General features: G+C 54.1%; 215 protein-coding genes, 2 tRNA genes and 15 pseudogenes (2 of these 232 running past the window's edge). 126 read left to right on the forward strand and 106 right to left on the reverse strand.

Features of this window, described 5'->3' with window-relative positions:
* On the forward strand, positions 1 to 2,121 hold the 3' portion of the coding sequence (locus H7A79_RS01085; protein ID WP_187000789.1) for a malate synthase G. The gene continues 54 nt to the left of window position 1, outside the view; the window shows 2,121 of its 2,175 coding nt (coding positions 55–2,175); its start codon lies off the left edge, out of view; it ends in the stop codon at positions 2,119 to 2,121.
* A 224-nt stretch (positions 2,122 to 2,345) separates the two neighbouring features.
* Here H7A79_RS01085 and radA read toward each other — a convergent pair whose 3' ends face one another.
* Entirely contained in the window at positions 2,346 to 3,725 is a 1,380-nt protein-coding gene (gene radA / locus H7A79_RS01090) for a DNA repair protein RadA (RefSeq protein ID WP_187000790.1), read from the reverse strand.
* Between the two features lie 179 nt (positions 3,726 to 3,904).
* On the opposite strand from radA, the gene H7A79_RS01095 reads away from it, so the two are divergent.
* Complete coding sequence (locus H7A79_RS01095; protein ID WP_135035070.1) at positions 3,905 to 4,681, forward strand: tetratricopeptide repeat protein; 777 nt, start codon at positions 3,905 to 3,907, stop codon at positions 4,679 to 4,681.
* A 128-nt stretch (positions 4,682 to 4,809) separates the two neighbouring features.
* Here the strand turns inward: H7A79_RS01095 and H7A79_RS01100 are convergent, their stop codons facing one another.
* The 10 genes and pseudogenes from H7A79_RS01100 to H7A79_RS01145 form a co-directional block, all read right to left on the reverse strand.
* Entirely contained in the window at positions 4,810 to 5,082 is a 273-nt protein-coding gene (locus tag H7A79_RS01100) for a hypothetical protein (protein WP_187000791.1), read from the reverse strand.
* A 90-nt stretch (positions 5,083 to 5,172) separates the two neighbouring features.
* Positions 5,173 to 5,556 (reverse strand): hypothetical protein, encoded by a 384-nt coding sequence (locus tag H7A79_RS01105; protein ID WP_187000792.1) that lies wholly within the window; start codon positions 5,554 to 5,556, stop codon positions 5,173 to 5,175.
* A 233-nt stretch (positions 5,557 to 5,789) separates the two neighbouring features.
* Complete coding sequence (locus H7A79_RS01110) at positions 5,790 to 6,215, reverse strand: hypothetical protein (RefSeq protein ID WP_187000793.1); 426 nt, start codon at positions 6,213 to 6,215, stop codon at positions 5,790 to 5,792.
* Position 6,216: 1 nt separating this feature from the next.
* A complete protein-coding gene (locus H7A79_RS01115; protein WP_187000794.1) occupies positions 6,217 to 11,412 on the reverse strand; it encodes a hemagglutinin repeat-containing protein in 5,196 nt (1,731 codons plus the stop codon).
* Between the two features lie 152 nt (positions 11,413 to 11,564).
* The gene (locus H7A79_RS01120) at positions 11,565 to 11,981 is read right to left on the reverse strand and encodes a hypothetical protein (RefSeq protein WP_377057631.1); all 417 of its coding nucleotides are present in this window, start codon (positions 11,979 to 11,981) and stop codon (positions 11,565 to 11,567) included.
* A 241-nt stretch (positions 11,982 to 12,222) separates the two neighbouring features.
* Positions 12,223 to 12,666, reverse strand: a complete 444-nt coding sequence (locus H7A79_RS01125) for a hypothetical protein (RefSeq protein WP_187000795.1) — start codon at positions 12,664 to 12,666, stop codon at positions 12,223 to 12,225.
* Positions 12,666 to 13,109, reverse strand: a complete 444-nt coding sequence (locus H7A79_RS01130) for an HNH/endonuclease VII fold putative polymorphic toxin (protein ID WP_343060899.1) — start codon at positions 13,107 to 13,109, stop codon at positions 12,666 to 12,668. Before H7A79_RS01130 ends, H7A79_RS01125 begins: the two co-directional genes overlap by 1 nt.
* 1,659 nt (positions 13,110 to 14,768) lie before the next feature.
* Positions 14,769 to 14,942, reverse strand: a pseudogene (locus H7A79_RS01135) (hemagglutinin repeat-containing protein); the annotation flags it as partial.
* A 67-nt stretch (positions 14,943 to 15,009) separates the two neighbouring features.
* Positions 15,010 to 15,480 (reverse strand): hypothetical protein, encoded by a 471-nt coding sequence (locus H7A79_RS01140; protein ID WP_187000797.1) that lies wholly within the window; start codon positions 15,478 to 15,480, stop codon positions 15,010 to 15,012.
* A gap of 2 nt (positions 15,481 to 15,482) precedes the next feature.
* Positions 15,483 to 16,724 (reverse strand): VENN motif pre-toxin domain-containing protein, encoded by a 1,242-nt coding sequence (locus H7A79_RS01145; protein WP_187000798.1) that lies wholly within the window; start codon positions 16,722 to 16,724, stop codon positions 15,483 to 15,485.
* On the opposite strand from H7A79_RS01145, the gene H7A79_RS01150 reads away from it, so the two are divergent.
* Positions 16,629 to 16,925, forward strand: coding sequence for a hypothetical protein (locus tag H7A79_RS01150; RefSeq protein WP_187001758.1), 297 nt, complete (start codon positions 16,629 to 16,631; stop codon positions 16,923 to 16,925). The two genes, H7A79_RS01145 and H7A79_RS01150, sit on opposite strands and share 96 nt — an antisense overlap.
* A 104-nt stretch (positions 16,926 to 17,029) precedes the next feature.
* Here the strand turns inward: H7A79_RS01150 and H7A79_RS01155 are convergent, their stop codons facing one another.
* The 8 genes from H7A79_RS01155 to H7A79_RS01190 form a co-directional block, all read right to left on the reverse strand.
* Entirely contained in the window at positions 17,030 to 17,524 is a 495-nt protein-coding gene (locus H7A79_RS01155; RefSeq protein WP_187000799.1) for an immunity 42 family protein, read from the reverse strand.
* Positions 17,525 to 17,541: 17 nt separating this feature from the next.
* Positions 17,542 to 18,750, reverse strand: coding sequence for a VENN motif pre-toxin domain-containing protein (locus tag H7A79_RS01160; protein ID WP_187000800.1), 1,209 nt, complete (start codon positions 18,748 to 18,750; stop codon positions 17,542 to 17,544).
* A 63-nt stretch (positions 18,751 to 18,813) separates the two neighbouring features.
* Positions 18,814 to 19,293: an SMI1/KNR4 family protein gene (locus H7A79_RS01165; protein ID WP_187000801.1), complete on the reverse strand. Its 480-nt coding sequence runs from the start codon at positions 19,291 to 19,293 to the stop codon at positions 18,814 to 18,816.
* A gap of 1 nt (position 19,294) precedes the next feature.
* Entirely contained in the window at positions 19,295 to 20,290 is a 996-nt protein-coding gene (locus tag H7A79_RS01170) for an HNH endonuclease (protein WP_246408005.1), read from the reverse strand.
* A 207-nt stretch (positions 20,291 to 20,497) separates the two neighbouring features.
* The gene (locus H7A79_RS01175) at positions 20,498 to 20,893 is read right to left on the reverse strand and encodes a hypothetical protein (RefSeq protein ID WP_187000802.1); all 396 of its coding nucleotides are present in this window, start codon (positions 20,891 to 20,893) and stop codon (positions 20,498 to 20,500) included.
* Positions 20,894 to 20,895: 2 nt separating this feature from the next.
* The gene (locus H7A79_RS01180) at positions 20,896 to 29,556 is read right to left on the reverse strand and encodes a two-partner secretion domain-containing protein (protein WP_187000803.1); all 8,661 of its coding nucleotides are present in this window, start codon (positions 29,554 to 29,556) and stop codon (positions 20,896 to 20,898) included.
* A 66-nt stretch (positions 29,557 to 29,622) separates the two neighbouring features.
* Complete coding sequence (locus H7A79_RS01185; protein WP_246408007.1) at positions 29,623 to 31,398, reverse strand: ShlB/FhaC/HecB family hemolysin secretion/activation protein; 1,776 nt, start codon at positions 31,396 to 31,398, stop codon at positions 29,623 to 29,625.
* A 599-nt stretch (positions 31,399 to 31,997) separates the two neighbouring features.
* Positions 31,998 to 32,123 (reverse strand): hypothetical protein, encoded by a 126-nt coding sequence (locus H7A79_RS01190; protein WP_255518803.1) that lies wholly within the window; start codon positions 32,121 to 32,123, stop codon positions 31,998 to 32,000.
* 14 nt (positions 32,124 to 32,137) lie between these two features.
* Here H7A79_RS01190 and H7A79_RS01195 point away from each other — a divergent pair.
* The 15 genes and pseudogenes from H7A79_RS01195 to H7A79_RS01265 all read left to right on the forward strand — a co-directional run bounded on the left by H7A79_RS01195 (position 32,138) and on the right by H7A79_RS01265 (position 41,293).
* Positions 32,138 to 32,792 (forward strand): annotated as a pseudogene (locus tag H7A79_RS01195) (IS1595 family transposase).
* 19 nt (positions 32,793 to 32,811) lie between these two features.
* Positions 32,812 to 33,339: pseudogene (locus tag H7A79_RS01200) on the forward strand (IS1595 family transposase); the annotation flags it as partial.
* A gap of 129 nt (positions 33,340 to 33,468) precedes the next feature.
* Entirely contained in the window at positions 33,469 to 34,416 is a 948-nt protein-coding gene (locus H7A79_RS01205) for a TonB family protein (protein WP_187000805.1), read from the forward strand.
* 98 nt (positions 34,417 to 34,514) lie between these two features.
* The gene (locus tag H7A79_RS01210; RefSeq protein ID WP_187000806.1) at positions 34,515 to 35,174 is read left to right on the forward strand and encodes a MotA/TolQ/ExbB proton channel family protein; all 660 of its coding nucleotides are present in this window, start codon (positions 34,515 to 34,517) and stop codon (positions 35,172 to 35,174) included.
* A 3-nt stretch (positions 35,175 to 35,177) separates the two neighbouring features.
* Complete coding sequence (locus H7A79_RS01215) at positions 35,178 to 35,612, forward strand: ExbD/TolR family protein (protein ID WP_187000807.1); 435 nt, start codon at positions 35,178 to 35,180, stop codon at positions 35,610 to 35,612.
* A 150-nt stretch (positions 35,613 to 35,762) separates the two neighbouring features.
* Complete coding sequence (locus H7A79_RS01220; RefSeq protein ID WP_187000808.1) at positions 35,763 to 35,969, forward strand: hypothetical protein; 207 nt, start codon at positions 35,763 to 35,765, stop codon at positions 35,967 to 35,969.
* Positions 35,966 to 37,291: a replication initiation factor domain-containing protein gene (locus tag H7A79_RS01225; protein WP_187000621.1), complete on the forward strand. Its 1,326-nt coding sequence runs from the start codon at positions 35,966 to 35,968 to the stop codon at positions 37,289 to 37,291. The genes H7A79_RS01220 and H7A79_RS01225 overlap by 4 nt, the downstream gene beginning before the upstream one ends.
* 54 nt (positions 37,292 to 37,345) lie before the next feature.
* The gene (locus H7A79_RS01230) at positions 37,346 to 37,642 is read left to right on the forward strand and encodes a hypothetical protein (protein ID WP_187000622.1); all 297 of its coding nucleotides are present in this window, start codon (positions 37,346 to 37,348) and stop codon (positions 37,640 to 37,642) included.
* 3 nt (positions 37,643 to 37,645) lie between these two features.
* Positions 37,646 to 37,843: a hypothetical protein gene (locus H7A79_RS01235; RefSeq protein ID WP_434968539.1), complete on the forward strand. Its 198-nt coding sequence runs from the start codon at positions 37,646 to 37,648 to the stop codon at positions 37,841 to 37,843.
* Positions 37,844 to 37,921: 78 nt separating this feature from the next.
* On the forward strand, positions 37,922 to 38,140 hold the full coding sequence (locus H7A79_RS01240) for a major capsid protein (RefSeq protein WP_187000623.1): 219 nt from the start codon (positions 37,922 to 37,924) through the stop codon (positions 38,138 to 38,140).
* Positions 38,137 to 38,214, forward strand: coding sequence for a hypothetical protein (locus H7A79_RS01245; protein WP_353663637.1), 78 nt, complete (start codon positions 38,137 to 38,139; stop codon positions 38,212 to 38,214). Before H7A79_RS01240 ends, H7A79_RS01245 begins: the two co-directional genes overlap by 4 nt.
* Before the next feature lie 3 nt (positions 38,215 to 38,217).
* The gene (locus tag H7A79_RS01250; protein ID WP_187000624.1) at positions 38,218 to 38,469 is read left to right on the forward strand and encodes a DUF2523 family protein; all 252 of its coding nucleotides are present in this window, start codon (positions 38,218 to 38,220) and stop codon (positions 38,467 to 38,469) included.
* 144 nt (positions 38,470 to 38,613) lie between these two features.
* Entirely contained in the window at positions 38,614 to 38,817 is a 204-nt protein-coding gene (locus tag H7A79_RS01255) for a zonular occludens toxin domain-containing protein (RefSeq protein ID WP_246407983.1), read from the forward strand.
* 48 nt (positions 38,818 to 38,865) lie between these two features.
* Complete coding sequence (locus H7A79_RS01260; RefSeq protein WP_246407985.1) at positions 38,866 to 39,606, forward strand: hypothetical protein; 741 nt, start codon at positions 38,866 to 38,868, stop codon at positions 39,604 to 39,606.
* A 736-nt stretch (positions 39,607 to 40,342) separates the two neighbouring features.
* A pseudogene (locus H7A79_RS01265) lies at positions 40,343 to 41,293 on the forward strand (IS110 family RNA-guided transposase).
* A gap of 711 nt (positions 41,294 to 42,004) precedes the next feature.
* On the opposite strand, the gene mnmC1 reads toward H7A79_RS01265, so the two are convergent.
* On the reverse strand, positions 42,005 to 43,642 hold the full coding sequence (gene mnmC1 / locus H7A79_RS01270) for an FAD-dependent 5-carboxymethylaminomethyl-2-thiouridine(34) oxidoreductase MnmC1 (protein WP_187000809.1): 1,638 nt from the start codon (positions 43,640 to 43,642) through the stop codon (positions 42,005 to 42,007).
* Positions 43,643 to 44,203: 561 nt separating this feature from the next.
* On the opposite strand from mnmC1, the gene pyrF reads away from it, so the two are divergent.
* The 7 genes from pyrF to H7A79_RS01305 all read left to right on the forward strand — a co-directional run bounded on the left by pyrF (position 44,204) and on the right by H7A79_RS01305 (position 50,488).
* A complete protein-coding gene (gene pyrF / locus H7A79_RS01275) occupies positions 44,204 to 44,935 on the forward strand; it encodes an orotidine-5'-phosphate decarboxylase (protein WP_135036627.1) in 732 nt (243 codons plus the stop codon).
* A gap of 285 nt (positions 44,936 to 45,220) precedes the next feature.
* Complete coding sequence (gene rfaE1 / locus H7A79_RS01280; RefSeq protein WP_187001586.1) at positions 45,221 to 46,183, forward strand: D-glycero-beta-D-manno-heptose-7-phosphate kinase; 963 nt, start codon at positions 45,221 to 45,223, stop codon at positions 46,181 to 46,183.
* Positions 46,184 to 46,437: 254 nt separating this feature from the next.
* Positions 46,438 to 47,439 carry an ADP-glyceromanno-heptose 6-epimerase gene (rfaD, locus tag H7A79_RS01285; RefSeq protein ID WP_187000810.1) on the forward strand — a complete coding sequence of 334 codons (1,002 nt, stop codon included), beginning with the start codon at positions 46,438 to 46,440 and terminating at the stop codon, positions 47,437 to 47,439.
* Positions 47,440 to 47,611: 172 nt separating this feature from the next.
* Positions 47,612 to 48,097, forward strand: a complete 486-nt coding sequence (gene rraA, locus H7A79_RS01290) for a ribonuclease E activity regulator RraA (protein ID WP_135036636.1) — start codon at positions 47,612 to 47,614, stop codon at positions 48,095 to 48,097.
* Between the two features lie 66 nt (positions 48,098 to 48,163).
* On the forward strand, positions 48,164 to 48,580 hold the full coding sequence (locus tag H7A79_RS01295; RefSeq protein WP_187000811.1) for an OsmC family protein: 417 nt from the start codon (positions 48,164 to 48,166) through the stop codon (positions 48,578 to 48,580).
* 84 nt (positions 48,581 to 48,664) lie between these two features.
* The gene (locus H7A79_RS01300) at positions 48,665 to 49,372 is read left to right on the forward strand and encodes a GntR family transcriptional regulator (protein WP_187000812.1); all 708 of its coding nucleotides are present in this window, start codon (positions 48,665 to 48,667) and stop codon (positions 49,370 to 49,372) included.
* A 264-nt stretch (positions 49,373 to 49,636) separates the two neighbouring features.
* A complete protein-coding gene (locus tag H7A79_RS01305; protein ID WP_187000813.1) occupies positions 49,637 to 50,488 on the forward strand; it encodes an RnfABCDGE type electron transport complex subunit B in 852 nt (283 codons plus the stop codon).
* A 539-nt stretch (positions 50,489 to 51,027) separates the two neighbouring features.
* Here H7A79_RS01305 and H7A79_RS01310 read toward each other — a convergent pair.
* Entirely contained in the window at positions 51,028 to 51,507 is a 480-nt protein-coding gene (locus H7A79_RS01310) for an FKBP-type peptidyl-prolyl cis-trans isomerase (protein ID WP_187000814.1), read from the reverse strand.
* Between the two features lie 472 nt (positions 51,508 to 51,979).
* On the opposite strand from H7A79_RS01310, the gene H7A79_RS01315 reads away from it, so the two are divergent.
* The 15 genes and pseudogenes from H7A79_RS01315 to H7A79_RS01385 all read left to right on the forward strand — a co-directional run bounded on the left by H7A79_RS01315 (position 51,980) and on the right by H7A79_RS01385 (position 67,244).
* Complete coding sequence (locus H7A79_RS01315) at positions 51,980 to 52,276, forward strand: hypothetical protein (protein WP_187000815.1); 297 nt, start codon at positions 51,980 to 51,982, stop codon at positions 52,274 to 52,276.
* A gap of 131 nt (positions 52,277 to 52,407) precedes the next feature.
* Complete coding sequence (locus tag H7A79_RS01320) at positions 52,408 to 53,778, forward strand: FAD-binding oxidoreductase (RefSeq protein WP_135036609.1); 1,371 nt, start codon at positions 52,408 to 52,410, stop codon at positions 53,776 to 53,778.
* A gap of 923 nt (positions 53,779 to 54,701) precedes the next feature.
* Positions 54,702 to 56,987, forward strand: a complete 2,286-nt coding sequence (gene pflB / locus H7A79_RS01325; protein WP_187000816.1) for a formate C-acetyltransferase — start codon at positions 54,702 to 54,704, stop codon at positions 56,985 to 56,987.
* 243 nt (positions 56,988 to 57,230) lie between these two features.
* On the forward strand, positions 57,231 to 58,049 hold the full coding sequence (pflA, locus tag H7A79_RS01330) for a pyruvate formate lyase 1-activating protein (RefSeq protein WP_246408009.1): 819 nt from the start codon (positions 57,231 to 57,233) through the stop codon (positions 58,047 to 58,049).
* Positions 58,050 to 58,416: 367 nt separating this feature from the next.
* Positions 58,417 to 59,463, forward strand: coding sequence for a 3-deoxy-7-phosphoheptulonate synthase AroG (gene aroG, locus H7A79_RS01335; protein ID WP_187000817.1), 1,047 nt, complete (start codon positions 58,417 to 58,419; stop codon positions 59,461 to 59,463).
* Positions 59,464 to 59,828: 365 nt separating this feature from the next.
* Positions 59,829 to 60,452: a lytic transglycosylase domain-containing protein gene (locus tag H7A79_RS01340; RefSeq protein WP_246408011.1), complete on the forward strand. Its 624-nt coding sequence runs from the start codon at positions 59,829 to 59,831 to the stop codon at positions 60,450 to 60,452.
* Positions 60,453 to 60,541: 89 nt separating this feature from the next.
* Positions 60,542 to 60,862, forward strand: a complete 321-nt coding sequence (locus H7A79_RS01345) for a TrbC/VirB2 family protein (RefSeq protein WP_135037608.1) — start codon at positions 60,542 to 60,544, stop codon at positions 60,860 to 60,862.
* A 15-nt stretch (positions 60,863 to 60,877) separates the two neighbouring features.
* A complete protein-coding gene (locus H7A79_RS01350; protein ID WP_187000818.1) occupies positions 60,878 to 61,327 on the forward strand; it encodes a VirB3 family type IV secretion system protein in 450 nt (149 codons plus the stop codon).
* Positions 61,281 to 63,608: a VirB4 family type IV secretion/conjugal transfer ATPase gene (locus H7A79_RS01355; RefSeq protein ID WP_246408013.1), complete on the forward strand. Its 2,328-nt coding sequence runs from the start codon at positions 61,281 to 61,283 to the stop codon at positions 63,606 to 63,608. The genes H7A79_RS01350 and H7A79_RS01355 overlap by 47 nt, the downstream gene beginning before the upstream one ends.
* Positions 63,609 to 63,733: 125 nt before the next feature.
* Positions 63,734 to 64,393 carry a TrbJ/VirB5 family protein gene (locus H7A79_RS01360; RefSeq protein WP_187000820.1) on the forward strand — a complete coding sequence of 220 codons (660 nt, stop codon included), beginning with the start codon at positions 63,734 to 63,736 and terminating at the stop codon, positions 64,391 to 64,393.
* Between the two features lie 13 nt (positions 64,394 to 64,406).
* On the forward strand, positions 64,407 to 64,637 hold the full coding sequence (locus H7A79_RS01365; RefSeq protein ID WP_187000821.1) for a conjugal transfer protein TraH: 231 nt from the start codon (positions 64,407 to 64,409) through the stop codon (positions 64,635 to 64,637).
* Positions 64,638 to 64,686: 49 nt separating this feature from the next.
* Positions 64,687 to 65,658, forward strand: a complete 972-nt coding sequence (locus H7A79_RS01370) for a TrbL/VirB6 family protein (RefSeq protein ID WP_187000822.1) — start codon at positions 64,687 to 64,689, stop codon at positions 65,656 to 65,658.
* A 21-nt stretch (positions 65,659 to 65,679) separates the two neighbouring features.
* On the forward strand, positions 65,680 to 66,159 hold the full coding sequence (locus H7A79_RS01375; RefSeq protein WP_187000823.1) for a cytochrome C oxidase subunit III: 480 nt from the start codon (positions 65,680 to 65,682) through the stop codon (positions 66,157 to 66,159).
* A gap of 1 nt (position 66,160) precedes the next feature.
* Entirely contained in the window at positions 66,161 to 66,373 is a 213-nt protein-coding gene (locus H7A79_RS01380; protein WP_187000824.1) for a hypothetical protein, read from the forward strand.
* A 304-nt stretch (positions 66,374 to 66,677) separates the two neighbouring features.
* Positions 66,678 to 67,244 (forward strand): annotated as a pseudogene (locus tag H7A79_RS01385) (VirB8 family type IV secretion system protein).
* 2 nt (positions 67,245 to 67,246) lie between these two features.
* Here H7A79_RS01385 and H7A79_RS01390 read toward each other — a convergent pair.
* A pseudogene (locus H7A79_RS01390) lies at positions 67,247 to 67,900 on the reverse strand (IS1595 family transposase).
* Between the two features lie 1,379 nt (positions 67,901 to 69,279).
* Here H7A79_RS01390 and H7A79_RS01395 point away from each other — a divergent pair.
* Positions 69,280 to 69,522 (forward strand): hypothetical protein, encoded by a 243-nt coding sequence (locus tag H7A79_RS01395; RefSeq protein WP_135037712.1) that lies wholly within the window; start codon positions 69,280 to 69,282, stop codon positions 69,520 to 69,522.
* A gap of 49 nt (positions 69,523 to 69,571) precedes the next feature.
* Positions 69,572 to 69,647: transfer RNA gene (locus H7A79_RS01400), tRNA-Ile, on the forward strand.
* A gap of 210 nt (positions 69,648 to 69,857) precedes the next feature.
* Here H7A79_RS01400 and H7A79_RS01405 read toward each other — a convergent pair.
* The 4 genes and pseudogenes from H7A79_RS01405 to H7A79_RS01420 form a co-directional block, all read right to left on the reverse strand.
* On the reverse strand, positions 69,858 to 70,691 hold the full coding sequence (locus H7A79_RS01405) for a site-specific integrase (RefSeq protein ID WP_246408015.1): 834 nt from the start codon (positions 70,689 to 70,691) through the stop codon (positions 69,858 to 69,860).
* A gap of 113 nt (positions 70,692 to 70,804) precedes the next feature.
* Positions 70,805 to 70,894, reverse strand: a pseudogene (locus tag H7A79_RS01410) (helix-turn-helix domain-containing protein); the annotation flags it as partial.
* The gene (locus H7A79_RS01415) at positions 70,891 to 71,157 is read right to left on the reverse strand and encodes a lipopolysaccharide heptosyltransferase (protein ID WP_187000827.1); all 267 of its coding nucleotides are present in this window, start codon (positions 71,155 to 71,157) and stop codon (positions 70,891 to 70,893) included. The gene H7A79_RS01415 and the pseudogene H7A79_RS01410, both read right to left, overlap by 4 nt.
* 326 nt (positions 71,158 to 71,483) lie before the next feature.
* Entirely contained in the window at positions 71,484 to 71,879 is a 396-nt protein-coding gene (locus H7A79_RS01420) for a single-stranded DNA-binding protein (RefSeq protein ID WP_187000828.1), read from the reverse strand.
* Between the two features lie 645 nt (positions 71,880 to 72,524).
* On the opposite strand from H7A79_RS01420, the gene H7A79_RS01425 reads away from it, so the two are divergent.
* Entirely contained in the window at positions 72,525 to 73,277 is a 753-nt protein-coding gene (locus H7A79_RS01425) for a hypothetical protein (protein WP_187000829.1), read from the forward strand.
* Here H7A79_RS01425 and H7A79_RS01430 read toward each other — a convergent pair.
* Entirely contained in the window at positions 73,274 to 73,420 is a 147-nt protein-coding gene (locus tag H7A79_RS01430; protein ID WP_167743204.1) for a hypothetical protein, read from the reverse strand. The genes H7A79_RS01425 and H7A79_RS01430 overlap by 4 nt on opposite strands.
* Positions 73,421 to 73,737: 317 nt before the next feature.
* Here H7A79_RS01430 and H7A79_RS01435 point away from each other — a divergent pair, with 317 nt between their 5' ends.
* The 4 genes from H7A79_RS01435 to H7A79_RS01450 all read left to right on the forward strand — a co-directional run bounded on the left by H7A79_RS01435 (position 73,738) and on the right by H7A79_RS01450 (position 80,012).
* Positions 73,738 to 76,200: a heavy metal translocating P-type ATPase gene (locus H7A79_RS01435; RefSeq protein ID WP_187000830.1), complete on the forward strand. Its 2,463-nt coding sequence runs from the start codon at positions 73,738 to 73,740 to the stop codon at positions 76,198 to 76,200.
* 865 nt (positions 76,201 to 77,065) lie between these two features.
* Entirely contained in the window at positions 77,066 to 78,142 is a 1,077-nt protein-coding gene (locus H7A79_RS01440) for an NAD(P)H-dependent flavin oxidoreductase (RefSeq protein ID WP_187000831.1), read from the forward strand.
* Positions 78,143 to 78,427: 285 nt separating this feature from the next.
* Complete coding sequence (locus H7A79_RS01445; protein ID WP_135037365.1) at positions 78,428 to 78,994, forward strand: hypothetical protein; 567 nt, start codon at positions 78,428 to 78,430, stop codon at positions 78,992 to 78,994.
* A 406-nt stretch (positions 78,995 to 79,400) separates the two neighbouring features.
* Entirely contained in the window at positions 79,401 to 80,012 is a 612-nt protein-coding gene (locus H7A79_RS01450; RefSeq protein WP_187000832.1) for an MlaC/ttg2D family ABC transporter substrate-binding protein, read from the forward strand.
* Between the two features lie 603 nt (positions 80,013 to 80,615).
* Here the strand turns inward: H7A79_RS01450 and thiD are convergent.
* Positions 80,616 to 81,437, reverse strand: coding sequence for a bifunctional hydroxymethylpyrimidine kinase/phosphomethylpyrimidine kinase (gene thiD / locus H7A79_RS01455; protein WP_187000833.1), 822 nt, complete (start codon positions 81,435 to 81,437; stop codon positions 80,616 to 80,618).
* A 72-nt stretch (positions 81,438 to 81,509) separates the two neighbouring features.
* Here thiD and H7A79_RS01460 point away from each other — a divergent pair, with 72 nt between their 5' ends.
* On the forward strand, positions 81,510 to 81,788 hold the full coding sequence (locus H7A79_RS01460; protein ID WP_187000834.1) for a hypothetical protein: 279 nt from the start codon (positions 81,510 to 81,512) through the stop codon (positions 81,786 to 81,788).
* Positions 81,789 to 81,979: 191 nt separating this feature from the next.
* Here the strand turns inward: H7A79_RS01460 and H7A79_RS01465 are convergent, their stop codons facing one another.
* Together H7A79_RS01465 and H7A79_RS01470 are read right to left on the reverse strand one after the other, a co-directional pair.
* Positions 81,980 to 82,747 (reverse strand): lysophospholipid acyltransferase family protein, encoded by a 768-nt coding sequence (locus H7A79_RS01465; RefSeq protein WP_187001588.1) that lies wholly within the window; start codon positions 82,745 to 82,747, stop codon positions 81,980 to 81,982.
* 253 nt (positions 82,748 to 83,000) lie between these two features.
* A complete protein-coding gene (locus tag H7A79_RS01470) occupies positions 83,001 to 83,759 on the reverse strand; it encodes a GNAT family N-acetyltransferase (protein WP_187000835.1) in 759 nt (252 codons plus the stop codon).
* Between the two features lie 222 nt (positions 83,760 to 83,981).
* On the opposite strand from H7A79_RS01470, the gene H7A79_RS01475 reads away from it, so the two are divergent.
* The 3 genes and pseudogenes from H7A79_RS01475 (at position 83,982) to H7A79_RS01485 (ending at position 87,503) form a co-directional block, all read left to right on the forward strand.
* Positions 83,982 to 85,376, forward strand: coding sequence for a chloride channel protein (locus H7A79_RS01475; protein WP_187000836.1), 1,395 nt, complete (start codon positions 83,982 to 83,984; stop codon positions 85,374 to 85,376).
* Positions 85,377 to 86,591 (forward strand): annotated as a pseudogene (gene argJ, locus H7A79_RS01480) (bifunctional glutamate N-acetyltransferase/amino-acid acetyltransferase ArgJ).
* A gap of 261 nt (positions 86,592 to 86,852) precedes the next feature.
* On the forward strand, positions 86,853 to 87,503 hold the full coding sequence (locus tag H7A79_RS01485; RefSeq protein ID WP_187000837.1) for an IS1595 family transposase: 651 nt from the start codon (positions 86,853 to 86,855) through the stop codon (positions 87,501 to 87,503).
* 478 nt (positions 87,504 to 87,981) lie between these two features.
* Here H7A79_RS01485 and H7A79_RS01490 read toward each other — a convergent pair whose 3' ends face one another.
* On the reverse strand, positions 87,982 to 89,520 hold the full coding sequence (locus tag H7A79_RS01490; RefSeq protein WP_135036415.1) for a phospholipase D family protein: 1,539 nt from the start codon (positions 89,518 to 89,520) through the stop codon (positions 87,982 to 87,984).
* 54 nt (positions 89,521 to 89,574) lie between these two features.
* The gene (locus H7A79_RS01495; RefSeq protein ID WP_187000838.1) at positions 89,575 to 90,969 is read right to left on the reverse strand and encodes an MFS transporter; all 1,395 of its coding nucleotides are present in this window, start codon (positions 90,967 to 90,969) and stop codon (positions 89,575 to 89,577) included.
* 55 nt (positions 90,970 to 91,024) lie between these two features.
* Between H7A79_RS01495 and H7A79_RS01500 the strand changes: the two genes are divergently transcribed.
* Positions 91,025 to 91,246 (forward strand): hypothetical protein, encoded by a 222-nt coding sequence (locus H7A79_RS01500; RefSeq protein WP_187000839.1) that lies wholly within the window; start codon positions 91,025 to 91,027, stop codon positions 91,244 to 91,246.
* Between the two features lie 7 nt (positions 91,247 to 91,253).
* On the opposite strand, the gene H7A79_RS01505 is transcribed toward H7A79_RS01500, so the two are convergent.
* Both H7A79_RS01505 and miaA read right to left on the reverse strand, forming a co-directional pair.
* A complete protein-coding gene (locus H7A79_RS01505) occupies positions 91,254 to 93,266 on the reverse strand; it encodes a site-specific recombinase (RefSeq protein WP_187000840.1) in 2,013 nt (670 codons plus the stop codon).
* 89 nt (positions 93,267 to 93,355) lie between these two features.
* Complete coding sequence (gene miaA, locus H7A79_RS01510) at positions 93,356 to 94,306, reverse strand: tRNA (adenosine(37)-N6)-dimethylallyltransferase MiaA (RefSeq protein ID WP_187000841.1); 951 nt, start codon at positions 94,304 to 94,306, stop codon at positions 93,356 to 93,358.
* A gap of 97 nt (positions 94,307 to 94,403) precedes the next feature.
* On the opposite strand from miaA, the gene H7A79_RS01515 reads away from it, so the two are divergent.
* On the forward strand, positions 94,404 to 94,535 hold the full coding sequence (locus H7A79_RS01515; RefSeq protein WP_281384951.1) for a hypothetical protein: 132 nt from the start codon (positions 94,404 to 94,406) through the stop codon (positions 94,533 to 94,535).
* A 92-nt stretch (positions 94,536 to 94,627) separates the two neighbouring features.
* Entirely contained in the window at positions 94,628 to 95,494 is an 867-nt protein-coding gene (locus H7A79_RS01520) for an ATP-binding protein (protein WP_187000842.1), read from the forward strand.
* Positions 95,495 to 95,671: 177 nt separating this feature from the next.
* On the opposite strand, the gene H7A79_RS01525 is transcribed toward H7A79_RS01520, so the two are convergent.
* The 3 genes from H7A79_RS01525 to H7A79_RS01535 form a co-directional block, all read right to left on the reverse strand.
* The gene (locus H7A79_RS01525; protein ID WP_187000843.1) at positions 95,672 to 95,896 is read right to left on the reverse strand and encodes a hypothetical protein; all 225 of its coding nucleotides are present in this window, start codon (positions 95,894 to 95,896) and stop codon (positions 95,672 to 95,674) included.
* A 414-nt stretch (positions 95,897 to 96,310) separates the two neighbouring features.
* Entirely contained in the window at positions 96,311 to 96,808 is a 498-nt protein-coding gene (locus H7A79_RS01530) for a HupA family protein (protein ID WP_187000844.1), read from the reverse strand.
* A 233-nt stretch (positions 96,809 to 97,041) separates the two neighbouring features.
* Positions 97,042 to 97,230 (reverse strand): hypothetical protein, encoded by a 189-nt coding sequence (locus H7A79_RS01535; RefSeq protein WP_187000845.1) that lies wholly within the window; start codon positions 97,228 to 97,230, stop codon positions 97,042 to 97,044.
* A 1,186-nt stretch (positions 97,231 to 98,416) separates the two neighbouring features.
* On the opposite strand from H7A79_RS01535, the gene metZ reads away from it, so the two are divergent.
* The 13 genes and pseudogenes from metZ (at position 98,417) to ilvD (ending at position 109,573) form a co-directional block, all read left to right on the forward strand.
* Complete coding sequence (gene metZ / locus H7A79_RS01540) at positions 98,417 to 99,586, forward strand: O-succinylhomoserine sulfhydrylase (RefSeq protein ID WP_187000846.1); 1,170 nt, start codon at positions 98,417 to 98,419, stop codon at positions 99,584 to 99,586.
* A 237-nt stretch (positions 99,587 to 99,823) separates the two neighbouring features.
* Positions 99,824 to 100,030, forward strand: coding sequence for a DUF2788 domain-containing protein (locus tag H7A79_RS01545; protein WP_187000847.1), 207 nt, complete (start codon positions 99,824 to 99,826; stop codon positions 100,028 to 100,030).
* Positions 100,031 to 100,257: 227 nt separating this feature from the next.
* The gene (gene folP, locus H7A79_RS01550; RefSeq protein ID WP_187000848.1) at positions 100,258 to 101,124 is read left to right on the forward strand and encodes a dihydropteroate synthase; all 867 of its coding nucleotides are present in this window, start codon (positions 100,258 to 100,260) and stop codon (positions 101,122 to 101,124) included.
* A 995-nt stretch (positions 101,125 to 102,119) separates the two neighbouring features.
* Positions 102,120 to 102,650, forward strand: coding sequence for an oxidoreductase (locus H7A79_RS01555; RefSeq protein WP_246408017.1), 531 nt, complete (start codon positions 102,120 to 102,122; stop codon positions 102,648 to 102,650).
* Between the two features lie 239 nt (positions 102,651 to 102,889).
* Positions 102,890 to 103,096: a dioxygenase gene (locus H7A79_RS01560; RefSeq protein ID WP_135036446.1), complete on the forward strand. Its 207-nt coding sequence runs from the start codon at positions 102,890 to 102,892 to the stop codon at positions 103,094 to 103,096.
* Positions 103,096 to 103,455: pseudogene (locus tag H7A79_RS01565) on the forward strand (VanZ family protein); the annotation flags it as partial. The gene H7A79_RS01560 and the pseudogene H7A79_RS01565, both read left to right, overlap by 1 nt.
* Before the next feature lie 739 nt (positions 103,456 to 104,194).
* Positions 104,195 to 104,839, forward strand: a complete 645-nt coding sequence (gene hisH / locus H7A79_RS01570) for an imidazole glycerol phosphate synthase subunit HisH (protein ID WP_187000850.1) — start codon at positions 104,195 to 104,197, stop codon at positions 104,837 to 104,839.
* A gap of 72 nt (positions 104,840 to 104,911) precedes the next feature.
* The gene (hisA, locus tag H7A79_RS01575; protein ID WP_187000851.1) at positions 104,912 to 105,655 is read left to right on the forward strand and encodes a 1-(5-phosphoribosyl)-5-[(5-phosphoribosylamino)methylideneamino]imidazole-4-carboxamide isomerase; all 744 of its coding nucleotides are present in this window, start codon (positions 104,912 to 104,914) and stop codon (positions 105,653 to 105,655) included.
* Positions 105,656 to 105,831: 176 nt separating this feature from the next.
* Complete coding sequence (locus tag H7A79_RS01580) at positions 105,832 to 106,149, forward strand: multidrug transporter MatE (RefSeq protein WP_187000852.1); 318 nt, start codon at positions 105,832 to 105,834, stop codon at positions 106,147 to 106,149.
* Positions 106,150 to 106,218: 69 nt separating this feature from the next.
* Entirely contained in the window at positions 106,219 to 106,395 is a 177-nt protein-coding gene (locus tag H7A79_RS01585) for a hypothetical protein (protein WP_214646395.1), read from the forward strand.
* Positions 106,396 to 106,399: 4 nt separating this feature from the next.
* Entirely contained in the window at positions 106,400 to 106,810 is a 411-nt protein-coding gene (locus H7A79_RS01590) for a glycosyltransferase (RefSeq protein WP_353663638.1), read from the forward strand.
* Positions 106,801 to 107,568, forward strand: a complete 768-nt coding sequence (hisF, locus tag H7A79_RS01595; RefSeq protein ID WP_135036463.1) for an imidazole glycerol phosphate synthase subunit HisF — start codon at positions 106,801 to 106,803, stop codon at positions 107,566 to 107,568. Before H7A79_RS01590 ends, hisF begins: the two co-directional genes overlap by 10 nt.
* 142 nt (positions 107,569 to 107,710) lie before the next feature.
* Positions 107,711 to 109,573, forward strand: coding sequence for a dihydroxy-acid dehydratase (gene ilvD / locus H7A79_RS01600; protein WP_187000855.1), 1,863 nt, complete (start codon positions 107,711 to 107,713; stop codon positions 109,571 to 109,573).
* Positions 109,574 to 109,996: 423 nt separating this feature from the next.
* Here the strand turns inward: ilvD and H7A79_RS01605 are convergent, their stop codons facing one another.
* Complete coding sequence (locus H7A79_RS01605) at positions 109,997 to 110,470, reverse strand: Mth938-like domain-containing protein (RefSeq protein ID WP_135037010.1); 474 nt, start codon at positions 110,468 to 110,470, stop codon at positions 109,997 to 109,999.
* 21 nt (positions 110,471 to 110,491) lie between these two features.
* On the opposite strand from H7A79_RS01605, the gene H7A79_RS01610 reads away from it, so the two are divergent.
* From H7A79_RS01610 to panC, 4 genes are all read left to right on the forward strand, one after another.
* A complete protein-coding gene (locus H7A79_RS01610; RefSeq protein ID WP_187000856.1) occupies positions 110,492 to 111,808 on the forward strand; it encodes a homoserine dehydrogenase in 1,317 nt (438 codons plus the stop codon).
* The gene (locus H7A79_RS01615) at positions 111,792 to 112,226 is read left to right on the forward strand and encodes a hypothetical protein (RefSeq protein WP_135037016.1); all 435 of its coding nucleotides are present in this window, start codon (positions 111,792 to 111,794) and stop codon (positions 112,224 to 112,226) included. The genes H7A79_RS01610 and H7A79_RS01615 overlap by 17 nt, the downstream gene beginning before the upstream one ends.
* 343 nt (positions 112,227 to 112,569) lie before the next feature.
* Positions 112,570 to 113,355, forward strand: coding sequence for a 3-methyl-2-oxobutanoate hydroxymethyltransferase (gene panB / locus H7A79_RS01620; RefSeq protein ID WP_135037019.1), 786 nt, complete (start codon positions 112,570 to 112,572; stop codon positions 113,353 to 113,355).
* A gap of 195 nt (positions 113,356 to 113,550) precedes the next feature.
* Positions 113,551 to 114,387, forward strand: a complete 837-nt coding sequence (gene panC, locus H7A79_RS01625) for a pantoate--beta-alanine ligase (RefSeq protein ID WP_135037021.1) — start codon at positions 113,551 to 113,553, stop codon at positions 114,385 to 114,387.
* 183 nt (positions 114,388 to 114,570) lie between these two features.
* Here panC and H7A79_RS01630 read toward each other — a convergent pair whose 3' ends face one another.
* Complete coding sequence (locus H7A79_RS01630; RefSeq protein ID WP_187000857.1) at positions 114,571 to 116,004, reverse strand: acyl-CoA dehydrogenase family protein; 1,434 nt, start codon at positions 116,002 to 116,004, stop codon at positions 114,571 to 114,573.
* A gap of 146 nt (positions 116,005 to 116,150) precedes the next feature.
* A complete protein-coding gene (gene dusA / locus H7A79_RS01635; protein ID WP_187000858.1) occupies positions 116,151 to 117,152 on the reverse strand; it encodes a tRNA dihydrouridine(20/20a) synthase DusA in 1,002 nt (333 codons plus the stop codon).
* Between the two features lie 559 nt (positions 117,153 to 117,711).
* Between dusA and pnp the strand changes: the two genes are divergently transcribed.
* The 3 genes and pseudogenes from pnp to H7A79_RS01650 all read left to right on the forward strand — a co-directional run bounded on the left by pnp (position 117,712) and on the right by H7A79_RS01650 (position 122,806).
* Positions 117,712 to 119,841: a polyribonucleotide nucleotidyltransferase gene (gene pnp, locus H7A79_RS01640; RefSeq protein ID WP_187000859.1), complete on the forward strand. Its 2,130-nt coding sequence runs from the start codon at positions 117,712 to 117,714 to the stop codon at positions 119,839 to 119,841.
* 733 nt (positions 119,842 to 120,574) lie between these two features.
* Entirely contained in the window at positions 120,575 to 121,549 is a 975-nt protein-coding gene (locus tag H7A79_RS01645) for a class 1 fructose-bisphosphatase (RefSeq protein ID WP_187001589.1), read from the forward strand.
* A gap of 607 nt (positions 121,550 to 122,156) precedes the next feature.
* Positions 122,157 to 122,806, forward strand: a pseudogene (locus H7A79_RS01650) (IS1595 family transposase).
* Positions 122,807 to 123,022: 216 nt separating this feature from the next.
* On the opposite strand, the gene H7A79_RS01655 reads toward H7A79_RS01650, so the two are convergent.
* On the reverse strand, positions 123,023 to 123,250 hold the full coding sequence (locus H7A79_RS01655) for a hypothetical protein (protein ID WP_135036191.1): 228 nt from the start codon (positions 123,248 to 123,250) through the stop codon (positions 123,023 to 123,025).
* An 840-nt stretch (positions 123,251 to 124,090) separates the two neighbouring features.
* On the opposite strand from H7A79_RS01655, the gene H7A79_RS01660 reads away from it, so the two are divergent.
* The 6 genes from H7A79_RS01660 (at position 124,091) to H7A79_RS01685 (ending at position 129,520) form a co-directional block, all read left to right on the forward strand.
* On the forward strand, positions 124,091 to 124,333 hold the full coding sequence (locus H7A79_RS01660; protein WP_187000860.1) for a hypothetical protein: 243 nt from the start codon (positions 124,091 to 124,093) through the stop codon (positions 124,331 to 124,333).
* Positions 124,334 to 124,576: 243 nt separating this feature from the next.
* Entirely contained in the window at positions 124,577 to 125,125 is a 549-nt protein-coding gene (locus H7A79_RS01665; protein ID WP_135036188.1) for a carboxymuconolactone decarboxylase family protein, read from the forward strand.
* A gap of 187 nt (positions 125,126 to 125,312) precedes the next feature.
* Positions 125,313 to 126,416 (forward strand): acyl-CoA dehydrogenase family protein, encoded by a 1,104-nt coding sequence (locus H7A79_RS01670; protein ID WP_187000861.1) that lies wholly within the window; start codon positions 125,313 to 125,315, stop codon positions 126,414 to 126,416.
* A gap of 225 nt (positions 126,417 to 126,641) precedes the next feature.
* Positions 126,642 to 127,442 (forward strand): ABC transporter ATP-binding protein, encoded by an 801-nt coding sequence (locus H7A79_RS01675; RefSeq protein WP_187000862.1) that lies wholly within the window; start codon positions 126,642 to 126,644, stop codon positions 127,440 to 127,442.
* A 99-nt stretch (positions 127,443 to 127,541) separates the two neighbouring features.
* Positions 127,542 to 128,708, forward strand: coding sequence for an ABC transporter substrate-binding protein (locus H7A79_RS01680; RefSeq protein ID WP_187000863.1), 1,167 nt, complete (start codon positions 127,542 to 127,544; stop codon positions 128,706 to 128,708).
* A gap of 62 nt (positions 128,709 to 128,770) precedes the next feature.
* Entirely contained in the window at positions 128,771 to 129,520 is a 750-nt protein-coding gene (locus H7A79_RS01685; RefSeq protein ID WP_187000864.1) for an ABC transporter permease, read from the forward strand.
* A gap of 43 nt (positions 129,521 to 129,563) precedes the next feature.
* Here H7A79_RS01685 and H7A79_RS01690 read toward each other — a convergent pair whose 3' ends face one another.
* The 3 genes from H7A79_RS01690 to lolA form a co-directional block, all read right to left on the reverse strand.
* Complete coding sequence (locus tag H7A79_RS01690) at positions 129,564 to 129,857, reverse strand: hypothetical protein (RefSeq protein WP_187000865.1); 294 nt, start codon at positions 129,855 to 129,857, stop codon at positions 129,564 to 129,566.
* Positions 129,858 to 130,106: 249 nt separating this feature from the next.
* Positions 130,107 to 132,089, reverse strand: coding sequence for a DNA mismatch repair endonuclease MutL (gene mutL / locus H7A79_RS01695; RefSeq protein WP_187000866.1), 1,983 nt, complete (start codon positions 132,087 to 132,089; stop codon positions 130,107 to 130,109).
* A gap of 234 nt (positions 132,090 to 132,323) precedes the next feature.
* Positions 132,324 to 132,941, reverse strand: a complete 618-nt coding sequence (gene lolA / locus H7A79_RS01700) for an outer membrane lipoprotein periplasmic chaperone LolA (protein ID WP_187000867.1) — start codon at positions 132,939 to 132,941, stop codon at positions 132,324 to 132,326.
* A 364-nt stretch (positions 132,942 to 133,305) separates the two neighbouring features.
* Between lolA and H7A79_RS01705 the strand changes: the two genes are divergently transcribed.
* Together H7A79_RS01705 and H7A79_RS01710 are read left to right on the forward strand one after the other, a co-directional pair.
* Complete coding sequence (locus H7A79_RS01705; protein WP_187000868.1) at positions 133,306 to 134,130, forward strand: ferritin-like domain-containing protein; 825 nt, start codon at positions 133,306 to 133,308, stop codon at positions 134,128 to 134,130.
* Positions 134,131 to 134,233: 103 nt separating this feature from the next.
* A complete protein-coding gene (locus tag H7A79_RS01710; protein WP_187000869.1) occupies positions 134,234 to 134,395 on the forward strand; it encodes a hypothetical protein in 162 nt (53 codons plus the stop codon).
* A 25-nt stretch (positions 134,396 to 134,420) separates the two neighbouring features.
* Here the strand turns inward: H7A79_RS01710 and H7A79_RS01715 are convergent, their stop codons facing one another.
* Complete coding sequence (locus H7A79_RS01715) at positions 134,421 to 135,803, reverse strand: phosphomannomutase/phosphoglucomutase (RefSeq protein ID WP_187000870.1); 1,383 nt, start codon at positions 135,801 to 135,803, stop codon at positions 134,421 to 134,423.
* A 211-nt stretch (positions 135,804 to 136,014) separates the two neighbouring features.
* The gene (locus H7A79_RS01720) at positions 136,015 to 136,857 is read right to left on the reverse strand and encodes a 23S rRNA (adenine(2030)-N(6))-methyltransferase RlmJ (RefSeq protein ID WP_187000871.1); all 843 of its coding nucleotides are present in this window, start codon (positions 136,855 to 136,857) and stop codon (positions 136,015 to 136,017) included.
* A 530-nt stretch (positions 136,858 to 137,387) separates the two neighbouring features.
* On the opposite strand from H7A79_RS01720, the gene alaS reads away from it, so the two are divergent.
* The gene (alaS, locus tag H7A79_RS01725) at positions 137,388 to 140,288 is read left to right on the forward strand and encodes an alanine--tRNA ligase (protein ID WP_187000872.1); all 2,901 of its coding nucleotides are present in this window, start codon (positions 137,388 to 137,390) and stop codon (positions 140,286 to 140,288) included.
* Positions 140,289 to 140,294: 6 nt separating this feature from the next.
* On the opposite strand, the gene H7A79_RS01730 is transcribed toward alaS, so the two are convergent.
* Positions 140,295 to 140,429: a hypothetical protein gene (locus tag H7A79_RS01730; RefSeq protein ID WP_281384954.1), complete on the reverse strand. Its 135-nt coding sequence runs from the start codon at positions 140,427 to 140,429 to the stop codon at positions 140,295 to 140,297.
* 124 nt (positions 140,430 to 140,553) lie between these two features.
* Here H7A79_RS01730 and ilvE point away from each other — a divergent pair, with 124 nt between their 5' ends.
* The 8 genes from ilvE to H7A79_RS01770 all read left to right on the forward strand — a co-directional run bounded on the left by ilvE (position 140,554) and on the right by H7A79_RS01770 (position 149,631).
* Positions 140,554 to 141,552 (forward strand): branched-chain-amino-acid transaminase, encoded by a 999-nt coding sequence (gene ilvE / locus H7A79_RS01735; RefSeq protein ID WP_135036196.1) that lies wholly within the window; start codon positions 140,554 to 140,556, stop codon positions 141,550 to 141,552.
* Positions 141,553 to 141,666: 114 nt separating this feature from the next.
* Positions 141,667 to 143,157, forward strand: coding sequence for a cardiolipin synthase (cls, locus tag H7A79_RS01740; protein WP_187000873.1), 1,491 nt, complete (start codon positions 141,667 to 141,669; stop codon positions 143,155 to 143,157).
* A gap of 487 nt (positions 143,158 to 143,644) precedes the next feature.
* Positions 143,645 to 145,924 carry a class 1a ribonucleoside-diphosphate reductase subunit alpha gene (gene nrdA, locus H7A79_RS01745; protein WP_135036147.1) on the forward strand — a complete coding sequence of 760 codons (2,280 nt, stop codon included), beginning with the start codon at positions 143,645 to 143,647 and terminating at the stop codon, positions 145,922 to 145,924.
* Positions 145,925 to 146,056: 132 nt separating this feature from the next.
* The gene (gene nrdB, locus H7A79_RS01750; protein WP_135036194.1) at positions 146,057 to 147,190 is read left to right on the forward strand and encodes a class Ia ribonucleoside-diphosphate reductase subunit beta; all 1,134 of its coding nucleotides are present in this window, start codon (positions 146,057 to 146,059) and stop codon (positions 147,188 to 147,190) included.
* A gap of 140 nt (positions 147,191 to 147,330) precedes the next feature.
* Positions 147,331 to 147,627 (forward strand): class I ribonucleotide reductase maintenance protein YfaE, encoded by a 297-nt coding sequence (yfaE, locus tag H7A79_RS01755; RefSeq protein WP_135036144.1) that lies wholly within the window; start codon positions 147,331 to 147,333, stop codon positions 147,625 to 147,627.
* A 92-nt stretch (positions 147,628 to 147,719) separates the two neighbouring features.
* On the forward strand, positions 147,720 to 148,370 hold the full coding sequence (locus H7A79_RS01760; RefSeq protein WP_186999880.1) for an IS1595 family transposase: 651 nt from the start codon (positions 147,720 to 147,722) through the stop codon (positions 148,368 to 148,370).
* Between the two features lie 620 nt (positions 148,371 to 148,990).
* Positions 148,991 to 149,311, forward strand: a complete 321-nt coding sequence (locus tag H7A79_RS01765; RefSeq protein WP_187000874.1) for a hypothetical protein — start codon at positions 148,991 to 148,993, stop codon at positions 149,309 to 149,311.
* A 56-nt stretch (positions 149,312 to 149,367) separates the two neighbouring features.
* A complete protein-coding gene (locus H7A79_RS01770; RefSeq protein ID WP_135037661.1) occupies positions 149,368 to 149,631 on the forward strand; it encodes a hypothetical protein in 264 nt (87 codons plus the stop codon).
* A gap of 95 nt (positions 149,632 to 149,726) precedes the next feature.
* Here the strand turns inward: H7A79_RS01770 and H7A79_RS01775 are convergent, their stop codons facing one another.
* The 4 genes from H7A79_RS01775 to H7A79_RS01790 all read right to left on the reverse strand — a co-directional run bounded on the left by H7A79_RS01775 (position 149,727) and on the right by H7A79_RS01790 (position 151,620).
* Positions 149,727 to 150,446, reverse strand: a complete 720-nt coding sequence (locus tag H7A79_RS01775; RefSeq protein WP_246408020.1) for a DNA adenine methylase — start codon at positions 150,444 to 150,446, stop codon at positions 149,727 to 149,729.
* A gap of 150 nt (positions 150,447 to 150,596) precedes the next feature.
* The gene (locus H7A79_RS01780; protein WP_246408022.1) at positions 150,597 to 151,133 is read right to left on the reverse strand and encodes a DNA cytosine methyltransferase; all 537 of its coding nucleotides are present in this window, start codon (positions 151,131 to 151,133) and stop codon (positions 150,597 to 150,599) included.
* Positions 151,090 to 151,437, reverse strand: a complete 348-nt coding sequence (locus tag H7A79_RS01785) for a DNA cytosine methyltransferase (RefSeq protein WP_246408024.1) — start codon at positions 151,435 to 151,437, stop codon at positions 151,090 to 151,092. The genes H7A79_RS01780 and H7A79_RS01785 overlap by 44 nt, the downstream gene beginning before the upstream one ends.
* Positions 151,438 to 151,509: 72 nt before the next feature.
* Entirely contained in the window at positions 151,510 to 151,620 is a 111-nt protein-coding gene (locus H7A79_RS01790) for a Com family DNA-binding transcriptional regulator (RefSeq protein ID WP_187000875.1), read from the reverse strand.
* Between the two features lie 62 nt (positions 151,621 to 151,682).
* Between H7A79_RS01790 and istA the strand changes: the two are divergent.
* From istA to istB, 3 genes and pseudogenes are all read left to right on the forward strand, one after another.
* Positions 151,683 to 153,277, forward strand: a pseudogene (gene istA / locus H7A79_RS01795) (IS21 family transposase).
* The gene (locus tag H7A79_RS01800; protein WP_246407916.1) at positions 153,267 to 153,413 is read left to right on the forward strand and encodes a hypothetical protein; all 147 of its coding nucleotides are present in this window, start codon (positions 153,267 to 153,269) and stop codon (positions 153,411 to 153,413) included. The pseudogene istA and the gene H7A79_RS01800 overlap by 11 nt, the downstream one beginning before the upstream one ends.
* Positions 153,395 to 153,991, forward strand: a complete 597-nt coding sequence (gene istB, locus H7A79_RS01805; RefSeq protein WP_246407914.1) for an IS21-like element helper ATPase IstB — start codon at positions 153,395 to 153,397, stop codon at positions 153,989 to 153,991. Before H7A79_RS01800 ends, istB begins: the two co-directional genes overlap by 19 nt.
* Before the next feature lie 127 nt (positions 153,992 to 154,118).
* Here istB and H7A79_RS01810 read toward each other — a convergent pair whose 3' ends face one another.
* The 24 genes and pseudogenes from H7A79_RS01810 to H7A79_RS15155 form a co-directional block, all read right to left on the reverse strand.
* The gene (locus H7A79_RS01810) at positions 154,119 to 154,604 is read right to left on the reverse strand and encodes a hypothetical protein (protein WP_187000356.1); all 486 of its coding nucleotides are present in this window, start codon (positions 154,602 to 154,604) and stop codon (positions 154,119 to 154,121) included.
* A complete protein-coding gene (locus tag H7A79_RS01815; RefSeq protein ID WP_187000876.1) occupies positions 154,605 to 155,201 on the reverse strand; it encodes an HI_1402-related protein in 597 nt (198 codons plus the stop codon).
* Between the two features lie 10 nt (positions 155,202 to 155,211).
* Positions 155,212 to 157,110 carry a putative phage tail protein gene (locus tag H7A79_RS01820; RefSeq protein WP_246408026.1) on the reverse strand — a complete coding sequence of 633 codons (1,899 nt, stop codon included), beginning with the start codon at positions 157,108 to 157,110 and terminating at the stop codon, positions 155,212 to 155,214.
* Position 157,111: 1 nt separating this feature from the next.
* Entirely contained in the window at positions 157,112 to 157,681 is a 570-nt protein-coding gene (locus tag H7A79_RS01825) for a YmfQ family protein (protein WP_187000877.1), read from the reverse strand.
* 2 nt (positions 157,682 to 157,683) lie between these two features.
* Entirely contained in the window at positions 157,684 to 158,733 is a 1,050-nt protein-coding gene (locus tag H7A79_RS01830) for a baseplate J/gp47 family protein (protein WP_187000878.1), read from the reverse strand.
* A 23-nt stretch (positions 158,734 to 158,756) separates the two neighbouring features.
* Positions 158,757 to 159,104 (reverse strand): phage GP46 family protein, encoded by a 348-nt coding sequence (locus H7A79_RS01835; RefSeq protein WP_187000879.1) that lies wholly within the window; start codon positions 159,102 to 159,104, stop codon positions 158,757 to 158,759.
* A gap of 90 nt (positions 159,105 to 159,194) precedes the next feature.
* Positions 159,195 to 159,863, reverse strand: a complete 669-nt coding sequence (locus tag H7A79_RS01840) for a phage baseplate assembly protein V (RefSeq protein ID WP_187000880.1) — start codon at positions 159,861 to 159,863, stop codon at positions 159,195 to 159,197.
* Positions 159,860 to 161,014, reverse strand: coding sequence for a phage baseplate assembly protein (locus H7A79_RS01845; RefSeq protein ID WP_187000881.1), 1,155 nt, complete (start codon positions 161,012 to 161,014; stop codon positions 159,860 to 159,862). Before H7A79_RS01845 ends, H7A79_RS01840 begins: the two co-directional genes overlap by 4 nt.
* Positions 161,004 to 161,234 (reverse strand): annotated as a pseudogene (locus H7A79_RS01850) (hypothetical protein); the annotation flags it as partial. The gene H7A79_RS01845 and the pseudogene H7A79_RS01850, both read right to left, overlap by 11 nt.
* Positions 161,195 to 161,614, reverse strand: a complete 420-nt coding sequence (locus H7A79_RS01855) for a hypothetical protein (protein WP_187000883.1) — start codon at positions 161,612 to 161,614, stop codon at positions 161,195 to 161,197. The gene H7A79_RS01855 and the pseudogene H7A79_RS01850, both read right to left, overlap by 40 nt.
* Before the next feature lies 1 nt (position 161,615).
* Entirely contained in the window at positions 161,616 to 162,035 is a 420-nt protein-coding gene (locus H7A79_RS01860) for a hypothetical protein (protein ID WP_187000884.1), read from the reverse strand.
* A complete protein-coding gene (locus H7A79_RS01865; protein ID WP_187000885.1) occupies positions 162,032 to 162,526 on the reverse strand; it encodes an HI_1489 N-terminal domain-containing protein in 495 nt (164 codons plus the stop codon). The genes H7A79_RS01860 and H7A79_RS01865 overlap by 4 nt, the downstream gene beginning before the upstream one ends.
* Entirely contained in the window at positions 162,523 to 163,110 is a 588-nt protein-coding gene (locus tag H7A79_RS01870; protein ID WP_187000886.1) for an HNH endonuclease, read from the reverse strand. Before H7A79_RS01870 ends, H7A79_RS01865 begins: the two co-directional genes overlap by 4 nt.
* A gap of 2 nt (positions 163,111 to 163,112) precedes the next feature.
* Positions 163,113 to 163,337 carry a hypothetical protein gene (locus H7A79_RS01875; protein WP_187000887.1) on the reverse strand — a complete coding sequence of 75 codons (225 nt, stop codon included), beginning with the start codon at positions 163,335 to 163,337 and terminating at the stop codon, positions 163,113 to 163,115.
* Position 163,338: 1 nt separating this feature from the next.
* The gene (locus H7A79_RS01880) at positions 163,339 to 163,827 is read right to left on the reverse strand and encodes a class I SAM-dependent methyltransferase (protein ID WP_246408028.1); all 489 of its coding nucleotides are present in this window, start codon (positions 163,825 to 163,827) and stop codon (positions 163,339 to 163,341) included.
* A 19-nt stretch (positions 163,828 to 163,846) separates the two neighbouring features.
* On the reverse strand, positions 163,847 to 164,191 hold the full coding sequence (locus tag H7A79_RS01885; RefSeq protein ID WP_187000888.1) for a hypothetical protein: 345 nt from the start codon (positions 164,189 to 164,191) through the stop codon (positions 163,847 to 163,849).
* A gap of 54 nt (positions 164,192 to 164,245) precedes the next feature.
* Positions 164,246 to 164,377, reverse strand: coding sequence for a hypothetical protein (locus tag H7A79_RS01890; protein ID WP_281384955.1), 132 nt, complete (start codon positions 164,375 to 164,377; stop codon positions 164,246 to 164,248).
* A complete protein-coding gene (locus tag H7A79_RS01895; RefSeq protein ID WP_187000889.1) occupies positions 164,340 to 164,552 on the reverse strand; it encodes a hypothetical protein in 213 nt (70 codons plus the stop codon). Before H7A79_RS01895 ends, H7A79_RS01890 begins: the two co-directional genes overlap by 38 nt.
* Complete coding sequence (locus H7A79_RS01900) at positions 164,545 to 164,784, reverse strand: hypothetical protein (RefSeq protein WP_187000890.1); 240 nt, start codon at positions 164,782 to 164,784, stop codon at positions 164,545 to 164,547. The genes H7A79_RS01895 and H7A79_RS01900 overlap by 8 nt, the downstream gene beginning before the upstream one ends.
* 75 nt (positions 164,785 to 164,859) lie before the next feature.
* The gene (locus H7A79_RS01905) at positions 164,860 to 165,774 is read right to left on the reverse strand and encodes an AAA family ATPase (RefSeq protein WP_187000891.1); all 915 of its coding nucleotides are present in this window, start codon (positions 165,772 to 165,774) and stop codon (positions 164,860 to 164,862) included.
* Positions 165,775 to 165,923: 149 nt separating this feature from the next.
* A complete protein-coding gene (locus H7A79_RS01910) occupies positions 165,924 to 166,322 on the reverse strand; it encodes a Mu transposase C-terminal domain-containing protein (RefSeq protein ID WP_246408029.1) in 399 nt (132 codons plus the stop codon).
* Between the two features lie 313 nt (positions 166,323 to 166,635).
* Entirely contained in the window at positions 166,636 to 167,115 is a 480-nt protein-coding gene (locus tag H7A79_RS01915) for a DDE-type integrase/transposase/recombinase (protein ID WP_246408170.1), read from the reverse strand.
* The gene (locus tag H7A79_RS01920) at positions 167,027 to 167,857 is read right to left on the reverse strand and encodes a DNA-binding protein (RefSeq protein ID WP_246408031.1); all 831 of its coding nucleotides are present in this window, start codon (positions 167,855 to 167,857) and stop codon (positions 167,027 to 167,029) included. Before H7A79_RS01920 ends, H7A79_RS01915 begins: the two co-directional genes overlap by 89 nt.
* Before the next feature lie 140 nt (positions 167,858 to 167,997).
* A complete protein-coding gene (locus tag H7A79_RS15155) occupies positions 167,998 to 168,069 on the reverse strand; it encodes a helix-turn-helix domain-containing protein (protein ID WP_245231747.1) in 72 nt (23 codons plus the stop codon).
* A gap of 285 nt (positions 168,070 to 168,354) precedes the next feature.
* Here H7A79_RS15155 and H7A79_RS01930 point away from each other — a divergent pair, with 285 nt between their 5' ends.
* The 3 genes from H7A79_RS01930 to H7A79_RS01940 all read left to right on the forward strand — a co-directional run bounded on the left by H7A79_RS01930 (position 168,355) and on the right by H7A79_RS01940 (position 170,336).
* Positions 168,355 to 169,059, forward strand: coding sequence for a LexA family transcriptional regulator (locus tag H7A79_RS01930; RefSeq protein WP_187000892.1), 705 nt, complete (start codon positions 168,355 to 168,357; stop codon positions 169,057 to 169,059).
* Between the two features lie 567 nt (positions 169,060 to 169,626).
* Complete coding sequence (locus H7A79_RS01935) at positions 169,627 to 169,914, forward strand: hypothetical protein (protein WP_353663616.1); 288 nt, start codon at positions 169,627 to 169,629, stop codon at positions 169,912 to 169,914.
* A gap of 167 nt (positions 169,915 to 170,081) precedes the next feature.
* Positions 170,082 to 170,336, forward strand: a complete 255-nt coding sequence (locus tag H7A79_RS01940; RefSeq protein ID WP_187000893.1) for an IS3 family transposase — start codon at positions 170,082 to 170,084, stop codon at positions 170,334 to 170,336.
* Positions 170,337 to 170,664: 328 nt separating this feature from the next.
* On the opposite strand, the pseudogene H7A79_RS01945 reads toward H7A79_RS01940, so the two are convergent.
* Positions 170,665 to 170,877, reverse strand: a pseudogene (locus H7A79_RS01945) (IS110 family transposase); the annotation flags it as partial.
* Between the two features lie 216 nt (positions 170,878 to 171,093).
* Between H7A79_RS01945 and H7A79_RS15160 the strand changes: the two are divergent.
* From H7A79_RS15160 to dsbD, 5 genes and pseudogenes are all read left to right on the forward strand, one after another.
* Positions 171,094 to 171,198, forward strand: a pseudogene (locus H7A79_RS15160) (IS3 family transposase); the annotation flags it as partial.
* 312 nt (positions 171,199 to 171,510) lie between these two features.
* Positions 171,511 to 172,290, forward strand: a complete 780-nt coding sequence (gene rsmA / locus H7A79_RS01955) for a 16S rRNA (adenine(1518)-N(6)/adenine(1519)-N(6))-dimethyltransferase RsmA (protein WP_187000895.1) — start codon at positions 171,511 to 171,513, stop codon at positions 172,288 to 172,290.
* Between the two features lie 31 nt (positions 172,291 to 172,321).
* Positions 172,322 to 172,780 carry a hypothetical protein gene (locus H7A79_RS01960; protein WP_187000896.1) on the forward strand — a complete coding sequence of 153 codons (459 nt, stop codon included), beginning with the start codon at positions 172,322 to 172,324 and terminating at the stop codon, positions 172,778 to 172,780.
* 47 nt (positions 172,781 to 172,827) lie between these two features.
* The gene (locus tag H7A79_RS01965; protein WP_135034343.1) at positions 172,828 to 173,556 is read left to right on the forward strand and encodes an amino acid ABC transporter ATP-binding protein; all 729 of its coding nucleotides are present in this window, start codon (positions 172,828 to 172,830) and stop codon (positions 173,554 to 173,556) included.
* A 380-nt stretch (positions 173,557 to 173,936) separates the two neighbouring features.
* Positions 173,937 to 175,715 carry a protein-disulfide reductase DsbD gene (dsbD, locus tag H7A79_RS01970; protein ID WP_187000897.1) on the forward strand — a complete coding sequence of 593 codons (1,779 nt, stop codon included), beginning with the start codon at positions 173,937 to 173,939 and terminating at the stop codon, positions 175,713 to 175,715.
* A gap of 293 nt (positions 175,716 to 176,008) precedes the next feature.
* On the opposite strand, the gene H7A79_RS01975 is transcribed toward dsbD, so the two are convergent.
* The 9 genes from H7A79_RS01975 to H7A79_RS02015 form a co-directional block, all read right to left on the reverse strand.
* A complete protein-coding gene (locus tag H7A79_RS01975) occupies positions 176,009 to 177,991 on the reverse strand; it encodes a DNA topoisomerase IV subunit B (RefSeq protein WP_135034341.1) in 1,983 nt (660 codons plus the stop codon).
* 310 nt (positions 177,992 to 178,301) lie between these two features.
* On the reverse strand, positions 178,302 to 179,174 hold the full coding sequence (galU, locus tag H7A79_RS01980) for a UTP--glucose-1-phosphate uridylyltransferase GalU (RefSeq protein WP_187001591.1): 873 nt from the start codon (positions 179,172 to 179,174) through the stop codon (positions 178,302 to 178,304).
* A 148-nt stretch (positions 179,175 to 179,322) separates the two neighbouring features.
* Positions 179,323 to 181,761 (reverse strand): NAD-dependent DNA ligase LigA, encoded by a 2,439-nt coding sequence (ligA, locus tag H7A79_RS01985; protein ID WP_187000898.1) that lies wholly within the window; start codon positions 181,759 to 181,761, stop codon positions 179,323 to 179,325.
* Between the two features lie 422 nt (positions 181,762 to 182,183).
* Positions 182,184 to 182,561 carry a holo-ACP synthase gene (gene acpS / locus H7A79_RS01990; protein ID WP_135034339.1) on the reverse strand — a complete coding sequence of 126 codons (378 nt, stop codon included), beginning with the start codon at positions 182,559 to 182,561 and terminating at the stop codon, positions 182,184 to 182,186.
* Between the two features lie 37 nt (positions 182,562 to 182,598).
* On the reverse strand, positions 182,599 to 183,330 hold the full coding sequence (gene pdxJ / locus H7A79_RS01995; RefSeq protein ID WP_187000899.1) for a pyridoxine 5'-phosphate synthase: 732 nt from the start codon (positions 183,328 to 183,330) through the stop codon (positions 182,599 to 182,601).
* Positions 183,331 to 183,632: 302 nt separating this feature from the next.
* Positions 183,633 to 184,379, reverse strand: coding sequence for a DNA repair protein RecO (gene recO / locus H7A79_RS02000; RefSeq protein WP_135034337.1), 747 nt, complete (start codon positions 184,377 to 184,379; stop codon positions 183,633 to 183,635).
* A 191-nt stretch (positions 184,380 to 184,570) separates the two neighbouring features.
* Complete coding sequence (locus tag H7A79_RS02005) at positions 184,571 to 184,717, reverse strand: hypothetical protein (protein ID WP_187000900.1); 147 nt, start codon at positions 184,715 to 184,717, stop codon at positions 184,571 to 184,573.
* A 7-nt stretch (positions 184,718 to 184,724) separates the two neighbouring features.
* Positions 184,725 to 185,816, reverse strand: a complete 1,092-nt coding sequence (gene trmA / locus H7A79_RS02010; protein WP_246408117.1) for a tRNA (uridine(54)-C5)-methyltransferase TrmA — start codon at positions 185,814 to 185,816, stop codon at positions 184,725 to 184,727.
* A 124-nt stretch (positions 185,817 to 185,940) separates the two neighbouring features.
* Complete coding sequence (locus tag H7A79_RS02015) at positions 185,941 to 186,306, reverse strand: DUF4870 family protein (RefSeq protein WP_187000901.1); 366 nt, start codon at positions 186,304 to 186,306, stop codon at positions 185,941 to 185,943.
* 364 nt (positions 186,307 to 186,670) lie between these two features.
* Between H7A79_RS02015 and H7A79_RS02020 the strand changes: the two genes are divergently transcribed.
* Complete coding sequence (locus tag H7A79_RS02020) at positions 186,671 to 187,246, forward strand: ACP-like domain-containing protein (RefSeq protein WP_187000902.1); 576 nt, start codon at positions 186,671 to 186,673, stop codon at positions 187,244 to 187,246.
* A gap of 125 nt (positions 187,247 to 187,371) precedes the next feature.
* On the opposite strand, the gene H7A79_RS02025 is transcribed toward H7A79_RS02020, so the two are convergent.
* The 5 genes from H7A79_RS02025 to H7A79_RS02045 all read right to left on the reverse strand — a co-directional run bounded on the left by H7A79_RS02025 (position 187,372) and on the right by H7A79_RS02045 (position 192,565).
* Entirely contained in the window at positions 187,372 to 187,638 is a 267-nt protein-coding gene (locus tag H7A79_RS02025) for a hypothetical protein (protein WP_187000903.1), read from the reverse strand.
* Between the two features lie 94 nt (positions 187,639 to 187,732).
* On the reverse strand, positions 187,733 to 189,178 hold the full coding sequence (locus H7A79_RS02030; protein ID WP_187000904.1) for a dihydrolipoyl dehydrogenase: 1,446 nt from the start codon (positions 189,176 to 189,178) through the stop codon (positions 187,733 to 187,735).
* Positions 189,179 to 189,398: 220 nt separating this feature from the next.
* A complete protein-coding gene (locus H7A79_RS02035) occupies positions 189,399 to 190,133 on the reverse strand; it encodes a glutathione peroxidase (RefSeq protein ID WP_135034334.1) in 735 nt (244 codons plus the stop codon).
* A 458-nt stretch (positions 190,134 to 190,591) separates the two neighbouring features.
* A complete protein-coding gene (locus H7A79_RS02040) occupies positions 190,592 to 191,200 on the reverse strand; it encodes a riboflavin synthase subunit alpha (protein ID WP_187000905.1) in 609 nt (202 codons plus the stop codon).
* An 84-nt stretch (positions 191,201 to 191,284) separates the two neighbouring features.
* A complete protein-coding gene (locus tag H7A79_RS02045; RefSeq protein WP_187000906.1) occupies positions 191,285 to 192,565 on the reverse strand; it encodes a NupC/NupG family nucleoside CNT transporter in 1,281 nt (426 codons plus the stop codon).
* A 382-nt stretch (positions 192,566 to 192,947) separates the two neighbouring features.
* Here H7A79_RS02045 and H7A79_RS02050 point away from each other — a divergent pair, with 382 nt between their 5' ends.
* Positions 192,948 to 193,388 (forward strand): peroxiredoxin, encoded by a 441-nt coding sequence (locus H7A79_RS02050; protein ID WP_187000907.1) that lies wholly within the window; start codon positions 192,948 to 192,950, stop codon positions 193,386 to 193,388.
* A gap of 318 nt (positions 193,389 to 193,706) precedes the next feature.
* On the opposite strand, the gene H7A79_RS02055 is transcribed toward H7A79_RS02050, so the two are convergent.
* The gene (locus H7A79_RS02055) at positions 193,707 to 194,357 is read right to left on the reverse strand and encodes an IS1595 family transposase (protein ID WP_187000374.1); all 651 of its coding nucleotides are present in this window, start codon (positions 194,355 to 194,357) and stop codon (positions 193,707 to 193,709) included.
* An 86-nt stretch (positions 194,358 to 194,443) separates the two neighbouring features.
* Between H7A79_RS02055 and H7A79_RS02060 the strand changes: the two genes are divergently transcribed.
* From H7A79_RS02060 to xerD, 6 genes are all read left to right on the forward strand, one after another.
* Positions 194,444 to 194,899, forward strand: a complete 456-nt coding sequence (locus H7A79_RS02060) for a DUF3302 domain-containing protein (RefSeq protein WP_187000908.1) — start codon at positions 194,444 to 194,446, stop codon at positions 194,897 to 194,899.
* A 15-nt stretch (positions 194,900 to 194,914) separates the two neighbouring features.
* Positions 194,915 to 195,337, forward strand: a complete 423-nt coding sequence (locus H7A79_RS02065; protein ID WP_214646396.1) for an HlyD family secretion protein — start codon at positions 194,915 to 194,917, stop codon at positions 195,335 to 195,337.
* Positions 195,338 to 195,434: 97 nt separating this feature from the next.
* Positions 195,435 to 195,617: a hypothetical protein gene (locus tag H7A79_RS02070; protein WP_214646397.1), complete on the forward strand. Its 183-nt coding sequence runs from the start codon at positions 195,435 to 195,437 to the stop codon at positions 195,615 to 195,617.
* Between the two features lie 165 nt (positions 195,618 to 195,782).
* Positions 195,783 to 196,241 (forward strand): methylated-DNA--[protein]-cysteine S-methyltransferase, encoded by a 459-nt coding sequence (locus H7A79_RS02075; RefSeq protein ID WP_135034329.1) that lies wholly within the window; start codon positions 195,783 to 195,785, stop codon positions 196,239 to 196,241.
* Positions 196,242 to 196,427: 186 nt separating this feature from the next.
* On the forward strand, positions 196,428 to 196,634 hold the full coding sequence (locus tag H7A79_RS02080; RefSeq protein ID WP_187000909.1) for a hypothetical protein: 207 nt from the start codon (positions 196,428 to 196,430) through the stop codon (positions 196,632 to 196,634).
* Positions 196,624 to 197,514 carry a site-specific tyrosine recombinase XerD gene (gene xerD, locus H7A79_RS02085; protein ID WP_135034327.1) on the forward strand — a complete coding sequence of 297 codons (891 nt, stop codon included), beginning with the start codon at positions 196,624 to 196,626 and terminating at the stop codon, positions 197,512 to 197,514. Before H7A79_RS02080 ends, xerD begins: the two co-directional genes overlap by 11 nt.
* A gap of 530 nt (positions 197,515 to 198,044) precedes the next feature.
* Here the strand turns inward: xerD and mog are convergent.
* Together mog and H7A79_RS02095 are read right to left on the reverse strand one after the other, a co-directional pair.
* Positions 198,045 to 198,626: a molybdopterin adenylyltransferase gene (mog, locus tag H7A79_RS02090; protein WP_187000910.1), complete on the reverse strand. Its 582-nt coding sequence runs from the start codon at positions 198,624 to 198,626 to the stop codon at positions 198,045 to 198,047.
* A 354-nt stretch (positions 198,627 to 198,980) separates the two neighbouring features.
* The gene (locus tag H7A79_RS02095) at positions 198,981 to 199,694 is read right to left on the reverse strand and encodes an S-methyl-5'-thioinosine phosphorylase (RefSeq protein ID WP_187000911.1); all 714 of its coding nucleotides are present in this window, start codon (positions 199,692 to 199,694) and stop codon (positions 198,981 to 198,983) included.
* 33 nt (positions 199,695 to 199,727) lie between these two features.
* Here H7A79_RS02095 and H7A79_RS02100 point away from each other — a divergent pair, with 33 nt between their 5' ends.
* Positions 199,728 to 199,955 (forward strand): hypothetical protein, encoded by a 228-nt coding sequence (locus tag H7A79_RS02100; protein WP_187000912.1) that lies wholly within the window; start codon positions 199,728 to 199,730, stop codon positions 199,953 to 199,955.
* A gap of 35 nt (positions 199,956 to 199,990) precedes the next feature.
* Here H7A79_RS02100 and adhP read toward each other — a convergent pair whose 3' ends face one another.
* The 4 genes from adhP to H7A79_RS02120 form a co-directional block, all read right to left on the reverse strand.
* Positions 199,991 to 201,034 (reverse strand): alcohol dehydrogenase AdhP, encoded by a 1,044-nt coding sequence (adhP, locus tag H7A79_RS02105; RefSeq protein ID WP_167743031.1) that lies wholly within the window; start codon positions 201,032 to 201,034, stop codon positions 199,991 to 199,993.
* A gap of 945 nt (positions 201,035 to 201,979) precedes the next feature.
* Positions 201,980 to 202,438: a recombination regulator RecX gene (gene recX, locus H7A79_RS02110; RefSeq protein WP_135034323.1), complete on the reverse strand. Its 459-nt coding sequence runs from the start codon at positions 202,436 to 202,438 to the stop codon at positions 201,980 to 201,982.
* A 67-nt stretch (positions 202,439 to 202,505) separates the two neighbouring features.
* Positions 202,506 to 203,216, reverse strand: a complete 711-nt coding sequence (locus H7A79_RS02115) for a phosphoglycolate phosphatase (RefSeq protein ID WP_187001593.1) — start codon at positions 203,214 to 203,216, stop codon at positions 202,506 to 202,508.
* Positions 203,217 to 204,019: 803 nt separating this feature from the next.
* The gene (locus tag H7A79_RS02120; protein WP_246408033.1) at positions 204,020 to 204,892 is read right to left on the reverse strand and encodes a YicC/YloC family endoribonuclease; all 873 of its coding nucleotides are present in this window, start codon (positions 204,890 to 204,892) and stop codon (positions 204,020 to 204,022) included.
* Between the two features lie 172 nt (positions 204,893 to 205,064).
* Here H7A79_RS02120 and rph point away from each other — a divergent pair, with 172 nt between their 5' ends.
* A complete protein-coding gene (gene rph / locus H7A79_RS02125) occupies positions 205,065 to 205,799 on the forward strand; it encodes a ribonuclease PH (protein ID WP_135034321.1) in 735 nt (244 codons plus the stop codon).
* A gap of 105 nt (positions 205,800 to 205,904) precedes the next feature.
* Positions 205,905 to 207,086 (forward strand): bifunctional phosphopantothenoylcysteine decarboxylase/phosphopantothenate--cysteine ligase CoaBC, encoded by a 1,182-nt coding sequence (gene coaBC, locus H7A79_RS02130; protein ID WP_187001595.1) that lies wholly within the window; start codon positions 205,905 to 205,907, stop codon positions 207,084 to 207,086.
* A gap of 314 nt (positions 207,087 to 207,400) precedes the next feature.
* Here coaBC and H7A79_RS02135 read toward each other — a convergent pair.
* The 5 genes and pseudogenes from H7A79_RS02135 to H7A79_RS02155 all read right to left on the reverse strand — a co-directional run bounded on the left by H7A79_RS02135 (position 207,401) and on the right by H7A79_RS02155 (position 211,116).
* A pseudogene (locus H7A79_RS02135) lies at positions 207,401 to 208,051 on the reverse strand (IS1595 family transposase).
* 131 nt (positions 208,052 to 208,182) lie between these two features.
* The gene (locus H7A79_RS02140; protein ID WP_214646398.1) at positions 208,183 to 209,094 is read right to left on the reverse strand and encodes a LysR family transcriptional regulator; all 912 of its coding nucleotides are present in this window, start codon (positions 209,092 to 209,094) and stop codon (positions 208,183 to 208,185) included.
* A gap of 397 nt (positions 209,095 to 209,491) precedes the next feature.
* Positions 209,492 to 209,785: a hypothetical protein gene (locus tag H7A79_RS02145; RefSeq protein WP_187000913.1), complete on the reverse strand. Its 294-nt coding sequence runs from the start codon at positions 209,783 to 209,785 to the stop codon at positions 209,492 to 209,494.
* Between the two features lie 82 nt (positions 209,786 to 209,867).
* Positions 209,868 to 210,455, reverse strand: coding sequence for a GTP cyclohydrolase II (gene ribA / locus H7A79_RS02150; protein WP_135034319.1), 588 nt, complete (start codon positions 210,453 to 210,455; stop codon positions 209,868 to 209,870).
* The gene (locus tag H7A79_RS02155) at positions 210,448 to 211,116 is read right to left on the reverse strand and encodes a hypothetical protein (protein WP_135034318.1); all 669 of its coding nucleotides are present in this window, start codon (positions 211,114 to 211,116) and stop codon (positions 210,448 to 210,450) included. The genes ribA and H7A79_RS02155 overlap by 8 nt, the downstream gene beginning before the upstream one ends.
* A 167-nt stretch (positions 211,117 to 211,283) precedes the next feature.
* Here H7A79_RS02155 and H7A79_RS02160 point away from each other — a divergent pair.
* The 5 genes from H7A79_RS02160 to H7A79_RS02180 all read left to right on the forward strand — a co-directional run bounded on the left by H7A79_RS02160 (position 211,284) and on the right by H7A79_RS02180 (position 213,366).
* Positions 211,284 to 211,368 (forward strand) — tRNA-Leu (locus tag H7A79_RS02160).
* A gap of 220 nt (positions 211,369 to 211,588) precedes the next feature.
* Positions 211,589 to 212,173, forward strand: coding sequence for a DUF4102 domain-containing protein (locus H7A79_RS02165; RefSeq protein WP_187000914.1), 585 nt, complete (start codon positions 211,589 to 211,591; stop codon positions 212,171 to 212,173).
* Positions 212,109 to 212,423 (forward strand): hypothetical protein, encoded by a 315-nt coding sequence (locus H7A79_RS02170; protein ID WP_377057584.1) that lies wholly within the window; start codon positions 212,109 to 212,111, stop codon positions 212,421 to 212,423. The genes H7A79_RS02165 and H7A79_RS02170 overlap by 65 nt, the downstream gene beginning before the upstream one ends.
* Positions 212,392 to 212,868 carry a tyrosine-type recombinase/integrase gene (locus H7A79_RS02175; protein ID WP_187000916.1) on the forward strand — a complete coding sequence of 159 codons (477 nt, stop codon included), beginning with the start codon at positions 212,392 to 212,394 and terminating at the stop codon, positions 212,866 to 212,868. The genes H7A79_RS02170 and H7A79_RS02175 overlap by 32 nt, the downstream gene beginning before the upstream one ends.
* 66 nt (positions 212,869 to 212,934) lie before the next feature.
* Positions 212,935 to 213,366 (forward strand): hypothetical protein, encoded by a 432-nt coding sequence (locus H7A79_RS02180; RefSeq protein ID WP_167743026.1) that lies wholly within the window; start codon positions 212,935 to 212,937, stop codon positions 213,364 to 213,366.
* A 740-nt stretch (positions 213,367 to 214,106) separates the two neighbouring features.
* On the opposite strand, the gene H7A79_RS02185 is transcribed toward H7A79_RS02180, so the two are convergent.
* A complete protein-coding gene (locus tag H7A79_RS02185; protein WP_187000917.1) occupies positions 214,107 to 214,898 on the reverse strand; it encodes a 3'-5' exonuclease in 792 nt (263 codons plus the stop codon).
* Here H7A79_RS02185 and H7A79_RS02190 point away from each other — a divergent pair.
* The 7 genes from H7A79_RS02190 (at position 214,897) to rpoD (ending at position 222,362) form a co-directional block, all read left to right on the forward strand.
* Positions 214,897 to 215,067, forward strand: a complete 171-nt coding sequence (locus tag H7A79_RS02190) for a hypothetical protein (RefSeq protein WP_187000918.1) — start codon at positions 214,897 to 214,899, stop codon at positions 215,065 to 215,067. The two genes, H7A79_RS02185 and H7A79_RS02190, sit on opposite strands and share 2 nt — an antisense overlap.
* 21 nt (positions 215,068 to 215,088) lie before the next feature.
* Positions 215,089 to 215,865, forward strand: coding sequence for a DsbC family protein (locus H7A79_RS02195; protein WP_135034316.1), 777 nt, complete (start codon positions 215,089 to 215,091; stop codon positions 215,863 to 215,865).
* A 474-nt stretch (positions 215,866 to 216,339) separates the two neighbouring features.
* Complete coding sequence (rpsU, locus tag H7A79_RS02200; protein WP_085365024.1) at positions 216,340 to 216,552, forward strand: 30S ribosomal protein S21; 213 nt, start codon at positions 216,340 to 216,342, stop codon at positions 216,550 to 216,552.
* 393 nt (positions 216,553 to 216,945) lie between these two features.
* Positions 216,946 to 217,392: a GatB/YqeY domain-containing protein gene (locus H7A79_RS02205; protein WP_187000919.1), complete on the forward strand. Its 447-nt coding sequence runs from the start codon at positions 216,946 to 216,948 to the stop codon at positions 217,390 to 217,392.
* Positions 217,393 to 217,502: 110 nt separating this feature from the next.
* Positions 217,503 to 218,429, forward strand: coding sequence for a restriction endonuclease (locus tag H7A79_RS02210; protein ID WP_187000920.1), 927 nt, complete (start codon positions 217,503 to 217,505; stop codon positions 218,427 to 218,429).
* A 52-nt stretch (positions 218,430 to 218,481) separates the two neighbouring features.
* Positions 218,482 to 220,251, forward strand: a complete 1,770-nt coding sequence (dnaG, locus tag H7A79_RS02215; RefSeq protein ID WP_187000921.1) for a DNA primase — start codon at positions 218,482 to 218,484, stop codon at positions 220,249 to 220,251.
* A 152-nt stretch (positions 220,252 to 220,403) separates the two neighbouring features.
* Positions 220,404 to 222,362: an RNA polymerase sigma factor RpoD gene (rpoD, locus tag H7A79_RS02220; RefSeq protein ID WP_187000922.1), complete on the forward strand. Its 1,959-nt coding sequence runs from the start codon at positions 220,404 to 220,406 to the stop codon at positions 222,360 to 222,362.
* Positions 222,363 to 222,498: 136 nt separating this feature from the next.
* Here the strand turns inward: rpoD and H7A79_RS02225 are convergent, their stop codons facing one another.
* The 3 genes from H7A79_RS02225 to purM all read right to left on the reverse strand — a co-directional run bounded on the left by H7A79_RS02225 (position 222,499) and on the right by purM (position 225,511).
* Entirely contained in the window at positions 222,499 to 222,627 is a 129-nt protein-coding gene (locus H7A79_RS02225; RefSeq protein WP_255518788.1) for a hypothetical protein, read from the reverse strand.
* A 4-nt stretch (positions 222,628 to 222,631) separates the two neighbouring features.
* On the reverse strand, positions 222,632 to 224,164 hold the full coding sequence (locus H7A79_RS02230; protein ID WP_187000923.1) for a BCCT family transporter: 1,533 nt from the start codon (positions 224,162 to 224,164) through the stop codon (positions 222,632 to 222,634).
* A gap of 309 nt (positions 224,165 to 224,473) precedes the next feature.
* Positions 224,474 to 225,511 carry a phosphoribosylformylglycinamidine cyclo-ligase gene (gene purM, locus H7A79_RS02235; protein WP_135034311.1) on the reverse strand — a complete coding sequence of 346 codons (1,038 nt, stop codon included), beginning with the start codon at positions 225,509 to 225,511 and terminating at the stop codon, positions 224,474 to 224,476.
* Between the two features lie 267 nt (positions 225,512 to 225,778).
* On the opposite strand from purM, the gene H7A79_RS02240 reads away from it, so the two are divergent.
* Positions 225,779 to 226,279 carry the 5' portion of an AI-2E family transporter gene (locus tag H7A79_RS02240; RefSeq protein ID WP_135034310.1) on the forward strand. It continues 570 nt past the right edge of the window, so only the first 501 of its 1,071 coding nucleotides appear in the window; its start codon is at positions 225,779 to 225,781; its stop codon lies beyond the right edge, outside the window.

The following is a 226,279-nucleotide window of genomic DNA, read 5'->3' on the forward strand; positions in this document are numbered from 1 at the left end:
CAGTTTGTCGAAGCAGTGCTGGCCAAACACCCGAATGTGGAATCCGCCGCATTCTGGCAGGGCTTCACCGATTTGGTGCGGCAGTTTGCCCCGCGCAACCGCGCCCTTTTGGAAAAGCGCGACCGCATTCAGGCCGAACTTGATGCCTGGCACAAGCAAAACCCCGGCCCTGTGCAGGACGAAGCGGCCTATCAGGCGTTTTTAAAAGACTTAGGCTATCTGGCCGATGCCCCCGCGGCATTCAAAATCACCACCGCTCATGTTGATCGTGAGCTGGCAGAGCAGGCCGGCCCGCAACTGGTGGTGCCGATCAACAACGCCCGCTATGCGCTCAATGCCGCCAATGCCCGCTGGGGCAGCCTTTATGATGCGCTTTACGGCACCGATGCCATCGAGCAGAGCAGCGATCTTGCGCCCGGCAAAGGCTACAATCCCAAGCGCGGCGATGCCGTGATTGCCTTTGCCCGCAAATTTCTCGACAACAGCATTCCGCTGGCGCAAGGCAGCCATCAAGACGTTACGGCCTACACCGTTTCCCAGGGCCGTCTGAAAGCCAGGCTGGACAACGGCAGCGAAAGCGGCCTGGCTTCGCCCGAATGTTTCACAGGCTACAACGGCAGCCCCGATGCGCCTGCTTCGCTGCTGTTTTTACACAACGGGCTGCATATCGATATCTTAATCGACAAAAACAGCCCCATCGGCAGCCAAGACCCGGCCGGCGTGAAAGACATCGTGCTCGAAGCAGCTTTGAGCACCATTATGGACTGCGAAGACTCGGTGGCCGCAGTCGATGGCGAAGACAAAACGCTGGTATACGCCAACTGGTTCGGCCTGATGGGCGGCACACTCACCGAAGAAGTGGAAAAAGGCGGCAAAACTTTCACCCGCAGCCTCAACCCCGACCGCGCCTACACCAAGCCGGACGGCAGCGGCAGCTTCACACTGCCCGGCCGCTCGCTTTTGTTTATCCGCAATGTCGGCCATCTGATGACTACCCCTGCCGTGCTCGATGAAGCGGGCAGCGAAATTCCCGAAGGCATCCTTGACGGCGTGATGACCGCGCTGATTGCCCCGTTTGATTTCCAGCGCAGCGAAAACAAAAACAGCCGCGCAGGCTCGGTGTATATCGTGAAGCCGAAAATGCACGGCCCCGAAGAAGTGGCGTTTGCCGATGAATTGTTTGCCGCCTTTGAAGATTTGGCCAAACTGCCGCGCAATACCCTGAAAATGGGCATTATGGACGAAGAACGCCGCACCTCTGCCAATCTCGCCGCCTGCATTGAGGCGGCCAAAGAGCGCGTGGTGTTTATCAACACGGGCTTTCTCGACCGCACCGGCGATGAAATGCACACCTCCATGCACGGCGGCGCGTTTATCCGCAAAGGCGATATGAAGTCGAGCAGATGGATTAACGCCTATGAATTAAACAACGTGCAAACCGGCCTGCAATGCGGCCTGCCGGGCAAAGCGCAAATCGGCAAAGGCATGTGGGCGATGCCCGATTTGATGGCCGAAATGCTCAAACAGAAAATCAGCCACCCGAAATCCGGCGCCACCACCGCCTGGGTGCCGTCGCCCACCGCCGCCACCCTGCACGCCCTGCATTACCATCAGATAAATGTGTTTGATGTGCAGAAAACGCTGCTCGCACAACCGCCGCACAACCATACCGATGATTTGCTCGCCATTCCGTTTGCCGCAGAACGCAACTGGTCTGCCGAAGATATCCGGCAGGAACTCGACAACAACTGCCAGGGCATACTCGGTTACGTGGTGCGCTGGGTGGAGCAGGGCGTAGGCTGCTCGAAAGTGCCCGACATCCACAACACAGGCCTGATGGAAGACCGCGCCACCCTGCGCATTTCCAGCCAGCACATCGCCAACTGGCTGCTGCACGGCGTAGTGAGCGAAACACAGGTGCGCGAAACGCTGGAACGCATGGCCGGCGTAGTGGACAAGCAAAACGAAGGCGATGCTGCCTACACGCCGATGGCCGGCCGTTTCGCCACTTCGCCCGCTTTTCTCGCTGCCTGCGATTTAATCTTTAAAGGCACCGAGCAGCCCAACGGTTACACCGAGCCGCTGCTGCACCACTGGCGGCGTGTCGCCAAAGCAGGCTGAATATAGCGCAATGCATTCTGATGCACACAGGCCGTCTGAAAGCGTTTCAGACGGCCTGTGTGCAGTTGGTTTTGCCTTGGGTTCTGTATGGTAGTTGTGATATTTTCTGACGTTCGTTAGCAGAAATGAAGCGGGTTTATTTATTATTGTATCGTTGTTTGAACGGTTGTGTGCAGAGATGGTTTGGCAGGTGTTTTCTGCATTTCCCGGTGCCCGGTTTATGTTTATTCTGCTGCATTTCGGCACACTTCCACCGCATCCTGCAAACCGGACACGCCGAAAATCTGCAGATTGGGAAACTCTTTGGGGTTGCGCGGCAGGTTGGCTTTGGGCACCACCGCGCGCTTGAAGCCGAGTTTTTCGGCTTCTTTGAGCCGCTCCTGCCCGCGCGCCACGGGGCGCACTTCGCCGCTTAAGCCGATTTCGCCGAAGGCCACCATTTTTTCGGGCAGAGGGCGGTTGCGGAAGCTGGAAAGCATGGCGAGGATAATTGCCAAGTCGGCGGCCGGCTCGTTGATTTTCACGCCGCCCACCGCGTTGAGAAACACGTCTTGGTCGAAGCAGGCGATGCCGGCGTGGCGGTTTAAGACGGCCAGCAGCATGGCGAGGCGGTTTTGCTCGAGGCCGACAGTGAGCCGCTTGGGCGTGAAGCCGTGGGCATCGTCCACCAGCGCCTGAATTTCCACCAGCAGCGGGCGGCTGCCCTCCTGCGTTACCAACACGCAAGAACCCGGCACATCATCACGGTAGCTGGCCAGAAAAATGGCCGAGGGGTTGGACACGCCTTTCAGGCCGTGTTCGGTCATGGCAAACACGCCCAATTCGTTGGCCGCGCCGAAGCGGTTTTTGATGGCGCGTATCATGCGGTAGTTAGAATGTTGGTCGCCCTCGAAATACAGCACGGTATCGACCATATGCTCCAGCACGCGCGGGCCGGCGATGGCGCCGTCTTTGGTAACGTGGCCCACCAAAATCATAGCAATGCCCATCTGCTTGGCCATGCGGGTAAGCTGGGCGGCGCATTCGCGCACCTGCGACACCGAGCCCGGTGCAGAAGTGATTTGGTCGGAATACATGGTTTGAATCGAATCGATAACGACAACGGCAGGTTCGTGCTGTTTTAAGGCCGTCTGAACCGCTTCCATGCGGATTTCGGCCAGCAGGTTCACGCCTTCGCTTTTCAAACCCAAACGCTGCGCGCGCAACGCAACCTGCTGCGCCGATTCTTCGCCCGACACATACAGCACCTTTCGGTTTTTCGCCATCACGGCCACAGTTTGCAGCAGCAGTGTCGATTTGCCGATGCCGGGGTCGCCGCCGAGCAGAATCACCGCCCCGCCAACTAGGCCGCCGCCGAGCACGCGGTCGAGTTCGCTCATGCCGGTAGGCGCGCGCGGCACTTCGATGGCGGTAACTTTTGACAAATCCTGCACCTGCGCGGTATCCGCCGCCCACGATTGGAAGCGCGCGTTTTTCGGCTCGGGCGCGGCGAGGCTTTCTTGCAGCGTGTTCCACTCGCCGCAATGCGGGCATCTGCCCTGCCATTTGGGCGCGGTGCCGCCGCATCCGCTGCATTGGTAAACGGTTTTCGGTGCTTTTGCCATAAAGGTTCCTGCCGGATGGTAGAGGCCGTCTGAACGGCAGCGAAAAAACCGATTGTAAGCGCAAAACCGCGCCGGATATACCCTTAAGGGCTAAAAAATATCCGTATATCTTTATTTCAAACACACATAATATGCGGTTGTTATTATTTCAATAGAATAACGTTACCCGTGTTGAAACCATGAAAAAAGCTGCATATTCCCATTTGGCCGCCGCTGTTTTGACCGTTTTCGCCCTGCCGGTTGCCGCCGACCCCCGCGTACCCGACCGGCAGGCACAATACGAGATGGCATCAGCCTATGAAACCGGCGGCGGTGTGGAGCAGGATGATCAGCGCGCGGTTAAGCTGTATCTCAAAGCAGCCCGAAAAGGCCATGCCGGAGCGCAGGCGCATTTGGGCATGATGTATCACGAAGGGCGGGGCGTGAAAGAAAACGCCAAAGCAGCGGTATCGTGGTACCGTAAAGCTGCCGCGCAAGGCAACGGCGATGCCCAAAACAATCTCGGCCGTATGTATTTTTACGGCTACGGCGTGGCGCAGGATTACAAACAGGCTTTCGGGTGGTTCAGGCAGGCGGCCGGAAACGGCCACGGAACCGCCCAAAAAAACCTTGCCTATATGTATGCACACGGCACGGGAGTGGAGCAGGATATGAAGCAGGCCGCCTATTGGTATGAGCAGGCCGCTAAGCAAGGCTTGGCGGAAGCGCAAACTGAAATCGGTTTTTTCTATGACGAAGGCCGCGGCGTGGAAGCCGATGTGGAGAAAGCTGCGCTGTGGTACACACAGGCTGCCGATTTGGGCAGCGCGGTGGCACAATATAATTTGGGGCATATGTATTTGGAAGGCAGGGGTGTGGTGAGAAATGTTGAAAAAGCCCATGCGTTGTTCCGACAGTCGTGCAGCAGCGGTGATGAAGATGCGTGCAAGCTGGTGTCGGCCATGCCGGACAATTGAACGGCAAATCGGCATCGGCCGCCGCTCAGCAGGGAGCCGCCCAAGCTAATGCCGTCTGAAAAATCTTATAACTTTCAGACGGCATTGAATTTAAATCCACAGTTAGGTTTCATACAGGCTACGGTTTGCTACCCAAATTCCTGAAAATGTTGTAGTAACGCTGATTCAATAGATTCGTGCCACGTTAGAAATGGATTTTTCAATTTATCTTTAATTAAATCTAAATATAGCTCTTCTATGTTTTCAAGGTCTGAACCTTCATTATCAAACAAAAAATTTACCATAACAATAGAGAACTTATCATTATTCAAATCTTTTAATAAATAAACCATAATCATTTTACCTTCATATAAGGTATAGAATATTTTTTTTTCTAATTTCCGGATTACATTGGTGTCCATTGACCTCTCCTTACTCTTTGAACAGTATTTGCTCGAGTATTTTTAAATTGAGTAACAAGTCTTCCTGATGGAGACATGATAACAACTCTATCACCTTTTACATAAATATAATTTCCTGTTTTTTTGATCTAAGTATTTTTGCCCCTCTCTTACTACTCTATTCGAGTCCCCTACGCTTCTGTGGCTGTCGTATTGTGCTTCAGCTTTTCTTTGTTCCCCATGTTTAGTTGCTTTCTTCTCATCCTCATCATCAGGCGGCATAGGCGCCCCCGTGGCCGCCCGACTTCCCTGCTGCGGCTTCGGCTGAGCCTTTTTCTCGCCTTTTTGCGTATTCTGAATAGCAGCAAAAATAGCATCATGCTCTTCCTGAGCCTGCCGCCTTTGCTCCGCCATCATGCCGATAAAGGTTTCCGTAACGCTTTCGCAATTTTTATCCAACGCACAATAAAGCGCACCGATTGCAGGAATCGCCACACCTTTCGCAGCTCTGGACGCATTATTGTGTTCCGTTGCCGTCTGCCCAATAAGGCCGTCTGAAATGGCATTGCGGTAATCGCCCGTAGTTGCGCCGAATATTTTGGTTCTATCATAAATGCCGTCTGAAATTTGTAAGATTTTTCAGACGGCATTGAACTGTAAACTATAGAACGAGTGCGTGTATGGGCATCCACCTTACGCAGGAGTTTTAGGGGGCTTACAGACTACGGCTAGCTAGGTTGGCTACCTATTTCTGTGTTAATTAGCTCGAGTATTGTTAGCTCTTGGGGAATATTAAAATTTAAAATAGATATAAATTGGTATTCTTGCGCACCTAATTTAGATATAACTAAAAATTCAAAGACAATATCTTCTGCTTCCTTATATTGAAAACTTGTTGTTATTATATCTAAAAGATAATTATTATAACCTTCTTCAATTATGTTATCTAAATATTCCTCCAGGCTCGATGGATTTTCCCCAATAACAATAATCCATTTTATATTCACATTTTCTATTGCTTTGGATAATTTTTCTGCATTGTTTAGTAATATATTTTCACTTATTAGTAAGGTACTTGGGATTGTGTTTGTAATATTTTTATATAATTCTTCAAATGAATCCATACAAATGAAATTTTTATTTTTTAAAAACATTTTATTTTCCTTTCAAATAGTTAATTCTGGTTTTAAAAGCTTTAATCTCTCTTTCTAAATGTAGAATTCTTCTTTCTTGAGCAGCTTTAATAATATCTTCAGATAACTTTTCCATTCCAGGGCGAACCGTAGGATTTTTCTTAAATTCATCAATTTTATCTTGATGTTCTTTTATCCGTTTGTTTAAGGAACGTATCTCTTTCTTTTCACTTGTAGATAAATTCTTCTCATCCTCATCATCAGGCGGCATAGGCGCACCCGTGGCAGCCTGACTTCCCTGCTGCTGCGGCTTCGGCTGGGCTTTTTTATCGCCTTTCTGCCCGTTCTGAATGGCTGCAAATATGGCCTCCCGCTCCTCCTGAGCCTGCCGCCTTTGCTCCGCCATTATGCCGGTAAAGGTTTCCGTAACGCTTTCGCAATTTTTGTCCAAAGCACAATAAAGTGCAGCAATTGCAGGGATTGCCACACCCTGTGCCGCTCTGGCCGCATTATTGTGTTCCGTTGCCGCCTGACCGATGAGGCCGTCTGAAACAACATTGCGGTAATCGCCGGAGACCGCACCGATTCCGCTGCCCAGCAAACCCGTAATATTACCCAATGCCGCTTTTTGTGCTTCATCGAGTTTGGACGGGTCTTTCTGATTAAACAGCCAATGGGAAATTATAGGGGCGGCTGCTTCGGAACCGCCTGCGGATAGGGCGGCGGTAGCAGTATTGTTGCCCGCCGCATGGGCAACGGCGGCATTCCAAACCATATGTGCCGCCAAATGTGCAGGCGTACCTTGTTTGTCTTTACCGGTTTCAGGGTCGGGCTTTTTGAAATAGCCGCCGATTTCGCGGCTGACGGCAGGAGTGGCTGCCGCCAGCAGGGAACCACCCAAGTTGTCGCTCGGGGTAGACAGCCCCATGCTCACAGTGTCGGTCAGGAATTTCAGCGTATCGTATTTGGCAAGTTGCTTTTCATATTCGTCATTGCCGATTAATCCTGCTTCTTTACGGGCGCTCAAATCGGCAATATGGCGGTTGAGTTCGGATTTTACCTCCTGCACATTGCGGCTAAACTGCTGACCCACCTCCCGCTGCAAATCCATCTCGCGCTGCACGGTGTCTTTGTCAAACGCATTGTTCAGACGGCCTGTGTTGGCTTCAGCGGTTTCGGTGCGGGTGGCGGTGTACACCGCTGCTGCCTGTGTACCATCGGTATCGTTGCCGATAACGATATTGCGCGTGCCGATGCCGCTTCGGGTAACGCTGCTCCGGTTGTCGCCGTCGCGCCCGTAGCCGAGGGTGCTGCCGATGCTGTTTTTACCGGCAACGTTTTGCACATGGCTGTCGGCAGTCGGTGCTTTTTGCCCCAGTGTCTGGCCGCTGAGCGTAGTCGATACGCCGATGCCGAAGCTGTCGCCTTCATAGCGGCTGTGGTTTTTCAGGTCGGAACGGCTGAGGGTGGCCGTCTGAAAGCGGTTGCGGCCGTTTTGTTCGGCTGCTTCGCCGGCGGTGATGATACCGCCTTTCAGGCCGGTGTGGTTGTCCACCTTGACTTGGAAGCCGCCGTCTCCGGCAAAGATGCCGGATTGTCTGCCCACGCTTCGGTGTTCGGCGTTGATTTTGCTTTGGTTGTAGCCGGCGCTGCCGCTGAAGCCGTAGCCCACGGTAATCTGGCCGCTGAGGTTTTGCTGCCTGCTGCGGTAAACGGCGGTATCCTGCAGGCTTTCGATGGTGAGGTTTCGGGCGGTAAGGGCAACGCTGTTGCCTTTCACCTGTGCGCCTTTGAGGGTGGTGTCGCCGCTGCTTTGAATCACGGCCCGGCTGCCGGTGCTGCCGATGCGGCTGTGGCGGTGGGTCAGTTCGCCGCCGTTGCCGTAGCCTCTGCCGTAGTTGCCGCCGCCGGTAAAGCCGGCGGCGAAGCCGTTTTGGCCGTAGCTGACGGCAACGCCGGCATTCCAGCCGCTGCTGCGGTTGTCGCTGCGTTCGCTGTGGTGTTGTTCGGCCGATTGCAGCACGATGTCTTTGGCGCGCAATAAGGTGCCTTCTTTACCCGCCACATCCGAGCCGGTGATGTTCAGACGGCCTTGGTCTGCTGTCAGGCTGACTTGGCCGCCGCCGATGATTCGGCTGCCTTGGGCGGCGGTGCCTTCGCTATGGCGTTGGTCGGTGTTTTTTTGCCGGCCGTAGGTAAGCGATATGCTGACGTTGGATGTGCCGGCTGTGGATTTCCAATCGCCGGCGGATAGGGCGGAGGCGGTGTCGGCCAGGCCTTTGAGGTTGGCCGGACTGCTTTCTTCGGCCAGCAGCTGCCGTGCCTGCCATGCGGCATTGGCCGCCGCCATGGCATTGACGCGGCCGTTTTTGCTTTTGCCGACGGTTTTGGCCGCTGCTACCGCGTTTTGTGCGGCCTGGACCACAGGGATGTTGACGGCAACGGTCAGGCCTTTTTGTTCGAAGGTGCGTCGGTAGTCGGTGGCGTAAGTATCCTGCGCCGCTTCAATGTCGATGTTGCGCGCACGGATCCATACATCACCTTCGGGCGAGGAGACGGCCGAGCCGGTTTGGCGGTAGTTTTGCCCGGCCCAAATGACGGTGTCGCCTTTTAAGCTGCCGACGGTAGCGGCATGATTCACCAGCGTCCGGCTGCTGTTGTCGGCGGTGTCTTTTTTGCTGCCGATGCTGAAGCCGATGCCGCCCGAGCCCGTCAGGCCGGATTTTTTGGTTTGGCGGCGTTCGGTGTCGTGATAGGTGCTTTGTGCCGCGGTGAGGTTCACATTATTGCCGGCCTTCAACAGGGTGCGGCCGTCTGAAACGATGTTGCTGCCGCGCACGTTGATGTCCGCTCCGGCAACAACCGCCACTTCTTTGCCCTCGATGGTGCTGCCTGCTGCTTCATCGTGCCGGCGGCGGTATTGGTCGAGGCCGGTTTTGTTGGAAACAAGGCCGCGCGATTTGCTGTAAACCGATTCGCTCAAATCCAGCGTTTTGCGGCCTTCGCCGATGTCGACGTTGCGGCCGGAGAGGAGGATGCGGCCGTCACTGCTGGCAATATTGCCTTGGCGGACGGTTAAATCTTCTTGGGCGGAAATCAGAATATCGCCTTTCGCACCGAGGGTGGTGCCGGCTTCCCAAGTTTGGGCAACATGGCGGTGGTTTTTAGCGCCCGATTCTCCATGCCTGCTGCGGGATTCGAGCTTGGCAGTGCCCAAACCGATGCGGCCGTCTGAAACGATTCGGGTTCGGCCTTTGGCCGCTTCGTTGCGCAGGTTGGCGGCCACGAAATCGATGCTTTGGTTGGCTTTGAGGCTTAAGAGGCCGTCTGAAGCGTTGCCGACATAAAGCCCGGCGACGCGGTCGATTCGGGTTTGACCGTTGCCCTCGTCGCCGTGGGTGACTGTAGTGGAGGCAACGCGGAGGCGGTCGGCTTCGACGGAGAGGAGGGTGTCGGCGGCAACGGTGCCGCCTTCGATGTTGACGTCTTTGCCGCGCAAACGCACTTTGCCGCCTTGAATGAGGCCGCTGTTTTGGATGTCGGTGGCGGATAAGTCGACAATTTTGCGCCCGGCCAGGGTGCCGCTGTTGACGAGGCTGCCGGCACCTTCCAGCACCAGTTTGCCGGCGCTGATCAAACCGCCGTGGGCGTTGATGTCGCCGGGTTTGACGGTGAGATAGACTTTGGGGGCGAGCACGGTAACGGTGCTGCCGTCAATCAGGGTGAGGGTTTGTTCTTCCAACCAAACGATATCGGAGGTGAGGCGGGCTGCCTGCTCGGGCGACAGGGCGATGCCGGGGGCGAGCTGCTGCCCGCGGGCAAAGGTGATGCCGGCTTCCATCAAGGCTTTGAACTGGGCTTCGTCGTCGGTGTAACCGTCGAGGCGGCGGTAGCCGGTTAAGCGCGCGATTTGCTCGTTTACCAGCTTTTGCTCGTAATAGCCGTCGCCCAGGCGTTTGTGCATTCTGCCCGGGGCGGAGTTGAGGGCATCGAGCAGGTAGTCGCTGGAGAGCCATTGTCTGTAGTCGGTAAAGGCCGGGTCGGTTTCGACCAGATAGGCGGGGTGGGCCGGGTTGACGGCATACAGGCCGGAGGTGGGCAGCCTGATGCCGGTGTTGAGGGTTTTAATAGGCGCGGGGGTGCTGCCGCCGTGGGTAACGGTGGCCGGGGTAAGGTTTGCCTGCTCTGCGGTTGGGGCGGTTCGGGGTAGGGAAGTGCTGTATTCCTGCGTTTGGGCCAATTTCACACCAAAATCAGGATGGCTCTCCGGCGGATTGGGAATAGGGCCGCTTTCTTTGTCGAATTCGATATGACGGCGGCCTCTGGAGCCGTGTCTGTCATAACTGCCGCGTCTCAACATGCCTGTATTGACGGTGCGGACGGTATCTTTATCGGCCAGGTTATCGATGTTGTCTTTGCCGGTAATCATGCCGCCGGCCATAATCATACTGTTATGGTTCAGCCATTTGCCTTCTGCCTGAAGAGCGCCGCCGGTTAAAATTTGTGCCGGACGGCTTTTTACGATTTCCTGCCGGTAAATATTTTGAACATAATCAGCTTGGTAATATTGTTCGACAGCGTATTTGTGCAGCCATTGTTCGGGACGGCCGTCATAATAGATAAAGCCGAAATCATGCCGGCCTGCTTTACGGGTGATCCCGTCTTTACCCACCGTAAAGAAAGGTTCGGCCTCTCCGGCCTTGGTGTAAGAGATAATGTGCCTGCTGCTGTCTAAATATTCGCGGGTCTGGAAATGTTTGTTCAGGTTCTCCAGGGATTTTGCCGCGATTCTTGCGTCTTTACCCGCTTCAACCGTGGCGCCGGCATTCACCAAACGGCCGGCCGTGCCCTGCGCCTGATGCTGCTCATCCAAACTGCCGCCGATACTCAGGCTGCCTTCGCTGGAAAGCCTGCCGCCTTCCTGATTGGTGATCTCTTTTGCCCCCACGGCCAAATGGTTGCGTGCGGCAATGGCGGCGGCTTTGGCTTGGCCGCCGGCTGTTTCTTCCCGGTTCACCAGCTTTTCGGCCGCAATGCCCACCCAATCGCCGTACACACGGCCGGTGCCGGTGTTCAGCACGGTTCCGCCCGCATCCAAAAGCGTCAGGCCGTTGCTGTTGATCAGGCCGCGGTTGGCGATGTTGCGGGCTTTGAGCTGTGTGCCGCTGCCGGATTGGATTTTGCCGGCGGCGGCGTTGTCGATGTGTGCGGCTTGCAAGAACAGGAAACGGCCGCCTTCCAGCGTGCGGCGGTTGGTGAGGCTGCCTCCGGTTGTCAGATGCAGGCCTTCGCCGGCGCGGATGTCTTGTTCGGGGCTGAAGCTGTCTTTGAGCTTGAGCGACAGGATGCGGTTGGCCGCCAGTGTGCCTTTTAATCTATAACTGTTTTCAGTTCCGTGTGTATGCTTTTAGAAAGCTGTAAAAAAGCATTCCATGCAAGCAACGTGGCTTTAAACATAGATAAAGAACAGCTTAAATCAGGCCAGCCGTCTTCTTCATCAAATTCGTTGTTATAAAAAACAACTTTTTCAGCAGAGATATCCCAACAAAAACCTTGCCCACCTCCTGAATAAACTTCATTGGGGTTATTTTCTGCTTGACGGATAAATTCTAAATTTTCATCGATATCTTTTTGTAGATAAAGATCTCCTGTTAAAACATAAATTAAGTATTCATATATTCTATCTTTCATTATTGCATTATTTTTTTCATCTAAGAATGTACATCTTTTTAATAACTCTCCATTAAATTCATAAATATCATAATAAGCTTTAAAAATAGTTATCATATTATTTCCTTATCTTCCATAAATTGGATAGGCTGTTCCTCCGCCGGCAAAAAGGCCGGATTGGGTGGAGATGGCGCGGCGGCTGCTGGCAGCCTGGCTTTGTAGTTTGAACAGTAAAGGGTATTCGAATATTTACCTTTATGATAAATGCCGTCTGAAAAATCTTATCAATTTTCAGACGGCATTGAATTTAAATCCATAGAACGCGTCCGTGCAGGGATACACACCCTACCTGTGGATTTTAGGGTTCATGAGGACTGCGGTTGGCTGATATTCCCATAATATTTAATACTGCGGTTCTGAAACATATTTCTGAGTCGGGTAAAATAACTTTTATCTCCGGATATGTTTCTTCAGGTTGAAGGTTAATATTAAAACGTACCCTTTTCCCTTTTAACTTTAAAAGGTTTCTATTTCTCATTGGAAAATGGCCTAATCCAAAATCCCCATAAAAACCAAGAACTAAATTTGTACTTTGAGTACCTTCCCAATTTTTTATAACATTCTCAGGAGGAGCTACTATTTTAATTTCAATATTGATTATATAACCTTTTATTCCAGACGGATTTATCCATTTTTGAAAGTATACATTGTCTACATAAATCTCATATTTATCAAAAACGTTTTCTCCATAAAGATTTTTTAAAAATACCCATTGGCCTAGTAAGAATTTATTTTTCATCATCACTTCCGTTTCAAAAAAGGTTTTTTGAAAAATGATTCGCTAGGTTTGGCGTTTACCGATGGTTTGGTATAGCGATGTTCCGTAACCCCTGTAATCTTAGATGGTGTATAGGTTTGCCTGTTATGAGGCATATCTTTTTCTTGTTTCCATACATCTGCATTTACTTTTCCCGAAACAGTATAGGTTGTCAATTCTAACTGTTTGGAATTGAAATGAGCTGCCTGGTTTCCTCTTCCTGATAGTTCACCAAAATCATGTCCTGCTGAATGGTTTTGAATTACATAGTTTTTTCCATTTATAATGAATAAATATTCAGTCGCAAAAATTGGTTGGCGTATAGAATCTGTTTTTTGTCTATCTTTCCCAGTAAAATAATCCTTCTCCATCAACGGAACTCTGCGCACTGCCGTAGGCTGCATTGTAGTAGGAATCCCCAATCTCATTTTTTCTGCTCTAAATGTAGCATGAGTTGTTGCACTCGCTTGAGCAAATTCTTGCAGTGCTTTAGTCAATACTTTACGATTGCCTTCTGTATCTAAACGGGTTACTCCTTGCCCGTTAACTTCCTCATATGCGGTATTCAAATGAATTTTAATACCATGTTTTTGAAGATATTCTTGAATATTTTGATTGATTTTATCCTGGTCTTTTCTTCTGCTCTCATCCTTTAATTTATTTAAATCTCCTAAAGCATTTTTGATGTTATACAACGGCGTTAGAATACCAAATGGGTCGGTAACATCAGCAATATTTTCATGCAAATTTACCCGATTTTGATAGCGAGCAAGTGCAGTATTATTCTCCACCGCATTCTGCCCCAACACCCCGCCAATCTGGGCATTCAACGCCGCTCCGTTGTCTCCGGTGGCGCCGACGATGGACGCAATCACGCCGGCAGCAGCTTTGATGTCTTCTTTAATCTGCTCGGGCAGCAGGTTGGGGTTGAACCTGCCCGTTTGCGGGTCGATGGCGGTTTTTCCGTCATGGTACTGCTGCGACAGATATTGCGCCGCTTTTTCGGCTGCAACCGCCGCACTGCCGCCGCTTAAAGGGTCGCCGCCGTTGATATAGGCCAGTGTTGCACCCAAGAGGAAGTGGCCGGCCAGTTGGGCGGTTTCGTTTTGGTTTGCGCCGTGGCCGAAGGTGTTGCCGATGGCGGCTGCGGCATAGGGCGACAGGGTGTTGGCGGCGGTTTGCAGGTTGCTTTGGCCGCCGAGTATGCCGGTAACCAGCGTGGTGCCGGCGTTCGCTGCGCGGGATTTGCTGCCGCCGATGCCCCAGTTTCGCGCTTCGGTGTCGGCTTTGCGGTAGGCTTCTGACCCGCTGATTAAGACGGCTTGGCGTTCGCTCTCGCCCAGTTTGGCAAAGGCTTCGTAGCTGCCGTCTTTGCGCGCTTTCAGACGGCCTTCAAACTCTGCTTGGGCTTGGGCTTTGTCTTCGGCGGCGGCTTTTTGGCGGTTGCTGCTGAAGCTGCGCGCTGCGGAGACGATGTCGGTGGTGGCTTTGGCCACAACCTGCTGTTTCTCCGTAATTTTGGCCAAATCGGGTAGGGCGGCAACAGCTCTGTGCGCGCTGCTGCTGTCGCTGTGGATGCCCAGTTCCTGTACGGTGGTGTCTTTACCGGCTATATTCAGACGGCCTTCGCTTAAGGCGGCGTAGGTGGTGCTGCCGTCGCTGCCTTTTTCATATTGCGGTAAAGAAGGGCTGAAGCTGCTGCCGCCGGTGTAGCCCGGTTCCTTGTCGGGGTTTTTGCCGTAGCCGCCGCTTAAGCCGATATTCGTTGCCTGGTAGCTGCTTTGGTTTTGGATGTTTTCAAAGGTGAGGCGGTTGGCGGTCAGCTCGTTTTGCTCCTTAGGCGCGGTCGATACGATGGCGCCGCCTTTGAGGTGGACGCTGTCGGCGTTGATGTGATAGCCGCCGTCGCCGGCAAAGAGGCCGGATTGGACGGATACGGTATCGCTGCTGCCCGAGGCTTTGCTTTGGCTGAAGTTGCCCGAGGCTTCCCATGCGGTGCCGAAGGACACTTGAACGCGTACGCCCGCGCCGCTTTGTTGGTTGTCCTGCTCGATATGGTCTTGAACGCTTTCGATGTTCAGACGGCCGCCCACATCGGCATCAATGCGGCGGGCGGTGGCGGTCGCGCCTTTGAGGGTGGTGTCGCCTTTGCTGGCCAAGCGGATGTTGCCGGCTTTCAGGGTGGTGTGGTCGTGGGTTTGGGCAAGGTAGCGGTTGCTGCCTTTGCTGCCGCCTGCTTCGCCATAGGCGTAGACACCGGTTTGCGCGCCTGCGGAAACGCCTACGCCGACCGACGCGCCGAGGCTGCTGTTTTTGCCGTCGGCGGTCTCAGGTTAATACTGGAAACAGCGGATATTCCTCATCCCATTCTACGCCATAGTCCTCAAAAATCCTTTCTAACGCTTCAATCAAGGAAACATTAAGTTCAGGTGACTGCGATCCTGGACTTTGCTCAAATGCTTCTGGATGATATTGGCGTAAAAATGCCATGCCTTTTGCATTTAGGCCAAAATCTGAATCAATCCAAATGACAGATTCGTCATCATATGGATGATTTACGGCCAACGTGTGACAAAAATCTTTGATTCCATCATAAGAATATTCATCTACTTTGGTTAAAATGGTTTCCGGATAGATTATTGCCAAATCACAGATAAAAATTCTATATACAAAATCAACAGCGCATTGTCGTTCTAATCTACTACAATCGTGCAAAATATATGCAATAGAAATAGGCTCCAATGCCAAAACTTCCAAGAAAGATTGGACTCTTTGGGCAAAATGTTTATTCATTTTCATAATTATCTAGTACCTGAATAGGGAAATTTAAATTTTAATAATTCATTATTACCATTTAACGGTGTGAACTTAGATGACTTGTGAATTTCTACTGTTGCAGTATTAATATCAGTTGCCCTGCTTGCCTTCCCCGCAGGTCGATATATAATGGTCGAACCATCTGCCATTTGTGCATTCCAGCAACCCGCACAGTTACCGCGATTCATTTTCATTCCTCTGCGCAACTCTTCCTGAGTAGGCCTTCTACCTAAGAATGTTTCAGCAAATCTTTCAGCGGTAGCATTAGGATTGATTGAAGCAGGCATAGTTCTCGGTGTTCCTAATTTACCTATCGGTGTACCTGGCAACTTCCCGTTCTTCAATTCATTTGCCAACTGCCCAGCCCTTGCCAGCTCAGTTTGGCTACGATGAGTTCTAGTTTCCTGAACATTCCTATCCACCCGCTCACGGGTTCCCAGCCTGTTACCACCGCCACTTTGAACATTTTCCGAACCATATTGCTGTTTGAAATAAGCTTCATCCAATTTTTGGTTACTGTTTTCAGTTTGTCGGGGCTTATCTGCTGTGCTCAGACGCTCGGCTGCATGAGATTTTGTCACAGGTCTTTTGGCAATGTTTCCGCCTCTGCCGCCTGCCGTCATTTCCGTTTGGAAGCGGGCTTCCTCAGGTGTTTTTCCATCATTAATTGCCCATTGCCGCTGAACAGCAGTAAATCCACTATCGCCGCCATGAATAATCGGGTTGGATTTTGGTAGCCAATCCCGCTGTTCCGCGCGGACAAACTCGGATTTTTCATACGGCGCAAGCACGGATACAATGCCCTGCATTTTACTGGCAATGGTAAATAATTGGCCGCGTTCTTTACTTCCTTTCGGCAGTTTGGCGGCAGCAGCTTCCATTTTGCGGCTGTCGGCTTCGTATTCGCGCTTCAGGTTGGCTAAAGCTTTTTCTTTATCGGCACCGCTCATCTTACTTTGGCGGATGTTCTGCTCTTCTTGAATAAAATACTCAATACTGCGTGCACCGGATTGTTTAGCCAATTTATCCAACAGCTCAATTTCTGTTTTGGATAACCAGCCTTTCTTCTTGGCAGTTTGGGAATGCAGCCAATTATTCTCCACCGCATTCTGCCCCGCCACGGCACCGATTTGCGCGTTCAATGCCGAGCCGCCGGCCAAACCGCCCGATACCGCGCCAAACGCCGCCGACAGGCCGCTGACCAGTGTCTTTTCCTTTTCGCCCAATGCGCCGGGGTCGGCTGCGGCTTCTTTGCCGTAGAGGGTTTGTGTGAGGGCTTTGACCGCCGGCTCGCTGCCTGCGCCGCTGACGGCGCCGGCTGCAAAGCTGCCGCCGTTTACGGCAGCCGATACGCCGCTGTTGAGGGCATGGCCGATCAGTTGCAGCCCTTTATTCGGGTGGCTGCCGTGTTGGCCGAAGGTTCGTAAGAATAGCTTGTAGTCCTACTGCTAATCGTTCATTGCTTTACTTTTGAAGCAAGTGTAGGGCGGGCAGCAAGTACCCATCCTAGTTAATTTAGGGTTCATGTAGGCTATGGCTTGCTTTTAAGAGCCTGCCCTATGACTTGTTTGATAGTTCCTTTTTCAAATTCCATTTCATAAATAATATCGTAATATAAATAAATTAATTTTTCTTTATTTTGAAATGAGACGTACCAAATATTATCGCACTCCATAGGATTATCTATATAATCTGTTAAACAATACTGCCAGAATACAAAAGAATCCTCTTCTGATAAATCTTGATTTTTATAATGCACTGTTTTTTCAAAAAATTTAAATCTATCTTCTTTGCTTAGATTAAAAAGTTTTTCATTTTCCAGATTATCGATAACTTCAAAAAAGTTAGTTAATGACCTTATGGAATTATCTAGAAATGTTGATTTCTCCGGTAATTGGTTAGGTATCATGTGGCCATTTATGAAAATGGCACAGATGCCTTCTGATTTATTCTCGAAATCTAATGAATTCCAAGAATCAACCTTTTCAAGCCAAATACCAAATAAATATGGGTCTCCAAAAATCATTTTATAATCCTATATATTTATTTTCCAGGAATGCCTAATTTTCTACGAGTTTCAATATTTAATTTATCAATTCTATTTCTATCGAGCGTACCAGACCAATGATAAATTTTTCCATCAGCATCACTAAAAAATTGATGGACAGTATTTGTATCTTTGTCATATGCAACTCTAGCCCCTGCTTTTGATGGAACCGAGTTTTTAAATAAAACAATAGAATTTGAAGGTTCAATACTAGCTGTAAGCCCTTGGCGACTCCCCCTATTTCCTGGAGTATGCTTAGGATTTGAATGATATGTTAAGGTGCTTCCATCTGTTAAAACTATTTTTCTTGGCTCAGGAACAGGAATTGAAGACCCTTTGGATTTTTCCCCTCGGGTGTTATTTCCTATTGTTCCTGCCTTATTCCCCTTACTGGCCATAGCCTGACTGGGTATCCCACCCTTCGGAATCCTCACATTCCCGCTGTCGGCAGCCATCGCCAGCGGAACATGGTCATGCTTGAGCCCATCGGCCATAACTTGGAAATAGCGGTAGGCTTCCGAAGTCTTGCCGTTTTTCAGCAAATCAACCGTTTTTTCCAAAGCATTGGCTGCTGTTCTGCCCAATTTTTCACCCGGAACCAGGGCAATAAAAGCCAGCATTTTTTCTTCGGACGTATCCGCCTGGGCATAGCTGCTGCCAAAATCATAGGCAGGGAACAGTGTGGCCAGGAAGGTATCGACAACGGGGGCGCCGATATTTTTGGCGGCAGTCATTTCACCGCGTTCATAGAGCCGGCGGAGCCGCTCGCATTCCGCTTTGGTTTTGCAGCCTGAGGTTTTAAGGAGTTCTGCTTTCGGATTGGCAAGGAGATAATTATTCTCCACCGCATTTTTCCCCGCCACGGCACCGATTTGCGCGTTCAATGCCGAGCCGCCGGCCAAACCGCCCGATACCGCGCCAAACGCCGCCGACAGGCCGCTGACCAGTGTCTTTTCCTTTTCGCCCAATGCGCCGGGGTCGGCTGCGGCTTCTTTGCCGTACAGGGTTTGTGTGAGGGCTTTGACCGCCGGCTCGCTGCCTGCGCCGCTGACGGCGCCGGCTGCAAAGCTGCCGCCGTTTACGGCAGCCGATACGCCGCTGTTGAGGGCATGGCCGATCAGTTGCAGCCCTTTATTCGGGTGGCTGCCGTGTTGGCCGAAGGTTCGGCCGATGATTTCGGCAGTGTAGGGGCCGGCGGTATTCACCGCTGCCTGCAGGTTGGTTTTGCCGCCGAGTATGCCGGTAACCAGCGTGGTGCTTACGCTTGCTTAGTCCAAAGGTTCATATAGCATTTCCAAAAAGTCATCAAAACTATCCGCAATATGGTTAGTCACCATTTTAGTATTTCCCTCTTCATCTTCGTAAAAATCATCATGGGACATCAAAATTATAGATGGATCTTTATTATTTCTTCTGTAGTCAAAGCAAATATAATCTCCATTAGCACTTCCACCAAAAGCAATGATTTTCTTTCCATAGCTATAGTCATCATCAATTTTGGAATAACTATAGATATCCTGTCCTTCTAAATAATTTTGTTTATATCCAAAAAAAACTATATCACGCTCATCAATTTCACCATCATTATTAGTAAATCTGAATGTGTTTTCTTCAGGGTATAAATAGTCGTGCTTGCTTAAAAGAATAATATAGCTTTTAGGGAAAACTACTCCTGTTTTTTCAGCAAATTCGTTAATTAAACTTTTATTTAGTGCACCATAATCACGCCAAATTTTGAGATTTCTCATATTAATTACCTTTTTTTAAGGAATTTTGTCCTGTATGTAAAACTGCATCATGAACACTTTTAGGGATTAACTGCATATTGTGTGGGGAACTCTGTGCATTATGATGCCATGTAAAACCGCCAATTGTCTGTTTCCCAGCTTTAATATCTTTTAATTGTTCAGCAGTAAATTGGCTTTTTGATACTTTCCCACTTTCAATAGCCTTCCACAAATCTCTAGTAGCCGCCTTCATTTGTCCCGTATAAGACAGTGAATTATCCAGTTTACTGGTAAACCTTGATACATTATCAAATACAGGTAAACCCCTGCTATCATAAGCAATATTAACAGCTATACTGTTTCCTGAAACAGGGTCTTTATACTTAACATTAACTGCTTTTCCACTCTTATTTGCATATATAGTAGATGTGTAATCTGGCTTATTTTGATTGTTAATGCTTTGGACAGGTTTTTTTGAAACCGTAGTCGACACCACATTCTCAGCGCCATACCTTCTTTCCAGCTTAGCTCGAATCTGTCGAGAATCATAAGGCAAATCAGCCCCTTTGCGAGCCTGATCCATTGCGGCCTTCATCTTCTCCGTATCTTTGGCGGCTTTGGCTGCCTGATAAGCTTTCTCGGCCTGATGGACTTTTTTCGCCGCATCCCCGTAGAGCGGAACCATCCCTAGCGTAGCAAAGAAATAGTCGCCTTTGGTCTGCGCTTCCGCAAAGCCTTTGATATCGCCGATAACGGGAATGAAATCAACCAGAAAGCCGATGGCCTGCCACTGTTCGGCTTTGTGCTTTTTATAAGCTGCCGGGTCGGTTTCAAGCAGTTTTTGTTCTTTACGCCATTGGGAGAATGAGGCACCGACATCATTATTCTCCACTGCATTCTGCCCCGCCACGGCACCGATTTGCGCGTTCAATGCCGCTCCGTTGTCTCCGGTGGCGCCCACGATAGACGCAATCACACCGGTGGTCGATTTGATTTCTTCTTTAATCTGCTCGGGCAAGAGGTTGGGGTTGAATTCGCCCGTTTGCGGATCGATGGCGGTTTTTCCGTCATGGTACTGCTGCGACAGATATTGCGCCGCTTTTTCGGCTGCAACTGCCGCACTGCCGCCGCTTAAGGGGTCGCCGCCGTTGATATAGGCCAGTGTTGCGCCCAGAGCAAAGTGGCCGGCCAGTTGCGCGGCTTCGTAACTGCCGTTTTTAATCCCTTATGACAAGCAATCAGTATCCACTTCAATAAATGGAAAAAACCTTTTGAATTCATCCAAAACATGAGGATTGCTTTTTAAAGTTGCCAGTGCCTGTTCTTTTGAAATAGGCGGGTCGTAGACATCTACTTCTCTTAAATAAGCAATTCCATATATGGCATAACGATATTTAGATGACTGCCCATTAGGAATAAATCCTATAATATCATCAAGCTCACCAATAGAAATATCAATACATACCAAATCAAAAATATAATTAGGTATGTTATCAATAGGTGATGTTTTTATAACCAAATCTGCCCACAATTTCATCTCATTCAATTGAATTGCTTGGCAAAACAGGCAAGTTAAAACAAAATCCAAATCTTCATTATTGTCCTTAGTAATTTTCCACATACTTATTTCCCTTTTGACATTGCTTCACCACCAATATGACCAGTTTCCAAGTGCCTTTTCTCTGGCACGAGTTGCATACGCCCCCTATCTTGATGATGATGCCAAGTATAACCTGGTATTTTCGCCTTACCTGATTGTATCGCTTCTAATTGCTCTGTTGTGAATTTGGAGGTATTAACCTGGCCGCGCCGGATGGCTTCTGCTAAATCTTGCGTAGCTAATTTCATCTGACCCGTATAATCGGCAGCCTGAAATTGACGCGAGTTAATTTTAGTGTCATAAGCTAAGAATTTATCAAAAATAGGAAATCCTTTACTGTCAAAGGGAACTCCTGTTTTCGGGTGGGATTGCCCCGCCAACTTCACATTGCGGGCATTGCTCGGTGGAACCGTAGCCGACACCACATTCTCAGCGCCATACCTTCTTTCCAGCTTAGCTCGAATCTGTCGAGAATCATAAGGCAAATCAGCCCCTTTGCGAGCCTGATCCATTGCGGCCTTCATCTTCTCCGTATCTTTGGCGGCTTTGGCTGCCTGATAAGCTTTCTCGGCCTGATGGACTTTTTTCGCCGCATCCCCGTAGAGCGGAACCATCCCTAGCGTAGCAAAGAAATAGTCGCCTTTGGTCTGCGCTTCCGCAAAGCCTTTGATATCGCCGATAACGGGAATGAAATCAACCAGAAAGCCGATGGCCTGCCACTGTTCGGCTTTGTGCTTTTTATAAGCTGCCGGGTCGGTTTCAAGCAGTTTTTGTTCTTTACGCCATTGGGAGAATGAGGCACCGACATCATTATTCTCCACCGCATTCTGCCCCGCCACGGCACCGATTTGCGCGTTCAATGCCGCTCCGCCGTCTCCGGTGGCGCCGACGATGGCCGCAATCACGCCGGTGGCGGCTTTGATGTCTTCTTTAATCTGCTCGGGTAAAAGGTTGGGGTTGAATTCGCCCGTTTGCGGATCGATGGCGGTTTTTCCGTCATGGTACTGCTGGGTCAGGTACTGCGCCGCTTTTTCGGCGGCAACGGCGGCACCGCCGCCGCTTAACGGGTCACCGCCGTTGATGTAGGCCAGTGTTGCACCCAAGAGGAAGTGGCCGGCCAGTTGGGCGGTTTCGTTTTGGTTTGCGCCGTGGCCGAAGGTGTTGCCGATGGCGGCTGCGGCATAGGGCGACAGGGTGTTGGCGGCGGTTTGCAGGTTGCTTTGGCCGCCGAGTATGCCGGTAACCAGCGTGGTGCCGGCGTTCGCTGCGCGGGATTTGCTGCCGCCGATGCCCCAGTTTCGCGCTTCGGTGTCGGCTTTGCGGTAGGCTTCTGACCCGCTGATTAAGACGGCTTGGCGTTCGCTCTCGCCCAGTTTGGCAAAGGCTTCGTAGCTGCCGTCTTTGCGCGCTTTCAGACGGCCTTCAAACTCTGCTTGGGCTTGGGCTTTGTCTTCGGCGGCGGCTTTTTGGCGGTTGCTGCTGAAGCTGCGCGCTGCGGAGACGATGTCGGTGGTGGCTTTGGCCACAACCTGCTGTTTCTCCGTAATTTTGGCCAAATCGGGTAGGGCGGCAACAGCTCTGTGCGCGCTGCTGCTGTCGCTGTGGATGCCCAGTTCCTGTACGGTGGTGTCTTTACCGGCTATATTCAGACGGCCTTCGCTTAAGGCGGCGTAGGTGGTGCTGCCGTCGCTGCCTTTTTCATATTGCGGTAAAGAAGGGCTGAAGCTGCTGCCGCCGGTGTAGCCCGGTTCCTTGTCGGGGTTTTTGCCGTAGCCGCCGCTTAAGCCGATATTCGTTGCCTGGTAGCTGCTTTGGTTTTGGATGTTTTCAAAGGTGAAGCGCTTGGCGGTCAGCTCGTTTTGCTCTTTAGGCGCAGTAGCGGCAATGGCGCCGCCTTTGAGGTGGACGCTGTCGGCGTTGATATGATAGCCGCCGTCGCCGGCAAAAAGGCCGGATTGGGTGGAAACGGCGCGGCGGCTGCCGGCGGCTTGGCTTTGGCTGAAGCTGCCCGAGGCTTCCCAGGCGGTGCCGAAGGAAACCTGGGCGCGTATGCTGGCGCCGCTTTGTTGGTTGTTCTGCTCGATATGGTCTCGGACGCTTTCGATGTTCAGACGGCCGCCCACATCGGCATCGATGCGGTGTGCGGTGGCGGTGGCGCCTTTGAGGGTGGTGTCGCCTTTGCTGGCCAAGCGGATGTTGCCGGCTTTCAGGGTGGTGTGGTCGTGGGTTTGGGCAAGGTAGCGGTTGCTGCCTTTGCTGCCGCCTGCTTCGCCATAGGCGTAGACACCGGTTTGCGCGCCTGCGGAAACGCCTACGCCGACCGACGCGCCGAAATTGCTGTTTTTGCCCCGGGCGCTTCGGGCGGATTGGCCGGATTCGAGAATCAGGTCTTGGGCGGAATCCAGGCTCAGGGTGCCGGCGGCTTCGGCACGGGTGTGCTGCAGTCGGATGCCGCCTTCGGTGGAGCGGATATTGAGGTTGCCGCCGGCATTCAGCATGTTGCCCAGGCTTTGGCTTTGGCTCTGCTCTTGGCTGCTGTTGGCGGTTTTGAAGCCCAAGCCCGCTTCGGCCTTCACCAATGCGCCGCCGCCGGCGGCGGTGTGGTAGGCGGAATAAGCCTGTGCGCCGGCGGCCAGGGTTTGCAGTGCCTGCGTGCGCCTGCCGGCTTTGCCCTCCACCGCGGCTTGGGCGGCATCGGCCAAATCGATCAGCGGCGACGATACTTTGGCAAAGGTGCCGATTTTGACATCGCGCCCGGCTTGACGGCTGCTGCCGAGGTTGTGGCCGGCCAATACGTCAACGCTTTTTGCGGTGATATTGAGGTCTTTGGCCGCCGATACGGCGGCAGCCTGCTGGGTGTAGTTGCCTTGGGCCTGAATGTTGACATGGCCGCCCAAGCTGCCGACTTGTGATTTGACCTGCTCGACTTGGCTGCTGTTGCTGTCTTGGCGGTTTTTCATCCAACCGGCGAAGTGTTCGGTATCGGAAACCACTGCGGTGCCGATGCCGCGGCCGGTTTGGCTCTCGGATTGGTTTTGGCTGTTTTGGGCGGGGCGGATATTGATGTGGCGGCCTGAAATCAGCGCGACATCGTTTTGGGCGGCGATGCTGCTGCCGATAATGTCGATATCGGCTTTCTGCGTCTGCAATACGGCACCCCCGCCGGCAGACAGCTGCGTGCCGGTGGCGGCATCGAGGCTGCCTTGTGCCCGGCTGCGGTCGTTGAAGGTGCCTGCCGGAACGGCTTCGCGGTTATCGATGCTGAAGCCGCTGCGTTTGCGCCCGCCGCTTTGGGCGGCCGTATCGCGGGCAAAGCCCAATTCGATGCTTTCCGTAGCAGAGAGCAGGGCATTGCCTTCGGCGGCCAGTTTCGCGCCTTCGCTCTTGATATGGCCGTCGGTGGCAATGATGTTCAAATCGCCCTGTGCGGATACCGAAGTCACGACAGCCTGAGTGCCTTCGCTATGGCGGCTTTCGCCGGTTTTTTGGCGGCCGGCGGTGAAGACTGCGGGAGTAAGGGCGGCATAAACGGCCTTGCCGGCGGCATCGCCGCGCTGCAGGGCTTGGCCGACAACGGAACCGCTGTAACCGCCGCCCTGCATATGGCGGCCGTAACCGGCTTTCGCGGCTTCAAACGGATTGACGGTAATGCCGACCGACACGCCTGATTGCTTGGCATCCATACGGCTGTCACTTTGCGATGCGGTGTGCGCGGCATTGAGCGACACATTGCGGCCTTGCAGGGTCATATCGCCGCCGGTAGCCAAGATAGCAGCTTCGGTGGTCAGATTGTTGCCCGCAATAATGGCAGTGTCGCCAAAAATGCTGCCGACTTGGGAAACGGTGAGACTGGTGGAAGCATCATCTTGATTGAGTTTCTGCGATGATTTACCCGCGCCGACACTGAGCACACCGTCTTTAAAGCCGCCGCTCAAACCGGAGCGTTTGCGCTCGTGTAATTCATGATCGGTATAGGTGTTTTCAGCAGCGGTGAGGTTCACATTATTCCCGGCCTTCAACAGGGTGCGGCCGTCTGAAACGATGTTGCTGCCGCGCACGTTGATGTCCGCTCCGGCAACAACCGCCACTTCTTTGCCCTCGATGGTGCTGCCTGCTGCTTCATCGTGCCGGCGGCGGTATTGGTCGAGGCCGGTTTTGTTGGAAACAAGGCCGCGCGATTTGCTGTAAACCGATTCGCTCAAATCCAGCGTTTTGCGGCCTTCGCCGATGTCGACGTTGCGGCCGGAGAGGAGGATGCGGCCGTCACTGCTGGCAATATTGCCTTGGCGGACGGTTAAATCTTCTTGGGCGGAAATCAGAATATCGCCTTTCGCACCGAGGGTGGTGCCGGCTTCCCAAGTTTGGGCAACATGGCGGTGGTTTTTAGCGCCCGATTCTCCATGCCTGCTGCGGGATTCGAGCTTGGCAGTGCCCAAACCGATGCGGCCGTCTGAAACGATTCGGGTTCGGCCTTTGGCCGCTTCGTTGCGCAGGTTGGCGGCCACGAAATCGATGCTTTGGTTGGCTTTGAGGCTTAAGAGGCCGTCTGAAGCGTTGCCGACATAAAGCCCGGCGACGCGGTCGATTCGGGTTTGACCGTTGCCCTCGTCGCCGTGGGTGACTGTAGTGGAGGCAACGCGGAGGCGGTCGGCTTCGACGGAGAGGAGGGTGTCGGCGGCAACGGTGCCGCCTTCGATGTTGACGTCTTTGCCGCGCAAACGCACTTTGCCGCCTTGAATGAGGCCGCTGTTTTGGATGTCGGTGGCGGATAAGTCGACAATTTTGCGCCCGGCCAGGGTGCCGCTGTTGACGAGGCTGCCGGCACCTTCCAGCACCAGTTTGCCGGCGCTGATCAAACCGCCGTGGGCGTTGATGTCGCCGGGTTTGACGGTGAGATAGACTTTGGGGGCGAGCACGGTAACGGTGCTGCCGTCAATCAGGGTGAGGGTTTGTTCTTCCAACCAAACGATATCGGAGGTGAGGCGGGCTGCCTGCTCGGGCGACAGGGCGATGCCGGGGGCGAGCTGCTGCCCGCGGGCAAAGGTGATGCCGGCTTCCATCAAGGCTTTGAACTGGGCTTCGTCGTCGGTGTAACCGTCGAGGCGGCGGTAGCCGGTTAAGCGCGCGATTTGCTCGTTTACCAGCTTTTGCTCGTAATAGCCGTCGCCCAGGCGTTTGTGCATTCTGCCCGGGGCGGAGTTGAGGGCATCGAGCAGGTAGTCGCTGGAGAGCCATTGTCTGTAGTCGGTAAAGGCCGGGTCGGTTTCGACCAGATAGGCGGGGTGGGCCGGGTTGACGGCATACAGGCCGGAGGTGGGCAGCCTGATGCCGGTGTTGAGGGTTTTAATAGGCGCGGGGGTGCTGCCGCCGTGGGTAACGGTGGCCGGGGTAAGGTTTGCCTGCTCTGCGGTTGGGGCGGTTCGGGGTAGGGAAGTGCTGTATTCCTGCGTTTGGGCCAATTTCACACCAAAATCAGGATGGCTCTCCGGCGGATTGGGAATAGGGCCGCTTTCTTTGTCGAATTCGATATGACGGCGGCCTCTGGAGCCGTGTCTGTCATAACTGCCGCGTCTCAACATGCCTGTATTGACGGTGCGGACGGTATCTTTATCGGCCAGGTTATCGATGTTGTCTTTGCCGGTAATCATGCCGCCGGCCATAATCATACTGTTATGGTTCAGCCATTTGCCTTCTGCCTGAAGAGCGCCGCCGGTTAAAATTTGTGCCGGACGGCTTTTTACGATTTCCTGCCGGTAAATATTTTGAACATAATCAGCTTGGTAATATTGTTCGACAGCGTATTTGTGCAGCCATTGTTCGGGACGGCCGTCATAATAGATAAAGCCGAAATCATGCCGGCCTGCTTTACGGGTGATCCCGTCTTTACCCACCGTAAAGAAAGGTTCGGCCTCTCCGGCCTTGGTGTAAGAGATAATGTGCCTGCTGCTGTCTAAATATTCGCGGGTCTGGAAATGTTTGTTCAGGTTCTCCAGGGATTTTGCCGCGATTCTTGCGTCTTTACCCGCTTCAACCGTGGCGCCGGCATTCACCAAACGGCCGGCCGTGCCCTGCGCCTGATGCTGCTCATCCAAACTGCCGCCGATACTCAGGCTGCCTTCGCTGGAAAGCCTGCCGCCTTCCTGATTGGTGATCTCTTTTGCCCCCACGGCCAAATGGTTGCGTGCGGCAATGGCGGCGGCTTTGGCTTGGCCGCCGGCTGTTTCTTCCCGGTTCACCAGCTTTTCGGCCGCAATGCCCACCCAATCGCCGTACACACGGCCGGTGCCGGTGTTCAGCACGGTTCCGCCCGCATCCAAAAGCGTCAGGCCGTTGCTGTTGATCAGGCCGCGGTTGGCGATGTTGCGGGCTTTGAGCTGTGTGCCGCTGCCGGATTGGATTTTGCCGGCGGCGGCGTTGTCGATGTGTGCGGCTTGCAAGAACAGGAAACGGCCGCCTTCCAGCGTGCGGCGGTTGGTGAGGCTGCCTCCGGTTGTCAGATGCAGGCCTTCGCCGGCGCGGATGTCTTGTTCGGGGCTGAAGCTGTCTTTGAGCTTGAGCGACAGGATGCGGTTGGCCGCCAGCCCTCCTTGTGCCGCCAGCGTTCTGGCTTGGATGTCGAGGTTTTGCCCGGCCTGGATTTTGCCTGAAGCGTTGTTCAGCGTTAAGGTTTGCTGATTGCTGTCGTGAATCTTGATGTCTTGGGCCGAACCGATCAGGCCGTTTTGGTTATTAAGGCCGTCTGAAACCTTGAGTTCGGTTATTTCACTGCTGTGGATGCTGCCTGAGCTGTTGTCCAGGCGGGCGGCTTCGGCGTTCAGACGGCCGGTGTCGATTCGGCCGTTTTGATTGAACAGGGCAACGGCTTCGATATCGGCCTCTTGGTTTGCGGTGAGCCGGCCGCTGCGGTTGTCCAAGGTTTGAACGGCCGCAACCAAGCGGCCGCCGGATTGCAGAGTGCCTGCGCGGTTGTCGGTGGTGTGGTTGCGGATGGCGAGGGTTTCGGCGGCGCCCAACGTGCCATGTCGGTTGTCCAGGGTTTGCGCGGTAACCCGGGCCTGACGGGCGATGGTTTCGCCTTGGCGGTTGTCCAGCAGGCGGCCGGCGGCGGCCAGCTTGTTCAGATGCAGCCTGCCGGTATTGACCAAACCGTTTGCGGTGTTGACATCCGCGCCGCCGTTGGCGGTGATGCTGCCGCTGTTGTCGAGGCCGTCTGAAACGGTTAAACGGCCTTGGGGCAAAGTAAGCGGCGCGGCGGCGGTGTAGCTTTGAGCAGAACCCGCACCGGCGGCGGTAGAGGGCGCGGCAGGGGCGGCAGGGGAAGCATGGCCGCTGTTGCCGGAAGCCCGGTCTGCGGCGGCATAACCGATCAAACCGCTGTTGTTCAATTTGCCGGCTTCAATGCCGAGGTGTTGCAAACCGGTTTGCGCCATCGTGCCGCTGTTGTTCAGACGGCCGGTTGCGATGTCGAAACGGGCGGCCTGCAGGGTTTTGCGGTTGTCGAGATTCCGCGTGCGGATGTTCAGTTCGCCGGCCGAAACCATGGTGCCGCTGTTGCTTGCTTCGGCTGCCGCCAGCACGGTTCGGCCTTGTGATGACACGGTACCGCGGTTGTCGAACGCAGCGGCTTGAATGTTCACGGCTGCCGCGCCGTTCGGGCTTTGCGTATGGTCAGAGGCGATGATGCTGCCGCTGTTGCCGATTCTGCCGTTGGCACTCAGGGTAATGCCGCCCGCCGCGGCAAAGGCCTGGCCGGCATGATGAACGGCTGCGCCTTTATCCGTTGAAATCAGGGTGATCTTGCCGGCATACATGCCGCCCAGCTGCGCGGTATCGATGGCCGCTGCAGGAGCAGGGCGGCCGTCTGAAACTTTGCTGTGGCTGCCGTCGGCCGCAATGTCGTTGGCGCCCGACACCACTTTCAAATCTTGCGCCCACACGCCGGCGTTGATTTGCGCGGCACGGGCCAGGATGCGGGTATAGTCGGCTCCCGAAGTGTCCAAACCGCCGCCGCCCACGGCAATACCGCCCCCGCGCACCTGCAAACCGGTGAGGCGGCCGTTGTCGAACACCGGTTTGCCCGTGGTGAGCGTTACTCCCGCTGCATTGATAAAGCCCGCACCGTTTACCTGAATACCGGCAGGATTGGCCAATATCACATCGGCACGACGACCCGCCACTTCGATATAGCCGTTCAGCAGCGATGGATTGACGCTGTTCACCTGATTCACAATGACCCGTGCTTCGCCGCGCGCGAGCCACGGATTGCCTGCTATCCAGCCGCCCAGCCGGGTTGGCACACTGCTGCGGCTGTTGTTCAGCAGCGCACCTTTCGCTTGCACATCGAATTGGCGGTATTGGTTCACCGACACGCCCGCCGCGCTCGGAGTTTGAATGTTGACCTGCGGCAGGCCGTTGGCCGTCTGCAAAATGGTGGGTTGTTGGTTTGAAGGTGCCGATTTGTCGGCGGCAATGCCGGCCGCCCAAACCGGTGCAACCGCACCCGCCGCCAGCCACACGGAGAACGCCGCCAGCTGCATTTGGAATTTGGCCGCGCCCGAGAGGCCGTCTGAAACGGCCGCGCCGCCGTCTTGCACGTTTTTGCCGCTGCGGGGGGTGTTTTCGGCAACGGCCACCATCATGCCGCGCTTTTTGTTGAAGATGACTTTGTGGCAGGTTGTGTTCATGGCGGATTCCCGAAGTCAAAAAGCCCTGATGCTGCCGGTTTCGGGCGGCATGGGGTAGGGCGGTGTTCAGAAGCTGTAGTTCAGGTTGAAGCCGAAGGCGGTTTGGGCCGTCTGAAAGCGTTCGGGCTTGTGCAGCGGTTTGGCGGCAAACACATCATAAGCCAACGCACCGCCCGCTTTGGCCTGACCGCGCAGCCCCAATGCCGCGCCGGCCAGGCTTTTGCCGGGCAGGTATGCGGCAGACGGGCCGGATACCCGGCCGCCGTCTACCGCGGCATAAAGCCGGTGGTTCGGAAGATACTGCCAGGATAAATCATTGCGCCAATACCCGCCGCGCTCTGCCGATAAAGTGGTTTCGCCGTCAAAACCGCGCACCGTATAACGGTTGCCGATGGAAATCCTCTCTTGCGGGGTTAAAGGCGTTTTGTTCCATTGGGCATGGAGGTTGCTGTCGAAAGCAAAGTTTTGCCGTCCGATTCGGAAAGGCAGGTTCAATCCGGCATCGGCCGTAATAATCTTCATGCGCGAGGTACCCTCGCCGAAGGCTTCTTCGGGCGCAGACAGGCTGTTGTTGCGCCCCGTGCCGCGTTTGTAACCCAAGCCCAGATTCAACACAGCTTGGCCGATGTATTCCCTGTGCGTCAAAGCGGCCGACCAGCCGGCCGTGCGGCGGTGCTGTACCCCGATTTCGGCATCATCGATAAAACTCTGCGTTTCACGCTGCCACCATTTAAACGCCGCATGGGTTTTACGGCGGGCATCGCGGTACAGCAGACGGCTCACGCCGATATCGCTGTTGCGGCTTTTACCGTTGTAGTCATACACCCGGGTATCGCCGGCAACGGCCTGATGATAGCGGTAATGGCTGTGGTTCCACGACCACAGCCAGTTGCGGAACGGCACCGAATAATGAAAGGCATAACCATCGGTTGCGCCTTTAACCGTATGGCCCTCTGAATCCGTTTGCGCCGAACGCGAGCCCAAATCATGGTGATACGAGGCATAAAACAAATCGCTCAAACCAAACGGATTATCGGCAGAGAAGGTTGCATTGCCCTGATAACGGCCGGTGGCCTTGCTGCCGGAGTCGTCAAAACCCAAAGTCAGACGGTAGGGGGCGGTGCGCTGCCGCCATTTCACCACCACATCGCTCACGTCCGGTTGTTCAGACGGCACGATTTGGATATCCGCCTCGGCAGTCGGCACCCGTTTGAGGTTTTCCAAACCCTGCTCCAAACCGCGCAGGTTCAACAGGCTCTCTGAAGCAGACGGAAACTCGTTTTGAAACGCGGTAATCCGGCCGATATGGGTTTCGGCGGCATGACTTTCATCAAAACGGATGCGGCCGATTTTGCCGGCCAGCACGGTCAATTCCAGTTTGCCGCCGTTCAAGTCCTGCGGTGCGGCCAAAATCCGCGTGGTGGTATAGCCGCGCCCGATCACTGCGTTTTGCGCCAAAGTCATGATATGGTTGATGCCTTGGGCCCCCAAACACATCCCGGGCTTGAAGCCGGACTGCCCAAGGGCTCTGTCCAGTGCAAATTGGAATTTGGCGGCGGAGTCGCCAACCAAAGAAATGTCGCGAACGGGGAAACAGGGCGATTCGTTTTGAGGCAGCTGCAATGAAGAAACCGCCTCTGCGCTGCGTTCTAGGCGCACATCAGGTGCAGGCTGCATCTGCTGCTCGAGTTGGTGCAGACGCTGCTGTTCCTGCCGGGCTTGTTCTTGCTGAATCAGACTGGCCTGCCTTTCGTCAGCCAGTGCGGATGTGCCGGCAGCAGCCAGCAGTGCAAACGGCAGCATCAATGAGCGGTAGCGTGAAAAACGGCGAAAGGCGGACATGCTTGGAACCTGCAAAAAGATATGACCAAGTCATGGTATGGGAATCGGGCGGGGTAAGGCAAAGTTCAGATGACCAAAGGTTGGTTATTTGGATAACCGGCTGCCGGCAGCGGCAGTATGCCTGCTGTTTTTTGAACCGAAACCAATATACCGAATGAAATCCGCCCGGCTTTTATTGGGGAGGGCGGATGGCTTGATCGCCCCCTGGAAAATGTTAATTGCAGAGGGCATGGGTTGGTTGGGTAAGAACAAAGGGCATCAATGAGGACGGTGGGCGAAGGTGGCCGCTATGCGCTGGCTAATCTATAACTGTTTTCAGCTCCGTGTGTCAAGCAAAGTAGCTTTAAACATAGATAAAAAACAGCTTAAATCAGGCCAGTCGTCTTCTTCATCAAATCTCTAACTCCTTGAGTAGTTCAATACGGACGTTGACTCTTTAGATGTTACAGAATGAATACTAATCCAGAACAAAAATAAGATGTACTCCCATAGCAATCCGGGATTCCAAAATAGGCATTTACAAAAATCCAGTTATTAGCAGAAGAACTTTTTTCTCCCCATAGTCCCAATTAGGGGAATGAAGATCTATTGCGACTTTATCAAGCATTTTTTTGTTTTTCAATATTTTCAAAACCATCTTTACTTAATATGCTTTTATTGCTACTTGGATTTTCTCTAAAAGCCATAAAGAAAAATATAAGGGGCTGACGTAGATTAGCAATCATGACATGCTGCTAAAATGAAGATAACAAACTGTAAATTAATCAAAAAAAGCACAGAAGACACTACTCAGATATTTTGTGCTGAAAGTTACCGCCCGTTCGGCTGCCGATGTCTTGGGTATCCGGCCCAACACCGCCATACTCTTTTACCGCAAAATCCGCCTCGTCATCAGCCGTCATTCGGCCTTGGAGGCCGATCAGGTTTTTGAAGGTTCCGTAGAGTCAGATGAGCGCTGCTCCGGCGGTAAGCGCAAAGGAAAACGCGGCACAGGAGCCGCAGGCAAAGTGGTGGTTTTCGGTATCCTCAAACATGGCGGCAAGGTTTATACCGTGGTCGTGGATAACGCCAAAAAAGAGAGTTTGTTGCCTGTTATTGCGAAGAAAATCATGCCGGACAGTGTGGTGTATACCGACAGTTTAAGCAGCGATGATGTCCTGGATGTCGGCGGTTTTCACCACCATAGGATTAACCACGGCAAGACATTTGCCCAGAGACAAAACCACATCAACGGCATTGGGAATTTTTGGAATCAGGCCAAGCGTGTGCTACGCAAATACAACGGAATCGACCGGAAGTCTTTTCCCCTATTCTTGAAAGAATGCGGGTTTCGTTTTAACTTTGGCACACCAAGTGAGCAGTTGAAAATCTTGCGGGATTGGTGTGGTATTTAGGGCTAAGCTACTTCAGCCTCTTTTCAGGCACGAAATATACCGCTGCCAAAGCGGGCAAAAAGACCTGTTATACGGCAGCATAGAGGTTGATGAAAGCTATTTTGGTGCCAAACGGCAGCGCGGTTTCCATGGCAAGTCAAAGCGTGGCAGAGGAACGCTTAAACAACCCGTCTTTGGTATTTTCGAAAGAGACGGCAGGGTTTATACCGAAATCGTTCCTGATTGTAAAAAGAAAACACTTCAAGCTGTTATATTGGGAAAGGTCTCTCTGGAGGGTGTTGTTTATTCTGATAGCCGGCGCGGTTACAGCGGCCTGGTCGATGCGGGCTACTCTAAACATTTGCGCGTTAATCACGGACAAAATGAGTTTGCGGATGGTACCGGGCACATCAATGGTATTGAAAGCTTCCGGAGTTTTACCAAACGAAGGCCCGCCAAATTCAACGGCGTAACCAAAAACTTTGATTTGCACCTGAAGGAATGCGGATGGCGATGGAACCGAAACTCTGATGAACTGGGTCACCAACTTTGGAGGCTTTTAAAGTAAATTTATATAAAGCTGCTAGTCTAGAGCCTTATTTATTATTTATTGTTTATGTAAAATTTCTGTGAATACAGGATCGGCAGCTTTAAATTAAGTTGCAAACAGGAATAATTGCTATTAACATGCCAGGCCATGAAAAATGAACGTATCCTAACCTCCGCCACGTTCGCGCTGGTGGTTTTTTTACATATGGGTCTGATGGTTTGGCTGTGGCAGGGCAGGCCGCCGAAGCAGATCGAGATGACGACTATCGAATTCATCGATCTGGGTATGTTTGGCGGCGGCGACGGCCAAACAGAGGGGGCAGGTGCGCCTGCGCCGGAAACGGCTCCTCCGCTGAAATCCGAACCCAGGCCGGAGCCGGCCAAGCCCAAAGAAAAGCCCAAACCCAAGCCCACACCGGCCGAGCCGCCCAAGGCTGAATTGAAGCCCGTCATCACCCCAAAAAACCAAGCCGATATCCGTCAAAACAAAGAAACGCCCAAGCCTAAGCCGGTTGAAAAAACCAAACCGGAGCCGGTGGAAAAGCCCGTAGAAAAACCGGTTGAGAAACTGGCAGAAAAGGTGGCGGAAAAACCTGCCGCCGCTCCGGTTGAAAAACCGGCGGCAGAATCGGACAAAGCCGCAGCGGCAGGCTCCGCCAGAGAGAAAAACGGAGGGGGAGACGGAAGCGGTTATGCCAAAATACAAGGTAAAGGGAGCGGCTCGGGCAGCGGCGAAGGCCGTGGAACGGGCAGCGGCTCGGGCAGCGGCAGCAAAAGCGGCGACGGGCACGGAGCAGGAGGCGGCAGCGGTGCCGGCAGCAGCCGCAGCAATCCCGAAAAAGGAACGTGCGCACTCCCGCAGCCTACGGACAAAGATTACCCGCAATTATCGTTGGAAAACGGAGAAGAAGGCGCGGTAAATTTTGTGATAGAAGTTTCCCCCAGCAACCAAGTGATGAGTGTCAAAGTTACCAAAGGAAGCGGTTTTGCAGGGCTGGACAGGGCGGCGGTGAAGTATATAAAGAGAAAATACTCTTGCGATTCAAAAGGCAGGTGGTACCAGTTCAGCGGGCGGCTTGCATACCAACTTCAATAGAGATATTCGGGCAGTGTCCGGAGTCGGGCCGTCTGAACGCCGAAACAGCCGGGCAGGCAGGTTTTTTGATTAATCTTTCATATTTGGAATAAACAGCAATGAATTTAGGATTGGTTTTTGAATCAGGCGATTATGTGTTGATCAGCGTGTTTTTGCTGCTGGTTTTGATGAGCATCGCAACGTGGACGGTGATTGTGGTGCGCGCCGTCAAGCTCAGCAGGGCTAAAAAAGGCAATGCCGCCGTGAAACCGATGATTTGGAACGCCAAATCGTTAAGCGAAGCCGTTGCGCAGGCCAAAACGGTGGAGGCGCCGATGAGCGCGCTCACTCTCGATGCCGTGCGTGCCCGCGAGAGCTACAACCTGCATAAAGACCGCCAAATCGCCGCCGCCGTGCCGCTGAACGAATATCTCGTGCGCCAAATCCGCAACAGCATGAGCCAGCGCCTGCGCCCGTTTGACAGTGGCCTGACCGCGCTGGCCTCTATCGGCGCCACCGCCCCGTTTATCGGCCTTTTCGGCACGGTTTGGGGCATTTACCACGCCTTAATCAACATCAGCAAAAGCGGCCAGATGAGTATAGCCGCCGTGGCCGGCCCCATCGGCGAGGCATTGGTGGCCACCGCCGCCGGTCTGTTTGTGGCGATTCCCGCCGTGTTGGCCTACAACTTCCTGGTGCGTGGCAACAAAACGCTGGCGCAGGATATGGACGCGTTCGCCCACGATTTTCATGTCCAACTGTTAAACCACAAGGATTAAACGATGGCATTCGGTTCGATGAATTCCGGTGACGATACGCCGATGGCCGACATCAACGTTACCCCGTTGGTAGATGTGATGCTGGTGTTGCTGATTGTGTTTATGATCACCATGCCCGTGCTTACCCACTCGATTCCGCTGCAACTGCCTACCGCATCGGAAAACATCAAGCAGGAAACCCAGCCCAAAGAGCCGCTGCGGCTGAGCATTGATGCCGATGGGGCTTATGTGCTCGGTGCGGAGTCCACAACCAAACTGGGTTTGGAAGAGATTACCGAGCAGCTCAAACAGGCCAAAGCCGAAAACGCCGATTTAATCGTGGCCATCGCTGCCGACAAACGCGTGGAATATGATTCGGTTGCCCAAGCGCTGCACTCCGCCAGAGAAGCCGGCATCAGCAAAATCGGCTTCATCACCGAAACCGATTCGGGCAGATAGCGTGTGTGAAAACGTTCGGGCCGTCTGAAAATATTTTCCCATAAGGAAACTTTTCAGACGGCCTTATATATTGCACCCCAACAAAAGGGGTGTATTTTTACATTATACCCCTTGACAAATCGGAACAACAGAATTTTTCAGGGGTCTGAAATGTCATCAGCCTACTACACCGTAACACCCGAACCCGAACTTTTCCCCAAATCCTACATCGTCCGCATTTTTAAAGACGACAATCCGAGCCGTACTGTCTGTTTTCCTATCTGCAATCCTCTGAACCGTGTCAAAACCGTCAATCAGGCTTGCGAATACGGGCGTTTGGCCGTGCGCCAAATCATGGATAGGGAGTCTGCCGAATGATTAGCCAAGACAAAGCAAAAAAAGCGCGTGAAGCCGTATTTGGTGGCGGCGGCTTTGCGACGCGCCAAAGGCGGCTTCATGCGCCGGTATGGCGCCCCCCTTATCTAACAGGGGGGGGAGCAGAAACGGCAGCGGCCGTAAGCGCGGAGCAGGAAGCGTTTGAAAAATACACCCACTTTCTGACCGATTCCAAAGGCCGTCTGCTGGAAATTCCGTTAAGACGCGGTAAGGCAGATTCTGCCTTTATCGACCAAATCAGTTTTTCAATCCACGAAGATACTTTGTCGCTGCTGGCCGGTTATCCGCTCGTTTCCGATGATGAATATATTGTCCGTGCATCAATGGCGTTAAACGATATTTTCGGCTTCGGCATTACCGAAAAAGCCAAACATACGGGTGGGCGTTTCTATGATTCCTGCTGGCTGATGGGAACCGATAACGCCCAATACGGGCGCGTCCACTTCGGCGGCCAAAACAACACCATGCTGATAGAGCTTACCGCCACCGGCTGCAATGCCGCTTCAGACGGCTGGGAATCCCGCCTTTACCGGTTCATCACCCAAGCCGTTCGCCCGAAGATTACCCGCATCGATATTGCCAAAGACTTTTTCAACGGCGAATACACGCCCGAACAGGCCAAAGCCGACCGGCTGGCGGGCAAGTTCACCAATCACCGCATGATGCCCGATGGCGAATCGGTCGGTACCGATTGGGAATCCAACAACGGCAAGGGCAAAACCTACTATGTCGGCTCGCGCGAATCGTCCAAATACGTTCGCGTGTATGAAAAAGGCAAACAGTTGGGCGACAAACAAAGCCCGTGGGTGCGTTTTGAAATCGAATTCAAAGCCAAAGATATTGTTATTCCCTTTGAAGTGCTGACCGTGCCGGGCGAATACTTCGGCGGGGCCTATCCCATTTGTTCACAGTTTCAAGAGAAAGCCCAACGGATTGAAACCGTTAAAAAGGTACTCGATCTGACTTTCGAACGCTGTATTGAAGTCGCCCGAAACCAAGTCGGGCGCGCTATCAATGCCGCCAAATCCATGTTTCCGAACAAACAGCCTGCCGAAATACTGGCTATGTTCGAACCCGAACACGATTTATTGCCCAAGCGTTTGAGTATGGAAAACTACGCGGCCAAATTCAATCACGCACCCGCCGTTCATGAAGATGAAGGCCGTCTGAAACCGGGTGAATCCGCCCAAATGCTGGTTGAAATGGCATTGGAACAGAAACGCAAAATGACCAAGCTGATTTCAGACAAGCACGAAGAAGATTATTTGGCTTGGGCGTATCACCAATATTCCGGCAAGTTTTAAAAGGCAGAACGCTGCCGCCTGAAAGTGCAGTGTATTTATGAAAGGAAAACCATCATGCAGATGCAGATTCAAGGTCAAATTATGGGTGTAAAGCGCTTCAACGGCCAAATAGACGGCAAAACCTTTGATTACTGCCGCGTTATCGTCTCCACCCCGCTTGATGCGAGTCAGGGCAACGCTTTAGGCAGCTCGGCATCGGAATACGACTACGGCGGCTCTATTAACTTTGAACAGTTCAAAGGCGCATCATTTCCCTTTGAAGCCGATTTAAACGTTGAGCTGGTAACCAACGGCAAAAGCCAAAAACTGAAAATCATCGGTTTTCGGCCAAGAACACAAAGCAAAGGTTAAACCATGACGATAACCCGCGTTTATGTAGTGCAGTCTCGGGAAACAGGGGATTTCCTATACCCGTCTGATACGGGTGATGTGGGTCATACGCCGTTTATCAACCAAGCGGGCTTTTTCTTCGACAGAAACGAAGCCGTGGAAACCGCATTAGAAGAGATAGGCGACAACTTTATCGTCTTTGGTTTTATGACTGAAATGTAAAAGATTCAGGCTCGGCGGGCGGTCTGACTGCCTTTAAAAGCCCGCGCACACTTTTTTAACTCACTTAAAGGAAATATCATGAAAGCAATGAATATTGCCCGTAAATATGGCGCAAAAACTGCCGTTGCCGTGCCAATGGGTGTTTTGCCCGCTTTGGCAATGGCCGAAGTTCCCGAAGCCATTACTACGGCTCTCTCTACTGCCCGTTCAGATGCCTTGCAGGTTGGCGGTATCGTTTTGGGCATCATCGCTGTGATTTTTGCCCTGATGCCGGGCTGTGCCGTTTTGCCGAAATGATATGTTTTCTTGTAATAGGTCTCGCTTCAATATCGGCGGCTTATATCATGTTTTCAGGTCTCAAAAAGGATTAAACAATGCCTGCATTCCTTATTCCCGCGCTCGGCTTAACTTTCGTAACCTACGGCGGCTATATGGTCGGATTGAACTGGCTGAAAGAATACATCGTTACCCATTTTGAAAACATGCCCTCCGCCGTATTCCGGCTTGTCATCATGGCAGGTTTCGGTCATGCACTCGGTATCATTTTTTGGGCTTATGTGTTCAATATCACAATGGCAGGCATAAACAAACTTTCCTTCATGCCTAGTGGCGGGAATGGTAAATGATTATTCTGCAAACAGGCGTTCCCGGTTCGGGCAAAACCGCATCAATCGTGAATATGTTGCTGTCCGATGAATCCTATACCCACTTTACCGACAAAGACGGTCAAAAGAAAAAAACGCCCGCTTTTTATCAACGGTATTCCCGAATTGGCCATAGAACATCAGGAGCTTTCAGACGGCCAAATCAAAGAGCAAGGATTACAAGACTTTCTGCCCTACGGCCCGCTCGTTATCATAGACGAAGCGCAAAGATTAATGGGAACCCGCTCGGCTGCTTCAAAAGTTCCTGAGTTCATCGAAAAGCTGGCGCTTCACCGTCATCACGGCCTTGATATCGTGCTGATAACGTAACATCCCAGCTTTCTTGATTCGTTCGTGCGTAAACTGGTTCAGCGACATATGCATATCAGCATCAAACCCGTTGGCCGAAAACTTTATGAATGGAACGAATGCGTTGATCAGCCCGATAATGCAACCAATATTGCCCGCGCCATCGAAAGAAGTTTTGTGCTGCCAAAAAAAGCATTCGGCCGGTACAAATCGGCGGAAGTACACACCAAGCCTAAACGGCGCATTCCCAAAAGCCTAGTGTTTCTTATAATCTTTCTGCCGCTGCTGATCGGTTTCACCGCCTATACTGTAATCAAGATGGGCAAACGCTATTCAGGACAAAGCGAAGATATTCAGGCTGCCGCCGTTTCTGCTGAATCCCTCGCATCACCGCCCCCGTCTGCCGAATATTCCACATCGGCGCAAGGCCGAAGCCTCACACCTGATTTATATGTGCCTACGCTGGCCGAAAAGCCCGAAAGCAAGCCCCTTTATGATAGTGTGCGGCAGGTAAAAACCTTTGAGCGCGTGGCCGCCTGTATTTCGGGTGGTGATAGCGGCTGTACCTGTTATTCGGATCAGGCTACGCCGCTGAAAGAAGTAAGCACCGAAATGTGCAAAGACTACGTTAAAAACGGCCTGCCGTTCAATCCCTACAAAGACACCGCAAACGCCCCATACACGCCGTCTGAAACCGCGCAAGGGGGTAGCCCTGCATCAGGCGGAGAAGTGCCGGTAATGGGCGGAAAAAGCCTGCCAAACCTGATGTATGACGGCTATGTCGAAGCAGGAGAACAGTTCAGGCCGTGAAACCGCAAAAAGGCCGTCTGAAAACGATTCAGACGGCCTTTGTTTGGCGGGTCTCGCTATTGACTAATCAGCATCAACACCGCTAAAATAAACCGCGTGTCAATATTGACCGTTAAAAGCAGTTTTCCCTTAGCGAAGAGTATTTTAAACTGCATTTTAAGCCTTTCAAAGTTGTTAAACGATGACGGGCAATGCCAAAATCCCCGCGCCAACGGGGATTTTTGCTATTCCCCGCCCTGCTTGGTTCAAATTGTCAATCATTCAAAATCAAATCATAACGTTTCCTTTCCGTTTCAGTTGTTTAAATCGCGTGGCCGTTTGCTTGATCACAAACATTATTAATATCTTCCTCTCTGCTTGTTTCTCTGCTCTGCCCCCGCGCCTCTAGGTGGTTTCGGTTCGGGCGGGGAAAAATGTCTAGTGAAGCTGTATGAATACCCCTTGCAGGATTTTTTATACCCTTTTCAAATCGCATCAAACCCACGGCCGATGCGGCGCAAGATAAGATAAAAAAAACCAGCGCAACGGGTTAGTTCCGCTAACGTTTGGCAGATGAAACAAACCCGATTAAAATTTCCCTGCGGCCCGGATTAGCTGCCCGCACCGCAAAGCCCCGACTTCGCAAGTACGGCCGATGTTCAAAACATGTCCCAAAGATTGAAGCGGGGGCTTACCCCAATCATCAAGCTTGAACACTATCTAAGGCGCAAAGCCCGCATTGATAAGGTAAAACACCATGTACTTGGGAATAGACGTGAGCAAAGTAACCATAGACTGCCGTCTGATTTCAGACGGCTTTTTTTACGAACACCGATTCGGAAACAGCCCCACAGGTTAAGCCGAGCTGAAAGCATGCTAAACGGCCATAACGCCAACCCAAGCCTGCACTGCTGCTGCGAAGCAACGGGAACCTGCTATAGACCGCCGGCCGAATATCTCAACAGCCATTACAAAATGAGCGTGGACAACCCAAGAAAAATAAAAGGCTTCGCAAACGCCGTATTGCAAAGAAGCAAAACCGACAAACAAGACGCAAAACTCATCGCCCGCTACTGCAAGGCCATGAACCCCGAAACATGGCAGCCGCAGCCGTCCGAACAAAAACAGCTTCAGGAACTGACCCGCTATATAGCTCGCATCAAAAAACAACGGGCGGCAGAACTGACCAAGTATCAAACAGCCCCCGATTACTTGAAACGGCACATAAAGGCAACGATAGACTACTTGAGCCGCTATTTGCAGACGCTTAAAAAAGACTTGCAGAGCTTTTACAAAGCCAATCCCGATTACGACAAAAACCGCCAACGCCTGAAAACCATCACAGGCATAGGCGAAAACACCGCCGCCGTTTTGCTCTCGACCATAACATCACGCTTTGATACCGCTGCCCAACTGGCCGCCTATTTCGGTTTGGGTCCAAAACGGCATCAGCCGGGAACAAGCGTAAACGGCAAAGAACGGATTTCAAAGGTAGGCAAGTCCGACTTAAGGGCAGCCCTATACATGCCCGCATTGGCCGCCTACCGCATGAACGCCTTTCCCGCCTTTATCGGCCGTCTGAAAGCCGGGAAAAAACCGCCGAAACTCATCTATTGTTGCAATTATGCGAAAGCTGGTAACCATCGCTTTCTACATTTTGAAAAACCAAACAGAATACGACAAAACCCGTTGCGGATTAACAACATAAATTAACAATGCCAAACAGGCAAATGCCCCGCAAAAGCAGGGCACGGCTTGATTGTTGCCGAAAGAATACATCAACGGCATTGACACTTTCACACACTATCTTTGGTTGTTTTGTGTCCGGCTTGTTCTGCTATGGCGCGGCCGCGCGGTATGTTGGTGCCGCTCCGGCCGCATGCCTTTATTTGCTCCGTGCGGCAGTTTGTAAACCTGCCTGCCCCGCGTAGCAAAGGCCGTCTGAAAAAGTTTTCAGGCGGCCTTTGTGTATTCTTCATTTTGAGGCATCGGCAGAATCGAAAAAAACACCGCAAGCAGTTTATCTGCCTTATTTTCGTGCAGGTGGAAGCCCGATATCCGGCATCTCGGTATGTGTTTGATCGATGCTTCAATCTTTCTGCCCGGATATCCGCCTGCACGGGGCGCGGCGGGCTTGCGGAGCTCATCACGGTATTCGGTTTTTCAGACGGCACTCCAACCGGCATTCAGGTGTTTGGCAAAGGCTTTGGGCCGTCTGAAAACAGGGGCAGGCATCATCAGCCGGCATACCCTCCAATCAAGGCAGGCCGCAGGAAATCATACAGACAGCGTAAAGCCGTTTTTGCCGCTGTTTCAGTGCGTCCTGCCCAACCTTTCGCTTTGGTCGGGGCGCGGCAGCAATGCAATGTAAACAAAGTGGGTTCGTTATCCATTACACGGGGTGGAACACGGCGCCGCATCAAGCCTTTTCCAGTAGCGGACGGCCGCGGATAAGCGCGCGGACAACCGTACGGTTGGGCGAGAGCGCGCTGCGCAGGCGTTGTGGCAGCGGGTTGGGCAGGCCGAGAATGCCGGCCGCAACGGCGGCGGCGCACACGGGGGCGGTGGCCAGGCCGCGGCTGCCGTGGGCGGTGTTGATGTAGGCACCCGGCAGATAGGGGCAGGGTGTGCAGATGCGGTAGTTTTTATCGAGCGCAAGTTTGGCATAGGCCTGCTGCATGGCGCAGATGTCGCCGAGCGCGCCTGCCAACGGCAGATGGTCGGGGCTGTCGCAGCGCAGGGCGGCATGGCCCTGTAAGGGGGCGGGGCGGTCGCAGCGGGTTTCAGACGGCCTGTTTGGGTTTCGGCCGTCTGAAAATAAATTTTCGGCCAGTGTGCTATCCAGTTTGCGCAGGGTGAGACGGTTGGCTTCGGCATCGCCGGCGCGCCATTCGCAACCGGTGTCGTGCTGGATAAAGGTGGCACCGAAACAGTGCACGCCCTGCCAGGCAGGGCTGATGTAGCCGGCGGCGGAAAGGGCGCAGCGCAGCGCGGCGGAATAGGGCGTGGCGGCCGCCAAATCGGTTTGGCCGCGAATCAGGCGGTAGGGCAGTGCCGACACATCGGGCAGGGCGGCGAGCGGGCTGTGCGCGCCCATGCAAAAAACAATATGGCTGCCCTGAAAAGCGCGCCCGCCGGAGGTTTCTACCTGCCATGTGCCGTTGCGGTATTCTGTCGAGCACACGGCGGTGTGACTGTAAAGCTCAATCAGAGGGTGGTCGAGCAGGGCGTGTACCAGCGCGGGCGGGTTCAGCCATACGCCCTGCGGCCAATAAAGCGCGCTTTGGGCAACAGGGATGCCGGCCAGCCGCGAAGCGGTTTCGGCGGATACGGCGCGGTAGAGATGGGCGTGGTGGGTTTGTGCTGCCAGCGCCTGATTGCGGCGGGTTTCCTCATCGTTATGGTCGAGATGGAGCACGCCGTTTCCGCCCCAGTTTGCGCGCGCGGGCAGCAGATCTTCGAGCAGGCGGCGGGTGTGGCCGTAGCCGCACAGCAATAATTCGGTCTGCCCGGTGTGGTGCGGCGAAATCTTGGCATACAGCAGCCCTTGCCGGTTGCCCGATGCGGCACCGGCCGGCGCAGCAGCTTCGAGCACGGTAACGGGCAGGCCGTGTTGTGCCAGCGCGCGGGCGGTAGCCGCGCCGGCAATGCCTGCGCCGATAACGATGGCGCGGGTGGGGGTGTGCCGTTTGGGCGGCGCAAACCACGGCTTGAGCTGCGGCAGCGGCAGTTGCGGCACGGCTTCGGTCTGCCATTGCACGGGTTGCGGAAAATGCTCGCCGAGACGGCACGCAGCTTCGGGCGGCATCAGCCATAAATGCACGCCCGGCAGAATGTCGCCCAGCGCATTGGCGGTGTTGAACTGAATGCAGCCGAGTTTGGCTTCGACAGCCTGAAGCAACGCTTTTTCGAGCGCAGAGGGGTTTTCAGACGGCCTGAAGGCAGGGAAGCTCCGGTCGGGCAGGCACACAACCAAATAAAGCGGCCTGCCGTGCTGCGCAACGGTGCGGGTAAGACAGGCGGCAGCGGGCGGGCGGTTCCAGGCAAGGCAGATCATCTTAAAGAGGCCGTCTGAAAAAAAGAAGCCGTGATTTTAACACGCGCGGGTGTGCGGGCTGCCCAAGCGGGATGGAAAAGCTGTTAAAATCGGGCAGGGCTGCCGCACGGGCAGGCGGTGCGGCCCGCTGTTTGCAGTATGTGCGGCACGGTATACCGCCCGCGCCGCGCCTTTACTTTATAGGTTGCAGAGTCTGCGCGGCTGCCGTTGCCGGCACGGTGGTTTCGGGCGCAGTTTTTACGAACCGCTGCCGTGGTTTGCGGCTTTGCGGCGGTGCCGGAAAATATTTATCACGGGCTTGACAACAGGCGGAAGCACCGGCCGCAATCCGCTGCAGGGCGGGGGTATGGTGAATATCTTTATTTCCTGCTTCGGCTCAGCCCCGCTTAAAGAAAGCGGCTTTGCCCGCCGCAACGGCAGCAAAACCGGTTTCTTCATTGCCGGCGGCTTGCCGTTTTATGCCTTGTGCCGGAAATACGGGTTTGCTATAAAATCCACTGTTAAATCATGCTGCTGCCGCGAAAAGCAGCGTTTCACCCATATTGAGGTAAGGATGTTTTTATGAACCCGTTAGCTGCCGATTTCCACACCGGTTTTGCCGCAAAGCCCGTGATTGTGGCGCTGGATTTTGCCAACGAACACGATACGCTGGCGTTTGTGCGCCGTCTTTCTCCCGAGCTGTGCCGCTTGAAAATCGGCAAAGAGCTGTTTACCGCCACCGGCCGCCGTTTGGCCGAAAACCTGATTAACCAAGGCTTCGAGCTGTTTCTCGATTTGAAATACCACGATATTCCCAACACCGTGGCCAAAGCCTGCCGCGCGGCGGCGGAGATGGGGGTGTGGATGGTCGATATGCACGCCTGCGGCGGCCGCCGCATGATGGAGGCCGCTGCCGAAGCCGTAGCCAATCAGGCGCACAGGCCGCTGCTAATCGGTGTAACTGTGCTCACCAGCATGGAAGAGGCCGACTTGGCCGAAACCGGCCTGAACGCGCCGGTGGAAGAGTTGGTGTTGCGCTGGGCCAAACTCGCGCAAAGCTCGGGCTTGGACGGCGTGGTGTGTTCCGCCCGCGAAGCCGCCCCGCTGCGCCGCGGCTTGGGCGGAGATTTTGTGCTGGTTACGCCCGGTATCCGCCTCGATGTGGCGGGCAACAGCGATGACCAGCGCCGAATCATGACTCCGGCTCAGGCGCTGGCGGCCGGCTCCACTTATCTGGTGATGGGCCGACCCGTTACCCAGGCCGCCGACCCCGTTGCCGTGCTGCGCGAAATCAACACGGCAGCGGCAGGCTGAGTGTTCAGACGGCCGCACCCGCCCGCTTTCCCGCCGCCGCACGTCAACAGGCAGGCTCTGCCTGAAGCAGGCGGTTCGGCCGGTATTGCGGCCGTCTGAAAACGTTTGGGCGGCACCCCGCCACACCGCTTCTGCGGCAGAATCCGCAGGTATCGGAGCCGTCTGAAAATGTTCGGGGGGTACCCCGCAGCGTTTGAAGATGCCGCCCCTCCCCAAAAAACGGCGGCAACAGCGGGCGGCCGCAGCGCAGGCCGTCTGAAAACCGATAACAGATTGGATGGAAATATGGCGTTTTCCCTTTCCCCCGAAACCCTGAAAGCGCATTTTGCGCGGGCACGCGTATTGGTGGTGGGCGATGTGATGCTCGACCGCTATTGGTTTGGCGATGTGTCGCGCATTTCGCCTGAAGCACCCGTGCCGGTGGCCAAAATCGGCAAAACCGACCAGCGCGCCGGCGGTGCGGCCAATGTTGCCCGCAACGTTGCCTCGCTGGGCGGGCAGGCTGCTTTGCTGTCGGTAACCGGCAACGATGAGGCGGCTGGCGTGCTCGAGGGGCTGATGCGGCAAGACGGCGTGGCCGCTCATTTGGTGCGTGATTCCGAAATCGCCACCACGGTGAAACTGCGCGTGGTGGCACGCAACCAGCAGCTTATCCGGCTCGACTTTGAAGAAACGCCGCACCGCGAAATCCTCGATTCGGTGAAAGACCAATACCGCGCCCTACTGCCTGAATACGATGTGGTGGTTTTGTCGGACTACGGCAAAGGCGGCCTGCTGCATGTGGCCTCGATGATAGAATGGGCGCGCCGGGCCGGCAAACCCGTGTTAATCGACCCCAAAGGCGGCGACTATGAAAAATATGCCGGCTCCACCCTGCTCACCCCCAACCGTGCCGAGTTGAAAGAGGTGGCGGGCAGCTGGCGCAGCGAAGCAGAATTGGCCGAAAAAGCCCGCCGTTTGTGCCGTAATCTCGAATTCGAGGCATTGCTGCTGACCCGCAGCGAAGAGGGCATGACCTTATTTGACGGCAATGAAATCATTAACCAACCCACGCGCGCGCAGGAAGTTTATGACGTGTCCGGCGCGGGCGACACCGTTATCGCCAGCATGGGTTTGGGGCTGGCCGCCGGTTTGAGCCTGCCCGAAGCCATGCACATTGCCAACAGTGCCGCAGGTGTGGTGGTGGCCAAATTGGGCACGGCGGTGTGTCCGTTTGACGAGTTGGCGGCTGCGCTCGAAAAGGAATAACGGCGGTTTCAGAGGGCCTTGAAAGGAGATGCTGTGCACCAACCCGGTTTGGAAAAATCAAACGCAGGCAGGCCGATGAAGCGTATCTTTATGATAATTCCGGGGCAGAGTTGGCATGGGTGCGGTATGCTGCCGGCGGTAAAGTTTATCTGCAAACCGATGCGCAGCCAGCATGGGTGCAGAAGCTGATACAAACATTAACGGCCGTCTGAAAGCCCGAGGCTTTTTCAGACGGCCTCCCGAAAGGAAAAATCATGACCATCATCGTAACCGGTGCCGCCGGCTTTATCGGCAGCAACATCGTTCAGGCCTTAAACCGGCGCGGCATCACCGATATCGTTGCCGTGGATAATTTAAGCCGCGGCGAAAAATTCAAAAACCTGGCCGGGTGCGAAATCGCCCATTATCTCGACAAACACGAGTTTATCCGCCAAGTGCGCGAACACGCGCTGCCCTACGACAACATCGAAGCCGTGTTCCACGAGGGTGCCTGCTCCGACACCATGGAGCACGATGGGCGCTATATGATGGACAACAACTATCAATACAGCCTCGATCTGCTCGATTGGTGCCAAGACGAACGCATTCCCTATCTTTATGCCTCCAGTGCGGCGGTGTATGGCAAAGGCGAGGTATTCCGCGAAGAGCGGGAGCTGGAAAAACCGCTCAATGTTTACGGCTATTCCAAATTCCAATTCGACCAGGTGGTGCGCCGCCGCCTGAAAGAAGGGCTGAGTGCGCAGGTGGCGGGCTTCCGCTATTTCAACGTTTACGGGCAGCACGAGCAGCACAAAGGCCGCATGGCATCGGTGGCCTTCCACCACTTCAACCAATACCGCGAAAACGGCTACGTTAATCTCTTCGGCGCATACGGCGGCTATGATAAAGGTGGGCAAACCCGCGATTTCGTGAGCGTGGAAGACGTGGTAAAAGTAAACCTGTTTTTCTTCGACCACCCCGAAAAATCAGGTATTTTCAACCTTGGCACCGGCCGCGGCCGCCCGTTTAACGAGTTGGCGGCCGCTACCGTCAACGCCTGCCGCTCGGCCGAAGGCAAAGCAGCGATGACGTTGGAAGAGCTGGTGAAAGAAGAGCTTATCCGCTATATCCCGTTTCCCGATGCGCTCAAAGGCAAATACCAGAGCTTTACCGAAGCCGATATTTCGCGTTTGCGCGAAGCGGGCTATGACGGCACTTTCTTCGATGTGGACGAAGGTGTCGGCCGCTATGTGGCGTGGATGCTGGAAAACCTGTAGCTGCGCCGCAAAACGGCACGGCGGAATACTTTACAGGCCTTCAAACGGCTTTCAGACGGCCTTTGGAGCCGAGTTGCAAATAATCGGGGAAAGTGCCGCAGACGGCCGTCTGAAAGCGCAAAGCGGGCGGCGCGGTTTGTTTGATTATCCCTTCTCAGCAAAGGAAACCATCATGAGCAGATACGACTTTTCAACTGCCGATCTCATCGACACGGCACCGGACACGCCATCGTGCGAAACCCAGCTGCGCCATTTCGGCCGCCGCCACCGCTTCTGCGGCAGAATCCGCACCGTCAAATGCAGCCGCGACAACGGCTTGGTGAAACAGTTGATGAACACGCATTCAGACGGTGAAGTGTTGGTGGTGGACGGCGGCGGCGATTTATACAGCGCGCTGATGGGCGATATGGTTGCCGGCGCAGGTGCTGCAAACGGCTGGGCGGGCGCGGTGGTTTTCGGCGCAGTGCGCGACAGCGAAATACTCAACACGCTCGATTTCGGCGTGAAAGCGCTGGGCACCAATCCGCGCAAAAGCGGCAAAGAAGGCACGGGCGAAGTGGACGTTCCGGTCAGTTTCGGCGGCATAACCTTCACCCCCGGCCACTATCTCTACAGTGATTCAGACGGCATTTTGGTGTCGGAGCGGCCGTTGGGCTGAGTGCAGGCGGCGGCACGGCTGCCGCTTGGGTACATTTTCAATCGGGCAGATAATCAGGAGTAAAATATGCAGGTAACTTCACAATGGTTGGACGGCATGTGTTTTGTCGGCACCACCGGACACGGACACAGCGTGGTGATGGAAGGCGCGGCGGCAGAGGGGCAGGCCAAACGCGGCCCCAGCCCGATGGAAATGCTGCTGCTGGGCGTGGCGGGCTGTTCCAGCATCGATGTGGTGATGATTGCCCAAAAACAACGGCAGAACATCACCGACTGCCGGGCATCGGTAACAGCCAGGCGCGCAGACACCACGCCGCGCGTGTTTACCGAAATCCATATTCATTTCAAAGTGTTCGGCCGTGATCTCAAAGAAAGTGCCATTGCCAAAGCGGTGGAGATGTCGGCCGAAAAATACTGCTCCGCTTCGATTATGCTGGGCAAGGCGGCAACCGTAACACACAGTTTCGAATTGGCGCAGGCATAAAGGTTTTGCCGGCAGAGGCCGTCTGAAAAAACGTTCGGACGGCCTTGAAATCCATCTGATGACGATGGAACAAAGAGACGAAATATGTTTGAAAGCAACAATATATTTGATGCCCCTGCCGCCTCCGATTCCGTGGAAGAGCGGCACGACTCCGAACTGTTCAGGGTATATGCCGGGATTCTCGACAGAATCACCGACCACCAGTTCCGCCCCGGACACAAACTGACCGAATCGGATTTGTGCCGGCAGATGGTGTGTTCGCGCGGCACCGTGCGTGGCGCACTCTCGCTGCTGGCACACGATAAAATCGTTGATTTGCAGCCCAACCGCGGTGCATTTGTGCATGTTCCCGATGCCAAAGAAATGCAGGACGTATTCAAAATGCGCATCGCGCTGGAAGAAACCGTTATCGGTATGCTGCTCGAGCAGCCCGATTTGGCCGGGCGCGCCCAACCGCTGTATGCCTTGACAGAGCGGGAAGAAGCTGCTTTCACCCGCGGCGACCGCGTAGCATGGAACCGCCTTTCCAATGCTTTTCACGTTGAATTGGCGCGGCTGCTTGACAACAGCGTGCTGCTTGACACCGTCAATGCCCTGTGTGCTCGTTCTTCGCTGATTATTGCTGTTTTCGACACCCCGAAAGACCGTTTGCGCCACACCTATTGCGAGCACCGCGAAATTCTCGATTTGCTGGTGGCGGGCAAAGGCAGCCGTGCCTGCAAAATGATGCGTAAGCACTTAGGGCAGTGTCAGGCGCGTCTGCTGCAAAAATTCGGCCTGGAAGGGGAATAAACGGCTGCCGGCCGTGTGGCGGGGGGGGGTATGCCGTGTGGTGAGGCTGATACGGAAACCTTATCCCGCCCGGGCGCGGTTGGCGATTCAGCCTGAAGTGTCTTGCAACGACAGGCCGTCTGAAAATGATCCAATATTGTTTGACGGCGGCAAATCTTCGTGTCTGTTTTTTGAATTTTGCCGAAACACCGGACAACCCCGCCTTACTCAGGTTTGTTCCGCGTATCTGTTAAAATCTGCCTTTTCGATTCCGACCTGCCAACCATGAATCTTGCCAAACGCTTGGATAATCTCCTGCCGCAAACCCAATGCCGCGAATGCGGTTATCAGGGCTGCCTGCCCTATGCGCAGGCGTTGGCCGAAGGCAGGGCCGAAATCAATCTGTGTGCGCCGGGGGGAGAGGCGGTGATGCTGGATATCGCCGGCCTGCTCGGCAGAGCGCCGGTACGGCCTGTGAAGACTCAGGAAAAAGCCTTGGCGTGGATAGATGAAACGGTGTGTATCGGCTGCACGGCCTGCATCAGAGCCTGCCCGGTCGATGCCATTATGGGCGCATCCAAGCAGATGCACACGGTTATCCGCAACGAATGCACGGGTTGCCGATTGTGTGTGGCACCGTGCCCGGTAGACTGCATTCATATGCAGCCGGTAGAGGCAGATTTTCTGCCGTTGGCGCGGGCAGATGCGCATGGCTGCGAACCGCGCAAGGCCGCCGCAGAATATGCCCGCGTCCGTTTTAACCGGCACGAAGCGCGCCGGGCAAGGAATTTGCAGGAGAAAAAAGCCCGTTTGACCGAATGTGAAGCCGCTGTGAAAGCCAAAGTGCGAGATGGGGCGGCAGCGTTGCACACCGCAACTGCCCCGTTTAATCCCGCCGATTTGATTGCGCAGGCAATGGCGCGTGCGCAGGCGCAACAAGCGCAGCGGGCGGTGTCGGCCAATAGGGCAGCCTATCAGGCGCAACAGTTGGAAGAAGCCAAGGAGCGTGCGGCCTACCGCCGTGCGCAGCGCGATTTACAATACGGAACAGCAGATGAAAAAGCAGCAGCATTGGTGTTTCTGCAGCAATATAAGGCCGGGCAGGAAGCCAAACAGACCAAGCGCGGAGCAACGTGAAAAATAAAGTCTGCTGTGTAGAATACGTGCAAACAAAGCCTGTGCGCGGCAGCGGTGATGAATGCCCGCGCTGGCAAGGCGGATATGGCTGTTATTGCTGCAGTTTGCGGCAAGGTTTTCTTCCCAACCGGAGGCATACATAACCGGCTGATTTTAAAATAAGAGAAGGCGGCAGGCTGTGGATAGTACCAATACGCAACCGGGCAAATACTGTTATGGTTTTTAAAGCCGGCTGTCAGCGGCAGGGCTTTTGAGAAATGGTAATAACCTGGCAAAACAGGCTGCGCACCCGGCCAAAATACCCTCAATGCCGTCTGAAAGGCTTTAATATCGTTTTTAGCTTCGCAAGGCCGCCGGCTACTCCGCACGGGTGGGAATCCAGATGAAAATAGAAATATCGATTAAAAAATGCCATGATACCGAAAGCTTGGATTCCCCTCTGCGCGGGAGCGCAGTAAACAAACTTCTTGTTTTTGAATTTTGCAAAGATTTCAGGCCGTCTGAAAGTTTCAGACGGCCTGTTTTAAAATGCCTGCTGCTTAATGGTGGTGTCCGTGTTCGCCGTGTACATGACCGTGGGCAATTTCTTCTTCGCTGGCATCGCGCACGCTGTCGATCATGGCTTTGAAACGGATTTTCATGCCGGCCAGCGGGTGGTTGCCGTCAACCACGGCTTTGCCGTCTGCCACATCGGTTACGCGGTAAACCCATACATCGCCGGTTTCGGGGTCATCGGCTTCGAACATCATGCCGACTTCCACTTCAACGGGGAATACGTCTGCATCTTCGATGCGCACCAACTCCGGGTCTTGTTCGCCGAAAGCATCATCGGGCTGCAGGATGATATCGACCACATCCCCCGCTTCTTTGCCGTGCAGCGCTTCTTCTACCAACGGGAAAATCCCATCGTAGCCGCCGTGCAGGTAAGCGATGGGTTGTTCGGTTTTGTCGAGTAACTGGTCGTTGGCGTCAAACATTTCGTAATGCAGGGTAACAACTGAATTTTTTTGGATGACCATGCTTAAAGATCCTTGTTTGTTTTGGAAATTCGGTTTCTTCAGTGAAGGATTTTCAATTATAACACACTTACGGCGGCGGCCCGGTTTACACTTAGTCCGGCAAAATCAAGCTGTATCTGTCAAAAATTATGCAAATGTTGTACTTTTGCTACTTTTTGCATTATTGTGGCAAATAATGCTTAAATAACCAATAAAATAGTTTTATTCGTTATTGAATGTTTAAAAATTTGAAATTTCAATGCAAACTTTAATTTTATTACAAAAATAAATCAGAAATTTGCAATTTATATTGAACTTATTTTGGTTTGGGCATGACTAAGTTACCATATTCATGGTTCGCTGGGTTGCGGTTGCATTGCGCCAGCCTGTCAGGTCGGGCATAATGCCGAAATTCAGCAATGAATTCTTTTTTCATATGAGACTGGGTTTTGCCTGTGTCAATTTGTTTAAATCGATTTAAAAGGTATTGAAAATGAAAAAATCTTTGTTAGCCGCTGCTCTGATGTCTTTGTTCTTGGCTGCCTGCGGCCAGCAGGCTGCGGCTCCCGATGCTGCTGCTTCTGCTGCCAGCGAGGCTGTTGATGCTGCGGCTTCTGTCGTAGATGCTGCTGCTTCTGAGGTTTCTGCTGCCGCTTCTGAAGTTTCTGAAGCTGCTTCTGCTGCCGAAGCTGCCGCTGAGGCGGCTACCGATGCCGCCGCTTCTGCTGCTGAAACCGCCGCCGATGCTGCTGCTTCTGCCGCTGATGCCGCCGCTTCTGCTGCACAGTAAGCATTTTCTGCAATGATGCGGCAAAAAGCAGAATACACTGTATTCTGCTTTTTGTTTTGGGCAGATGTTTTGCCTGCCAAACTTTTTGAAGCGGTTTCAAAAAGTTTTTCTGTTTTTCAGACGGCCTGAATATGAGTTCACATATCAAAGCGGCACTGCGGCAATTTTTAAATGCAGACGAAATAATAGAAAGCGCACCGCAATGGCTCACCGACCAGCGTTGCCGCTATAGCGGCAGAGCCGATGCCTTGGTGCAGCCTAAAAGCATAAATGCCGTGCAGCAGCTGATGCGGTTTTGCTTTCAAAACAAGATTCCGGTAACGCCGCAGGGCGGCAACACGGGGTTATGCGGTGCTGCCGTGCCCGATGGCGGCGTGCTTTTAAACCTTTCCAAACTCAACCGCATCCGCAGCATCAACTTGGCCGATAACGCCATCACAGTGGACGCTGGCATAGTGCTGCAAGCGGTACAGCAAGCGGCGGCGGCGGCGGGGCGGCTGTTTCCGCTGAGTTTGGCCAGTGAGGGATCGTGCCAAATCGGCGGTAATATTGCCTGCAATGCGGGCGGATTGAATGTGTTGCGCTACGGAACCATGCGCGATTTGGTATTGGGATTGGAAGTGGTGTTGCCAAACGGAGAGTTGGTGCAGCATTTGCATCCGTTGCATAAAAATACCACCGGCTATGATTTGCGGCATTTGTTTATCGGCAGCGAGGGCACATTGGGTGTGGTAACGGGGGCGGTGCTGAAACTGTTTGCGTTGCCGAAAACCGTTGAAACCGTGTGGGTAGGCGTGGATTCGATAGAGCAAGCGGTGGCGTTGCTCACGTTGGTGCAGGGTGTTTTTGCCGAACGGTTGTGCAGTTTCGAACTGGCCGGCCGTTTTGCCTTGGCGTTGTCGTCCGATTTCAGCCGTATCGGCAAGCCGGTAGACGCATCGTGGCATATTTTGCTGGAGTTGGCCGATTCGATGGAAAGCGGCAGTTTGGGCGAAGAGCTGGCAGAGCTTTTGTTGGCACACGGTTTTGGCAATGCTGTAGCGGCGCAGTCCGAAACCGAGCGCCGGGTCTTGTGGACGCTTCGGGAAAATATTTCGGCAGCGCAGCGCAATTTGGGTGCGAGCATCAAACACGACATCGCCGTGCCGATTGCGCGGGCGGCAGAGTTTGTGGCCGGTTGTGAAAGTGCGCTTCAGACGGCTTTCCCGGGCATCAAGATTGTGGTATTCGGCCATTTGGGCGACGGCAGCCTGCATTACAATACCTTCCTGCCCGGCGTGTCGGACAACGGTGTGTATGAATATGAAGACGCGGTGAATACTGTGGTGTATGAAAACGTGCTGGCCTGCGGCGGCACGGTGGCGGCGGAGCACGGTATCGGTATGGTGAAAAAACAATGGCTGCCGAGCGTGCGCAGCGCGGCGGAAATCGCGCTGATGCGGGCGGTGAAAGCGGAGCTTGATCCGCACAATATTATGAATCCGGGGAAACTGTTGCCGTAATTTTGTTTCAGACGGCCTGATACTTTTGCAAGATTCATTTGGGCCGTCTGAAAGATTCCGCTACCGCCATTCCCGCGCTGGCAGGACGCCGGCCTTAAAACCATCAATTACTTTATTTCAATAACTGACAAACAACGACCGGATTCCCGCCTGCGCGGGAATGACGGGACTTAAGCGTTTCAGACGGCATTTTAAGGGTATTTTTGCAAAAGCCCCGGCCTGGACGGCAGAGGCTTTTGCTGTTAGATAGTTTTAACAAGGGGTTTTTGGCGTGGGGGAAGGCTGTCGGCACATCGATATAGAGTGCGGCTAAGCCGTGCAGACGAGGCTGTATGTTGTCGTGTTGCAGAATCCGCTGCCGCCCTGGGGGCTGTTTTGATACGGGTCGGGGTTGTTAGAGAATTGTAATAAAGTGTGGGTATGATCCTAGGCGGCAGGCAGATTGGCACCCGCCGTTTTATCGGAATAGGGCGTCCCTTCGTTTTCGGCAGCAGGAAGCAAGCCGCAGACAGGGTAAGACAACATGGGGTCGGCTCCGTTGCCGCTTCAGCAGCCTTGCCAAACCGTTCTCTTTGCTTTTTTGGCTGAGACTCAGCAATACCGCAACAGAAATCAAGCGGGCTCACTATAATGGTATGGCGGTGAAAGATTCAGTTGTCTTGGCCGGCCATGCAACAGGCCGTCTGAAAAAGTGTTCAGACGGCCTGTTTTCGGCAAAATCAAATAATTTTACGCCTGTTTGAAAGAAGATAATAGTGCTCTGGAAGAGGCCGGGTTTGACTACATTTTATTACCTGATTTATATCAAAAAGTAATTTTATTTCAACTAAATCGTAACGCGGCTGCTGCAAATAAGTGCTATGCTTCAACTGCTCAGATACCGTATTCTTTTTCTTATCGTTTGAAAAATAAGGAGTTTTAAAATGGCTTCCACCGCACAGGAACGCCCCGCTGCTTGGGCCGGTTTTAAAGCCGGCGAGTGGGAAAACAGTATTAATGTACGTGATTTTATTCAAAAAAACTACACGCCTTATGAAGGTAATGCCGATTTTTTAGCACCTGCCACCGAAGCCACCACCAAATTGTGGGCAGAAGTGATGGAGGGTATCAAGGTGGAAAACCGTACCCATGAGCCTTACAAAATCGATGCCCAAGTGGTTTCCGGCATCACCAGCCACCAGCCGGGCTATATTGATAAAGCGTTGGAAACCGTGGTGGGTTTGCAAACCGATGAGCCGTTAAAGCGCTCTATCATGCCTTTCGGCGGTTTGAAAATGGTGCAGGATTCCTGCAATATTTACCGCGTGGAGCTTAATCCTGCGGTAACCGAAGTTTTCACCAAATACCGCAAAACACACAATCAGGGTGTGTTTGACGTTTATACCCCCGATATCCGCCGCTGCCGCAAATCAGGCGTGCTGACCGGCCTGCCCGATGCTTACGGCCGGGGCCGCATCATCGGCGATTACCGCCGCGTGGCATTGTATGGCATCGACCGCTTGATGACCGACAAAGTAGCGCAGTTCGATTCGCTGCAACCCGATTTGGAAGCCGGTAAAAATTTGGAAGAAGTTATCCGCCGCCGCGAAGAAATCAATGACCAATATAAAGCCTTGGGTCAAATGAAAGAAATGGCCGCCGGCTACGGCTTCGATATTTCCGGCCCCGCTAAAAACGCCCGTGAGGCCGTGCAGTGGACGTATTTTGCCTACCTGGCTGCGGTGAAATCGCAAAACGGCGCCGCCATGTCGTTTGGCCGTGTGGCAACTTTTTTGGATATCTTCATCGAACGCGACTTGCAAAACGGCACATTAACCGAAGTCGAAGCGCAGGAATTGATCGATCATTTGGTGATGAAACTGCGCATGGTGCGCTTTTTGCGCACGCCCGAATACGACCAATTGTTTTCCGGCGACCCGATTTGGGCCACCGAATCCATCGGCGGTATGGGCTTGGACGGCCGCACGCTGGTAACCAAAAACAGCTTCCGTTTCCTGCACACCCTGTATAACATGGGCCCCTCGCCCGAGCCGAACATTACTGTGTTGTGGTCGGAACAGCTGCCCGAGGGCTTCAAGCATTTCTGCGCCAAAGTATCCATCGACACTTCGTCTATCCAATACGAAAACGATGATTTGATGCGCCCCGATTTCAACAGCGATGATTATGCGATTGCCTGCTGCGTGAGCCCGATGGTGGTCGGCAAGCATATGCAGTTTTTCGGTGCACGCGCCAATTTGGCCAAAACCCTGTTATACGCAATCAACGGCGGTGTGGACGAAAAATCTAAAGAGCAGGTCGGCCCCAAAACAGAGCCGATTCTAGATGAAGTGCTGGATTTCGACACTGTGATGACGAGAATGGACAGCTTTATGGATTGGCTGGCCACGCAATATGTTACCGCGCTGAACATCATCCACTACATGCACGACAAATACTCGTATGAAGCCGCGCTGATGGCACTGCACGACCGCGATATCAAACGCACCATGGCCTGCGGTATTGCCGGTTTGTCGGTAGCTGCCGACTCGCTTTCCGCCATTAAATACGCCAAAGTCAAACCCGTGCGCGATGAAAACAACATTGCTGTCGATTTTGAAATCGAAGGCGAATACCCGCAGTTCGGCAACAACGATGACCGTGTCGATGACATTGCCTGCGATTTGGTGGAACGCTTCATGCGCAAAGTGGCCACCCACCCGATGTACCGCAACGCGATTCCGACCCAATCCGTGCTCACCATCACTTCCAATGTGGTTTACGGCAAAAAAACCGGCAACACGCCCGACGGCCGCCGCGCAGGTGCACCTTTCGGTCCTGGCGCCAATCCCATGCACGGCCGCGATGTGAACGGCGCGGTGGCTTCGCTCAGCTCGGTAGCCAAACTGCCGTTCGAGTTCGCCAAAGACGGTATTTCCTATACCTTCTCGATTGTGCCGGGCGCATTGGGTAAAGACGAGCAATCCCGCGAACGCAACCTTGCAGGCCTGATGGACGGTTATTTCCACCACGAAGCAGGAGAGGTAGAAGGCGGCCAACACCTGAACGTGAACGTACTCAACCGCGAAACCCTGCTGGATGCGATGGAGCATCCGGAAAAATACCCGCAGCTCACCATCCGCGTATCAGGCTACGCCGTGCGCTTCAACTCGCTGACCCGCGAGCAGCAGCAAGACGTGATTACCCGCACTTTCACCGCCAATATGTAGTTCTTTGCGGGCTTGTGAACGCCATGCCGGGTGATTTTACCCGGCATTTTTTCAGACGGCCTTAATTTTCAGCAAAGGCCGTCTGAAAGCATTAATCAAAGCAGAACAGATGTTTATAAAACATGGCGGCGGGCGGCAGATTGCCGTTATGCCCAAACCGGTGCAAACTGCATTTTTGCGTACACACCGCTTCGCCCTGTAGGCAGAAGCTTTCTGCTGCAATATCAGCAACATTCAGAATAAATGAAAAAAGGCAACACCATGCAAACCTACACCATCAAACCCGACAACGAACAGCGCGAAGGCCGCAGGGGCTATCACGGCACCGCCATCGTGCATTCCATCGAATCCTGCGGCACGGTGGACGGGCCGGGTTTGCGGTTTGTGCTGTTTCTGCAGGGCTGCCTGATGCGCTGCCTGTATTGCCACAACCGCGACACTTGGGAGATGCACACCGACAAATCGCAAGAGCTCACGGTGGAGCAGGTGATGAAGCAGGTGTTGTCATACCGCCACTACCTCAAAGCCACCGGCGGCGGCATAACCGCAACCGGCGGCGAACCGCTGCTGCAATACGAATTTCTGCGCGACTGGTTTACCGCCTGCCGCCAACACGATATCCACACTTGTCTCGACACCAACGGCTATGCCCTGCATTACGATGAAATTCTCGATGACTTGCTCGACCACACCAATCTGGTGATGCTCGATTTGAAACAGATGGATCCTGAAATCCACAAAGTGCTGGTGGGCATTCCCAACACCAAAACCCTCAACTTCGCCCGCTATCTGGCCGAGCGCGGTCAACCCACACGCGTGCGCTACGTTATCGTGCCGGGCTACACCGATGACGAATGTTCGGCCAACCTGCTCGGCGAATTTATCGGCGGCATGGAAAACGTGGAAACCGTGGAGCTTCTGCCGTATCACGAACTGGGCGCGCACAAATGGGCGCTGTGCGGAGACGAATACCAACTCAAAGGCGTACGCCCTCCGCCCAAAGAAACCGTGTTGCGGATTAAAGAAATTCTAGAAGGCTACGGTAAAAATATTATCCTGTGAGCCTTGAAAACGTTCTAGGCCGTCTGAAACCAGGCCGTCTGAAAAGTGCAGCATTTTCAAAACTTCTTGAGGCTTTTTTCGTTTCGGGGCACCGTTTGGAAAAGGCCGCCTTCAGAAACAGAAAACGGAATCGGAGTTTTCACGCCATAAACATATAGCGGAACGGGTGTGGTTTGGGCATTCCGACATATGAAATCATTGATATAAAATTTTATAATTTCTTAAATTAAGAAATTTAAATTTTCATAAAAATAAAAAATATAGATTTACACAATAAAATAGCCGGAAAGTGGATTTTTGGCTTGCCATATCCCGCCTAAGCCGCTAAGCTCTCCAGCCTGATTCATCTGCATAGAAAAGAACCATCATGAACCTGCAGCACCGCCAAACAGACGATGTAAAAATCAAAGAAATCAAAGAACTGCTGCCGCCGATTGCCCATCTGTATGACCTGCCTATCAGTGAAGCTGCTTCTGATTTGGTTTACCGAACCCGCCGGGAAGTAGCCGGGTTGGTTCACGGCAAAGACAACCGCCTGCTGGTGGTAATCGGCCCCTGTTCTATCCACGACCCGGGTGCTGCGCTCGAATATGCCGCGCGGCTGCTGCCGCTGCGCAAAAAATACGAAAAAGAGCTGCTGGTTGTGATGCGCGTTTATTTTGAGAAACCGCGCACCACCGTAGGTTGGAAAGGCTTGATCAACGACCCCCATTTGGACGGCTCATTCGATATAAACTTCGGCCTGAGGCAGGCGCGCAAACTGCTGCTTGCGTTGAACGATATGGGTATGCCGGCATCTACCGAGTTTCTCGATATGATTACACCGCAATATTATGCCGACCTGATTTCATGGGGCGCCATCGGTGCGCGCACCACCGAAAGCCAAGTCCACCGTGAGCTGGCCAGCGGCTTGTCGTGCCCTGTCGGCTTTAAAAACGGCACCGATGGTAATCTGAAAATCGCTATCGATGCCATTGGCGCGGCTTCCCATCCGCACCATTTTCTCTCGGTTACCAAAACCGGCCATTCCGCGATTGTACACACCGCAGGTAATCCCGACTGCCATGTGATTCTGCGCGGCGGCAAAGAGCCGAATTACAGTGCCGAGCATGTGAAAGACGCGGCTGCCCGGCTCGAGCAGGCCGGAGTGCCGCCCAAACTGATGGTAGATTTCAGCCATGCCAACAGCTGCAAAGACTATAAACGCCAAATGGCCGTGGCCGAAGATGTGGCACAGCAAATCTGCAACGGTGAAAACAATATTATGGGCGTGATGGTGGAAAGCCATTTGGTGGAAGGCCGCCAAGACAAACCGGAAACCTACGGTCAAAGCATCACCGATGCCTGCATCGGTTGGGATACAACCGAAGCGTTATTGGCATTGCTGGCCGAAGCCAACCGCAGCCGCGTGTAAATACCGTTTGGCTGGAAAATAGAGTTTTTTGAATCCAAAAATACAGATATAACTAATTGTTATTAAATAATAATTTATTCATGGATTGCCGTCGTATACAGCTTTTTTAATAGCCTTTAGGCACAAATCAGGCACACACTCAAAAACGAAAACTTAAGCCTGCCTTTTGCTATTGGGCATGTTTAATTTTTCGTTTTTTCTTTTTGGGAAAAGCAAACAGCATCTTTGAACAAAGTCATCCTTATCGGCAGTTGAGGCGCGTTCCCGAGATGCGCCATATGCCTGATGGCAAGGCCGTCTGAAATTTCAGACGACCTTTGTGTTTTCTTTTTTGTGTTTTTTCTTTTTAAGACCAGGAGGTTGATTTGAAGCAATCCGTTTTTAGTGTTTTGGCGGTGATGGCGGCATCGGTATCTGCCGTCTGTTTTGCCGCGCCTTATCCTCAATACCGGCATTTGGTAGAAAAACACGCGGCGGCGCAGGGTTTGGATGCAAACCTTGTGTGGGCGGTGATGGCACGGGAGAGCGGCGGCAGACGGTATGCCGTTTCGCACAAAGACGCGCGCGGGCTGATGCAGGTTATCCCGCCGACTGCCGCGCGGATGGGGGTAAATCCGAAATACCTGTACAACCCCGAGCACAACATCATGGCCGGTACGCGCTATCTGCGTTTTTTAAGCAACCGCTATCGCGGCAATATCGATCTGATGCTTGCCGGTTATAACGCCGGCGAGGGGGCGGTGGATCGGTACGGTGAGATTCCGCCCTACCGGGAAACCCGCAATTATGTGCGCCTGGTGCGTAACCGTTACGCGCAGTTGAGCGGCAACCCCGCCCATGCGGCGGGAACACGCAGCGCGTTGGTTGAAGCGGCCTATCAGCCGCATAAAACCGCTGCTAAGGCCGCCCGTGCGGCTTTTGTCCGGGCGGCAGCCGGTTCGCCGCCGCCGAAACAATATGCGGCGTGGGATGTGTTCCAAGAGTTTTAATTTTACCCTCGGGTAGCTGTGTTCCGGCTTAGGCCGGTTTTTTTGTATCTGCCGCCGTTGTGCGGTTTTTATTTTTGGGAGTTTGTTTGATGAAACCGATGAATCAAAAACAAGGGCAGCAAGCCGCAAAGTTTTCTTTGGCGGCTTTGTTTGTTGTTGCCGCCCATAATGCACTTGCCGCCGGCGGGCTTTCGTCTGTGGAAAGCGGCATTAAAGAGTTTACTACCGGTTTTTACGGCATTGTGGGTATTCTCGCCGGCCTCGCGCTGCTCTGTACTTTCTTATGGGGCAAGTTGGGCAAAAAGCATTGGTCCGATGTGTTAGAGGCTTGTGCATGGATTGTAGGATGTGCGGCATCTTTAGCAATTGCCAAAGCGTTGTGGGATTGGGGTAAGAGCGTCACATTGTAATAACTGAGGTCCCCTATGCAGAATCTACCTGACATCAACATAGACACCGAGTACAACACCTATGAAGGTTTGTCACGGCAAGCTACGGTTTGGGGTATTCCGATGATACCGGCGATTACGATCGTCGGTATTTTCGTTTTAATCGCCCTGTTTACTATGCAGTTTTTAGACTTGAAAGCGTTTGCCATACTTTTGATGGCTGTCCCATTTTTGGTTTTCTTAAAGCTGATGACCCAAAGGGATGACCAAGCCGTCAACATTATAGCTTTGGAGCTTTATTGGCATATCCAACGCCGCAATGCCGATTTGTTCGGCAACACACTTACCCTGATGCCCACTAAATTTGGAAGAGAACGTCATGACTACGAACGATTTATTAGAGAGGATTCTGACGAAGCAGCGCTCGCCGCAAGATTATTTGCCCCGGTTCAGTCGGCACGTTGCCGAGAATATCGTCCATTTTGAAGACGGCCGTTTGGGATTCGTTTTGAGAATGGACGGTATCCCGTTTGAAGGTGTGGACGACAAGCACCTGATTGCATCGTTTAGTGAATTAAAGCGGCTGTTTAATACGGTTGGCAAACAATATGGAAACCGCTTGGGCATTTGGACAACTGTACAGCGGCAGCGGATTAATTTAAACCGCGAATATCACTTTGATACCAAATTCTGCCGCGAGTTTGCCGAACACTATATCCGGCAGTTCAACAAGGCCGATTATTACGAAAACCTGTTTTACATTTCCGTTATCCTGAAATACGACACGTTTTCAGACGGCCTGGAAGAAATTAACGATTTGCTGGAGATAATGGCCAAAGGTCTGAACAGCTATGACCCGCATATTTTAGGTACATATGAAAATGAAAACGGCGTAATGTTTTCCGAGGTGTATCAGTTTATCGGCACCCTGATTAACGGCGGTATCCGCGAAGATATTCCCTTATCGGCCAGTGCTGCCTACACCGTAGTTCCGTCTGCCAGCGTACATTTTGGCTCAGACATAATGGAAATCCGCAATGCAGACAGCCGAAAGTTTGCCACCTGCTACGATTTGAAAGAATTCGGTATCAGCAAAATCATGGTGTTGGTGAACACCCTGTCGATTCCCTGCGAGTACACGCTGACACAGATTTTCGTGTACACCGACAATGCCGAGATGCAGACGGAAATCAACAAACAGGTTAATGCCCTTGAGAGTGTGCAGGACCAGGCAATAGACCAGCAAGACGAACTGAAACAGGGCAAAGGCGAGTTGGCCGCCGGCCGGATGATGTTCGGCGAATACACTGGAACTTTGGTGGTTTACGGAAAAACCGCGCATGAAGCACGCACCAACGGTTCAACAGTATTTACTGAGTTTCTGACTTCCGGCGGTTTTCGCTTTGTCCCGTCCACTTTGTCGATGCCGGCCACTTTTTACAGCCAAGTATTGGGCTACAAAATCCGCCCGCGTAAAATTCCTAAAACCACTACCAATCTTGCTACGGTATTTGGAATGCACAATTATTCTCAAGGAAAGTCTTGGGGCAATCCGATTGGCGACGGTTCTCCGGTAATGCCGCTGAAAACATTATCCAATACGCTGTTTAACCTGAGCCTGCACCACAGCAAAATCGACGTAAACAGCCTTGGGCAAAAAGTAGCCGGACATACGTTGATTCTCGGCGCAACCGGCACCGGCAAAACCGCCTTGGAATCGGTTATTCTGTCTTTCCTTACCCGTTTCAATCCCTATATGTTCGTATTGGATTTGGATCGCGGCATGGAAATCCTGATCCGGGCTTTACGGGGAACATATTTTGCGGTAGAAGAAGGTGTACCCAGCGGATTAAATCCTTTTCAACTACCCGACTTGCCGCAACACCGTATGTTCTTGTATGGATTGGTTGAATTATGTGCCGGCGGAGCCACCGCACAAGAGAAGCAGCAAATCAAAATGGCGGTGGATACTTTGTATGAAATAGATTTCAAAGAGCGTAATTTCAGCCGGCTGATGGAAAGCCTGCCGCCCGTGTACAGTGAAAATTCGTTACGCATCCGTTTGTCGAAGTGGTGCCGAAGCGAAGACGGTCAGTATGCGTGGTGTTTGGATAACGACAGCAACACATTCAATCCTGAAGAATTTTACCGGATCGGATTGGATGTTACCTGTATTCTCCAACCCAATTACGAGCCGACAGGCCCTGTGCTTTCTTATCTGTTCTATCTCAAAGAAATGATGTCCGAACGGGTAGCAAAGGAAGGCAGCCTTTTGGTATCGGTAGTGGCTGAATTTTGGCACGCCGCCCGGTTTGAAATGACTGCCGGCATGATGTTCAAAACACTCAAAACCGGCCGGAAAATGGGAGAATTTATGATTTTGGATTCCCAGTCACCGGAAGATGCCGTTGCCGTCGATATTTTCCCGGCCCTTATCCAACAGACACCGACCAAAATATTCCTGCCCAACCCTGAGGGTGAATATGAAGGCAGCTACCAACGGTGCGGTTTGAGCAGAAAGGAGTTCAACGAATTAATGACCAAGCCGAAAGAGAGCCGTATATTTCTAATCAAACAGAGTAAGCAGTCCGTGTTCTGCACGATGGATCTACACGGGTTTGATAATGAAATGACCGTGCTTTCGGGCACATCGGAAAATGTTTCCATTCTGCATCAGGTTATGGATGAGTGTGGTAGCGACGATCCCGATGTTTGGCTTGAACCGTTTTATCAAGCCGTGCGCCAACGCAGCGGTAAGTTTCAATAACCGCGAAACCGGGCGGCCGTCTGAAATGTTTCAGACGGCCTTTTACTATTCCCCTCCGCCTTCAGGGCGGTTTTTTTCCATTGCCGCACAAAGCGGCATTTTCTTTATCCGTAGGAGATGTTCCGATGAAATCGAGCACAATCAAAAAAGCTGCCGCAGCTGTGGCTGTCGGCCTGATGGTTTCCGCTGCCCCGGCAATAGCCGGCGGCATTCCCGTTTTTGACGGAGCCGCTGTCGCCCAGGCTGTCCAGCAAGGCATCCAAATGGGGCAGCAGATTGAAAACCAAGTGAAGCAGATTACCGAACTGAAAAACCAGGTCAAAGCCCTGACCGGCAACCGCAATTTGGGCAACATTCTCAAAACCGAAGCTCTCGAGCAACTGCCCGACGAATGGAAGTCGGTTTACGATGCCGCGATACAAGCAAAGAAAGGGAACTTTAACGACTTGTTGGGCTCAAAGGGTTATAACCAAAATGCGGATAACGACCGGCTGGTCAAACATTTTGATTTGACGCTGAAAGCCATTAAAGATTCCGAACTGCGCTTTCAGAATATCAAGGCACTGATGAACCGGGTAAACACCACTCAGGATGCGAAGGCCGCCGCCGACCTGCAAAACCGTATTGCCTTAGAAAATGCCTATATCCAGCAGAACCAAACCCGGCTGGATATGATGGAGCGGTTTATGGTATTGGACGAAAAAGTCCAAGTGAAAAAACGGCAGGCTCGGGATCGCTGCATCCGGGAGAATCGCATTAACGGCACCAACAAATCCTGCACTTAAGAGGTATTGAGATATGAAAATTTCATTGCTTGCTATTACTGCTGCAGCAGTGATGCTGTCCGCCTGCGGAGAACCCGAAAAAAACGTTTCTGACAACCATATGCCCGTAATCACTCAAAAGGATTGGGAAAAATCGGAAATGAACAAAAAACGCGACCGCTGTACCCGGGAAAACCGCATTAACGATACCAATATAGACTGCGAAAAAAATATCCCAGACCGCCGGAATAGTTTTAATGTTTGATAAAAACAAGCCGCCGTTTTAACGGCGGCTTTGCTTTTTGGAGTTGGAAATGACGTATTTCAGCCAAACGGCCAAGTTGTTCGGGGCCGATCTAGGGCAGAACCTGCTTGAAAAAAGCAGCTATCTGATTAGCGAAATCAGCCCCCTGTTCCAAGCGGCATTTGCCTGCTATGTGCTGCTGGTGGTTATCTCGTACCACGGACAAGGCAGCGCCGAAAGCATGGTGGACTTCACCAAACGCGCCATCGGCTGGGTGGCGGTCATCTGCCTCTCGTTTTCGCCGGCGGTGTTTATGAAGTTGGCCATGATTATCTACCAACTGCCCGACGAGTTGGCCTCTTCGTTTGCCGGCGGTTATAAAGTGGATGCCGCGGCTATGGATGCCAGTTGGAATGAGTTGATGAAATTGTCCGGCAAAATCTACAATATCCATGACAAATACACTTGGTATGAAATTCCCGCCCATCTGACCATTTTTTTCAAAATCAACCTGACGGTTGTGGTATTCGGCACCCTGATTATCGCTGTCGCATTCGCCTATTATATGGTGGCCAAAATTTCGCTGGCGCTGGTATTGATGCTCGGCCCCTTTTTCCTGGGCTGCCTGCTGTTCCCGTCCACCCGGCAATACGGCATCAACTGGATAGGTTCCTGCCTGAACTACATCATTACCACCTGTATGTTTGTCTTGCTGACGATGGTGCAGATGCAGGCTTTCAATTATGCGGTTAAAACGTTTCTAACGGGAGCGCTTTTCGTAGATGCCATGAAAGCCCAGGAACTGCCCACACTGTTTCTGTTGCAGGCCATTGTATTTTTGGTGGTGGCGTTCAATATCCCCAATATCGCTTCAACGCTGACCGGCGGAACGGCCATACAGGGGGCGGCACGTCAGTTGGGGCAGATGGCGAGGGCGGGAGGGTTTGCCGGCCGCGCAATCGGCAAAACGATCAATGCCGTTGCCAATGCGGCAGGACGCAGAACCGGGGGAACTATTTCGCCTAACCGCCGTCCATCTTAAAGATAAGAGAGGGGGAGTTTTATGGTTGCCCGTATTTCGTGGCTGGGTTATGTCCAGTATACCGTTATCGGTATTTTGCTATATCTGTTTTTGGTTTCGTCTGTTTTTTGGATGATTTCTGCCGGTATCGGCTCTGTGTTGGGTGAAAATAAGGCTGTTGCCTATACCGTATTTTGGGTTTTAACCGTGCTTTATCTCGCAGGATTCGGTTATGTACTGTACCAAATCCGCCAATGTAAAGCATTTGTGGATCAAGACGGTGTTTGGTTTTACAGCGGCCTTTTCCCCTGGACGCGCGGAATACGCGGTGTGCGGTGGGAAAACTTCGATCAGGCACAGTTTCGGCCGGGGATGTTCAGCTGGATGTTCTGTACTTATACCGTTTACCTGAAAGACCGCTATGGTGGGACGGTTGTCATTCAAAATCTGTTTAACGGCAAGGATTGGAGCGGCTCCGTTAACGATGTGGCACTCGGTTCTTCTAAAAATACAGGAGGTTGATATGCGGTTTGTTGTTACTTTTCTTCTTGCAATGGCGTGTGCTGCCGTGGTTGTGCTGTTTCCCGACTGGTATTACGCCCCTGCTTTCGGCTTGTTGAGTGCCTTTTTCGGATTGGCACTCTTCGGCATGATTTTTGGCCCGCATATGGGGCCTCCGCCGCCATATTATGACGATGATCCGCCCGTTTACCGGAACGGCCGCCGGATTAAATGACTTCCATACAACCAACTGTGTGCCTGCTGATGTTTATCGGCAGGCTTTTTTTTATTTCCGAAAGGCAGAATGATGAAAAAAACAATATTGGCTTTGGCGGTTGCAACACTTGTTGCTGCCTGCTCAAGCAAACCGCCGCAACCCTCCGGGGCTGCGTTTCCGATTAACCAACCCGCAACAGGTGTAAACAATGTCCGTTAAACAATTATTCGGCAAAAAACCCAAAACCGCTGCCGAGCGTGCCGAAGCAGAAGAGAAAAAGCGTGAACAAAGCCTGAATAAGCAGGTTGCCCAAATGATGCAGATGTCTGCTGATTTTGAAAAATCAAAGGTTGAATCTGCGCTGTCTCAAGCCAAAAGCTGGAAAAAAGGCTTTTTTGGAAGTTTGGCCGTAAGTGCTTTGTCCGTTGGTGCCATTATGGGACTTACTCCGTTGAAAGAGGCGGTGCCGTTTGACCAGCGGGTAAACGATACAACAGGTGCGGTGGATATCATCACCACGGTCAAAAATAAAGAAATGCACTACGATGAAGTGATCAATAAATATTGGCTGTCACAATATGTGCGTTATCGCGAAAGCCATGACTGAGATATGATTCAGGCCACATACGATGCAACGACCCTGATAAGTGCGTCGGCGGTGAAGTCCGAATTTACTGCTTTCTATAACCAGCCGACTGCCCCGCACAAGGTTTTGAAACAGAACTTCAAAATTGTAGCAAAAGTAACTAACATTGCTTTTGTCGGTGATTTGGCCCAAGTCCGCTTTACCAAACAGACACTTCCTACTGCGGGGCAAAGCGCCGACCCCATCCCGCCGCAGAAGATGATTGCCACCATTGCCTTTAAATTTGGGGCTGAAGTAGCTTAGCCCTAAATACCACACCAATCCCGCAAGATTTTCAACTGCTCACTTGGTGTGCCAAAGTTAAAACGAAACCCGCATTCTTTCAAGAATAGGGGAAAAGACTTTCGGTCGATTCCGTTGTATTTGCGCAGCACACGCTTGGCCTGATTCCAAGAATTCCCGATGCCGCTGATGTGGTTTTGCCTCTAGGCAAATGTCTTGCCGTGGTTAATCCTATGGTGGTGAAAACCGCCGACATCCGGGACATCATCGCTGCTTAAACTGTCGGTATACACCACACTGTCCGGCATGATTTTCTTCGTAATAACAGGCAACAAACTCTCTTTTTTGGCGTTATCCACGACCACGGTATAGACCTTGCCGCCACGTTTGAGGATGCCGAAAATCACCACTTTGCCTGCGGCTCCTGTGCCGCGTTTTCCTTTGCGCTTACCGCCGGAGCAGCTCTCATCTGACTTTACGGAACCTTCAAAAACCTGATCGGCCTCCAAGGCCGAATGACGGCTGATGACGAGGCGGATTTTGCGGTAAAAGAGTATGGCGGTGTTGGGCCGGATACCCAAGACATCGGCAGCCGAACGGCGGTAACTTCCGGCACAAAATATCTGAGTAGTGTCTTCTGTGCTTTTTTTGCTTAATTTACAGTTTGTTATCTTCATTTTAGCAGCCTGTCATGACCGCTAATCTACGTCAGCCCCCTATTTTTTTGTAGCAGACACATGCAGCGTATCTCTAATGAATAAGCCAAAATCAAATTTGTGCAACTACTGCATAATGCCGTATTTTTTCTTAGATTTGATAACAAATCGTGGCATTAGTCGGAAGATCAATCAAGGTACGGTTAATTCAAATGAGACAAGTTAAAACAACACTGGGAAAACATACTAGTAGCGACTCGTCTAACAACGGCGATCGAGACCAGCATGATAATACCAACAAGAAAGACGACGACAAATAAATAAAAAGTAAAAAGGAGATTAAGAATGCAGACGATTTAAAAAAATGGCATCGGCTGGGATTGCATCGTTTGGTTTTGTGGGGATGGTTGTTACACAACCGATGAGTCCGCAAATGGATGGCTATATCAATGAAGAAGTTCTACCACGCAGAAATGGTGGTGCATCACTATAAAATAGCGGTCCCGCGACAGCAGAAATAAGTGCTTGACATGCTAGAGAACGCAAAATACAGGCAGAAATATAGCAATTGCTTGCAACGCCTTTCTATATGGCCATAGCGTAACAAAGAGCTATTGAGCAGGTTCTAAAACAATGTGAATCATCCAATTGCTATGCATTTGCAACGTTTGCCAATGCTTGCTGGGTAGTGACTCGGCTCGATAGAGTGGCAACTTCAGTAGAAGATTTTTTTTTGCCGTTATTGACGAGAATGATAGAAAAGCGGTAGCTAAGCCATGCAAGCATGCAACGCCCAACATAGTTATGACAAATGTAGCCACATAAATCCCTAAGCGAAAAGGGAATGGCCTTTTGCACCGGATACGATTACAGCATCTACGGCCCAAAATACCCCCAAGCCACAGCAAGACCAAATCGAATAATTCTATCATGGTGGTTTAAGTCGAGGCTTTGGCTTGGTCATCTCATCAACCAGCGTATTGATGACTATCTGGTTTATCTTCCAAGACTGGCGCATAGCCACCAGGCAAAGCCGCGACAGCATGAAAAGCTTCATCACCAAATCGGTGTAAGTGGTACTGGTCATGGTTTTGGTAAACCGGTACCGTTGTTAACCAAAGATCGGAAAGGCGCATTACTGACTTGGTCGAACGGGTTATCTGTCATGCTATTAGTAGCAAATTTAAGAACTTAGAAATTAAAGACACCGCCTGCGCCTTATCATTGAATGCGGATAAAATCAGTGTACATATCGTAACCACAGTAAACAAGCTTTCTTTTTGGGCGTTGCTCACTATGAGCGTAGGAAAGCCTGGCACCAAGCATTCCTACGCTTGCCACTTAAATAGCACACCTCCAATTCTACACCCTCTCAAAAACCTGATTTACCCCAGAACCAAATGATAGCTGATGATGCAACAGCTTTTGCGGTAAAAGACAATGGCAGTATTGGGCTAAATACTCAGGATATCGGTAGCCCACAACATGCGATGGTTTCCGATACAAAATATTCAATTGGTTTCCTTTGGAAACTTTTCTTTGTTACGGTAGCCTATTTTCATGTTAGCAGGCCTGTCTCGACTGCTAATCTATTTCAGCTCCTAAAACTTTTTCCACTGTTTGCTCGCCACACTTTACAGTAGCCTTGTACCAATGGCAGAATATGTTTACAATATTGTTTCTTTATAACTCGGGTCTGTAGCTCAGGGGTTAGAGCAGGGGACTCATAATCCCTTGGTCGTGGGTTCGAACCCCACCGGACCCACCATATAAATCAATATATTGCGCATAATTGTGCTTGCTGGAGTTTTCTAGTGTGCAAAATTTGTGCCATGATTAAACCCAATCCTATCCAATAAAGCCGTATGGTTCTGCAAATGTTCAGCAGACAAATGTGCGTATCGGCGTACCATCTCAATACTTTCCCCATTTCCTGCAAAGCAGCGAGCAGAACACCGGTCTGAACCAGCCAGCTTGCCTATGTGTGGCGCAGGTCGTGCCAGCGGAAATCTTCGATGCCGACCACTTCCAACGCCTTTTTCCACGGCTTCTGTATGTCGCAAACCGGCTGCCTGCGCCTGTTGACAAACACAGAGTCGGGATGTTTTCCGCGTTGTTTGAATAAAACGGATAATGCCGCATCGTTCAGTGCCACGCCCAGGGCGTGCCCCGATTTGGTTTCGTCATGATGCAGCCATGCGACTTTGCGTTCCAGGTCGATTTGCTTCCATTTGAGATTCAATACGTTGGATTTGCGCAAGCCCGTGTTCAGGCTGAATACTGCCATTGCGCCGATATAGTCGGGCAGTGCCGCAACCAGCTTTTCCGCTTCATCGGGTCTGAGCCAGCGGACGCGCCGCCGCGCCTCACGGTAGCCTGTCAGTTTGGGGGCCGTGTTGAGATAGTCCCAGTCTTTTACGGATTTGTTCAACACGGCACGGACAAACGAGAGATAGCGGTTTTTGGTGGCATTGCTGCCTTTAATCTTGGCGATTTCGGCCATAATCAGGCTTTTGCCCAGTTGGTGCAGATACAGCCCCCTGAAGGCGGTGAGCCTGCGGATTTTGGTTTCATCATCGATCAGGCTCTTTTTGTCGCGCCGCTCTTCCAGCCAGCGCAGACAGGCTTCATCCCACAGTATTTTGGGCTTTTCGGCAAAGTGCTTTACCCGCCACAGGTCGTATTTCAGTTTATCGTGATACTCTTGTGCCTCCTTTTCACATTTTGTTCCAGTCGAGCATCTAATGCGCTTACCGTCCGGCGAATAGATATCGGCATACCATATGCCGTTGTTGCGTTTGTAAATCGGCATTGTTCTTCACTCCTGTTTCCGAGCGATGCCTGCACGGCATCATTTTCCGAATCATGCAGAAAAGCGTCAAGGGCAGGCTGGGTAATGCAGTATTTCCGCCCGGGCTTTGAGGCGTTCAGACGGCCTGCGCGGATATGCTCCCGTATCGTTTCGGGATGGCATTTGCAGTAGGCCGCCGCTTCGGTTACATCGTAGGTTTTCACAGTGATGCTCCATATACGGTTTCATACACGGGGTAGGTGGCGGTTTTCAGAAACTCCGCCAGCTTTCTGACCGCCAAATGCCGTTTGATTTTCGGCTCGATTATCAGATAGTCTGCGGCAGAAACGTAAAAAAGCAGGCAGTAGAATCTGCCTGCTTCTGTCTGTACCGGTAACAGCCGGTAATGCGGGTAGCCGGTTTGCGGCGGGGTGTATCCCGCAGAGACTTTAATGGTGCGGACAATAGGAGCAGTTTCAATCAGCATAATCTTTCACCTGTCTGCATTATCCGGTCATTCGTCAAACTCTGACCAAGTAATTTAATGTAAGTAAAGAAAAGAGCACAACCCGGCAGCATCGTCTCAACACTGGAAGTATTTCCTGTAATAAAAAACGAAATATGATTAAAACGAAACAAAACCACAAGCCGCTAATAACAAATTTCATTGAGTATCCTCAAATCACTAATATAAAACGAACAGCATCATCAGCACCAAAGCCGCCGCAAATGCAATTGTCAATTCCATTCCAAAACCGGGCCGCAGTTGCGGTCTGAAATTGAGCCACCCTGTGAGCGGCGTTTCAGACGGCCTTACATCATGCTGTAAATGCCGCCGGCTGTGTTTTCTTCCGTTACGCCCTGCCGGGCATGGCCGGCGGTGCGGATAATCTGCATTTCGTTGCAGACAACCTCGGTAACCGACCGCGCCGCACCGGCTTTGTCGGTGTAGAGGCGGGTGCGCAGCCTGCCGTACACCAACACGGTATCGCCTTTTTTCATATGGCGGCACACGGTTTCGGCATGGCGGTTGTAGAGCAGCACCGCAAACCATTCGGTGTGCTCTTTTATTTCGCCGGTGGATTTGTCCGTCCACTTTTCGGAAACGGCCACGTTGATTTTGGCAACCGGCGTGCCGTCGGGCATATGGCGCAATTCGGGGTCTTTGCCGAGGTTGCCCATGATTTCGATTTTGTTGATGTACGGCATTTTTCATCCTTTCAAAGCAGGCGGGCGGCGGCGTTTTGGGGAGCGGCAGCATGGAAACACCGCCGTGTGTGCGTATCGAGCCCCTTATCCAAACAGGAGGGCAAAACCGGGTTGTGCCGAGAAAGGAACTGCCGAAGCGTATCGCCTCCTTATCTGACAGAGGCAAAAACCAGAAGGGCGTTTTATGGATTATCGGCGCGTATCGCCTCCTTGCCCGACAGACGGGCAGAAACGGCAGCGGCCGTAAGCACCGAGCAGAAGGCGTTTGAAATATGCTCCCGCCTTAACCGGCCCAACCGGTTTTCCGGCTCATGGAACACTTTCTTTGCCCGCAGTCATCCGCCGGTTGCAGACGGTGGGCGTGCGTTGGAAAAGGCCGGGCTGCTCACACTTTTGATGCCGGGAAGCTTGTGTTGTCTGCCGAAGCAACGGCTGCGTGATTTTCGGGCGTTGGCGAAAAAGCCGAGCGCACGGGCGGGCGGTTTTTATCACGCCGCCGGCCGGCAACCGGGAACTTGGGAGTCGTTATGCGGGCGTTTGCTGCCGTTTTATCACTACTCCGGTCGGCAGGAACCGATAACTCCGTTGCAGCGATACGCTGTGGATGAAAAGTTTTATCACGCCGCCCGCCGGCGGAAACCGATAATGCTATGGCAGATATTTGAAAGGAACTCGGTTTTATCACTCGGCCGGCCGTCTGAAGCGGCCATGCCCGATACCGGCGCGTCCGTTTCAGACGGCCGTCAATCCCGCCTTTGCCGGATTCCCTGCCCGGTTCGGAGCAAGGCGGCACCGCCCGTCAATATGCCGGCGTCCGATGCCTCCCCGCTTTGCCGGCGGGGGCGGCCGAAAGAAAAACCGCCCGCTTTTTATCAACTGCTTTCCCGAGCCGGCCATCGGTCAGCAGGCGTTTGCAGACAGCCGAATCACAAACCGGCCCTGCACGACTTTCTGCCCTGCGCCCCGCCGGTTGCCCAAACAGAGCGCAAAGGCTGTCTGAAAATGTTTTCAGACGGCCAATGCCGCAATTATTGCGGGGTGCGGTTGGCAGTGCAGCTTCAAAGGCCGTTGATACTTATTCTGAACAGTTGGCAGATGCAGTTAAACAAGGTAATGATTCGGGTGCTCATGACGGCAGGAGCGGCATTGGATAATTTGCCGGGTGGAGGGGCGGTTTCTTCTGTTGCCAAGGGTGTCGGGCGCGGTCTCGGTATGTTGCTGTCTGAAAACAGCAGCGGTTTGGGTTTCAGTAATTACGCATTTTCAGACGGCCTGTTATCAGAAAAACGGGAAAAGGTGTTATTCACAGCTTGCCCAATCAATAATGATACAGCCCGACCAGCGGCCGTTATGCGGGGATCAGGGGGGGCTGTATTGTGTTGCTCGTGTTGCTGTTAGACGGTTGTGTGTGGTGTGCGTTTGAGTGTTTTTTTCTTGAAAGGGAACAGGCTGTTGTAAACCGCCCAAGCTGCCAAGCCGGTGTAGCCGAGCATAAACAATACGCCGATAACGGCAAAAATGGGCATCAGGCGGTCAATCATGGTTATCTCCGAGTAAAGAAACGTTTTAATATGTGTTGTTTTGTGAGTTTTGTTTTTTGGGTGGTTTGCGGGATTGTGCTTTTTTATTTTTGATTGATATTTTGAAATATTAAAATATTACTGTCAAATTTTATGACTTTGAATTGATATTTTTCTGAGATTGTGTTGTTAATTTATGTAATTAATGGTTTGGAAATTGATAGATTTATGATGGAGGGAGCGGAAAGGAAAGTGTGCGGTGCGGCGTAGAGCCGCAGGCCGTCTGAAAAATGGTGCGCCGTTGCCCGAGCCGGGTGCTGCGCGTACAATTCCGAATCATGAAAAAAACATGTTTCCATTGCGGGTTGGATGTGCCCGACAACATTTCTTTAACCGTGGTTTATGAAAACGAACCGCGCGATACCTGCTGTGCGGGCTGCCAGGCCGTTGCTCGGGGAATTATCGATGCCGGGCTGGGCAATTATTATAAACAGCGGACTGCCGATGCTGAAAAAGCAGCGTTGCCGCCGCAGGAAATGCTCGACCGCTTGAAGCTGTATGACCTGCCGGAAGTGCAGGCGGGTTTTGTGGAAGCCGGTGCGGGTGGTGAGCGCGAGGCGTTGCTGATGCTGGAGGGGATTACCTGCGCGGCCTGTGTGTGGCTGATCGAGCAGCAGCTTTTGCGTACGGCCGGTGTGTTGCGTGCAGATTTGAATTACAGCACCCGCCGTGTGCGCGTGTTGTGGGACGAAGGCCGTGTGCGGCTTTCCGATATTCTGCTGCGCATTCAAAAAAGCGGTTACAGTGCGGCCCCTTATGATGCCGGTAAATTTGAAGAGCAGGCGCAGGCCGAGCGCAAGCATTCGCTGATACGGCTGGCGGTGGCGGGTTTGTCGATGATGCAGACGATGATGTTTGCCGTGCCCGAATATCTTTACGGCCATGAAATCGAGCCGGTTTTTTTGAATGTGCTGCATTGGGGGGCGTTTCTGATGGTGCTGCCGGCGATGTTTTATTCGGCGGTACCGTTTTACCGGGGTATGTGGCGCGACATCAAAAACCGCCGCACCGGCATGGATACGCCGGTGGCGTTGGCGTTGATACTGACGTTTGCGGCAGGGGTTTACAGCCTGCTTGGCGGAGCCGGGCAGGGCATGTATTTTGAATCGATTGCCATGTTTGTGTTTTTTCTGCTCGGCGGCCGTTATATGGAGCAGGTTGCAAGGCGCAGGGCAGGAGATGCGGCAGAGCGGCTGGTGAAGCTGGTGCCTGCGTTTTGCCACAAGCTGAACGGTTATCCCGACAGTGAAAAGGCCGAAGAAGCGGCGGTGGTGCAGTTGCGGCCGGGCGATGTGGTGGCGGTGTATCCCGGCGAAGTGGTTCCGGTGGACGGAACGGTGCTGGCAGGCGAAAGCGAAATAAACGAAGCCATGCTCACCGGCGAGAGCCTGCCTGTGCCCAAGCAGGCAGGCTCGGCGGTGGCGGCGGGCACACTCAACATATCGGGCCCGCTGGTTGTCCGCACCGAACAGGCGGGCGGCGGCACGCGGCTGGCGCATATCGTGAAGCTGCTCGACCGGGCTTTGGCGCAAAAGCCGCGTTTGGCGGAAATGGCTGAAAAATACGCTTCATCGTTTGTATTCAGCCTGCTGCTGATGGCCGTGCCGGTATTCGTGGGTTGGACGATATACGCCGGCCCTTTGCAGGCATTGTGGATTACCGTGTCGCTGCTGGTGATTACCTGCCCGTGCGCGCTTTCGCTGGCCACCCCCACCGCGCTGGCCGCTTCCACCGGTGTTTTGGCTTCAGACGGCATCTTAGTCAGCGGGCGCGGCAGTTTGGAAACGCTGGCTCAGATTGACGATGTGGTGTTCGATAAAACCGGCACCTTAACACGGGGAGCATTGTCGGTTGTTGAAGTGCGCCCGTTGAGCCGTCTGAACGAGTGCCTGGCCGCCGCCGTTGCCGGGGTGCTCGAAGCCCAATCGGAACACCCCGTGGCCAAAGCCATTCTGAATCATGCCGGCAGCCTGGGGGCGGAAGGATACACCGAAATCTGCGCCGAACAGCGCGCAAACTATGTTGGCAGCGGTGTGAGTGCACGGCTCACTGTAAACGGTGAAACACAAATCTGGGCGTTGGGCAAAGCAGATTTTGTGGCAGGCATATCCGGCAAACTGCCCGAAGCGGGTAGAATCGAACACAGCGGCAGTTTGGTTTATCTCGGTAACCAACACGGTTTTCAGACGGCCTTTCTGCTGGCAGACGAAACCAAAGCCGGCATTGCTGATATGCTGGGCAGGCTGAAAGCGCAGGGCATGAAGCTGCACCTGCTCAGCGGCGACCGCCCGGCCGCCGTAGAAAATCTCGCCCGCCGGCTGGGTTTGGACAGCTACCGTGCAGAGGCTTCGCCCGAAGACAAACTGGCCTATGTGGAAACCCTGCAGCGGCATCGGCGCAAAGTGCTGATGGTGGGCGACGGCATCAACGATGCCCCCGTGTTGGCGCAGGCAGATGTTTCCGTGGCGGTGGCGGGCGGTGCCGATGTTGCCCGCGAAGGTGCCGATGTGATACTGCTCAACGAAGATATGCGCGTGTTGCCGCAAACCATCAGGCAGGCGCAGCGCACCCGTGCGGTGATCCGTCAAAACCTGATTTGGGCCAGCGTTTACAATCTGATTGTGGTGCCGTTGGCCGTGTGCGGTTACGTTACCCCGTGGGTGGCCGCGCTGGGTATGAGCTTAAGCTCGCTGGTGGTGGTGGCAAATGCGTTAAGGCTGTTGAAAAAAGAGGTCGTTTGAACGGTAGGTGTTTTGAAAACTATCATCGGCAGAAACACTTTGTTAGGCCGGAAACTGTTTGGTTATCAAGTAATAAAACAAGGATGCCGTTTGGAAGCCTATTTTTTATAAATAGCTTTCCGAACGGCATATGGTTATCAATCATTATTGGTTAATGATTACATTGGAATTTTCCGGCCTTGCTGATCTCTCGGATGCCAAGGTCTTGAACATCCTACCCCAGAACCGTTACCGCCTGCATAGCCATCACAGTTAGGATCCGGTTGAGGCTTTCCTGAATAAGGGGTGATTGGTGTGCTGTCTGTAGCAACAGAGCTGCAAGCTGCTAAACAGTAGACGCAGGCAAGCATCCGATTGATTGCCCCGGATTACCACCGCCACCGCCGTTTAAAGCCCAAGCACCGCCAAAAATTTTATTCAATTCAGTCATGATAATTTCTTTCATAATACTTATGTTTAACTAATAAATTGTTAATCAAGATAAGTTCTGTAATCATTAACTGTCAGCACATTATCTTGATTAATATTTTGGTTATTTAAAACATATAAAGTTTTTTAATTTTTTAGTTTTTTTGTAAAAAAGTGCTTTATTTTTTAATTATTATGTATTCATTAAATTAGAAATGATTTTGTCTTAAATTGATAAATAATTTTCTATGGTTTTCCATCATTTTTATTCTGATTTCAGTTTGCCAGAAGTGGTTGTGCTAACTTGGTTTTTTATATTTAAAGCATATTTTCCGCCATCATTTAGCTTAATGCTAAATAGCCCGTTTGAATCTTTTCAGACGGCATGAAATTTTATACCGACAATTTTATTGTGTATCCAACATCACCAATTACCAGAATCAAAGGAGAATAAACAATGAATTCTGATACCAAGCGTTTGCTTCAGCTTATCCGAACCCGCCTGCCGCTGATTCAGGCGCCGATGGCGGGCGTACAGGGCAGCAGGCTGGCCGTTGCCGCCTGTCGGGCCGGTGCGTTGGGTTCGCTGCCTGCCGCCATGCTGCCTGCCGAGCGGCTTTGTGCCGAAATCGAGGCCGTGCGGCGGCAGACCGGCCAACCGCTCAACATCAATTTTTTCGCCCATAAACAGCCGCAGCCCGATGCCGCGCAACAGGCGGCGTGGTTGCAGGCGCTGCAGCCGTTTTACCGCGAATTCGGCTTGAGCGGGGCAGACATTGCCGCAGGCGGCGGCAGGCAGCCGTTTGGCGAAGAGCAGGCGGAAATCGTGTTGCGCTACCGCCCGCGCGTGGTCAGCTTTCATTTCGGATTGCCCGACCGGGTGTTGTTGGATAAGGTGAAAAGCAGTGGTGCGGTGGTGATGTCGAGTGCCACCACGGTGGAAGAAGCCCGCCGGCTCGAAGCCGATGGTGCCGATATTGTTATCGCACAAGGTTTGGAAGCGGGCGGCCACCGCGGTATGTTTCTCAGCCGGGATTTAACCACCCAATCAGGCACATTCAGCCTGCTGCCGCAAGTTTGCGCGGCGGTAAAGGTGCCGGTGGTGGCAGCCGGCGGTATCTGCAATGCTGCAACAGCCCGTGCCGCCTGCGATTTGGGTGCGGCAGGCATACAGATCGGCACCGCGCTGATGCTGGCAGACGAGGCCGACACTCCGCCTCTGCACCGCGCCGCCCTGCAAAGCAGCCGTGCGGAACATACCGCCTTGACCAATCTGTTCAGCGGCGGTTTCGCACGCGGTATCGTTAATCGATTTATCCGCGAGGCCGGCTTCGTTAATCCCGCTGTTCCGCCTTTTCCGTTGGCGCAGGCTGCGGCAGCCCCGTTGAAAGCGGCGGCCGAAGCGCAAGGTTCCGATGAATTTTCTTCATTGTGGGCAGGGCAGAATGCGCCGCTGGCGGAAACCGGCAGTGCGGCAGAAATTATCGGCAGGATTATGGCAGGTTGGAACGGGCCGGCGGTAATGCCGGCGTAAAATCCGATGTTTCGGAATGAGCAAGGTTTAGCCAAAGCCGGCAGGCTGCGGTCTGTGCCCGTCTCTTCCCAACGGTCGGAGCCAGAAGGCCATCGGGGCAGACGGCGGGGTTTCGTCATCCGATTTCGGCTTTTTCGGAATGCGATATCGCAATACCCTGCTTTTATTTGATAAATATAAATATAGTCCATTGATCGGCAATCTATTTCGAACCGCTTTTTCTTTTTGTTTGAAAAAGCGCGGATTGCCGATACAATGCACGCTTTTCCCGAAACGTGTTGGTTTATGCTGTATTATTTTCTGTGCGATATGTGGGATATTTTGCGCCTGCGTTATAAAAATCCCGCAGATTACCGCTATCCGTTTATCGTTGCCGCTGCCGTGCTGCTGTTGATCGGCTTGGTGAATGCGGCTTCTACTGCACTTTTGTTCGGCAAGAGCCCGGCGGTGGTTGCGCTGACCGTGCTGCTGACGGTGTTGAAATGCGCTGTGCTGAGCTTGGTGATGGGGCGGATGTTGCCGCACGGGAAAACCAAGCTGCCGATGTGGGGTTTTGTATTGGCTTCCGAAGCCCTGTCGGTGCCGCTGCTGGTGTTGTTTTATGCCCCTGCGTTGGCGGCTGCGGGCATGTTTTGGCAGATTTGGATATTTGTTGCCCAAGCGGTCGGATTTATCAGAATGAGCGGCCGGCCGGGTTGGCGGGTGATGTCGGCCTATCTGGTTTATGCGGTATTGACCGTGATAGCGGGCAGTGCGCTGCTGACGGCTGCGGCACAAACCGGCCTGATTGATTTGGACGCGCTCGCCGGGCAGGCTAAAGTGATGTTGGAATCCGGGCCGCAAGCGCGTTAGATTCCGATATGCTGCAATGGTTTTAAAAGGCCGTCTGAATATATTTTTCAGACGGCCTCTCTGCTTTTTCAAACCGGTTAGTGAATCTCCGCTTCTCTGTGGCGTTGCCGGGCTTTGCTGTTTGCTGTATTGTCTGCGGCTTTTTGCGGCCTGGCAGCCCAAAATGAGCGGATTCTCGATACATCGGTTGTTTTCCACAACCGGTTTTGCCGCTTGGCGGATACGGCGCGGCAGTGTTTGGAAACGGTTTTGGCATGTTGAATCCGAAACCGTGGCGCATATTTTGCAGTTTTTAATGCAAGATAACGCCGCCCTGTTGTTAAATATGACTGTTTGCAGGTAACGGATTGCCGCTCTCCTGCGGATAAAACGCACTTTATAAACACACTTTTTTGAGGGAAAAAACATGAACAAACTGATGGCGGTTTTGCTTGCCGCACCCGTTGCTTTGGTTGCACCTTATGCTGCCGCAGAAACCCGGCAGCATCCTGCCCAAATACAGGCGCAGCAGAATATCGACACGGTGTTGGCAGTGGCACGCAACGGCAGTTTGAGCGAGCAGCAGAAAATCCGCCGGATTGAAGGCTATGCCGATGGTTTTTTGGATTACGGGCGCATTTCGGCGTTGGCCGTGGGTTTGCCGTGGCGGGATTTTTCAGCCAAACAAAAAACCGATTTTATCGCGGCCTTTAAAGATATGATGATTTCGATGTATGCGCGCTCTGCCTTGATGGGGGCTGCCGATGCACAGGTGAAGCTGCTGCCTAAAATCACCGATAACGGCAATAAGGTGGAGGTGTTTTCTGAAATCCGCACCAAAAAAGGCAGCAAATACGAAGTGGCCTACCAGCTTTACCGGGCAGGGGCGGTGTATAAGGTGTATAACATTCGTGTGGACGGCGTGAGTTTGGTTACAGTTTACCGCAACCAATTCAATGAGTTGATTAAACAGAAAAGCATTGACGGCGCAATCGCAACCTTGCGCGCCAAAGGTTTGAAAAAAGCCGAGCCGCTGTAATGCCTATCTGGTGAATCCACGCATTTTCGATATTCAGGCATCGGGCTGCCGGCAGCATGGGCGGAGTGCAACCGTTCTGCCTGTTGATGCTTTGGAGGCCGAAACAAGCGGTTTCTTTGAGTGAAACCAAACCGCGCCCGCGCCATATAGGGCAGGCGGATTAGCGATGTTTTGATACGGCAGATAAACGGATACCGCAACAAAGGCCGTCTGAAATTTTCAGACGGCCTTTGTTGCAGTTAGATTGAAATAAAATTGCCTGAATCAGCAGGCTCTGCCGCTGCGGGCAGTTTTGCCGCCTGCAGGCTTGGCCGGGGCTTGGAAAGCGCGTTTGGCCGCCTGAAAGATGGCTTGACGTCTGCGGTGGTGCATCATGGTCTCCTTTCGTTGTTGTTGTCATGGCGTGAGATTCAAGCAATATAATGGCGTTGGCTGTTTATTACAAGCCGGGTTTTGATAAACATTGTTTATTTCTGCCAAGTGTGCGGGCTTTGCAACGGTTTCAGACGGCCTATGGCCGGCACGCTTTGAAATCATGACGATGCCGGCCTGCTCTGCATGCCCTTCGGTCTGCCGACCGGCGTTTGTTTGGGTTGGCTGCAGTCAGCCTCGGTAATGCCGCCAAAAATGCGCCGGCGGGCCGCAGCCTTTGCCGATGCGCCAGCCCGCTCCTGCTTCGATGGCGCCGTGCAGATAGGTTTTGGCCGCCGAAACGGCGGTGTTCAGATTGCCGCGTTGCGGGTGCAGGGCAGCAATGGCGGCAGCGAGGGTGCAGCCTGTGCCGTGGGTGTTGCGGGTGTCGATACGGCTGTTGCGGAAGCATTGCGGCCGGTGGCCGGCCACCAAAAGCCAGTCGCGCGCTTCTTTGCTGTGCTGCCAACAGCCGCCTTTGAGCAGCACGGCTGCTGCGCCTTTTTCCATGAGTTGCCGGCCCTGCCCAAGCATTTCATCTTCATTTGCGGCCGTGGTGTTGCCGGTGAGTGCGGCCAACTCGCTGATGTTGGGCGTGATGAGGCCGGCCAGGGGCAGCAGTTCGTTGCAGAGGGCCGCTATGGTGTTTTCCTGTGTCAGTTTGTCGCCGGAGTGGGCGGCCAACACGGGGTCGAGCACCACGAAAGCGGTGTTGTGTCTGCGCAATGCGGCGGCTACGGCGTGAATGGAGGCGGTGTCGGGCAGCATACCGATTTTCACGGCATCGATGCGGATGTCGGAAAAAACAGATTGGCATTGTGCGGCCACGATGTCGGCCGGAACGGGGTGGACGGCCTGCACCCCTTGGGTGTTTTGTGCGGTAACGGCGGTAATCACGCTGGTGCCGTAGGCACCGAGTGCAGCAAAGGTTTTTAAGTCGGCCTGAATACCTGCGCCGCCGCCGGAGTCGGAGCCGGCTATGGTGAGGGCGCGGGGAAAAGGTTTGCCGGGCATGGCGTATCCTTGCGGTAGTGTATGTGGAAGGCGGGGCGAAGCAGACGGCTGTGCCATACGGTATAACCCCGCTTGGTTTCTGTTGCGGCATTGCTGCGACTTGGCTCGGAGAGAACGATTTTGTCGGCCGTACGGGCGGCAACAGAGCCGATTCTAACTCGTTGTGTTCAGCCTGCAGCCTGGCAATGGAAATGGATTCGCAACGGCGAATCTGTTGGAACCATTATCAGGCGGCGGGTCGCGGATATTGCCGCAGGACGGGCGGATGCCGTGATTGTTTTTACGGGTTGGCTGTTAGAGGTGCCGTTTTTATTTTGGTTTCATTATAGGGAGGCGGTTTTTTTTAGTTAAACAGGATATTGCTTGAGCGGTTAAAAAGGCCGTCTGAAAGTATTCAGACGGCCTCGGTGTCAGATGACGGTGAAACACGTGGGGCGAGGCAGGAGGTAAAGATGATGCTGGGCCGGTTTGGCTGCCGCCCCGGCTTCCTGCAATGTTGTTTTTTGGAGGGGCGGGTAATGCTGTTTGTTTTAATGCCGCCATTATTTGAAAACGGGCGGGGCGGATTCCAGCCCGCGCTGCTTTTCGCTCAATCTGCGGTGGATGTCGAGGGCGGTGGCGCGGCGGTCGGCGCCGGAGGGCACGGGGTCGAGAAAATGCAGTTCGGCCACGCCGCCGGGCTGGCGGATAATCATGCAGATAGATTGCAGCAGGCTGATGTCGCCGTGGTAGGCCATGGCGGGGTTGGGGCTGCTGCCGTCGGGGTTGGGGTAGCGGCACAACACCGGTATCAGCGGCACATCTGCTTCATAGGCCGCCTGAAAAAAGCTGGTTTTAAACGGCAGGATTTCGCGGCCTTCGGTGCTGGTGCCTTCGGGGAACAGGGTAACGGTGTCGCCGTTTTTGAGCGCTGCGGTAACGTGGCGGATTTTTTCGCTGTTGCCTTCGGTGCCTTTGTTGCGGGTAACGTAAACGGTTTGCGCCTGCGTGGCGAGATAGCCGACCACCGGCCATTTGGCTACCTCGTCTTTGGCAACGAAGCGGCCGGGAAAGGCACCGTTAACGGCCATGATGTCGAGCCAGGAAATGTGGTTGCTGATCATCATCTGCCCCCGCCCTTTTTCGGGCAGGCTGCCGTAGACGGCGAGTTTCAGGCCGCAGGAGGCAAGCACGCGCAGCGACCATAATTGAATGGCGCGCAATTTGCGCTGTTTGCTGTAAAAGGGGAACAGGAAAAACATTTCGGCCGTGCCGTAGAGCAGGCAGCTGCCGATGCAGAGTAGGCGGAAAACGGTGCGTAGGGTGGTCATATTGGGTAAAAAACGGTGGTCCGTATGGTTGCTGGCCGTCTGAAAGGCTTGGGCTGAGTCTGCTGTTGTGCCGCGAACCTGCCCGGTTTGAGCTGCGGCACGCCGTGTTTTTGGCTTGGCAAACTGAAGCGGCAACAGGGGCGGCTTGGTATTGCTGCGCCTGCGGCCGGTTGCCGGGGTGCAGGAAAAGCAGACTGCGCCTGCTTTGCGGCAACCGTGCCGCGGGTTCAGACGGCCTGCGCATTTCGGGGTTTCAGGCGGGATGTTTCGGCGCGAAACGTTGCAGGTAGCGGTTGTTGAGCCGGGTGATGTCCATCAGAATCAGCACATCGGCGCAATTGAAGGCTTCATCTGCGCAGGGTTCGCCGCAAAACCAGGCTCCGGCTTTGAGATAGCCCTTAATCAGAGAAGGGCACTCGGGGTGTTCGGAGGGGGTGAGCCGTTCCCATTTGAGCGGGTTGAGCGGGCGCACGCGCCACGGCTCGGGAGCCAGATGTTTCTCTTTCAACACATGATACAGCCCGGCTGCTTCGTGGCCGCCATCGGCAGTGCTGATGCTGCCGCAGCCGATCATAAAGCGCAGGTTTTCATCGCGCATGAATTTCACCAGCCCCGTCCACAGCAGCATCACCAGGCCGCCGTGGCGGTAGTCGGGGTGGATGCAGGCGCGCCCCAGTTCCACGGTTTGCGGCAGAATGTTTTGCAGCGGGGAAAGGTCGAATTCGTGTTCGCTATACCACGAGCCGACAGTGCGGGCGGCTTCTTCGGTGATCAGGCGGTAGCAGCCCACCACTTCGCCGGCGGCTTCATCGAAAGCGAGCAGGTGGTGGCAGTGCCGGTCGTATTCGTCGGCATCCAAACTGTTGCTGCCGGGGATGTCGGCGCCCAATTCTTCTGCAAACACCCGGTAGCGCAAGCGTTGTGCGGCTTCGATTTCCTGCCGGTTTTCAGCCAGGCGCACGCTCAGGCCGATTTTGGGGCCGGTGGTGTTGAAACGGCTGGTTTGCGGCATAAACATAATCCTGTGTGGTAAAAATAACCCGCCAAGTATAGCAGACGGCATAAATCAAGTAACTGGTTAATTTCGTTGGCAGAAGCGGCTCAGGCCGTCTGAAACGCTGCTTTCAGACGGCCTGAGGTGTTTTGATGCAGATGTGCAAACGGTTCATAATAACGGCTGCGATTGTGGCGGATACGCCCGACTTTCCTTTAAAAAAACGGCAGGCATTTGGCTATGGACGACACCGATTTCACCACCCGTTACCGAATATTGAAGCGTAAAACCATCCACAAAATCAGGCAGACGCAGCGGCTGTCGCGCAAAACCGTTGCTTTCGCCTTTCTGCTGGCGGGGGCGGCCCTGGTGGCCTTGGTTTCTTTGCTGTTTGCCCATTTGGCCGACTTTGCGTTGGAGCAAAACGCGCTGCTGGTTAGAAAATACCCGTGGTTTGCCTGGGCGGCGCTGCCGCTGGGGTTGCCGCTGATTGTGTGGCTGACGCGCCGCTTCGCGCCCTACACGGCAGGCAGCGGTATTCCGCAGGTGCTGGCCTCGCTGTCGTTGCCCCACGGTGCGCAGAAACTGAGCCTGCTGAAGTTGGGGCAGACCATGCTGAAAATCCCGCTCACTTTTTTGGGTATGCTGGCAGGCGCCTCTATCGGGCGCGAAGGGCCGTCTGTGCAGGTGGGGGCGGCGGTGATGGCGGCATGGGGTGCATGGTGCAAAAAACACCATCTGGCTTTCAAAGGCATACAGGAAAACGATTTGATTGCGGCAGGCGCGGCGGGCGGTTTGGCAGCGGCATTCAATGCGCCGCTGGCCGGCGTGGTGTTTGCCATTGAAGAATTGGGGCGCGGCGTGATGTTGCGTTGGGAGCGGCAGATTTTTATCGGCGTGTTGGCGGCGGGTTTCATCCAAGTGGCCATACAGGGCAACAACCCTTATTTTTCAGGCTTTCACGGCACACAGCTCAACCATATGCTGGCCTGGGTGCTGCTGTGCGGTTTGATTTGCGGCGTGGCGGGCGGCCTGTTTGCACGGCTGCTTTATAAAGGTGCGGCCGCATTTGCGCCTGAAAAATGGCGCGCTTGGATACACCGCCACCCCGTTTTGTTTGCCGGCGTGGTTGGACTGATGCTGGCCGCCATCGGCACTCTTTATCAGGGGCAGACTTTCGGCACGGGTTATCACGAAGCTTCAGGCGCGCTGCGGCGTATGTATGAAGCCCCGGTCGGCGTGGCACTGGCCAAATGGGCGGCTACCGTGCTTTCTTATTGGGCGGGCATTCCCGGCGGCATCTTTACCCCCTCGCTCACTGTGGGCGCCATGCTGGGCCAGCATATTGCCGATTTGGCTGACCTGCAAACCGGCATGAATGTGCTGGTGTTGATCTGCATGACCGCATTTTTGGCGGCTGCTACACAGTCGCCGCTTACCGCCAGCGTAGTGGTGATGGAAATGACGGGCGGACAAAATCTGTTGTTTTGGCTGTTGGTTGGTGCTATTTTTGCTTCACAAGTGTCGCGCCAGTTTTCCCCAAAACCGTTTTACCATGCGGCAGGCGCGCGTTTCCGGCAGCGTGTTCAGGAAGAAAACTCCGCCCGGCAGGCCGCTTCAAAAGAGAATCCGTAAATGGCAGTCAATTTGACAGAAAAAAAAGCGGAAGAATTACCCGCTGTTGATGGCATGCAGGTATTTGTGGGTCGGGCGGGCGTGAAAAAGCCCGACCATGACGACTTAACCCTGATTGTGCTCAACCGTAACACCGTTGGTGCCGTGTTTACCCGAAACCGCTTCTGTGCCGCTTCGGTTTATGCGGCCAAAGAACACCCGGCCAACGAAAACGGCATCCGTGCGCTGGTTATCAACACCGGCAATGCCAACGCCGGCACCGGCGGGCAGGGCCGCGAAGACGCGCCGGCGGTATGCCGTGCTGCCGCAGTACAAGTCGGCTGTGCACCCGAACAAGTGCTGCCTTTTTCAACCGGCGTGATTCTCGAGCCGCTGCCCGCGCAGAAAATCACTGCCGCCCTGTCCGGTGTGAAACCCGTGCACTAGGACCGTGCCGTCCGCGCCATCATGACCACCGACACCGTGCCCAAAGCCGCAGGCCGCGAAGGCAGGGTGGGCAACCGCCACACCGTGCGCGTCGCCGGCATTGCCAAAGGCTCCGGCATGATTTGCCCCGATATGGCCACCATGCTCGGCTTCATTGTTTGCGATGCCAAAGTTTCCCAACCCGTTTTGCAGATGCTCACGCAAGAAATAGCCGATTTATCGTTCAACGCCATCACCGTTGACGGCGACACCAGCACCAACGACAGCTTCGTGGTGGTGGCCGCCGGCAAAAACGGCCAAAACGAAATCGACAACATCGCCGACCCGCGCTACGACCAACTGAAAGCCCTGCTCGCCGGCCTTGCGCTCGATCCGGCGCAGACTATTGTGCGCAATGAAGAAGGTGCCGCCAAGTTCATCACCATTCGGTGGAAAACGCCGCCGGCCGCTCCGAAGCCCGCCAAACGGCCTATGCCGTTGCCCACCCGCCGCTGGTAAAAACCGCCTTTTTCGCCTCCGACCCCAATCTCGGCCGGCTGCTCGCCGCCATCGGTTGTCCGGTATCGGAAAACTCCGATGCCGGCAAAATGCGCCTGGCCCGATGAGGTTTTGGTGGTAGAAAACGGCGGCTGCGCCGCCGGCTACAGCGAAGAACAGGGGCAGGCTGTGATGGCGCGCGCCGAAATCACTGTGCGCATCGACTTGCAGCGCGGCCGCGAATGCGCCACTGTTTACATCTGCGATTTATCGCACGAATATGTGTCGATTAATGCCGGCTACCGCAATTGAGCCGGGTTATGGAGAAAACGGCGGCTGCTGCCCATTTTAAAATCAGGGGCAGGCGTGCCGGCACCGCCGTGGTTTAAAAGCAGGTAGTCATGAATCTGCCGACCGTGCGGTTGCTGCACAGAGGTGCGAAGAGCGCGGTTTGCCAATGCCCAAAGGCAGCATCAACGGGTTGGCAACGGTTCTACCGCCCGCAGATTTCTACCCGGCATCGGAAAAAATTTCGGGGCTGACGTAGATTAGCGGTCATGACAGGCTGCTAAAATGAAGATAACAAACTGTAAATTAAGCAAAAAAGCACAGAAGACTACTCAGATATTTTGTGCCGGAAGTTACCGCCGTTCGGCTGCCGATGTCTTGGGTATCCGGCCCAACACCGCCATACTCTTTTACCGCAAAATCCGCCTCGTCATCAGCCGTCATTCGGCCTTGGAGGCCGATCAGGTTTTTGAAGGTTCCGTAAAGTCAGATGAGCGCTGCTCCGGCGGTAAGCGCAAAGGAAAACGCAGCACAGGAGCCGCAGGCAAAGTGGTGGTTTTCGGTATCCTCAAACATGGCGGCAAGGTTTATACCGTGGTCGTGGATAACGCCAAAAAAGAGAGTTTGTTGCCTGTTATTGCGAAGAAAATCATGCCGGACAGTGTGGTGTATACCGACAGTTTAAGCAGCGATGATGTCCCGGATGTCGGCGGTTTTCACCACCATAGGATTAACCACGGCAAGACATTTGCTCAGAGGCAAAACCACATCAACGGCATCGGGAATTTTTGGAATCAGGCCAAGCGTGTGCTGCGCAAATACAACGGAATCGACCGAAAGTCTTTTCCCCTATTCTTGAAAGAATGCGGGTTTCGTTTTAACTTTGGCACACCAAGTGAGCAGTTGAAAATCTTGCGGGATTGGTGTGGTATTTAGGGCTAAGCTACTTCAACCCCTATTTAAAAGATATTTAAAAGGCCGTCTGAAATTTTTTCAGACGGCCTGCTTTCAGTTTTACAGCAAACCGCAATAACAGGCAGAGACCCGGCAACATCGGGGGGAGGTCGAACAGCACCGGGCGGCAAATTAAAGCCGCCCTGCGCCTGTTTTTCCGTGCAACGCGTTGCCGGTGCCGCTAAAAGCGGCGGAGCCGGACGCAACGGCCGTAACGGGTAGCGTGGTTCCGTAAAAAAGCAGGCAGGCCGTCTGAAACGTTTCAGACGGCCTGAATCTTTGCAGAAGGCAAAAAGTTATCACAGGAAGTATTTCTGCGCAGGCGGAAATTCAGACGCTTGGCATTCAAATATTTGTTTAATGGATATTTCGATGCTTTTATCTGAGCCTGCCTGTGCGGGCATAACGGTGTGGAACCTTTCAGACAGCATGAAGGCGTTTGGGCAAAGCCCGGCCGGTTTTACAGCAGCCCTTCTATGGGCAGGATGGAGAGTATTTTCACGGTGATGCGCTTCCAAAAGCCGGCTTCGGGTTCTTTTTTGGAAACGGTGCGGTCTTCGGGATCCTGCCATTGCAGTTTGCCGTGTGGATCAAGGGTAACTTTGTAGGCATAGGAGGGGGTGTTTTCGACCAGCCTGCGCTGCATATCCTGCGCCAGCGGGAGGCTTTCGATAACCACCCCCATTTCGGTGTTGAGCCTTGCGGAGCGCGGGTCGAGATTGAACGAGCCGATAAATACGCGCTGCCGGTCAACGATGAAGGTTTTGGCGTGCAGGCTGGTGGAAGAGCTGCCCGTCAAACCACGGTCTTTGGTTTTGGGAACGGCGTGGACGGCTTTGAGCTCGTATAAATCGACACCTGCTTTAAGCAGGGGCTTGCGGTATTTGGCATAGCCGGAATGCACGGCGGCTACATCGGTCGCCTGCAGGGAGTTGGTCAGCACGGTGATGCCGATGCCTTGTTTTTTTAAGTCGGCGATGGCTTCTGTGCCGGATCGGGTGGGCACGAAATAGGGCGACACCAAATAGATTTCTTTTTCGGGCGTGCCCAGGGCTTCATCGATTTTATCGCTGATTTGCGGTTTGCCGCGTGTGCGGTCGAGTGCTTTGGCCGGGTCGTCGCTGACGAGTTTGGTTTTGACGTGCCGCCATTGGATGCGGTTGTTTTTGATGGCTTCAAACAGTTGCGACTGTTCTAAATCGCGGCGGTAGCGGGCGAGGGTTTGGCTGCGGTCGTTATCGCTGATTTCAAGCTCTGAGCGGCCTTTCTCTATGTTGGCGCGGCGCACGATGCGCTCGAAAGGGTAGGCCGATTCGCTTGCCCAGTAGCGGTCGAAATCTTCGGAAACTTCGGTTACTACGCGGCCGGTGGCGAGAATGTCCACATCGGCAAAGGCGGTGTCTTCGCTGATGTTGAAATATTCATCGCCGATGTTGCGCCCGCCCACGATGGTGGCGTGGTTGTCGGCGGTGAGCGATTTGTTGTGCATGCGGCGGTTGAGGCGTGAAAAGTCGGTGAGATAGCCCAGCGCGCGCCATTTGCGCACCAGAAAGGGGTTGAACAGGCGGATTTCGATATTGGGGTGGCTGTCGAGCGCGGCGAGTATGTTGTCCAGCCCGTTGGTGTTGTTGTCATCGAGCAAAAGCCGCACACGCACGCCGCGCTCTGCTGCGCGGTGCAGCATATTGAACAGGATTTTGCCGGAAACGTCTTTGTGCCAGATATAGTATTGCAAATCGAGCGTGTGCTCGGCTGCGTTTATCAGGGTGGCGCGGGCAACGAAAGCATCGTGTGCATCGTTGAGCATATAGATGCCCGAAGTGTCGGGCGCCAAATCGGCCCGGCCTGCTTGTGCGGGTGTGAGCGCGGCGGCCAGGCGGGGGGAGGCGGGCACATCGAGATATTGGCTGACGGTGCGGTTTTCCAACGAAGGAAGGCTCATGCAGCCGGTGAGCACAGCGGGCAGGGTGAAAGTGAATAAGATATTATGCGGTTTCATGTGTTTTAAGGGTGTTCAGACGGCCTGAACACGGTTTTGTTGTTGCGGGGTATTTTACCCTTTTTCGGCACCAACCAGATTTCGGCCGTCTGAACGGTGCAAACGGGCGAATATCAGGCCGGAAACAAAGGTAACGGCACCGGTGGCGGCAAAGGTGCAGCGGAAAGCGGTGTGCAGATTGCCGCCGGCGGGAATGTTGCGGCTGAACCATTGCAGCATCAGCGCGCCCAGTGCGATGCCCAAAGCTATGGCAAGCTGTTGGTTGACTGCCATCAGGCTGTTGCCGCTGCCGGTTTGATGGGGGCGCAAGTCGGCAATTGTGAGCGTGTTCATGGCGGAAAACTGTATCGAATTGCACAGGCCTATGCCCGACAACAGCAGCACCCACACCCACCAAGCCGCATCGGCGGGCGGCAGCGCGAGGGTGGCAATCAGCAGGCCGAGAATGCGGGTGTTGCCGATTAGCACCCTGCGGTAGCCCAAGCGCGTCATCAATGGTTTGATCAGCGGTTTGGCCAATAGCGAGGCCAGTGCCATCGGCGCGAGCAGCCAGCCCGACAGGCCGGCACTGAAACCGAGTGCAACCTGAAACATCAGTGCCAATAGAAACGGAGCCGAGCTGATGCCCAGGCGGCTGGCCAGATTTCCGCCCAGCCCGATGCGGAATGTGCGCACTTGAAACAGGTGGTCTGCGTAAATCGGGTTTTTACTGTGTGTGGCGTGTATGCGGTAAAGCCATAACGCCGATGCCCCAAACGCTGACAGCAGGCCGGAAAACGGCAATGCCCGGGGGTGGGTGATGATTTCCACCGACAAACTCAGGGCGCAGGCCGCCGCGGCAAACAGCAGAAAGCCCACTGTATCGAAGCGGCCTTTTTCGCCTTTGATGTTGGGCATCACCTTCAAAGACAGCCAGATGCCCAACGCGCCGATGGGCAGGTTGATCAGAAAAATCCAATGCCAACTTGCATATTCCACCAAATAACCGCCCACCAGCGGCCCCAGTATCGGGCCGATCAGGGCGGGCATCACGGCATAGTTGATGGCATTGAGCAATTGGGCTTTGCTGTATGCCCGCATCAGCGTCAGCCTCGGCACCGGCGCCAGCATCGAACCGCCCAAGCCCTGCACCACCCGCGCCAGCACCAGCATGGGCAGGTTGGGCGCTGCGGCACACAGCAGAGAGCCGGCCATAAACAGCCCCAGGGCGGCAACAAACACATTGCGTGTGCCGAAACGGTCGGCCAGATAACCGCTCAAAGGAATCAGCAGAGCCAGGGTCAGCACATAAGCAATCACCGCCGACTGCATATTAAGCGGCGATTCGTTCAGCCCGGCAGCCATTGCCGGCAGCGCGGTGTTGAGTATGGTGGTGTCGAGCATCTGCATGAAGATGGCAACGGCCAGCAACAGGGGCAGGTATTTGGAAGGAGCGGGCGGGGCGGTCATGGCGCGGTTGGAGGCCGTCTGAAAACATACGGGCGGCGTTTTGCCGAAAGCGCAATTGTACGCACAAGTGCCGCAGTTTGGCACATTGGATACCGGGTTTTCTTGGGTTTCACAGGCCTATATCAAATCGGTTCGGTCTGCCGCCGGCATTGCCGGAGCCTGCCTTGTTTTGTTCGGAAACACTCCTGCCCGCATCGGGTTTTACCCTGTTTTGATTCGGTTTGGCCGTAAAACCCAAACAGGCCGTCTGAAAACATTTTCAGACGGCCTGCCTTGAAGCGGCGTTATAGCTGTTCGTGTTCGGTTTTGCCGCCTTTGGCCGTGTCTGCAATGATTTGTACGGGAAAAAACAAGTGCAGGGGGTTGGCTTTGATTTGCAGCCAGGTGCTTTTTAAGAGCTTGGGCACGCTTTCGATATGGGTACCGCGGGCGCGCAGGGCAACGGTGAGGGCGAGGGCGAAGCTCACCAGCAGATTGACCAGGCCGATCAGCAGCACGCCGGCAAGGGTAATCATAAAGGCACCGAAACCGAGGTTGCCGCTCACGGCGGCATAGCCGATATTGGCTGATGAAAACGCCACATGGCGGATATCGAGCGGCAGATCGAGCAGGTGGCCGATATAGCCGGTCATGCCCAGCAGCATACCGAACATGAAATTGCCCATCATCGAGCCGTAGTTGCGGTGGATATAGTCGCCGAAACGCTGCCGTGCACGCAGCGGCAGCGTTTTTCTGAGCAGCGGGTTGACGGTGAGGCGGCGGCGCAGGTCGAGATAATCGGCGCGGTTGTCGAAAAAGCCCGCGATGATACCCGAGCAAAACAGCCACACGCCGGCAATGGCGGCATACCACAAGGTAGGCTCGGTAAACGGGCGCACCGATTTGAGTTGGTAGGCAACGTTGCCGGCATCCAAAATCGGTGTGCCGGTGTTGGCGGCAAACGCTGCCGAAACCAGCGCGGCCAGCAGCAGGGCCACGGCAACATTGCCGAACACGGCCACGCTTTGCGAGCGCACCACATCGATCAGCAGCGCGGCCAGTTTCACATCAACGGCGCGGCCTTTCTCGTTGTGTTCCACCTGTTCGGCAAAGCTGGCGGCGGTCATGGCGGGCTGTTTGGTAGCAACGGTCAGGCCTAAGAGTTGGATGGCCATGAAGCCGAGGCCGTAGTTCAGGCCGCTGAGCAGCGAGGTGGCAAATTCGTTAAAACCCATGCTGCCGATATGGATTTTGTTGAGCGCCATTAAGGCAATCAGCACGCCGCCGCCGGCTGCCGAGCGCAGCATGGCGAAATATTCGCTGCGGTTGCGGGTGATGTAGTGTCCGCCGTGGTTGCTTTTGTTTTCGGTGATGCTTTTGGCCAGCATTTTAACGCTGCTGTGCCACAATTGGTGGGTGCTGCGCTGCCCGACTGCGGCGGTGGTCATCGATTCGAGCAGCACGGCGGTGTGGTAGGCGCGGCGGCGGCCGGTTTGGATATTCAGCAAAAGCTCGAGCCGCGCTATGGTTTGCGCCAGCCTTTCGATGAGATGGGCAACTTTCACCGATGAGCCGGAGCCCGCGCCCGTGCCGCGGCGGCGCAGGCGTTCGATCTGGCTGCGGCATTGGTCGAGCATCACTTCGATATGGGCGGTGTCGTAAGGAGCGGTTTCGGTTTGGTAGTGTTCGGCCAGTTTGGCGGTTTCGCGCTGGAGGGCGATAAAGGCCGAGTTGGTGTCGAGCAGGCGCGGCTCGATGCGGATTAAATCCTGGTCGAGTGCTTCGGCCGCCACCCACACGGAAAGCATTTCCAGGGCATGCAGGCGCGCCTGGGTGAGCTGGCGCGCGGCCGTCTGAACGGCGGCAGCTTCGGCATGGCGCCGCATCAGGCGGTAAAGTTTCAGCCATTGCCCGGCCGACACGGCGGCCAGCCATTTTCCATCGTTTTTCGAGTGGAAGAGATAAAGAAAAATATCGCGCAGGTTCTCTAAGTCTTTATAAGAGGGGCTGAAGCGTTCGTAAAGCCGCATTCCCATTTCGCGCGCAAAGCCGCTGCGCGAAAAAATACCCAAACCCACCAGCGCGGGATAAATGCGCACTTGCGCAAGCCAGGCGTAAAAGCGTTTGGCAAACCGGCTGCACAGGGTTTCGTTTTCGCCGAACACTTCAATCAGCGTATCAAAGCGTGCCGGAGCGTATTTGGCACCGCCCTTGCGCAGAAAATCGGTTAAGGCACTGAGCACGGCTGCAAAGTCGGGGTTGTCGGCGTGTTTGCCCAATAGGGCGTAAAGTGTGGTTTTAATGTTGTTTTTTTTCATCTCGGTTGGTGTGGGTGAGGGTGTTTCGGCATTAAATTTCGGGCCGTTTCGGCAAAATTGCAACCGTTGCAGAAAAGATTGCCGGTCATTCATGTTGCGCGGCCGAAATGCCGGCGGGCTGCGGCCAGGGCCGTCTGAACCATATTGCCGCTGTTGCCGTAGGGGTCGATAACCGTGTTTATCGGGGTTTTGCGCAGCCAGGTGAGTTGGCGTTTGGCAAGTTGGCGGGTGGCGGCGGTGCCTTTTTCAACGAAATCGCGATAGCTGCACGTGCCGGCCAGATAATCCCACGCCTGGCGGTAGCCCACGCAGCGCATGGCGGGCATATCGGCACTGAGCGCGGGATACTCGCTTTGCAGCCGCTGCACTTCGTTTAAAAAGCCCTGCTCCAGCATGGCGGCAAAACGTTTGCCGATTTGCGCATGCAGCAGGGCGCGGTTTTCGGGAATCAGCGCCACGGTGTGCAAATCGAGCGGCGGGGCGGGTTTCTGCCGGCCGGAGAAATGGCGGCTCAAGGGCTTGCCGGTGATGATGAACACTTCAAGCGCGCGCTCGATGCGCTGGCTGTCGGCAGGTTTCAGACGGCCTGCGGTTTCGGGGTCGGCCTGTTGCAGGCGGCGGTAAAGGTGTGCCGGCCCGTGTTTGGCTTTTTCGGCCTGCAGGGCGGTGCGCACGGCGGGGTCGGCTTCGGGCAGGGCGCTGAGGCCGTTGGTAAGGGCGTGGAAATACATCATGGTGCCGCCCACAATCAGCGGCAGCCTGCCGCGCGCGCGGATATCGTTTACCAGCCGCACGCAGTCGCGCACAAAATCGGCGGCGCTGTAGGCTTCGAGCGGTGAAATGATGTCGATTAAATGGTGGGGGGCGGCGGCGCGTTCGGCGGCGGTGGGTTTGGCGGTGCCGATGTCCATGCCCCGGTAAACCAGCGCAGAATCGAGGCTGATGATTTCCACGGGCAGGCAGAGGGCAATCTGCAGGGCGAGGCCGGTTTTGCCGCCGGCGGTGGGGCCGAGCAGGGCGAGGGCTTTGGGAGCGGTCATCGTTGCGGGCGGGCGTGCAAAAGGAAGCGATTATAACAAAAGGCCGTCTGAACACTTTCAATTTTTCAGACGGCCTTTTGCCAAGCAGGTTTGCTTCATGTACGATGATCTTTACTGCCGCGCATCGGGCGTATCGGGCGGGCAGGGGGTGTGCAGCATCGTGTTTGCATCGCCTGAACCAACGCATGGAACCGCCGGGGCGCAGCCTTACGCCCCGAAACCGGTTTGATGGACAACGCTTCGGGCCCGGATAGGCCGAATATTTAAACCGGACAGCAAAGCCGTGGGTTCGCGGCTCTGCGGCCGTCTGAAAGCAAAGTGATGAAACCTGCAAAATTTTTCAAACTCGCCGCTTCGGTGCTGCGCCGCCTTGACCTTCTGCTGCCGCCGGAAACTGCCGAACCCGATTGGCGTGCCAAGGCTTACCGCTGGCAGAGCATAGGCCGGCGGGGCATACTCGAGAGCCTGCCCGATCCGCACACGTTTGCGTTGGCGCGCCTGGCAGCGGTGGATGCGCAAATGCAGCGGCTGGTGCGCAACACCCGGCAGTTTCTGGCCGGCCGCCCTGCCAACCATGTGTTGATGACGGGCGCGCGCGGCACGGGCAAATCATCGCTGGTGAAGTCGCTGCTGCACGAATACGCTTCAGACGGCCTGCGCCTGATCGAGGTGGATAAAAGCGATTTGGTTACGCTGCCTGCGTTGTTGGCCGTGCTGGCAAAACGCCCCGAAAAATTTATTGTGTTTTGCGATGATTTATCGTTTGAGAGCGGCGATGCGGGCTATAAACCCCTCAAAACCGCGCTTGAAGGCGGCCTGTCGCAACACTGCGCCAACGTGCTGGTGTATGCCACTTCCAACCGCCGCCACCTGATGCCGGAATATATGGACGAAAACGCCGTTGCGGCAGGCGGCCGGGGCGAAGTGCAGCCCAAAGAAGCGGTGGAAGAAAAAGTGTCGCTTTCCGACCGCTTCGGCCTGTGGCTGAGCTTTTACCCGTTCGACCAAAACGACTATCTGCAAGCCGTGGAAAATTGGCTGGCCGATTTCGGGCTGCCGTTCAACGAAACTGCCCGCCGCGCCGCGCTCGATTGGTCGCGCATGCGCGGCAGCCGCTCCGGCCGCACCGCCCGGCAGTTTGCCTGCGATTGGGCGGGCAGGCTGCCCGATGAGCGGGTTGCAGATTGATTCGATAATGGGTTAGAGAGGCTTCGGCGGACAAATAGTGCCGGCCTGAATGCGGCCTATCGTTTAATGTGTGGGCAGCAGCAGCGGCGTATCAACACGGTGTTTTCATGATTGTCAGGCCGTCTGAAAGCAGAGGGTGTTTCAGACGGCCTGACAATCAGGTTTGTTGGAACGGCATTATTTTTCAACCAAATAACCGTTTTTCTGAATATCGCCCAAGCAGTTGGTCACGATGTCGTACACCACGGTGTGGAATGCGGCAGCGAAATTGCTCCGATGGGTAAGACCCGGCGGCGGAGCTTTGTTGCCGATATTGGAAACAATGGTATGGGGGTAGGTTTCAGAAAGCAGCACTTGGTTTTTATCCGGACAGCTGCAGGTGAATGGGTAGTGGTTCTGCACGGTGCTGCCCGAGAGGCCCGGCGTAAACCCGGTTTCAGCCTCCGCCCGACTGCTTGGCCGATGCCGGCAATATTATTGCGGGAGATTTTCAGCGTGTTTCCTGCCTGATCCTGCACCACGGCGATTTTGGTGTGCTGCAAAACGGCATTCGTGATTTTGAATAATTCGGCAGAGCCCGCCGGCAGCGGTTTGCCGTTGCGGAAAAATTCGGTTTCAAGCCGCACCGGATGGAGCTGAGCAGAGGTTTGCAGGTCGCTGTCTTGATATTTGCGGTATTGGGGCGGGATGTAGGTTTGAACACTGATACACGGGCTGGCCGGCAAAACAAAAGGCAATATAAGGTATGAAGTTATTTTTATGGTATTCCTGCTTTTTAAAGGCCGTCTGAACAACAAGTTTCAGACGGCCTGTTATTTAAAACCCACAATCAGAAGCTCTGCACGGTGGCGGCGATTTCGGCTTTGCACTGCTCGAGGGGAACGTGTTGGAGCTTGGCCGCCCTACCAGCGCGCCGAAGCCCACCGAGGCTTTGATGCAATGGATTTTATCGGCCTGCAGCGGGATGGCGATGCCGCGCTTCACTTCGATAGCGTTTGCCTCCGAATGCGGTATCCAGACTCGGGTTGTTGCTGAATCCGACCACACCGGCGGTTTCTTCGGTATTGGGCCGAACAGGCCGCCTTTATATTGGCCGCCGCTGTTACCGAACACACTTGCATTGCCGGAATATTCCGCGCCGTTTAAGCGGCCTGTGTGAAGTGTGATGTCGCGGCGCAGGCCCGGCATGGTGATTTCCCCGCTCACAGTTTTGCGCCCGAAATCCACATCGATACGGCTCTTGCCGTCAGTAATGATGTCGCCGGTGAGGCTGTCGTTGCGCACGGCGTTGCCGTAGTAAGTGGCTTTACCCAATGTAGGGATGTTGCTTTCGGGAGTAAGGTTGCCTTGATAGTTGATTTCTTGAACACGCTTGCTGGTGTTTACCCATGTTCCGTAGAAAGAATGATCTTGGTTTAGGCCGACCAGTTTTCCATCGGTTGTTTGGGTGTTGAGAAAACCTTTGTTTGGGTGTTGAGAAAACCTTTGGATCGTAAATCTAAATTGATGAGCGTGCCATCAGGTGTTCTGAGTATTTTCGGGGCGGCTTATGCACTTTCGACCATTGCGTTTTGGTTGGGTGTCGAGGTGGTGGTGCCGGCAGAGGTGTCGGGGGTGCTTTCAGGCGCAACCGCTGCGGTATCGTTGCCTGCTGTCTCTTCTGCGCTATTGTTTTCGGTGGTTTGGGTGCCCGCAGTAGTATTATTGTTTAAGTTGGCATGAGATGTTTCGGCCACCCGACCCGCTGCCGCCGCTTCAGCAGGCAGCGAGCATCAGGGCAAGAAAAGCGGCGGTATAGATTTTTTTCATATGTTCAGTTCCTTTCGGGTTGTTTTGTTAAGGTGGAAATACAGCGTAAAGATTATTTCATTTTTTCAACGGGTTATTTTATTCTCTTGATGTTTGTAAAGTATGTCCATGATTTTGTTATGGAAATAATTTCTAAAAAAAGGCGCATAAAACAGATATTTATTTAAACGGGATAAAACCGCCATAAAAAACGGCAGGATGCGGCGGTGGTTTTCAGACGGCCTTGTGCGGCGTTGTCATCAAATATTTTCCAACTGCCGCAACAGGCATATCGGCCGAAGCAATGGCCCGGCGGCGGGGCAGATTGTTTCGGCGGGGTTGCGCCCGCAAAGGCTTTGCGGCCGTCTGAAAACCGGATGGCGCATTCCTTGTTTCGGCGGCGTTATGTTTGACGGTTATATCGGCTCTGCCTGCGGCTTGCAGCCGTGTATCGGTAATGCGCCTGCTGCGGCGTTATAGAGCGAATCTGTTTCCCTCCGTTACGGCATGGCTGCGTTTGGGCGTTTGGGTTTAAAGAAAGCGGCTTTGTAAGCCCCACCCGGGGCGGCAACCGCACCGTTTTTTCACCGCCTGCACCGGGCCCGGCGTTGACAATAAAGCAGCTCCGCTATGGCGGATTTCATAGGCCTTATTGCATGAAAAATCCCTGTATCGCTTGATGGATACAGGGATTTTGACGGAAGGCCGTCTGAAAGTCTTTTAAAGGGGGTTAAAAATAACCATTAGCCGAATTTCGTTTGCAATGCTTGCAGTGCTGCATTCAAACAATCTTCCGCAGAAAGCGCGGCAGTATCCCCGAGTTTGGGCAGGGTATGCAAATCCAGTATATATTGCGCTTCATCTGTGGGTATGCCTTGGATAAAAGACGGTTTTACTCGGTATATTTCCAATCTGAACAAACATGCATAAAACTCCCCGTTTGTTCATCAGCCATGTTTGGCGCCTCCCGCTGCTGATTCCGAAGCCGGCCTTATGGCGCACCGTGAAACCGGCCGAGCTTGAAAGCCGGCCTAAATAGGCGCAAAATATTTGCCGTTTTCTGCCGCTGCGCGGATTTTGCCGCATTTTTTGCGTCTGCACGGCGGCGGCACTGTTAAGCAATGAAAGAGAACCATGAGCAACCCACTACACCCCGAAACGTTGGCCATACGCGGTGCAAAAAGCCAAACCGAATATAACGAACACAACCAGGCTTTGTTTTTAACCAGCAGTTTCACATTCGACAGCGCGGCACACGGCGCGGCACTGTTTGCCAAAGAAGTGGAAGGCTACACCTATTCGCGCACCGCCAACCCCACCGTGTCGGCATTTCAGCAGCGCGTGGCCGCTTTGGAGGCTGGCGAGAGCGGCATCGCCACCGCCACGGGCATGGCAGCGGTTCAGGCAGCGTTGCTCACCTTTCTGAAAGCGGGCGACCATCTGATTGCTTCCCGCAGCCTGTTTGGCACCACGGCGGGTTTTATCGGCGGCATCGTGTCGAAATTCGGCATCGAAGTTACGCTGGTGCCGCAAACCGACACCGCCCAATGGCGCGCGGCGGTGAAACCGAACACCAAAATGCTGTTTCTCGAAACACCGTCCAACCCCCTCAACGAGGTGGCCGATCTCGAAGCCCTGGCCGCGATTGCCCGTGAAGCGGGCGCGCTGCTGGTGGTGGACAACAGCTTCTGCACGCCCGCCGTCCAGCAGCCGCTGCGTTTCGGTGCTGATTTGTCGGTGCAGTCGGCCACCAAGGGCATAGACGGTCAGGGCAGGGTGCTGGGCGGCATCATCGCGGGGCGCAGCGCGCTGATTAAAGAAATCGCGCTGTATACCAATTCGGCAGGGCTTGCGCTTTCACCGTTTAACGCATGGGTGTTGCTCAGCGGCGTAGAAACCCTGTTTGTGCGCATGGAAAAACAGGCCGTCAACGCAGCGCAGGTAGCGGCCTGGCTGCGCGCTCAGCCGCAGGTGAAAGCGGTGCACTATGCAGGTTTTGCCGACCACCCGCAGGCGCAATTGGTGCGCAAACAGCAAAGCAGCGGCGGCATTGTGGCGGCTTTTGAAGTGGAAGGCGGGCAAGAAGCCGCTTGGAAGATTATCGATTCGGTGAACGTGTTTTCCAAAACTGCCAACCTGGGCGATGTACGCTCCACCATCACCCACCCCTGGACCACCACCCACGGCAGAATGAGCGCAGAAGCCAAGCTCGAAGCCGGCATACGGCCCGGCCTGCTGCGCCTGTCGGTAGGCTTGGAAAATGTGCAGGATTTGATTGACGATTTAGCGCAGACACTGGCATAAAACAGGCTTTCGGGGATGGTGGTTTAAGGCGGCTGACCACAACAATCTTAGGTGGGAGAGACTTTGTGTTTTAGTTTCAGAGCCATGCCGCCGCTTCGGATAGGAGTTCTGCCGAAGGTTTTGATTTTTTATTTTCAGACGGCCGGATACCCGTTGTGGTGCGATGGTGCGGGAGGCGGTGTATCTTTCTGTTCCGAAAATGTAAGAGACTGTCTGAAAAACAGAAAAGGTGAAAATATGGATGAAGCGGTGTTTGCTGATTGGGCGTTGAAAATCTGCCTGGGCGGGCTGGTGGTTTTTTTGGGATTTATCGTTTGGAATCTGGGTAAGGAATCGAAAGCGGGAAAATTCGGTATGTTTGTGCTGTTTTTGGTGTTGGGGCTGGGTGTGTTCGGCTTTCTTTTCAAAAATGTGTTAATCGAATTTTTGGTGTTGTCGAAATAATGGTGGGGCACTTAGGGTTGCAGCAGCTGCGCAGACTGTGAACGATGGGGCTTTGCGCCGTTGGCAGGAGCTTGCGGCTTGGGGGGCATTCGGATTGCAGCACAGAGGCTGCCGTTCGGTGAACGGTATTGCCAACGATAGTTCCAAACGGTTGGGCACGGTTTTGGGTTTGAGGGCGCGGAACCCGGCTGCTTGGTATGGTGAAATGGTTTTCAGGTGATTGAAAAATGGGCATCTTTTGGCAGTGCGGCCGCTTCAATATTGATTTGTCGCAGCCGAAAATTATGGGCATTGTGAATCTCACGCCAGATTCTTTTTCAGACGGCGGCAGCTATTCTCAAGATACCGGCACGGCTTTGCGCCACGCCGAGCGGCTTTTGCGCGAGGGTGCGGATATGCTCGACATCGGCGGCGAGTCCACCCGCCCGGGAGCCGATGCGGTGCCGCCTGAAACCGAATGGGCACGGGTGGCGCCGGTGTTGAAAGAATTGGCCTTGTGGAATGTACCCGTGAGTTTGGATACCCGCCGCACCGCTGTGATGCGGCGGGCGCTGGAGCAGGGCGGGGTGGACATCATCAATGATGTGTCCGCCCTGAATGATACCGGCGCGGTGGCGTTGATGGCGCAGCAGCCTGCCACGGGCATTTGCCTGATGCATATGCAGGGGTTGCCGGCCACCATGCAAAACAATCCTCAATATCAAGATGTTGTTTCCGAGGTGGCATGCTATCTTAACGGGCAGGCGGCAGTTTGCGCCGCAGCCGGCATCGCGCGCAGGCGCATTGTTCTCGATCCGGGTTTTGGATTCGGCAAAAACCTGCAACACAATACTGCGTTGATGCGGCATCTGCGCAGCCTGATGGCGCAAACCGGGCTGCCTTTGTTGGTGGGGGTGTCGCGTAAGCGTATAATCGGCGAGCTGACGGGCGAAACAGATGCTGCGGCGCGCATACACGGCAGCGTGGCGGCGGCATTGGCGGCGGCGGCGCGCGGCGCACAAATTCTGCGGGTACATGATGTGAAAGCTACCTCAGATGCGCTGAAAGTTTGGCAGGCATTGGGTGTGGTTGAAAACGGGGAGAAGGCCGTCTGAAAGTCGGATTGCCATCACATCGGAAACAAACCGAACATTTCTTAGATGGAAAACTTGTTTTTGTGTTGCCTTTGCAACATTAAACGAACACAACCCGAAAAAATATTTGACGGCCGCTGCGTAAAAAATGATAATACACCAATCAGGTTGCAATGCAGCTTGATGTTTTCTCCTCTATTTCTCCTTTGTAGACTTGGCGCATACCTTAACCGGATATGCGCATTTTTTTTGCCTGCGATACCGCCCCGCTGTTCGTTTGCGAACAGGGCAGGCCGAAAAAGGTTTCGGAAAAGTTTATATGTATATTGGATGTTAAAACCGGCAGGGTTTTCAAATACGCAGGATATATCATTCATCTGCCTTCAAATAATGGCAGCATTGGCGTGCCGCTGTCTTGTTTGTATTGCCCGCTGCTTCAACAGCCGGCAGAAACCCGTGCCCTTTGAATTGAAATAAAGCAATATTGAAATAAAGCAATTCTGCAGTAGAATTAAGCGAACCTGCTATAGTGTATTTAATTTATAAATGTATAGCAAAAATAAAATACTCGGATTGTAAAATAAAATAAGCAGAATGATTGACTCGGCTGCAACGCTTCGGCATAATCCGCCCGTTGACTGATTTCAGTAGTCAGTTGATAGTTTCTCCTCTATTTCTCCTTTGTAGACTTGGCACACATTCTTGCGAATGTGTGCATTTTTTTGTCTATTAACTTGGCGGTTCGGTTTTGTTGTTTTATGTTCCATTGCGAATGGTGCTGTCTGTAGGCCGTCTGAATAATGCCGTTTGAAAAATTTTCAGGTGTTTTTTGCAACTTCCCTATGTAAAACGGCTTTGAAATTTTCTTTCCCGACTTTATATCGCCGCCTCAATTCCGATAAGAAAGTATTGTTATGACCAATCTCTACCAACCCCTGCTGCGGTATTTGCTGCAGTAATTCGTATCCGGCCATTTTAACCGCCGTGAAGACGAGCTGGGCGGCATGGAAAACCGTTTGCGTTTTCCGCCGGCTGTGGTTGATGCCGTTATCGCTGCCAAAACCGCCCGCCGGCGCGATGATTTTATTATCGGCTACCGTCTCTCGCCGGAAGAGCCGCAGGAAAACGGCATCACCATGACCGATACGTTTGCGCTGGCTGATACGCTGAAAGCCCGTGCGTTGCAATATCTGCATGTATCTTTGTGGGATTTCCACAAAAAGGCCCGCCGTGGTGCCGACAGCTGCCGCAGCCGCTTGGATTTGATTCACGAGCGCATAGGCGGCGCATGCCCGCTGATCGGCGTGGGCAATTTATTCACGGCCGATGATGCGCTCAATGTACTCGATACCGGCTGGGTGGAATTTGTCGGCATGGGCAAAGCCGTGTTGATTAATTCCGACTTCGCTACGCTGATTTACCAAGGCCGCGAAGCCGATATCGCTACCGAAATCGATTCCAGCCATGCCGACCGTTGCGGCTGCCCTCGCTCAAAGGCAGGAAAGATGATGGGAAACCGTTGGATGCAGGTTGATGGTTTAATGTAGAGGCCGTTTGAAATTTCTGTTTTTCAGACGGCCTTTATTTCGGTTATTCTGACAATAAGCGCATTTTTCTGTTTTTTGCCTGTTGTTTCGCTTCGGATTTTGCTAAAGTTTGGCCGTTTAAATCCAGTTTGGGAAAAAACAGCAAGTCGCACACGGCAAGGCGGTGTCAAACTGGATTTAAACGGCCAAACTTTTGCTTTATTGTTGTCTTTAAATATTGAATTATTAAATTATTGGTTATGAATGAAGTTTTAGATTTAATCCGCACCGAATCTGCCGCCGTGGTGGCTGAAACGCTGGATTTTTTGCTTTATGAGTGCAGCTTGGACGAAGCGCCTTCGCGTGATGAGGTGGCATTATGGTGCGGTATTCTGCAGGCACGCGGCGGCAGATTCGAGCGTTTGGCGCAAACTTGTCGAATCTGGTTGGAAGAAGAGGCACTTTGATGCAGATGCCCAATAACCGTTTTGTGCCGCTGGCCGTGATGTGGTTTGCCGCCGCGGTGTATTTACTGCTGTTCAGAGAGGGCGGCAGCGATGTGCCGCCGTTTGCCCATTTTGACAAAGTGGCGCATTTTGCGCTGTTTTTCGCCCAGTTTTGGCTGCTGGCCAAAGCCTTTATGCACGACCGCCTTGCCATACCTTACCGTTTGCTGTTTGTGTCGGCCGTGCTGGCCGCAGCGGGCAGCGAAACGGCACAGGCTTTATTTACCCGTACGCGCGAGGGCAGTATTGCCGATGGGTTGGCCGACATTCTGGGTGCGGGCGCGGCACTGTGGCTGGCGTATAAAGTTTCTGCAGCCAAACAAGCGGTTCAAAAAAAACGCTTGACGCTGATAAGGCATACTGCAAAGCCGCAAGGCCGTCTGAAAAAATCAGGATGTTTCATTTCGGCAGAAAACAGGCGTTTATTGTTGCCGTTCCCGCCGGTTTTCACAACACCGACCACCGCGCCGAAGAGCGTGCGCCGGTTACGGAAAACGGCTGCGCAAGCCGCTCCGCCCCGAAATCATTGGCGGCCGCGGCAGAGATTGCCGAAGGGCGGCGGTTTCGGTTTGCCCTGCGCAAGATTCGGGTAGTGGCCGAAATCGGTATCAGTTGCCAATATAAACGAAAAAGGCTGCCACTGCCGCAGGCCGTCTGAAACTGAAAACCGGGAATGTGCAAATTCCTACAGGTATCGGCACGGCCTGCAGCCCGATTTGGGAATAAGTATGATGGAAAGCGGGAAGTTTAAAGCGGCAAACAAAACGGGGGCTTCGGCCTCTGTTTTGTTTCTGCTATCATTTGCTGTCGCTGTTTTGAAGTGTGCTGTTGAAGCCAACCCGCTTTGTTTTCGGTATCGGACAACGGGCAGGGCAGACAGTAAGCAGCCGACTCTGCCGCCGCTTGGGCAGCCGGCAAAACCGTTCTCTTTGAACCGCAGTGCAGCCGTGCGGTAACGGAAATCAAGCGGGCTTGCTGTGTCTGTATTATCTTAGACGGTTGCCTTGTGTATTGAAAATCGAATTAACCATCAAACTGCCGAACCGGAAAGGATCAAACATGAAAGTTGCCATCATCGATTACGGCATGGGCAATCTGCATTCAGTGCTGAAATCGGTGCAGGCTGCGCAAAAACTGGCAGGGGTGAACGCGCAAATCGTACTCACCGGCCATCCCGAAGAAGTGTTTGCGGCCGACAAAGTGGTCTTTCCCGGGCAGGGGGCCATGCCCGACTGCATGGCAGCGCTGCAACGCAGCGGCTTGGGCGAGGCGGTTTCAGACGGCCTGAAAAACAAGCCTTTTTTCGGCATCTGCGTGGGCGCGCAGTTATTGTTCGACCACAGCGAAGAAGGCAACACCGCCGGTTTGGGCTGGTTTGCGGGCAAGGTGAAGCGCTTTGCCGCCGGCCGCTGCGGCGATAACGGCAGCAAACTCAAAGTGCCGCATATGGGCTGGAACACTGTGCGCCAAACACGGGCGCACCCGCTGTTTGCAGATGTTGCCCAAAACACACGGTTTTATTTTGTGCACAGCTATTATTTTGTGCCGGCCGATAAAGATATTGTGCTCGGCACCAGCGAATATCCCGATGAATTTGCCTGCGTTGCGGGCAGGGATAATGTGTTTGCCACCCAGTTCCACACCGAAAAAAGCCACGAAGGCGGGCTGCTGCTGCTGCGCAACTTTCTCCGCTGGAACGTTTGAAATTGTGTAGAATACAAGCTTTTCAGACGGCCTTAAGGCCGTCTGAAAAGCCTGAAAACACGAGGAAATAAAATGCTGCTGATTCCCGCAATCGATTTGAAAGAAGGCCGCTGTGTGCGCCTGAAGCAGGGGCTGATGGACCAGGCCACCGTGTTTTCCGACAACCCCGCCGAAACTGCGCTGTATTGGTTCAAACAAGGTGCGCGCCGCCTGCATTTGGTGGATTTGGACGGTGCGTTTGCCGGCAAACCGCAAAATCTCGAAGCTGTCGGCAGCATTTTGCAGCAGGTGGCCAAAGAGATTCCCGTGCAGCTTGGAGGCGGCATCCGTGATTTGCACACCATTGAGAAATATCTCGATTTGGGGCTGACCGATGTGATTATCGGCACTGCGGCCGTGAATAATCCCGAATTTGTGCGCCAAGCCTGCAGAGAATTTGCAGGCCGCATCATTGTGGGGCTGGACGCAAAAGACGGTATGGCCGCAATCAACGGCTGGGCAACCGTTACCCCGCATCATGTGGCCGATTTGGGCAAACGCTTTGAAGACGATGGGGTAAACAGTATTATCTATACCGACATAGGCCGCGACGGCATGATGAGCGGCGTAAACATCGAAGCCACCGTCAAATTGGCCGAGGCTGTGCGCATTCCCGTGATTGCATCGGGCGGGCTGACCGGCTTAGACGATATCCGAGCTTTGTGCGCCGTAGAAAAAAGCGGCGTGGCAGGTGCTATCACCGGCCGTGCCATTTACGAAGGCAGCATTGATTTTGCCGAAGCACAAAAGCTGGCCGATGCGCTCGCGGGGCAGTAGGCGAGCGGCGTTGCGGCGGCGCGGTGTGAAAACGGTGTTCCGCACAAACTGAATCCGCATCAAACCGCATTGCGGCTTGCGCAGGCCGTCTGAACGGCGGCCGCGCAACCGGAAAAACGTAAAAAAATATTTTTGACAACAGGTTAAACTGTATTTTAACAAAAAGGGGTAAAACTATGTTTCAAGCATTTGTTTTGGGCTTTTGGACGCTGTGGTCTTCAAGCCGCGATATCCGCGCCGTCAGCGAAGGGCTGGCCTTCACCATCATCAGCATATTAATCAGCATGGGTATAGATTTCGCGCTGCCGCAAATCGATGCACAATGGTGTGTGGTGATGGGTATTTTATGGGCTTATGCTTCATTGCTGTTTGCCGTTGTCAACCGTGTGGCCGGCAGCTTGATGAGCACCATGTTGCTGGCTGCGGCAGGCGCAGTCGGTTATTACCAGCTTCTCGAGCATCTGCCCCATTGGGTGTCGGGCTTTATGGCCTGAAAAACCGTTTGAGCAAAACACGCCCCAACTGCCCGGCAAGATGATTTTGAAGTGAAAGAAAAAATCGAGATGGTTTTTGTCAGCTCTTTGGCAGAAAGCCAAATCAGCAGCGTGCAGCAGAAAATACGCGATACAGGCCTGGCCGAAATGGTGAAAATCCTGCCTTTCCAACCGCTTGCCGAAATCTATCCGGTGATAGATATTATGGTGCCGCCCTCGCGTGTGGAGGGGTTTGGTAGTGGTTGAAGCCATGCTGGCAGGCTGCTGCGTAGTCCGCAGCAACACGGGCGGGGCTTATAATCAGATCGATCACGGAAAAACCGGCTATATTTTTGAAAACGGCAATATCGGGCAGTTCGGGCAGTATCTGCATGAGTTGGTTGCGGACCCGGAAAAAAGAGCCGGGTTTGCCGCAGCAGGCCGGCAGAAAGCACTGGCATCGTTTACCGGCGAGGTGATGGCGAAAAAAACATTGGGTGTATCACGATTTGCTCGGCGGCCGTTAAACATCTGTCAAACGCCCGCAACCACAGCCCGCTTTCAAATATTTTGCCGGAAACGCACAACCCGGCTGCGGGGCTTCATACCAACCAGAGGCCGTCTGAAAACCATCATGCCGTTTTTCAGGCGGCCTGTTTCGGAACACACGATATGGCATTAGCAAAACGCATTATCCCCTGTTTGGACGTTGATAACGGCCGCGTGGTCAAAGGTGTGAATTTTGTCGGCCTGCGCGATGCAGGCAACCCCGTTGATGTGGCCAAACGCTATAACGATGAAGGTGCAGACGAATTAACCTTTCTCGACATTACCGCCAGCAGCGACAACCGCGACACCATTTTGCACGTTATCGAAGAAGTGGCCTCGCAGGTGTTTATCCCGCTGACTGTAGGCGGCGGCGTGCGCAGTGTGGCCGATGTGCGCCGTCTGCTCAATGCCGGTGCCGATAAAGCCGGCATCAACACCGCCGCCGTTACCCACCCAGAGCTGGTGAACGAGGCGGCCGGTTTTTTCGGATCGCAGGCGATTGTGGTGGCGATAGATGCCAAAGCCGTCAATCCCGAAAACACTCGTTGGGAGGTATTCACCCACGGCGGCCGCAAACCCACCGGCATCGATGCGGTGCAGTGGGCGCAAAACATGCAGGCGCGCGGCGCAGGCGAAATCCTGCTCACCAGTATGGACAGGGACGGCACCAAGGCCGGCTTCAATCTGCCGCTCACCCGCGCAGTGAGCGAAGCAGTGGATATTCCCGTGATTGCTTCCGGCGGCGTGGGCAATGTGCGGCATCTCATAGAAGGCGTGAAAGAGGGTAAAGCCGATGCGGTGTTGGCGGCCAGTATTTTCCACTTTGGCGAAGTGGGCATACACGAAGCCAAACTGGCCATGCGCGCCGCCGGCATCGAAGTGCGCCTGTAAGCCTTAAAACCATGATCAAACGTATTTTATTTAAGGCCGTCTGAAAACAGTTTCTGCAACGCGTTTACAACCGCAAAACCGATATTCAAGCTGCTGCAATCTTTCAGACGGCCTGCAACCGATTCAAAAAAGGACAGCCACCATGCCAGCCTACCGCTCCAAAACCTCCACCCACGGCCGCAATATGGCCGGCGCCCGCGCATTGTGGCGCGCCACCGGTGTGGCCGATGAAGATTTCGGCAAACCGATTATCGCCATCGCCAACTCGTTCACCCAATTCGTGCCCGGCCATGTGCATTTGCACAATATGGGTCAGATGGTGGCCCGCGAAATCGAAAAAGCGGGCGGCTTGGCCAAAGAATTCAACACCATTGCGGTGGACGATGGGATTGCCATGGGCCACGGCGGTATGCTCTACAGCCTGCCCAGCCGCGATTTGATTGCCGACAGCGTGGAATATATGGTGAATGCCCACTGTGCCGATGCGCTGGTGTGCATTTCCAACTGCGACAAAATCACCCCCGGCATGCTGATGGCCGCTATGCGCCTGAACATCCCCACCGTGTTTGTTTCGGGCGGGCCGATGGAAGCGGGCAAAGTGATCGGCGTGGCCGATATCGTTGACGGGCGCAAGCTCGATTTGGTCGATGCGATGGTCGATGCCGCCGATGATAACGTAAGCGATGCCGCCGTTGCCGCGGTAGAACGCTCCGCCTGCCCCACCTGCGGATCGTGTTCGGGCATGTTTACCGCCAACTCGATGAACTGCCTCACCGAAGCGTTGGGGCTGTCGCTGCCCGGCAACGGCTCGCTGCTGGCTACCCATGCCGGCCGCAAAGCACTGTTTCTCGAAGCAGGCCGTCTGATTGTGGAAATTACCCAACGCTATTACGAACAAGACGACGCGAGCGTGCTGCCGCGCAGCATCGCCACCAAAGCCGCGTTTGAAAACGCCATGAGCCTCGATGTGGCGATGGGCGGCTCTACCAACACCGTATTGCACTTATTGGCTGCCGCCAACGAAGCCGGAGTGGATTTCAAAATGGCCGATATCGACCGCATCAGCCGACAAGTGCCGTGTTTGTGCAAAGTTGCCCCCGCCACCCAGAAATACCATATGGAAGACGTGCACCGCGCCGGCGGCGTGATGGGCATTTTGGCCGAACTTAACCGCGCAGGCCGTCTGAACACCGAAGTTTCCACCGTGCATGCGCCCACGCTGAAACACGCGCTGGCGCAGTGGGACGTGATGAATCCCGCCAACGAAGCGGCGCACGCGCGTTACAAAGCTGCACCTGGCGGCGTGCGCACCACCGAAGCATTTTCGCAAAACCGCCAGTGGCCGAGCCTGGATTTAGACCGCGAAAACGGCTGTATCCGCAGCAAAGAGCACGCCTATTCGCAAGACGGCGGCTTGGCCGTGCTGTTCGGCAACATCGCCGAGCGCGGCTGCGTGGTAAAAACCGCCGGCGTGGACGACAGCATCTTAAAATTCACCGGCCGCGCCCGCGTGTTTGAAAGCCAAGACGCTGCCGTGGCCGGCATTCTAAACAACCAAATCGCAGCCGGCGACATCGTGGTTATCCGCTACGAAGGCCCCAAAGGCGGCCCCGGTATGCAGGAAATGCTCTATCCCACAAGCTACCTGAAATCGAAAGGCTTGGGCAAAGCCTGCGCCCTGCTCACGGACGGCCGTTTTTCAGGCGGCACCTCCGGCCTGAGTATCGGCCACGTTTCCCCCGAAGCGGCCGAAGGCGGTGCCATCGGCTTGGTGAAAGAGGGCGACACCATCGAAATCGATATCCCCAACCGCAGCATCCGCCTGGCCGTATCCGATGAAGAACTGGCCGGCCGCCGCGCCGCAATGGAAACGCGCGGCGCGAAAGCATGGCAACCCGAAAACCGCGACCGCTGCGTTTCCGCCGCCCTGCGCGCCTATGCCGCGATGACCACTTCCGCCGACACCGGCGCTGTGCGCGATGTGGCGCAGGTGGAGCGGAAATAGTTTCAGCGCATAAAACAAGGGGCATCTCTTTCAATAAAGGAATGCCCCTTGTTTTATCGGGTCGGAAAGCAAAATATTTTCAGACGGCCTGAAGTCTCGGCAGAATCAGCTTGGCGTAAGCCCTTTCATTTTTGTTACGGCGTTGCTGCGCCCCAGCCCAAAGAGAACGCTTTGCCGGCTGAAGCGGTGGCAGAATCGGTGCCATACGGTTTGTACTGCCTGAGGCCTGCCGCCCTGTAGCGGGCATAAAGCGGATTCACCATCGCCTGCTTTAAAATAATGACGGCATCGGTTTGCCTTGCGGTACGCCTGCACGGTCTGCAATATTTTGGCATATCATTGTTTTTATCAGGCTTTGGCGAATTGGTTTGAAGGCGGCTCGATATTTTCACCGCACGGCCGTCTGAAAAGCCCCCATCCCGTTCAAGGCCACAGCCAAGCCCACACTTTGCGGCCTTCGCTTTGCAGAATCAGAAGGGTGCGGCAGGCGGAGGCGGTGGGCATGCATTCCAAACCCACGCCCTCGGCAGCCAAACGGGTGGCAGTTTTCGGGTGCAGAAACACCTGTTTGCCGCCCGTGCCTACCAAAATCACTTCGGGAAGGCCGCCGCATTTTTCGGCCGTCTGAAAAAAATCTTCTGCCGTCAGGTTGGCGGGGTCGGTTGGGGCAGGGCTGCCGATGTGTCTGCCGGCCAGCACCACAGCCTGCGTATAGGCCTGCCCGTTAATTTCGATTCTGCCCGGCGTATAAGCCGTTACCGCATCCTGCCCTTCGGGGCGGGTTTCTTCGATCAGCACAAGCGGCTCCAATCCGTTAATAAAGATGCAGAAAAAGCCGTTTTCAGGTAGGATTACGGCCTTTGCGCCAACTATCGGCACTTTGCAGAATACTAACATACAACGGCTTAAGGAGACAGAATGAAGCCAGTGAATATCGGGATTTTGGGTTTGGGCACGGTGGGCGGCGGCACTGTCCGCGTGCTGCAGGATAACGCCGCAGAAATCAGCCGCCGCCTGGGGCGCGAGGTCTGTATTTCGGCCGTGTGCGATTCGAGTGAAGAAAAAGCCCGTGTCCTCTGCCCTGCTGCTGCTTTTGTGAAAGAGCCGTCCGAGCTGGTGCGGCGCGCTGATGTTGATGTGGTGGTGGAGCTGTTCGGCGGCACGGGTGCCGCCAAAGACGCGGTGCTCAAAGCCATTGAAAACGGCAAACACATTGTTACCGCCAATAAAAAACTGTTGGCCGAATATGGCAACGAAATTTTCTTGCTGGCCGGGCAGAAAAACGTGATGGTGCAGTTTGAAGCGGCTGTTGCGGGCGGTATTCCGATTATCAAAGCCCTGCGCGAAGGCTTGGCGGCCAACCATATCCAATCGATTGCAGGTATTATCAACGGCACCAGCAACTTTATTCTCACCGAAATGCGCGAAAAAGGCAGCGCGTTTGCCGAAGTGTTGAAACAGGCGCAGGAATTGGGCTATGCCGAAGCCGATCCGACTTTCGACATCGAAGGCCACGATGCCGGCCACAAAATCACCATTATGAGCGCGCTGGCGTTCGGCACACCCCTCAACTTCAACGCCTGTTATCTAGAAGGCATCAGCAAGCTCGACAGCCGCGACATCAAATACGCCGAAGAGCTGGGCTACCGCGTGAAACTTTTGGGCATCACCCGCAAAACCGCCAAAGGCGTGGAATTGCGCGTTCATCCCACCCTGGTTCCCGAATGCCGCCTGCTGGCCAATGTAAACGGCGTGATGAACGCTGTGCGCGTTGATGCCGATATGGTGGGCGAAACCCTGTATTACGGTGCCGGTGCCGGCGCGCTGCCGACTGCCAGTGCGGTGGTGGCTGACATCATCGACATCTGCCGCCTGATTACTGCCGACCCCGGCAACCGTGTGCCGCATTTGGCCTTCCAGCCCGGCCGGGTCAAAGCGCAGCCCATGCTGCCGATGGACGAAATCACCAGCAGTTATTATCTGCGTGTTCAGGCCGAAGACCAGCCGGGCGTACTCGGCCAAATTGCCAACCTGCTGGCCGAAGAAAATGTTTCCATCGAGGCATTGATTCAAAAAGGCGTATTCAACGGCAGCCTGGCCGAAATCGTGATTCTGACCCACAGTACGGTAGAGAAACACATCAAATCTGCCATTGCCGCCATCGAATCGCTTGATGTGGTGTATGCGCCGGTGGTGATGATCCGCATGGAGAGTCTGCATGGCTGCAACGGATAAACCCACGGCACCCGATCCTGCGCCGGACGAGCTGCGCCGCAAAGCCCGCGCCAAAATCCGCACCATACGCATTTGGGCGTTTGTGGTGCTTGCCCTGTTTGCCGGCTTCGGCCTACTTTCCAATTGCGCGCTGTCAAAGCCCAAAGCCAAGCAGGCGGTTGTGGATTCTTGCGTGAAAAACGTGCCGTTTTCCGAAAAATGGCAGGCCGACCTGAAAGCCGCCGGCCTGGAGGGAAAATCGGAACAGCTTATCGAAAGCTACTGCGTCTGTATGTGGAACGAACCATTGGAAAAATTGAGCGAAAAGCAAATCCAGTCGTTCGGCAAAATCAGCCCGCAGGAGCAGCTCGAACTGCTCGGCGGCACGCAAGCCTTTGAAGCGCGCGACAAACAATGCGTGGCAGGGCTGGCGCAATAAATTAGAAAACAAAGGCTTGCCTGCTTGCACATTCAAACACGGGCATTGCCATACTCGGGCTTGTGCCGGTACCGTTTTATAGAAAGAAACAGGGCAGGGCGGCAAAATTTGCCCAAGCGGTTTTCAGACGGCCTGGAATATTCGCGGAATCAGGGCGGCCTATATTCTGATGCTGGTATGTTTTTATTTTGATAACAACAGCTTAATTGATTCGGTTTGAATTTTGGCGTAGCATATTGGAACAGCCCGACCCCGGCGGCCGGGCTGTTTCGCTTCGGTTGCAATTTGTCGGAAAAAGCCCATAATATGTGCCCCGTTTTAACCTAAAGAGGCCGTCTGAAACATGATTACCGTCAATACCCTGCAAAAAATGAAAGCCGAGGGCGAGAAAATTGCCATGCTCACCGCCTACGAAGCAAGCTTTGCCACGCTGATGGATCAGGCCGGCGTGGATGTGCTGCTGGTGGGCGATTCGCTCGGCATGACCGTGCAAGGGCAGCAATCCACTTTGCCCGTTAGCCTCGGCGATATGTGCTATCACACTGCTGCAGTGGCGCGTGGTGCAAAAAATTCTATGATTATCAGTGATTTGCCGTTTGGTGCTTATCAGCAGAGCAAAGAGCAGGCATTTGCTGCCGCTGCCGAACTGATGGCCGCCGGCGCGCATATGGTTAAGCTCGAAGGCGGGGTGTGGATGGCCGAAACCACTGAGTTTTTACAGTTGCGCGGTATTCCCGTGTGCGCCCATATCGGCCTCACGCCGCAGTCGGTGCACGCCTTCGGCGGCTATAAAGTGCAGGGAAAAGGCAGCAAAGCCCAAGCCCTGCTCAACGATGCTGCCGCGCACGACAAGGCCGGTGCCGCGCTGATTCTGATGGAATGCGTGCCCGCAGAATTGGGCAGGCAGGTAACGCAAAGTGTGCGCTGCCCCACCATCGGCATCGGCGCCGGCGTGGATTGTGACGGGCAGGTGCTGGTGATGCACGATATGCTGGGCGTGTTCCCCGGTAAAACCGCCCGTTTCGTGAAAAACTTTATGGAAGGGCAAACCAGTATTCAGGCGGCCGTGGCGGCTTATGTGGCGGCGGTGAAAAATAAAACCTTCCCTGCACCCGAACATTCGTTTTAATTTTTCAGACGGCCTGTTTGAGATTATGGTGTGGCGGATAAAATCCACTTCGATACCGGGCGGCAGGCAGTGAAAAGCGTATGAAACCTTCGGCGGCCTGCACAACCGCTCTTTATCGGGTAAAGGCGCAGTAATGCCGTGGCGGGCTGAATTGTCCGCTATAGGCCGTCTGAAAAACCTTTCAGGAAAAACCCTATGCAAATTATCCACACGATTCACGGGTTGCGCGCGTGGCGCAGGGCTGCCGGAACGGTGGCTTTTGTACCGACTATGGGCAATCTGCACGAAGGCCATTTGGCATTGGTGCGCGAAGCCCGGCGGCGTGCCGATAACGTGGTGGTGAGCATTTTCGTCAACCGCTTGCAATTCGGCCAAGGCGAAGATTTCGACCGGTATCCGCGCACCTTGCAGCAGGATGCGGCCAAGCTGGCCGATGAAGGCGTGGCAGTGGTGTTTGCGCCCGATGAAAAAGAGCTGTATCCGAATGTGGAGCAGCGTTACAACATCGAACCGCCCAACCTGCAAAACGAGTTGTGCGGCAAATTCCGCCCCGGCCATTTCCGCGGTGTGGCCACCGTGGTGGCCAAGTTGTTCAATATCGTGCAGCCCGATGCGGCCTGTTTCGGCAAAAAAGACTATCAGCAGCTGGCGGTAATCAAAGGCCTGGTGGAAGACCTCAACATCAACATCGACATTGTGCCGGTGGATACCGGCCGCGCTTCAGACGGCCTGGCTCTTTCGAGCCGCAACCAATATCTAAACGGGCAGGAGCGCGCCGAAGCCCCGCGCCTCTACCGCGAGCTGTGTACCATCGCCGATGCCGTCCGCAGCGGTAATCTTGCTTATGCCGTGCTTGAGCAGGCTGCCGCGCAGCGCCTTAGTGCAGCCGGTTGGGTGGTGGACTATATCGAAGTGCGCCGCGCCGATGATTTGAGCGTTGCCCACGCGGGCGATAACCATCTGGTGATACTCGCTGCCGCCCGTTTGGGCGCTACACGCCTGATCGACAATATCGAGGTGCATTTGGGCTGATTTACCTGCCCGCTATCGAAAAGCCGTCTGAAAATTTTTCAGACGGCTTTTGGTTATGGCAAGAGTGTTTTAGCGTTATCTGGTTTGGCACTATGGTTTTGAGTGTTTGCGGCCGGGCGTGTTGCCATTTTGATTCACTATAAAAAACAGCCGAGGTTTGCGGAGTGCTTGGGTTGAGTTTTATCAGCTAAGTTCCCCGCAGTCCAGCATGTCTTTGCGTATATCGGTCAGCAGCAGGGTGTCGGCATCTTGGCTGTCGGACTGCGCCCACATAAACAGCCGTGCGGTGATTTTGCCGAGAAACACTTTTGCGGCGGGGTTGGCTTCGCCCAAACGGTGTTGTTGCAGGAAAGCGGAAATGTCGGCGGGCACTTTGGCGCGATCGGACAGGCGCACGGCGGCAAAGCGGTGATCCGACAGCAGGCGTTGCAGCAGGGTTTGGTTTTTGTCGGGTTTCACGCCTTGCGCTTTTTCCTGATGGGTGGCGCGGACGAATTGGTCGTAGATTTCGGCATACAGCATATCGTTGGGCCCTTCGAAAATGGTAAAGGGGCGTATGTCGATGGCGATGTTGCTGGCAGGGTGGCCGCACTCGAAACCTTTGGCACCGAGCAGTTTCTGCAGAATCTGCGCTGCGCTGTAGGTGTATTCGGTGGCCAGCGTTTTGATGATGTTGGCTTCCATCAGTTGGTGGGCAACTGCTTGGTTTGGCGCAACATGGCGGCAGGTAAATCGGTAGAGTAGTTGTGAAACGGCATGGCGCTTCATGATTTGGCGGCGTTCGTGATCAACAAATTTAATGTTGTTCACCACGAAGCAGCGCAGGTTTTCGAGAATGTATTCCATTATGCCGTGGGTCATTCCTACCAATTGCAGGCGGCTGCGGATAAAGATGTTTTGAAAGGCGCGCAGTCCGGCGGCTTCGTTTTCCGACAGCTTCATCAGGCAAGCGGAGGGGATGGCTGCATCAATACGGTTGATGGCATAGCGTACTGCGCGCAAACCTTCGGATGCTAGGGTTTCGTAACGGATATATTGTTTGGGCACCAACAGCAGATTGATGGTTTTCGATAATTTGCTGTTTTTGCGCTCTTTGGCGGCCACCAGCAGAAAATCGCTTTGCGAATTGCCCTGCCAATATTTGGCGGCACGCACATAAACGGTATCATTATCCACGTATTCATAATAAGACTGCATTTCGCGCGCAATGGCCGAGCCGGAAGTTTCAGGTTCGGTGACGGCCAAACCTCCGCCTTCTCCTTCAAAAACCAGCTTCAAACCGGTTTCGATTTGTTGCGGGTTGCCGAATTCGATTAAAGGCTGCAATACCAGTGCGCCTTCAATGCCGGTGCGCAAGGTAACAGGCACACCGTAATGGCCGGCAATGCGTAAAACTTCTTGAATCTCAAACTGGTTACTTTTCCTACCGCCGTGCTGTTCGGCCAAAAACGGCAGCAGCAGCCCCGCACGCTTGAGCTCGAGCCATTTGTTTTCGGGCAGATAGTGCATCAGGTTGAGGCCGTCTGAAAAAATGCGTTTGAAAGCCGCTTCGATGTGTCGTAAAAAATCAGCCGTATCCATATGAACAGGCTGGTTTGCCAAAGTGCTGTGTGCCATATATCCTCTTGGTGCGATATTTTTAGAGTAAACCACCTAAGATTTATAACATATTCTCAGGTGATTGACAATTATCAGCGTATTAGCGGCATACCGAGGCGTGAGGACAGTGTAAAAAATGGCCGGTGTTAAAGTTAAAAAAGCGGTTAATCCAAAAAAACGTTGGCTTTTGCCACTTCCCGCCACGCCTCGAGAATCAGGCTGCCGTTGTTGTTTTTCAAAAGCGAAACATCGGAAAGTATACGCCGCCACATGCGGGCGTTGTTCAGACCGTGCATCAGGCCGAGATAATGGCGGACAGTGTGGCGGAGCGCGGCACCGTTGCCGGATTGGATATACCAGCTGCTGTAGCGGAACAGTTTTTCCACCAAATCGGCGTAGCTGACGGGCGCTTCGCTGCTGCCGTAAAACAGCCGGTCCCATCCGCGCATCACCATCGGGTTGTGATAGGCCTCGCGGCCGACCATCACACCATCAACGTGTTTCAAGTGCGCGGCGATTTCTTCATTGGTGGCGATGCCGCCATTGATGATGATTTCCAAGTTGGGAAAATCGCGTTTGAGGCGGTAAACATAATCGTATTTCAAGGGCGGCACTTCGCGGTTTTCTTTCGGAGAAAGGCCGTTGAGCCAAGCGTTGCGGGCGTGGACGATAAAAGTGGTGCAGGCTGTCTGAACAGAAAGCGCGCCCACAAAATCACGCACAACCGCATATTCGTTTTGGCGGTCGATGCCGATACGGTGTTTAACGGTTACGGGAATTTGCACCGCATTTTGCATGGCATTGAGGCAGTCGGCTACTAGCGCGGTTTCGTTCATCAAGCAAGCACCGAAAGCACCTTTTTGCACGCGCGGGCTGGGGCAGCCGCAGTTAAGGTTGATTTCATTGTAGCCGTATGCCTCGCCCGCTTTGGCCGCCAACGCCAAATCTGTCGGTTCGCTGCCGCCTAATTGGAGCGCAACCGGCTGCTCAGCTTCATTAAATTTTAAAAAACGGTTTTTATCGCCATGAATAACGGCACCGGCATGAGTCATTTCACTGTAAAGCCAAGTATGGCGGGTAATCTGACGAGCCATGTAGCGGTAATGGGTGTCGGTCCAATCGAGCATAGGTGCAACAGAAAGGTATCGGGGAGGCAGAGAAGTCATTGTGGAGCAAAAAAGTTTAAAGCACCGCATTATAAGGTTTTTGGGGGGAAATAGCGTTCGAGGCCGTTGTCAAAGACAAAGTGATTACGGATAAAAACAAAAAAGGTGGACGAACTGGCCGAGAAGCTGGACAAGAAAAAACGCAGGAACCGAAGCTACAGGATGTGGCCAGCGAGCTGACCATGCGTTTAAGCAGTATCGAAATCGGCACACGCTCGGATATCGGCCGCCTGCGCGATTTGTTCGAGCAGCTGGTTGCCTACGGCGAGTGAAAACTGTTTGATTAAACAGTTTAAATTTCTCGGGCGCAGTTTAACTGCGGGGCGTTTGTTTGTAGCCGAAACAAAGTGGAGCCTTATTCAAAACTGTTGTCTATTTTGTATCAAAAAATAATTTTATTGGCTATAATCTGAACTTTTCAGGCGGCATTGTGAGCCGTCTGAAAAATATTCACAATTAACTTGGCCAATGCCGGCCTGAAACCCTAACCATGCACATAAGTTAAGATGTGTGCATCATTAGCGTTTTAGCGGCGGCGGCCTTAACTGAAAGGCATAGAATGTTTAACAAGTATGTTAAAACTTTCCAATACGGCGGGCAAACCGTAACCATCGAAACCGGTGAAATCGCCCGCCAGGCGGCTGCAGCGGTAAAAGTGTCGATGGGCGATACTGTGGTGCTGGTGGCGGTTACTGCCAATAAAGATGTGAAAGAAGGCCAAGATTTCTTTCCACTTACTGTAGATTATCTTGAGCGCACCTACGCGGCAGGTAAAATTCCCGGTGGTTTTTTCAAGCGTGAAGGGAAGCAGAGTGAAAAAGAAATCCTTACCAGCCGTTTGATTGACCGCCCCATCCGCCCATTGTTTCCTGAAGGTTTTTATCATGATATCCAAGTTGTAGCAATAGTGGTTTCGATCGATCCTGAAATCGATTCCGACATTCCCGCTATGATTGGTGCTTCCGCCGCAGTGGTTTTGAGCGGCGTGCCGTTTGCCGGCCCCATCGGTGCCGCGCGGGTCGGCTATGTGAACAATGTTTATGTGTTGAACCCCACTAAAGCCCAGCTTGCCCGCTCTCAAATGGATTTGGTGGTAGCCGGTACGCAGAAAGCTGTCCTGATGGTGGAATCGGAAGCACGTGAGCTGCCGGAACATGTGATGTTGGGCGCAGTGGTTTACGGTCACGAGCAGATGCAGGCTGTGATTAACGCCATCAACGAGCTGGCCGATGAAGTGAACCCCGAGGTGTGGGATTGGAAAGCCCCTGAAGCCGATAATGCGCTGGTAGAAAAAATCCGTGAAATTGCAGGTGCCACTATTGCCGAAGCATTTAAAATCCGTCAGAAGCAGGCTCGTTCGGCCAAGCTTGATGAAGCATGGGCAACTGTAAAAGAAGCATTGATTAGCGAAGAAACCGACACTTTGTGTGCCAATCAAATCAAAGGCATTTTCAAACAGCTGGAAGCCGATGTGGTCCGCAGTCAGATTCTTAACGGTCAGCCGCGTATCGATGGCCGCGACACCCGTACCGTGCGCCCCATCAATATTCAAACCGGCGTGCTGCCGCGCACTCACGGATCTGCTCTATTTACCCGCGGCGAAACCCAATCACTAGCCGTTGCCACTTTGGGTACTTCGCGCGATGAGCAAATAATTGATGCTTTAAGCGGCGAATACACAGACCGCTTTATGCTGCACTATAACTTCCCGCCGTATTCCACTGGTGAAGTAGGCCGCATGGGTGCGCCTAAACGCCGTGAAATCGGCCATGGCCGCTTGGCTAAACGCGCGTTGGTGGCGGTACTGCCTTCCCCCGAAGAATTCAGCTACGCCATGCGCGTAGTTTCCGAAATTACCGAATCTAACGGTTCCTCTTCCATGGCTTCTGTATGCGGCGGCTGCTTAAGCCTGCTCTCGGCCGGCGTACCCCTGAAAGCACACGTTGCCGGCATTGCCATGGGGCTGATTCTCGAAAACAACAAATTTGCCGTATTAACTGATATTCTCGGCGATGAAGACCACTTGGGCGATATGGATTTCAAAGTTGCAGGCACTACCAATGGCATAACCGCACTACAAATGGACATCAAAATCCAAGGTATCACCAAAGAAATTATGCAGATTGCCCTTGAGCAGGCGAAAGAGGCGCGTATGCATATTCTCGCGCAGATGAAAGAAGCGGTTGAGGGTCCGCAGGAACTCTCTGCCCATGCACCGCGTCTCTTTGTAATGAAAATCAACCAAGATAAAATCCGCGATGTTATCGGTAAGGGCGGCGAAACCATCCGCAGCATTACCGCCGAAACCGGCACCGAAATCAATATCGCCGATGACGGTACGGTAACCATTGCTGCCACGACTGCCGAAGCGGGGGAGACAGCGAAAAAGCGCATTGAGGAAATCACTGTTGAAGTGGAAGTGGGCAAAGTTTACACCGGCACAGTGCTTAAGCTGCTCGACAATAATGTCGGTGCCATTGTGTCCGTACTCCCCGGTAAAGACGGTTTGGTACACATTAGTCAAATTGCTCACGAACGTGTACGTAACGTGAGCGACTATCTTCAGGTGGGCCAAACGGTAAATGTGAAAGCATTGGAAGTGGATGACAGGGGGCGTGTGCGTTTGTCTATCAAAGCCCTACTAGAAGTGCCTGCGCAAACGTCAGCTTCCACTGATAGAGAGCCATAATAGCCGCTTTATGCAAACAGATCGGTTGAAAACAATTTTTAGACAGTCTGAAGATTTCCATACAATTCATTGAATGCTGTTGAAAGTTTATTTTTTGCTACCAACTCCTAAATCCTGCTACTCCCTCACCGACACAAACCTGTAGCAGGATTCTATCAAGTTAATGGTGCCATAGAATGCTTCGGACGGCTTTGATAAACTTTTTCAGAGGTATCGATTTTCGTTTTACAGAAATATAGATGTATAAAAAATAGTTATATTATTCTTGGATTTAACCGAGTATGGTAAAAATATTTTCAAACACAACTCAAGCGTACAGTGTATGGTATCCAGTTTGGGTGAAACCATTGGTTGGTTGACAATGCTAAGTCGTAGGAGTTTTACATGGCTGGCATGTATGCCGAGAAAGCCCCAGGTATCATACCTAACCAGCTTGAATAGTAGCGACTGTGGGCAGATCTGTAAGACTGGGCAACCGGGTATTACCGAAATATCAATAGGATTACCCGTTTGCCGTCTTGTGAGGCGAAAAAGCGGAAGAAACGGTGCAGTTGCCGACATGCCCAAACTGATTCAGGGTGATTCTGAATTAACCGTCAGGCAGTGGAGGCGGCTAAAGTATGCCAAGAAAGAACGCTTGGTGGTATGCACGCTTCTGCCACTTTTAGCGCAAACTGATGCATGCCTGCGCAGGTTTAGGCCGTCTGAAAAACCAACTGGAGTGAAAATAATGATGATTACCTTGTCCCAATTTATTCCAAAACATCTTAATACCCACAATCTGCCCATAGATTTGGGCAGTGTACTTGAAACAATAGTAGCTGCCTGCGTGCGGATTAACGGCCAAGTGCGCCAAGGTGCGTTGGCAGGCATTCTTGGCGAAGCAGGTACGGGTAACGTACAGGGCGAAGAGCAGAAAAAACTTGATGTGATTGCCAACAGGTTGCTGATTGATGCGCTCAAAACCAACCCTGCCGTGGCTGGTTTGGCCAGCGAAGAAGAAAACACATTTGTGGCCTGCAACAAAGACGGCGGCTATCTGGTGTTGTTCGACCCGTTGGATGGTTCGTCTAACATTGATGTAAACATTTCAGTCGGCACGATTTTTTCAATTCTTGCCAAACCTGAAGGCGCTTTGACAACCGCATCCTTCCTGCAAAAAGGTCGTGATCAGGCAGGCGGCGGCTATGTACTTTACGGTCCGCAAACCCAACTGGTGTTTACCCTGAAACACGGGGTGTTTGTATTTACGCTCGATGAAGCAGGCAGTTTCGTGCAAACCTTAGCTAACCCTCAGGTGCCGGAGCAAACCAAAGAATTTGCGGTTAATATGTCGAACCAGCGCCATTGGTTTGCGTCTATGCAGCAATATATTGCAGAGCTGCTGGCGGGAGACACTGGTGTGCGCGGCAAAAACTACAATATGCGCTGGGTGGCTTCGATGGTCGCTGAAATCCACCGCATTCTCATGCGCGGCGGTGTGTTTATGTATCCGCAGGATAGGCGCAACCCGGTCAAACCTGGTAAGTTACGGCTGATGTATGAAGCCAACCCTTTGAGTTTGGTGTTGGAGCAGGCCGGCGGTGCTGCCGGTAATACCGTGCAGGATATGCTCGATATTCAGCCTGAAAGCCTGCACCAGCGCGTTGCGGTGGTGATGGGCAGCCGCGAAGAGGTGGAATATGTGGCAAAACTGCATTACGAATAGGTGGTTAAACAACAGGTTGTTTGAAAAATATTTTCAGATAGCCTGTTACATTATTTGAACGTTATCATGAACTAAGTGTGACAGGTTATAGGTGTTTTCAGACGGCTTCAGCATTATTTTTGGTAACAGTTTCAGTTTGAAATTGTCTTGAGAAAAAGTGGCAGGTTTAGAATGTAAAAAATCTCAGCATACAACCTGCCTAAATATGGTTGAATACTGGAAGTATATATATGAGGGGTAACAAAAGTAGCTACAGGATATGCTTGGTGAGACAAACACTTTGGTGTTATCAATATATCTATAAGCAAAAGATTTGCAGATTTGACGAATTTTATACGAACATGTGAATAATAAACGAACTAGCGTTTTCTATAGTCTATTTTAGGCAATCAGCTTCACCAGTCGATTGGCTGCTGGTTGCTTGCGATAATTAAATTGAATTTTTTTGCTGTATAGGGTTTAGTGGCGTAGATTGTGATTAATGTACAGCCTTCGCTTGCGACATCTTGCTACGACTTAAATTTTTGGGTTAATTCAAAATTGATATTTTTTTAGGGGCTGTACTAGATAACTAGGGAAATTTAACTTCAGGTTAGAATAATCCCTATTGAGAAAAAGTCGTTTAAGTCAGTACAAGCAAAACAAACTGATTGAACTATTTGTTGCAGGTGTTACCGCCCGCACAGCGGCGCAATTAGTTAGCGTCAATAAAAATACCGCTGCCTATTACTTCCACCGTTTGCGCTTACTTATCTATCACAACAGCCCGCATCTGGAAATGCTTGATGGTGAAGTAGAAGTTGATGAAAGCTATTTTGGCGGACAACGCAAAGGCAAACGTGGTCGCGGTGCGGCTGGCAAAGTGGCTGTATTCGGGCTTTTGAAGCGTAATGGTAAGGTTTACACCGTTGCCGTACCCAATACACAAACTGCGACTTTATTGCCAATTATCCGCGAGCAAGTGAAGCCTGACAGCATTGTTTATACCGATTGTTACAAAAGTTATGACGTTCTTGATGTGAGCGAATTTTCACATTTTCGGATCAATCACAGCACACATTTTGCTGAGCGACAAAATCACATTAACGGAATTGAGAACTTTTGGAACCAAGCAAAACGCCATTTACGCAAGTTTAACGGCATTCCCAAAGAGCATTTTAACTGTATTTGAAAGAGTGTGAATGGCGTTTTAACAACAGTGAGATAAAATTTCAAATTTCTATTTTAAAACAATTAGTAAAGCAGGATTTGTTCTAGTTATCTAGGACAGCCCCTTGTTTATTAATGTTGTGAAACCGTAACAGGATGTGTTGTATTTCGTTTGGTTCCTCGGTAGGTGCAAAGCGGTGGCTGCCGTTTCTGCCCGTCTGTCGGGCAAGGAGGCGATACGCGCCGATAATCCATAAAACGCCCTTCTGGTTTTTGCCTCTGTCAGATAAGGAGGCGATACGCTTTCAGACGGCCGAGCAGCTTTCAGACGGTGTTTTTACCCTGTTGGATGAACGATACGCCCGCGCGCCAGCACAGCATATATATGAGATGCACGTTTCTGCCCCCTGCCGGATAAGGGGCGCGATACGCACACACGGCGGTGTTTCCATGCTGCCGCTCCCCAAAACGCCGCCGCCCGCCTGCTTTGCCTGTGCCGGCACGGCGTTTGGCAGGTTCGGGTTCCCTATCCATCATTTCACGCTCGGCCAAACGGCCGGATGCTCCGCTTCGGATAAGGTTTTGTCCTGCACAACAGGGGTTCGGGCAGGATAATTGACGGTTTGCAGGCAGAGGCAATCATGGCTTGATTCACGGAATACGCAGGCGGTGCAGGATTTGGGAAAGCGCTCGGGTTCAGGCGTGGCGATGCGGCAGGCTGATGACCGTTCAGCTCCCTTTCACAAGCGGATACTTCAACGCCAAACTAAACGGGCTGTACCGGCTTAACAGCCTCTTTCAGGCTTTTTGCCGGGCGGCCTGCCCGAGCCGCTGCGTTCAGACGGCCAAAGGTTGCGGGAAAAGCAGGCCGGAGCTTACCGCACTGATGCGGCGGCGGGTGTTTGGCCGGAGGCGGGCAAGGGTGGGCGGCGGACACGGTGAGGCATGCAAGAGTGTGGCGGGTAACGGTTTGTAATGAATCGGGTTTGTTGAGGGAAATGTCAAAATGGATTCCTTTTTTGGGGTAATATTAGTCGTTAGTCTCGCCCGATTCACAGTGTACGCAAAATGCCCCCCTTTTTCTTGGGGGCAATATCAGGCCGTATGAAAGTTTGGCAGACGGTTTTCAGACGGCCTCGGGTTTTATTTTAAAGCGCGGGCGGACGGAAAGGCCGTCTGAACACTCCCTTTCAATCACTCCCCTCTGAACCGTTCCCTTTAAACTGCTCCTTTGAACGCTTCCCCGGGCGGCCTGCCCGAGCTGTTGCGTTCAGACGGCCTGTATTTTATCAAGCGCGGGTGGTTCAAGCTCCTGCGCTGATGCGGAATGCGGGCGGTTAAGGCCGTCTGAAAATGCTCTTGCCGGTTTTAAAATGTTTGAAGGCTTGCAGATTGACTGCTGCGTCCGGAAATTCTGCATGGTTTGAAATGCACGCCGGGGCTGCGCAGGAGTTTTCAGACGGCCTGATTTTCTGCGGGGAAGGTGGTGAGGTCTTGGGTTTCCACGCTGATGCGGCGGAGGGTGTTTGGCTGGAGGCGGACAACGGTGAGGTAGGCAAGGGTTGGCGGGTAACGGTTTGTAATGAATCGGGTTTGTTGAGGGAAATGTCAAAATGGATTCCTTTTTTGGGGTAATATTAGTCGTTAGTCTCGCCCGATTCACAGTGTACGCAAAATGCCCCCTTTTTCTTGGGGACAATATCAGGCCGTCTGAAAGTTTGGCAGACGGTTTTTAGTTTGTGTTTTCTGCTTGGTGTGTTTTGCGGTGGATTTTATAACCTTTCGTTATATCTAAAGTTTTTCTGTTTATTTCCTTTTTCGGTAGCTTTTTGTTACTGTATCACTTTGATTTGCAACCAATCACATTAAGGAAAAGTTATGGCACGTTTAACCGTACACACACTTGAAACTGCTCCTGAGGCGGCTAAGCCGCGCGTGGAGGCTGCTTTAAAAAACAATGGCTTTCTGCCCAATTTAATCGGTGTTTTGGCCAATTCGCCCGAGGCGTTGGCGTTTTATCAGGAGGTGGGCAAGCTCAATGCTGCCACCAGCCTGAGTGCCGGCGAAGTGGAGGTGGTGCAGATTATTGCCGCCAAAACCAACGAGTGCGGCTTCTGCGTGGCCGGCCACACTAAGCTGGCCACTTTGAAAAAACTGCTTTCCGAAAAAGCGGTCGTGGCCAGCCGTGCCGTTGATCCTGCTGCGTTTGACGATGCTAAACTTTCTGCGCTGGCGGCGTTTACCGTGGCTGTGATGGCCAACAAAGGTGCGGTTTCCGATGCCGAGCTGCAGGCGTTTTTCGATGCGGGCTATAACCAGCAGCAGGCGGTAGAGGTGGTGTTGGGGGTGGCACTGGCCACTTTGTGCAACTACACCAACAATCTGGCGAAAACCGAAATCAACCCCGAATTGCAGGATTTTGCCTGATTGGCCGTTACAGGCCGTCTGAACGGTTTCAGACGGCCTGAATTTCTATGACCGGTTTGGCGGTTGTGTTGGTTTTGTTGCCATGCGCCGGAAAGGTGTGGATACATTATCTTGTTTGGAGGCTCGGCGGCCGCCTGCGGGCGGTGTGCGGCCTGCTGTATTTATCTTGCTTTGACGGAGAATTTTTATGTCCCGTGAAACTTTGTTGAAAAACATCGCCGAGCTTGTGCAAACCGATCTGGTTCCTTTGGTTGAAGAGATTGACCGCAAAGGGCTTTACCCTGAAAACTTTCTGCGCAAGGCAGGTGCGGCCGGCGGCTTTGCCTGCGTGGGCAGCGGGGCCGAAGGCGGCAGCGGTTTGGGCTTGGGTGTGCAGATTGCCGTGTTGCGCGAAATCGGCAAGGCCTGCGGTGCCACCGCTTTTTCGGCATGGTGTCAAGCCGCCTGCGCCTGGTATCTGCACCAAACGCCCAATCAGGCGGTAAAACGTTATCTGCCTGATGTGTTAAGCGGCAAAGTGTTGGCGGGAACGGGTATGTCGAACACCGTCAAACATTTGGCGGGCATCGAAGCACACCTGCTTCAGGCGGTGGAAACCGAGGGCGGCTATCTGGTAAACGGTATGCTGCCGTGGGTGTCCAATCTCGGCGCAGACCATATTTGGGCAAACACCGCGCAAATCGGCGGCGGCTATGTGATGTTTATCACCGGCGGGCAGCGCGAAGGCGTGTCGCTGATTGCCTGCCCTGAATTTTGCGCGCTGGAAGGCACGCGCACGTTTGCGGTTAAGTTTGACAATGTTTTTGTGCCGCATGAAGACGTTTTGGCTGCGCCGGAGCAGTTTGCCGACTTCATCAAAGCCATCAAAGCGGGCTTTATCCTGCTGCAAATCGGCATCGGCGCGGGCATTATCGATGGATGCCTGCACGAAATCGCGCTGGCCGATGCGGGCAGCGGAACCAATGATTTCTTGGATCACGGCCACGGTGGGTTGCAAAAACGCTATCAGGCGCTGCTGGGCAAAACGCTGAGGCTGGCAGACGAGGCCTATCTGAATCAGGCCAATATGCTCGAAACCCTGCAAACCCGCGCCGATGCTTCGCAATTGTGTCTCGATGCATCGCAGTCGGCCGCCCTGCACGCCGGTGCAAAAGGTTATTTGATGTCCAGCCCGGTGCAGCGCCGCCTGCGCGAAGCCATGTTTGTTGCCATCGTTACCCCCGCCTTGAAACACCTGCGCAAAGAAATCAGCGAGTTGGAGTTTATGGGCGGCGAAGAGTTTTCGATTTGAACCAACCAAAACAGGCCGTCTGAAAACAATCAACCATGTTTTTCAGACGGCCTGGCCGACAAAATATCTTTCCTGCAAAGTAGAGATAAAGTCAATTATTTTGATAATAAAGCACGCGTCATACTCGGGCTTGACCCGAGTATCTTATGTTGTCGAAACTCAAGATACTCGGGTCAAGCCCGAGTATGACGGAACTGCTCCCGACACGACACGCAAGGCAAAACCATGACCGCTGCGCTTTCTGTTGACAACCTTTCTCTCGGCTACTCAGAACAAGGCCGTCTGAAAACCATTCTGCAAGATTTTTCCCTCACCGTGGGGCAGGGCGAGCTGGTGAGCCTGCTCGGCCCCAGCGGCGTGGGAAAATCTTCGCTGCTGCGCGTGTTGGCGGGGCTGAACCGCCCGCTGCAAGGCCTTGTTTCGCTGTTGGGCGAGCATGTGGAAAAGCCGCATCCGCGCGTGGGTTTTGTGTTTCAGACGGCCTCCCTGCTGCCGTGGCTGAGCGTGCGCGGCAATGTCGCATTCGGTTTGGATTTCAAAAAACAGCAGCGTATCGGCAAAGACGAGCTGACCCGCCGCGTGGCAGAGGCGTTGGCCGAGGTGGGGCTGGGCCATGCGGCCGAGCGGTTTCCCTCAGCCCTTTCGGGCGGCATGGCGCAGCGGGTTTCCCTTGCCCGCGCGCTGGCGCGCCAGCCGCAGGTGTTGCTGCTTGACGAGCCTTTTTCCGCGCTCGATGAAGTGATCCGCGCGCAAATGCAGGATTTGTTGCGAGGGATTGTCTGCCGCCACCAAACCGCTGCGGTGATGGTAACGCACGATATCGATGAAGCCCTGCTGGTTTCCGACCGCATCGTCTTGATAGGGCAGATGCCCGGCCGCATACTCGGCACCTGGCAGCCGCAACACCCCTTTCCGCGCCACGATAAGTTGTGGGAGATGAACACCATGCGCGGCGAGATTTTGCAGTCACTGCATCACGCGCAGCAATACGGCATGCAGGCGAAAACGGTGGATTTTGTGATTTAAACACCGCAAGGCCGTTTTCAGACGGCCGCTTTTGGGCCGTCTGAAAATACACAAACCCGCTCAACCCGCAACCCGCTTTTCTTTTCTGAAAAATACCCTATGCACACCCGCCGCGATTTTCTCAAACTTTCCGCTTTGTTCGGCGCCGCTGCTGCACTGCCGCTGCTGCAGGCCTGCTCCAAACGCGCCGCCGCCGACCCCGATGCGCCGCTCACCATCGGCTATCTGCCGATTCTCGATGCCGCGCCGCTGCTGGTGGCGCACGGCACGGGGCTGTTCCGGCAAAACGGGGTGCAGGCCGTGAAGCCTGTTTTGTTCCGCTCTTGGGCAAGCCTGGTGGAGGCGTTTTTAAGCGGGCAGGTGAATCTGATTCATGTGCTCTCGCCGATGAGCGTGTGGATGCGCTACGGCAGCCACGCCCCCGTGCGCGCGCTGATGTGGAACCACACCTGCGGCTCGGCGCTGACGGTGCGCCCCGATATCGCGGGTGTGGGGGATTTGCAGGGGCAGACGGTGGCGGTACCGTTTTGGTATTCGATACACAATGTGATTGTGCAGCAGGTGATACGGCAGGCCGGTTTGCAGGTGGTGGAGAAAAAACCGCAGCCCGGGCAGGTGCGGCTGACGGTGATGCCGCCTTCGGATATGGTGCCGGGGCTGGCTTCCGGGCAGATTGCGGGCTTTATCGTGGCCGAGCCGTTTAACGCGCTGGCCGAGGCCAAAGGCGTGGGCAGGGTGCTGCGCTTTTCCGGCGATATTTGGAAAGACCATGCCTGCTGCCTTTCGATGATGCACGAGCATGATATTCAAAACCGCCCCGAATGGGTGCAGAAGGTGGTGGCTTCGCTGGTGCAGGCCTGCGCATGGGCGAAAAGCCACCGCATCGAAACTGCCGGCCTGCTGGCCAGGCAGGGGGTGCAGCAATATACCCCGCACGATGCGCAAGTGTTGCGCAGCGTGTTGCAGCCCGAGCCGGCGGCGTGGGGCAGGTATGAGCGCGATGGCGCGGTCAGGCATCTTGATTGGCACCAGCAGCGCATCGATTTTCAGCCTTACCCGTTTCAATCGTACAGCGAAATGCTGGTTACCTTGCTGCAGCAAACCCGTTTGGCAGGCGTAAACACATTTTTGCAGACGCTCAATCCTGCCGAAGCGGCCAAAGAGCTGTTTGACACGCGCTTTGTGGAAGCGGCGTTAAAGCCGTTTGAAATGATGCAGGCGTTTGGTTTGCAGGGTTTGGACAGAAAAGAAGTGTTTGAGGTTTGAGGCGGACAATTCGGCCGGAGCGGGCCGTCTGAACACATATCATCAGAAATAAAAGGAAAACCATGAAGTCGAACAACTATCTGCCCGGCGGCTTGGGGCTGCTGGCTCTGCTGGCGGTTTGGCAGGCCGGCACCGTGTTGTTGGCGCAGAATATGCCGCTGGCCAATCTGCTCACGCCCGCGCCTGCGTTGGGCAGCTTGGGCATCCTGCTTTCAGACGGCCAATTGTGGCCGCATATCTGGGCAAGTTTGCAGCGCGTGTTTGTGGGTTTGTTTTTCGCGCTGTTAATCGGCGTGCCGGTGGGGTTTGCGTTGGGGCTCTCGCCCAAAGCCGAGCAGACTGCCGGCCCTGCTTTCCAGTTTCTGCGCATGATTTCGCCGCTTTCGTGGATGCCGGTGGTGGTGATGCTGTTCGGCATCGGCGATGCACCGGTTTATTTTCTGCTGGCCTTTGCCGCCGTGTGGCCGATTATCCTCAACACCGCATCGGGCGTAAAAAACATCAACCAACAATGGCTGGAGCTGGGGCGCTCGCTTTCGGCCACCGGGGGCGAAATGCTGTTTAAAATCATGCTGCCTGCCGTAACGGGCGATATTCTCAACGGGCTGCGGCTGGCCATCGGCATCGTGTGGGTGGTGTTGGTGCCGTGCGAAATGCTGGGCGTAAACGAAGGTTTGGGCTATTTTATTCTCGACACCCGCGACCGTTTGGCCTATTCGGAGCTGATGGCCGCCATTGTGTTAATCGGCCTGATTGGCTGGGCGCTCGACAGCGGCACACGCAGGCTGGGCAGTTGGTGGAAACATGGTTAAAACTTTGCCCGCAGGCACGGGGGTAAACCGAGGCCGTCTGAAATCACGGCAACCATGTTTTCAGACGGCCTTTGGGATATTTTTCATAGATTTCATTCTGTTGCGGATATTTGCCGGCCTGATCGGCTGGGCACCCGACGCGGCACACGCAGGCTGGGCAGTTGGTGGAAACACGGTTGAAACCCGGCAGCAGGCGTGCGGCCGAACCGAGGCCGTCTGAAAGCACGGTCATTACGTTTTCAGACGGCCTTTGGGGTTTTGGCCAAATTGTTATCAGGCTGTCTGAAAATGCATGATTTTTAATAGGTTGCGCGATAATCGGGCTGAATCTGTGCATGGTATCGGGCGGGTGTTTTCAAGCTTTAAGCAGCAGGGTTTGCCGTGAATCTGCTTGGTTTCCGTTGCAGCCTTGCGCTCCGGCTTGGGAGAACGGTTTTGCAGGCCGCTGCCACGGCGGTAAAACCGGCTTCATACTGCCTGCTGCCTGCCGCTTTGTGCCGCACATGAAGCAGATTCGCGGTAACGGGCAGGCCGGGATTTTATTGCCTTCTTGCCGTACCGGCCGAGTGATGCCCCGTATGGCGGTTTACTGCCCGCGCAGAAACAGTGCATCTAATTCTTTCAGCGTGAGTTTTACCCAAGTGGGGCGGCCGTGGTTGCATTGGTTGCTGCGCGGAGTGTTTTCCATATCGCGCAGCAGGGCGTTCATTTCGGGCAGGGTCAGGCGGCGGCCGGCGCGGATGGAGCCGTGGCAGGCCATGGTGGAGAGGATTTGGTTTTCGCGCACTTCGACTACGCGGCTGCTGCCCGCTTGGGCAATTTCGCGCAGCATGTCGCGGGCGAGGGCGGCCACATCGCTTTTGCCGAGCATGGCGGGCACGGCGCGCACGGCGATGGTGTTGCCGCCCATGTCGGATAGCTCCAGCCCGAACGGGCGCAGGGCTTCGCCGTGGTCGGCCAGGGCGGCGGTTTCTTCGTGGGAGGCCTCGAAGGTTACGGGCAGCAGCAGGCGCTGGCTTTGCAGGCTGCCGAACTGCTCGCGCTGGGCTTTCATTTTTTCGTAGTTCACGCGCTCGGCGGCGGCGTGCATATCGATGAGCAGCAGGCTGTCTTCGGCTTGGGCGAGAATATAGATGCCCAACAGTTGGGCGATGGCGAAACCCAACGGCGGGCAGTTTGCGGCGGATTCCGTTTCACCACTGCCGCTGTCGGGGGCAGGTTGGCCGTCTGAACGGGCAGGCGGTATGCTGCCGCCGAAACGCGCCTGCTCAAACCGGCTTAATTCGCTGTCGGCCTCGGTGCGGCGGTAGAGTTCGGCATAGGTGTCGAGTGCGGCGCGGCTTTCCTGCAGCGACAGGCCGCGCTGCGCAGGCATACGGGCAGCAGAATAGGGCACGGGCGCAGATTTTGTGCCGCCGAAGCCGCCGAAGGTTTGCTGTTGCGGCGGGGCTTGCAGGCCGTTTTTGTTTGAACTGTAGGGGAAGGATGTTTCCTGAAGGCTTGCGTGCTGTTTTTCAGACGGCCTTTGGGCGGCCGGGCTTAACATGCTGCCTGCGTTGCTAACGCTTTCGGTTGTGTCGGCGCGGGTGGCGGCCAGCGCTTTATCGAGCGTGTGGAACACGAGCCGGTGCACGGCCTGGCTGTCGCGGAAGCGGATTTCGGTTTTGGCGGGGTGCACGTTGGCGTCCACGGCTTCGGGCGGCAGCTCGAGAAACAGCACAAAAGCGGGGGTAACGGCGTTGTGCAGTACATCGCGGTAGGCCTGTTTCACGGCGTGCATCATCACTTTGTCGCGCACGAAGCGGCGGTTGACGAAGCAGTATTGTTTGTCGGCACGGCCTTTGGTAAAGGTGGGTTTGGCAACGGCGCCGTAAAGGCGCATAACGCCTGCGCCGCTGTCGATTTCTATGGAGGCCGTCTGAAAATCTTTGCCGGCAATGGCGGCAATGCGCTCTGCCGGGGTTTGCGCGGGCAGTTTGAAAATGCTTTTGCCGTTGTGGCGGAGCGAAAAGGCGATGTGGGGGTGTGCCAGTGCAAGGCGTTCCAGCATGGTGGCGCAATGGGCGTATTCGGTGTTTTCCGATTTTAAAAACTTGCGCCGTGCGGGGGTGTTGAAAAACAGCTCGGCCACTTCTACGGTGGTGCCGACAGGGTGGGCGGCGGCGGCAGGGCTGCTGAGTCTGCCGTCTTCGGCTTTCACTTGGCCGGCGTGTGCGCTGCCGGCGGTGCGGCTGGTCAGCGTGAGACGGCTCACTGAGGCGATGCTGGCGAGGCCTTCGCCGCGGAAACCCATGCTGGCAACGCGCTCCAAATCGCTGAGGGTTTGGATTTTGCTGGTGGCGTGGCGGTGCAGGGCGAGGGCGATGTCGTCGGCGGGAATGCCGCTGCCGTTGTCGCTCACGCGGATTTGGCGTATGCCGCCGCCGGCAAGCTCCACTTCGATTGCCGTGGCGCCGGCATCGATGCTGTTTTCAACGATTTCTTTGAGCGCGTTGGCCGGACGTTCCACCACTTCGCCGGCGGCGATTTGGTTGATGAGATGGTCGGGCAGGGCGGCAATGCGGGGCATGGGCGGCTTTCGTGAAGAGAGATACGGCGACCATTATATTATAATAGATATAGTGGATCTGCTTCACTATCCATTTCGGCATTGCTGTGCCCGGCAAGGGGCGCGGTTTGGCAGCCCAAAAGCGGCAGCAGAATTATTTTATTTGTGCCGCCTGCCGGGTGTCGAAAATGGAGTGGATTGACTATAAAGGCCGTCTGAAAAATATTCAGACGGCCAAACGGCACCTGCCCGCGCTTAATTGCTCAACACGTCCACGCCTTTGGGCGGGGTGAAGGAAAATGCGCTGCGCACCAGATTGGGTTTCATATCGACGTTGTTGAAACGGATGGTGGTTTCGTTGCCGAAGCTGTCTTTCAACTGCATGGCTGCCAGCGCGTCGCCTTGAAAGCCGATGCGGATATATTGATAACCCGCATTATTTTTCTTGGGCAGGGCGCGCACATAATCGATGCCGCCGGCGGTGCCGTCTTCTTTCAGCGAATAGCTGCTCTCGAGCGCGGATTTGTTGGATAAAATCGCGGCGGGGCTGTCGCCTATGGTTTGGTCTTGCGGCGATTTGGTTACCTGCGCCAAATCGACATCATAAAGCCAGATGGTTTTGCCGTCGCCTACGATGGTTTGTTTGTAGGGGCTGGTGTATTGCCATTTAAACAGGCCGGGGCGCAGAATCTGAAAGGTGCCGTTGGTGGTTTGGGTTTTCTTTTTGCTTTTGACGGTTTGGGTGAAACTGCCGCTGATGCCGTCGGTGTCGGCATTGAATTTCTTCAGCGCATCGATCGCGCCGGCGTGTGCGCTGCCGATGCCCAGGCAAAGAACGGCGGCAAAGGTGGCAAACAGTGGTTTTTTCTGCATGGTGAAATATTCCTTTCGGCAAAGAGTTCGATTTGGTTTCCGCAGGCCGGGGGTACGCTTTATTTGCGGCACAGGCAGTCCGCAGGCAATACAGACAGTGCGGAGCCGGTTCCGCTGCCGTTTCGGCGGCCGGCAAACCGTTTTCTCTGAATCGGCGCGGCAACGGGGCAACGGGAACGGAGCGGGTTGGCCGTTGGGGCGTATCTTAAGCCTTCAGGCGGGAAACACAATACTTTGGTGTGCAGCAGAGGGCGGCTTGTTCCTGTGTAAAGGCCGTCTGAAAACCTAAATGCTTATGGGCAGGCGCAAAACGGCCCGGTGTTTAACCTGAATTTAAAACCCGTTTACCGTTATAATGTATCACATGAATACAACACCATCTGTTTTTCCCGTGCTGTTGTCTGCGTTAAAAGAATGCAGCCCTGAAGCAAAATGCCGCTTAACCGATGAAATATCCGCTGCTTTTTCAGACGGCCTGCTGAGCAATGCGCCGGCAGACGCGCCCGAAGATTTCCGTTTTGCCGGCCGTCCGGCCAGGCCGGAGCTGGTGCCGCCCGATGCGGTCAGGGCGCGCAAAATGAACACGCCCGAAGGTTATGCGGCGATGCTGCACGCCATCTGCCATATCGAATTCAACGCCGTGAATCTGGCGCTCGATGCGGCCTACCGTTTCCGCAGCCTGCCTGCCGCGTTTACCGCCGACTGGATACGCGTGGCCAAAGAAGAAGCCTGCCATTTCAGGTTGATGCGTGCGCGTTTGCAGGCACACGGTTTCGATTACGGCGATTTCGAGGCGCACAATCATTTGTGGGACATGGCGTATAAAACCGCGTTTGATCCGCTGCTGCGCATGGCGCTGGTGCCGCGCGTGCTGGAGGCGCGGGGGTTGGACGTTACCCCCGCCATCCGCGCCAAAGTGGCACAGAAAGGCGATGCCGAAACCTGCGCCGCGCTCGACATTATCTACCGCGACGAAGTGGGGCATGTGAAGATCGGCAACCGTTGGTATCAGCATTTGTGCGCCGGGCGCGGTTTGGAGCCGGCGGCGTTGTTCCGCGCGCTGGTTTCGCGCTACGATCTGTTTGTTTTCAGAGGCTATGTGAACATCGAAGCGCGCCGGCAGGCGGGCTTCAGCCGTTTTGAGTTGGCCATGCTGGAAGATTTCGAGCGCGGGTTGAAAAGCAGATAACGGCAGCCGGCGGTTTCAGACGGCCGGGCAGATTTTCATAAGGGGTCGGGAAAACCTAAACGGCTCCCTGAGAAATCAGGTAAAAGCCGGCCGGGCAAGCCGAATGCCGGAGGCAGGTTTATGGCTGAATGCGGCCGTTTCTCAATACAACAGCCGGGCAGCCGCCGCAGGCAGTGCGGCCCAACCGCTTAAATACTGTTTGCAAGCGGTTGAAAGCGCAGCAGAAACCATCAGGCCGTCTGAACCCTATTTTCAGACGGCCTGATGGTTGTTTCAAACCCGTTGCCGGCTTACAGCGGCCAATGCAGCGTGGGGTTGCTTTCAATCACGGCTTTAAACTGGTTTTGAATGCGCCCGATGGCTGTTTCGCTGTCGGCCTCGAAGCGCAGCACCAGCACGGGCGTGGTGTTGGAGGCGCGCATCAGGCCGAAGCCGTCTGAAAATTCCACCCGCAGGCCGTCTATGGCGATGATTTCGGCGGCGCCTTCAAACTTCGCGTTTTTTGCCAATTTTTCAATCACTTGGTGGCCGTTGCTGCCTTCGGGCAGGTCGATGTTGATTTCGGGGGTGGAAATGCTTTGCGGCAGGGCGTCGAGCACGGCAGAGGGGTTGTCGGAAGCGGATAAGATTTCCAGCAGGCGGCAGCCCGCATAGAGGCCGTCGTCGAAGCCGAACCAGCGTTCTTTAAAGAAAGTGTGGCCGCTCATTTCGCCGGCCAGCAGTGCGCCGTTTTGCTTCATCGAAGATTTGATAAAGCTGTGGCCGGTTTTTTCCATAACCGGCTCACCGCCGTGTTCGCGTATCCACGGTGCCAAAAGGCGGGTGGATTTCACATCGAAAATCACTTTTGCGCCCGGGTTGCGGCTTAAAACGTCTCGGGCAAACAGCATCAGCTGGCGGTCGGGGTAGATGATGTTGCCTTCTTTGGTAACCACGCCCAGGCGGTCGCCGTCGCCATCGAAAGCCAGGCCGATTTCGGCATCGCTGTTTTTCAGCCCGTCAATCACGTCTTGCAGGTTTTTCGGCTTGGCCGGGTCGGGGTGGTGGTTGGGGAAGTTGCCGTCCACCTCGCAGAAGAGCTCGGTTACTTCGCAGCCGAGTGCGCGGTAGAGCGTGCCGGCAAATGCGCCGGCCACGCCGTTGCCTGCATCGGCAATGATTTTCAGCGGGCGTTTGAGCTTGATGTGGCCGGCAATGGTTTCGAGATATTGCGGGAAAATATCCAGCCCGCTCATACGGCCTTCGGTTTGCGGCTTCGCGAAAGCATCGTTTTCGATGATTTCCAAAAGTTCCTGAATGGCTCCGCCGGCCAGCGTATCGCCGCCGAGCATCATTTTGAAGCCGTTGTAGTCGGGCGGGTTGTGGCTGCCGGTAATCATTACGCCGCTGCCGCCGCACTCTTGGATGGCGGCAAAATAGAGCATAGGTGTGGCGACCATGCCCACGTTGAGCACATCGATGCCGCTTTCGGTGAAGCCGCGTGCAATGTTCTGCATCAGCTCGGGGCCGCTCAGGCGGCCGTCGCGGCCGAGCGCGATTTTGGTGATGCCTTGCGCGGCTGCTTTGGCGGCAATGGCTTTGCCGATGAGATAGGCAGCTTCGTTGGTGAGGGTTTTGCCGACAATGCCCCGTATGTCGTAGGCTTTGAAGATGTCGCGGGCGATGGTTGCCATGGTGTTTCCTTTGCCGTGGTTGTCGATAAAAAGGGGTTCGGACGATTGTAGCACAGTGCATAGAGGCCGTCTGAACGCTTTTCAGACGGCTTTTGACCTGGCTTAAAGCTGCAACGGCAGCAAAAGGCCGGCGGCTTCGAAACAGCGGGAATTTTGCCTTTGCGGCATTGGGGCGGGCTGCCGTTTCGGCCGCCGGATTTGCTGCGGTGTTTTACGGGATTTGATGCTCAAGCACAAAATGTGCGCCGCTGTCTTGAGCGAGCAGGGCGGTGAGTGCGGGCAGGGTTTGCTGCAACTGTTGCGCCAGCAGATAGGGCGGGTTGATAACGAATATGCCGCTGCCGTGCATGCCGAAGCCGTCTGCACGCGGCGTTTTCACATAGAGCTCGGCCTGCAAATGGTTTTCGGGCGAGAGTTTGCCCAGCTGCTGAGGCAGCCGGCGGCTTTCTTCGCGGCTCAGGCAGGGATACCAAACCAGATAACACCCTGATGCAAAACGTTTCAGCGATTCTTTCAGCGTGTTAACCACCCGGGTGTAGTCCTGTTTTTCTTCATAGGGCGGGTCGATTAACACCACGGCGCGGCGGGCAGGGGGCGGCAGCAGGGAAACCAGCCCCTGATAGCCGTCTGCCTGCAAGGTCAGGCCGCGCCTGCCCAAGCGGGCTTGCATATTGTGCTGCAAATGCTGGAAATCGGCCGGGTGCAGCTCAAACAGGCGCAGTTTGTCGGCGGGGCGGGTGAGCGAAAGAGCCAGCCACGGCGAGCCGCAATAAAGGCCGGGCTGCGGCAGCATGCTGTTCAGACGGCCTGCAAATGCCTGCAACAGGGCGGGCAGGTTTTGCGCCTGCCGCAGCCGCCCTATGCCCTGTTGGTGTTCGCCCACTTTCTGCGCTTCGCTGCCGCCCAAGTCATACAGACCCGCGCCGCTGTGGGTATCGATATACCAATAAGGTTTGTTTTTACGGTTGAAGTATTCGAGCACGAGAAAGAGCGTGAAATGCTTGAGCATATCGGCATGGTTGCCGGCATGAAAGGCGTGGCGGTAGCTGAGCATGGAGAGGCCGTCTGAAAAAGTGGGAAAGCGCGATTTTAAATGAAGCGGCCGCCATATGGTGAATCCGGTTTATTTTCGGTATCAGGCAGCAGGCCGCGGAAAATGCGGATAACACGAAACCGATTCTGCTGCCGCCCGGCTGGCAAAACTGTTTTTCGAGCGGGCGCGCGGCAATGCTCCGGTGGAAAACGGGCGGATTCACTATGGTGGGTTAAATAACTTGGATATGGCTGATCCGCTCCAACAATTATAGAAAGCGGGGGAGTCGCAGGCGCAAATATAGAGCCTCGGTTTGGTTGCCGTTTCAGCGGCCGGCAAACCATATGCTGAAAGCCAAAGTGCGGCGGTGCGGCAACGGGATTAAATCTATCGCCAAGAAACAGGCGAGGCAGGCCGGTGCCGTGTGTTTGAGTAGGCGCAGGGGCAAATCTGCGGTAAGATACGCAGGATTTTTGATTCAGTTTTTTCAGACGGCCGGGTGTTTCGTTTCAAGGCCGTCTGAAACCGTTTAACCCATTGCAGAAACCACCATGAAAACCGCAGAACTCCGCCGCAAATTCTTGAATTTTTTTGAAAGCAAAGGCCATCAGATTGTGGCCTCTTCTTCGCTGGTGCCGCACGACGACCCGACGCTGCTGTTTACCAACGCCGGCATGAACCAATTTAAAGATGTGTTTCTCGGCTTCGACAAACGCCCCTACAGCCGCGCCGCCACCGCGCAGAAATGCGTGCGCGCCGGCGGCAAACACAACGATTTGGAAAATGTCGGTTACACCGCCCGCCACCACACCTTTTTTGAAATGATGGGCAATTTTTCGTTTGGCGACTATTTCAAGCGCGATGCCATTCATTTTGCCTGGGAATTCCTCACCTCGAGCGAATGGCTCAACCTGCCGCAAGAAAAGCTGCTGGCCACCGTGTATGCCGAAGACGATGAAGCCTACAATATCTGGCTCAACGAAATCGGCCTGCCGCCTGAAAAAATCATCCGCATCGGCGACAACAAAGGCAGCCGCTATGCCAGCGATAATTTCTGGCAGATGGGCGACACCGGCCCCTGCGGCCCCTGCTCCGAAATTTTCTACGACCACGGCAGCCATATCCGGGGCGGTCCGCCGGGAAGCCCCGAAGAAGACGGCGACCGCTTTATCGAAATCTGGAACTGCGTGTTTATGCAGTTTAACCGCGATGCCCAAGGCAATATGAACCCGCTGCCCAAACCCAGCGTGGACACCGGCATGGGCCTGGAGCGCATGGCCGCCGTGATGCAGCATGTAAACAGCAATTACGAAACCGATTTGTTTGAAAACCTGCTCAAAGCCGCCGCGCGCGAAACCGGCGCGCCTTTCAGCATGGAAGAACCCAGCCTGAAAGTGATTGCCGACCATATCCGTGCCTGTTCGTTTCTGATTGCAGACGGTGTGATGCCGGGCAACGAAGGCCGCGGTTATGTGTTGCGCCGCATCATCCGCCGTGCCGTGCGCCACGGCTACAAGCTAGGCCAAAAGCAGCCCTTCTTCTACAAACTGGTGCCCGATTTGGTGAGAGAAATGGGTGCAGCCTACCCCGAATTGAAAGAAAAGCAAACCCGGATTATGGAAGTGCTGCAGGGCGAAGAAACGCGCTTCGGACAAACGCTCGAAACCGGTATGGGGCTGTTTAACCAGGTTTGGCGCGGTATGCAGTTTCTCAAACTCGAAAGCCTGCTGCCGTTCGAGGGCGCGGGGGAGCCGCTGAAGCTGAAAACCGCAGAGGGCATTGAGTTTACCGCTGCCTCCCGCCAAAACGCCGGCCAAAAAACGATAGTGCTGCGCAGGCAGGACGCAGGCCGTCTGAACGAAAGCCAGAGCTTCGGCTTGGCGCAAGTGCTCGAAAAAAACGAAGTCCAGCCCGAAAACCGCCCGTTTGCCGAAGCCTTGGAACGCTATGTCAATGAAAACATTGCCAACAGCAAGATGATTCTCGCCGGCGAACACGTGTTCAAACTCTACGACACCTATGGTTTCCCCTACGACCTCACCGCCGATATGGCGCGCGAGCTGGGCATCGAGTTGGACGAAGCAGGCTTCAACCGCGAAATGGAAGCCCAACGCGCCCGCGCCCGCGCCGCGCAAACTTTCAAGGCCGGCACACAGCTTGCCTACAGCGGTGGAGACACCGAATTCACAGGCTACACCCAATGCAAAACCGAAGCCAGGATTCTCGCGCTTTATCAAGACGGCAGGGCGGTAAACGAACTGGGTGAAGGCGAAAGCGGCACCGTGGTGCTCGACCAAACGCCTTTTTATGCCGAAAGCGGCGGCCAAGTGGGCGATACGGGCTTGATTTCAGGGCTTTCAGACGGCCAAAGCTTCCGAGTGGACGATACCCAGAAAATCAAAGCCGCCGTAACCGGCCATTTCGGTACCGTGGTGTCAGGCCGTCTGAAAACGGGCGACAGCGTAACCGCCGAAATCGACAACGCCCTGCGTGAACGCATCACCCGCAACCACAGCGTTACCCACCTGATGCACCAGGCCTTGCGCGATGTGCTCGGCAGCCATGTCGAACAGAAGGGCTCGCTGCAAAATGCAGAATCCACCCGTTTCGACATTTCCCACCCGCAAGGCATCAGCGCAGAAGAAATTGCCGAAGTGGAGCGCAGGGTCAATCATGCCATCATGCAGAACGTGCCGGTGGAAGTAAAAACCATGAGCATGGAAGACGCGCAGAAAACCGGCGCCATCATGCTGTTTGGCGAAAAATACGGCGATTTCGTGCGCGTGGTGGAGATGGGGAAATATTCGACCGAACTGTGCGGCGGCACACATGTGGCGCGCACCGGCGACATCGGCTTTTTCAAAATCACCGGCGAAAGCGGCATTGCCGCCGGTATCCGCCGCATCGAAGCCATCACGGGTTTGAGCGCGCTGCAATGGGCGCAGAACCAGGAGCAGCTGCTTCGCGGCATCATCGCCGAAGTGAAAGCGCAAACCGAAAAAGACGTATTGGCCAAAATCCAAGCCCATGCCGCACACGGCAAAGCATTGGAAAAAGAATTGCTCAAAGCCAAAGCCGAACTGGCCGTTTATGCCGGCGCCAAGCTGCTGGATTCCGCCCGCGATTTGGGCGCGGCCAAACTGGTGGCCGCCCAAATCGATGCCGAAGCTGCCGCACTGCGCGACATTGCCGCCGATTTGGCCGGCAGATCCGACAAGGCGGTGGTGCTGCTTGCCGCCGCAAACAGCGGCAAAGTATCGCTTTGCGCAGCCGTTTCCAAACCGCTGACCGAAAAAATCAAAGCCGGAGAGCTGGTGAATTTTGTTGCCGCGCAAACCGGCGGCAAAGGCGGCGGCCGCCCCGATTTGGCGCAGGCCGGCGGCAGCGAGCCCGACAAACTGCCTGCGGCTCTGGAGAGTGTGGAAAACTGGGTGCGCGGCAGGCTGGCTTGATCGGAATCAATCCAAAAAGCTGCTCCGGCCGTCTGAAACAGCCGGTACGGTATGGCGAACCCACGCTGCACGGCGCGCAATACTGGGCATGGCGGTACGGCGGGGCAGGGCGGCATCGGTTTGCGCCGTGTCTGCCTGCAAACTGCGCCAAACTGATGCTGCAACGCACCTGCAATATCGTGCCGGCAGGGCTTGCCAAGCAGACGGGCAAAGAGTATTTTCATATTTTCCACAATCAACCCTCAACCACCCGAAAGTATCCATCATGGCAAGAGAAGTCCCCGCCGTATTCGGCAGCGTTTTCCATAAAGATATGCCGGTATTGGCCTTTGAAAACGGCGCTTGGCAGAGCGTGCGCTGGCAGCCTGCCGATAATCTGCAGCTGCACCCGGGCGCGCACTGCCTGCATTACGGCAGCGAGTGTTTCGAGGGGCTGAAGGCTTTCCGCCAGCAAAACGGCGGTGTCGTGCTGTTCCGCCCTGATGCGAATATCGCCCGTATGCAGCAAAGTGCCAAACTGTTGGGGCTGCCCGTGCCGCAAACCGGGGCTTTTCTCGATGCTTTGATCGAGCTGGTGGCGCGTGCTGCAGACGAAATCCCCGATGCGCCGGCTTCGCTGTATCTGCGCCCGACCTTAATCGGCACCGATCCGGTGATCGGCAAGGCGGCGGTCGGTTCGGATAACGCCGTTCTGTATATTTTGGCTTCTCCGGTTGGGGATTATTTCAAAGCCGGTTCGCCGATGAAGATTTTGGTGGAAACGCAGCATATGCGCTGCGCCCCGCATATGGGCCGTGTGAAATGCGGCGGCAACTATGCTTCGGCCTTGCCCTGGGTGGCCAAAGCGCGCAAAGAATACGGCGTACATCAAGTTTTGTTTTGCCCGAACGGCGACGTGCAGGAAACCGCGGCGGCGAATTTTGCCCTGATTAAAGGCGGTGAAATCGTTACAAAGCCGCTGACCGATGAATTTTTACACGGTGTAACCCGTGATTCGGTATTGAAAGTGGCGCGCGATATGGGCTATCGGATCAGCGAACGCAATTTCACTGTGGAAGAGCTGCACGAAGCTGTGGAAAACGGTGCCGAGGCCATTTTAACCGGCACGGCGGCAGTGGTTTCACCGGTTACTTCTTTTGTGATAGACGGCAAAGAAATCACTGTGGCCGGCCAAGAGCGCGGCACGGCCATCCGCAAAGCCGTTACCGATATCCAATACGGCGCGGCCGAAGACCGTTACGGCTGGTTGGTTAAAGTGGCATAAGGCTTGCGCTTCAAAAGGCCGTCTGAAAAATACCGAACTTTCAGACGGCCTTTTAGTCTGTGCAACAGGTTTCAGGCCGTCTGAAACCGTTTAGCAACGACACAACACAATGCAATGAATACTATCCAAATTCCCTGGGGGCAGATTCTGCTCTATCTGCACACCGCCGCAGCACTGGCCTGCATGGTGCGGGTGCTTTACAAACAGCGCAATACCGGCACGGCCTTTGCATGGCTGATTATTCTGTTTTTGTTTCCGCTTTTCGGCGTGGTTGCCTACCTGATGCTGGGCGAGCCGCGCCTGGGGCTGGCGCGTGCCAAGCGGACGGCTGAAATGAACCGCTTTTACAGCGAGTTTGCCGAGCGGTATCTGGCCGATATCGACCTGGATGTTACCAACGCAATCCGCCCGCGTTACCGGGGTATTGCCAAAGTGGCGGCGGATACCACCGGCTTGGGCGCAACCCGCAACAATGCCATGACGCTGCTGTCGACCACTGACGAAATTGTCGATACCATGCTGGCCGATATCCGCGCCGCCGAACAATCGTGCCTGTTGGCGTTTTACATTATTGACCCCCAGGGCCGGATTGAAATGCTGCTTGATGCCGTAATCGAAGCGGCCCGGCGCGGAGTAGATTGCGCGGTGCTGGCCGATGCGGTGGGCAGCCGCAGGTTTCTCAACGGCGTCTGGGCAAAAAAACTGCGCACCGCCGGTGTCGAAGTACACGCCGCGCTCCCGGTGGGCCCCTTGCGCACGCTGTTTACCCGCAGTGATTTGCGCAACCACCGCAAAATTTTGATTATAGATAAAAAAATCGGCTACACCGGCAGCTATAACTTGGTTGATCCGCGCTTTTTCAAGCAAAATTCGGGCGTAGGGGAATGGGTAGACGTGATGATGCGTTGCACAGGGCCGATGGTGCTGGAAATGACGGCGGTGTTTTATGCCGATTTAGCGGTGGAAAATGACGAAAATCTGGTCGGCGTACAGCAATATTTGGACACTTATAGCGAAATCATTCCCGCCATGCTGCCCGATAAAATGCGCGCGGGCAATATTGCCGCCCAAGTGATACCGTCTGCTCCCGACCAGGGAGAACGGGTGATTTACGAAACCATCATCAGTGCCATTTATTCGGCCACCCGGAAAATCGTGATTACCAGCCCGTATTTTGTACCTGATGATCCGCTTTTGATGGCGCTCACCACCGCAGCCAAGCGCGGGGTGGACGTTACCCTGATACTGCCGGCCAAAGTCGATTCGCTGATGGTGCGTTATGCCTCGCGTGCCTATTACCCCATGCTGTTGAAAGCGGGTGTGAATATCGCTCTGTTTGAAGGCGGGCTGCTGCACGCCAAGACCATGACCATCGATGAAGGCTACACACTCTTCGGCACGGTGAATATGGATATGCGCAGCTTCTTTCTGAATCTCGAAATCAGCCTGGCGGTTTACGACAAAACCATTACCGGACAAGTAATTGATTTGCAACAAACATACCTGAAAAACAGCCGTTATGTGAGCATGAAGGGATGGCAGCAGCGCGCAAGATGGTGGGGGCTGGTGGAAAACACCGTGCGCCTGATGAGCCCGCTGCTGTGATGCAGAAGTGTCGGCCCGGCCGTCTGAAAATATCCGGCGCGGTTTAAGCCGTGACCTATATTTTCAGACGGCCGGGCCATTGGTTTGCCGGCGCAACATGAATCTTTAACTTAATATAAATTAACCAATATTTACAAGAAAGCTTCACGCGAAGCCAACCGCACCACCGTGGCTTTTCAGACATTTGAGAAGCAGGCTTTTTTTTTGGGGGGGGAGGCAGGCTGCCGCAGGGCAGGGTGCCGGTTACACCCTGTTCTCATCGGCAGGCAAGATATTGTTTTGCAGCGGCAAACTGTTTTCAGAGAGGTTTCAAGCACAAACCGACAAACGGACACGTTAGCGGTGTGTGCGGCAGAGAGGGGGGTGCAGAACTGCATTACAGGCGGCTTGTCAAGACTGGTAGTGTTTTTTGAAATACTGTATATTGTGTTTCTCTTGATGCAATACTACCGTATCTTGTGTTTTTGCCCCATTTTAGGATAAGCCGATGAACGCACCAACCAACCTGAAAGTAACCAAGCGCGACGGGCGTTTGGAAGAGATTGATCTGTATAAAATCCACCGCGTGATCAACTGGGCGGCGGAAGGGTTGAACAATGTTTCCGTATCACAGGTGGAGCTGAAGTCGCATATCCAGTTTTACAACGGCATCCGCACAGACGACATTCACGAAACCATCATCAAGGCCGCCGCCGACCTGATTTCCCAGGATACCCCCGATTACCAGTATCTGGCCGCCCGGTTGGCGGTTTTCCACCTGCGCAAAATCGCCTACGGCCGATTCGAGCCGCCGCACCTTTATGATCATGTTGCCAAACTTGCCGAAGCGGGAAAATACGACCGCCATCTGCTGGCCGATTACAGCCGGAAAGAGTTTGACGAACTGAACGCCTATATCGACCACAACCGCGATATGGCTTTCTCTTACGGCGCGGTCAAACAGCTTGAAGGTAAATATTTGGTGCAAAACCGCGTTACCCGCCAAATCTACGAAACCCCGCAGTTTCTGTATGTATTGGTGGCAATGTGTCTGTTTGCCAAATATCCGAAAGCTACCCGCCTGGATTATGTGAAACGCTTTTATGATGCCGTTTCCACCTTCAAAATTTCCCTGCCCACGCCGATTATGAGCGGCGTGCGTACACCCACGCGCCAGTTTTCAAGCTGTGTGTTGATTGAGTGCGACGACAGCCTCGATTCCATCAATGCCACCACCAGCGCAATTGTGAAATACGTTTCCCAACGCGCCGGCATCGGCATCAATGCCGGCCGTATCCGCGGCTTGGGCAGCGAAATCCGCGGCGGCGAAGCGCAGCACACCGGCTGTATTCCGTTTTTCAAAATGTTTCAGGCGGCCGTTAAATCCTGCTCGCAAGGCGGCGTGCGCGGCGGTGCGGCCACCTTGTTCTACCCCTTGTGGCACATCGAAGTAGAAAGCCTGCTGGTGTTGAAAAACAACCGCGGTGTGGAAGACAACCGTGTGCGCCACCTCGATTACGGTGTGCAGATTAACCGCCTGCTCTACACCCGTCTGATTAAAGGTGGTGATATCGCCTTGTTTTCACCGCACGAAGTGCCCGGCCTCTATGATGCTTTTTTTGCCGATCAAGACGAATTCGAGCGGCTCTATATCCAATACGAGCAAGACCCCGCCGTCCGCAAGCGCGTGGTGCCCGCCACCGAGCTGTTTTCGCTGCTGATGCAGGAACGCGCCGGCACCGGCCGCGTTTATATCCAAAATGTCGACCACTGCAACACCCACAGCCCGTTCGACCCGAAAGCGGCACCGGTGCGCCAGTCTAACTTATGCCTGGAAATCGCGCTGCCGACCAAACCCTTAAACGACATCAACGATGAAAACGGCGAAATTGCCCTGTGTACCCTGTCGGCTTTCAATCTCGGCGCGTTGGAGAGTTTGGACGAGCTCGAAAATCTGGCCGATTTGGCCGTGCGCGCGCTCGATGCCCTGCTGGATTACCAAGATTATCCCGTTAAAGCTGCCCGCCACGCTACCATGAACCGCCGCACCCTCGGCATCGGCGTGATCAACTATGCCTACTATCTGGCCAAAAACGGCATGAAATACAGTGATGATTCCGCTATTGCCTTAACCCACCGCACCTTTGAAGCGGTTCAGTATTACCTGCTCAAAGCCTCGGTGAAACTTGCCCAAGAATCCGGTGCCTGCCCGGCGTTTAACGAAACCACCTATGCGCAAGGCAAGCTGCCCATCGACACCTATAAAAAAGATTTGGACAGCGTCTGCCAAGAGCCGCTGCACCTTGATTGGGAAGGCCTGCGCGCCGACATCGTCAAACACGGCCTGCGCAACTCCACCCTGACCGCACTGATGCCGTCTGAAACCAGCTCCCAAATCGCCAACGCCACCAACGGCATCGAGCCGCCGCGCGGGCTGGTTTCCGTCAAAGCCTCGAAAGACGGCATTTTGAAACAGGTGGTGCCGGAATTCGAGCGGCTGAAAAACCAATACGAACTGTTGTGGCAGATGCCCTCCAATGACGGCTATTTGAAACTGGTGGGCGTGATGCAGAAATTTGTCGATCAGGCCGTTTCTGCCAACACCGCCTACGATCCGCAACGCTTCGAAGGCGGCCGCGTGCCGATGAAACAGCTGCTGAAAGATTTGCTCACCGCCTACAAATTCGGTCTGAAAACCCTGTATTACCACAATACCCGGGACGGCGCAGACGATACGCAGACCGATTTGCAGGACGATGGCTGCGCAGGCGGGGCGTGTAAGATTTGATGTGTGTTAAGAAATCAACATTGCCGGCCTAATATTTTCAGACGGCCTTAAGGCCGTCTGAAAACCCGAAACAATCTTCTGTAAATTTAAAACCTTAAAGAGAGTTCTGCCATGTCTTGCGAACACTTGGTCATGCAATACAGCACCTTCAGCAAAGAAAAAAACAACGCCTTAACCGAGCCGATGTTTTTCGGCCAGCCGGTGAATGTGGCACGTTACGACCAACAGAAATACGAAATTTTTGAAAAACTGATTGAGAAACAATTGTCGTTTTTCTGGCGGCCGGAAGAAATCGATGTGTCGCGTGACCGCATCGATTACCAAAACCTGCCGGATCATGAAAAACACATCTTTATCAGCAATTTGAAATACCAAACCCTGCTCGATTCGATTCAGGGCAGAAGCCCCAATGTGGCAATGCTGCCGTTGGTGTCGATTCCCGAGTTGGAAACCTGGATTGAAACCTGGAGTTTTTCCGAGACCATCCACTCGCGCAGCTACACCCACATTATCCGCAATATCGTCAACGACCCCTCTATCGTGTTTGACGATATTGTCGATAACGCCTATATCATCGCCCGTGCCGAAGACATAGCCTGCTACTACGATGATTTGATTGAATATACCCAATATTACAACCTCTTAGGGGAGGGCGAACACAGGGTCAACGGCAAAACCGTGCGCGTGAGCCTGCGCGAGTTGAAGAAGAAGTTGTATTTATGTCTGATGTGTGTAAACGTGCTGGAGGCCATTCGGTTTTATGTATCGTTTGCCTGCTCGTTTGCCTTTGCCGAACGCGAGCTGATGGAGGGCAACGCCAAAATCATCAAACTGATTGCGCGCGATGAAGCCCTGCACCTTACCGGTACGCAACACATGATTAATCTGATGCGCAGCGGTGCCGATGATGCCGAGATGGCGGAAATCGCCGCCGAATTGGAGCAGGAATGTTTCGAGCTGTTTAAAAAAGCAGCCCTGCAAGAAAAAGAATGGGCCCAATACCTGTTTAAAGACGGCTCGATGATCGGCCTGAATAAAGAAATTCTCAGCCAATACGTTGATTATATTACCAACCTCCGTATGCAGGCGGTGGGTTTGAAGCCGGCATTTGAAAACGCTTCGCAAAACCCGATTCCGTGGATTAATGCGTGGCTGTCGTCTGACAATGTGCAGGTGGCGCCGCAGGAAGTGGAAATTTCGTCTTATCTGATCGGGCAAATCGATGCCGAAGTGAATGCCGAGGATTTGGGCGATTTCGAGCTTTAATATTTATTATGGCAAACAAGGCCGTCTGAAAATTGCGGATTGTGCCGCAGATGTTCAGACGGCTTGAAATTTTTGCCGGTTTCTTGATTGGCCGTCTGAAAACAATGCGGCAAACAGGCCGCACAAGCGGAATTTCTTTTATGGTTTTCATCACCACGCGCGATAAGGTTTTCGAGCTTCGGCAGGAGGAAACCCTGTTGGAAGGGCTGGAGCGCACCGGCCATGAAATCGAATATCAATGCCGCAGCGGCTATTGCGGCTCATGCCGTATGAAAATCGTATCGGGCAGGGTGGAGTATGATAACTTTCCGCTGGCGTTTATTGCGCCGGGTGAAATTTTGCCGTGCTGTTGCCGTGTTACCGAGGCGGTGGAAGTAGATTGCGGTATGCGTGTGCAGGAGCCGGATTTGTTTGACGTGGATTTGTTTGAAGAATAGCTGCAAGCCGGTATCTCAATATTGTTTTTATAAAAATTATGGGGCTGTACTAGATAACTAGGGAAATTTAACTTCAGGTTAGAATAATCCCTATGAGAAAAAGTCGTTTAAGTCAGTACAAGCAAAACAAACTGATTGAACTATTTGTTGCAGGTGTTACCGCCCGCACAGCGGCGCAATTAGTTAGCGTCAATAAAAATACCGCTGCCTATTACTTCCACCGTTTGCGCTTACTTATCTATCACAACAGCCCGCATCTGGAAATGCTTGATGGTGAAGTAGAAGTTGATGAAAGCTATTTTGGCGGACAACGCAAAGGCAAACGTGGTCGCGGTGCGGCTGGCAAAGTGGCTGTATTCGGGCTTTTGAAGCGTAATGGTAAGGTTTACACCGTTGCCGTACCCAATACACAAACTGCGACTTTATTGCCAATTATCCGCGAGCAAGTGAAGCCTGATAGCATTGTTTATACCGATTGTTACAAAAGTTATGACGTTCTTGATGTGAGCGAATTTTCACATTTTCGGATCAATCACAGCACACATTTTGCTGAGCGACAAAATCACATTAACGGAATTGAGAACTTTTGGAACCAAGCAAAACGCCATTTACGCAAGTTTAACGGCATTCCCAAAGAGCATTTTGAACTGTATTTGAAAGAGTGTGAATGGCGTTTTAACAACAGTGAGATAAAATTTCAAATTTCTATTTTAAAACAATTAGTAAAGCAGGATTTGTTCTAGTTATCTAGGACAGCCCCAAAATTATTTTATTGTGGCGGATTAAAGTTGAAGCGGATAGCGTATTACCCATTTTGCCGTGTTGAGCCCTGCTGTACTGCATCGGTTGAAATGCAATCCGCTCCGTTATTGCTGGCATACCAAACAATCCACGGCTGAAGCTTTTGCCCAATCCAAAAAACATCACAAGAAGTTTATTTGCCGTTATTCCCGCCTGTGCAGGAATCTAAACGCTTGGCATTCCACAGCCGTTGGCTTAATCCATACTTCAATATTTTCATCTGTATTCCCGTTTGGGCATAACGGTATTTCTGCCTTTCAGACAGCATGAAGATATTTTTCAAAGACTTCCGGCTGGCTTGTTGGAAATATGCGGCCGGCCGAATTCTGAACAGAGAGGGGAGGGGCTGTCGACAACTGCCCCGCGTTTCATTTCATTCATGCCGCCGGCCACGCGCTTTCAGACGGCCGTGGTTGATGCACTCCGTTCGGTAAACCGAAGTAAAAAAGCTGCCGTTTTAAACGGGGATGGCGTAATTTTATGTTAATCAGACGGTAGCCGGTGATTTTAAGTGCTTATAATACGGCACGTTTTGATGCATTTCCCGATATGGCGAATCCGCTTGAAAACAATCACCGTGCCGGCAGGCGATCTCAAAGCCTCCAAAGGCATGGCAGAGCTGGCAGCCATGTTCAAGCAGAAAAACATCACCTTCGCGCAAACCGAATTCGCCGCCAACGTCCCGCAAGCCGAACAGAACGCTGCCGTTGATGCCCTGCTGAAACAAGGCAATCCGCACAACTTCATCATCTTTACCAAAGGCACCACCCTTCCGGCCGGCGCGGATGCCAACAGCAAAGCTGGCGAGCATATGTATTCGTTCGACTACTCCTACCTGCTCGAATCCGCACGCGACTGGCTGTTTCAGCAGGTGAAAAAATAACAGCGGAAACGTTGGTATAGATAAAGCAAGACAGTGTATCGAAGCATCAACGCTGCTTGTATCCAATTGGCAACAAACCAAACCGTGCCCTGCTTTTGCAGGGTATTTTTGTATTCGGCATTGTTTATCGCGCCGGATCGGCAGGCTGTGTGCCCAATGGTTGCTTTGATGTGGTGTTTGACTGGTTCTGCAGCCCCTTGCTTTTTGATACAGGAGATGCAATGAGTGGGTTTTGCAGACATCTTGGTTCGGGTGACTTCGGCGCTACTGTTCTTAAACGGAGCAAAACCGATAAACCAGATGCAGAACCGACAGTATAAAGCGGCGCGAACTTTGGCACCTTTTCGGGGCATCTTTGACACCAAGCCAACCGCAACTATCAGTCAGAACTTTGGCACCATACCAGCGAGGCACGTTAATCAAACTTAAAAATCATATTATCCTCATACCCCACCTTTTTGGCTATCTCGGTTATCAATTTAACTGAAGTTACCCCATCAAACACCGTCCATTCGATGGGCCGGTATTGCTCTAAAAAATCCAGATAATCCATAAGCTCGCTGCGTGTGCTGCTGAAGAACACGAAAGGCGGGCGTACCAAGCGCATAAGCTGAAGAAACCGAACCATGCCGAAGTAGTGCTTGTTGGCATACATGCCCTGCATGGTCGATACATACGGCGGGTCGAGTACCAGCAGAGTTCGCGGCTTGTCGATATACTGCGGCACCAGGGTTTGAAACGGTTGGGAAACAATCTCTAGTCCCCTTAAGTAATCTTGCGCATCGGGATAATCGCTGCGGCGGATGCCGTTATACATATGCTTGTCGAAAAACTCGGCCATGGTGCCGGCCTGATTGCTGCTGAGCAGCAGCCACGAACGCAGGCAGTTTAGGTCTTTGTAGCCGTTGAAATTCCGAATAGCGGCGACAACCCGGGACTGGGTCGGTTTGTCCAAATGTTTATCGCGGGGATAATCGGCCAATACGGCGGCGAGTGTCTGCCGCAGGCGGTTGGTGTCGGGGATATGGCGCAAACGTTCGGTGTAGCCGTCAAAGTCGTTATAGACAACGCGGGCGGCGGGTTTGGTGTGTTTGGCAACATGCGCCGGCAGGACGCTGCCGCCGAATGCGTCCACGATAGTCCAGCCCGCACCGTCGGCGGGGGATAGGGTTCAAGGCCGTCTGAAAGGCTTTGACAAAGTTGCGTTTCTGCCCGACAAAGGGCAAGAGGGCTTTGGTGTAATGGGTCATAGACAGCAGGCGCTCGCGGCGCTCTGCCTTATCGGTCAATCAGAATGTGGTGATGAGTTTTTCAGCGATCCAACATGCGATTTGCGGCACAACGGCGTTTCCGGCAGCCCGAGCTTCTGCAAAGTCGGCCGCATCCAGTCCTTTGCAAAGCCCATTATCTGCAACCGTTCGCCCCCGCTCAACCATCGCACCCCGTCCGTCGGCAACAGTGCAGATGTTGCTACCCGAGATGTCGATATTCGTCCCGCCGGGGAAGCCTGCAAGTAAAGTTGGGTGTGCGTCCGCCCAGGGGCTATCTGCTGCCGCCTTGCCGGCCGGTCGGTCAGCTGGTCCGGCGTCAGCCATAAACTCAATGGGGGGCATTTCTCCCAATCCGGCACCAGGAATACGCGGCGGCGTTTCGTGGGGACTCCGAAATAGCGAGCATCGAGCACGCGCCGGTATCCCAAATACCCGCATTGGGCAAGGGACTGGACAACTGTTTGAAAGTCTTGGCCACTGTTGCTATTGAGCAGCCCCGTGACGTTTTCAAGCACCAGCCGGCGGGGCTTGAGGGCGGAAACGATGCGCATTGCGTCGAAAAACAGGCCCGTGCGCTCTCCGGCAAGGCCCGCGCCTTTTTCCTGCGGTGGATACGTCTTGGCAGGGAAATCCGCCGATGATGACGTCAGTGCGCCACAACTCGGGCAGGCAGGTACGGACATCGGTGAATTGTTTGGCGTGCGGGAATCGGTCGGCGAGCACGGCGCGTGGCACGTCGGCAATCTCGACCTGCCAGTCGGTTGTGAATCCTGCCTGCTCGAATCTGAGATCGAAGCCGCCGATGCCGGCAAACAGGCTGCCGACGGTGGGTTTTGACGGTGCTTTTGCATCCATATTTTCCTTTCGTACGGCATTCGGCGATGCTCTAGTCTGAAAATACGGCGCTCTGAGCACTCTGTGAAATAATCAGTTAAATGTGTTGATGGTTTTGCAATGGCGGCATTTGATTTCTACTTGGCCGCAACCTTTTGCCAACAATTTATGGCAGATTTTGCAACGTAATTCGCGGTATTCCATATCGCATTTACTCCGTTTGTTATAAACTGCCCCGCTTTATCACACAGCGGAGCCTAACCTGGATGTTATGCATGGAAACCATCGCAAAAGTACACCGGCTTTTTCACCGGCAAAAACTCTCCCAACGTGAAATCGCCAAACAACTGAATCTCTCCCGCAATACAGTAGCCAAATATCTGCAGCACCCCACCGTAGCCCCCCGTCTACCGTAGAGAGCAAACGCCCGAACAAGTTCAGGACTTGCGCGAACTACCGTAGTCCCCCCGTCTACCGCAGAGAACAAACCTATTACCCCAAACTCGGCCCTTTTCTCGAAGTGTTGGCACGACAGCTGCACCAAGAAGCCCAACTGCCCAAACAGCAACACCTTTTCGCACGCCGGCATTTCGAACGCCTCAAAGATGCCGGTTATGCCGGACAGTACAGTGCCGTTGCCGTATTTATCCGCAAATTCCGCCAACAGCACCAACCCAAACCGACTCAAGTCTTTATGGCTCAGGCTTTTGCCCCGGGTGATGCTTGTCAGTTTGACTGGAGTATCGAAACCGTTTGTTTGGCCGGACAGACCGTCAAGGTGAATATCGCCCATTTCCGCTTATGCCACAGCAGGGCTTTTTTCGTTTGTGCTTATCCCAATCAGAAAGCCGATATGTTGATGGATGCACACAACCGCGCATTCGCTTTCTTCGGCGGCGTACCTGCCCGCGGTATCTACGACAATATGAAGACCGCCGTTACCCGCATCGGCAAAGGCAAGGAGAGAGAATTTAACGCGCAGTTTTTACAGATGATGACCCATTTTCTCATTGAACCGGTTGCCTGCACCCCTGCTTCCGGCTGGGAAAAAGGCCAGGTCGAGCGGCAGATACGCCACCTGCGCGAAAGATTGTTTAAACCGACTTTGGCTTTTGATTCCTTTACCTCTCTCAACGACTACCTGCAACAGCAATGCCTGCGGCTGATGAGGCAGCACAAACATCCCGAATATAGGCAGCCGGTTAACGACATATGGGAAAGGGAGAAGCATTCGTTGGCTGCTTTCCGTCCCTATCCGGCAGAACGTTTGGAGATACTCAAAGTCAGCAACCAATCTTTGGTTACCGTCGAACGCCACCGTTACAGCGTACCGGTCAGATGGGCGGGCAATACGGTTAGGGTTTATATCGGCGCACAGACCGTCCGCTTTTGTAGCGATACCGACTGCATTGCCGAACATCCGCGCAGCTTTGTGAAAGACGGCACCAGCTATAACCCTTGGCACTTTTTGCCCTATCTGCAAAAGAAACCCGGCGCGTTAAGAGACGGCAGGGCTTTCACCGGCTGGGTACTACCACCCGTCATAGAGCGTCTGAAAGCCTGTTTGCTTAAGCAGCCCAAAGGAGACCGAGTGATGGTCAAACTGCTGAACCTGATGGCCGAATACGATGCCGACTTGGCATTGACTGCAGCGGAATTGGCATTGGATGAAGGTATGCCGACTCCGGAGGCGGTCTTGAACATCATCAACCGTCTGAAAGAACCGCCGCCACCCCGTTTCCATATTAGGGACATCCCGCTTACCGTCCCGCCGTCAGTTGATTGCAGCCGTTATGACCGCTTACTGAGTCTGTCGGGCAAACAAACGGATACGATGAAGGAGAAGCATCATGCAGCATGAACGTCTGGTCGGATTGCTGAAAGAATTGAAACTCGGTGCGATGGCAGAGCAATGGGATGAAATCGTAATGGACGGCATCCGCCGCAAACGGGGTACGCCGGATATTCCGGAGCCGTTTTGGCTGCCGAACATATAGCCAAAACCGCAAGAAGCACCCAAAACCGGATCAGCCGGGCAAGGTTTGCGCAACAGCGCAGCTTGGCCGACTTCGATTTTGAGCAGAGTTTGATACACCGTCCGGCCTTGGAACTGCTTTTGGGCGGGGACTATATCAGACAGAAGCGTAATGTGGTGTTGGTAGGCGGACCGGGTACGGGCAAAACGCATATTGCCACAGCACTGGGTATCGAAGCGGCGACACAAGGATTCAGGGTACGTTTTTGGAATGTACCGGACTTGGTCAACAAATTGGAAGCAGACAAAGACGAAGGCCGTCTGAAACTAACCGAACAGCAATGTCGGTACGATTTGTTGATTCTTGATGAGTTGGGGTATCTGCCGTTTAGTCAGAAAGGCGGTTCGTTGCTGTTTCATCTGATGAGCCAACTGCATGAAAGGACGAGTGTTGTCATGACGACCAATTTGGCTTTTAGTGAATGGGTGAAGCTGTTTATGGATAAAAAGATGACGGGTGCTTTACTGGACCGCCTGACTTATTGCTGCGATATTTTTGAGACGGGCAATGATTCTTACCGGATGAAACACCGCTCATAGGGTGGCTCAATTTTAGACCACAACTGTGGCTCAGTTTTGGAATGGAATTGACAGTCAATGCTTTTCTGACTGGCGCAACGCTTGCTTGCTAGGGTATTCGTTGCGTCGCCGCCTCTCAAATCAAATTTTAAATCCCTCCTTTCTTTTCAGACGGCCTTGTCGATACTGTAGCATACAAGGATTCAGGGCTGTGTCTGCACGGCCGCGGGTAGTCCAACGCGCGGGCGCACCATTCGCTGCAAAACCAGCTGCCCGGGCCTTGTTTGATAAACGGCAACACAAAGGCCAACACGCCGAAAAAGTCGTATCGGCAGCCATCTGTTATGCGGTAAAACCGTGCTGCCTTTTCGGCCGCCTCCGGCGGCAGCTCGATTAAATCCCATCGCTCCGGTGGCAATGCCATTACTTTTTTGCGCACGCCGCCGTCGCGGGCAGAACTGGAATAGCAAGAAAAAACCCCTGCGCGCTGGTTATCCTGTACCGCAATCTCGCAATGGCTGTACCGGCTTTTGGTAGCCCGCCGCACGGCGGCATCGGCTATGCGTTTGATTATGTCGCGCGGGCGCTTGATGTCTGCTTTGCCCTTGTAAAGGGCAAGATAAGCCTTAGCCATTCAGATGGCCTCCGGCGCAGTAAACGCAATCACAATCTTATCCAGCGCGGCGGTCGTCTTGGCCGCCTCAATCTTGGCTTGCAGCGCCTGCCGCTGCCCGGCGATGCTGGCGGTGAGTGCCTCATAGGCCAGCGTTTTGCGCAGCGCGGCGGCCCTAAGCTGCTCAACCGGCACGCCGCGTGCGGCGGCGATGCCGTCTAAAACGGGCGTGGGCGCGGCGTTGTCTGCCGCCCATACTTTGACCTCAACAGCCTGCAGCGGCCACGTCTGCACCTCAAACGCGGGCAGCTTGTCGGTTTCGGCGGCCGCGTCGATATAGTCTTGGGCGGCGGCGTTGAGCTGTTGCAGCTTGGCGGATTTGGCTGCCCTGAGTTGCTGCGCGGCCGCATCATCCGGCAACACCCACTTGCCGTTGTGTAATTGGTGCAGGTGGCCGGGCGGCGGGGTGTCGCTAAACCATACCGTCTCACCGTTTGACCAGGCAAACGGGCGGGCATCGTCAAAATCCGCTTCCAGGCAATATTGGTCGCCCGAAAGGGCGGGGGCTTCATGGGCGGCCATTTCGCAATGGCCGTATGTGTTGAAAATCAGATACATAACAAAATCCTTAAACAGTAACCCAAGTATTATTGCGGCGCACGCGCACTGTCCCGGTCAGTTTGTCGATAATTGTCGAGCCGTTTTTGGCCGTCGGCGAGTAACCGATCCACGGGATACGGGCGTTGTAGTAGGCGTCGCCCTTGCCCGGTATAACGGGGGTTGCACCGCTGCTTAAGCCGTTGTCATAGTCAAAATCAAAGTACAGGTTATCGTAGGTAATGGCGTCTGCGGTGCGGATTGCCGCCATGCCGCCGCGCATGTTGACCCCCGTGAAAACCACGTTTTTCACGGTGCCCGCGCCGGTTGCTTCGGGCGCGGCATTGGTGTCAAAAAATACCACCGGGGCGTTTTGGTTGTGGCTGTTTTGGTAGCTGCCGCCCTGCACAAACAGGCCGTCGAGCAGGCCGTCCCAGCCGGGGAACCGGTCATAAACGGCAGACACGACGCGGATGCCCTGCCGCTGGAAATCGCTCATCACGTTGCCGTTAAGCGAGATGTTGGTTACCGATTCCAGCGACACCGCATCCCAGCACGAGTATTGCGCGTTGCGCTTTTTGCCGAGCGTGCAGCCGGTCATGGTAACGCCGTCTACAACCGAAAACATGTAGCCCGCAAAATTGCCGATGCCGCCGCCGGTCATGTTGACGTCTTCGACGTGGCAGGCGGTGAGTTTAAAGTTTTTGTGGCGGTGGCGGGCCACGCTGGTAGCGCCAAGCACCTTAAAGCCGCAGCCGCCGCTCGACGTGCCGCCGTGGTTGCCCGACATCTTGGACACGCAGGCCACAAACGACACGTCGCGGATACCGAGCTGGCCGCCGAAGCGGTAGCCGTGCTCCGCTGCGTCCTCAATCAACCAATTTGCAAAAGTCAAATCATGAGTGGTGTAGTCGCCGCCAATGCTCTCAACCAGCAGGCCGTTTTGGCCGGGTGCACCCTCCGCGTTGGGCGATTTTTCGGACAGGTGGGCGCGGTTAAAATCGTAGTTGCCCACGTCGCGCAGATAAACTCCGGTGCGGTAACACTTAATTTTTATATTATCGACGCGCCCGCCCTCAACCCCGAACAGCATCAGGGCTGCGTCGTAGTTGGTAATATCCGCGGCGCCGATTTTGATATTTTTAAGCGGGATACCGATCGACGACTGCAAGTGCACACCGTAGTTTGACCCCTTGGCATCTGATTTAAGCTCGATTTTTCCGATCTCAACGTTGCTGCCCAACACACGCACGCCGCGATCTGCCGCGCTGCCGGGCGAGTTGACCGCCAGCACATCGACAGACACATCGCTGTTGATGTTGATACACGGTTGTTCGGATGCGGCCAGTTTTTTAAACACTGCTCCGGCCGCGGAAAGCTGCGAAAACTGCGGGATACTGATTTGGCTGATGCCGTAGTTTTTGCCGGCCGTGAAACCAAGCGGCTTGCGCTCGCCCGCGCATACGTTTAAGGCCGTCTGAACCTTTTGAGTTTCGTCGCTGCCGTCGCCCAAAATGCCAAAATCAGCCGCCGACACGGTTTCAGACTGCCTTTTCCAGCGCATTCCGTCGGCGGCCACAATCACCGTGCCGCCGTTGTCGGCGGTGGTTTTGTCGGCTTTGTCGGCCACAAACAGGCCGCCGCCGATACCCGGTGCGGTATCATAGTATCCGTTGACATTAACATAACCCGAACCGCTGTATTGGCGCAACGCATCAATGCTGGATACTTGCGAGGCAGATTCGGCCAAGGTTTTGATGGCACTCAAAACCTGGCTATGATCCGCCTTATCCGGCTCAATTCCGGCGGCTTTTAAAATGCTAAACAACTCGCCCTGCAACTGATTGAGCCACCATGCCGGCACGGGAGTGCCCGGCACGCGGCGGGTGCCGTCAACAAACTGATTATCGGGGGTTTGGATTAAATCCATCTTATAGCTCCTCGGCGTATTCAAAACGGCAATAAGTCCATGCCGGCTTAAGCTCCTCAAACATCGTCTCGATGATGGGGTCTGTGTAAACGGTTAGTCGGTCGCCGGCGCGGGCTTCGCCGGCGCGGAAAATGTAGGCTGTGGCGTTGCCGTCGGCGATGTCGACGCACCAGCGCCATTGGCTCTCCTCATCGTTGAGGTTGTCGCCCGCGCAGCTTGTGCCCGCCCGAAAACAATCCTCCTCAGTGATGTGGATGTCGTAGCCCGCACCCTTTGCCAAACTTAAAAAATAAGGGATGCTCAAACCGCCGGTGGCGTTGATTTTTGCGATTACGGCGCTGATGCGGTAAGGCTCGGGTTTATCGGAGTTGTCGATGCCGAGTACGCGCTCCCAGTTGTCGATCAGCTCGCCGGCGTATTCGGGGGTAACGGCGTTTTCCGCGGCGGCGGCATGGTCGGCGGCGGCATCAAGCGCATTGCCGTCGATGGTTGCCTGATTGCGCTGGCCGTCGGCATTACGGGCATAAGATACAGGCGGCAGCAGGGCAAGCAGCGTGTTTTTGTAGCCCATGATTAACCCATGCCCGTGATGGTTACGGTGCCCAGCCGATACCAGTTAACGTCGTCATCGTTTGCGGCCAGCATATTTGCGCGCGGTGCCGTCAAAATGCGGTCAGCCACACCCGGCACATTGCTGATAACCGCTTCGATTTGAGATACCACCAAATCGTCGCCCGGCTCGAATTTGCCGAAAAACTCGGCCAACGCCCGCTCAACCACCGGCTGCACATCGGATACGCCCGGGATAAACACCGATGCGGCCACATCGACGTTAACGGCGTTCGGTGCCATGACCAGCACATTTTTGGCGGTAACGGGGCGCACCTCGTCGATATAGTCTTGGCATTTTTTGATGGTCTCATCGCTCGGCAGGCCGCCCGAGCTGGTGATAACCACGTCAACCGTACCCAGCCCGCGCCGCAGCGGGTAAACGTATGCCCCCGTTACGCCGTCCACCTCCAACGCCCAATTTTTAAAGTCATACTTGTTGCCGCCTGCGGCTGGTCGGCGGATGCGCTCCAGCAAACGGGCAAGCAGCGATGCATCGCTCTCGGTGTCGGTGCCGCCCTCAACGGTAATCACGCACTCAGACGGCACGCCCGCTGGTGCCGCCATCAACTGAGCCGCTGCATTTTTGGCGTGGGTTGCGGTGCCGGCAGATTCCGCGGCCACGGCAACCCTAACCGGCGCGCTGCCGTCTGCCGCCACGCGCTCAAGGGTGCGGTAAAGATAATCGCCGCGCTTAATCAGCAGGCCGTCTGAAACAACCGCACCTGCCAACGCGCCTGTGATAACGGCATATCCTGCCGCTTTGGTGGCATTGCGGCGGCGAAGGCCGCGCAGGTTGGCGTGCCGCTCCAAATAGTCGCTATCGGCCGTGTCGGGGAAAATCTGCCGGGTAATCCACGCCTGATGCGCATACTGCCCAGCGGCCACGCTGGCCAGGCGGCTGGCGTGCACGTAGTGGTCGCCGTCGGGGCTGATGTCTGCCGTCGGGTCGAGCGACTGTGTGTCGCGCAAAACCGAATCGCGGATCTCCTCAAACGTCGGAATCGTAAACACGCTTTAAAGCCTCTTTAAACGGGTTAAATAACGGGTACCTTGTGGCGGTAGTCAAACCCGCCCTCGGCGGTATCGACGCGGATAGCCAAATACAGCCAGCCGTTGTGCGGCTGCTCGGCACTGACGGTAATCCGTTGTGCGCGCCCGCTGTCGACAATGGGCTGCAATGCCTCGGCGGCGTATTGCTCCGCCAGCAAACCCACCCGCTCAAGGTCTTTCTCGCGCTGCAACAGATGCAGCTGTGAGCCGACCGTTTTATCTGCCCACCAGCTGCCAAGCGGCGTCATCAACCGGATGTACACCGCATTTTTAAGGGTGCTGACGGTTTTGCCGGTGTAGTCGCCGGTGGCGGTATCAAGCTCTTTATCCATATCGTGATTTTGCCTTTTTCAGACGGCCTGTCAGAGCAAACGCCTTTCAAGCCTGCGGCGCAAAAAAAGCAGCCCGAAGGCTGCCTGCTGTTATCCCGGTATCGGCGGCGATGTCTGCCCGCCGCTGTCGCCGGTGTGCGGGTGGTTGGCCAACGAAACGCCCGATGCCGCCACATCGCCGTCTGTTTCAAAACTGCCGCCCGTTTGAGTTACGTTGCCGCTAAATGTCGCGCCATTGCCGCCCTGCACGGCCATGCCGCCGTTGCCGTTGATTTGGCCTTGTGCGGTCAACACCGCGCTGGTCTCCAGCATGGGCGTTTCAAAGTTGGCTGCTTCGCTGGCCGTGATTTTGTAGCTTTTGCAGTTAACCTTAAAAACATCGCAATCGGCCTCGATAACCTTGCCGCTCTTAATCACGATTTTTGCCCCTTCGTGGTTAAAAATGGCCGTTTCGCCCGGGCTGAGGTTTTTAATGCGGTATCGGCCGTGCTGCGTGCACACAATCACACCGTGCGACGTTGCACCACCCAGCGGGATAACCACCGCTTCCGAGCCTGCCGGCGGGTTGCTGGCAAAGCCGTATTCCTGCAAGTGTTCGAGGTCTTGCAGGGTTTCGTCGGCCAAGCCGCCCAACTGCACACGCTGTATCAGCCCGTCCGACACAACCAGTGTGATTTTGCCGCGGAACGCCGCCCGCACGGTATCGCCGATGTTTCGGGCCGTTTGCGCCGCCCGCTTCGCCATTTTTGCCAAACTCATTCAAATACCGCCGTTTTGTTGGTTTCCGTTTTTTGTTTTTTGCCTGCTTTTTTACGGTTGGTTACGCCTTTTTTGCTGCCCTTACGCTTGCGCGCCTGCTCCGATTTTTTGGGGTAGGCATCGGGCGTCCAAACCCCGTCCTCTTTGAACCGCAGCTCTGTTTGCGTGCCGCTGCCGCGGGAGAGCATAAACCGCCGCCCCATCAAGTAAAACACCGCATCGATGCCGTGCTCGTCATCAATCACATGCACCCGCTGGCCGGGCTGCCACAACACACCGTCGCGCGTGGCATGGCCGCCTACCGTAACCGTTAGGGTAAACCCCTCCAGCCGCCAATCGGCCAGCTGCTTTTTGGCCTGCTTTTGCAGCGCGGCCAAATTGTCGGCGTCGGACACCACCACCGTTTTGGGTTTGTGAAGCGTCATGGTCGGGTCTTTGTAAACCCATTTGAGATCGTGTTTGGCGCTGTCGCCGCTTTTTGCGTGCGATTGCGCCAGAAACACCACCTCCGAGTAGCGGTTATCTACCGACCACTCCAGCACCACGCTTTCGGTGTTGCGCCGTTTGTCGCTGCGGCTCCAACACAAGGTGGCCACGGGCGGGCTGGCATAATCCGCCCCGCCCACAACCAGCGTGCCGTCCGGCTCCATCCACGGATGCAGCCCCACCGAATTGGCAATATGCGTTAACGCCTGCCACACGCTCTCGCCCGGCTCGATGTCGATTTTATCGAGCACCGGGTTACTCTCGGCCTTGAGCCGGATATTTTTGATTTGCGGCCATGGCGCCACCAGTTTTTTAGCTGCGTCCAACACGGTCATGCCCTTAACATTGAGCTGCACGGCAGAGCAATCCACCAACAACCCGGCATAGTCGCGCCCGCTAAGCCGCAGCGAGCGCGAACCCTTGCGCTTATCGTGATGCTGGCTGTCGACAATGCCCGTCATCACCGTTTGGCCGTCTATTACCACCTCGCACGTCTCCCCCGACAAATCGGGGATTTCCGCCGCGCCGTAGGGCAGGCCGATGGCAAAATCGAAACCGTCGGCCGGTATCAAAAAATCGCTGTCTATATCGTAGCTCTCCCAATCGCGGTGCTCTTTGCCGCCGATACGCACGGCGGTGGTGTGGCCGTAGGAATTATTTTGCATAGCTGTTTACCAGTTCGCCCCGCGCGATAAATGCGGGGTGTTTGATATGGGGGTTGAGTTTGACCAGCTCGTCGGCGCGGCCAAGGTCGCCGTAAAACTCGTGCGCCAGCTGGTGCACGGTGCAGTCAAACTGGGCAATCCGCACCACCAGTGGCGGCTTTTGGTTTATTTCCGCCACAATCAGGCGGTTAAACCGCGCGGCCAGCCTGCGCAATGCCTCGCCCGCAGTGTGGGCGCTGGGGACTTCGGCCAGTTAGTTATCAGACCTTCCGTGTTGATTTTCAGGTCGATATAGTCACCGTACTCGCCGGGGATTAATTTGTTGGGCACATACTCATAAACGAGTTTTACTATTTCTTCATTGTCTTTACCCAGCAGGGTATAAGTACCCGAGTCGGATACCTTATCGGTCACGCTAACGGCTTCATTTCCTTGACAGTTCAGCACTTTGCCGGTGTCGACATCGATAACGATTTCAAAATCCCCGCCGTCCGCAAGCAAAAATTCGGGGAGTTGCTCCGCCACATCTTCGTGCAAGCACACATTGATTCTTACTGCTTTTATTTCCGTTTTGCACGGTTTTAAAACATCTACAATCATTTCATTTTCCTTTCATGGGTTTGGTGGTTTGCGGCTGCATCCAGCCACGGTTAAAAACAGGAGCTTTTGCCAGCTTGGTTTTGATTTGCACCATCACCACCGCAGCGGCGGCTTTTTCCTTTTCAGACGGCCGGTGCCGATGCTCGAGTTTCAGCTGCTCAGGGCGGGGCGGCAGGCAGCCCAGTAGGTCGCGTGGTGCTGGCCAGCGGTCGGTTTGCGCCGCCAACACGGCAAAGGCCGTCTTAATCCGCGGGATATCCTGCTCCGCGTCCCATGTCTTGCCCGCCGCCAGTGCCACACTCCACGCTTTCGCCGTTGCCTGTATGGTGTCGGCGGCGGGCGTGCCGGGCAGGCGCAGTGCCAGCAGCAGGGTTAAGCCGTCGATGACCGCGTTATGGATGGCGGCGGGCAGCTCTTTCACGGTTTCGCTCCTTTCTTGGCCGATTGCAGTGCGGCGGCGGTTAGGGTTTGGCTGGGCTTGCCTGCCGGCAGGACTTCTTGCTGCGGCCGGTTTGCCGCCGCCGGCAACCCATTCTGCGGTTGCCATTTGCTGATAATTTCGTACAGGTAGCCGTGGGATTTCAGCGGCGGTTTCAGACGGCCTGCGTTGCGGGCGTCCAAGGCCGTCTGAAAACCGTAAATCCAAGCCTCGGGCGGGGCGGGGCAGATAACGCCGTCACGGCTGATTTGCCCTGTCTTGATGTCGGGCAGCAGCTCGTTTAAGAGCTTGGCCGCGCGGCTAAAGGTAAGCCGGCTTTTGGCCGGCCTGAACAGCCCGACATAGCGCACCGCCAACTTGCCCACCGCTGCATCAAACTCCAGCACCGCCTGTATCAGCTCGGTAGCGCCGTCGTTGCCGAGCAGGCTGTCGAGGCTGTGGACTGCCCCGCAGTTGGGGCATTTCACTTTCATTGTCCGTCCTTTCTGTTGTTGATTGCGGTGCCGATTTTTGCAACCAAAACCAACGATTGCCTAAGCTCCAATGGGGTATCTCTAAATTTTCTTTTGTTCAATTTACCCATGTCCGCACGGGATACCATCACAAGGTTTTCGATGGCGTTGTTCGTGAAATCGCAATCAAGATGCAGTAAAAACATACCTCTTGGCGGCGGGGAGCCGTGATACTGTTCCCAAACCATATGCGATTTATTCCGCCATACATTAGGCTCGGCCACCTTCACTTTAACCCAGTCTTTTGCAACCACTTCCGTCCCCACAGACACCGAATTACGCGGTCTGTGCCCTTTTTTAAAGCTGCCGCCGTTCTCCTTCATAAACCCTTTGGTGCCTTTGTTGGCAGGTCGGGAGCCTTTCTCAAACCGTCCGTCCCGCCCGGTAAGCCACCGATTGCGCGTGCACATACTTTTAATATTCTGCACGCTCAAATCACGGTCGAACCGCTTGTTGAATGCTGCCGCAAGTTCTTTTCTCTGGAGCGTGCTATTTGCTTTGAGAAACGTTTTCTCATCTTCGGAATAGATGATTTTTTTCGCCATAATTACCTCTCAATCATTTTCGGTTTGCTGAAGTCCGCATATTCCGCCTTCAGTTTTTCGGCCTCTAAAGCAACGCGGGCATTGTTTACAATGCTTTCCGCCACCGAATTAACCGCTTTAGCCCGGCTGATTTCCTGCTCAAGCCGTTCTCCGGCGATGTCTTCATCGTTTAATCTTTCAAGCACCACAAATAAATGGTTATTCAAATCAAGTAAGCTGTTTTTCATTTCAGGACGCCTCCTTCAAAAAAGTTATCCAATGGGTTTGTGTCCGGTTTTTCTTGTGCTTCATGCTCACATGGCCGAACAGCGGTTTTTGGTCGGTCAAAGCCAAAATTTCGCCCACTCTGATTTGGTTTTCGTTCCACTTGAAAATCAGCACACCGTTGGGCTTGAGCACGCGGAAACACTCTGCAAATCCCTTGCGTATGTCGTCCTGCCAATTGCCGCCCAATACCCCGTATTTCTTTGCCAGCCATGATTGCTCGCCCGCGTGTATCAGGTGCGGCGGGTCGAAAACCACCACGGGGAAGGTGTTGTCCGGGAATGGCAGGTCGGTAAAATCCAGTTTTACATCAGGGGATATTTCCAGCTTGCGCAGGTAATGGCGGTCTTTCAACAGGTGTTGCTCACAACGTCTGTCGCCAAACACCGCGCGGCTGTCCTGCTTGTCAAACCACATCATGCGGCCGGCGCAGCAGGGGTCCAACACTTTCATTTTTGCGCTCCAATCTGTTTCAATTCACTGCCGTAACAGGCCCCACCGTTACCGCTGGGCGGCGGCAGTCTGCGCCGTACAGTTCTTCCACCGCCAAATCCACGGTCTCGCGCAGGGTAGCCGCGCAGGCGCAGAAATAATTCTGCGCATCCGTCTGTATCGTGAGTTTGGGGTCTTCGCCGTCCTTTTTGTCTAAGGTGAACACGCCCAAATCTTCTAAAAACTCCCAACGCTTTTGATCGTATAAATCGCGGGTTTCCAGCCGCATGATGCACAGCGCGGCTTCGTCTAAAAGCAGCTTTAAACGGGTCGGCGTTGCCGTGTCTTCCGCTGCTGCCAGTAATTCGTCGATTAATTGCGTCATTTTTTTATATTCCTTTTAATTTCAATTAGTTAATATTTTCTCAAGGCAAAAAAATTATTGCCCCGTCAGTTTCATCACGGTCAGCCAGCCCAAATACCCGCCCAATGCTGCTGCCGACCAGCACATCACCGCCGCCGCCACCCACAATCTAATCAGCCATACGGCCGTCTGAAATCTTTTGCTCATACTCCGCTCCCGTCATAATGGCTTTATCGCCGTGTATCCGTTTAATTTCTGCGATGGCCTCTTGCAACCGTCCCCATTGGGTGTGCGGGTTTGGCCGCGCAAACCACACCGCTGCGCGTCTGCGCCACTGGCCGTAGGCCTGCCAGTCGCTGTTGCGCCGTCTGAAACTACTCATATACCACCCCGCCCATACGCTCGTTATCGCTCATTCGCTCATAGGCTTTCTCAAGCTCCAGCGCGGCAAAATCGGCTGAGTCCTGCTGCTCGCGCACCAGCCGCTGCACTTCGGTTTCGTGTTGGTACAGGCTCCGCGCCGGCACCGGCTCGGTACAGCGGTTGGCACAGGCGGCAACCGCCGCAGCCATCAAAACAGGCATCAGCAGTTGGCGCAATTTCAAGGTATCCATTTTTTGATTTTCCTTTATTTTTCAATAGGTTATAAAAAATACTGGGCAAAAAAATTATTGCCTCGCATCAAAGGCTTAATGGATTAAGTAGGTTTCCGCATGCTCAATCACATCGCCGTCCAAATCCGCATCGGGGTTAACTTGCAACAAATAATCCACAATCAGCAGCAGTTTGGAAAGCTTGCGCGCATTGCCTTTTGATGTTTTCACCACCTTTTGCGACACCGCTTCGTCGTTAGTTTTCAACACCGCCGCCGCAATCTGCTTCAAATCCGCCTCCGGCAGCATTTCGCCCAATTCCATCTTCACCGACACCCGCGAGAACAACTGCTTAAATTCGCTGTTCGGTCCCTTCAAATTCAGCAGCAGCTTCGGCATACCCACCAACGCCACCGCCACCCCCGTTTTATCGTGTATCCGCCGCAGGCTCTCCAGCGCACGGGTGGGCAATTGCTCCGCCTCGTCAATCAGCAGGATACGGTGATGATCGCGCGGGCTGCTGCTTTTTTTATCGCGCTTCAGGCAGTCGATAATCCGCTCCGTCAGTTCGTGGATATTGCCCTTATCGCTTAAGTCCAATACCCGGCAGATTTCCTGCAACAACACCTTTGCCGTATAGCCCGTATCCGGCTCCACCAGCAAAGCCAGCGGGTTGGCTGCCACATACTGCTTCAATACCGTGGTTTTACCCAAGCCCGCGCCGCCGTACACAATCCCCAGCTGCCCCAGCCAAGCCGCCAAGCCCAGCCAGCCTTTCATCTTCTTGGCCGTACTTGTTTCCACATACGGAATATCCAGCTTTTTCAATTCCGCGCGGTCGCCTTCCTGCTCCAAAAACAGCGCCGCCTTTTTATCCATACCCGCAATATCGTCGTCATATTTGCCGTTTAAGTAGCCAGATAGTGCGCTGCGCGATACCCCCATACGGTCGGCCGCCTTGTTTTGGCTCATGCCGCTGGTTTCCAAAAATTGCTTCAGTTGTTCAATCATTTTTCGTTTTCCTTAAAAAGTATTAAAGATTAGCCGTAATGCTTAACTGGCGTCTTCCCATAAAAAATCGCGTAACTTCTTCTTGCTACCGCCTCGTGCCGGCAGCGTGTTTTCCACTTCCACCAACTCGCCGCTGTCCGTTTTCAACTTCAAAAACTCGCCGTAATCCGGCTGCTGTTCGATAACCGGGTGGCCGAGCGGCGTTGTGCCTCGATTAAATCCATCTTGTTTTGCAGGCGGCGAGCTTGGCCTTTGCGGCGGCGATCGGCCAGTTGCTCCATCCGCGTTTCGGCAAAGGCGGCGCGTTTGTTGCCGTTAAACACCGCCTTGCAAATCACTTTGCCTTGCATATCCTTAACGATTACGCTTTCCGCATTGTGGATATCGTAGGCCACCCGCACTTTTTGCCCGCTGTAATCCAGCAGCGCCTCATTAAAATAGGTGTTGTTCCACAAGTTCAACACGCCGCGGTCGGGTATCCGCTCTTCTTCCGGCCGATACATCATATCCAGCTCCAACGGGCTTAAAACATCCGTTTTCACCCGCATGCCGTCCTTCTTCATCCGATATTCGTAATACCCCATCGGCGTAAAGTGCCCGTTTCCGGATCCTTCGGCAGGCTGCGGTGTTCGTGTTCAAAGTTGTATTGATGCACCGCTTCCTCTAAATCAGCTTTAAATAAATTGCGCCCAAGTCGGCACCGCATCCAGCGCCGCCTCCTGCACCTTGCTCAATTCCGTACTTTTTTTGAGCCTTATCCGCACTCGACACCGAGTTTGCAATCTTACGAAGCGTTTCCGAGTCCGCATCCTTGCCCTGATAAGTGCTGTACCGCTTCGCCAGCGGAATCGTAATCGTCTGCTACAGCCGCTCAATCTTACCGCGGCCCTGAGGGTTGCCCGGGATACCCGTAAAATGCTCGATACCGATACGCGGCAAAATACCCGTCGTCTCCTTATCCAGCATATGGCCCGTTTCGCCCGCGCCGTTATCCGAGTAGTAGCCCAAAGGCGGCGGTAAATCCGTCATCCCGTGGCGTAAAGCATCCGCCACCGCTACCGCCGTTTCCGATAGAGCCACGCTCCAACCCACCACCGCGCCGCTGCATCCGTCAATAATCATCGTTACCTCCGGCGTAAACAGATAACCCATCGGATGGCGGATTTTTGCCTTAAAGCTGTGGCCGTCGCCCACCCATACATCATTGGGTTTCAAAGCCAGCCAGTCGCAGTCGATATAAGGCATCAACTGCTTATAAGCCGACTCCGTCCGCCGGCCGCGCTCCTTCATATGCTCCGGCAGCCGCTTCATCACCGTCTGAATCTGATCGTAGCTCGGCATCTGCTCGATATCTGCTCGATATCTGCTCGATTTTTCCCTGTTCCAGATACCATTGCGCCAGCTTTTTCGCCGCCGCCATCATCATCGGCTTGTTCGGCTGCTGATAAAACATCAAAAAATCAGGTAGCCATTCAATCGCCAGCATCGGCTTCTTTTCGCGAGTTTTCACGGGTGCCAGCGCCGCAAGCCGACTCACGCTGTCGGGTGCCGCGCGGTAAGCCCTCACCCACCGGTATAAAGTCGGCCCGCTCAAACTGCGCTCATCGTTGCTTCGAGCATTCGCAATCGGAATCAGCTTCGCAATATCTTCGGGCAGTCTGCCCGCCGCCGCTTCTGCCGCCACAAACTCCACCGCCTTCTTAATCGGCATACCCGACAATTCGTACAAAAGCAACACATGCGCCACAATCGCACACCGCGCATGAGCCGTTTCCGTTTGCTTATCATCCAACCGCATCAAACCATCCTCACGTGGCATCAAACCCAACTGCTTCATTTTCTTATTCGGCTTCACCGGCTTTTTCGCTTCCGCCAACACCGGCACCTTAGCCAACAGCGTGGCCGTCTGAATTTCCGGCGGCAGGGCAGCAATCAGATACTTCTTAAGTTTCCCACCCCGAGCCTGTCCGGCAATCTCTTTAAACGGCCAATTATTTTTCTTGGCGTGGTATTCAATTCCTTGCCTACTGTTTGGCAGTCTCGGAAGCTGCAAACCTGCCAACTCAACCGCTGAAATTAACATTTTGCTATTTCTTTCTTTTTGTGGTTTACTTAAATGCGTATAACTTTTAGCATTTAAGGAACTAAATCAAAAACCGCTTATCCATTTACAACCCTTTTTGGAAAAACAGGTTTTAAATTTCGTGCTGCGTATCGCTCCGGTCAAATCTCTTCCGGCTCCACTCCGATTGCAGCGGCGATAATTCTTTCTCCTTTTAAATAAGGGGTTGTCAATGCGCTTCTAAGCGTATTGACAACCCGGCTTCGCGGTGCCAGTTTGTTGGTGTTGCGTTTTTTTGCATGATTGACTTACTCCATTCAGTAATGTGATTTGCATCGTTAATTGATTAATTGAGTTAACAATACTAAGCAAAAAAAGTTTATTGAAACTCTTTTGCTTAAAAATATAGCGCAAAAAAGCAAAATAATCATATCTGTTTGATTATTTGAATGATTTATTTTAAGCAAAAGAATTACATTTTTTTGCTTAAATGAGAAATTCTAAGCAAAAGGACAATCATGGACTTTTTAGAGCGTTTAAAATCTTTGTGGCCCGATAATGCCAAACCCGCCGACTTCTACAATAAGATTGATATGTCCGCTTCCGGTTTTAGCCGTGTCTGGAAAGATAGTGCTATTCCAACAGCCGACTATTTGATTAAAATTCAAGAAGTAACCGGCTGCGATTTAAACTGGTTACTTACTGGTAAAGGCTCTCCATATATAGATAATGGACAAGCCGTCGAAGTCCGTACCCATTCCGACGGCACCGCCACCGACACCCTCGGCAACCCCGTCAGCTTGGACGAGTTCGTCTTTATCCCGCGCTATGACGTCTATGCCGCCGCAGGGCACGGCTACCCCGCCGAAGACGACAAACCCTTATTCTGCATGGCCTTCCGCCGCTACTGGATTGAAAACTACGTTACCCGCCATCCCGAAAAGCTATCCGTAATCGCCGTCAAAGGCGATTCAATGGAAGGCGTGCTCAACCACGGCGACAACATCCTCGTCAACCACGAAAACACCGACCTGCGCGACGGCCTGTACGTTATCCGCATCGATAACGACCTGTTTGTAAAACAAATCCAAAAGCTGCCCGGCAAACTGCTGGTCAAATCCGCCAACCCGTCTTACGAGCCTTTCGAGATAGATCTAACGGCCGACCACCAAAACGTAGCCATCATCGGCCGCGTAGAGTGGTATGGTCGCGCAGTCAATTAAAAAACGGCGTTTGGTATATCCAAACGCCGTTCTATTCAAATAAAACCAAAATCAACTCAAAACCTCACCAAAACCGCACAATAAAGGTATCAAAGTTTCATCACTTTCTACTCACTTTACGCAAAAAAGTGTCAAAGCCGACTTTGCTAAATCTCCGCTCAAATTTTTGTTTCCTTTAATTTTTTCTCCTTTTTTTGCTTATTCTCTAAAGGTGTCAAAATAATACCTACCCCATAACAGCCGAATACTGTCATACCACCATATCTAAATATTTAACGTTGCGGAAATAACCAGTAACGATCACTGCCCTCCTGAAGTGCGTATTGGTCTTTTATACAACCAGCTCATGGAAGAAAGAACGGCACAAAAGAACAGGCTGAAAGCCGCCCGCCAAAGATAGCTTTGTAATACAGATCATAAAGCGCAAATAGACTGCATTTCAAAGCAAATAAAGGTCGTCTGAAAATATGTTTCAGACGGCCTGTTCCTGTTTGCGGTGGTACCTTGACGGTTTGAATCCCAGCCCGAAAGGCGGGCAGCCTGTGGAGAAACCAAACTGGCCAAGATGTGCAGGACGGAAAATCTGTAAAAAAGATCAAACAACCTGAAACCGTTAAAAAAGCCAGGCATCTCCGACTGCCCTTTGGATTGCAACCCTTTGAATCTCAAGATGAACGCCATGTCATGGTCAGAAATGAAGGGGTATCCCCAAAGGGACGCGCCCCGGCCGGCGGATTCCATACCGGCCCGACAACCGCCCGATACCGCGGGCAAAGGCCGTCTGAAAACAGCCCGATGTCTGAATCCGGGAAGAACGAAGCGCGGCAGAAAGATGCCGAGTCGTCTCAGGATTAAGGCAGGACTATCCTTTGAAACGGCTTTGGAGATGACGGGGCAGCCGCGTAGTATCTTCCGCAGCCACGGCTGCTCAGACGGCGCCGGGGAAGATTCGGGGCGCGGTACATGCTACTGCCTTCTGCTGCCAACCGGCAGCGCATTCGGCAGAAGACCAATATGCCGGTTTGAAACGGCATATCCGTGCGGCTTGCCGGCAACACAAAGGACGCTGCGGCTGCCGCAGGATAACGGCGGCAATCCGCTATGCAGGGATGTTGGCCAACCACAAGACAATCAGCCGTCTGAAGGCGGTGTCGGGCCGGGGCGGCGGTACGGCGGTGCCAATGCCGTCCATCGTCCGTTCGAAAGAGGCCGGCAACGTTGCGCCGCTATCCTGCAACGCCGTTTCAAGGCGGAAAAGCCAAATGGAAAACGGGTAAGGGCTGCCACGGAGCTCAATAATGCGGGAGAAAAGTTGTATCTTTCTCCGCTGATGGATTGGTTCAACAAGGCAATCATCGGTTGCCGGATTCGATGCCGGTGGGGAAAAGCGCAACTGTTGCCGCTGACGGGCTGGTTTAACGGAGAAATCATCGGTTGCTGAATCCTACAACCCGGCGTTGTCGATTCGGTCGGGAAAATATTGAAAGAAGCGTTTAAGCAATCAAGATAGTGTGTGAAAGTGTCAATGCCGTTGATGTATTCTTTCGGCAACAACCAAGCCGTGCCCTGCTTTTGCGGGGCATTTTTCTGTTTGGTATTGTTAATTTATGTTGTTAATCCGTAACGGGTTTTGTCGTATTCCGTTTGTTTTTTCAAAATGTAGAAAGCGATGGTTACCAGCTTTCTCATAATTGCAACAATGATGAGTTTCGGCGGTTTTTTCCCGGCTTTCAGACGGCCGATAAAGGCGGGAAAGGCGTTCATGCGGTAGGCGGCCGATGCGGGCATGTATAGGGCTGCCCGTGCCTGGCTTTTGCCGTCTGAAAAGCCGATACTGTGTTCGGATCGGTATGGGCGCGGGATTACCAAATTGAATCGGGCAAATGCAAACCGGTGCAAAACATGTCGCGCAAGGAAACTGTTTGGGCAATGCGGCCGTGGAAAGCTTCTCCGGCACGTTAAAAAAAGCCTGCGTATTTCAAAGTGGAATGCTTCCATACGCGCAAATATGCTTCCGCTGCCGGATTGGCAGCAGCTTTGCATGAGTATATTCATTATTACCACCACGACAGAACCAAGCTGAAATTAAAAGGACTGAGCCCTGTACAGTACAGGATTCAGCCCTTGAAAACCGCTTGATTAAGCTGTCTAAATTTTTTGGGGGGAGTTCATTCTCGGGCAGGCTTTGCCAAGTTGCGGTGGACGGTATTTTGGCAGGGCTTAAGCGATAAAGGCCGTCTGAAAGCTGGGATGCCTGTTTGGATAATGCGCCCGGCAGGCATTTTTGATACACGCTGTTTTATTGGTTCTGCAGAAACCGGGTTTCTTCGGAAACGGCGTTTCAGACGGCCTTTGCGGTTTTTGCCGAGGTTTTGACGGCATTGCAGTTTGCTTTGCCGGCTATGGTTTTGCGCTATAATTATATGACTGAAACCGAGTTGAAGAAGCCGCATGAAAGAACATAAAGCCCGCAAACGTTTCGGACAGAATTTTCTGCAGGACACGCGTATTATCAATGATATCGTTCATGCCGTGCGCCCGCAGCCGGGTGATGTGGTGATTGAAATCGGCCCTGGTTTGGCCGCGATTACCGCGCCTCTGGCCGAAAAACTCGACAAACTTCATGTGATCGAAATCGACCGCGACATCGTAGGCCGTCTGAAAACCCTGCCGTTTGCCGGTAAGCTGGTGATACACGAGGGCGATGTGCTGCAATTCGATTTCAACAGTGTGGCGGGTAAAAAGAAAATTGTCGGCAACCTGCCTTACAATATTTCTACGCCGCTGCTGTTTCGTTTGAGCGAAGTGGCAGATGATGTGGATGAGATGCATTTTATGCTGCAAAAAGAAGTGGTTGAGCGCATGACGGCGGAGCCGGGCAGCAATGGTTACGGGCGTTTGAGCGTGATGCTGCAATACTTTTTCGAGATGGAATCTTTAATCGAGGTGCCGCCGGAGTCGTTTTACCCCGCGCCGAAAGTGGATTCGGCAGTGGTGCGCATGATTCCGGTCAAATACCGCATCGGTAAGGCCGAAGATTTCGGGCATTTCGCCGGGCTGGTGAAACACGCGTTTGCCCAACGCCGCAAAACCATACGCAACAATCTCAAAGGCATCGCCGCCGATGGAGATTTGCAGGCCGCAGGCATCAACCCGAAAGAGAGGCCGGAGCATATCGAGGCCGGAAAATATGTGGTGCTGAGCAATTATTTGGTGCAGCAGGCCGTCTGAAACCGTAAGTTTTTATTTTTTAGGAGCGGATATGAAATATGTTGGGGCTTTTCTTGCTTTATTGTCGGCTGCCTGCATGAACCCCAATGATGCTTTTTTTCAAAACCACCGCTATAAAATGATACAGGCCGAGCTGAGCGGCGGCGGGGCTGTTTTCCGGTATGGTTATCCTAAAAAGCCCGATCATGATTTGCTGGTGAACCGAATCCGCGTGCCGGCGGCGCAGCAGGCGGGGGTTATCAAGGAGTGGTTCGTTAAAGAGCAGGGTTACCGCAAGCACGACTGCACTTTGCAAAAAGCGCAAAGCAACGGCATCACTTATTACACCTGCGATGTCGAAAAAGGGTTTAAAGGCGTACATTTTGTGGTGTATGTTGCGAATGTGAAAGCCGACAGCGTTTATATCAAAGTTTACCGGAGCATCAATAAACTGCCCACCGGGGCGGAGCTGGAAAAACTGGTGGCGGATTTGAATCAGTTTTACCCTTAAACCAATCAGGCGGCCTGAGGCCGTCTGAAAAAAAGAATATCGAAACCATGATTAAATTCAAAAACGTACACAAGCATTTTAAAGACCTTCACGTGATTAACGGCGTGAATCTGGAAGTGGGGCAGGGCGAAGTGGTGGTGGTGTGCGGGCCTTCGGGCAGCGGCAAATCCACCCTTATCCGCACCGTAAACCGGTTGGAAACCATCGACAGTGGCGAAATCTGGGTGGACGGCATGAATGTGGCCGATCCGAAAACCGATTTGAACAAAGTGCGCGCAGAGGTGGGGTTTGTGTTTCAGAGCTTTAACCTTTATCCGCATCTGAGCGTGTTGGAAAACATTATCCTCTCGCCGATGAAGGTGAAAAAACAAAGCCGCGCGCAGGCCGAAAAAAAGGCGATGGCGCTGCTTGAGCGCGTAGGTTTGTCGCTCAAAAAAGATGCCATGCCCGGCCAGCTTTCAGGCGGCCAGCAGCAGCGGGTGGCGATTGCGCGCGGATTGGCAATGGAGCCGCGCGTGATGCTGTTTGACGAGCCGACTTCCGCGCTCGACCCCGAAATGGTGGGCGAGGTGCTGCGGGTGATGAAAGATTTGGCCGAGAGCGGCATGACCATGATGTGCGTTACCCACGAAATGGGTTTTGCCCGCGAAGTGGCCGACCGCGCCGTGTTTGTCGATCACGGTCAAATTATCGAAGATGCCGACCCCGATGCGTTTTTCACTAACCCGAAACACGAGCGCACCCGGCAGTTTTTACAGCAGGTGATGAAACATTAGGCGGCAGGGTGCGGCACCCCGGCAGATTCTGCCCAAAACCGATGCAAGCCTCGGGCGGTATGGAAGTATGGAGCCGGCTCTGCTGCTTCGCGGCGTACAAAGCCGTTTTCTTTCAAGCAAAACACAGCCATGCCGTAACGGAAACAAAGGGGTTTCACCATGCGGTACGGCGCATCGATTTGACTGTTGATGGGTTTGGGCGTGCTGTCTGCATGGCTTGGGGTTTGTGCTTGGGGCTTGCCGGAAATGTGTCTGCCACGATGCGGTGTAAGAAAAACGGGGTAAAGGCCGTCTGAAAGAGAAGAGTTTCAGGCGGTTTGCCTGCGGCGTTAAATGATATTGGATCGGCGGCGGTGTTCCGGCCGTCTGAAAGGTAGGCAATGAAAAAATTTTGTTATTTTTTGGCGGCTTTTTTTGCACTGGCCGGCATCGCGCGGGCAGAAATCGATGCTTCCAAACTGCTGCCGCCCGAAAAGGCGTTTGTGCCGATGGTGAATGCGGGTGCGCAAGGCATCAGCGTGCAGTTTGCCGTGGCTGACGGCTATTATATTTATCAGTCGAAAATTGCGGCGGAAACCACGCCGGCGGGGCTGCTGGGCATGCCGAAATTCAGCACCGGAGAAGTGAAGGAAGACGAGTTTTTCGGCCGGCAAACCGTTTATTACCGTGCCGCACAGGTTGATTGGCCGTATGCCGCAGCGGCGAAAAACTACCGGCTGGTGTTGAAATACCAGGGTTGTGCCGATGTGGGCGTGTGTTACCCGCCTGTGGAAACGGCGTTTGAAATCAATGGTGAAGGGCTTTACCGCCCCGCTTCAGACGGCGCAAGCCCCTTTTTGCAGCCGCCGGCTTCAAAGCGCACCAAACCTGAGGCTGCACCTTCAGAGAGCCGCTTCAGGCTCTCGTGGGACACATTGAACGCCAACCTGTTGGCGTTTTTTCTCGCGGGGCTGGGCTTGAGCTTCACGGCTTGTATGTATCCGCTGCTGCCGATTGTGTCGGGCATTGTGGTGGGCGACAAACACACCGGCAAGGGCAGGGCGTTTGTGCTCTCGGCCGTGTATGTGCAGGGTTTGGCACTCACCTATACCGCCGTGGGCGTGATGGCGGGGCTGACGGGCGCGCTGCTGACCGTGTGGTTGCAGCAGCCGTGGGTGGTGCTGGCAGCGGCCGCGGTGATGGTGGTGCTGGCATTGTCGATGTTCGGCGTGTTTACCGTGCAGCTGCCCGCATCAGTGCAGGGCTATTTCCAAAACCAAAGCAGCAAACTTTCGGGCGGCAAAATCGCTTCGGTGTTTGTGATGGGTATGCTTTCCGCGCTGATAGTCGGCCCCTGCGTGGCGCCGCCGCTGGCATTTGCGCTGGGCTATATCGGTCAAACGGGCGACGGCCTGCTCGGCGGTTTGGCACTGTATGCCCTGGCTGTGGGCACAGGTGTGCCGCTGATGGCGGTGGGCACGTTCGGCGGCCATATTCTGCCGAAAGCGGGCGCGTGGATGAACGGTATCAAATATGCGTTCGGCTTTATTCTGCTGGCGGTGGCGGTGTATTTGGCCACACCGTTTCTGCCGTATGCAGCCGTGGTTGCACTTTACACATTATTGATGATTGTGCCGGCCGGCCTGCTGCTGGTTCAGACGGCCAAAACCGCCGGCCGTCTGAAAAGCGCAAGTGCGCTGTTGGGCGCATTGCTGCTGCTGGGCGGCTTATGGTTTGCCTATCAGAGTGCCAACCGGCAAACCACCGCGCTGCACCATTTTCTCACCCTGATGCCGCCGGCTGCCGCAAAAGAGGGCACACACGGGCGGGTTCACACCGATGTGGCGCAACTGAAGGCCGACATGCAGGCAGCTTTGCAGCAAAACCCCGCCAAGCCGGTGTTGCTGGACTTCTACGCCGACTGGTGTATTTCGTGCAAAGAAATGGCGGCCTACACGCTCAACCAACCGCAGGTGCATGAGGCGGTGGATATGCAGCGCTTTTTCCAAATCGATGTAACCGCCAACACGCCCGAACATCAGGCACTGCTCAAAGAATACGGCCTGTTCGGCCCGCCCGGCGTGTTTGTTGTCCGCGCAGACGGCAGCCGCAGCGAAGCCCTGCTGGGCTTTGTGAAACCCGAAGCATTTATCGAATGGTACCGGCAAAACGAAAACTAGCCGGGGGGGATATGGCCAATCTGCTTGGAAACAATCAAGCGTTGGCTGTTTGCCGCGCTGTGTATAGCCTGCAGTGTTACCCGGTGCCGGTATGGACAGGCAGGCTGGGGCACCTGCACCATGCCGGGTTTGAGACAAATATTTTGTTTTACAAAACAATCATCAACAACCGCCCGGGTTTGGCGGAAGGCAGAAGCGTTTTCCCGCAGTATTGCAGCAGCCGTGTTCACCAGGCTGTCTGAACTGTTCAGACGGCCTTTGGGCATTTTCCGGCAGACCGGGATAGGGCGGTGTCAGATATCCACTTCTGCCGTATCTCCTTCGGCTTCCATCCACGCACGGCGGGCGGCGGCTTCACCTTTGCCCATCAGCTTCACGAAAATGCCGTGGGTGGCTTCGAGTGCATCATCGGGAATCTTCACCCGCAGCAGTCGGCGGGTGTCGGGATGCATGGTGGTGTCTTTGAGCTGGTCGGGGTTCATTTCGCCCAAGCCTTTGAAACGGCTGATGGAATAGGCCGTTTCTTTCACGCCTTCGCTTTGCAGACGCTCCAGAATGCTGTCGAGCTCGCCCTGGTCGAGGGCGTAGAGTTTGCGCGCGGGCTTGCTTTTACCTTGCGCGTTTACGTCCACACGAAACAGCGGCGGCTGGGCAACATAAATATGGCCGTCTGAAACCAGCTTGGGAAAGTGGCGGTAAAACAGCGTGAGCAGCAGCACCTGGATATGCGAGCCGTCCACATCGGCATCCGACAAAATGGCGATTTTGCCGTAGCGCAAGCCGCTCAAATCGGGGTTGTCGCCGGCGCCGTGGGGATCCACGCCGATGGCAACGGAAATATCGTGGATTTCTGCATTGCCAAAGAGTTGGTCGGGGTGGATTTCAAAGCTGTTGAGCACTTTGCCGCGTAGGGGCAGAATGGCCTGGGTGGCTTTGTCGCGCGCGAGTTTGGCCGAGCCGCCGGCCGAATCTCCTTCCACTAAAAACAACTCGTTTTCGCGGATGTCTTCGCTTTCGCAGTCGGTGAGCTTGCCGGGCAACACGGCCACGCCGCTGCTTTTTTTCTTTTCGATTTTTTTCACCGAGCGCATCCGCGCCTGCGCCTGCCGGATGGCAAGTTCGGCGATTTTTCTGCCGGCCTCTACGTTTTGGTTAAGCCACAATTCGAGCGGGTCGCCCGACACGGCAGCCACCAGTTTGAGCGCATCGCGGTTGGTGAGTTTGTCTTTGGTTTGGCCTTGGAACTGCGGGTCGAGCACGCGGGCAGACAACACGAAGGCCACGCGCCCGAACACATCATCACTCTGCACTTTCACGCCGCGCGGCAGCAGATTGTGGTGGTTGATGAAGTTGTTTACCGCGCCGAACACGGCCTGTTTCAAGCCTGCTTCGTGGGTGCCGCCCAGCGGGGTGGGAATCAGATTGACATAACTTTCGCTGTTGCACGCGCCTTCTTCCAGCCAGGTGAGCGCGAAAGCCGCACCTTCGCCGGCGGCAAAATCGCTGTTGTGGCCGTCTGAAAGATAATTTTCGGCGGCAAACACCGGCACGGCTTCCTGCGCTTCGCCGATAAGGTCGGCAAGATAACTTTTCAGGCCGTCGGGGTAGTGCCAGGTTTGCGTTTGCGGCTCCGCCGTGCCTTTGGCGGGGCGGGTGAGCGACACGGTAACGCCCGGCAGCAGCACTGCTTTGGCGCGCAGCAGCCGTTCCAACTCGGCAATGCTGTAATTCGGGCTTTCGAAATATTTGCCGTTGGGCCACACGCGCACCTCGGTGCCGGAATCTTTTACCGCGCATTTGCCGGTTTCGTGCAAAGGCTCGATGACATCGCCGCCGGAAAACACGATGCGCCGGATTTTACCCTCGCGCTTAACGGTTACTTCCAGGCGGTTGGAAAGCGCGTTGGTTACCGACACGCCCACGCCGTGCAGGCCGCCTGAAAAGGCATAGGCGCTGCCGCCGTCTTTTTTGTTGAACTTGCCGCCCGCGTGCAGGCGGGTAAACACCAATTCTACCACCGGCACACCTTCGGCAGGGTGCAGGCCGACAGGAATGCCCCGACCGTTGTCTCGCACCGAAAGCGAGCCATCGTGGTGGATTTCCACATCAATGCGCGTGGCAAAGCCGCCGAGTGCTTCATCGGCGGCATTGTCGATCACTTCCTGGCAGATGTGGGTGGGGCTTTCGGTACGGGTGTACATGCCCGGGCGTTCTTTTACCGGCTCCAGGCCTTTGAGTACGGTGATGCTCGATTCGCTGTATTGGGGTATGGTCATGGCGGGTATGGGGTGGGGACAGTCGGGCAGGATTTTAGCATAGATAGCCGGAACGGTTTCAGACGGCCTGTTTCTTTATCACAGGCCAGGTACCCCAGGCCGAGGCTTTTGCAAAATTCTTTTCGACACCTTAAAACACTTGCGTCATGCTCGGGCTTGATTCAGGCATCTGTTTGTTTTATAAGATAAAGAGATACTCGGGTCAAGCCCGAGTATGACGAAATATAAATTCAGGATTAAAACGGTTTTTTTGCAAAGGTTTCAGGCCGTCTGAAAGCAGTTTTTAACGTGTTGCCGGTAAAACGTCCGTTTAGTTTTTGCCGGTGTATTGCTGCAACAGTTCGCGGAATGCCGCGCCGGTTTCGGGGTGTTTCAAGCCGTAGGCAATGGTGGCTTCGAGATAGCCCAGCTTGCTGCCGCAGTCGTAGCGGGTGCCTTCGAAGGCGTGTGCCAGCACAAATTCGTGATCGAGCAGGCGGGCGATGCCGTCTGTGAGCTGGATTTCGTTGCCCGCGCCGCGCGGCAGGTTGGTGAGCAGGTCGAAAATGCGCGGGGTGAGAATGTAGCGGCCGACCACGGCCAAATTGGAAGGTGCCTCTTCGGGCTTGGGTTTTTCGACAATATTGGTGATGCGTTTGTAGTTTTTGAGGTTTTCTGTTTCTACAATGCCGTAGGAGCCGGTTTGGGCGGGATCCACCGTTTCCACGCCCAACACGCTGTTGCCGGTTTGGTTGTAGATATCGACCATCTGTTTGAGCGCGCCTTGCGGGGCATCGATTAAATCATCGGCCAAAATCACGGCGAAAGGGTTGCTGCCCACGGCGGCGCGGGCGCACAGCACGGCGTGCCCCAACCCTAAAGCTTCGGCCTGGCGGATATACAGGCAGGTAATTTGCGGCGGCAGAATGTCTTTAACGTGTTCGAGCAGTTTGTTTTTATTGCGCTGCTCCAGCTCAGTTTCGAGTTCGTAGGCTTTGTCGAAGTGGTCTTCGATGCTGCGTTTGTTGCGGCCGGTAACAAACACCATTTCGGTGCAGCCTGCCGTCACGGCTTCTTCTACGGCGTATTGAATCAGGGGTTTATCGACAATCGGCAGCATTTCTTTGGGGCTGGCTTTGGTGGCGGGCAGAAAGCGGGTGCCCATGCCGGCAACGGGGAATACGGCTTTTTTAATCGGTTTGATCATGTGTTGCTCCTCGAATTAATGGGGAATGTACCGTCATACGGCGCGGCCTGAGCCTGCCTAAAATTCACAGGCCGTCTGAAAAACGGCGGCCGTGCTTTAACGTAACGGATTTTACTGGTTTGCGGCAGGGGCGGATAGGTCGGATTCATTTGCCGCTATCCAGCAAAGCCTTCAGTTGCGCTTCATCCAACACCGCCACGCCCAAGGCCTGCGCTTTTTCGAGCTTGCTGCCCGCTGCTTCGCCTGCCACCACATAGTCGGTTTTTTTCGACACGCTGCCCGAAACTTTACCGCCTGCGGCTTCAATCAGGGCTTGAGCTTCATCGCGCTTGAGCGTGGGCAGGGTGCCGGTGAGCACGAAGGTTTTGCCCGCCAGCGCGGCGGGGCCGTCTGAAACCGTGTTTGGGTTTTCAGACGGCATCCCGTTTAAAAATGCTTCGATGCTGTGCAGCAGGGCGAGGTTTTCAGGCCGGCTGCGCCATTGCTGCCATTGCGCGGGCAGTGCGTTGTCGTTTATCAGGCCGGCCATGCTTCTGCCGGCCAAATCCCACAGTGCGGCGGCGCGGGTTTCGCTGGTTTTGTAGCCGCTCAGGCGGGCGAGCCATTTCTGCGGTTGGGCATATTGTGAAACCAGCAGGGTAACGGGCTGGCTTTTCGGCGATACGCCGGCAGCCAGCAGCTCGTCTATCATGGCCTGCTGCCCGGTTTGGGCGAAAAATCGGGCAATGGAATGCGCCACCACGGTGCCGATGTCGGGCAGGCAGGCCAGCAGCGGCTCGGGGACGCGGCGCACTGTTTCGAGCGTGCCGAACGCCTGCGCCAGTGATTTGGCGGTGCGCTCGCCCACATGGCGTATGCCCAGCGCAAACAGAAAGCGCGCCAACTCGGGCTGTTTGCTCGCTTCGATGCCGGCGAGAATATTTTCGGCCCATTTGACGGGCGGCTGTTTTTTGCCGTTTTTGCGGCCGTCTGAAAGCGTTTCGCCGCCGTTTTCCGGTTGTGTTTCGCTTTTGTCGGCGTTTTCTTTCATCTGCTGCAGGGTGGGAATATCGAGGCGGTATAAATCGGCGAAATGTTTCACCCAATCCTGCGCCACCAGCTGCTCGATTTGCCGCTGCCCCAGGCCTTCGATGTCCATTGCTTTGCGCGAGGCGAAGTGAATCAGCCCCTGTGCGCGTTGGGCGCGGCACAGCATGCCGCCGCTGCACCGTGCCACCGCTTCGTCTTCTTCGCGCTCGATGCCGCTGCCGCAAATCGGGCAGTGCCGGGGCAGGCAGTATGGCGGGTAAACGGGTTCGCTGCGGCTTTCAGACGGCCCCGCAAACATATCGCCCTGCAGGCCGTCTGAAACGGCGGCGGCTTCGCTCATCGGGCGGCGCTCTAACACCACGCGCACCACTTCGGGAATCACATCGCCCGCGCGGCGAACCACCACGGTGTCGCCCACCCGCACGTCTTTGCGCTGCGTTTCGCCTTCGTTGTGCAGGGTGGCGTTGGTAACGGTTACGCCGCCCACAAACACCGGCTGCAGGCGGGCAACGGGCGTGACCGCGCCGGTGCGCCCCACCTGCACATCGATGGCTTCCACCACGGTGAGGGCTTCTTCGGCGGGGAACTTGTGTGCAACGGCCCAGCGCGGTGCGCGCGAAATAAAACCCAATTTCTGCTGTTCGGCCAGGCTGTTTACTTTCACCACCATGCCGTCTATTTCATAGGGCAGCTTGGGGCGTTGCTGCTGCATGGCTTCGTAAAACGCCAACGCGCCGGCGATGTCGGGGAATACGCCGTAATGGCCCTCGGGCAGGCTGAAGCCCAGTTTTTTCAAGTATTCCAGCTCTTCAAAATGGGTGGCGGGCGCAAAGCCGCCTTCGCGGCGGGCGATGGCGTAGGCAGAAAAGTGCAGGCGGCGGCGGGCGGTGATGCGCGAATCGAGCTGGCGCAGACTGCCGGCGGCGGCGTTGCGCGGGTTGGCAAACAGTTTTTGGCCGGCGGCGGCCTGCTGGTGGTTCAGGGCGGCAAAATCGGCTTTGAGCATCATCACTTCGCCGCGCACTTCGATGAGTTCGGGCACTTGATCGCCGTGCAGCCTGAGCGGCACGTTGGCGATGGTTTTCACATTTGGGGTAACGTTTTCGCCCACCGAGCCGTCGCCGCGCGTGGCGGCGCGTTCCAGCACGCCGCTGCGGTAGAGCAGGCTCACGGCCAGCCCGTCAAATTTCGGTTCGACAACATATTCGGGCTGCCGGCCGCCCAGGCTGCCGCGCACGCGCCCGTCAAACGTATACATTTCGGCATGGTCGAACGTGCCGCTTTCGTGCTGCGGCGAAAAAGCGTTGGAAAGCGAGAGCATCGGCACTTCGTGGCGCACGCTCTCAAAACCTGCCAGCGGCTCGCCGCCCACGCGCAGGGTGGGGCTGTCGGGCAGGCGCAAATCGGGGCGGGCGGCTTCAAGCGTTTCCAGCTCGCGAAAGAGCGTGTCGTATTCGGCATCGGGAACGCTGGGGGCATCAAGGGTGTAGTATTCGTAGGCGTAGCGGTTGAGCAGGCCGGTCAGTTCGCGGATGCGGAGGGCGGGATTGTCCATAAGTTGGGGCCGTCTGAAAATAAAATTTTGAAAATCAAGATAAAGGTTTTTCAGACGGCCGGGTGTGTGAAAGGCCGTCTGAAATCAAACGGGCTGTGTAAGCTGCCCGGTTGTCGAAACATCGGCCGGATATCCGGGCGGGATTCGGCGGTTTTGCGTTTCGGGGGGGGGGCCGTCAATCTAAAATAATAAAACCAATAATAAAACCGCGCGGCTCTGCTTTGTTTCGCTCAAAGGGAGTGTTTGGCGGCGAGCCGGTTTGGTGCTGCCCTATGCGGGCGGTGCCGGGTTTCGTTCTGTGCCGGCTTGCTGTGTGCGGATGGCCGGGGCGGCGGCAGGCATGGCGGCGGGGAAGCGGGTTTTGCAAGGGCTTCGGGATAAGGCTGCCGTAAAAAGCGGGCGGTGCTGCGGCAGGGGTGCGCTTATGCTTCTGCCACTGCAAATGCCAGCACCAGGCCGCCTTCATCGCTCATGCTCAAATGCACGCGCCTGATGCCTTTTTCTTGCAGCCATTGCTGCAAATCGGGCTCGCAGATAAATTCGGGCTTGCCCAGCCCGTCGTGCCCCACGCCGATGTTGCGCAGGCTCACGGGCGAGCGCAGGCCGGTGCCTACGGCTTTGGCGAAGGCTTCTTTGGCGGCAAAGCGTTTGGCGAGAAAGTTTGCCGGCCTGCCCGCCTGCGGGTATTCGAGCAGTTCGATGCGGCTGAGCAGGCGCGCTGCGAAGGCGCGGCCGTATTTTTTGTGCAGTTTCTCGATGCGCTCCAGCGCAACGATGTCGGTGCCGGTTCCGTAAATCATAGGGTTTCCTTTTTCCTTTGCGGGTTTTCAGACGGCCTCAATAGGGCAGCGGGCGTGCTCTGAATATGGCTTCTTTCATCTGCCGTATCGCGGCGGGCAGGCCGATGAACACGGCTTGGGCAATCAGCGAGTGGCCGATGTTGAGCTCGCGGATGGCGGGAATGCTGGCAATCGGGGCGACGTTGTGGATGGTGAGGCCGTGGCCGGCATTCACAACCAGCCCCAAACTGCTGCCGAAATCGGCACCTTTTTCGATGCGCTGCAATTGGGCGGCGCGCACCTGCGGGGTGGCGGCATCGGCATAGGCACCGGTGTGCAGCTCGATAACGGGCGCGCCCACATCGCGGGCGGCCTGAATCTGCGCTTCATCGGCATCGATAAACAATGAAACGCGGATGCCCGCTTCGGTGAGGGTTTGGGTGAAGGCGGCGATTTTGTCTTGCTGCGCCAAAACGTCGAGGCCGCCCTCGGTGGTGATTTCTTCGCGTTTTTCGGGCACGATGCACACGTCTTCAGGCATCACTTTCAGGGCGTTTTCGAGCATTTCTCCGGTGAGTGCCATTTCGAGGTTCATGCGGGTGCGGATGGCGTTTTTGATGGCGGATACATCGGCATCTTTGATGTGGCGGCGGTCTTCGCGCAGGTGCAGGGTAATCAGGTCGGCACCGTGGGTTTCTGCAATCAGCGCGGCTTCGAGCGGGCTGGGGTAGGGGGTGCCTCGGGCATTGCGCAGGGTGGCGACGTGGTCGATGTTTACGCCTAGTAACATATATGGTTCCTTTTTTACCGGCGTTGGGCCGGGTGTTCGAAAATAAAAATGATGCAGCGCGGCTTTTGGCTCGAAGAGCAAGATTCTGCAAGCAGCCGAAGCGGAAACATAACCGGTTTCGCGCTATAGCCGGCCGTCTGAAAATAAAACGGCGGCAGCATCGGTTTGTCTGTGTTGCCCGCAGCCCGGTGTTTATTGTAGCGGACGGGCTGTATGCGCGGGCTGTGCGTTTTGCCGCTCGGTTTCATTCTGGCTTTGAACGGCTGTATTTTTTCAGACGGCCTGGCAGGCGGACAAAAGATTCAGGCCGTCTGAAACGCCTGCATCTGCTGCAATACCTGCCGCGATTTGATGCCTTCGGGCAGGCGGAAATCCAACAGCATACGGGTGAGCTTGAGGGTTTGCTGCAAACTTTCGCCGTTGTCGAAAATGCCGTTGCGCAGTTGGATTAAGGTGCTGCCGTCCACCGCCACGCCCTGCGCTTCGTGTTGCGGCAAGCCGCCTGCCTGTGCCAGCGGCAGTGGGGCGTGTTCGGGGCGCAGCCAGTAAGTTTGGCCGGCGGCAACCGGTTGGCCGTGTTCATCGTTTTGCAGATCGGGAGCGAAGCCCAGCCCGGTGAGCAGCGTCCACTCGAAGCGGCGCAGGGCGGCAACATGGTCGGGTTCTGTGCAAACCGAACGCATCAGGGTGTGGAGTGCGTCATATAGGTCGGGGTGCGGGTCTTCGCGGGCGGTGAGCCGGTATATCAGCTCGTTGGCATACAGCCCGCTGAACAGGGCGCGCCCCTGCGGCTGCCGCCAGCCGCCCAGCCATTCGGCGCGGTGCAGGGTTTTTAATTCTTGGGAACCATACCACGATGCGCTCACGGGCACAAACGGCACCAGCACACCGCGCAATTCGCTTTGGCGGGTGCGGGCGCTGCGGGCGAGCAGGGCTACGCGCCCGTAGCGGCGGCTGAACATTTCCAGCCGCAGGCTGCTTTCGCGCCAGGGCTTGGCGGTGAGCAGGAAGGCGGGCTCGTGGTTGATGCGGTGGGTTTGGGCGGGCATATCGGTTTATTTAGTTTATATATTATTAGTATATTTGTTTTGGCCGAGGCCGTCTGAAACCTTTTCAGACGGCCTCGGATAGGGTTTGTTGCCAATCCGCTTTATTTTCGATAGAGGGCGGCAAGCCGCAGGCCGTTACAGACAGTGCGGCAAGGCGTGGCAGCAGGTAGCGGAAACCAGTGGAGCCGTTATTATAGGGTGTGCCTGCTCCGTGCGGCGTTGCTGCACTCCGGTTTGGGGTGTGGTTCGGGCAGGCCGCCGGACAGCAACGCAACCGGTTCGGTAACGTTGGCGCGGCCTGCGGTTTGCCGCCTTGTGTCGGAAAGGTGTGAATCCATGAATTTGCTACCTGTGTTTTTCCAGCCATACCCCGCTCTCGATATGGGGGGTAAACGGAAACTGGTCAAACAGTGCCATGCGGCGTATGCGGTGGGTTTGCGCCAGTGTGTCGAGGTTGGCGAACAGGGTTTCGGGGTTGCACGAAATATAAACCACATGGTCGAACTGCTGCACCAGCTTCAGGGTGGCGCTGTCGAGGCCGGCGCGCGGCGGATCAACGAAAATAGTGGAAAAGCGGTAGTCGGCCAATGCGATGCCTTGCTCCCGAAGGCGGCGGAATTTGCGGGCGCCGGTGTAGGCTTCGGTAAATTCTTCGGCCGACAAACGGGCGATTTTCACGTTGCCGCTGCCGTTGGCTTCTATATTCCATAACGCGGCCTGCACCGAAGTTTTCGACACTTCGGTGGCCAAAACTTTGTCGAAACTGCGCGCGAGCGGCAGGGTGAAGTTGCCGTTGCCGCAATAGAGTTCCAGCATATCGCCGCCCAAAGGCCGCGCCACGCTGCACGCCCAAGCGAGCATTTTTTCGCAGACGGCGGCATTGGGCTGGGCGAAGCTGCCTTCGTATTGGCGGTAAACGAAAGGCTGCCCTTCCACATGCAGTTTTTCGGTAACGAAATCCTGCTTTAACACGATTTTCTGGCCTTTGCTGCGGCCGATCACGGCGATGCCCAGCTCGTTTTGCATCGCTTCGGCGGCGGTGCGCCAGGCTTCATCGAGCTTTTTGTGGTAAACCATCGTTACCAGCATTTCGCCGCTCAGGGTGGCGAGAAATTCCACCTGATACCAGCGGTTCCGCAGCACGCTTTCGCGGCCGGCGGCAGCGAGCAGGCGCGGCATCAGGCAGTTTATGGTTTCGCAGGCGGGGGGAAAGCTGTCGCAGCGGTGCATGGTTGCCCCGCCGGCTTTGCGTCCCTGCTCAAACATGGCGTAAAACATGGTTTGGCCTTCGTGCCAAACTCTGAATTCGGCGCGCATGCGGTAGTGTTGCCGGGGTGAGTCGAACACTTCCAAACCGGGCATGGGCAGCGGTGCGGACAGCTGCCCGATGCGGCGGATTTTTTCGTTTAGCTGGTGCCGGTAGGCGGATTCGGTCATGGTTGGGGCCATCGTGGGAAAGAGGGCGATTATATAGTGGAAATACGTTTTTTTCGCTTTCGGGCAGCTTGTTTTCAGACGGCCTGTAAGGGAGGGGTTGTCTGAAAACAAATCCAACGTTGGTTTACAGCCAGCCGTCGGGCGAGACGGGCCGGTTGTCGAGCAGTTTGATAAATCCGGCCACCACGCGGTAGATAAACCACACGCTTGCCGCGAGAATAACCGCAAAGCCGATGAAGATAAATACCGTGAGCCAGCCGATGAGCATACCCAGCAGGGTGTACCAAAAAGTTTTAATCAGATATTGCGCATGGCTGCGGTAAACCGTGCCCGCCATTTCACCGCGCTTCAAATAGGCCATAACCACGCCTGCCAGCGCGGTGATGCCGTTAACCAGCGACAGGGCGTAAAGGGCGTAGATGATGATGGTGTAGGTACGCAGGCTGTCGCCCGGCGCGGGGCTGTTGTGTTCGATAACATTGTTGCTCATGGCAGTTTCCTTTTTTGGTTGGATTGCGGGCGGAGGCAGGTTGGAACAGCCGGCCGGCACGCCTGTTATTATAAAGTAAGCGGGCGCCGTTGTTGCCCGTCATCGGCGCAAGAGGCAGCGGCCGCCGTTTCGGCCGCACGGGCCGGTCAGGGTAAATCTTTACTTGTTTTGAGTTATTTTTTCAGACGGCATAAAACAAAAGCCAAATCAACGGCATAAAAATGCAGGCGGTGTCGTTTGCACGCCCAGCCCCGTTTCGTGGTGCGGAAATGCCAAGACACGGAACTTTTTATCTGTTATGGTTGCCTAACACCCGTCTGTGCCGAGAGGCGCATTGAAATCCAACATTAACGGAGTAACTTTAATGAAAGCAAACTTGAAAATCATCGTTCCCGCCCTGGCTGCGGCAACTGCATTGAGCGCCTGCGGTATGTTCGGCAAAGACAAGCCCAAAGCCCAGCCCGCCCCCGCGCCTGTTGCGCAACAGCAACAGCAGCAGGCGCCCCAGGTTCAGGCTCCGCAAACGGTTCAGGTTGATTCTATCGATGGCAAAAAAGAAGTGGCCTACAAATGCGGCAACAAAGGCCAAAACCCGCTGAATGTGATGTATGGCTTCAAAAACGGCGAAGTCGTGGTTGCCCAGGTTAAATATCAAAACAGGCTTTCTCCCGGCCTGATGCGTGTTGTCGGCAATGATGACCAAAACATTTTTGCCGGCGGCGGCATCACTTGGGCGGCAGGCAAAGCCACTGCCGCCAATGTGGATAAAGTGGACGGCAATATGCTGACCCAAGAGGCGGTGGAAACCGTAAACGGACGGCAGCAGCAGGTTTCCCAAATCGTAACCCGCAGCTGCCTGCTCGACAAAGCAGGCACTGCCAAACTGAACAAGGCCGCAGCGCCTGCCAAAGCCGCGAAAAAAGCACCGGCTAAGAAATAACCGCCCTGAAACAAACACGGGCAGACAAACACAGGCCGTCTGAAATGATTTTTTTCAGACGGCCTTTGCCGTGTTTGCGCGATACCGGGTTATGCCTGCATGGCGGATACGCATTTCCGTTGCGCTCAGCAAGGCAGGGCGGCAGGCCGCAAACGGCGGGAAGGTATTATGGAAACGATAATGCTCTGCCGCCGTTTCGGCAGCCGGTAAAACCGCTTTCTTCGAACCGGGCAGACGGAACGGGGCGGAGCGGGTTTGCCGTACCCGCGCCGCCCGCCGGAGCGGGTGCCGGGCAACGGCGGTATGGGGAAACGGAAGGGTACCGGCATGAAAAAGGCCGTCTGAAATGATTTTTTCAGACGGCCTTTTTCAGACGGAATGGTTTTTGCCAAGCCCCCACCTCATACAAAATACCCGGGTCAAGCCCGGGTATGGTGTGTGTGAAAAACAGATATTGTGTTGCGGCGGCATATCGGCCTGTTTGTGTTACACCCTGCGGCATTCGGTATGCACCCGGCCCGGTTTCAGCTTGCTGTGGGCATCGCGCAGGGCGGTGCGCAGGCCTTCTTCGATAACGGGGTGGTAGAAGGGCATATCGAGCATTTGCGGCACGGTCATCTTTTGCTGGTGTGCCCAAGCCAAGAGATGCGCCAAGTGTTCGGCGGCGGGGCCGGCAATTTCGGCGCCGAGAAACAGGCCGCTGCCTTGTTCGGCATATATGCGCATATGGCCTTTATTGACCCGCATCACGCGGCTGCGGCCCTGGTTGCGGAACGATACTTCGCCGATAACCACGCATTCGGGGTTTGGATAGCGCTCTAACACCCGCGCATAGCGCAGCCCCACGGTGGCGATTTGCGGGTCGGTAAACACTACGCCGATGGGGCTGCGGCGCAGGCCGTTGGCGATATCGGGGTAGCGGCCGGCGTTGTCGCCTGCGATTTTGCCCTGGTCGGCGGCTTCGTGCAGCAGCGGCAGCTGGTTGGAAGCATCGCCCGCGATAAAGATGTGGGGAATACTGGTTTGCATGGTCAGCGGGTGGGCTTTGGGTGCGCCGCGCCCGTCTAATTCGATGTTTAAGTTTTCCAGCCCGATGTTATCGGTGTTGGGGCGGCGGCCGATGGCGGCCAGCAGGTAGTCGGCAGTGTAGAGGCCGCGCTCGCCGCCGCACACCCAATGCACTTCCACTCTGCCTTCCTGATTGAGTTTGACTTCGGTTTGTTTGGGATCAACGTTCAAATGCAGCGGCAGCTCTTCGCCGAAAACGGCTTTGGCTTCGGCCAGCACCACGGGGTCGGTGATGCCGCCCAATGTGCTGCCCGTGCCGAAGACGGCGGTTTTCACGCCCAAGCGGTGCAGGGCTTGGCCGAGTTCCAGGCCGATGACGCCGGGGCCGAACACGGCCACGCTCCCGGGCAGGGTGTTCCAAGAGAATACGTCATCGTTGGTAATCAGTTTGCCGCCCAGCGTTTCCCATTGGGGCAGGATAACGGGGCGCGAGCCGGTGGCGATCACGATGCGGCCGGCTTGGATTTGGGTGTGGTTGTCGATTTGGACGGTGTGTTCGTCAATGAATCTGGCGTTGCCCATGATGCGTTTGGCGGCCGGCCATGCTTCTACATCGCTGACCACGAAGCCGACAAAACGGTCGCGTTCGGATTTCACGCGTGCCATCACTTCTTCGCCGTTAACGGTGATGCTGTTTTTGTCTAAATGAATGCCGAACGGGGTGGTGTGCAGGGCATGGTGGCGCGCTTCGGCAGCGGCAATCAGCAGTTTGGAGGGCATACAGCCGACGCGGGCGCAGGTGGTGCCGAAAGCGCGGCCTTCGATCAGGTAAACATTTTCGGTGTGGAGGCGGGCATTGCGGAATGCGGCCATGCCGGCGGTGCCGCCGCCGATAACCGCAACGTCTGCTTGAAGTTGTTTCATGGAGTTGTCCTTTGGAGGTGCCGTTTCAGACGGCCTTTAGACGGGTGTAACAAAATTTAAATCGATTCGGAGCCGGAAACGGTTTTGCCGGTTTGCGTCAATCCGCTGTTTTTTCAGACGGCCTAGATGGTGTCGGATCCGTCTGAATATTGGAAATGTGCCGTTACGGTTGGATAACGGAGCGTTTCTGGCCGGTACCGGAACCGCAGACGGCTGCGGGTTATTTGGAGAGAAACATTTCGAGCGCTTCGCTGCCGCCGATGTATTTGCCGCCGACAAACACTTGCGGAACAGAGGTTTTGCCGGTGATGGCGCGCAGCGAAACGGTGGTGGCATCTTTGCCCAAAACGATTTCTTCGTAATCCAACCCTTTATTTTTAAGAAGTTTTTTGGCTTTGGTGCAGAAGGCGCAGCCGGGCTTGGTGAAGATGGAAACGGATTCTTGCTGTTTCCAGCCGGGGTCGATGAATTTCAGCATGGTGTCGGCATCGGAAACTTCGAAGGGGTCGTCTTCTTTTTCAGGCTCGATAAACATTTTTTCGATTTTGCCGTTGTCCACCAGCATAGAATAACGCCAGGAGCGGTTGCCGAAGCCCGCGTCTTCGTGGCTCACCAGCATACCCATGCCTTTGGTGAATTCGCCGTTGCCGTCGGGAACAACGGTGATGTTTTCGGCTTTCTGGTCGGCCAGCCAGGCGTTCATCACGAAAGTGTCGTTTACCGATATGCACAGAATGCTGTCGATGCCGCGCGCTTTAAATTCATCGGCCAGCTCGTTGTAGCGCGGGAGGTGGGTGGAAGAGCAGGTGGGGGTGAATGCGCCGGGCAGCGAGAACACCACGACTTTTTTGCCCTTAAACAGATCATCGGTGGAAACGTCTCTCCAAGAATCGCCTGTGCGGGTGTGGAACACAACGCCGGGAACGTGTTGGCCGGTGCGGTCTGCTAATGCCATTTTGAACTCCTGAGCAATGGTAATATTGATAAATAAGGGTATTGGAAATGATAGGGGGCGCATTCTACGCCCTTCGTGTTGGTTTGGATAGCTTGCGGTTCAGGCAGCCTGGGCGGGGTTGGCCGTTTGAAGCATGGGAATAAAAAAACAAAATGTTAAGCCGGCTGCTGATGCCGGAGCGTTTGCCGGCCTGTTTGGAATGTAGGGGTGAAACGGTTGTGCGCCGGCGGCCAAATGTTTCAGACGGCCTTCGGGAAAGTGGGGGGAAGGCCGTCTGAAAGCCGGAAAATATGGGAGGAAAACAGAGCAGCCCCTTTTGCGGCGGCAATCATCCTTATCGGCATTCGGGGCGGCCTTCAACATGGCCGAGATAACCGGGCCATCCCGAGACATGGCGCAACTGTTTGAAAACACGGTAAGGCTTTGCAGAAAACGTTGAACAGCTTTCGTGGGGCGGTTTAACGTTGCGCCAGCACGCGGGCTGCCGTATCCACCACCGCCTGCGTTTGCGGGTCGATTTCGACATTTACCGCATCGCCCGCGCGGCGGCTGCCGAACAGCGTGCGCTGCAGGGTTTCGGGTATCAGGTGCACATTGAACTCGCCATCGGTTACGCTGCCGATGGTGAGGCTGCAACCGTCCAAGCCCACGAAGCCTTTGGTAAGGATATAGGGTTTTAATTCGGGCGGTAGCGCGAGCCATAGGGTGCGGTTGTGCGCACTCTTTTCGATGCGGGTAACGGTGGTGGTGGCGATGATGTGGCCGCTCATCAGATGGCCGCCGATTTCATCGCCGAAGCGGGCGGCACGCTCGAGATTGACGGCGCTGCCCACGCTGAGTGCGCCGAGGTTGGTTTTGGCCAGCGTTTCGCCCATCAGGTCGAAGTCTGCCAGCCTGCCGTTGATTTTGGTGACGGTAAGGCAGCAGCCGTTGTTGGCAACAGAAGCGCCGGTTTGCAGATTGTGCGCCATTTCTTCGGGCAGCTCGACTGTGTAGGTGCGAAAATCGGGAGAGGGCGCGTGCACGGCAGCGATACGCCCCATGCCCTGAACGATGCCGGTAAACATAAGTTTTTCTTTCCTTTAGATAATAAATAGAATAGGCCGTCTGAAAGCAAAGGTTTCAGGTTTTCAGACGGCCTTATTGGGTTTTCAAGCGATAACGGCTGCGCCTGAGAGGCCGATAAACAAACCGGCAATCACCGCGCTCATCAAGTTGGAGAGCGAGCCGGCCGCCACCGCTTTGAGGCCGAGGCGCGCGACATCTTTGCGGCGGTTGGGTGCCATAATGCTCAGGCCGCCCACCAGCACGGCGATAGAACCCAGATTGGCGAAGCCGCACAAGGCAAATGAGATAACCGCCTGTGTGTTTTCGCTCAGTTTAACCGCCGACTCGGGGCTTAAATATTTCACAAATTCAGAATACGCTACAAATTCGTTCACTACCACTTTCTGCCCGATTAGCGAGCCGGCGATGCTCGCTTCGTGCCACGGCACGCCGATTACCCATGCTAGCGGCGCAAACAGCCAGCCCAAAATGGCCTGCAGGGTCAGACCCTCGTAACCGAACCAGCCCGCCACGCCGCCGATGATGCCGTTGAGCATGGCGATTAAGGCCACGAATGCCAGCAGCGATGCGCCCACCGCCAGGGCAATCTGCGCGCCCGTTACTGCGCCGCCCGCCGCCGCATCAATCACGTTGGCGGGTTTTTCTTCTGCATCGGCGGCGGTGTCGATTTCCGCTTCGGTTTGCGGTTTTTCGGTTTCCGGCACCAACAGTTTGGCAAACAGCAGGCCGCCGGGGGCGGCCATAAACGAAGCGGCAATCAGGTAGGGCAGGGGCACGCCCATCTGCGCGTAGCCGCCCAACACCGAGCCGGCCACCGAAGCCAGGCCGCCGCTCATCACAGCAAAGAGCTCCGATTCGGTCATGTTGCGGATATAGGGGCGCACCACCAGCGGCGCTTCGGTCTGCCCCACAAAAATATTGGCCGCCGCCGACATCGATTCGGCTTTTGACGTGCCCAACACCTTTTGCAGAAACCCGCCGATGATTTTAATCAGAATCTGCATCACGCCGATGTAATACAGCACCGCCACCAGCGATGAAAAAAACACAATCATCGGCAACACGCGCAGGGCAAACACAAAACCGCCGCCGCCGAACACTTCAAACATTTTGTCCGACACTAACCCGCCAAACAAAAAGCCCACGCCGTCGCCGCCGTAGGCAATCACCCTGCCCACCGCGTCCGACACCGCCGAAAGGCCGTCCCGCCCCCACGGCACATACAGCACCAGTGCACCCAAAGCCACCTGGATTAGCAGCGCACCCGCCACCGTGCGGATATTGATGGCTTTGCGGTTGGTGGAGAGCAACACCGCAATGGCAACCAGCACTGCCATACCCAGCAAACTGTTTAAAATGCCCATTGCGCTTTCCTTTGTTGAAGAAGTGCAGGCATTATAAAGGAGCGCGTAATAGAGATGGCAGAATTTTCAGACGGCCGACAAGCGGGGTGGGTTGAAAATGACCGGGCAGCGGAGTCGCCGGCCGGAATAGATTCAGCGGATCCATTTCATTTCCGTTACGGCATTGTCTGCGGCTTGCCGCCGTGCCGGAAATAAATCGGATTCGGCATGGTGTAAACGTTTCCGTTGCCGGTTCAGTGGTTTGCAGGGCCTTTTTCTCTGTGTTGGGGCGGGGCGATGCCGTGTTATTTTAAATTTAATCCGCCGCATAAAGCTTTTGACCCATGCCGGAATTGGGATAAGATAAGGCCGTCTGAACACACTTTTGAGAGAAAGAGCAAATATGGCTTACCATTTTACCCTGCCTTCCAGCGCCGGCCGTGATTTCGTTTCTGCCGAACATCTGCCGCTGGTGGTGTATTTTTACCCCAAAGACAGCACGCCCGGCTGCACCACAGAAGGCTTGGATTTCAATGCCCGCCTGGCACAGTTTGAAGCATTGGGCTATACCGTGGCCGGCATTTCGCGCGATAGTGTGAAGTCGCATCAGAATTTTTGTGCCAAACAGGGTTTTCAGTTTGAATTGTTGAGCGATACTGATGAAAGCGTGTGCAGAATGTTTGACGTGATCAAACTGAAGAAACTTTACGGCAGGGAATCGTTGGGCATCGAACGCAGCACTTTCGTGCTCGGCGGCAACGGTGAAATTATCCGCGAATGGCGCAAGGTCAAAGTGGCCGGCCATGCGCAGGAAGTGCTGGAAGCCCTGCAAAACAACCCGTAGCACGCCAATGGCTCCCGGTTGGGAAAATATCATCTTTCAGACGGCCTAAACAGCTGTTTGAAAGATTGAAACGGTTAAAACCGGTTTGTTTAAAACCAATCAATTCAATTGTAATTTAATAATGTTTGTTAAAAACTTCCCGCTTGCGCGGCATTGTTTCCAAACGCATCATTACCTAACCGTATCCCTGAATCCGCAAATCCAAATTAATAAAGATTAACTTATAATCAAGCTAAATATTTTAATTAAAAAATATAATTTAAAAAATTAACGTTTGTTTAATCAAACTAATATTAAAAGTGGGGCTGTCCTAGATAACTAGAACAAATCCTGCTTTACTAATTGTTTTAAAATAGAAATTTGAAATTTTATCTCACTGTTGTTAAAACGCCATTCACACTCTTTCAAATACAGTTCCAAATGCTCTTTGGGAATGCCGTTAAACTTGCGTAAATGGCGTTTTGCTTGGTTCCAAAAGTTCTCAATTCCGTTAATGTGATTTTGTCGCTCAGCAAAATGTGTGCTGTGATTGATCCGAAAATGTGAAAATTCGCTCACATCAAGAACGTCATAACTTTTGTAACAATCGGTATAAACAATGCTATCAGGCTTCACTTGCTCGCGGATAATTGGCAATAAAGTCGCAGTTTGTGTATTGGGTACGGCAACGGTGTAAACCTTACCATTACGCTTCAAAAGCCCGAATACAGCCACTTTGCCAGCCGCACCGCGACCACGTTTGCCTTTGCGTTGTCCGCCAAAATAGCTTTCATCAACTTCTACTTCACCATCAAGCATTTCCAGATGCGGGCTGTTGTGATAGATAAGTAAGCGCAAACGGTGGAAGTAATAGGCAGCGGTATTTTTATTGACGCTAACTAATTGCGCCGCTGTGCGGGCGGTAACACCTGCAACAAATAGTTCAATCAGTTTGTTTTGCTTGTACTGACTTAAACGACTTTTTCTCATAGGGATTATTCTAACCTGAAGTTAAATTTCCCTAGTTATCTAGTACAGCCCCTTAAAAGTTATCTAAACTTTTTGAAAAAAATGCTATGTCTAATGAATTTCTCGACTATGCGGCATTATTCTTTCTGATATTTGCCTGCATAGTGCTGTTTTACGGCATTATCGCCATTCACGATATTCCTTATGAAATTGCCACAAAGCGCGGCCACCCGCATCTGGAAGCAATACACTATGCGGGTTGGGTGAGCCTGTTTACACTGTACGTTATCTGGCCGTTTTTATGGATTTTGGCAACCCTTTGGCAGAAAGACAAAGGCTGGGGCGGCAGCAACCGCCAAGCCGAAAGCGAAAATATGGCCAAACTCAACCAATATCTTGAAAAAACAAGTGATTTTGAAAAACAAAACCATAAATTGAAGCAAGAGCTTTCTGCGATTAACCAAAAATTCCACCAGATTTCGGAACGCCTGCTGCATCTTGAGCAGGGCAAAACTGCAACCGGAACCGAAACTGCAACCGCACAAATACAAGAGAAGGAATAAATCAAAGTGGAGCTCATGCTACTTCTGATATACAGCAGTATCTGTATCTTCATATTCAAAGTTTTCCGCATTCCGCTCAACAAATGGACGGTGCCTACTGCCATCTTGGGCGGCGTGGTGATGCTCACCGGTATGCTGCTGGTGATGAACTATAACCACCCCTACACCAGGGCGGGCAGCCAATATTATATTTCCACACCGATTATTCCCAATATCCGCGGGCGCGTTGTCGAAGTGGCCGACATCAAACCCAACCAATTGGTAAAAAAAGGCGATGTGCTGTTTAAAATCGACCCCACGCCTTATCAGGCAGCAGTGGATTTGCGCAAGGCAGAGCTGGCCGATGCCGAAAGCAGCATCAAAACCATAGATTCCGATTATCAGAGCGCCAAAGCACGGGTGGAAGAGGCCAAGCTCACCATGGCCCGGTGCAAATAGGAATACGAGCGTTACGCCCAACTGGTTAAAGCCGATGCGGTTGCCAAAACCGACTATGAAACCAAACGGCGCGAATATACCTCCAGCAAAGCCGATTATGAAGCCGCTAAGGCCGCTGGTGGTGTTCAAACTCAACAGCGACATTTCGCAATACAAAGTGCCTTACGGCAGCAATGTGGAAATCGCCATTTACACCGAACACTTCCACCATTTGTCGACCATGCGCAAAATCCTGCTGCGCATGAACAGTTGGAAAAACTATCTGTATTTAGACCATTAAACCCGACCGCCCAAACCGATGCCTGTTTGAAAACTTCAAACAGGCATTTTTACAGCATTCCGATCAACCGTCCCGCCGGCCGTCTGAAACCGTTACCCTTATACCCAAACCCGTTTTCTTTTGCGGGGTGTTAAAATAGCGTATCAGTTTCCGAAACATTCTTTAATGAATTACCCCTGTTTATACGCCGCCCCGTTCGGCAACATCACGTTGGTTTTCGATCATCAACACAACCTGCTCGAGCTGCACCTCTCCGGCAAGCCCGAATATGCGCCGTATCCCCTGCCCGAAGCGTGGCGGCACAAGCTCGATGATTACTTTGCAGGCCGTCTGAAAAACTTCGGCCACCCCGTTTCCAAACAGGGCACGGCCTATCAGCAGAAAGTGTGGCAGGCGATTGCAGAAATCCCCGCCGGACAGGTGGCAACTTATCAAGACCTTGCCCGCAAAATCGGCAGCCATCCTCGTGCCGTCGGCGGCGCGTGCGGCAAAAACCCGCTGGCACTGGTGGTGCCCTGTCACCGCGTGGTTGCCAAACACGGCCTGGGCGGCTTCTCCGGCGGCGGGAGTGAAGCACTCAATATCAAACGCTGGCTGTTGAAACACGAAGGCGTGGAAATATAACCCGCACGCCGAGCCTTTGCCAAAAACTTTGAGCCCGCCTAAAACACCGTTTTTTTGTCATTTCCGCCTACACGGAGCGCGCGCAGCGGGCTTGCAGAGTAATACGGAAAATAAACTTTTTATGATGGTTTTTCATTTTGCAAAGCGCTCGGGCCGTCTGAAAAAATGCAACCGGATGATTGAAATATGAACAGAGCCCCCCAACCCGATTTACAGAAACGCCCGGCCGGGATGGAAATCCTTTTGGCCGAAACGCAGGCCGGCAAAGCGCGGGCAGAAGCCCATTGGGCGGCAGTTGAGACCCAAGCCGCCCAAGCTGCCGTGTTGGTATATTGGCGGTTTTTGCCTTGCATCGTAACGATTAGCCCTGTGAACCCCGTTTATGCCGTCTGAACAACACCCCGACACCCTGGCCGAGCGCCTGCTCGAACATTTGTGGCTGAGCCGGCGTTTGAGCCGGAACACGCTCGATGCCTACCGCCGTGATTTAGAAAAAATCGCCGGCCGCCTGCGCGGGCAGGGCTTGGATTGGCAGAGTGCGCAAAGCACCGACTTGGCCGAGGCCGTTTATCATGCCGGTGAACAAACGCGCTCACAGGCACGCGCCCTGTCGGCCTGCAAGCGGCTCTACGGCTGGCTGCTCGAAACCGGGCAGCGAGCCGACAACCCCACCCGCCATCTCAGCGCGCCCAAGCAGGCGCCAACCCTGCCCAAACTGATTACCGAAGTGCAAATCGATGCGTTGCTGAACGCACCGGACACTGAATCGCCCTACGGCCTGCGCGACAAAGCCCTGCTCGAGTTGATGTATGCCACCGGCCTGCGCGTGAGCGAAGCGGTGAAGCTGAAAATAAACGAAGCCAACTTGAGCAAAGGCATCATCAACACCATCGGCAAAGGCAACAAACAGCGCATTGTGCCGCTGGGTGCCGAAGCCGTGTATTGGATAGAACGCTATCTGGCCCTAGCGCGGCCGCAATTATTGAAAAACCGCATCTGCGAAGCATTGTTTGTGAGCCAGAAACGGGTCGGCATCAGCCGCCAGCTGGCGTGGATGATTGTGGAAAAATACGCCGCCGGCGCCGGCATACAGCACCTCAGCCCCCACAGCCTGCGCCATGCCTTCGCCACCCATTTGGTCAACCACGGCGCCGATTTGCGTGTGGTACAACTGCTGCTCGGCCACGCCGACATCAGCACTACGCAGATTTACACCCACGTTGCCAACGAGCGCCTGAAAAGCATCGTGCGCGAGCACCATCCGAGGGGCTGATGCAGGCCGTCTGAAAAGGCTTTCAGACGGCCTGCGGCATTATCCGGGCGGGTGTGGGCGGCCGTCTGAACCGTGCGGGGTCGGCGCTTGCCCGGAGGCAAAGGAGCGCAGTCAATTTTATGTTTTTGGGTTCTGCCAATACCTGCGTCAGGCCGTCTGAAAAGGTTTTCAGACGGCCTGACGCATTATCAGAGCGTGCGTGCGCAGGCCGGGATAGTGAACCGAACCGCTTCATTTATGCTGCAGCGTTGCCGTGCCCGGGCTCAACGAAAACGGTTTTGCCGGCCAAGCGGCAACGGAGCCGGTTTTGTGTTGGTTATGCCGCCTGCGGTTTAGCGTCTTACAGCGGAAATAAAATGGGTTGATGACGGCGCATTACGCCCGCAAGATGATTAGGCCTCTTTGTTTTTTGTTGTGCTGCCCGTGGTTTGCCGCCCTGTATCCGCGAAATATGAATGCGCGGCAGTCAATCGGCAGCAGCGTGGTTTCAACGGGAATGCGTTTTGAAAACGCTGCCGCAGCCGGTATGGCTATTTCTGTTTCGGCCTGAATGCTTTGCACACCGCCGCATCGGTTTCGATATACACGCCGCCGATCAGCTCGACACAATAGGGAATGGCGGCAAACAGCCCTTCCACTTCGACACTGCCGTTTTGCGTGCGTACGCCGCCCAGGGTTTCGGCGATGGCTTGGGGGCGGCCGGGCAGGTTGACAATCAAACATCTGCCGCGTATGCCTGCGGTTTGGCGCGACAGAACGGCGGTCGGCACATAATGCAGGCTGATCCGGCGCATCTGCTCGCCGAAGCCGGGCATTTCTTTGTCGATAACCGCCAGTGTGGCCTCGGGGGTAATGTCGCGCGGGGCGGGGCCGGTGCCGCCGGTGGTGAAAATCAGATCGCAGCCATCGGTGTCGGCCATGCGCCGCAACGCGGCTTCGATGGCGGGCTGCTCATCGGCAACCAGTGCTTCGGTGAAATGGACAGGGTTTTTAACCGCGGCCTGCAGCCATTGTTTCAGGGCGGGAATGCCTTCATCGGCATACACGCCGCTGCTGGCGCGGTCGCTGGTAGAAACGAGGCCGATGGTAACGGCAGAAAGGGTGGGCGGCATAGTATTTCCTGGGTTGGAGGGGATAAACGGGGTTGATGGATGTTTGCACGGGGTTAGAGCGGTGCGGGTTTCTTTAAATTAAATTTCCTGTCGGGAAAACGCGGGTGTCCGCGAAATTTATTTTTTCCGGTTGCGGGTTGTGCCGCCTTTGCTTTCAGACGGCCTGAAATCATTGTTGCCGGGTTGCGGGCGTTTGCAGGCCGGGTCTTTGCAAAAATGCCTTAATGCCGTCTGAAAGGCTGAAATACCATTATTGGCTCCGCAAGCCCGCCGAGGTAGGCAGAAATCGCGGCAGATAAACTTCTTGTGGTGTTTTTTTGATTCTGCACAGGCTTCAGGCCGTCTGAAACGGGGTTACAAATCTACCAGCAGGCGGCGGATTTTTTCGATGGCGCGGGCGCCGCTGAGATTGCACGCGGTTTCGCGGCCGCTGTTGATGCAGGCGGTGCCGGTTACGCCGCACAGGTGGGCATAGGGCAGTCCGAGTTCGCGCGCGAGCACGGCTTCGGGCATGCCGGTCATACCGATAATATCGATGCCGTCGTTGCGGTAGCGGCGCATTTCGGCGCGGGTGGGCATGCGCGGCCCCTGCAGGCAGCCGTAAACGGCGCGGGCGTGCACGGGTGTTTGGTGGCTTCGGGCGTGTTCGAGCAGGGCTTGGCGCAAGGCGTGGTCGTAAGGCTCCGAAAAATCGGTGTGCACCACTTCGTTTTCCCGGCCTTCGAAAAACGTGCTGCGGCGGCCGAAGGTGTAGTCGACCAAATCATCGGGCACCACCAGCGAGCCGGGTTCGCAGGCATCGTTTAGTGCGGCTACGGAAGACACGGAAACCACGGCTTCGGCCTCTATGGAATGCAGCGCCCAAATATTGGCGCGGTAGTTGATTTCGTGCGGGGCGAGCGAATGGTTGAGGCCGTGGCGGGCGAGAAATACAATGCTGCGGCTGTCGAGCGTGCCCAACAGCAGCGGGCTGCTGGTGAGGCCGTAGGGTGTGCGCACGATGCGGCGCTGGGTGATGTTGAGTTCGGGCATGCGGGTGAGGCCGCTGCCGCCGATAACGGCTATCATGGGCTGCTTTCTTCTTAATGGTGGAGAAATAGAGTGAATCCACTCGGTTTCGGTTGCGGTGTTGCCTGTTTGGGTTGCGGCAAACGATTTTGCCGGCAGCGCAAGCGGCAGCAGAACCGGTTCCGTATTTGCTCTATTGCCCGCAGCGTGCCGCCTTGTGTTGAAAATAAAGCAGATTCAATATATTGCTATATTGCTGCGGTTGGTTTGATGCCGGAAATGTGGATTCGCGCTATTGTAATGGATAAACAGGCCGTCTGAAACGTTTCAGACGGCCTGTGTGTTGCGGTTAGGGCTTAGTGGTTGCTGCAGCCGCAGCCTGCTTTCATGTCGATAACCATGCGGCCTTGAATGGTGCCGTTGCGCATTTCTTGGAAAATGGCATTGGTTTCATCGAGTGTGCGGGTTTGCACCACCGGCACCACAATGCCTTCGGCACCGAATTGGAAGGCTTCTTCCAAATCTTTGCGGGTGCCCACCAGCGAGCCCACCACTTCGATGCCGTCCAGCACGATGCGGGGGATAGACAAATCCATGGTTTCGGGCGGCAGGCCGATGGCGACTACGCGTCCGCCCGCGCGCACGGCATCAACGGCAGAGTTGAAAGCATCGCGCGAAACGGCGGTAACTACTGCTGCGTGTGCGCCGCCCACTTTCTCCTGAATCACTTCGGCCACGTTTTCTTTGGCAGCGTTGACGGTGAAGTCGGCGCCCACTTCTTTGGCCAAAGCCAGTTTGTCGTCATTGATGTCGATGGCGATAACGTGCGCGCCGAACACTTTTTTTGCATACTGCACGCCCAAGTTGCCCAAGCCGCCTGCGCCGTAGACGGCAATCCATTGACCGGGGCGCACGCCGGAAACTTTGATGCCTTTATAGGTGGTTACGCCGGCGCAGGTAATCGAGCTGGCTTGGGCGGGATCCAAACCTTCGGGCACTTTCACGGCATAATCGGCATCCACGATGCAGTGGGTGGCCATGCCTCCATCGGCGGTGTAGCCCGCGTTGAGCACGGTGCGGCAGAGGGTTTCGCGGCCGGTGTTGCAGTATTCGCAGGCGCCGCAGCTTTTAAACAGCCAGGCAATGCTGACACGGTCGCCTTTTTTCAGGCGGGTTACGCCGGGCGCAGTTTCGGTTACGATGCCGATGCCTTCATGGCCGAGCACGCGGCCGGGCTTTTGGCCGTAGTCGCCGGCGGCAACGTGCAGGTCGGTGTGGCAGACGCCGCAGTATTCCACTTCCACCAAGGCTTCGTTGGCTTCCAGCGGGCGGATTTCGCGCTCGACAATATCTACATTGCCATCGCTGTTTTGGGTAACCACTGCTGCTCTCATTTTCATGGTGCATTCTCCTGATTTAGGTGATAAACGAAGAAACGGCGGCGGTTGCGCGGCAGCGGAGCCTGTGCAGACCGCATCTGCTTCTGAAGCGGGAGTATGCGCCTTTTCCCGCCGGGAATCAAACTTATTTTTTTGTAAGTTATTGAAGTTAAAATATTTAGTGTTATAGTATAACGTTTTTTTCGACACAAGGCGTAACCGTGTTTTTTGCGGGATTTTCGCAGTGCCTGACAAAGCATGACTACATTTTGCCCAAGCATTGCCGCACCATCGGGCTATGGCCGGCCACTCAAATCCATACAAGACGGCAGAGGGTAGGTGGCGGGCAAAACGGGTTGGGACTGCCTTTGGTTGAAAGGGCTGGGTTGTGAAGGCGCGCATTTCCGATATGGGGCGGCAACGGAGCGGATTCACTTTATGGTGGTGCCGGCGGCAGTGTGCCGTCTTTCGTTGCAAATGTCAGGCTACCGCCAATCGGGGCGGGCAAAAGCCCGGGCCGTCTGAAAGGTTTCAGACGGCCTGAAGTGTTGAAATCCCGGTGTTGTTGATACTTTCCGTTTTGCTTGAATACCGCTTGGGGGAAGTGTTGCCGGAAATGCCGAAAGGCCGGGCGGAGCCGCCTCGTTTTTGCGCATACGCAAAATCACGAAACCATCGTTTCAGCAAAACAAAGCGGTTCGGTATAAAAAGTGTAAACACTCCGGCCTTTTCCAGCACTTAAACTTTTGCCCATTCCCAAAGCCCCAAGAAATTCGGCTGCCGCTGTTTCCGCCGGCGCGGAAGTTGGGGGCATCTCGATATTGGTTTGGACTGTGTTCCAATATTTTCATTTGGATTCCCGCCGGCGCGCAGACAGTGCAGCAGGCGGTTGTTAAGCTTTTCAGACGGCATCGGGGGTGTTTTTTGCACAAGCCCCTGCCTGAATATATTTTGCCGGCTTCGGGACTATTCCCATTCTTCTCCACCGTTCCAGCCGTTTTTCAGGGCGGTTTGAATGGTGTCGGTGTCGAAGCCCCGGTAAGCGAGAAAGCGTGCCTGCTTTTGCTTTTCTTTCAAATCGGCGGCAGGGGCTTTGAATTTTTTGCGCAGCACGGCAACGGCGGTTTGTATTTCGCTGTTGCGGTCGGGCAGAAAACTGCGGGCGGTGTCTTCACTCACGCCTTTGGCCTGCAAAGCCTGTTGCAGGCGCAGGCGGCCGTGCCGGCGGCTTGCGCTGTGTATATAGCTTTCGGCGAAACGATCGTCAGACTGCAGACGGCTCTCGACCAGCCCGTTTAACAGCGTTTCGAGTTCTGCCTCGCTTTCTGCATAAGGCGCGAGTTTGCGCTTGAGCTCGGCGCGGCTGGTTTCGCGGCGGGCGAGAATGTCGAGGGCACGGGTGTACAGGGATTTTTGCGGTTTCATGGCGGGATAAAACGGTTGGAAGGAATGTTTGCGGCCGTCTGAAAAAGGTTTCAGACGGCCGCAAACATTATTCGTGCTGCGTTTTCTGCGGTTGCAGGTTTTCGTAGATTTCGGGCAGCGAGCCGACCAGCCAATCGGGCTGGGTGGCGGGGTTCTGCGAGAGCTGGGTCATGTCGCCGTAGCCGAAGGTTACGCCCACGCTCAGGCAGCCGGCGGCTTTGGCGGCGAGAATATCGTTGGCGGAGTCGCCCACCATCAGCATATCGGCGGGGGCGGTGCCGAGCACTTCGGCGGCGTGCAGCAGCGGCAGCGGGCTGGGTTTTTTTTCGGGCAGGCTGTCGCCGCCGAGTATCAGGCTGAAATAGTCGGCCAGGTGCAGTTGTTGGAGCAGCTCGGTTGCCAGCACTTCGTTTTTGTTGGTAACCACCGCCAGCGGAATGCCCAGCGATCTGAGCAGAGCCAGGCCGGCTTCGGTTTCGGGGTAGGGGCGGGTGAACACGCTCAGGTGTTCGCGGTAGTAGCGGATAAAGAAAGCAAACGCCTGCTCCCAGCGGCCTGGCTCTGCTTGACCGTTGCGGCTGTCGGTGAGAACGCGGTGGACAAGGCTGGCGATGCCGTCGCCGACATAGTTTGCTACGGTGTGTTCGGGCAGCGGCGGCAAACCCATGTGTTGGCGGGTGGCGTTGGCGGCAGCGGCAAGGTCGGGCACGGAATCGCAGAGCGTGCCGTCCAAATCAAAGGCAACGGCTTGAACATGTTTGATGGCGGGTATGGTCATGGTGGTTTGCAGGTTGGGAAGGGGATTGGATTGTAGCACAGGGCAGGTGGGGCGCAACGGCTGTGCAGGGTTGTTTGAAGATTATCGTGCGCCCACTTTATTCCCGTTACGGCATGATTTCCGCTGCCGTGTTGCTGGGCTTTGGTCAAAGGAAAGGTTGTGCCGGCCGCGAGCGGTAACGGAACCAGCTCGGTGCTGTTTGCAGACTGCGGCCCGGTATTGAAAATGCAGCGTATTTATAGACCGTCTGAAATGAAAGGCCGTCTGAAAACGGCTTTCAGACGGCCTTTTACCGTTGCCAGATTCAAAACGGCATCATACGGAGTTTATTTGCCGTTTCTGCCGATACGGTGTGTGCGTGTAACCGGATATTTCAGACGGCTGCAGAGAATACTGTCCCTGCTATGGGCAAGCAAGCCTTCATGCTGTCTGAAAGTTTGAAATAGCGTGATTGCCGCACAGGCGGGCGCTTGAATGAAAATATTGAAGCATTGATTCAACAGATAATTGGATGCCGAATCCCCAACTTGTGTACCGGCGGAAACTTGTGCTCAAAGCGGGAGACACTCGAGATTGATGCCGTCCCTCCCCCCCAAAAAAAACTTCCGCGCCGGGGGGGGGGGGGGGGAACAGGGCAAATAAATTTTTTGCGGTGTTTTGAAGGTGTGAAGGTTTCCGCCGGTGTGGCCGGCATCGTACGCACCGCCATACAGAGCTCGGGACCGGTTGCTGTTGTTTTTTAAGTAAAATATTGATTAATAAAATAAAAAAACACCCCCGGTATGGCGGCGGGTTCAGACGGCTTATTCGATATTCTGCACCTGTTCGCGCATCTGCTCGATCAACACTTTCAATTCCACCGATGCTTGTGTGCATTCGGTAGCGATGGCTTTGCTGCCCAGCGTGTTGGCTTCACGGTTGAGTTCCTGCATCAGAAAGTCCAAGCGTTTGCCCACGCTGCCTTTGGCGGTGGTAACGATGCGGCGCACTTCGCCGATATGGGTGCGCAGGCGGCTGAACTCTTCATCAACATCGGATTTCTGCATAAACAGGGCAAACTCCTGCTGCAGGCGGTCGTTATCGATGTTGGCCACCGCTTCTTTCAGACGGCCTTTCACTTTTTCCATATGCGCTTCGAGCAGGCTGGGGAAAATGCTGTTTAAGCGGTTGATGATGTTTTCCATTTCGTCCAAGCGTTCCAGCAGGTGTTGCGCCAGCTTTGCGCCTTCGCGCCCACGGGCGGCGGCAAAATCGGCCAAGGCCTGTTGCAGCAGCAGCTGAACGGTTTGGGCGAGGGCTTCTGCATCTTCGTTTTGGCCGGCGAGCACGCCGGGAAATTTTAAAATGTCGGCCACGGTGAGTTTGCCCAAGCCTTCGTATTGTTTGCGCCATTGCGTGTTGAGGCCGGCCAGTTGCGCGGCCAAATCCTGATTCACGCTCAGGCTTTGCGCATCGGGGGCATTGTCTTGAACTTGGATGCGGCATTCGATTTTGCCGCGCAAGGCCTGGGCGGTGATGCTTTCGCGCAGGCTGCTTTCGAGATGGCGCAAGTCTTCGGGCGTGCGGAACTGCACATCGAGGTAGCGGTGGTTTACGGCGCGCAATTCCAAGTTGATGCGCTTGGTGCCGCATTCGCCTGCGGCATTGGCAAAGCCGGTCATGCTGTGGATGGCCATGGTGTTTTACTCCGGGTGGTGTTTATTGTGGGGGTAATCGGTTTTCGTGAGCCGGTTAAGGTGTAGCAGCACCGCAGCGGATTCATGCTGCGGGCGGGATGGGTCGGAATATACCATATCTGGGCGTGTTATAATCCGCACACATTGAAACATTGAATATGAGGACAAAACAATGGCTGCCTACACCCGCACCGCCCGCGCTGCCGATGCTTTGCGCGAAATCCGCATCACTCCCGGTTTTCTGCCCCATGCAGACGGTTCGGCACTCATCGAATGCGGCAACACCAAGTTAATCTGTACCGCATCGGTTGATGAGGGTGTGCCGCCGTTTCTGCGCGGCAAGGGGCAGGGCTGGATAACGGCGGAATACGGTATGTTGCCCGCATCCGCCGCTTCGCGTATGCGCCGCGAGGCGGCGGCCGGCAAACAGAGCGGGCGCACACAGGAGATCCAGCGTTTAATCGGCCGCTCGCTGCGCGCGGCGGTAGATTTGGCAAGCTTGGGCGAGCGTCAGATTATCATCGACTGCGATGTTGTCCAGGCCGATGGCGGCACGCGCACCGCCGGCATCACAGGCGCATTCGTGGCCTTGCAGATGGCGTTGGACAAATTATCGGCGGCGGGGCTGCTGCCGCACAATCCCGTGCGCGAAGCAGTGGCGGCGGTGTCGGCAGGCATAGTGGGCGGGGTGCCGCTGCTGGATTTGGACTACATCGAAGATTCGGGCTGCGAAAGCGATGTCAATATGGTGATGACGGCTTCGGGCAAAATCATCGAAATACAGGGCACGGCAGAAGGAGCGCCGTTCAGCGTAGAAGAATTGGGCGCATTGATTAAGCTGGGGCAGAAAGGCATAGCCGAATTGGTGCGGCACCAGCAGCAGGCCTTGGCAACTGCCCGCCGCTGATGCGGCACAGGCATCTGCCGCCGAACCCGTCTGAAAAACGTATCCAGGCCGTCTGAAAAAACCAACCGCGCTTTCAGACGGCTCACACCCTGAATCAAACCTATGATAAACAAACATATCCTGCTCGGCATCAGCGGCGGCATCGCCGCCTATAAATCCTGCGAACTCGTGCGCCTTTTGAAAAAGCAGGGCCACAGCGTAACCGTGGCGATGAGCCGCGCTGCCACCGAATTTGTTTCACCGCTCACTTTTCAGGCCTTAAGCGGCAACCCCGTGCTGACCGAAACCCACGGCGGGGCATCCGGCGGCAACGGCATGGCGCACATCAATCTCACCCGCAGAGCCGATGTGTTTCTGATTGCCCCCGCCAGTGCCAACACCATCGCCAAAATCGCAGGCGGCATTGCCGACAACCTGCTCACCAACTTGGCCGCCGCGCGCAAATGCCCGCTGGCCGTTGCCCCGGCAATGAATGTGGAAATGTGGTCCAACCCTGCCAACCAACGCAATATTGCACAGCTGCGTTCAGACGGCATCACCGTGTTCCAGCCCGCTGAAGGCGAGCAGGTTTGCGGCGAAACCGGCGTGGGCCGTATGCCCGAAGCCGCCGAGCTGGCCGATTTGCTGCCCGATATGTGGAGTGCCAAATTATTGCAGGGCAAAAAAGTGCTGATAACGGCCGGCGCAACATTTGAAGCCATCGACCCCGTGCGCGGCATCACCAATATTTCCAGCGGCCAAATGGGCATGGCGATCGCCCGCGCCTGCCGCGCCGCCGGAGCGGAAGTGTCGCTGGTTTACGGCCAGATTCAAACAGGGTTACCCACCGGTTTGGCGCACGCCGAGCAGGCGGTGAGCGCCGAAGCCATGTACCGCGCGGTGATGAACCACATCGGCGGCCAAGACATTTTTATTTCCGTGGCCGCCGTAGCGGACTATAAAGTGAAGAACAGCAGTGCACAAAAACTGAAGAAAACCGCAGACGGCACCCCGCCCCTTATCGAACTGGCCGAAAATCCCGACATCCTCGCCGCTGCCGCCTCGCTTTCCAACGCCCCCTTCTGCGTGGGGTTCGCCGCCGAGAGTGAAAACATGCTCGAACATGCACGCGCCAAACGGCTGAAAAAAAACATTCCCATGTTGGTAGCCAACGATGTAGCAGTAGCGATGGGCAAAAGCACCAACCGCATCACCATCATCACCGAAACCGGCGAAACCACGTTTCCCGAAACCGATAAAGACCAAGCAGCTGCAGAGATTGTGAAGACAATAGCGCAAAGCGTCTGATTCGGAGGGCGGAAGATTTTTTAATCTATAAAATACGGTTGATTAATTTTGACAAAGACCAAGCAAAGGGATGGCTATGCAAGTATGGTAGTAGTGTTGTAATACTGTATCAATCTAAATTTAATCTATCAGAATAATTATTTACTCTATTACAGCGTTGTGCTGTACCTTAATCTAAAGAGCAGAACAGCTAGATAAACTGTAAAAGTGGCAATATCATCGGTTCTATACCAGCGATATTGTCTGCAACTTATCACCTTATCAAAATTGAAACAAGGAAATTTGATTATTTTAGAGGCTGAAGTAGATTAGCCCTAAATACCACACCAATCCCGCAAGATTTTCAACTGCTCACTTGGTGTGCCAAAGTTAAAACGAAACCCGCATTCTTTCAAGAATAGGGGAAAAGACTTTCGGTCGATTTCGTTGTATTTGCGCAGCACACGCTTGGCTTGATTCCAAAAATTCCCAATGCCGTTGATGTGGTTTTGCCTCTGGGCAAATGTCTTGCCGTGGTTAATCCTATGGTGGTGAAAACCGCCGACATCCAGGACATCATCGCTGCTTAAACTGTCGGTATACACCACACTGTCCGGCATGATTTTCTTCGCAATAACAGGCAGCAAACTCTCTTTTTTGGCGTTATCCACGACCACGGTATAAACCTTGCCGCCACGTTTGGGAATACCGAAAACCACCACTTTGCCTGCGGCTCCTGTGCCGCGTTTTCCTTTGCGCTTACCGCCGGAGCAGTGCTCATCTGACTCTACGGAACCTTCAAAAACCTGATGCCTCCAAGGCCGAATGATGGCTGATGACGAGGCGGATTTTGCAGTAAAAGAGTATGGCGGTGTTGGGCCGGATACCCAAGACATCGGCAGCCGAACGGCGGTAACTTCCGGCACAAAATATCTGAGTAGTGTCCTCTGTGCTTTTTTGCTTAATTTACAGTTTGTTATCTTCATTTTAGCAGCCTGTCATGACTGCTAATCTACGTTAGCCCCTTTATTTTAAGGTTGGCTTTTGCTGGTGCAGGAGTGGTGATAATCTGATGTTTCAGACGGCATAGTAAATTTTGTAAAATTTTCCGGCCGTTTTATTCCCGCAATGCTGCTACTAGAGCGTTTAATACCGGTGAGCTTATGTGGTGGTTGGGGTAATAAAGATAATAGCCGTCATAGCTTATTGCCCAGTCATCGAGCACGCTTACCAGTGCGCCGCTTGCGAGCTCTCTGCTGACGATGTCGTCAAACACGCAAACCAGTCCTAAATCTGCCAGTGCGATTTGTTTGAGCAGCTCGCTGCTGCCGTCGGCCAACAGCCGGGCCTGTGGGTGGAATTGTAGGGTTTTGCCGCTTTTGGGATGGCGGAGATCCCATGTCCAAACGGCACCGGTGGTGGGCTGCCTGGAAGAATGGCATTCGTGGGCAGACAAATCAGCAGGGGTTTGCGGTGTGCCGTGTGCCGTGTGTGGACAGATAGGCAGGGCTGGCGATAATGCGCATGGTGAGCGGCGGGGAAATGCGCACGGAAACCATATCTTGCGCGATATAGCCGCCCAGTCTGATGCCGGCATCGAAGCGTTCGGCAACAATATCGACCATGCGCGGTTCGCAGGCAGGTTCGAGGCTGATTTCGGGGTATCGGCGTATAAATGATTGTAGTTTTTTCCACAATACATAGCGGAAGGCGTGTAGGTTGCCGTTGATGCGCAGGCTGCCTCTGAGCGTGTTGCGGAAGTTGCCGAGATTATTGAGGCCGGCATCGATGGCTTCAAACAGGGGGCGAGATCGGTATAAAGCTGCCTGCCTGCTTCGGTAAGCGAGATGCTGCGGGTGGTGCGGTGAAACAGCCTGATGTGCAGCCGGTTTTCCAGTGTGCGTATGGCGTGGCTCAATGCAGAGGCGGAAACGCCCATCTGTGCGCCTGCTTTGGTGAAGCTGCCGGTTTGTGCTACCGCAATAAAGGTGCGCAGGTCGTTGAGGTTTTCTTTTATGGTGATCGGCAAATTTATTTCACAAGTGGTGTGGTTTTACCCGTTAAAGGAAACGGGTAACGGCTGCAATGCGCTATAGTAGATTCATTTTAAAATGATGATGGCGGCAGCTTTGCACTGCCTGTAGCTTTCTGCTTTGTGTTTGTTGGCGGGCCAGTCGTATCAGGCCGTCTGAAAGATTTTTTTCAGACGGCCTGAGTTTTTCTGATGCGGGAAAACTGCATACGGAGAAGCCGATAATAAATAAATTATATTTAAAAATTAATTAGTTATTTGTTAGCCGCGCGCCATCATGCCGCAGTTTGATGGGCGGGATTGCTGCAGCCTGCTTTAAAACGATGATGCGCTGCTTCCCCTTATCGTGCTGCCTGCGGCTTTCTGCTTTGTGTTTGTCGGAGGATTGGCCGTATCAGGCCGTTTGAAAGATTTTTTCAGACGGCCTGATAGTTTCGATGCGGGGCCGGTATAACCGGTATGGGAACGATTCTGCTGCTGCCTCGGGGATGACTGGCATGGCTGTTCTCTTCGATTGAGTCACAATAATGCCGCAGTGCGGCAAGTGGGGCTCGGTTTTTTCCGACTTCAAATGATGGTAGTGGCCCGCTTTGCTGTTAATTATCGTTGGATTAAATTGAAATCGATGCGGCTCTTGCCTTGCCGCAGCTTGCAGCGTTTGCGGGTTGCCCGCGCTTTGTTTTGTCAAACTTAAACCTATGGCAAGATAAATTCTGCCAAGAACCCGGCCTAAGTTTATCGGTAAGCATGCTGAAGAAGTTGGGCTGCCTTTAAAACCAATGGCCGAGTTTTGCGGCTTTGGTGCTGAGGTAGCGTTCGTTTTCTATGTTTTCCCCCACTTGCAGCGGCACACGTTCGACCACTCTGATGCCGGCATCGGCCAGCACCTGCACTTTTTCAGGGTTGTTGGTTAAGAGCTTCACTTCTTTCACGCCCAAATGCTCGAAAATATGCTTGGCCGGCGTGAAGTCGCGGGCATCTACCGGCAGACCCAGTGCCACATTGGCCTCCACCGTGTCCAAACCCTGATCTTGCAGCCGGTAGGCGCGGATTTTATTGATCAGGCCGATACCGCGCCCTTCTTGACGCAGATAGACAATCACGCCGCGCCCGGCCTGCTGCACAGCCTGCATGGCTGCCTGGAGCTGCGGGCCGCAGTCGCATTTTTGCGAAAACAGCGCATCGCCGGTTAAGCACTCGGAATGTATGCGCGCCGGCACCGGCGTGCCATCGGCAATATCGCCCATGGTCAGCGCCACGTGTTCCTGTCCGCCGGTTTCTTCAAACCCGTGCAGCGTAAACACGCCCCATTCGGTAGGCAGGCGGCAGGCGGCGATAAATTTCAACGGTTTAGTCATTTTGTTCCTCTTGATATTCGGGTTGCAGCAACGCAGCCATCGGCTCGGCCAATGCCAGCGCCAGCGCCACCCAATCGGCCTGAACAGCTTCAGTGAGCGCACCTTTGCTTTCGTATTCCACATGGACAACGCCGAGCACACTGCCGTTTTGCGAGCAGACCGGCAGCGACATCTGGCTTTGGCTGCGGCTGTTACGGCTGCCTTCGAGCGCCCCGGAAGCAAGCCAGTGCGACACATCTTCTGCCAGATTCAGCCAACCGGTTTGCGCCGAACGCACCGGCAGGTGGAAACGGGCATACTCTTCATTAACCGGCATTTGTTGCGCCAACGCCAGCCCTTGTTGCGCCAAACGCAGCAGAAACGGGCTTTGCCCGGACGGCAGCAGGGCATACACCACCGCACTTTGCGCGGCCACGGTTCGGCTGTAGGCAGAATCCAAGGCCATGAAAATCTGCTTCAGCAGGGCTTCGTGTCCGGCGGTGGGCGCGATATGTTCCGACAGCACGGCATCACCTGCGGCATACCATAAAACTTCGCGGTCGATTTCGCCCCGGCCGTTGTGCATCACTGTTTGCGCCGCCAGAACGCCCACGCGGACTTCATCTTCAGATAACCGCAAACCTTGTGTTTGCAGATAATCGCGGATCAGTGAAACAGGCATGGCTCTCCCTTTTCTTGCATTAATTCGGCATTGAGGCCGTCTGAATATTTCAGACGGCCTATTCGGTTGGTTCGTATAATTGTGCGCATTATACCTTTTTTCAGGCTCGGAAGATTGGCATCTTTTCAGGCTTTCGGTATAATCTCCCCCGTTCCATTTCATTTTATGCGGAAGTGGCGAAATTGGTAGACGCACTGGATTTAGGTTCCAGCGCCGCAAGGTGTGAGAGTTCGAGTCTCTCCTTCCGCACCACCCTATAAAAATAACAGCCTTTACGGGCTGTTTTTTTACGTCTGATACTGTCCAACGCCACAAACCAAGATTCAAGCACAGCAAGGCTTACAGCCCGATAAAGGGCATTTTCAGACAGCCTTGATTATCCAATACAGTAAAATCCCGTCTAATTGAATAAACCAAAAAACGGGGGTATATTTGGGGGTGTCTGAAAATACCCCTAAAAAATACCCCCAAAATGCCGTTAAACGACCGCCAAATAAAGAACGCCAAGCCCGCCGAGAAGCCGTACAAACTGGCAGACGGCGGGGGTATGTTTTTGCAGGTTACACCAGCGGGCGGCAAGTTATGGCGGCTGAAATACCGCATAGACGGAAAAGAGAAATTACTTTCAATAGGCAAATATCCCACCGTTTCTTTGTCTGAAGCCCGCAAAGCCGCCGAAAATGCCCGCCGCTTGCTTGCCGCAGGCCAAGACCCCGCCGCCGCCAAGCAACAGGCCAAACAGAAACGGCAGGCCGCCCTACTGAATACCTTTGCCGCAATCACGCAGCAATGGCACGCCCAAAACTGCCGCCGGGAAGAGAACACGCCGGACGCGTACTGCATTATTCTGAAACAGCGTTGTAGCTCCGCAGAAACCGGTTTCCTGTCGGAAACAGACGTTTTCCCGCATATCGGCAGCCGCCCTCCGATTAAAGAATTTCGGATAAACGATATAAAGACCGTAAATCGAGCATATCGCCGAATGGGGCGCATTGGAAACCGCAGAGAAAATCAGGCAATGGATAGGCGGCGTTTTCAATTATGCCGCCATGCTTGAACAGGCAGACGGCAACCACGCCGCTCCGCTTGTCGATTATCTGCCCAAACGGCAGGCTGCCCATATGCCCGCCCTGCCGCGCGAAGAACTAACCGAGTTTTTCAGACGGCCACTGCCGGCCGGTACACACCAACAAAACCGCCTATGCGTTTTGCTGATTATGCTTTGCTTTGCCCGCAATAACGAAATACGAGGCGGCAGATGCCAAGAAATCAACTTTGACAAGAAAACACGGGCAAATTCCCACTGAGCGCATGAAACACCTCCGCGCCCACATTATCCCGCCGGCAAACCGGCCGCTTGAGCTTTTGGCCGAACTTCACGCCATCATGGGGCACAGCCCGTTTCTGTTCCCCAGCCGAACCGCCATAGACGGCCATATCAGCGAAAACACGGCGGGTAAGATTATTAACGGCATGGGATATAAAGGCATGGCCACACCCCACGGCTTCCGAAGCCTTGCAAGCAGCGTATTAAACGAGCAGGGTTATAACCCCGATGCCATAGAGCGGCAGCTAGCCCATGTAGAACAAAACAAAGTAAGGGCGGCATACCACCACACGGAATATCTGCTACAACGGGTAGAAATGATGCAATGGTATTTTAGACTATTTGCTATTTGCGCGAACGGCATAATCAAGCCCACGCTCTGGTTGAGAGTGAAACAAAATGAGCCAAGATATACCCTTTTCTGATTTGCCTGATTTAAGCAATTGGAGACTTACGCCGACACTGAACAATAGAGCAGGCATCATTACTTTTTGGCGGCATTGACCCTACTTTTTGCCAAAATGGATTTGATGATTCGGGCAGGTTTCCCGCCACACAATTCAGGTGCGCATATTGCGAGGCAGGCATTTTTAGGCGATATCATTTTGAAAACGCTTGCTGTTCATGAGCTTTTTTGTTTGACTATAACGGAGCATCATATAAAGCAGGCACATAAACAGGGGCAGAGTATCCATTTGAGGATTGATATTGAGCGCACTAACTATAGTAATGATATTGCCAAACAACGCTGCGAGGGGATGCGTTGGAACATCGTCAACGCCATGAACAAAGCGCAGCCGCACGCTACTGCCGAAACGTTTGCTCGACATCATGAACGCGATTTATCCGCAAGCCACTGCGTTGGAGATGCTCCAGCAGCTCGACTATCTAGCGTATTGTCGAAGCAATGTTTAACGAGTTGATTGAGTGGGTCGTGTCGCTGAATTTCTGCAACGTGGTCTGTCTAAGGTTCGAGCTGTTTGAAAATGTCGAGACTTAACTGCTGGATTGGTGCAGGATTAGCAGCGTGGTGAAACCGAAAATAACATTCTCGACCACTTAGCTTAACATTTTCCGAATATGGATGACATCACCTTGCAAAACGAGCTGGTTCGAGTGATTTTTCTGTCGAGTTTGATAGGCCGTGTTGAGGCAGTGCGGGATATGAGCTGATGAATCCGGAATATATCAAGACAATTTTCGACTTAGAGCCGGAAGCAGTGGTCGAATACCTGAAGCAAAAAGGCGTGACCGTTTCATGGGATTAGCAAGACATACTAGTGGATGATGAGTACGCAACTGATAACCCGGTTTGGAATGCCATGTATCCGTCGATCGATTTCTGCTGCCGCTGCCGCGCGTGCACCCGTTATCGCGTGTCGCAGGTGAAAACCATGCCTTGCTCAGGTCGACATTCGGATCGGCTTCGGCAGTAACGAAATACACTGACTTGCATATTGACGGAAAGTTTGCCGCACTAAGTGTAGGCTTCAATGCCAACCAAGGCTAAGCTATGCTCTTAAGCGGGTTTGCAGTTCGCATCTTGATACTGCTTTTATTTTGATTAACTGCGGTTTGCTATTTAAAAATAACAGGTATTCATCTTGCGTTATTAATTGCTAAGAAGCAAAAATACCGATATGACGAAGAAAAGGCATGATGATTACCACGCGGCGCAGAATTCGGCCCAGTGGTTTTTTTCTGCCGACAGTGTTTTCAGATGGCTTTTTATGCGTTTGATTTCTAACTCGTATTCATCGGCATCGAGTGCGCCGCTCATCATGCGGAAGCGCAGAAACATCAGATAAGTGTTGGCGGCATCGGTTTCGCAATAGTTGCGGATGTCTTTCAGACGGCCTGCATGGTAGGCTTCCCATACTTTGCTGCCGTCCATGCCGAGTTTGCCGGGAAAGCCGCACAGTTTTGCGATATCGTCAAGCGGTACGCTGGCGCGGGGCTGGTAGAGGGCGAGCAGATCCATGAGGTCGCAATGGCGGTTGTGGTAGCGGTTGATGTAGTTGTTCCATTTGAAGTCGCGGCTGTCGCCGAAATCGCCTTCGCCCATATCCCAATAGCGGGCGGCGGCAATGCCGTGTATCAGGGCGCGGTAGTGCAAAACGGGCAGATCGAAGCCGCCACCGTTCCAGCTCACCAGCTGCGGGGTGTGGGTTTCGACCAGATCGAAGAATTTGGCAATCATGGTTTCTTCGTCATCGCTGGTTTCGCCTATGGTGCCGATGTGGATTTTGTCCTGCCCCCAACGCATGCAGCAGGAGATTGCCACTACTTGGTGAAGGTGGTGCTGCATGAAGTCGCTGCCGGTTTGGGCGCGGCGTTTCTGTTGGGCGAAAACGACCGTATCGGCATCGCTTACGCTGTCGGGCAGTTCGTAAAGGGTGCGTATGCCTTTTACATCGGGTACGGTTTCGATATCGAAGGCTAAAATAGGGGTCATGGCTGAGGCTCCGGATAGTGCTTGGGCATTGTGGCATGAAGCGGCGCGTGCGCCAAGTGTGGTGTGGGCATATTATTTTCGGGTGGGGGTGTATGTTTTAACGGAAAGAAACGCAGAGTTTGATAAAATGCGCGATTTAAGGCTGTTTGAATGTTTCAGACGGCCTTGATAAAAAACATCGAGGAAATATATGAAACCCATCAAACAAATGCTGTTGTACACCCTGTTGTCGGCTTCGCTGGCGGCCTGTGGTCAGACGCCGGTGAAAAATGATCGGCCGCAAAAGGAGAAGGCCGAAGTCAAAACCGGTGCCGAGGCTGCCATTAAGGCCAAGTTGGAAAAAACTTATGCTGAGCAAAAGCTGAAAGTGCAGGGCGTCCGCACCACGCCTATCGGCGGTATTTACGAAGTGGTGGTGTCGGGCAACCAGATTATCTACACCGATGCCCAAGCCGATTATATTTTGCAGGGCAGCCTGCTCGATATCAACAAGCGCATTGATTTGACAGAAGAGCGTATGGCCGAGCTGAATGCTGTTGAGTTTGACTCGCTGCCGCTCGATAAAGCTATTAAAGAAGTGCGCGGCAACGGCAAACTCAAAGTGGCGGTGTTTTCCGACCCCGATTGTCCGTTTTGCAAGCGGCTGGAGCATGAATTCGCCAAGATGACCGACATCACGATTTATAATTTTATGATGCCGATTGCCGGTCTGCATCCTGATGCTGCCCGTAAGGCCGAACAGATTTGGTGCCAGAAAGACCGCACAGCTGCCTGGACTGCATGGATGCGCGAAGGCAAAATGCCGCCTAAGGTTGCGGGTTGTGAAAATCCGGTGGCGGAAACCACTTCGCTGGGCGAGCAGCTCGGTTTTCACGGTACGCCTGCGCTGGTGTTTCCCAACGGGCGTACGCAAAGCGGTTACAGCCCGCTTCCGCAGTTGCAGAAAACGATTGCCGAAAACCAGTAGCCCGCTGCCGGCAAACCGCTTTCATGTTCGGTTCAAGTCTGAGTATGCGGGCGGTCGGATCAAGCCCCGTTTGGATCTGCGGCAGAGCCGGCTGCAGTATGGTTTTTTTCTTGACAAACCAAGCTGTTGCTAAGATAATTCACCAATTAAGCTAAGGCGCTAAAAAAATAGCTTCGGCTTGTGAAAATAATTTTTAAGCCGATAGAGCAGTAACAAAGTCGGCCGGCATTGCCCGCAGTAATGCTGTTTTATACTTGATTTTATTTTAGTGAATGAACCATAGCCGGCCGCCGTTTGATACGGCGGGTAAATTTTTACGGCGGTTTTGTCTGCCGTATCGTTAGGAGGTGGTGTTTGCATCACGGCGCGTATCCCGCCCGGATCTTGGATCCAACCTGCGATACACCAAACTGATTTTAAGGCCGTCTGAAAATAAAAACGGCGGCCTGTAGCGATTTTGATTAAGGAATAAAAATGCCTGCTATCCGTGTAAAAGAAAACGAACCTTTTGAAGTTGCCATGCGCCGTTTCAAACGCGCTGTAGAAAAAACCGGCCTGCTCACAGAGTTGCGTGCCCGCGAAGCCTACGAAAAGCCGACCACTGAGCGTAAGCGCAAAAAAGCTGCTGCGGCCAAACGCCTGCAAAAACGTTTGCGCAGCCAGCAACTGCCTCCGAAACTCTACTGATTCCGCCATACTTTTTGATTGCGGTTATCAAAATTAAGTTATACACCGTAAGGCTTCGTCCTTGCGGTGTTTTGGCTATGTATGGCTGCCTGTTTTGTCTGCAGATTGAAACATTGCCAATCCACTCAAAATAACGGCAATGTTGGTTTCGACTCCGCCTGAAGAGAGTGGATTGTGTAAGCTGCTGAAGCGGCAGCAGGGGAGAATCCGTATGATTGGTTGTGCTGTTTTCGGCTTGCCGTTTTGTGCTTATTTCGGCAGATCGGCTATAGCGGTGTAAGCTGCAGGCGTAAAAAGCGTCAAACCTAATAGCAGGCCGTCTGAAAACTTGATTTGTTGCCGTGCGGCATCATTGGTGCCATACCGACTGTTTATTTAACCGAGAGAATTACCATGAGCCTGAAAGCCCGACTTGCCGAAGATATGAAAACCGCTATGCGCGCAAAAGACAGCGTAACGCTTTCTACAGTGCGCCTGATTAATGCCGCCGTCAAACAATTTGAGGTGGACGAACAAAAGGAAGCCGATGATGCCAGGGTAGCGGCCATCATCACAAAAATGATCAAACAGCGCAAAGACAGCGCAAAAATTTACACCGATGCAGGCCGCAACGATTTAGCCGACAAAGAAAATGCAGAAGCCGAAGTCCTCAAACGCTATCTGCCGCAGATGATGTCGGCAGAAGAGATCCGTGTGGCCGTGGAGGCGGCAGTAGCCGAGAGCGGCGCGGCGGGAATGGCCGATATGGGGAAAATGATGGGCATTTTGAAAACCCGCTTAGCCGGTCAAGCCGATATGGGCGAAGTGAATCAGGTGTTGAAAATAGTGTTGACGGCCTGAATCAAAAAGGCCTAACTACAGAGAAATAAAAATCTTCAATTTTATTTTTCACATCCGTTTAGACAGCCTGCTTAAAATAATTTAAAGAGAGAAAAACATGCTCACTTCTGATGTCTGATGAGTTCAGACCATTGCTTTTAAAATTAATGGCCGACCATAAAGCCCGCCATAAAACTTCCATTGTTGAAGAAGTATGCGGTTTGGCTGGTTTAAGCATGGAGGAACGTTTGGAAAAAATTCCGTCCGGTATCAGTCGTGCAGCAAACCGTATTGGTTGGGCTCGCTCTTCTTATGTTAAATCGGGAATTCTGGAAAGAGTCGGGCGGGCTGTTTACCGAATGACGCCATTAGGTTCGGAAATGGCGGAAAAATGGAAAAATTTTAATAAAATCAAAGAATCAGACTTGGTCGGTCTGCCTATGTGGGATAGTTATCTTGCCAATCTTTATGAGCGTAAGAATCATCATATTGATGGGATTTCTTCTAGTCCGGCATTGGAAACATTTGCTGGAAACCATGAAAATCCCGAAGACAAAATCCGTTCTGCCATTCGTGAAATTGAAGATGAAACGGCTGTCGAACTACTTAACCGCTCGAGAAGCAACTCACCGGCATTTTTTGAAAAAGCCGTTCTCAACCTGTTGTTGGCCATGGGATATGGCGGTAAAGAAAATCTGTATGCCCATGTCGGCAAGTCGCATGATGGCGGTATTGACGGTGTCGTCAAACAAGACCCGTTAGGTATTCAGAATATTTACATACAGGCTAAACGCTATGCTGATGGAAATTCTATCGGCAGCAAAGAAATTCAATCGTTTGCAGGAGCATTACAGGGAAACGGTGTTGAACGCGGCGTGTTTATTGCTACATCATCATTTACCAAGCAAGCCCGTGAATATGCACAAAAACTGCTTGGTAGAGTGATTTTGATTGATGGCCAATACCTCGCGACCTTGATGATTCGCTATAAAGTAGGCATTCAAACCAAGCAGGCGTTTGAAATAATCGAGTTAGACGAAGATTTTTTTATCGAATAACCTTTCAGACGGCCCAATCACAGAAGGTTATCCGAAAATACACAATAAAACCATGATCCCCAGTGAATTTATAGACGAATTGCTGGCCAAAGTCGATATTGTCGATATTGTCGATGAATATGTGCCGCTGAAAAAAGGCGGCGCCAACTACATGGCCTGCTGCCCGTTTCACAAAGAAAAATCGCCGTCTTTTTCGGTGAGTCCGCAGAAGCAGTTTTACCACTGCTTCGGTTGCGGTGCGCACGGTACGGCCATCGGTTTTATCATGGAATATCAGGGGCTGGGTTTTACCGAAGCCGTGCAGCATCTGGCCGACCGCGCCGGCTTGGCTGTGCCGCGTGCACACGGGCGGCAGGATAACCCCGCGCAGCGCGCCGAACGCAAGAAAAAACAGCAAACACTGGAAGAAACCACCGAAGCTGCTGCCGCTTTTTACAGAGGCCGTCTGAAACAGGATGCGCGCGCGCAGGAATATTTGCGCAAACGCGGCCTGAGTGCCGAAATCATCGGGCATTACGGCTTGGGCTATGCGCCCGAGGGCTGGCAGCCGCTGGCGCAGGTGTTTCAGCCGTATCCCAACACCCCGCTGGTGGAAAGCGGCATGGTGGTGGAAAAAGACGGCAAACATTACGACCGTTTCCGCGACCGCATCATGTTTCCCATACGCAGCCCGCGCGGGCAGGTTATCGGCTTCGGCGCCCGCGTGCTCGACAAAGGCGAGCCGAAATACCTCAATTCGCCCGAAACACCGCTGTTCGATAAAGGCCGCAATCTCTACGGCCTTTACGAAGGGCGTGCCTCCATCAAAGAAACAGGGCGTATTTTGGTGGTGGAAGGTTATATGGATGTGGTGGCACTGGCGCAGTTCGGCATCGGTTACGGCGTGGCTGCACTCGGCACCGCCACCACCGCCGAACATGTGAAAATCCTGATGCGGCAAACCGACAGCATCTATTTCTGTTTCGATGGCGACAGGGCAGGGCGCAAAGCCGCATGGCGCGCACTCGAAAACGCCTTGCCGCAGCTGAAAGACGATAAAGCTCTGCATTTTCTGTTTCTGTCCGAGGAACACGACCCCGACAGCTATATCCGCGCTTATGGCAAAGCCCAGTTTGAAGATGCCCTGCTCAACCAAAGCAAACCTTTGTCGGCCTATTTTTGGGAGCACCTTTCAGACGGCCTCAACCTGAACACGCAAGAAGGCAAGGCCGAATTGGTTAAAACCAGCGCACCGCTGCTTGCCCAAATTACCGCGCCTGCTCTATCTTTTCTGTTGAAGCAGGAGCTTGGCGGCAAAGTGGGCATAGATCCGGTCAATCTCGCCCGCCTGCTGGGGCAGGAGGCACCCAAGCAGTACACCAAGCAGAAAAGCTACAGGCTGCCTCAGGAAACGTTCAGGCAGCCGCAGATGCCCACCCTGATAGAGCGGCAGATACGCAGCCTCTTGATAAATCCTGCATGGGCTGCATATATAGAGCTGCCCGAATATCTCAACCTCAGCGGCGGTTTTGCCTGCCTGGCCAATCTTGCCGAATTTATCAACAGCCGCGCAGAGCCGCCGGGGAGCGCACAGATTCTGGAACATATGCGCGGCACGCCTTACGAAGCCACCATCAGCCGTATTTTTCAAAATATGCGCGGCGGGCAGGAGTTGGAAAGCAGCAGCGAGGAAGATTGCGAAAGTTTCAAACTTGGCATGAAAAAGCTGCTAAATGAGTTAAAATACGCCCAAATTGAAATACTGAAGCAAAAAAACCGGCAGGGCGGTTTGAGCGAAAGCGAAAAAAAACTGCTGCTGGCCTTATTGATGCCGGCACATTAAACACCTTGAAGCAGGCTTGCGAACACGATTCGGGGCCGTCTGAAAACGCCACACACCACTGCAACCGAGTTCTCTTGCACCCACCGCAGAACACCTTTCGATTGTTTCAGACGGCCTCACTCCATCAAACCGTTTTAACCAGAGAACATTCTATGTCTAACGAAAAACCCGATACCCACGACAGCGAATACCAAGAACAAGACGGCAACCGCCCGCTGACCCTCGAAGAGCAGCGGGCGCGGTTGCGCCAGCTTATCATCGTGGGCAAAGAGCGCGGCTATATCACCTATTCCGAAATCAACGATGCCCTGCCCGATGATATGTCGGATGCCGAGCAGATCGACAATATCGTCAATATGATTATCGGCTTGGGCATTCAAGTAACCGAGCAGGCTCCCGATGCCGAAGATATGCTGATGAGCGACAACACTGCCGCCATCACCGATGAAGATGCCGTAGCCGAAGCCGAAGCGGCCTTGTCGAGCGTGGACAGCGAATTCGGCCGCACCACCGACCCGGTGCGTATGTATATGCGCGAAATGGGGCAGGTGGATCTGCTTACCCGCGAAGATGAAATCATCATTGCCAAAAAAATCGAAAACGCCCTGAAAAACATGATTCAGGCCATCGCCGCCTGCCCCGGTTCGATTGCCGAGATTCTCGATTTGATCCGGCGCGTCCGCGAAGACGAAATCAAGGTGGACGAAGTGGTGGAAGCCATTATCGACCCCAACGAAGTGCTGTTAAACGAACTGGGCTTGGGGCATCTCGAAAGCGCACCCGCCGCCGCAACCGAAACCGGCCGCGGTGATGACGGCGATGACGGCGAGAGCGATGATGATGAGGACGAAACCAGTGCGGAAGCCATTGCAGCCACCAATCTGGAAGAGTTGAAACAGAAAGTGTTAGAACACTTCGAGCGCATCCGGGCCGACTACGACAATATGGTGGCCGCTTTGACCAAGCACGACAGCCGCCACCAAGCTTATCTCGAACACCGCGATGCCATCGCCTCCAAACTGCTTGAAGTGCGCTTTGCAACCCGCCAAATCGAAAGCCTGACCGGCAGCCTGCGCGAGCGCGTGGACAACATCCGCCGGCTGGAGCGCGAAATCCGCGACATCTGCGTGGAGCGCGTACATATGGACCGCGATTACTTTATCAGCTATTTCCTGCCCGAAATCACCGATTTGGAATGGGTAGAGGCCGAAATCACCAAAAACAACGTGTGGAGCAACGCGCTCGACCGTTTCCGCCATGCCATCATCGAAAAACAAACCGAGCTGGCCGATATGGAAACCGAAACACAGATTTCCATCGAAGAGTTGAAAGAAATCAACAAAAACATGGTGATCAGCGAAAAAGAAACCGCTGCCGCCAAGCAGGAAATGATTCAGGCCAACCTGAGGCTGGTGATTTCGATTGCCAAAAAATACACCAACCGCGGCCTGCAGTTTCTTGATTTGATTCAAGAAGGCAACATCGGCCTGATGAAGGCGGTAGACAAATTCGAATACCGGCGCGGCTATAAATTTTCCACCTACGCAACCTGGTGGATACGCCAGGCAATCACCCGTTCGATTGCCGACCAGGCGCGCACCATCCGCATACCCGTGCACATGATTGAAACCATCAACAAAATGAACCGCATCTCGCGCCAATATCTTCAAGAAAACGGCGAAGAGCCCGACTCTGCCAAACTGGCCGAATTGATGGAAATGCCGGAAGACAAAATCCGCAAAATCATGAAAATTGCCAAAGAGCCGATTTCGATGGAAACCCCCATCGGTGATGACGATGATTCGCATCTGGGCGACTTTATCGAAGATGTAAACAATATCGCTCCCGCAGAAGCCGCCATGTATTCCAGCCTGCACGAAGTAACCAAAGAAGTGCTGGAGAGCCTGACCCCGCGCGAAGCGAAAGTGCTGCGTATGCGCTTCGGTATCGACATGAACACCGACCACACGCTCGAAGAAGTGGGCAAACAGTTTGACGTTACCCGCGAGCGTATCCGCCAAATCGAAGCCAAAGCCCTGCGCAAACTGCGCCACCCCACCCGCAGCGACCGCCTGCGCAGTTTCTTGGACAGCGAAGAAAACAAGCAGTAAGTTTGGCGGGGTGGGGCAAGGTTATCGTGTATAACCTGCTTTTTCCGCTTGAATCATGGCAGTGTTGCTGTTTTGGCGGGTTGGTTGAAAAAGGCCGTCTGAAATGTTTCAGACGGCCTTTTTACGGATACCGGCATCATTCGTCTTTATCGAAAAACGCCAGCTTTACCACATAACACAGAAACAACACCGCCAACAGCAGCATAGCGGTTTCCAGGGCGTTATCCTGCGGGCTTTGGTTCCAATAAAAAATCTCTTTTTTCATCTGCTTATTCCTTTTTCACACGCGGCACATCGCGGTTGAGCTGCCGCCACAGCGCGGCAAACCACAAATACATCACGAAAACAAACGGAAAGCCCGAAAACGACCCCACGGCTTTGATGCCTTCCATTTTGCCGGTAAAAATCACGGCATAGCTGATTAAGGTCATAAACACGCACCATACCACCGCGCGGAATTTGTTTTCACTGCGGCCGCTGCTGCTGGTCATGATGCCCAGCGAGATGGCCGCACTGGTTACTGTGGTTACGATAAAGCCGAGAAACAGCACGATGGTCAGCGGTTTGGTAAAGCCTGAAAGCGGCAGCATATTGAGCAGATAATAAAACGTGCCTTCATAATTGCCCTTGTTGGCGATTTCGGCCAAACGCCCGCTGCCCTCCACGGTGTCGAGCAGGCTGAAACCCGAAAACACCGAAAACCAAATCACGATAAAGCCCGCCGGCACCATTACCGAAGCAAACACAAACTGGCGCAATGTGCGGCCTTTGGAAATTTTGGCAAGAAACACGCCCACAAACGGCGCCCACGTTACCCACCACACCCAATAAGCCATCGGATACCACACCACCCAGTCGCGGTTGTGGAACATATACAGCTCAAACGAATGGTGCACCGTTTTGGTGAGGATGTTGCCCACCGCCACCGCCATTGTGCTTAAAAAGTAATGCGTGGGGCCGACAGCAAACACAAACAGCAGCAGCAACACCGAAAAATAAACCGTCCAATCGCCCAAAAACTTCATGCCTTTGTTAATCGGCAGCACCGCGCCGGCGGTGTAGAGCGCGGCCAGCGCCGCCAATACTGCCGCTTTCCAGCCGATAGCATCGAAAGCAAAGCCGGTGATGATTTTCAGCCCCGAAGCAATCTGCACCGAAGCCATTGCAATCGAAGAAGAAACCGACATGGCAATCGACAAAATCGCCATACCGGTAACGGCTACGCCCAGCGGCTTTGCCCATTTTTTATGGCGGAACGCATATTGCAGCGGTGCGGCGGGGGTACATTCGGTTTTGTGCTGGTAGGTAAAATAAGCCATCACCAAGCCTGCAATCATATACAGCGACCATGCCGGAATGCCCCAAACATGCAGCGCCAGGCTCATGGCGTTTTCCACTTTTTGATATTCCGCCAGCCCGGCCGCCTGAACGCCTATGGGAGCCTGGAAATAGTGCCACAGGGCTTCGATAGGGCCGAAAAACACAATGCCCACGCCGATGCCGGCGGTAAAGAGCATATTCATCCACGAAAGAAACGAATATTCGGGCACCGCATCTTTGCCGCCCAGGCGGATATTGCCGAAGCGCGGCGACAGCGCCACCGCCAATCCCACGCCGAAGGCCAGCAGCGGCAGCCACATAATCAGCCAGTCGAATTTCAGGTAGAAAAATTTGCTGGCGGTTGCTATGGTGCCGGTGAGCAGGGTGGGGCTCACGACTGCAGTAACAGCCATCAGGCCGACCAGCAGGGAAGTCCATAAAAAATAATTGGGGCGTTTCGAAGAAACTTCTTGTGTAGGCATACGCTGCCCTTTCTTAGGTTTTTTGGAAAAAACACCGGCAGAAACATCATGCCGTTTTGTTATGCGGGCATCTTGGCAACAAGGGTCGGATAATGCCGAAGGCCGTCTGAAAAACCGTCAGCGTTCAGACGGCCGAGCCCTTTGCAGCATTCAAAAAAGCGTTTATCCGCCGCCATTTCTGCCTGCACCGGGGCCGCGCAGCGGCTTTGCGGATCTGATGACGGTATTTCGGCCTTCAGAGGGCATTAAGGTATTTTGCAGAGGCTTCGGCCTGATTCTATCCGGCGTTCAGACGGCCGAAAGCCGCAATCAGGCAATTTGGGTTTGGTGTTCGCTGCCGTTGCGGCTGCGGATTTCGCCCAAGCGGTAAACGGTTTCTCCCTGCTCGGTCAGAAAATCCTGCACCGCAGCGGCATCTTCAGCCGACACCACAACCACCATGCCGATGCCGCAGTTGAAGGTGCGGTACATTTCGTGTGCCGACACATTGCCCGCCTGTTGCAGCCATTGGAACAGCTTGGGCATAGGCCATGATTGCGCATCGATTTGGGCAACGGTGTTTTGCGGCAGAATGCGCGGCACGTTTTCGGTGATGCCGCCGCCGGTGATGTGCGCCATGCCTTTGATGGTGAATTGTTGCAGCGCGGCCAGAATCGGCTTCACATAAAGGCGGGTGGGGGCGATAACGGCCTGGCGCAGGGTTTTGCCGTTGTCAAACTCGGCATCCAAATCGGGGTTGTCGCGCTCGATGATTTTGCGGATTAGGGAATAGCCGTTGGAGTGCGCGCCATTGCCGGCCAAACCCAACACCACATCACCTTCGGTAATATTGCGGCCGTTGATAACCCGGTCTTTTTCCACCACGCCCACAGCGAAGCCCGCCAGATCGTATTCCCCCGGCGGATACATGCCGGGCATTTCGGCAGTTTCACCGCCGATTAAGGCGCAGCCCGATTCTTCGCAGCCTTGCGCAATGCCTTTGATGACATCGGTGGCGCGCGCCACATCGAGTTTGCCGCAGGCGAAATAATCGAGAAAAAACAGCGGCTCTGCGCCCTGCACCAAAATATCGTTTACGCTCATGGCCACAAGGTCGATGCCCACGGTGTCGTGTTTGTCCCAATCAAAGGCCAGCTTCAGCTTGGTGCCTACGCCGTCTGTGCCCGAAACCAACACAGGGTTGCGGTATTTTTTGCTGATTTCCACCAGCGCGCCGAAACCGCCCAAACCGCCCAACACTTCGGGGCGCATGGTGCGTTTGGCAAAAGGTTTGATGTTTTCGACCAGTTGGTCGCCGGCATCGATATCGACACCTGCATCGCGGTAGCTCAGGGAAGTGTTGCTCATGCGGGGCTTTCTTGTTCAGAGTTGGAAAAATGCGGCCGGGGCGGAAAACGTGATTGCTGCCGCGCTGTTGCCGCCTCGTCTTAAAAGAAACGGCTCTGAGGCCGTTGAAGCGGCAACAGAGCTGGCATTTTGCTGCCTCGGCAAAAATAATTCTGCCGCTGTATTTTACCCGATTTTGTGCCGCTTAAGCATTTTCAGACGGCCTGAAAAGCCAAATCAAATATGGTATGCTTGGAGCCGTCTGAAAACCGGTAATGAATCATTTTTATGTATCGCAAAAAAACTCGAGGCAGCAAGCCGTGGTTCGCTGCCGCAGCTGTGGCTGCCGTTTTTATTTGGTTGGTTTATGCGCTGGGCAATATTCTCACGCCGTTTATTGTGGCGGCGGTTTTGGCCTATATTCTGAACCCGCTGGTGGAAAAGCTGCGCAACCGGGGTATCAAGCGTGCCCCGGCGGCGATGGTGGTGATGATATTGTCGCTGGCGGCGCTTTTTGCGCTGGTGCTGATTATGGTGCCGATGCTGGTTAACCAGTTTAACAATCTGGTCGAGCGCCTGCCCCAAATTGTGGGGTTTGTCCAAAACAGGCTCTTGCCGTGGGTGAGCCGCCTGGCGGGGGAGCAGGTGGAAATCGATGTGCAGAGCGTGAGCGCATGGTTGCAGTCGCACACAGGCGAATTGAGCAATGCGCTGCGCAAAGCCGCCCCCACTTTGCTGCGCCAGGGCGGCAATGTGGCAGCAGGGCTTTCTAATTTGCTGCTGCTGCCG

It is taken from the genome of Neisseria musculi (assembly GCF_014297595.2).
GTDB lineage: Bacteria > Pseudomonadota > Gammaproteobacteria > Burkholderiales > Neisseriaceae > Neisseria > Neisseria musculi.

What these genes read in the sequence shown, in the direction of transcription:
- radA (WP_187000790.1), bottom strand. Translation starts at nt 3,725, where the DNA reads ATGGCAAAAGCACCGAAAACCGTTTACCAATGCAGCGGATGCGGCGGC.
- H7A79_RS01095 (WP_135035070.1), top strand. Translation starts at nt 3,905, where the DNA reads ATGAAAAAAGCTGCATATTCCCATTTGGCCGCCGCTGTTTTGACCGTT.
- H7A79_RS01100 (WP_187000791.1), bottom strand. Translation starts at nt 5,082, where the DNA reads ATGGACACCAATGTAATCCGGAAATTAGAAAAAAAAATATTCTATACC.
- H7A79_RS01110 (WP_187000793.1), bottom strand. Translation starts at nt 6,215, where the DNA reads ATGTTTTTAAAAAATAAAAATTTCATTTGTATGGATTCATTTGAAGAA.
- H7A79_RS01120 (WP_377057631.1), bottom strand. Translation starts at nt 11,981, where the DNA reads ATGATAACTATTTTTAAAGCTTATTATGATATTTATGAATTTAATGGA.
- H7A79_RS01125 (WP_187000795.1), bottom strand. Translation starts at nt 12,666, where the DNA reads ATGATGAAAAATAAATTCTTACTAGGCCAATGGGTATTTTTAAAAAAT.
- H7A79_RS01130 (WP_343060899.1), bottom strand. Translation starts at nt 13,109, where the DNA reads ATGAGATTGGGGATTCCTACTACAATGCAGCCTACGGCAGTGCGCAGA.
- H7A79_RS01140 (WP_187000797.1), bottom strand. Translation starts at nt 15,480, where the DNA reads ATGAAAATGAATAAACATTTTGCCCAAAGAGTCCAATCTTTCTTGGAA.
- H7A79_RS01155 (WP_187000799.1), bottom strand. Translation starts at nt 17,524, where the DNA reads ATGATTTTTGGAGACCCATATTTATTTGGTATTTGGCTTGAAAAGGTT.
- H7A79_RS01165 (WP_187000801.1), bottom strand. Translation starts at nt 19,293, where the DNA reads ATGAGAAATCTCAAAATTTGGCGTGATTATGGTGCACTAAATAAAAGT.
- H7A79_RS01175 (WP_187000802.1), bottom strand. Translation starts at nt 20,893, where the DNA reads ATGTGGAAAATTACTAAGGACAATAATGAAGATTTGGATTTTGTTTTA.
- H7A79_RS01180 (WP_187000803.1), bottom strand. Translation starts at nt 29,556, where the DNA reads ATGAACACAACCTGCCACAAAGTCATCTTCAACAAAAAGCGCGGCATG.
- H7A79_RS01185 (WP_246408007.1), bottom strand. Translation starts at nt 31,398, where the DNA reads ATGTCCGCCTTTCGCCGTTTTTCACGCTACCGCTCATTGATGCTGCCG.
- H7A79_RS01190 (WP_255518803.1), bottom strand. Translation starts at nt 32,123, where the DNA reads ATGATTGCTAATCTACGTCAGCCCCTTATATTTTTCTTTATGGCTTTT.
- H7A79_RS01205 (WP_187000805.1), top strand. Translation starts at nt 33,469, where the DNA reads ATGAAAAATGAACGTATCCTAACCTCCGCCACGTTCGCGCTGGTGGTT.
- H7A79_RS01210 (WP_187000806.1), top strand. Translation starts at nt 34,515, where the DNA reads ATGAATTTAGGATTGGTTTTTGAATCAGGCGATTATGTGTTGATCAGC.
- H7A79_RS01215 (WP_187000807.1), top strand. Translation starts at nt 35,178, where the DNA reads ATGGCATTCGGTTCGATGAATTCCGGTGACGATACGCCGATGGCCGAC.
- H7A79_RS01220 (WP_187000808.1), top strand. Translation starts at nt 35,763, where the DNA reads ATGTCATCAGCCTACTACACCGTAACACCCGAACCCGAACTTTTCCCC.
- H7A79_RS01225 (WP_187000621.1), top strand. Translation starts at nt 35,966, where the DNA reads ATGATTAGCCAAGACAAAGCAAAAAAAGCGCGTGAAGCCGTATTTGGT.
- H7A79_RS01230 (WP_187000622.1), top strand. Translation starts at nt 37,346, where the DNA reads ATGCAGATGCAGATTCAAGGTCAAATTATGGGTGTAAAGCGCTTCAAC.
- H7A79_RS01235 (WP_434968539.1), top strand. Translation starts at nt 37,646, where the DNA reads ATGACGATAACCCGCGTTTATGTAGTGCAGTCTCGGGAAACAGGGGAT.
- H7A79_RS01240 (WP_187000623.1), top strand. Translation starts at nt 37,922, where the DNA reads ATGAAAGCAATGAATATTGCCCGTAAATATGGCGCAAAAACTGCCGTT.
- H7A79_RS01245 (WP_353663637.1), top strand. Translation starts at nt 38,137, where the DNA reads ATGATATGTTTTCTTGTAATAGGTCTCGCTTCAATATCGGCGGCTTAT.
- H7A79_RS01250 (WP_187000624.1), top strand. Translation starts at nt 38,218, where the DNA reads ATGCCTGCATTCCTTATTCCCGCGCTCGGCTTAACTTTCGTAACCTAC.
- H7A79_RS01260 (WP_246407985.1), top strand. Translation starts at nt 38,866, where the DNA reads ATGCATATCAGCATCAAACCCGTTGGCCGAAAACTTTATGAATGGAAC.
- mnmC1 (WP_187000809.1), bottom strand. Translation starts at nt 43,642, where the DNA reads ATGATCTGCCTTGCCTGGAACCGCCCGCCCGCTGCCGCCTGTCTTACC.
- pyrF (WP_135036627.1), top strand. Translation starts at nt 44,204, where the DNA reads ATGAACCCGTTAGCTGCCGATTTCCACACCGGTTTTGCCGCAAAGCCC.
- rfaE1 (WP_187001586.1), top strand. Translation starts at nt 45,221, where the DNA reads ATGGCGTTTTCCCTTTCCCCCGAAACCCTGAAAGCGCATTTTGCGCGG.
- rfaD (WP_187000810.1), top strand. Translation starts at nt 46,438, where the DNA reads ATGACCATCATCGTAACCGGTGCCGCCGGCTTTATCGGCAGCAACATC.
- rraA (WP_135036636.1), top strand. Translation starts at nt 47,612, where the DNA reads ATGAGCAGATACGACTTTTCAACTGCCGATCTCATCGACACGGCACCG.
- H7A79_RS01295 (WP_187000811.1), top strand. Translation starts at nt 48,164, where the DNA reads ATGCAGGTAACTTCACAATGGTTGGACGGCATGTGTTTTGTCGGCACC.
- H7A79_RS01300 (WP_187000812.1), top strand. Translation starts at nt 48,665, where the DNA reads ATGTTTGAAAGCAACAATATATTTGATGCCCCTGCCGCCTCCGATTCC.
- H7A79_RS01305 (WP_187000813.1), top strand. Translation starts at nt 49,637, where the DNA reads ATGAATCTTGCCAAACGCTTGGATAATCTCCTGCCGCAAACCCAATGC.
- H7A79_RS01310 (WP_187000814.1), bottom strand. Translation starts at nt 51,507, where the DNA reads ATGGTCATCCAAAAAAATTCAGTTGTTACCCTGCATTACGAAATGTTT.
- H7A79_RS01315 (WP_187000815.1), top strand. Translation starts at nt 51,980, where the DNA reads ATGAAAAAATCTTTGTTAGCCGCTGCTCTGATGTCTTTGTTCTTGGCT.
- H7A79_RS01320 (WP_135036609.1), top strand. Translation starts at nt 52,408, where the DNA reads ATGAGTTCACATATCAAAGCGGCACTGCGGCAATTTTTAAATGCAGAC.
- pflB (WP_187000816.1), top strand. Translation starts at nt 54,702, where the DNA reads ATGGCTTCCACCGCACAGGAACGCCCCGCTGCTTGGGCCGGTTTTAAA.
- pflA (WP_246408009.1), top strand. Translation starts at nt 57,231, where the DNA reads ATGAAAAAAGGCAACACCATGCAAACCTACACCATCAAACCCGACAAC.
- aroG (WP_187000817.1), top strand. Translation starts at nt 58,417, where the DNA reads ATGAACCTGCAGCACCGCCAAACAGACGATGTAAAAATCAAAGAAATC.
- H7A79_RS01345 (WP_135037608.1), top strand. Translation starts at nt 60,542, where the DNA reads ATGAAACCGATGAATCAAAAACAAGGGCAGCAAGCCGCAAAGTTTTCT.
- H7A79_RS01350 (WP_187000818.1), top strand. Translation starts at nt 60,878, where the DNA reads ATGCAGAATCTACCTGACATCAACATAGACACCGAGTACAACACCTAT.
- H7A79_RS01360 (WP_187000820.1), top strand. Translation starts at nt 63,734, where the DNA reads ATGAAATCGAGCACAATCAAAAAAGCTGCCGCAGCTGTGGCTGTCGGC.
- H7A79_RS01365 (WP_187000821.1), top strand. Translation starts at nt 64,407, where the DNA reads ATGAAAATTTCATTGCTTGCTATTACTGCTGCAGCAGTGATGCTGTCC.
- H7A79_RS01370 (WP_187000822.1), top strand. Translation starts at nt 64,687, where the DNA reads ATGACGTATTTCAGCCAAACGGCCAAGTTGTTCGGGGCCGATCTAGGG.
- H7A79_RS01375 (WP_187000823.1), top strand. Translation starts at nt 65,680, where the DNA reads ATGGTTGCCCGTATTTCGTGGCTGGGTTATGTCCAGTATACCGTTATC.
- H7A79_RS01380 (WP_187000824.1), top strand. Translation starts at nt 66,161, where the DNA reads ATGCGGTTTGTTGTTACTTTTCTTCTTGCAATGGCGTGTGCTGCCGTG.
- H7A79_RS01395 (WP_135037712.1), top strand. Translation starts at nt 69,280, where the DNA reads ATGATAGCTGATGATGCAACAGCTTTTGCGGTAAAAGACAATGGCAGT.
- H7A79_RS01405 (WP_246408015.1), bottom strand. Translation starts at nt 70,691, where the DNA reads ATGCCGATTTACAAACGCAACAACGGCATATGGTATGCCGATATCTAT.
- H7A79_RS01415 (WP_187000827.1), bottom strand. Translation starts at nt 71,157, where the DNA reads ATGCTGATTGAAACTGCTCCTATTGTCCGCACCATTAAAGTCTCTGCG.
- H7A79_RS01420 (WP_187000828.1), bottom strand. Translation starts at nt 71,879, where the DNA reads ATGCCGTACATCAACAAAATCGAAATCATGGGCAACCTCGGCAAAGAC.
- H7A79_RS01425 (WP_187000829.1), top strand. Translation starts at nt 72,525, where the DNA reads ATGCTATGGCAGATATTTGAAAGGAACTCGGTTTTATCACTCGGCCGG.
- H7A79_RS01430 (WP_167743204.1), bottom strand. Translation starts at nt 73,420, where the DNA reads ATGATTGACCGCCTGATGCCCATTTTTGCCGTTATCGGCGTATTGTTT.
- H7A79_RS01435 (WP_187000830.1), top strand. Translation starts at nt 73,738, where the DNA reads ATGAAAAAAACATGTTTCCATTGCGGGTTGGATGTGCCCGACAACATT.
- H7A79_RS01440 (WP_187000831.1), top strand. Translation starts at nt 77,066, where the DNA reads ATGAATTCTGATACCAAGCGTTTGCTTCAGCTTATCCGAACCCGCCTG.
- H7A79_RS01445 (WP_135037365.1), top strand. Translation starts at nt 78,428, where the DNA reads ATGCTGTATTATTTTCTGTGCGATATGTGGGATATTTTGCGCCTGCGT.
- H7A79_RS01450 (WP_187000832.1), top strand. Translation starts at nt 79,401, where the DNA reads ATGAACAAACTGATGGCGGTTTTGCTTGCCGCACCCGTTGCTTTGGTT.
- thiD (WP_187000833.1), bottom strand. Translation starts at nt 81,437, where the DNA reads ATGCCCGGCAAACCTTTTCCCCGCGCCCTCACCATAGCCGGCTCCGAC.
- H7A79_RS01465 (WP_187001588.1), bottom strand. Translation starts at nt 82,747, where the DNA reads ATGACCACCCTACGCACCGTTTTCCGCCTACTCTGCATCGGCAGCTGC.
- H7A79_RS01470 (WP_187000835.1), bottom strand. Translation starts at nt 83,759, where the DNA reads ATGCCGCAAACCAGCCGTTTCAACACCACCGGCCCCAAAATCGGCCTG.
- H7A79_RS01475 (WP_187000836.1), top strand. Translation starts at nt 83,982, where the DNA reads ATGGACGACACCGATTTCACCACCCGTTACCGAATATTGAAGCGTAAA.
- H7A79_RS01485 (WP_187000837.1), top strand. Translation starts at nt 86,853, where the DNA reads ATGAAGATAACAAACTGTAAATTAAGCAAAAAAGCACAGAAGACTACT.
- H7A79_RS01490 (WP_135036415.1), bottom strand. Translation starts at nt 89,520, where the DNA reads ATGAAACCGCATAATATCTTATTCACTTTCACCCTGCCCGCTGTGCTC.
- H7A79_RS01495 (WP_187000838.1), bottom strand. Translation starts at nt 90,969, where the DNA reads ATGACCGCCCCGCCCGCTCCTTCCAAATACCTGCCCCTGTTGCTGGCC.
- H7A79_RS01505 (WP_187000840.1), bottom strand. Translation starts at nt 93,266, where the DNA reads ATGAAAAAAAACAACATTAAAACCACACTTTACGCCCTATTGGGCAAA.
- miaA (WP_187000841.1), bottom strand. Translation starts at nt 94,306, where the DNA reads ATGACCGCTCCCAAAGCCCTCGCCCTGCTCGGCCCCACCGCCGGCGGC.
- H7A79_RS01515 (WP_281384951.1), top strand. Translation starts at nt 94,404, where the DNA reads ATGTACGATGATCTTTACTGCCGCGCATCGGGCGTATCGGGCGGGCAG.
- H7A79_RS01520 (WP_187000842.1), top strand. Translation starts at nt 94,628, where the DNA reads ATGAAACCTGCAAAATTTTTCAAACTCGCCGCTTCGGTGCTGCGCCGC.
- metZ (WP_187000846.1), top strand. Translation starts at nt 98,417, where the DNA reads ATGAGCAACCCACTACACCCCGAAACGTTGGCCATACGCGGTGCAAAA.
- H7A79_RS01545 (WP_187000847.1), top strand. Translation starts at nt 99,824, where the DNA reads ATGGATGAAGCGGTGTTTGCTGATTGGGCGTTGAAAATCTGCCTGGGC.
- folP (WP_187000848.1), top strand. Translation starts at nt 100,258, where the DNA reads ATGGGCATCTTTTGGCAGTGCGGCCGCTTCAATATTGATTTGTCGCAG.
- H7A79_RS01560 (WP_135036446.1), top strand. Translation starts at nt 102,890, where the DNA reads ATGAATGAAGTTTTAGATTTAATCCGCACCGAATCTGCCGCCGTGGTG.
- hisH (WP_187000850.1), top strand. Translation starts at nt 104,195, where the DNA reads ATGAAAGTTGCCATCATCGATTACGGCATGGGCAATCTGCATTCAGTG.
- hisA (WP_187000851.1), top strand. Translation starts at nt 104,912, where the DNA reads ATGCTGCTGATTCCCGCAATCGATTTGAAAGAAGGCCGCTGTGTGCGC.
- H7A79_RS01580 (WP_187000852.1), top strand. Translation starts at nt 105,832, where the DNA reads ATGTTTCAAGCATTTGTTTTGGGCTTTTGGACGCTGTGGTCTTCAAGC.
- H7A79_RS01585 (WP_214646395.1), top strand. Translation starts at nt 106,219, where the DNA reads ATGGTTTTTGTCAGCTCTTTGGCAGAAAGCCAAATCAGCAGCGTGCAG.
- H7A79_RS01590 (WP_353663638.1), top strand. Translation starts at nt 106,400, where the DNA reads ATGCTGGCAGGCTGCTGCGTAGTCCGCAGCAACACGGGCGGGGCTTAT.
- hisF (WP_135036463.1), top strand. Translation starts at nt 106,801, where the DNA reads ATGGCATTAGCAAAACGCATTATCCCCTGTTTGGACGTTGATAACGGC.
- ilvD (WP_187000855.1), top strand. Translation starts at nt 107,711, where the DNA reads ATGCCAGCCTACCGCTCCAAAACCTCCACCCACGGCCGCAATATGGCC.
- H7A79_RS01605 (WP_135037010.1), bottom strand. Translation starts at nt 110,470, where the DNA reads ATGTTAGTATTCTGCAAAGTGCCGATAGTTGGCGCAAAGGCCGTAATC.
- H7A79_RS01610 (WP_187000856.1), top strand. Translation starts at nt 110,492, where the DNA reads ATGAAGCCAGTGAATATCGGGATTTTGGGTTTGGGCACGGTGGGCGGC.
- H7A79_RS01615 (WP_135037016.1), top strand. Translation starts at nt 111,792, where the DNA reads ATGGCTGCAACGGATAAACCCACGGCACCCGATCCTGCGCCGGACGAG.
- panB (WP_135037019.1), top strand. Translation starts at nt 112,570, where the DNA reads ATGATTACCGTCAATACCCTGCAAAAAATGAAAGCCGAGGGCGAGAAA.
- panC (WP_135037021.1), top strand. Translation starts at nt 113,551, where the DNA reads ATGCAAATTATCCACACGATTCACGGGTTGCGCGCGTGGCGCAGGGCT.
- H7A79_RS01630 (WP_187000857.1), bottom strand. Translation starts at nt 116,004, where the DNA reads ATGGCACACAGCACTTTGGCAAACCAGCCTGTTCATATGGATACGGCT.
- dusA (WP_187000858.1), bottom strand. Translation starts at nt 117,152, where the DNA reads ATGACTTCTCTGCCTCCCCGATACCTTTCTGTTGCACCTATGCTCGAT.
- pnp (WP_187000859.1), top strand. Translation starts at nt 117,712, where the DNA reads ATGTTTAACAAGTATGTTAAAACTTTCCAATACGGCGGGCAAACCGTA.
- H7A79_RS01645 (WP_187001589.1), top strand. Translation starts at nt 120,575, where the DNA reads ATGATTACCTTGTCCCAATTTATTCCAAAACATCTTAATACCCACAAT.
- H7A79_RS01665 (WP_135036188.1), top strand. Translation starts at nt 124,577, where the DNA reads ATGGCACGTTTAACCGTACACACACTTGAAACTGCTCCTGAGGCGGCT.
- H7A79_RS01670 (WP_187000861.1), top strand. Translation starts at nt 125,313, where the DNA reads ATGTCCCGTGAAACTTTGTTGAAAAACATCGCCGAGCTTGTGCAAACC.
- H7A79_RS01675 (WP_187000862.1), top strand. Translation starts at nt 126,642, where the DNA reads ATGACCGCTGCGCTTTCTGTTGACAACCTTTCTCTCGGCTACTCAGAA.
- H7A79_RS01680 (WP_187000863.1), top strand. Translation starts at nt 127,542, where the DNA reads ATGCACACCCGCCGCGATTTTCTCAAACTTTCCGCTTTGTTCGGCGCC.
- H7A79_RS01685 (WP_187000864.1), top strand. Translation starts at nt 128,771, where the DNA reads ATGAAGTCGAACAACTATCTGCCCGGCGGCTTGGGGCTGCTGGCTCTG.
- H7A79_RS01690 (WP_187000865.1), bottom strand. Translation starts at nt 129,857, where the DNA reads ATGCACAGATTCAGCCCGATTATCGCGCAACCTATTAAAAATCATGCA.
- mutL (WP_187000866.1), bottom strand. Translation starts at nt 132,089, where the DNA reads ATGCCCCGCATTGCCGCCCTGCCCGACCATCTCATCAACCAAATCGCC.
- lolA (WP_187000867.1), bottom strand. Translation starts at nt 132,941, where the DNA reads ATGCAGAAAAAACCACTGTTTGCCACCTTTGCCGCCGTTCTTTGCCTG.
- H7A79_RS01705 (WP_187000868.1), top strand. Translation starts at nt 133,306, where the DNA reads ATGAATACAACACCATCTGTTTTTCCCGTGCTGTTGTCTGCGTTAAAA.
- H7A79_RS01710 (WP_187000869.1), top strand. Translation starts at nt 134,234, where the DNA reads ATGCCGGAGGCAGGTTTATGGCTGAATGCGGCCGTTTCTCAATACAAC.
- H7A79_RS01715 (WP_187000870.1), bottom strand. Translation starts at nt 135,803, where the DNA reads ATGGCAACCATCGCCCGCGACATCTTCAAAGCCTACGACATACGGGGC.
- H7A79_RS01720 (WP_187000871.1), bottom strand. Translation starts at nt 136,857, where the DNA reads ATGCTCAGCTACCGCCACGCCTTTCATGCCGGCAACCATGCCGATATG.
- alaS (WP_187000872.1), top strand. Translation starts at nt 137,388, where the DNA reads ATGAAAACCGCAGAACTCCGCCGCAAATTCTTGAATTTTTTTGAAAGC.
- ilvE (WP_135036196.1), top strand. Translation starts at nt 140,554, where the DNA reads ATGGCAAGAGAAGTCCCCGCCGTATTCGGCAGCGTTTTCCATAAAGAT.
- cls (WP_187000873.1), top strand. Translation starts at nt 141,667, where the DNA reads ATGAATACTATCCAAATTCCCTGGGGGCAGATTCTGCTCTATCTGCAC.
- nrdA (WP_135036147.1), top strand. Translation starts at nt 143,645, where the DNA reads ATGAACGCACCAACCAACCTGAAAGTAACCAAGCGCGACGGGCGTTTG.
- nrdB (WP_135036194.1), top strand. Translation starts at nt 146,057, where the DNA reads ATGCAATACAGCACCTTCAGCAAAGAAAAAAACAACGCCTTAACCGAG.
- yfaE (WP_135036144.1), top strand. Translation starts at nt 147,331, where the DNA reads ATGGTTTTCATCACCACGCGCGATAAGGTTTTCGAGCTTCGGCAGGAG.
- H7A79_RS01760 (WP_186999880.1), top strand. Translation starts at nt 147,720, where the DNA reads ATGAGAAAAAGTCGTTTAAGTCAGTACAAGCAAAACAAACTGATTGAA.
- H7A79_RS01780 (WP_246408022.1), bottom strand. Translation starts at nt 151,133, where the DNA reads ATGCGCATCGTTTCCGCCCTCAAGCCCCGCCGGCTGGTGCTTGAAAAC.
- H7A79_RS01785 (WP_246408024.1), bottom strand. Translation starts at nt 151,437, where the DNA reads ATGGATGCAAAAGCACCGTCAAAACCCACCGTCGGCAGCCTGTTTGCC.
- H7A79_RS01790 (WP_187000875.1), bottom strand. Translation starts at nt 151,620, where the DNA reads ATGGAATACCGCGAATTACGTTGCAAAATCTGCCATAAATTGTTGGCA.
- H7A79_RS01800 (WP_246407916.1), top strand. Translation starts at nt 153,267, where the DNA reads ATGCAGCATGAACGTCTGGTCGGATTGCTGAAAGAATTGAAACTCGGT.
- H7A79_RS01810 (WP_187000356.1), bottom strand. Translation starts at nt 154,604, where the DNA reads ATGGCTAAGGCTTATCTTGCCCTTTACAAGGGCAAAGCAGACATCAAG.
- H7A79_RS01815 (WP_187000876.1), bottom strand. Translation starts at nt 155,201, where the DNA reads ATGTATCTGATTTTCAACACATACGGCCATTGCGAAATGGCCGCCCAT.
- H7A79_RS01820 (WP_246408026.1), bottom strand. Translation starts at nt 157,110, where the DNA reads ATGGATTTAATCCAAACCCCCGATAATCAGTTTGTTGACGGCACCCGC.
- H7A79_RS01825 (WP_187000877.1), bottom strand. Translation starts at nt 157,681, where the DNA reads ATGGGCTACAAAAACACGCTGCTTGCCCTGCTGCCGCCTGTATCTTAT.
- H7A79_RS01835 (WP_187000879.1), bottom strand. Translation starts at nt 159,104, where the DNA reads ATGGATAAAGAGCTTGATACCGCCACCGGCGACTACACCGGCAAAACC.
- H7A79_RS01840 (WP_187000880.1), bottom strand. Translation starts at nt 159,863, where the DNA reads ATGAGTTTGGCAAAAATGGCGAAGCGGGCGGCGCAAACGGCCCGAAAC.
- H7A79_RS01845 (WP_187000881.1), bottom strand. Translation starts at nt 161,014, where the DNA reads ATGCAAAATAATTCCTACGGCCACACCACCGCCGTGCGTATCGGCGGC.
- H7A79_RS01855 (WP_187000883.1), bottom strand. Translation starts at nt 161,614, where the DNA reads ATGATTGTAGATGTTTTAAAACCGTGCAAAACGGAAATAAAAGCAGTA.
- H7A79_RS01865 (WP_187000885.1), bottom strand. Translation starts at nt 162,526, where the DNA reads ATGAAAGTGAAATGCCCCAACTGCGGGGCAGTCCACAGCCTCGACAGC.
- H7A79_RS01870 (WP_187000886.1), bottom strand. Translation starts at nt 163,110, where the DNA reads ATGGCGAAAAAAATCATCTATTCCGAAGATGAGAAAACGTTTCTCAAA.
- H7A79_RS01875 (WP_187000887.1), bottom strand. Translation starts at nt 163,337, where the DNA reads ATGAAAAACAGCTTACTTGATTTGAATAACCATTTATTTGTGGTGCTT.
- H7A79_RS01880 (WP_246408028.1), bottom strand. Translation starts at nt 163,827, where the DNA reads ATGAAAGTGTTGGACCCCTGCTGCGCCGGCCGCATGATGTGGTTTGAC.
- H7A79_RS01885 (WP_187000888.1), bottom strand. Translation starts at nt 164,191, where the DNA reads ATGACGCAATTAATCGACGAATTACTGGCAGCAGCGGAAGACACGGCA.
- H7A79_RS01890 (WP_281384955.1), bottom strand. Translation starts at nt 164,377, where the DNA reads ATGAGCAAAAGATTTCAGACGGCCGTATGGCTGATTAGATTGTGGGTG.
- H7A79_RS01895 (WP_187000889.1), bottom strand. Translation starts at nt 164,552, where the DNA reads ATGAGTAGTTTCAGACGGCGCAACAGCGACTGGCAGGCCTACGGCCAG.
- H7A79_RS01900 (WP_187000890.1), bottom strand. Translation starts at nt 164,784, where the DNA reads ATGGATACCTTGAAATTGCGCCAACTGCTGATGCCTGTTTTGATGGCT.
- H7A79_RS01905 (WP_187000891.1), bottom strand. Translation starts at nt 165,774, where the DNA reads ATGATTGAACAACTGAAGCAATTTTTGGAAACCAGCGGCATGAGCCAA.
- H7A79_RS01910 (WP_246408029.1), bottom strand. Translation starts at nt 166,322, where the DNA reads ATGCGGGTGAAAACGGATGTTTTAAGCCCGTTGGAGCTGGATATGATG.
- H7A79_RS01915 (WP_246408170.1), bottom strand. Translation starts at nt 167,115, where the DNA reads ATGCCGAGCTACGATCAGATTCAGACGGTGATGAAGCGGCTGCCGGAG.
- H7A79_RS01920 (WP_246408031.1), bottom strand. Translation starts at nt 167,857, where the DNA reads ATGTTAATTTCAGCGGTTGAGTTGGCAGGTTTGCAGCTTCCGAGACTG.
- H7A79_RS01930 (WP_187000892.1), top strand. Translation starts at nt 168,355, where the DNA reads ATGGACTTTTTAGAGCGTTTAAAATCTTTGTGGCCCGATAATGCCAAA.
- rsmA (WP_187000895.1), top strand. Translation starts at nt 171,511, where the DNA reads ATGAAAGAACATAAAGCCCGCAAACGTTTCGGACAGAATTTTCTGCAG.
- H7A79_RS01960 (WP_187000896.1), top strand. Translation starts at nt 172,322, where the DNA reads ATGAAATATGTTGGGGCTTTTCTTGCTTTATTGTCGGCTGCCTGCATG.
- H7A79_RS01965 (WP_135034343.1), top strand. Translation starts at nt 172,828, where the DNA reads ATGATTAAATTCAAAAACGTACACAAGCATTTTAAAGACCTTCACGTG.
- dsbD (WP_187000897.1), top strand. Translation starts at nt 173,937, where the DNA reads ATGAAAAAATTTTGTTATTTTTTGGCGGCTTTTTTTGCACTGGCCGGC.
- H7A79_RS01975 (WP_135034341.1), bottom strand. Translation starts at nt 177,991, where the DNA reads ATGACCATACCCCAATACAGCGAATCGAGCATCACCGTACTCAAAGGC.
- ligA (WP_187000898.1), bottom strand. Translation starts at nt 181,761, where the DNA reads ATGGACAATCCCGCCCTCCGCATCCGCGAACTGACCGGCCTGCTCAAC.
- acpS (WP_135034339.1), bottom strand. Translation starts at nt 182,561, where the DNA reads ATGATTTACGGAACCGGCACCGACATCGTTGCGCTGGAGCGCATCGAG.
- pdxJ (WP_187000899.1), bottom strand. Translation starts at nt 183,330, where the DNA reads ATGTTACTAGGCGTAAACATCGACCACGTCGCCACCCTGCGCAATGCC.
- recO (WP_135034337.1), bottom strand. Translation starts at nt 184,379, where the DNA reads ATGCCCGCCCAAACCCACCGCATCAACCACGAGCCCGCCTTCCTGCTC.
- H7A79_RS02005 (WP_187000900.1), bottom strand. Translation starts at nt 184,717, where the DNA reads ATGGATTCACACCTTTCCGACACAAGGCGGCAAACCGCAGGCCGCGCC.
- trmA (WP_246408117.1), bottom strand. Translation starts at nt 185,816, where the DNA reads ATGACCGAATCCGCCTACCGGCACCAGCTAAACGAAAAAATCCGCCGC.
- H7A79_RS02015 (WP_187000901.1), bottom strand. Translation starts at nt 186,306, where the DNA reads ATGAGCAACAATGTTATCGAACACAACAGCCCCGCGCCGGGCGACAGC.
- H7A79_RS02020 (WP_187000902.1), top strand. Translation starts at nt 186,671, where the DNA reads ATGAAAGCAAACTTGAAAATCATCGTTCCCGCCCTGGCTGCGGCAACT.
- H7A79_RS02030 (WP_187000904.1), bottom strand. Translation starts at nt 189,178, where the DNA reads ATGAAACAACTTCAAGCAGACGTTGCGGTTATCGGCGGCGGCACCGCC.
- H7A79_RS02035 (WP_135034334.1), bottom strand. Translation starts at nt 190,133, where the DNA reads ATGGCATTAGCAGACCGCACCGGCCAACACGTTCCCGGCGTTGTGTTC.
- H7A79_RS02040 (WP_187000905.1), bottom strand. Translation starts at nt 191,200, where the DNA reads ATGTTTACCGGCATCGTTCAGGGCATGGGGCGTATCGCTGCCGTGCAC.
- H7A79_RS02045 (WP_187000906.1), bottom strand. Translation starts at nt 192,565, where the DNA reads ATGGGCATTTTAAACAGTTTGCTGGGTATGGCAGTGCTGGTTGCCATT.
- H7A79_RS02050 (WP_187000907.1), top strand. Translation starts at nt 192,948, where the DNA reads ATGGCTTACCATTTTACCCTGCCTTCCAGCGCCGGCCGTGATTTCGTT.
- H7A79_RS02055 (WP_187000374.1), bottom strand. Translation starts at nt 194,357, where the DNA reads ATGAGAAAAAGTCGTTTAAGTCAGTACAAGCAAAACAAACTGATTGAA.
- H7A79_RS02060 (WP_187000908.1), top strand. Translation starts at nt 194,444, where the DNA reads ATGTCTAATGAATTTCTCGACTATGCGGCATTATTCTTTCTGATATTT.
- H7A79_RS02065 (WP_214646396.1), top strand. Translation starts at nt 194,915, where the DNA reads ATGCTACTTCTGATATACAGCAGTATCTGTATCTTCATATTCAAAGTT.
- H7A79_RS02070 (WP_214646397.1), top strand. Translation starts at nt 195,435, where the DNA reads ATGAAGCCGCTAAGGCCGCTGGTGGTGTTCAAACTCAACAGCGACATT.
- H7A79_RS02075 (WP_135034329.1), top strand. Translation starts at nt 195,783, where the DNA reads ATGAATTACCCCTGTTTATACGCCGCCCCGTTCGGCAACATCACGTTG.
- H7A79_RS02080 (WP_187000909.1), top strand. Translation starts at nt 196,428, where the DNA reads ATGAACAGAGCCCCCCAACCCGATTTACAGAAACGCCCGGCCGGGATG.
- xerD (WP_135034327.1), top strand. Translation starts at nt 196,624, where the DNA reads ATGCCGTCTGAACAACACCCCGACACCCTGGCCGAGCGCCTGCTCGAA.
- mog (WP_187000910.1), bottom strand. Translation starts at nt 198,626, where the DNA reads ATGCCGCCCACCCTTTCTGCCGTTACCATCGGCCTCGTTTCTACCAGC.
- H7A79_RS02095 (WP_187000911.1), bottom strand. Translation starts at nt 199,694, where the DNA reads ATGATAGCCGTTATCGGCGGCAGCGGCCTCACCCGCATGCCCGAACTC.
- adhP (WP_167743031.1), bottom strand. Translation starts at nt 201,034, where the DNA reads ATGAAAATGAGAGCAGCAGTGGTTACCCAAAACAGCGATGGCAATGTA.
- recX (WP_135034323.1), bottom strand. Translation starts at nt 202,438, where the DNA reads ATGAAACCGCAAAAATCCCTGTACACCCGTGCCCTCGACATTCTCGCC.
- H7A79_RS02115 (WP_187001593.1), bottom strand. Translation starts at nt 203,216, where the DNA reads ATGACCATACCCGCCATCAAACATGTTCAAGCCGTTGCCTTTGATTTG.
- H7A79_RS02120 (WP_246408033.1), bottom strand. Translation starts at nt 204,892, where the DNA reads ATGGCCATCCACAGCATGACCGGCTTTGCCAATGCCGCAGGCGAATGC.
- rph (WP_135034321.1), top strand. Translation starts at nt 205,065, where the DNA reads ATGGCTGCCTACACCCGCACCGCCCGCGCTGCCGATGCTTTGCGCGAA.
- ribA (WP_135034319.1), bottom strand. Translation starts at nt 210,455, where the DNA reads ATGACTAAACCGTTGAAATTTATCGCCGCCTGCCGCCTGCCTACCGAA.
- H7A79_RS02155 (WP_135034318.1), bottom strand. Translation starts at nt 211,116, where the DNA reads ATGCCTGTTTCACTGATCCGCGATTATCTGCAAACACAAGGTTTGCGG.
- H7A79_RS02165 (WP_187000914.1), top strand. Translation starts at nt 211,589, where the DNA reads ATGCCGTTAAACGACCGCCAAATAAAGAACGCCAAGCCCGCCGAGAAG.
- H7A79_RS02190 (WP_187000918.1), top strand. Translation starts at nt 214,897, where the DNA reads ATGGCTGAGGCTCCGGATAGTGCTTGGGCATTGTGGCATGAAGCGGCG.
- H7A79_RS02185 (WP_187000917.1), bottom strand. Translation starts at nt 214,898, where the DNA reads ATGACCCCTATTTTAGCCTTCGATATCGAAACCGTACCCGATGTAAAA.
- H7A79_RS02195 (WP_135034316.1), top strand. Translation starts at nt 215,089, where the DNA reads ATGAAACCCATCAAACAAATGCTGTTGTACACCCTGTTGTCGGCTTCG.
- rpsU (WP_085365024.1), top strand. Translation starts at nt 216,340, where the DNA reads ATGCCTGCTATCCGTGTAAAAGAAAACGAACCTTTTGAAGTTGCCATG.
- H7A79_RS02205 (WP_187000919.1), top strand. Translation starts at nt 216,946, where the DNA reads ATGAGCCTGAAAGCCCGACTTGCCGAAGATATGAAAACCGCTATGCGC.
- H7A79_RS02210 (WP_187000920.1), top strand. Translation starts at nt 217,503, where the DNA reads ATGTCTGATGAGTTCAGACCATTGCTTTTAAAATTAATGGCCGACCAT.
- dnaG (WP_187000921.1), top strand. Translation starts at nt 218,482, where the DNA reads ATGATCCCCAGTGAATTTATAGACGAATTGCTGGCCAAAGTCGATATT.
- rpoD (WP_187000922.1), top strand. Translation starts at nt 220,404, where the DNA reads ATGTCTAACGAAAAACCCGATACCCACGACAGCGAATACCAAGAACAA.
- H7A79_RS02225 (WP_255518788.1), bottom strand. Translation starts at nt 222,627, where the DNA reads ATGAAAAAAGAGATTTTTTATTGGAACCAAAGCCCGCAGGATAACGCC.
- H7A79_RS02230 (WP_187000923.1), bottom strand. Translation starts at nt 224,164, where the DNA reads ATGCCTACACAAGAAGTTTCTTCGAAACGCCCCAATTATTTTTTATGG.
- purM (WP_135034311.1), bottom strand. Translation starts at nt 225,511, where the DNA reads ATGAGCAACACTTCCCTGAGCTACCGCGATGCAGGTGTCGATATCGAT.